At 59.8% G+C, this 230,686-nt stretch carries 208 protein-coding genes and 2 riboswitches (2 of these 210 only partly in view); of the genes, 82 read left to right on the forward strand and 126 right to left on the reverse strand.

Going from position 1 to position 230,686, the window contains the following annotated elements:
- Nucleotides 1-433, reverse strand: the 5' portion of a protein-coding gene (locus PIB16_RS09480; RefSeq protein WP_078052402.1) for an SDR family oxidoreductase. It extends 350 nt beyond the left edge of the window; the window shows 433 of its 783 coding nt (coding positions 1-433); it begins with the start codon at nt 431-433; its stop codon lies beyond the left edge, outside the window.
- A gap of 82 nt (nt 434-515) precedes the next feature.
- The gene (locus tag PIB16_RS09485) at nt 516-1,379 is read right to left on the reverse strand and encodes a MurR/RpiR family transcriptional regulator (RefSeq protein WP_065656977.1); all 864 of its coding nucleotides are present in this window, start codon (nt 1,377-1,379) and stop codon (nt 516-518) included.
- 243 nt (nt 1,380-1,622) lie between these two features.
- Here PIB16_RS09485 and PIB16_RS09490 point away from each other — a divergent pair, with 243 nt between their 5' ends.
- A complete protein-coding gene (locus PIB16_RS09490; RefSeq protein ID WP_269831321.1) occupies nt 1,623-2,108 on the forward strand; it encodes a hypothetical protein in 486 nt (161 codons plus the stop codon).
- Between the two features lie 152 nt (nt 2,109-2,260).
- Here PIB16_RS09490 and PIB16_RS09495 read toward each other — a convergent pair whose 3' ends face one another.
- The 6 genes from PIB16_RS09495 to PIB16_RS09520 form a co-directional block, all read right to left on the reverse strand.
- On the reverse strand, nt 2,261-3,373 hold the full coding sequence (locus PIB16_RS09495; protein WP_065656976.1) for an ABC transporter ATP-binding protein: 1,113 nt from the start codon (nt 3,371-3,373) through the stop codon (nt 2,261-2,263).
- A gap of 188 nt (nt 3,374-3,561) precedes the next feature.
- The gene (locus PIB16_RS09500; RefSeq protein ID WP_065656975.1) at nt 3,562-4,794 is read right to left on the reverse strand and encodes an ABC transporter substrate-binding protein; all 1,233 of its coding nucleotides are present in this window, start codon (nt 4,792-4,794) and stop codon (nt 3,562-3,564) included.
- Between the two features lie 38 nt (nt 4,795-4,832).
- Nucleotides 4,833-5,690: a carbohydrate ABC transporter permease gene (locus tag PIB16_RS09505; RefSeq protein WP_020809501.1), complete on the reverse strand. Its 858-nt coding sequence runs from the start codon at nt 5,688-5,690 to the stop codon at nt 4,833-4,835.
- On the reverse strand, nt 5,687-6,571 hold the full coding sequence (locus PIB16_RS09510; RefSeq protein ID WP_003521273.1) for a carbohydrate ABC transporter permease: 885 nt from the start codon (nt 6,569-6,571) through the stop codon (nt 5,687-5,689). The genes PIB16_RS09505 and PIB16_RS09510 overlap by 4 nt, the downstream gene beginning before the upstream one ends.
- Before the next feature lie 12 nt (nt 6,572-6,583).
- The gene (locus PIB16_RS09515; protein WP_271045517.1) at nt 6,584-7,765 is read right to left on the reverse strand and encodes a Gfo/Idh/MocA family protein; all 1,182 of its coding nucleotides are present in this window, start codon (nt 7,763-7,765) and stop codon (nt 6,584-6,586) included.
- 115 nt (nt 7,766-7,880) lie between these two features.
- The gene (locus PIB16_RS09520; protein ID WP_065656974.1) at nt 7,881-8,063 is read right to left on the reverse strand and encodes a hypothetical protein; all 183 of its coding nucleotides are present in this window, start codon (nt 8,061-8,063) and stop codon (nt 7,881-7,883) included.
- Nucleotides 8,064-8,216: 153 nt separating this feature from the next.
- On the opposite strand from PIB16_RS09520, the gene PIB16_RS09525 reads away from it, so the two are divergent.
- From PIB16_RS09525 to PIB16_RS09540, 4 genes are read left to right on the forward strand one after another with little or no spacing between them, the layout of a single operon-like run.
- Entirely contained in the window at nt 8,217-8,969 is a 753-nt protein-coding gene (locus PIB16_RS09525; RefSeq protein ID WP_271045518.1) for a GntR family transcriptional regulator, read from the forward strand.
- Nucleotides 8,970-8,997: 28 nt separating this feature from the next.
- A complete protein-coding gene (locus tag PIB16_RS09530; RefSeq protein WP_271045519.1) occupies nt 8,998-10,020 on the forward strand; it encodes an SIS domain-containing protein in 1,023 nt (340 codons plus the stop codon).
- Nucleotides 10,017-11,189, forward strand: a complete 1,173-nt coding sequence (gene nagA, locus PIB16_RS09535; protein ID WP_271045520.1) for an N-acetylglucosamine-6-phosphate deacetylase — start codon at nt 10,017-10,019, stop codon at nt 11,187-11,189. The genes PIB16_RS09530 and nagA overlap by 4 nt, the downstream gene beginning before the upstream one ends.
- A 3-nt stretch (nt 11,190-11,192) precedes the next feature.
- Nucleotides 11,193-12,119: an ROK family protein gene (locus PIB16_RS09540; RefSeq protein ID WP_271045521.1), complete on the forward strand. Its 927-nt coding sequence runs from the start codon at nt 11,193-11,195 to the stop codon at nt 12,117-12,119.
- Between the two features lie 6 nt (nt 12,120-12,125).
- On the opposite strand, the gene PIB16_RS09545 is transcribed toward PIB16_RS09540, so the two are convergent.
- Nucleotides 12,126-13,379: an FAD-dependent oxidoreductase gene (locus PIB16_RS09545; RefSeq protein ID WP_271045522.1), complete on the reverse strand. Its 1,254-nt coding sequence runs from the start codon at nt 13,377-13,379 to the stop codon at nt 12,126-12,128.
- 31 nt (nt 13,380-13,410) lie between these two features.
- Nucleotides 13,411-14,112: a phosphatase PAP2 family protein gene (locus tag PIB16_RS09550; RefSeq protein ID WP_271045523.1), complete on the reverse strand. Its 702-nt coding sequence runs from the start codon at nt 14,110-14,112 to the stop codon at nt 13,411-13,413.
- A gap of 188 nt (nt 14,113-14,300) precedes the next feature.
- Here PIB16_RS09550 and dxr point away from each other — a divergent pair, with 188 nt between their 5' ends.
- Nucleotides 14,301-15,494 (forward strand): 1-deoxy-D-xylulose-5-phosphate reductoisomerase, encoded by a 1,194-nt coding sequence (gene dxr, locus PIB16_RS09555; RefSeq protein ID WP_271045524.1) that lies wholly within the window; start codon nt 14,301-14,303, stop codon nt 15,492-15,494.
- 35 nt (nt 15,495-15,529) lie between these two features.
- Here the strand turns inward: dxr and hemA are convergent, their stop codons facing one another.
- Complete coding sequence (gene hemA, locus PIB16_RS09560; RefSeq protein WP_078052391.1) at nt 15,530-16,747, reverse strand: 5-aminolevulinate synthase; 1,218 nt, start codon at nt 16,745-16,747, stop codon at nt 15,530-15,532.
- 370 nt (nt 16,748-17,117) lie between these two features.
- On the opposite strand from hemA, the gene PIB16_RS09565 reads away from it, so the two are divergent.
- From PIB16_RS09565 to PIB16_RS09585, 5 genes are all read left to right on the forward strand, one after another.
- Complete coding sequence (locus PIB16_RS09565; RefSeq protein ID WP_003492347.1) at nt 17,118-17,369, forward strand: YMGG-like glycine zipper-containing protein; 252 nt, start codon at nt 17,118-17,120, stop codon at nt 17,367-17,369.
- Nucleotides 17,370-17,544: 175 nt separating this feature from the next.
- A complete protein-coding gene (locus PIB16_RS09570) occupies nt 17,545-19,470 on the forward strand; it encodes an autotransporter assembly complex protein TamA (protein WP_271045525.1) in 1,926 nt (641 codons plus the stop codon).
- 45 nt (nt 19,471-19,515) lie between these two features.
- Nucleotides 19,516-23,676 (forward strand): translocation/assembly module TamB domain-containing protein, encoded by a 4,161-nt coding sequence (locus tag PIB16_RS09575; RefSeq protein ID WP_271045526.1) that lies wholly within the window; start codon nt 19,516-19,518, stop codon nt 23,674-23,676.
- A gap of 227 nt (nt 23,677-23,903) precedes the next feature.
- Nucleotides 23,904-24,380 (forward strand): chemotaxis protein CheW, encoded by a 477-nt coding sequence (locus PIB16_RS09580; protein ID WP_003504949.1) that lies wholly within the window; start codon nt 23,904-23,906, stop codon nt 24,378-24,380.
- 331 nt (nt 24,381-24,711) lie between these two features.
- Nucleotides 24,712-26,481, forward strand: a complete 1,770-nt coding sequence (locus tag PIB16_RS09585) for a methyl-accepting chemotaxis protein (RefSeq protein WP_271045527.1) — start codon at nt 24,712-24,714, stop codon at nt 26,479-26,481.
- Nucleotides 26,482-26,526: 45 nt separating this feature from the next.
- Here PIB16_RS09585 and fdhD read toward each other — a convergent pair whose 3' ends face one another.
- From fdhD to PIB16_RS09625, 8 genes are all read right to left on the reverse strand, one after another.
- Nucleotides 26,527-27,333: a formate dehydrogenase accessory sulfurtransferase FdhD gene (gene fdhD, locus PIB16_RS09590; RefSeq protein ID WP_220317691.1), complete on the reverse strand. Its 807-nt coding sequence runs from the start codon at nt 27,331-27,333 to the stop codon at nt 26,527-26,529.
- Between the two features lie 355 nt (nt 27,334-27,688).
- On the reverse strand, nt 27,689-28,099 hold the full coding sequence (locus PIB16_RS09595; protein ID WP_003492358.1) for a F0F1 ATP synthase subunit epsilon: 411 nt from the start codon (nt 28,097-28,099) through the stop codon (nt 27,689-27,691).
- A 130-nt stretch (nt 28,100-28,229) separates the two neighbouring features.
- Nucleotides 28,230-29,684, reverse strand: a complete 1,455-nt coding sequence (gene atpD / locus PIB16_RS09600; RefSeq protein WP_065656966.1) for a F0F1 ATP synthase subunit beta — start codon at nt 29,682-29,684, stop codon at nt 28,230-28,232.
- Nucleotides 29,685-29,707: 23 nt separating this feature from the next.
- Complete coding sequence (locus PIB16_RS09605) at nt 29,708-30,586, reverse strand: F0F1 ATP synthase subunit gamma (RefSeq protein ID WP_220317692.1); 879 nt, start codon at nt 30,584-30,586, stop codon at nt 29,708-29,710.
- Nucleotides 30,587-30,616: 30 nt separating this feature from the next.
- Complete coding sequence (gene atpA, locus PIB16_RS09610) at nt 30,617-32,146, reverse strand: F0F1 ATP synthase subunit alpha (protein WP_004443771.1); 1,530 nt, start codon at nt 32,144-32,146, stop codon at nt 30,617-30,619.
- A complete protein-coding gene (locus PIB16_RS09615) occupies nt 32,146-32,712 on the reverse strand; it encodes a F0F1 ATP synthase subunit delta (protein ID WP_170988551.1) in 567 nt (188 codons plus the stop codon). The genes atpA and PIB16_RS09615 overlap by 1 nt, the downstream gene beginning before the upstream one ends.
- Before the next feature lie 261 nt (nt 32,713-32,973).
- Nucleotides 32,974-33,360 (reverse strand): AGROH133_08824 family phage infection protein, encoded by a 387-nt coding sequence (locus PIB16_RS09620; protein ID WP_078052384.1) that lies wholly within the window; start codon nt 33,358-33,360, stop codon nt 32,974-32,976.
- Nucleotides 33,361-33,439: 79 nt separating this feature from the next.
- The gene (locus PIB16_RS09625) at nt 33,440-35,656 is read right to left on the reverse strand and encodes a primosomal protein N' (protein WP_271045528.1); all 2,217 of its coding nucleotides are present in this window, start codon (nt 35,654-35,656) and stop codon (nt 33,440-33,442) included.
- A gap of 121 nt (nt 35,657-35,777) precedes the next feature.
- Here PIB16_RS09625 and PIB16_RS09630 point away from each other — a divergent pair, with 121 nt between their 5' ends.
- Both PIB16_RS09630 and PIB16_RS09635 read left to right on the forward strand, forming a co-directional pair.
- A complete protein-coding gene (locus PIB16_RS09630) occupies nt 35,778-36,725 on the forward strand; it encodes a tyrosine recombinase XerC (protein ID WP_196378285.1) in 948 nt (315 codons plus the stop codon).
- An 80-nt stretch (nt 36,726-36,805) separates the two neighbouring features.
- The gene (locus PIB16_RS09635) at nt 36,806-37,903 is read left to right on the forward strand and encodes a TraB/GumN family protein (RefSeq protein ID WP_271045529.1); all 1,098 of its coding nucleotides are present in this window, start codon (nt 36,806-36,808) and stop codon (nt 37,901-37,903) included.
- On the opposite strand, the gene PIB16_RS09640 is transcribed toward PIB16_RS09635, so the two are convergent.
- The 16 genes from PIB16_RS09640 to sdhC all read right to left on the reverse strand — a co-directional run bounded on the left by PIB16_RS09640 (nt 37,887) and on the right by sdhC (nt 54,873).
- A complete protein-coding gene (locus PIB16_RS09640) occupies nt 37,887-38,375 on the reverse strand; it encodes a DUF2867 domain-containing protein (RefSeq protein ID WP_065656962.1) in 489 nt (162 codons plus the stop codon). The genes PIB16_RS09635 and PIB16_RS09640 overlap by 17 nt on opposite strands.
- Before the next feature lie 79 nt (nt 38,376-38,454).
- Nucleotides 38,455-38,955, reverse strand: a complete 501-nt coding sequence (locus PIB16_RS09645) for a cytochrome b (protein ID WP_065656961.1) — start codon at nt 38,953-38,955, stop codon at nt 38,455-38,457.
- 127 nt (nt 38,956-39,082) lie between these two features.
- A complete protein-coding gene (lpdA, locus tag PIB16_RS09650; protein WP_271045530.1) occupies nt 39,083-40,489 on the reverse strand; it encodes a dihydrolipoyl dehydrogenase in 1,407 nt (468 codons plus the stop codon).
- A 66-nt stretch (nt 40,490-40,555) separates the two neighbouring features.
- A complete protein-coding gene (locus PIB16_RS09655) occupies nt 40,556-41,197 on the reverse strand; it encodes a LysE family translocator (RefSeq protein WP_271045531.1) in 642 nt (213 codons plus the stop codon).
- A 12-nt stretch (nt 41,198-41,209) separates the two neighbouring features.
- Nucleotides 41,210-41,623: an MAPEG family protein gene (locus PIB16_RS09660; protein WP_125145312.1), complete on the reverse strand. Its 414-nt coding sequence runs from the start codon at nt 41,621-41,623 to the stop codon at nt 41,210-41,212.
- Nucleotides 41,624-41,693: 70 nt separating this feature from the next.
- The gene (gene odhB, locus PIB16_RS09665) at nt 41,694-42,926 is read right to left on the reverse strand and encodes a 2-oxoglutarate dehydrogenase complex dihydrolipoyllysine-residue succinyltransferase (RefSeq protein WP_035263525.1); all 1,233 of its coding nucleotides are present in this window, start codon (nt 42,924-42,926) and stop codon (nt 41,694-41,696) included.
- A gap of 53 nt (nt 42,927-42,979) precedes the next feature.
- On the reverse strand, nt 42,980-45,976 hold the full coding sequence (locus PIB16_RS09670; RefSeq protein ID WP_065656956.1) for a 2-oxoglutarate dehydrogenase E1 component: 2,997 nt from the start codon (nt 45,974-45,976) through the stop codon (nt 42,980-42,982).
- Nucleotides 45,977-46,154: 178 nt separating this feature from the next.
- A complete protein-coding gene (gene sucD, locus PIB16_RS09675; protein WP_003492390.1) occupies nt 46,155-47,057 on the reverse strand; it encodes a succinate--CoA ligase subunit alpha in 903 nt (300 codons plus the stop codon).
- Nucleotides 47,058-47,074: 17 nt separating this feature from the next.
- Nucleotides 47,075-48,268: an ADP-forming succinate--CoA ligase subunit beta gene (sucC, locus tag PIB16_RS09680; protein ID WP_125145313.1), complete on the reverse strand. Its 1,194-nt coding sequence runs from the start codon at nt 48,266-48,268 to the stop codon at nt 47,075-47,077.
- Between the two features lie 31 nt (nt 48,269-48,299).
- Complete coding sequence (gene mdh / locus PIB16_RS09685; RefSeq protein WP_003523512.1) at nt 48,300-49,262, reverse strand: malate dehydrogenase; 963 nt, start codon at nt 49,260-49,262, stop codon at nt 48,300-48,302.
- A gap of 178 nt (nt 49,263-49,440) precedes the next feature.
- A complete protein-coding gene (gene zapE / locus PIB16_RS09690; RefSeq protein WP_271045532.1) occupies nt 49,441-50,604 on the reverse strand; it encodes a cell division protein ZapE in 1,164 nt (387 codons plus the stop codon).
- Nucleotides 50,605-50,696: 92 nt separating this feature from the next.
- On the reverse strand, nt 50,697-51,239 hold the full coding sequence (locus PIB16_RS09695; RefSeq protein WP_080815662.1) for a protease inhibitor Inh/omp19 family protein: 543 nt from the start codon (nt 51,237-51,239) through the stop codon (nt 50,697-50,699).
- 205 nt (nt 51,240-51,444) lie between these two features.
- Complete coding sequence (locus PIB16_RS09700; protein WP_003523509.1) at nt 51,445-52,224, reverse strand: succinate dehydrogenase iron-sulfur subunit; 780 nt, start codon at nt 52,222-52,224, stop codon at nt 51,445-51,447.
- A 15-nt stretch (nt 52,225-52,239) separates the two neighbouring features.
- Nucleotides 52,240-54,081, reverse strand: a complete 1,842-nt coding sequence (sdhA, locus tag PIB16_RS09705; protein ID WP_065656952.1) for a succinate dehydrogenase flavoprotein subunit — start codon at nt 54,079-54,081, stop codon at nt 52,240-52,242.
- A 7-nt stretch (nt 54,082-54,088) separates the two neighbouring features.
- Nucleotides 54,089-54,469, reverse strand: coding sequence for a succinate dehydrogenase, hydrophobic membrane anchor protein (gene sdhD / locus PIB16_RS09710; protein ID WP_174036550.1), 381 nt, complete (start codon nt 54,467-54,469; stop codon nt 54,089-54,091).
- Nucleotides 54,470-54,480: 11 nt separating this feature from the next.
- The gene (sdhC, locus tag PIB16_RS09715; RefSeq protein WP_003523506.1) at nt 54,481-54,873 is read right to left on the reverse strand and encodes a succinate dehydrogenase, cytochrome b556 subunit; all 393 of its coding nucleotides are present in this window, start codon (nt 54,871-54,873) and stop codon (nt 54,481-54,483) included.
- Nucleotides 54,874-55,179: 306 nt separating this feature from the next.
- Between sdhC and PIB16_RS09720 the strand changes: the two genes are divergently transcribed.
- Nucleotides 55,180-55,560: a hypothetical protein gene (locus tag PIB16_RS09720; RefSeq protein ID WP_271045533.1), complete on the forward strand. Its 381-nt coding sequence runs from the start codon at nt 55,180-55,182 to the stop codon at nt 55,558-55,560.
- Nucleotides 55,561-55,614: 54 nt separating this feature from the next.
- Here PIB16_RS09720 and PIB16_RS09725 read toward each other — a convergent pair whose 3' ends face one another.
- From PIB16_RS09725 to tsaD, 5 genes are all read right to left on the reverse strand, one after another.
- Nucleotides 55,615-56,259 (reverse strand): class I SAM-dependent methyltransferase, encoded by a 645-nt coding sequence (locus PIB16_RS09725; protein ID WP_271045534.1) that lies wholly within the window; start codon nt 56,257-56,259, stop codon nt 55,615-55,617.
- Between the two features lie 7 nt (nt 56,260-56,266).
- The gene (locus PIB16_RS09730; protein WP_003523502.1) at nt 56,267-56,710 is read right to left on the reverse strand and encodes an EVE domain-containing protein; all 444 of its coding nucleotides are present in this window, start codon (nt 56,708-56,710) and stop codon (nt 56,267-56,269) included.
- Nucleotides 56,711-56,716: 6 nt separating this feature from the next.
- The gene (locus PIB16_RS09735; protein ID WP_174036553.1) at nt 56,717-57,010 is read right to left on the reverse strand and encodes a YciI-like protein; all 294 of its coding nucleotides are present in this window, start codon (nt 57,008-57,010) and stop codon (nt 56,717-56,719) included.
- A gap of 63 nt (nt 57,011-57,073) precedes the next feature.
- Nucleotides 57,074-58,057, reverse strand: a complete 984-nt coding sequence (locus PIB16_RS09740) for an NAD(P)H-dependent glycerol-3-phosphate dehydrogenase (RefSeq protein WP_125145317.1) — start codon at nt 58,055-58,057, stop codon at nt 57,074-57,076.
- Nucleotides 58,057-59,154: a tRNA (adenosine(37)-N6)-threonylcarbamoyltransferase complex transferase subunit TsaD gene (gene tsaD, locus PIB16_RS09745; protein ID WP_078052370.1), complete on the reverse strand. Its 1,098-nt coding sequence runs from the start codon at nt 59,152-59,154 to the stop codon at nt 58,057-58,059. Before tsaD ends, PIB16_RS09740 begins: the two co-directional genes overlap by 1 nt.
- Before the next feature lie 73 nt (nt 59,155-59,227).
- Here tsaD and hemC point away from each other — a divergent pair, with 73 nt between their 5' ends.
- The 6 genes from hemC to PIB16_RS09775 all read left to right on the forward strand — a co-directional run bounded on the left by hemC (nt 59,228) and on the right by PIB16_RS09775 (nt 65,287).
- Nucleotides 59,228-60,157: a hydroxymethylbilane synthase gene (gene hemC, locus PIB16_RS09750; protein WP_142844371.1), complete on the forward strand. Its 930-nt coding sequence runs from the start codon at nt 59,228-59,230 to the stop codon at nt 60,155-60,157.
- 4 nt (nt 60,158-60,161) lie between these two features.
- Nucleotides 60,162-60,902: a uroporphyrinogen-III synthase gene (locus tag PIB16_RS09755; RefSeq protein ID WP_271045535.1), complete on the forward strand. Its 741-nt coding sequence runs from the start codon at nt 60,162-60,164 to the stop codon at nt 60,900-60,902.
- Between the two features lie 73 nt (nt 60,903-60,975).
- Entirely contained in the window at nt 60,976-62,442 is a 1,467-nt protein-coding gene (locus PIB16_RS09760; protein ID WP_271045536.1) for a COG4223 family protein, read from the forward strand.
- A 4-nt stretch (nt 62,443-62,446) separates the two neighbouring features.
- Nucleotides 62,447-64,063 (forward strand): heme biosynthesis protein HemY, encoded by a 1,617-nt coding sequence (locus tag PIB16_RS09765; protein ID WP_271045537.1) that lies wholly within the window; start codon nt 62,447-62,449, stop codon nt 64,061-64,063.
- A 14-nt stretch (nt 64,064-64,077) separates the two neighbouring features.
- Nucleotides 64,078-64,566, forward strand: coding sequence for a tellurite resistance TerB family protein (locus PIB16_RS09770; protein ID WP_078052365.1), 489 nt, complete (start codon nt 64,078-64,080; stop codon nt 64,564-64,566).
- Complete coding sequence (locus PIB16_RS09775; protein WP_080856838.1) at nt 64,556-65,287, forward strand: glutamine amidotransferase; 732 nt, start codon at nt 64,556-64,558, stop codon at nt 65,285-65,287. The genes PIB16_RS09770 and PIB16_RS09775 overlap by 11 nt, the downstream gene beginning before the upstream one ends.
- A gap of 12 nt (nt 65,288-65,299) precedes the next feature.
- Here the strand turns inward: PIB16_RS09775 and PIB16_RS09780 are convergent, their stop codons facing one another.
- Nucleotides 65,300-66,532: an MFS transporter gene (locus PIB16_RS09780; RefSeq protein ID WP_080856839.1), complete on the reverse strand. Its 1,233-nt coding sequence runs from the start codon at nt 66,530-66,532 to the stop codon at nt 65,300-65,302.
- A gap of 246 nt (nt 66,533-66,778) precedes the next feature.
- Here PIB16_RS09780 and PIB16_RS09785 point away from each other — a divergent pair, with 246 nt between their 5' ends.
- Both PIB16_RS09785 and PIB16_RS09790 read left to right on the forward strand, forming a co-directional pair.
- Entirely contained in the window at nt 66,779-67,069 is a 291-nt protein-coding gene (locus PIB16_RS09785; protein ID WP_003523487.1) for a YggT family protein, read from the forward strand.
- Nucleotides 67,066-67,377, forward strand: coding sequence for a DUF167 domain-containing protein (locus PIB16_RS09790; RefSeq protein ID WP_271045538.1), 312 nt, complete (start codon nt 67,066-67,068; stop codon nt 67,375-67,377). Before PIB16_RS09785 ends, PIB16_RS09790 begins: the two co-directional genes overlap by 4 nt.
- 105 nt (nt 67,378-67,482) lie before the next feature.
- On the opposite strand, the gene ppa is transcribed toward PIB16_RS09790, so the two are convergent.
- The 4 genes from ppa to PIB16_RS09810 form a co-directional block, all read right to left on the reverse strand.
- Nucleotides 67,483-68,016: an inorganic diphosphatase gene (gene ppa, locus PIB16_RS09795; RefSeq protein ID WP_003523485.1), complete on the reverse strand. Its 534-nt coding sequence runs from the start codon at nt 68,014-68,016 to the stop codon at nt 67,483-67,485.
- 170 nt (nt 68,017-68,186) lie between these two features.
- A complete protein-coding gene (locus tag PIB16_RS09800; protein WP_003523484.1) occupies nt 68,187-68,693 on the reverse strand; it encodes a GNAT family N-acetyltransferase in 507 nt (168 codons plus the stop codon).
- 216 nt (nt 68,694-68,909) lie between these two features.
- The gene (typA, locus tag PIB16_RS09805) at nt 68,910-70,730 is read right to left on the reverse strand and encodes a translational GTPase TypA (RefSeq protein WP_065656937.1); all 1,821 of its coding nucleotides are present in this window, start codon (nt 70,728-70,730) and stop codon (nt 68,910-68,912) included.
- Between the two features lie 163 nt (nt 70,731-70,893).
- A complete protein-coding gene (locus PIB16_RS09810; RefSeq protein WP_271045539.1) occupies nt 70,894-72,954 on the reverse strand; it encodes a M3 family metallopeptidase in 2,061 nt (686 codons plus the stop codon).
- A gap of 191 nt (nt 72,955-73,145) precedes the next feature.
- On the opposite strand from PIB16_RS09810, the gene PIB16_RS09815 reads away from it, so the two are divergent.
- Genes PIB16_RS09815 through PIB16_RS09825 form a run of 3 tightly spaced genes read left to right on the forward strand, consistent with a single transcriptional unit; the run spans nt 73,146 to nt 74,991 of the window.
- Complete coding sequence (locus PIB16_RS09815; protein WP_220317710.1) at nt 73,146-73,373, forward strand: hypothetical protein; 228 nt, start codon at nt 73,146-73,148, stop codon at nt 73,371-73,373.
- Nucleotides 73,331-73,789, forward strand: a complete 459-nt coding sequence (locus tag PIB16_RS09820; protein WP_020813564.1) for a MarR family winged helix-turn-helix transcriptional regulator — start codon at nt 73,331-73,333, stop codon at nt 73,787-73,789. The genes PIB16_RS09815 and PIB16_RS09820 overlap by 43 nt, the downstream gene beginning before the upstream one ends.
- 5 nt (nt 73,790-73,794) lie before the next feature.
- On the forward strand, nt 73,795-74,991 hold the full coding sequence (locus PIB16_RS09825) for a multidrug effflux MFS transporter (protein ID WP_271045540.1): 1,197 nt from the start codon (nt 73,795-73,797) through the stop codon (nt 74,989-74,991).
- Between the two features lie 54 nt (nt 74,992-75,045).
- Here the strand turns inward: PIB16_RS09825 and PIB16_RS09830 are convergent, their stop codons facing one another.
- Nucleotides 75,046-76,269, reverse strand: a complete 1,224-nt coding sequence (locus PIB16_RS09830) for an argininosuccinate synthase (protein ID WP_003523477.1) — start codon at nt 76,267-76,269, stop codon at nt 75,046-75,048.
- 314 nt (nt 76,270-76,583) lie between these two features.
- Here PIB16_RS09830 and PIB16_RS09835 point away from each other — a divergent pair, with 314 nt between their 5' ends.
- The gene (locus PIB16_RS09835; protein WP_031234585.1) at nt 76,584-77,438 is read left to right on the forward strand and encodes an SDR family NAD(P)-dependent oxidoreductase; all 855 of its coding nucleotides are present in this window, start codon (nt 76,584-76,586) and stop codon (nt 77,436-77,438) included.
- A 128-nt stretch (nt 77,439-77,566) separates the two neighbouring features.
- On the forward strand, nt 77,567-78,214 hold the full coding sequence (locus tag PIB16_RS09840) for a LysE family translocator (RefSeq protein ID WP_271045541.1): 648 nt from the start codon (nt 77,567-77,569) through the stop codon (nt 78,212-78,214).
- Nucleotides 78,215-78,254: 40 nt separating this feature from the next.
- Here PIB16_RS09840 and PIB16_RS09845 read toward each other — a convergent pair whose 3' ends face one another.
- The 7 genes from PIB16_RS09845 to PIB16_RS09875 form a co-directional block, all read right to left on the reverse strand.
- Complete coding sequence (locus tag PIB16_RS09845; RefSeq protein ID WP_065656934.1) at nt 78,255-79,049, reverse strand: ABC transporter ATP-binding protein; 795 nt, start codon at nt 79,047-79,049, stop codon at nt 78,255-78,257.
- Nucleotides 79,046-79,927 (reverse strand): ABC transporter permease, encoded by an 882-nt coding sequence (locus PIB16_RS09850; protein WP_003505036.1) that lies wholly within the window; start codon nt 79,925-79,927, stop codon nt 79,046-79,048. Before PIB16_RS09850 ends, PIB16_RS09845 begins: the two co-directional genes overlap by 4 nt.
- Before the next feature lie 107 nt (nt 79,928-80,034).
- Entirely contained in the window at nt 80,035-80,988 is a 954-nt protein-coding gene (locus tag PIB16_RS09855; RefSeq protein ID WP_003523186.1) for an ABC transporter substrate-binding protein, read from the reverse strand.
- A 109-nt stretch (nt 80,989-81,097) separates the two neighbouring features.
- A complete protein-coding gene (gene rlmN, locus PIB16_RS09860; protein ID WP_078052458.1) occupies nt 81,098-82,270 on the reverse strand; it encodes a 23S rRNA (adenine(2503)-C(2))-methyltransferase RlmN in 1,173 nt (390 codons plus the stop codon).
- Between the two features lie 266 nt (nt 82,271-82,536).
- Nucleotides 82,537-83,040, reverse strand: coding sequence for an invasion associated locus B family protein (locus tag PIB16_RS09865; protein WP_003523183.1), 504 nt, complete (start codon nt 83,038-83,040; stop codon nt 82,537-82,539).
- A gap of 296 nt (nt 83,041-83,336) precedes the next feature.
- Nucleotides 83,337-83,717, reverse strand: coding sequence for a YkvA family protein (locus PIB16_RS09870; RefSeq protein ID WP_003523181.1), 381 nt, complete (start codon nt 83,715-83,717; stop codon nt 83,337-83,339).
- 51 nt (nt 83,718-83,768) lie between these two features.
- Entirely contained in the window at nt 83,769-84,074 is a 306-nt protein-coding gene (locus PIB16_RS09875) for a 4a-hydroxytetrahydrobiopterin dehydratase (protein WP_003505045.1), read from the reverse strand.
- A 58-nt stretch (nt 84,075-84,132) separates the two neighbouring features.
- Here PIB16_RS09875 and PIB16_RS09880 point away from each other — a divergent pair, with 58 nt between their 5' ends.
- On the forward strand, nt 84,133-84,612 hold the full coding sequence (locus PIB16_RS09880; RefSeq protein WP_271045542.1) for a low molecular weight protein-tyrosine-phosphatase: 480 nt from the start codon (nt 84,133-84,135) through the stop codon (nt 84,610-84,612).
- On the opposite strand, the gene thpR is transcribed toward PIB16_RS09880, so the two are convergent.
- The gene (gene thpR / locus PIB16_RS09885) at nt 84,546-85,139 is read right to left on the reverse strand and encodes an RNA 2',3'-cyclic phosphodiesterase (RefSeq protein ID WP_003523177.1); all 594 of its coding nucleotides are present in this window, start codon (nt 85,137-85,139) and stop codon (nt 84,546-84,548) included. The two genes, PIB16_RS09880 and thpR, sit on opposite strands and share 67 nt — an antisense overlap.
- Before the next feature lie 68 nt (nt 85,140-85,207).
- Nucleotides 85,208-85,858: an arylesterase gene (locus PIB16_RS09890; protein ID WP_078052358.1), complete on the reverse strand. Its 651-nt coding sequence runs from the start codon at nt 85,856-85,858 to the stop codon at nt 85,208-85,210.
- Between the two features lie 91 nt (nt 85,859-85,949).
- Between PIB16_RS09890 and PIB16_RS09895 the strand changes: the two genes are divergently transcribed.
- The 3 genes from PIB16_RS09895 to PIB16_RS09905 all read left to right on the forward strand — a co-directional run bounded on the left by PIB16_RS09895 (nt 85,950) and on the right by PIB16_RS09905 (nt 90,174).
- Nucleotides 85,950-86,660 carry an ABC transporter ATP-binding protein gene (locus PIB16_RS09895; protein WP_078052357.1) on the forward strand — a complete coding sequence of 237 codons (711 nt, stop codon included), beginning with the start codon at nt 85,950-85,952 and terminating at the stop codon, nt 86,658-86,660.
- Nucleotides 86,657-89,218, forward strand: coding sequence for an ABC transporter permease (locus tag PIB16_RS09900; RefSeq protein WP_271045543.1), 2,562 nt, complete (start codon nt 86,657-86,659; stop codon nt 89,216-89,218). The genes PIB16_RS09895 and PIB16_RS09900 overlap by 4 nt, the downstream gene beginning before the upstream one ends.
- Nucleotides 89,219-89,436: 218 nt before the next feature.
- Nucleotides 89,437-90,174, forward strand: a complete 738-nt coding sequence (locus PIB16_RS09905) for a Bax inhibitor-1/YccA family protein (protein ID WP_125145330.1) — start codon at nt 89,437-89,439, stop codon at nt 90,172-90,174.
- Nucleotides 90,175-90,287: 113 nt separating this feature from the next.
- Here PIB16_RS09905 and PIB16_RS09910 read toward each other — a convergent pair whose 3' ends face one another.
- From PIB16_RS09910 to acnA, 3 genes are all read right to left on the reverse strand, one after another.
- Nucleotides 90,288-90,680, reverse strand: a complete 393-nt coding sequence (locus PIB16_RS09910; protein ID WP_003523170.1) for a DUF2794 domain-containing protein — start codon at nt 90,678-90,680, stop codon at nt 90,288-90,290.
- Between the two features lie 400 nt (nt 90,681-91,080).
- Entirely contained in the window at nt 91,081-91,821 is a 741-nt protein-coding gene (locus tag PIB16_RS09915) for a DUF1223 domain-containing protein (RefSeq protein ID WP_003523168.1), read from the reverse strand.
- Nucleotides 91,822-92,011: 190 nt separating this feature from the next.
- Nucleotides 92,012-94,705 (reverse strand): aconitate hydratase AcnA, encoded by a 2,694-nt coding sequence (gene acnA, locus PIB16_RS09920; protein ID WP_065656927.1) that lies wholly within the window; start codon nt 94,703-94,705, stop codon nt 92,012-92,014.
- Between the two features lie 271 nt (nt 94,706-94,976).
- Here acnA and ccmA point away from each other — a divergent pair, with 271 nt between their 5' ends.
- The 5 genes from ccmA to PIB16_RS09945 all read left to right on the forward strand — a co-directional run bounded on the left by ccmA (nt 94,977) and on the right by PIB16_RS09945 (nt 98,090).
- Complete coding sequence (ccmA, locus tag PIB16_RS09925) at nt 94,977-95,618, forward strand: heme ABC exporter ATP-binding protein CcmA (RefSeq protein ID WP_271045544.1); 642 nt, start codon at nt 94,977-94,979, stop codon at nt 95,616-95,618.
- A gap of 202 nt (nt 95,619-95,820) precedes the next feature.
- Nucleotides 95,821-96,480, forward strand: coding sequence for a heme exporter protein CcmB (gene ccmB / locus PIB16_RS09930; RefSeq protein ID WP_059759870.1), 660 nt, complete (start codon nt 95,821-95,823; stop codon nt 96,478-96,480).
- Between the two features lie 74 nt (nt 96,481-96,554).
- Nucleotides 96,555-97,316 (forward strand): heme ABC transporter permease, encoded by a 762-nt coding sequence (locus PIB16_RS09935; protein ID WP_271045545.1) that lies wholly within the window; start codon nt 96,555-96,557, stop codon nt 97,314-97,316.
- Between the two features lie 4 nt (nt 97,317-97,320).
- A complete protein-coding gene (gene ccmD / locus PIB16_RS09940; RefSeq protein ID WP_271045546.1) occupies nt 97,321-97,494 on the forward strand; it encodes a heme exporter protein CcmD in 174 nt (57 codons plus the stop codon).
- A complete protein-coding gene (locus PIB16_RS09945; protein ID WP_121490288.1) occupies nt 97,491-98,090 on the forward strand; it encodes a DsbE family thiol:disulfide interchange protein in 600 nt (199 codons plus the stop codon). The genes ccmD and PIB16_RS09945 overlap by 4 nt, the downstream gene beginning before the upstream one ends.
- Nucleotides 98,091-98,106: 16 nt before the next feature.
- Here the strand turns inward: PIB16_RS09945 and PIB16_RS09950 are convergent, their stop codons facing one another.
- The 7 genes from PIB16_RS09950 to PIB16_RS09980 all read right to left on the reverse strand — a co-directional run bounded on the left by PIB16_RS09950 (nt 98,107) and on the right by PIB16_RS09980 (nt 105,484).
- A complete protein-coding gene (locus PIB16_RS09950) occupies nt 98,107-99,288 on the reverse strand; it encodes a GGDEF domain-containing protein (protein WP_271045547.1) in 1,182 nt (393 codons plus the stop codon).
- A 118-nt stretch (nt 99,289-99,406) separates the two neighbouring features.
- Complete coding sequence (locus PIB16_RS09955) at nt 99,407-100,003, reverse strand: DUF2585 domain-containing protein (RefSeq protein ID WP_065656923.1); 597 nt, start codon at nt 100,001-100,003, stop codon at nt 99,407-99,409.
- Nucleotides 100,000-100,650, reverse strand: a complete 651-nt coding sequence (locus tag PIB16_RS09960; protein ID WP_065656922.1) for a septation protein A — start codon at nt 100,648-100,650, stop codon at nt 100,000-100,002. The genes PIB16_RS09955 and PIB16_RS09960 overlap by 4 nt, the downstream gene beginning before the upstream one ends.
- A gap of 2 nt (nt 100,651-100,652) precedes the next feature.
- Complete coding sequence (gene ftsY, locus PIB16_RS09965; RefSeq protein WP_271045548.1) at nt 100,653-102,089, reverse strand: signal recognition particle-docking protein FtsY; 1,437 nt, start codon at nt 102,087-102,089, stop codon at nt 100,653-100,655.
- A gap of 32 nt (nt 102,090-102,121) precedes the next feature.
- Nucleotides 102,122-103,396, reverse strand: a complete 1,275-nt coding sequence (gene mtaB / locus PIB16_RS09970; protein ID WP_271045549.1) for a tRNA (N(6)-L-threonylcarbamoyladenosine(37)-C(2))-methylthiotransferase MtaB — start codon at nt 103,394-103,396, stop codon at nt 102,122-102,124.
- Nucleotides 103,393-104,292, reverse strand: coding sequence for a diaminopimelate epimerase (dapF, locus tag PIB16_RS09975; RefSeq protein ID WP_080856852.1), 900 nt, complete (start codon nt 104,290-104,292; stop codon nt 103,393-103,395). The genes mtaB and dapF overlap by 4 nt, the downstream gene beginning before the upstream one ends.
- A gap of 121 nt (nt 104,293-104,413) precedes the next feature.
- Nucleotides 104,414-105,484, reverse strand: a complete 1,071-nt coding sequence (locus PIB16_RS09980) for an MBL fold metallo-hydrolase (protein WP_065657034.1) — start codon at nt 105,482-105,484, stop codon at nt 104,414-104,416.
- A 326-nt stretch (nt 105,485-105,810) separates the two neighbouring features.
- On the opposite strand from PIB16_RS09980, the gene ffh reads away from it, so the two are divergent.
- From ffh to trmD, 5 genes are all read left to right on the forward strand, one after another.
- Nucleotides 105,811-107,379 carry a signal recognition particle protein gene (gene ffh / locus PIB16_RS09985; RefSeq protein ID WP_065656919.1) on the forward strand — a complete coding sequence of 523 codons (1,569 nt, stop codon included), beginning with the start codon at nt 105,811-105,813 and terminating at the stop codon, nt 107,377-107,379.
- Nucleotides 107,380-107,390: 11 nt separating this feature from the next.
- A complete protein-coding gene (locus PIB16_RS09990; RefSeq protein WP_065656918.1) occupies nt 107,391-107,708 on the forward strand; it encodes a chorismate mutase in 318 nt (105 codons plus the stop codon).
- A gap of 33 nt (nt 107,709-107,741) precedes the next feature.
- Nucleotides 107,742-108,119, forward strand: coding sequence for a 30S ribosomal protein S16 (gene rpsP, locus PIB16_RS09995; protein ID WP_003520510.1), 378 nt, complete (start codon nt 107,742-107,744; stop codon nt 108,117-108,119).
- A gap of 120 nt (nt 108,120-108,239) precedes the next feature.
- Entirely contained in the window at nt 108,240-108,806 is a 567-nt protein-coding gene (rimM, locus tag PIB16_RS10000) for a ribosome maturation factor RimM (protein ID WP_065656916.1), read from the forward strand.
- Nucleotides 108,807-108,810: 4 nt separating this feature from the next.
- Nucleotides 108,811-109,509, forward strand: coding sequence for a tRNA (guanosine(37)-N1)-methyltransferase TrmD (gene trmD, locus PIB16_RS10005; protein WP_078052348.1), 699 nt, complete (start codon nt 108,811-108,813; stop codon nt 109,507-109,509).
- Here trmD and PIB16_RS10010 read toward each other — a convergent pair.
- Nucleotides 109,491-110,237 carry a sulfite exporter TauE/SafE family protein gene (locus tag PIB16_RS10010; RefSeq protein WP_078052347.1) on the reverse strand — a complete coding sequence of 249 codons (747 nt, stop codon included), beginning with the start codon at nt 110,235-110,237 and terminating at the stop codon, nt 109,491-109,493. The two genes, trmD and PIB16_RS10010, sit on opposite strands and share 19 nt — an antisense overlap.
- A 265-nt stretch (nt 110,238-110,502) precedes the next feature.
- Between PIB16_RS10010 and rplS the strand changes: the two genes are divergently transcribed.
- The 4 genes from rplS (at nt 110,503) to PIB16_RS10030 (ending at nt 115,483) form a co-directional block, all read left to right on the forward strand.
- Nucleotides 110,503-111,042: a 50S ribosomal protein L19 gene (gene rplS, locus PIB16_RS10015; RefSeq protein ID WP_059759847.1), complete on the forward strand. Its 540-nt coding sequence runs from the start codon at nt 110,503-110,505 to the stop codon at nt 111,040-111,042.
- Between the two features lie 290 nt (nt 111,043-111,332).
- On the forward strand, nt 111,333-113,063 hold the full coding sequence (locus PIB16_RS10020) for a type I secretion system permease/ATPase (protein ID WP_271045550.1): 1,731 nt from the start codon (nt 111,333-111,335) through the stop codon (nt 113,061-113,063).
- Nucleotides 113,056-114,369, forward strand: coding sequence for an HlyD family type I secretion periplasmic adaptor subunit (locus PIB16_RS10025; protein WP_271045551.1), 1,314 nt, complete (start codon nt 113,056-113,058; stop codon nt 114,367-114,369). Before PIB16_RS10020 ends, PIB16_RS10025 begins: the two co-directional genes overlap by 8 nt.
- A gap of 181 nt (nt 114,370-114,550) precedes the next feature.
- Nucleotides 114,551-115,483, forward strand: coding sequence for a rhizobiocin (locus PIB16_RS10030; protein WP_104679595.1), 933 nt, complete (start codon nt 114,551-114,553; stop codon nt 115,481-115,483).
- Between the two features lie 122 nt (nt 115,484-115,605).
- On the opposite strand, the gene PIB16_RS10035 is transcribed toward PIB16_RS10030, so the two are convergent.
- On the reverse strand, nt 115,606-116,883 hold the full coding sequence (locus PIB16_RS10035) for an MFS transporter (RefSeq protein WP_125145339.1): 1,278 nt from the start codon (nt 116,881-116,883) through the stop codon (nt 115,606-115,608).
- Between the two features lie 425 nt (nt 116,884-117,308).
- Between PIB16_RS10035 and leuC the strand changes: the two genes are divergently transcribed.
- Nucleotides 117,309-118,718 carry a 3-isopropylmalate dehydratase large subunit gene (gene leuC / locus PIB16_RS10040; RefSeq protein WP_271045552.1) on the forward strand — a complete coding sequence of 470 codons (1,410 nt, stop codon included), beginning with the start codon at nt 117,309-117,311 and terminating at the stop codon, nt 118,716-118,718.
- Nucleotides 118,719-118,779: 61 nt separating this feature from the next.
- Here the strand turns inward: leuC and PIB16_RS10045 are convergent, their stop codons facing one another.
- Nucleotides 118,780-119,286, reverse strand: coding sequence for a DinB family protein (locus PIB16_RS10045; RefSeq protein WP_271045553.1), 507 nt, complete (start codon nt 119,284-119,286; stop codon nt 118,780-118,782).
- A 97-nt stretch (nt 119,287-119,383) separates the two neighbouring features.
- Between PIB16_RS10045 and PIB16_RS10050 the strand changes: the two genes are divergently transcribed.
- Nucleotides 119,384-119,980, forward strand: coding sequence for a TetR/AcrR family transcriptional regulator (locus PIB16_RS10050; RefSeq protein ID WP_269831357.1), 597 nt, complete (start codon nt 119,384-119,386; stop codon nt 119,978-119,980).
- Nucleotides 119,981-119,992: 12 nt separating this feature from the next.
- Here the strand turns inward: PIB16_RS10050 and PIB16_RS10055 are convergent, their stop codons facing one another.
- The 7 genes from PIB16_RS10055 to PIB16_RS10085 form a co-directional block, all read right to left on the reverse strand.
- Nucleotides 119,993-121,507: a M48 family metalloprotease gene (locus tag PIB16_RS10055; protein WP_174044926.1), complete on the reverse strand. Its 1,515-nt coding sequence runs from the start codon at nt 121,505-121,507 to the stop codon at nt 119,993-119,995.
- A gap of 253 nt (nt 121,508-121,760) precedes the next feature.
- Nucleotides 121,761-122,477, reverse strand: a complete 717-nt coding sequence (locus tag PIB16_RS10060; protein ID WP_174044929.1) for a thiamine ABC transporter ATP-binding protein — start codon at nt 122,475-122,477, stop codon at nt 121,761-121,763.
- Nucleotides 122,474-124,099: a thiamine/thiamine pyrophosphate ABC transporter permease ThiP gene (gene thiP / locus PIB16_RS10065; protein ID WP_174044932.1), complete on the reverse strand. Its 1,626-nt coding sequence runs from the start codon at nt 124,097-124,099 to the stop codon at nt 122,474-122,476. The genes PIB16_RS10060 and thiP overlap by 4 nt, the downstream gene beginning before the upstream one ends.
- A gap of 19 nt (nt 124,100-124,118) precedes the next feature.
- Entirely contained in the window at nt 124,119-125,132 is a 1,014-nt protein-coding gene (thiB, locus tag PIB16_RS10070) for a thiamine ABC transporter substrate binding subunit (protein ID WP_174044935.1), read from the reverse strand.
- 39 nt (nt 125,133-125,171) lie between these two features.
- A riboswitch (TPP riboswitch) is annotated at nt 125,172-125,282 on the reverse strand.
- 45 nt (nt 125,283-125,327) lie between these two features.
- Complete coding sequence (locus PIB16_RS10075; protein ID WP_003520331.1) at nt 125,328-125,720, reverse strand: VOC family protein; 393 nt, start codon at nt 125,718-125,720, stop codon at nt 125,328-125,330.
- Nucleotides 125,721-125,818: 98 nt separating this feature from the next.
- Nucleotides 125,819-127,645 carry an ABC-F family ATP-binding cassette domain-containing protein gene (locus tag PIB16_RS10080; RefSeq protein ID WP_080815582.1) on the reverse strand — a complete coding sequence of 609 codons (1,827 nt, stop codon included), beginning with the start codon at nt 127,643-127,645 and terminating at the stop codon, nt 125,819-125,821.
- Between the two features lie 4 nt (nt 127,646-127,649).
- A complete protein-coding gene (locus PIB16_RS10085) occupies nt 127,650-128,303 on the reverse strand; it encodes a thiamine diphosphokinase (protein WP_142844407.1) in 654 nt (217 codons plus the stop codon).
- 89 nt (nt 128,304-128,392) lie between these two features.
- A riboswitch (SAM riboswitch) is annotated at nt 128,393-128,469 on the forward strand.
- A gap of 83 nt (nt 128,470-128,552) precedes the next feature.
- Between PIB16_RS10085 and metA the strand changes: the two genes are divergently transcribed.
- Both metA and PIB16_RS10095 read left to right on the forward strand, forming a co-directional pair.
- Nucleotides 128,553-129,479 carry a homoserine O-acetyltransferase MetA gene (metA, locus tag PIB16_RS10090; RefSeq protein ID WP_078052334.1) on the forward strand — a complete coding sequence of 309 codons (927 nt, stop codon included), beginning with the start codon at nt 128,553-128,555 and terminating at the stop codon, nt 129,477-129,479.
- A gap of 175 nt (nt 129,480-129,654) precedes the next feature.
- Nucleotides 129,655-130,674, forward strand: a complete 1,020-nt coding sequence (locus PIB16_RS10095) for an aldose epimerase family protein (protein ID WP_271045554.1) — start codon at nt 129,655-129,657, stop codon at nt 130,672-130,674.
- A gap of 15 nt (nt 130,675-130,689) precedes the next feature.
- On the opposite strand, the gene mtgA is transcribed toward PIB16_RS10095, so the two are convergent.
- Entirely contained in the window at nt 130,690-131,436 is a 747-nt protein-coding gene (gene mtgA / locus PIB16_RS10100; protein ID WP_078052332.1) for a monofunctional biosynthetic peptidoglycan transglycosylase, read from the reverse strand.
- Nucleotides 131,437-131,573: 137 nt separating this feature from the next.
- On the opposite strand from mtgA, the gene PIB16_RS10105 reads away from it, so the two are divergent.
- On the forward strand, nt 131,574-132,488 hold the full coding sequence (locus tag PIB16_RS10105; protein ID WP_271045555.1) for a polyprenyl synthetase family protein: 915 nt from the start codon (nt 131,574-131,576) through the stop codon (nt 132,486-132,488).
- Between the two features lie 30 nt (nt 132,489-132,518).
- Here PIB16_RS10105 and PIB16_RS10110 read toward each other — a convergent pair whose 3' ends face one another.
- The 6 genes from PIB16_RS10110 to PIB16_RS10135 form a co-directional block, all read right to left on the reverse strand.
- A complete protein-coding gene (locus PIB16_RS10110; RefSeq protein WP_003520323.1) occupies nt 132,519-133,181 on the reverse strand; it encodes an OmpA family protein in 663 nt (220 codons plus the stop codon).
- Between the two features lie 66 nt (nt 133,182-133,247).
- Nucleotides 133,248-134,498 (reverse strand): flavodoxin-dependent (E)-4-hydroxy-3-methylbut-2-enyl-diphosphate synthase, encoded by a 1,251-nt coding sequence (gene ispG, locus PIB16_RS10115; RefSeq protein ID WP_020010805.1) that lies wholly within the window; start codon nt 134,496-134,498, stop codon nt 133,248-133,250.
- A gap of 120 nt (nt 134,499-134,618) precedes the next feature.
- Complete coding sequence (locus PIB16_RS10120; protein ID WP_174036587.1) at nt 134,619-135,809, reverse strand: MFS transporter; 1,191 nt, start codon at nt 135,807-135,809, stop codon at nt 134,619-134,621.
- A 12-nt stretch (nt 135,810-135,821) separates the two neighbouring features.
- The gene (locus PIB16_RS10125) at nt 135,822-136,622 is read right to left on the reverse strand and encodes a DeoR/GlpR family DNA-binding transcription regulator (protein WP_271045556.1); all 801 of its coding nucleotides are present in this window, start codon (nt 136,620-136,622) and stop codon (nt 135,822-135,824) included.
- A gap of 127 nt (nt 136,623-136,749) precedes the next feature.
- Entirely contained in the window at nt 136,750-140,211 is a 3,462-nt protein-coding gene (pyc, locus tag PIB16_RS10130) for a pyruvate carboxylase (RefSeq protein ID WP_149742038.1), read from the reverse strand.
- A gap of 106 nt (nt 140,212-140,317) precedes the next feature.
- Nucleotides 140,318-141,055 (reverse strand): helix-turn-helix transcriptional regulator, encoded by a 738-nt coding sequence (locus PIB16_RS10135; protein ID WP_078052327.1) that lies wholly within the window; start codon nt 141,053-141,055, stop codon nt 140,318-140,320.
- 340 nt (nt 141,056-141,395) lie between these two features.
- On the opposite strand from PIB16_RS10135, the gene PIB16_RS10140 reads away from it, so the two are divergent.
- Nucleotides 141,396-143,162: a glucan ABC transporter ATP-binding protein/ permease gene (locus tag PIB16_RS10140; protein ID WP_003520317.1), complete on the forward strand. Its 1,767-nt coding sequence runs from the start codon at nt 141,396-141,398 to the stop codon at nt 143,160-143,162.
- 95 nt (nt 143,163-143,257) lie between these two features.
- Here PIB16_RS10140 and PIB16_RS10145 read toward each other — a convergent pair whose 3' ends face one another.
- Nucleotides 143,258-143,503: a hypothetical protein gene (locus PIB16_RS10145; RefSeq protein ID WP_142844410.1), complete on the reverse strand. Its 246-nt coding sequence runs from the start codon at nt 143,501-143,503 to the stop codon at nt 143,258-143,260.
- A gap of 289 nt (nt 143,504-143,792) precedes the next feature.
- Nucleotides 143,793-152,288: a GH36-type glycosyl hydrolase domain-containing protein gene (locus tag PIB16_RS10150; protein WP_271045557.1), complete on the reverse strand. Its 8,496-nt coding sequence runs from the start codon at nt 152,286-152,288 to the stop codon at nt 143,793-143,795.
- Nucleotides 152,289-152,863: 575 nt separating this feature from the next.
- Between PIB16_RS10150 and PIB16_RS10155 the strand changes: the two genes are divergently transcribed.
- Nucleotides 152,864-154,042: a M20 aminoacylase family protein gene (locus tag PIB16_RS10155; protein ID WP_174044940.1), complete on the forward strand. Its 1,179-nt coding sequence runs from the start codon at nt 152,864-152,866 to the stop codon at nt 154,040-154,042.
- A 76-nt stretch (nt 154,043-154,118) separates the two neighbouring features.
- On the opposite strand, the gene PIB16_RS10160 is transcribed toward PIB16_RS10155, so the two are convergent.
- Nucleotides 154,119-154,262, reverse strand: a complete 144-nt coding sequence (locus tag PIB16_RS10160) for a hypothetical protein (protein WP_003505150.1) — start codon at nt 154,260-154,262, stop codon at nt 154,119-154,121.
- A 229-nt stretch (nt 154,263-154,491) separates the two neighbouring features.
- On the opposite strand from PIB16_RS10160, the gene PIB16_RS10165 reads away from it, so the two are divergent.
- Complete coding sequence (locus PIB16_RS10165; protein WP_065656894.1) at nt 154,492-155,595, forward strand: NAD(P)/FAD-dependent oxidoreductase; 1,104 nt, start codon at nt 154,492-154,494, stop codon at nt 155,593-155,595.
- A gap of 2 nt (nt 155,596-155,597) precedes the next feature.
- Here PIB16_RS10165 and PIB16_RS10170 read toward each other — a convergent pair whose 3' ends face one another.
- The 4 genes from PIB16_RS10170 to denD form a co-directional block, all read right to left on the reverse strand.
- Nucleotides 155,598-156,572, reverse strand: a complete 975-nt coding sequence (locus PIB16_RS10170) for a threonine ammonia-lyase (protein ID WP_065656893.1) — start codon at nt 156,570-156,572, stop codon at nt 155,598-155,600.
- A gap of 113 nt (nt 156,573-156,685) precedes the next feature.
- Nucleotides 156,686-158,470: an IlvD/Edd family dehydratase gene (locus PIB16_RS10175; RefSeq protein WP_065656892.1), complete on the reverse strand. Its 1,785-nt coding sequence runs from the start codon at nt 158,468-158,470 to the stop codon at nt 156,686-156,688.
- Between the two features lie 9 nt (nt 158,471-158,479).
- Nucleotides 158,480-159,382: an NAD(P)-dependent oxidoreductase gene (locus tag PIB16_RS10180; RefSeq protein WP_078052321.1), complete on the reverse strand. Its 903-nt coding sequence runs from the start codon at nt 159,380-159,382 to the stop codon at nt 158,480-158,482.
- Nucleotides 159,379-160,365: a D-erythronate dehydrogenase gene (denD, locus tag PIB16_RS10185; RefSeq protein WP_271045558.1), complete on the reverse strand. Its 987-nt coding sequence runs from the start codon at nt 160,363-160,365 to the stop codon at nt 159,379-159,381. Before denD ends, PIB16_RS10180 begins: the two co-directional genes overlap by 4 nt.
- A gap of 199 nt (nt 160,366-160,564) precedes the next feature.
- On the opposite strand from denD, the gene PIB16_RS10190 reads away from it, so the two are divergent.
- The 6 genes from PIB16_RS10190 (at nt 160,565) to PIB16_RS10215 (ending at nt 167,086) form a co-directional block, all read left to right on the forward strand.
- Complete coding sequence (locus PIB16_RS10190; RefSeq protein WP_174039741.1) at nt 160,565-162,010, forward strand: FAD-binding oxidoreductase; 1,446 nt, start codon at nt 160,565-160,567, stop codon at nt 162,008-162,010.
- 117 nt (nt 162,011-162,127) lie between these two features.
- Nucleotides 162,128-162,844, forward strand: coding sequence for a FadR/GntR family transcriptional regulator (locus PIB16_RS10195; RefSeq protein WP_003520305.1), 717 nt, complete (start codon nt 162,128-162,130; stop codon nt 162,842-162,844).
- A 200-nt stretch (nt 162,845-163,044) separates the two neighbouring features.
- A complete protein-coding gene (locus tag PIB16_RS10200) occupies nt 163,045-164,205 on the forward strand; it encodes a fumarylacetoacetate hydrolase family protein (protein WP_003520304.1) in 1,161 nt (386 codons plus the stop codon).
- A 21-nt stretch (nt 164,206-164,226) separates the two neighbouring features.
- Nucleotides 164,227-164,757 carry a TRAP transporter small permease gene (locus tag PIB16_RS10205; RefSeq protein ID WP_003520303.1) on the forward strand — a complete coding sequence of 177 codons (531 nt, stop codon included), beginning with the start codon at nt 164,227-164,229 and terminating at the stop codon, nt 164,755-164,757.
- A 4-nt stretch (nt 164,758-164,761) separates the two neighbouring features.
- Complete coding sequence (locus tag PIB16_RS10210; protein WP_035265222.1) at nt 164,762-166,039, forward strand: TRAP transporter large permease; 1,278 nt, start codon at nt 164,762-164,764, stop codon at nt 166,037-166,039.
- Nucleotides 166,040-166,078: 39 nt separating this feature from the next.
- Complete coding sequence (locus PIB16_RS10215; protein ID WP_271045559.1) at nt 166,079-167,086, forward strand: TRAP transporter substrate-binding protein; 1,008 nt, start codon at nt 166,079-166,081, stop codon at nt 167,084-167,086.
- A gap of 106 nt (nt 167,087-167,192) precedes the next feature.
- Here the strand turns inward: PIB16_RS10215 and acs are convergent, their stop codons facing one another.
- Entirely contained in the window at nt 167,193-169,148 is a 1,956-nt protein-coding gene (acs, locus tag PIB16_RS10220) for an acetate--CoA ligase (protein WP_065656888.1), read from the reverse strand.
- A 229-nt stretch (nt 169,149-169,377) separates the two neighbouring features.
- On the opposite strand from acs, the gene PIB16_RS10225 reads away from it, so the two are divergent.
- Nucleotides 169,378-170,079, forward strand: coding sequence for a DUF1013 domain-containing protein (locus PIB16_RS10225; protein ID WP_271045560.1), 702 nt, complete (start codon nt 169,378-169,380; stop codon nt 170,077-170,079).
- A 59-nt stretch (nt 170,080-170,138) separates the two neighbouring features.
- Here the strand turns inward: PIB16_RS10225 and PIB16_RS10230 are convergent, their stop codons facing one another.
- Nucleotides 170,139-170,798, reverse strand: coding sequence for a YggS family pyridoxal phosphate-dependent enzyme (locus PIB16_RS10230; protein WP_065656886.1), 660 nt, complete (start codon nt 170,796-170,798; stop codon nt 170,139-170,141).
- Between the two features lie 193 nt (nt 170,799-170,991).
- Between PIB16_RS10230 and leuS the strand changes: the two genes are divergently transcribed.
- The 3 genes from leuS to holA are packed head-to-tail and all read left to right on the forward strand — an operon-like array spanning nt 170,992 to nt 175,209.
- Nucleotides 170,992-173,622 (forward strand): leucine--tRNA ligase, encoded by a 2,631-nt coding sequence (leuS, locus tag PIB16_RS10235; protein ID WP_271045561.1) that lies wholly within the window; start codon nt 170,992-170,994, stop codon nt 173,620-173,622.
- On the forward strand, nt 173,615-174,160 hold the full coding sequence (gene lptE / locus PIB16_RS10240; RefSeq protein ID WP_161987770.1) for an LPS assembly lipoprotein LptE: 546 nt from the start codon (nt 173,615-173,617) through the stop codon (nt 174,158-174,160). The genes leuS and lptE overlap by 8 nt, the downstream gene beginning before the upstream one ends.
- A gap of 11 nt (nt 174,161-174,171) precedes the next feature.
- Entirely contained in the window at nt 174,172-175,209 is a 1,038-nt protein-coding gene (holA, locus tag PIB16_RS10245) for a DNA polymerase III subunit delta (RefSeq protein WP_271045562.1), read from the forward strand.
- Nucleotides 175,210-175,283: 74 nt separating this feature from the next.
- Here holA and fdxA read toward each other — a convergent pair whose 3' ends face one another.
- From fdxA to PIB16_RS10265, 4 genes are all read right to left on the reverse strand, one after another.
- On the reverse strand, nt 175,284-175,622 hold the full coding sequence (gene fdxA, locus PIB16_RS10250) for a ferredoxin FdxA (RefSeq protein WP_003520294.1): 339 nt from the start codon (nt 175,620-175,622) through the stop codon (nt 175,284-175,286).
- Nucleotides 175,623-175,780: 158 nt separating this feature from the next.
- Nucleotides 175,781-176,197 (reverse strand): RNA-binding S4 domain-containing protein, encoded by a 417-nt coding sequence (locus PIB16_RS10255; RefSeq protein ID WP_065656882.1) that lies wholly within the window; start codon nt 176,195-176,197, stop codon nt 175,781-175,783.
- Nucleotides 176,198-176,201: 4 nt separating this feature from the next.
- Entirely contained in the window at nt 176,202-179,282 is a 3,081-nt protein-coding gene (locus tag PIB16_RS10260) for a helicase-related protein (protein WP_065656881.1), read from the reverse strand.
- 457 nt (nt 179,283-179,739) lie between these two features.
- Nucleotides 179,740-181,065 (reverse strand): ubiquinone biosynthesis hydroxylase, encoded by a 1,326-nt coding sequence (locus tag PIB16_RS10265; RefSeq protein ID WP_442866779.1) that lies wholly within the window; start codon nt 181,063-181,065, stop codon nt 179,740-179,742.
- Between PIB16_RS10265 and tesB the strand changes: the two genes are divergently transcribed.
- The 6 genes from tesB to PIB16_RS10295 all read left to right on the forward strand — a co-directional run bounded on the left by tesB (nt 181,041) and on the right by PIB16_RS10295 (nt 188,490).
- Complete coding sequence (gene tesB / locus PIB16_RS10270; protein ID WP_080852969.1) at nt 181,041-181,925, forward strand: acyl-CoA thioesterase II; 885 nt, start codon at nt 181,041-181,043, stop codon at nt 181,923-181,925. The two genes, PIB16_RS10265 and tesB, sit on opposite strands and share 25 nt — an antisense overlap.
- A gap of 212 nt (nt 181,926-182,137) precedes the next feature.
- Nucleotides 182,138-182,488 carry a P-II family nitrogen regulator gene (locus PIB16_RS10275; protein WP_004444057.1) on the forward strand — a complete coding sequence of 117 codons (351 nt, stop codon included), beginning with the start codon at nt 182,138-182,140 and terminating at the stop codon, nt 182,486-182,488.
- A 29-nt stretch (nt 182,489-182,517) separates the two neighbouring features.
- Nucleotides 182,518-183,867, forward strand: a complete 1,350-nt coding sequence (locus PIB16_RS10280) for an ammonium transporter (RefSeq protein WP_121490421.1) — start codon at nt 182,518-182,520, stop codon at nt 183,865-183,867.
- A gap of 214 nt (nt 183,868-184,081) precedes the next feature.
- On the forward strand, nt 184,082-186,748 hold the full coding sequence (locus PIB16_RS10285) for a DNA translocase FtsK (RefSeq protein WP_271045563.1): 2,667 nt from the start codon (nt 184,082-184,084) through the stop codon (nt 186,746-186,748).
- Nucleotides 186,749-186,798: 50 nt separating this feature from the next.
- Nucleotides 186,799-187,524 carry an outer membrane lipoprotein carrier protein LolA gene (locus PIB16_RS10290; protein WP_052025744.1) on the forward strand — a complete coding sequence of 242 codons (726 nt, stop codon included), beginning with the start codon at nt 186,799-186,801 and terminating at the stop codon, nt 187,522-187,524.
- A 162-nt stretch (nt 187,525-187,686) separates the two neighbouring features.
- Nucleotides 187,687-188,490: an exodeoxyribonuclease III gene (locus tag PIB16_RS10295; RefSeq protein ID WP_271045564.1), complete on the forward strand. Its 804-nt coding sequence runs from the start codon at nt 187,687-187,689 to the stop codon at nt 188,488-188,490.
- A 20-nt stretch (nt 188,491-188,510) separates the two neighbouring features.
- Here PIB16_RS10295 and PIB16_RS10300 read toward each other — a convergent pair whose 3' ends face one another.
- Entirely contained in the window at nt 188,511-188,966 is a 456-nt protein-coding gene (locus tag PIB16_RS10300) for a cyclic nucleotide-binding domain-containing protein (protein ID WP_003520283.1), read from the reverse strand.
- Between the two features lie 147 nt (nt 188,967-189,113).
- A complete protein-coding gene (locus PIB16_RS10305) occupies nt 189,114-189,797 on the reverse strand; it encodes a response regulator transcription factor (protein WP_003505216.1) in 684 nt (227 codons plus the stop codon).
- Nucleotides 189,798-190,083: 286 nt separating this feature from the next.
- On the opposite strand from PIB16_RS10305, the gene PIB16_RS10310 reads away from it, so the two are divergent.
- Complete coding sequence (locus PIB16_RS10310) at nt 190,084-190,587, forward strand: L,D-transpeptidase family protein (RefSeq protein ID WP_271045614.1); 504 nt, start codon at nt 190,084-190,086, stop codon at nt 190,585-190,587.
- 72 nt (nt 190,588-190,659) lie between these two features.
- Here the strand turns inward: PIB16_RS10310 and PIB16_RS10315 are convergent, their stop codons facing one another.
- Nucleotides 190,660-191,229, reverse strand: coding sequence for a CarD family transcriptional regulator (locus PIB16_RS10315; protein ID WP_003505223.1), 570 nt, complete (start codon nt 191,227-191,229; stop codon nt 190,660-190,662).
- 541 nt (nt 191,230-191,770) lie between these two features.
- Here PIB16_RS10315 and PIB16_RS10320 point away from each other — a divergent pair.
- Both PIB16_RS10320 and PIB16_RS10325 read left to right on the forward strand, forming a co-directional pair.
- Complete coding sequence (locus PIB16_RS10320) at nt 191,771-196,531, forward strand: NAD-glutamate dehydrogenase (RefSeq protein ID WP_271045565.1); 4,761 nt, start codon at nt 191,771-191,773, stop codon at nt 196,529-196,531.
- Nucleotides 196,532-196,637: 106 nt separating this feature from the next.
- A complete protein-coding gene (locus PIB16_RS10325; protein ID WP_174039744.1) occupies nt 196,638-198,014 on the forward strand; it encodes an MFS transporter in 1,377 nt (458 codons plus the stop codon).
- 56 nt (nt 198,015-198,070) lie between these two features.
- On the opposite strand, the gene phaR is transcribed toward PIB16_RS10325, so the two are convergent.
- Nucleotides 198,071-198,646, reverse strand: coding sequence for a polyhydroxyalkanoate synthesis repressor PhaR (gene phaR / locus PIB16_RS10330; protein WP_003520279.1), 576 nt, complete (start codon nt 198,644-198,646; stop codon nt 198,071-198,073).
- Nucleotides 198,647-198,889: 243 nt separating this feature from the next.
- On the opposite strand from phaR, the gene PIB16_RS10335 reads away from it, so the two are divergent.
- From PIB16_RS10335 to bfr, 4 genes are all read left to right on the forward strand, one after another.
- Nucleotides 198,890-200,071 carry an acetyl-CoA C-acetyltransferase gene (locus PIB16_RS10335; protein WP_080856879.1) on the forward strand — a complete coding sequence of 394 codons (1,182 nt, stop codon included), beginning with the start codon at nt 198,890-198,892 and terminating at the stop codon, nt 200,069-200,071.
- A 171-nt stretch (nt 200,072-200,242) separates the two neighbouring features.
- Nucleotides 200,243-200,968 (forward strand): acetoacetyl-CoA reductase, encoded by a 726-nt coding sequence (gene phbB / locus PIB16_RS10340; protein WP_125145364.1) that lies wholly within the window; start codon nt 200,243-200,245, stop codon nt 200,966-200,968.
- A 265-nt stretch (nt 200,969-201,233) separates the two neighbouring features.
- Nucleotides 201,234-201,545, forward strand: coding sequence for a (2Fe-2S)-binding protein (locus PIB16_RS10345; protein WP_003505234.1), 312 nt, complete (start codon nt 201,234-201,236; stop codon nt 201,543-201,545).
- Nucleotides 201,511-201,996 carry a bacterioferritin gene (bfr, locus tag PIB16_RS10350; protein ID WP_003520274.1) on the forward strand — a complete coding sequence of 162 codons (486 nt, stop codon included), beginning with the start codon at nt 201,511-201,513 and terminating at the stop codon, nt 201,994-201,996. The genes PIB16_RS10345 and bfr overlap by 35 nt, the downstream gene beginning before the upstream one ends.
- Before the next feature lie 42 nt (nt 201,997-202,038).
- On the opposite strand, the gene PIB16_RS10355 is transcribed toward bfr, so the two are convergent.
- From PIB16_RS10355 to rplU, 14 genes are all read right to left on the reverse strand, one after another.
- Nucleotides 202,039-202,551 carry an RNA pyrophosphohydrolase gene (locus PIB16_RS10355; protein ID WP_020811992.1) on the reverse strand — a complete coding sequence of 171 codons (513 nt, stop codon included), beginning with the start codon at nt 202,549-202,551 and terminating at the stop codon, nt 202,039-202,041.
- A gap of 46 nt (nt 202,552-202,597) precedes the next feature.
- Nucleotides 202,598-203,797 carry a divergent polysaccharide deacetylase family protein gene (locus PIB16_RS10360; protein ID WP_078052303.1) on the reverse strand — a complete coding sequence of 400 codons (1,200 nt, stop codon included), beginning with the start codon at nt 203,795-203,797 and terminating at the stop codon, nt 202,598-202,600.
- Nucleotides 203,798-203,859: 62 nt separating this feature from the next.
- A complete protein-coding gene (locus PIB16_RS10365) occupies nt 203,860-205,188 on the reverse strand; it encodes a S41 family peptidase (RefSeq protein ID WP_065656868.1) in 1,329 nt (442 codons plus the stop codon).
- Complete coding sequence (locus PIB16_RS10370; protein WP_080857110.1) at nt 205,178-206,575, reverse strand: murein hydrolase activator EnvC family protein; 1,398 nt, start codon at nt 206,573-206,575, stop codon at nt 205,178-205,180. The genes PIB16_RS10365 and PIB16_RS10370 overlap by 11 nt, the downstream gene beginning before the upstream one ends.
- Nucleotides 206,576-206,733: 158 nt before the next feature.
- A complete protein-coding gene (rlmH, locus tag PIB16_RS10375; protein WP_078052301.1) occupies nt 206,734-207,216 on the reverse strand; it encodes a 23S rRNA (pseudouridine(1915)-N(3))-methyltransferase RlmH in 483 nt (160 codons plus the stop codon).
- Between the two features lie 159 nt (nt 207,217-207,375).
- Entirely contained in the window at nt 207,376-207,819 is a 444-nt protein-coding gene (gene rsfS, locus PIB16_RS10380) for a ribosome silencing factor (RefSeq protein ID WP_035236703.1), read from the reverse strand.
- 113 nt (nt 207,820-207,932) lie between these two features.
- A complete protein-coding gene (locus tag PIB16_RS10385) occupies nt 207,933-208,517 on the reverse strand; it encodes a nicotinate-nucleotide adenylyltransferase (RefSeq protein WP_434782048.1) in 585 nt (194 codons plus the stop codon).
- A gap of 42 nt (nt 208,518-208,559) precedes the next feature.
- Nucleotides 208,560-209,846 (reverse strand): glutamate-5-semialdehyde dehydrogenase, encoded by a 1,287-nt coding sequence (locus PIB16_RS10390; RefSeq protein ID WP_271045567.1) that lies wholly within the window; start codon nt 209,844-209,846, stop codon nt 208,560-208,562.
- Nucleotides 209,839-211,008 (reverse strand): glutamate 5-kinase, encoded by a 1,170-nt coding sequence (gene proB, locus PIB16_RS10395; RefSeq protein ID WP_078052300.1) that lies wholly within the window; start codon nt 211,006-211,008, stop codon nt 209,839-209,841. Before proB ends, PIB16_RS10390 begins: the two co-directional genes overlap by 8 nt.
- Complete coding sequence (obgE, locus tag PIB16_RS10400; RefSeq protein WP_035265258.1) at nt 211,005-212,075, reverse strand: GTPase ObgE; 1,071 nt, start codon at nt 212,073-212,075, stop codon at nt 211,005-211,007. The genes proB and obgE overlap by 4 nt, the downstream gene beginning before the upstream one ends.
- A 168-nt stretch (nt 212,076-212,243) precedes the next feature.
- Complete coding sequence (locus tag PIB16_RS10405; protein WP_271045568.1) at nt 212,244-212,837, reverse strand: GNAT family N-acetyltransferase; 594 nt, start codon at nt 212,835-212,837, stop codon at nt 212,244-212,246.
- On the reverse strand, nt 212,834-213,466 hold the full coding sequence (locus PIB16_RS10410; protein WP_003505256.1) for a GNAT family N-acetyltransferase: 633 nt from the start codon (nt 213,464-213,466) through the stop codon (nt 212,834-212,836). Before PIB16_RS10410 ends, PIB16_RS10405 begins: the two co-directional genes overlap by 4 nt.
- A gap of 131 nt (nt 213,467-213,597) precedes the next feature.
- Complete coding sequence (gene rpmA, locus PIB16_RS10415) at nt 213,598-213,867, reverse strand: 50S ribosomal protein L27 (protein ID WP_003492686.1); 270 nt, start codon at nt 213,865-213,867, stop codon at nt 213,598-213,600.
- A gap of 40 nt (nt 213,868-213,907) precedes the next feature.
- The gene (gene rplU / locus PIB16_RS10420; protein WP_003492690.1) at nt 213,908-214,222 is read right to left on the reverse strand and encodes a 50S ribosomal protein L21; all 315 of its coding nucleotides are present in this window, start codon (nt 214,220-214,222) and stop codon (nt 213,908-213,910) included.
- Between the two features lie 330 nt (nt 214,223-214,552).
- Between rplU and PIB16_RS10425 the strand changes: the two genes are divergently transcribed.
- Nucleotides 214,553-214,993: a metallopeptidase family protein gene (locus PIB16_RS10425; RefSeq protein WP_003520258.1), complete on the forward strand. Its 441-nt coding sequence runs from the start codon at nt 214,553-214,555 to the stop codon at nt 214,991-214,993.
- A 19-nt stretch (nt 214,994-215,012) separates the two neighbouring features.
- Here PIB16_RS10425 and PIB16_RS10430 read toward each other — a convergent pair whose 3' ends face one another.
- On the reverse strand, nt 215,013-215,219 hold the full coding sequence (locus PIB16_RS10430; RefSeq protein ID WP_003505258.1) for a DUF1737 domain-containing protein: 207 nt from the start codon (nt 215,217-215,219) through the stop codon (nt 215,013-215,015).
- Nucleotides 215,216-216,127, reverse strand: a complete 912-nt coding sequence (locus PIB16_RS10435) for an HpcH/HpaI aldolase/citrate lyase family protein (RefSeq protein ID WP_271045569.1) — start codon at nt 216,125-216,127, stop codon at nt 215,216-215,218. The genes PIB16_RS10430 and PIB16_RS10435 overlap by 4 nt, the downstream gene beginning before the upstream one ends.
- Nucleotides 216,128-216,237: 110 nt before the next feature.
- Between PIB16_RS10435 and PIB16_RS10440 the strand changes: the two genes are divergently transcribed.
- From PIB16_RS10440 to leuB, 3 genes are all read left to right on the forward strand, one after another.
- The gene (locus PIB16_RS10440) at nt 216,238-216,468 is read left to right on the forward strand and encodes a hypothetical protein (RefSeq protein ID WP_020809819.1); all 231 of its coding nucleotides are present in this window, start codon (nt 216,238-216,240) and stop codon (nt 216,466-216,468) included.
- A 165-nt stretch (nt 216,469-216,633) separates the two neighbouring features.
- Nucleotides 216,634-217,239 (forward strand): 3-isopropylmalate dehydratase small subunit, encoded by a 606-nt coding sequence (leuD, locus tag PIB16_RS10445; RefSeq protein WP_271045570.1) that lies wholly within the window; start codon nt 216,634-216,636, stop codon nt 217,237-217,239.
- 222 nt (nt 217,240-217,461) lie between these two features.
- Nucleotides 217,462-218,574, forward strand: a complete 1,113-nt coding sequence (gene leuB / locus PIB16_RS10450) for a 3-isopropylmalate dehydrogenase (RefSeq protein ID WP_065657028.1) — start codon at nt 217,462-217,464, stop codon at nt 218,572-218,574.
- Here leuB and PIB16_RS10455 read toward each other — a convergent pair.
- The 3 genes from PIB16_RS10455 to cobA form a co-directional block, all read right to left on the reverse strand.
- Nucleotides 218,555-219,805, reverse strand: coding sequence for a cytochrome-c peroxidase (locus tag PIB16_RS10455; protein ID WP_271045571.1), 1,251 nt, complete (start codon nt 219,803-219,805; stop codon nt 218,555-218,557). The genes leuB and PIB16_RS10455 overlap by 20 nt on opposite strands.
- Before the next feature lie 168 nt (nt 219,806-219,973).
- Entirely contained in the window at nt 219,974-221,290 is a 1,317-nt protein-coding gene (locus PIB16_RS10460; RefSeq protein ID WP_271045572.1) for a cobyrinate a,c-diamide synthase, read from the reverse strand.
- On the reverse strand, nt 221,287-222,075 hold the full coding sequence (gene cobA / locus PIB16_RS10465) for a uroporphyrinogen-III C-methyltransferase (RefSeq protein ID WP_271045573.1): 789 nt from the start codon (nt 222,073-222,075) through the stop codon (nt 221,287-221,289). The genes PIB16_RS10460 and cobA overlap by 4 nt, the downstream gene beginning before the upstream one ends.
- A 58-nt stretch (nt 222,076-222,133) precedes the next feature.
- Here cobA and PIB16_RS10470 point away from each other — a divergent pair, with 58 nt between their 5' ends.
- A complete protein-coding gene (locus PIB16_RS10470) occupies nt 222,134-223,264 on the forward strand; it encodes a cobalt-precorrin-5B (C(1))-methyltransferase (protein WP_271045574.1) in 1,131 nt (376 codons plus the stop codon).
- On the opposite strand, the gene cobM is transcribed toward PIB16_RS10470, so the two are convergent.
- From cobM to cbiE, 3 genes are read right to left on the reverse strand one after another with little or no spacing between them, the layout of a single operon-like run.
- Nucleotides 223,219-223,992, reverse strand: coding sequence for a precorrin-4 C(11)-methyltransferase (gene cobM / locus PIB16_RS10475; protein ID WP_174036615.1), 774 nt, complete (start codon nt 223,990-223,992; stop codon nt 223,219-223,221). The genes PIB16_RS10470 and cobM overlap by 46 nt on opposite strands.
- On the reverse strand, nt 223,989-224,408 hold the full coding sequence (locus PIB16_RS10480) for a cobalamin biosynthesis protein (RefSeq protein WP_162934139.1): 420 nt from the start codon (nt 224,406-224,408) through the stop codon (nt 223,989-223,991). Before PIB16_RS10480 ends, cobM begins: the two co-directional genes overlap by 4 nt.
- Complete coding sequence (gene cbiE, locus PIB16_RS10485) at nt 224,402-225,661, reverse strand: precorrin-6y C5,15-methyltransferase (decarboxylating) subunit CbiE (RefSeq protein ID WP_271045575.1); 1,260 nt, start codon at nt 225,659-225,661, stop codon at nt 224,402-224,404. Before cbiE ends, PIB16_RS10480 begins: the two co-directional genes overlap by 7 nt.
- On the opposite strand from cbiE, the gene PIB16_RS10490 reads away from it, so the two are divergent.
- Nucleotides 225,660-226,442 (forward strand): cobalt-precorrin-6A reductase, encoded by a 783-nt coding sequence (locus tag PIB16_RS10490; protein ID WP_271045576.1) that lies wholly within the window; start codon nt 225,660-225,662, stop codon nt 226,440-226,442. The two genes, cbiE and PIB16_RS10490, sit on opposite strands and share 2 nt — an antisense overlap.
- Here the strand turns inward: PIB16_RS10490 and PIB16_RS10495 are convergent.
- The 5 genes in view from PIB16_RS10495 to cobN are tightly spaced (each overlapping or abutting the next) and all read right to left on the reverse strand, a layout consistent with a single transcriptional unit that may run on beyond the window.
- Nucleotides 226,409-227,170, reverse strand: a complete 762-nt coding sequence (locus PIB16_RS10495) for a precorrin-3B C(17)-methyltransferase (protein ID WP_271045577.1) — start codon at nt 227,168-227,170, stop codon at nt 226,409-226,411. The genes PIB16_RS10490 and PIB16_RS10495 overlap by 34 nt on opposite strands.
- Nucleotides 227,167-227,934, reverse strand: coding sequence for a precorrin-2 C(20)-methyltransferase (locus PIB16_RS10500; protein ID WP_271045578.1), 768 nt, complete (start codon nt 227,932-227,934; stop codon nt 227,167-227,169). Before PIB16_RS10500 ends, PIB16_RS10495 begins: the two co-directional genes overlap by 4 nt.
- Nucleotides 227,931-228,563 carry a precorrin-8X methylmutase gene (locus PIB16_RS10505; RefSeq protein WP_271045579.1) on the reverse strand — a complete coding sequence of 211 codons (633 nt, stop codon included), beginning with the start codon at nt 228,561-228,563 and terminating at the stop codon, nt 227,931-227,933. The genes PIB16_RS10500 and PIB16_RS10505 overlap by 4 nt, the downstream gene beginning before the upstream one ends.
- A complete protein-coding gene (cobG, locus tag PIB16_RS10510; RefSeq protein WP_271045580.1) occupies nt 228,560-229,915 on the reverse strand; it encodes a precorrin-3B synthase in 1,356 nt (451 codons plus the stop codon). Before cobG ends, PIB16_RS10505 begins: the two co-directional genes overlap by 4 nt.
- Nucleotides 229,915-230,686: the end of a cobaltochelatase subunit CobN gene (gene cobN, locus PIB16_RS10515; protein WP_271045581.1), read on the reverse strand. 2,579 nt of this gene lie beyond the right edge of the window; only the last 772 of its 3,351 coding nucleotides appear in the window; its start codon lies beyond the right edge, outside the window — the gene reads right to left on this strand; its stop codon occupies nt 229,915-229,917. The genes cobG and cobN overlap by 1 nt, the downstream gene beginning before the upstream one ends.

The following is a 230,686-nucleotide window of genomic DNA, read 5'->3' on the forward strand; positions in this document are numbered from 1 at the left end:
ACACCGCCATGCCGTTGACGGACGTGATATTGACCACCGACCCCTGGGTCCGCTTCAACGCCTCTTCGAAAGCCCTGAAGCAGAGAAACGGCGCTTCCAGATTGAGGGCATTGTCCCTGCGCCATATATCGGCGGTCGTGTCGTGCAGGCTGACCGCTCTTGCCGCGCCCGCATTGTTGACGAGGGTAACAACATCGCCCAGCTCCGCGACCTCGGCGGCCAGCCTCGCAAGGTCCTGCGGATCGGTGACATCGCAGGTTTTCGCAACGAAGCGGGGACTGGAAAGCAGGGATAGCGCGCTCGAAAGGGCGTCGGGATCGATATCGACCAACACGACCTTTGCATGGCTTTCAGCGAGCGCCGTGGCAATTGCCCGGCCAATATCACCTGCCGCGCCGGTAACGACGGCGAGCTGGTCTTTCCTGTCCTTCATCTCCTACAACTCCCTTGAAGCTTTCCGACCCGCCACAAAGCGGGTCTCAGGCAAAGCAGCCTGTGTTTTTCGTCAGCCCGCCTCAGTCACCGAGCAATTGCTTGTCATCCGGGTCACGATGTTCCACGAGCTGCTGCTTGATGTGACGCAACGTCACCATCGATCGTTGCCGTTGATGATAGGCAGCAAGCGTCGCCAGAACATCGACGGCGGCCAGATAGGCGTAGCGCGATGAGGTGGGGCGGAAGATATTGTTTCCCTCGGGCACATTGACCGCCACCACCATGTCGGCGGCCGCGGCAACAGGCGTGTCGCTCTGGGTGAGCGCAATGGTGGTGACCCCCATTTCCCGCGCCAGCCTGAAACATTTCACCAGTTCCATGTTGCGGCCTGAAAAGGACGAACCGATGATGACATCTTCCTTGCGCGCCGCAGCCGTCATCATCAGCTGCATGCTGTGATCGGCGCTGGTCGAAACGCGCAGGCCCAGGCGGAACAGCCGATTCTGAATTTCCGAAGCGATCATCGAGGAGTTGCCGCCTGCGCCGAAGGCATAGATCATGCCGCTATTGGCGATCCTGATCGCCGCTTCATCGGCAAGGGCGGGATCGAGCGTCCTGTGCAACAGGAAAAGCGCTTCCTGTGCCTTGGCGAGCACCTCTTCCGCCACATCCGAGGGACCAGTGCTGGAGGGTTCGGAGGTGAGGTATCGGATACCCACATAGGCCGTCTTGGCGAGGCTGACCTTGAAATCCGAAAAGCTCTGGCACCCCAGCCGACGGCAGAACCGCGTCACGGTCGGTGGCGACACTTCGGCGCGGGCCGCAAGCTCGATGATCGAGGCATTGACGGCGAATTCGAAGTCCGAAACCAGAATATCGGCAATCCGCCGCTCCGACTGCGAGAATTGTCCCCTGTCTTCCTGTATTTTTGCGAAAATATCCATGTTCACCGGTCTCCGTTCCGCCAAAACTTAAGGCTTGGCCCCGTTTCCGATGCACCCTAAGAAAGCGCGCCCGTCAACCGCATAGATCCATGAATCGAGGATGTTTCGTCTTGCTGACGACACCACACACGCCTTTGATTTGAAAATTATTTTCTCTGTTGATTGAGAGATGAGCATATGCCAACAATCAACACCAGAGAAATCTCCAAATCTTGAAAATAATTTCAATAATGGACCCAAACCATGCGTGATCCCTTCAAAAACCCCTTTCCCGAAACAGACATCGCCCGCCATTCCATCTGGGAGATGCTGGTAACGCGGGACATCGACGCTTTTCTGGCCGCCGACTGGTCGAAGGTCACGGATGATTTCGTCGAGGACGGCTTTCTCGGCATCAACGCCAACCGGGATGCGAACCCGGACAATTGGCGCCTGTCGTTCCCTTCGCTCAGCGCCTATCGCGACGAGTGGCTGCGGCAGGCGCAGGATTTTCAAACCCAGCAATTCGCAGAGAACCCGCGCGATGCGATCTTTGCGACCACCACGCTGGAAGAAATCGAAGTGGAAGGTGAGACCGCGCTGGTGCGCAAGAAGTTCGACGGTGGGCTTCGCAAGGCCGATGGCAGCTTCGACGTCATGAAATGGCAGACGCTCTATTATTGCCGGCTGCATCAGGGACGCTGGAAGATCAGCGGTTTCACCGGCTACATGCCCAACCCCATGCCGTGATCCGGCGGACATCGGGAAAAGCTTCGCACGCCGGGCCGAAAGACCGGCGTTGTTTTTTCGTCTGGAAGGGGCGGAAAAATGCTGCCGAAGACGGATCGCGTCAGGAACAGCCGGGCATTGGGAAACAGATAACATGGCCCGGCTCCTGCGCCTTATTGGATCAGCTTGAGGACTGAAAGATCGACGCGCCGCTCGAGCGCAATGCCGCTTTCGTCAAACAAATGGCAATCCGATGCCTTGATACCCGTGACGATGGGCTCATCCACGACCACAGGTGCGGAGCCGGAAAGCAGCGCGCAATAATTCTCACCCGTCGGCGCGACGCCATAGGCGATGGTATTGACCCCGAGCCGCTCGATCACGCTGGGCGCGACCGTGACATTGAGGTCGGCCGTTTCGAGGCCGGTATGTTCCGGGCGGATGCCGAGCGTCAGCTGCGCGCCTTCAAGACCGGCGCGGGGCTCCACCGGCACGGTGATCGTCTGTCCCTCATATTCCACCGTCACACCCTCGGCGCTGACGGATTTGCAGGTGACCTTCAGGAAATTCATTTTCGGGTTGCCGATGAAACCTGCCACGAAGAGGTTAGCCGGCTTGTGATAAAGCTCGAGCGGCGCACCGACCTGGGCAATTTCGCCGGCATTCAGCACCACGATACGGTCGGCCATGGTCATGGCTTCCACCTGATCGTGGGTGACATAGATCATCGTCGCCTTCAGCGTCCGGTGAAGATTGGTGAGTTCGATGCGCATATCGGCGCGAAGTGCTGCATCGAGGTTGGAAAGCGGCTCGTCGAACAGGAATATTTTCGGCTCGCGAACGATGGCGCGGCCGATCGCCACGCGCTGGCGCTGGCCGCCGGACAACATGCCGGGGCGCTGCTGCAGACGCTGATCGAGCTGGAGAATCTTGGCGACGCCCTCGACCTTCTGCTTGATCTTGTCCTCCTCCATCTTCTCGACGCGCAGCGGAAAAGCGATGTTTTCAAAAACCGTCATGTGCGGGTAGAGCGCATAGGACTGGAAAACCATGGCGATGCCGCGTTTGACCGGCGGCAAGTCATTGACCTTCACGCCGTTAATGACGACGTCGCCAGCGGAAATATCCTCAAGGCCGGCGATCATGCGCAGCAATGTGGATTTGCCGCATCCCGAGGGGCCGACAAAAACGACGAACTCGCCATCCCTGATGTCGAGCTGAACGCCCTTGATGACTTCGAAATGTCCATAGTTCTTGCGGACGTTGTTGAGATAAAGCTGACCCAAGACTTGCCTCTCCCGTCAGCGGCCGACATCTGGCCACGTTCAGAGATGTTCCGAAACAGGGGCAAAGCCACACGGAATCGGAACCGTTGAAAACAGGGGGAAAGAGCATCCCGGAAGACGCAAGGCATTCCCACGGCGAAACTTGCCGGATGCGGACGGCCAGCGCCCGCATCCGTGCTCATGAAAGATTATTTATACTGCTCGAGAGCCGAAGCCGCTTTCTTCGCGGCATCTTCCGGGCTTGCCTTGCCGGTAACGACAGACTGCACCATTTCGATCATCGTGTCCTGGAAGCCCTTGTAGTCCGTGAAGAGCGGCTCGGGACCACCATATGCGATACCGTCGATCAGCGGCTTCCAGAAGGGATCCTTGGCGATGAATTCATCGACCTTCGGCGACGGACGCAGCGGGGTGAGGCCCGCGCCGCCCTGCAGTTCGTATTCGCCCTGCGGACCGGGAGAGGTGATGAATTTGGCGAATTCGGTCGCCTTTTCTTCCACGCCGGTTCCCTTGAAGATCGCAAGACTGTCGGTGATGAGCAGCGTGCCGGGACCCTTCGCTTCCGGGCCGAGCGGCAGCGTGGCGATGCCCCAGTTGATCTTTGTTTCCTGCAGGCGCGTGGCGGCGCCCGAACCGGCCTGGATCATGCCGACCTTGCCATCGAGGAAGATGGCGCGGATTTCGTTCTGCTCATAGGCCGTCGGGCCTTCGACGGAATAGGGCGTGATGTCCTTATAGGCCTTCAGCGCTGCAACAACCTGCGGGCTGTCGACGGTGATCTTGTCGCCGTCGATCACCTTGCCGTTGTTGGTGTAAACCCAGTGCATGAACTGGTGCATGGTATTGTCGAAGGTCTTGGCCGGCAGGCCGTAACCGGCGATGCCCGTCTTTTCCTTGATCTGCTTGGCAAACGCGATCTCTTCGGCCCAGGTCTTCGGCGGCGTTTCCGGATCGAGACCCGCCTGCTTGAACAGGTCCTTGTTCCAGTAAAGTGCCTTGGTCGAGAAGGCGACCGGCACGCCCCACTGCGTGTCCTCGAAGGTCACGGTGTCAACGATGTTGGGGTAGTAGCTCTTCTTTTCGTCTTCAGTCATCGGCACCGGAACGATGAGATCGTTCTGCGCGAACTGCTTCAGCGTGCGCGAACCCACATAGGCCATGGCGACCGGTGTGCCGGCAGCGGCGAGCGTGGTCGCCTTGTCCTGGCACTGGGCCCAGCCGACGACCTCAGGCACGACCTTCCAGCCCTCGTTCTTGCCTTCCCATTCCTTGATGTATTTCTCATGGATGGGGTCCATCTTGTCGCCGCAATAGATCCAGCTGATCTCCTTGTCGGCGGCGTGCGCCGTCACCGTCGTAAGGGCAGTGGAACCGGCAAATGCGAAAGCGCAGAGCGCCAATCCGTAATGTTTCAGTGCCATAGGTAGTCTCCCGTTTTGGTGGTCGTTCCGGTTGTTGATTATTTCACCGCGCCGGCGGTCAGGCCGCTGACGAGATATCGTTGCATGAAGAAGATCACGACCATGGCCGGCGCAATGCCGACGAAGCTGGCCGCCATCAACTCATTCCAGATGACTTCCTGGCGACCGAAATAGGCGAAAAGGCCGATGGGCAGCGGCATATATTCGGTCTTGGAATTGAAGGTGAGCGCGAAGATGAACTGCTGGGCGTAAGCGCCGATGAAGGTGGTGATGGAGACGACGGCGATGCCCGGCATCGCCAGCGGCAGGATCACCCGGCGGAAGGTATAGAAATAGCTCGCACCGTCCACATAGGCCGCCTCTTCCAGTTCCCGCGGAATACGCAGCATATAGGTGCGCAACAGCCAGATGGCGGTGGGGATCAGGAAGGCCGCGCCGGGAATGATCATCGCCAGATAGGTGTTCAGCACACCCATGTTGCGCATCAGCCGGTAAAGCGGGATCAGAAGCACCGCGCCCGAAAACATGTTGATCGCCAGAAATGCGCCAAGCAACTGCCCACGCCCACGAAACTCGAAACGGGCGAAAGCATAAGAAGCCGGCACCACCAGGATGAGGACGATGATGGTCGAAATGGTGGAGATGAAGAAGGAGTTGAAAACGTAGCGGGCAAAGCCCGGAACGCTGACCCACATGGTCCGGTAGGCTTCGAAGGAACCGTTTTCCGGCCAGAACTTGTAGGGCGAAGAGAAAAGCAGGCTGAGCGGCTTCAGCGAAACCAGAAATCCTTCCACGAAGGGCGCCAGCACGAAGGTCAGGAACACGGCGATACCGCAATAAATCCCGACGATTTCATACCACCTGTAGCGGTTGATCATCGCATTCTTGTCGCTCATCGGCTGGCCTCCTGCGAGATGCGGCTGGTGATGCGGAAGTAGAAATAGGTGAAGATCGACAGGAAGATGCAAATCAGCACGGCGCGGGCCGCACCTTCACCGTATTTGTAGGAGCCGATCGCCGTCTTGTACGTGTCGATGATCATGGTCGTCGTCTGGCCGGTTGGGCCGCCCTGTGTCAGGATCCAGATGATATCGAAGGAATTGAAGGTCGAAATCAGCGAGATCATCGACATGGTAATCATGGCCGGCAGCATCAGCGGCAGAGTGATACGGCGGAAGCGGTAGAAGCGGCTTGCCCCGTCTGTCCACGCGGCCTCGTAGAGATCCTGCGGAATGGCCTGGATGGCCGCCAGCAGATAGAGCGTCACCATCGGCACGCCGATCCAGACGTCGGTGACGATCGTTGCCCAGAAGGCCGTTCTGCCATAGGCGAGGAACGCGACCGGACCATCCACCAGGCCGAGGTTCTGGAGCACCCCGGAAATCATGCCGAACTGGCCGTTATACATCCAGCCCCACATGAAGATGCCGATAGCCATCGGCACGATCCATGGTGGCATGGTCAGGATACGAAACAGCGCCCGGCCGGGCACGGCCGAATTCAGCAAGACCGCACCGAATGTGCCGATGATCATCTTTATCGAGACGGAAAAGAACGTCCAGATAAAGGTCCGCGTGATGACATCGGCAAAAGTCGCGTTGAAAATCTTCTCGTAGTTGATGAAGCCGACCCAATTCGTCGTTTTTCTAAGCGACGCATCGGTAAAGGACAGGATGAAGGTATCGACGAGCGGATAAGCAACGATAACCGTTATGTATAAAAGCGCCGGCAGAAGAAGAAGCCAGGCAAAGACGACCGCGCTGCGTTTCGCATCCATCGCGCCGCCCCCTCAAGCCGATTTCACAGCGGGGGATTTCGGCTGCCCGTGCAGCGCCAGATCGTATTCCTCCCACACCGGCTTGAGATCGATCACTTTACGGCCATGGCGCGCTTCATCCATGGCAAGCGCCAGAATACCGGCCTCGATCGCATCGAGCGCGGAAACCGGAAGGGCCGCACCCTTGACGATATGGGCGATCACGTCCTCGGCCATCTGCTCGTCCGCACCGTAATGCTGCGAGAGCGCGGTCGCCGCCGAATAGGTCTTGGCCACGGTCTTTTCATTTGTCCGGGCATTGTGCACGTTCAGGAAGCCGCGCACGAAATCGCCCTCAGCCATGCCCTTGGCGCCGATGACGCAGAAACGGCGGAAATCGTCGGGAACATTGAGATTGGTATGGAAGGCGAGCGATGCGCCGTTCTCATATTCGACGATCGCCGTCTGGTAATCGATGATGTCGCCGTCGCTGTCGAAGACCTTGTCGGAACCCATCCAGCCGCTCGGCTTGCGATGGTAAACCTCCATGTCGTTGATGCCGTCATGCTGCGGCGCGTTTGCCGGCGTGAAGCTCTTGCGCCCGCCGAAGCTCGAGACGAAACGCGGCCGCGCACCGACCACGCCGTTATAGAGATCGAGGTCGTGGCAGCATTTTTCCAGCATGAAGGAGCCGGAATAATTCTCGTAACGCCGCCAGTCGCGCATGAAGAATGCGCCGTGATAGGGCGGGATATGCTCCGAGGCCTCGATGGAAACGACATCGCCCAGCTTGCCTTCCGCCTGTGCGGCGCGCAGATCGCGGTAGAGCGGGGAATAACGCAAAACCAGACCGACGAGCAGCCGCTCATGCCCGTGCTTGTTGAGCAGCCGGGCAAGCTCGAGGCTTTCCTCGATGCTGACGACGATGGGTTTTTCCGAGAAGATGGTGCAGCCGGCCTCAAGCCCGATACGGATATGCTCCAGATGCATGTGGTTCGGTGAGCCGATCATCAAGAGATCGAATTTTTCGTTTGCGATCAGCACCTCGGGACTATCGTAAGCCTTGCCGGCCGAAATGCCCTTTTCCTGCAGGCCCGGCAGGCCCGCCGGCGCGGGATCGACGTAACCGACGATCTCGAAATCCTTGTCGATCTCATGAAAAACGTAGCCCAGATAACCGAGACGGAATCCGAGTCCGATAATTCCCACCTTCATGAACTTTGTTCCCTGTTCATTCGTAATTCATTTTCGCAGAAGCGACCATTTCTGTGCTGGTCATCCAGTTATCTGCGATAATTTCCTGCCACGATGAAATTAATTTTCACAACGGTCAAGCTAAATTCGATTTCGCAAACGCTGCCGCGAGTCGAAAACCGATTTTCCCGGCGCGACGGATGCGAAACGCATCGCCGCCGACCACCGACGTAAAAAACAATACCAAAAAAATGCCAATCGTCCAGAGCAATTCCGTTATCGAGAAAATTTTTTTGGTTAATGCGAAAATATCAAGCATGCAGCCTTATTATTCGGCAAAAAATCGAAAAAACCACCGATTAATCGTACAAATCTAGCAATGGTTCTATTTTGGTATTGCCGATTACGCGGCATATGATATAGCCAGAGCCGGCCATATCGCCGACCACATGGATCGTGACAGAGGTTATGGATGAACGGGGCAGCGCTTAATCTGGACGACCTGCAATCAGGTGGCGGCCCGCTTTACCTGAAACTGCGCCAGACGATTGAAGACGCCATCAATGGCGGCCACCTGAAGCACGGCGACGCCCTGCCGCCGGAGCGGGATATCGCCGAAAGCGCCTGCGTCAGCCGCGTCACGGTGCGCAAGGCGGTGGACGATCTCGTCCGCGACGGCCTTCTCGTTCGCCGGCACGGTTCGGGTACTTTCGTCGTCAAGCCCATCACCCGCATGCAGCAGCCCCTGACCAAACTCACCTCGTTTACCGAGGACATGCGCCGGCGTGGAATGACGGCGAGCACCCGCTGGCTGGACAGAGGCCTGTTCCACCCGACCGGCGACGAGATGATGGCGCTCGGCCTTTCCCAATCCGCCATGGTGGCGCGGCTCACGCGTCTGCGTCTTGCCAATGACCAGCCAATCGCACTCGAAGTCACCAGCCTGCCGGGCGATATCCTGCCTGACCCGCAACTGGTGGAAAACTCGCTTTATCTGGAGCTTGAGAAAAACGGCATTCGCCCGGTGCGCGCCATTCAGCGCATCTCCGCCCGTAACCTCACCGATGAGGAAACATTGCTGCTCGGGGTTCCGCCGGGCTCGGCAGCGCTTTCCGTTCAGCGAATGGCCTATCTGGAAAGCGGGCGCCTCATGGAAATATCCCGCGCGCTGTACCGCAGCGACGCCTATGACCTCGTCGCCGAACTGACGATGGGGCCCGAGTGACAAATCTCTTGATCAAGGACACGAAACGATGACAACCCTGATGCGCCAGGAAATCGATGAGATTCCCGATGCAGTCGCCCGCCTGCTGGACAATGCCAATGCCGACTTCCACGAAGCCGGAGACAGGCTGAAGGCCCGTGACCCGGCCGTTATCGTCACCATTGCACGAGGCTCCTCCGACCACGCCGCGCATTTTCTGAAATATGCGATCGAATTGCAGACCGGGCTTCCGGTCGCTTCGCTCGGCCCCTCGCTCGCCTCGATCTACCAGACGAAGCTGCGGCTGGACCGGGCGGCGGCCTTCGCCGTCTCGCAATCCGGCAAAAGCCCTGACATCGTCGCTCTGGCGGAAAGCGCCCGCAAGGGCGGCGCGCTGACCTTCTCGCTTGTCAACACCCTGCCCTCCCCGCTCGGCGATGCGGCCAATCACGCCATCAATATCCAGGCGGGCCCTGAAAAGGCGGTGGCCGCAACCAAATCTTTCGTCAACTCCATCGTCGCTGGCCTCGCAATCCTTGCCGAATGGACGGAAGACAGCCTGCTCGCCAAAGCCGTCAGCGCCTTGCCGCAGAATTTTGCCAGGGCCATCGGACTCGACTGGAGCCAGATCGGCGAAGCGGTCAAGGGTGAGGAATCGCTCTATATGCTGGGCCGCGGTCCGGCGCTGGCCATTGCCGCGGAAGCCGCGCTGAAATGCAAGGAAACCTGCGAACTCCACGCGGAAGCCTATTCATCGGCGGAAGTCATGCACGGCCCCGTTTCGCTGGTCGCACCGAAATTTCCCGTCATCGCTTTTGCCGCGCGTGACCGCGCCGAAACCTCCGTGACGGATATCGCGGCCGGTCTCGCCGGTAGGGACGCAAGTGTTTTCGTCACCTCCGCAAAAGGCAGCCCGGCCAAGCCCCTGCCGTTTGTGGAAACCAATCACCCGCTGACCGACGCCCTGTTGCTGATCGCGCCGTTTTACGGCTTCATCGAGCAATTGTCGCGCGCCCGCGGCTTCAACCCGGATGCGCCCGTGGCATTGAAGAAGGTGACGGAAACCCAATGAGCAGCAGCAAGGCATTTGTCGGCGCCCGCATTTTCGATGGCGCCGCGTGGCACGATGGCAAAGCGCTCGTGACCGGTGATGGCCACATTGCCGACATTGTTGACCGCGTATCCGTGCCAGCAGACGCCGAAATCATCGACGCGGAAGGACTGTTCATTGCGCCAGGCTTCATCGACCTTCAGGTCAATGGCGGCGGCGGCGTGATGTTCAACAACGAGCCGGATGTGGAAGGCATTGCCCGCATCTGCTCGGCCCATGCGCAATTCGGTACCACAGCGCTGATGGTCACACTCATCACCGACCGGCCGGATATCACAACCAAAGCCGCCGAAGCCGGCATCGCCGCCCACAAGGCAGGGGTGCCGGGCTTTCTCGGCCTGCACTTCGAAGGGCCGCATCTTTCCGTTGCACGCAAGGGCACCCATGATCCGGCGCTGATCCGAAAGATGGAAACGGCCGATCTTGCGGTTCTGACGGACTGCAAGGCGAAGCTTCCTTTCGTGCTGACAACCATCGCCCCGGAAAACGTAACCGAAGCGCAGGTCACAGCGCTGCACAAAGCCGGCATCGTCGTCAGCCTCGGCCATACCGATGTGGGCCTTGGCGTGGCGACGGCCTATGCCGAGGCAGGCGCATCCATGGTGACACATCTCTTCAACGCCATGAGCCCGCTCGGCCATCGCGAGCCGGGACTGGTGGGTGCGGCACTTTCGAACGGCAAGCTGGATTGCGGGCTGATCGCTGACGGCTTTCATGTCGATCCTGCAGCGATCGGCATTGCGCTTCGCGCCAAGAATAATCCCGGGCGCATTTTCCTCGTCACCGACGCCATGTCCACCATCGGCACGGATGATGACGGTTTCGAACTGAACGGCAGGCGCGTCTATCGCAACGGCGGCAGGCTGACGCTGGCCGACGGCACGCTGGCGGGGGCGGATATCGATATGCTCTCCTGCATACGCTTCATGCATGAAAAGCTGGACACACCGCTGGAAGAAGCCTTGAGAATGGCGTCTGCTTATCCCGCCGAGGCAATCGGCGCTTCCGTCAAGGGTAAGCTCCTGCCCGGCTTCGATGCGGATTTCGTCATGCTGACACCCGACCTTCAGATGCATTCGACATGGATCGGCGCAGAAAAAATCCACGATGCCACCCGTTCCGGAGCCTGAATCATGATCGTTTGTTTCGATATAGGCGGAACGACCATCAAGGGCGCGATTGCTTACGCTCCCGACGATATTCGGCCCGTGCCGCGTATCCCGACGCCCAAGACCAGTTTCGAAGACTTCGCCGCCGGCCTGAAATCCGTCATCGACAATAGCGGCGGCACACCCGCCTGCGTGTCGCTGTCGATTGCCGGCGTCATCGATCCCGACACCGGCAAGGCCACTGTCGCCAATATTCAGAGCATCCATGGCAGGGTCTTGAAGGACGAGCTGGAAAAGGCGCTGAACCTTCCCGTCATCGTATCGAACGACGCGGATTGCTTCGTGATCGCCGAATCGGAAATCGGTTCCGGACGGGGTCATCGCGTGGTCTTCGGCGTCATCCTTGGTACGGGTGTCGGCGGCGGGCTGGTGATCGACGGCAAGCTCATCAACAGCGACGGCGGTTTCGCCGGCGAATGGGGACATGGGCCGGTGGCCGCGACATTGGCCGGAAATCCGCCGGTTTCGCTGCCGCGTTTCGAATGCGGTTGCGGGCTTACCGGCTGCGTCGACGCAATCGGCAGCGCCCGTGGCATGGAAAAACTGCATTCGCATCTTCACCAGCAGGCGATGACCAGCGAGGATATTATTGCAGCCTGGCAGGCGGGCGATCCGAAGGCCGCAAGAACCATTGATGTCCTTATCGATATTCTCGCCTCGCCTCTGGCAATGGTGATCAACGTGACCGGCGCAACCATCGTACCGGTCGGCGGCGGACTTTCGAATTCGAAGGCGCTTCTCGCCGCTCTTGACGAGGTGGTAAGGAGCCGCATTCTCAGGCGCTTCGACCGCCCTCTGGTCGTTCCCGCCATCTGCCGCATCGAGCCGGGGTTGATCGGATCCGCCGTTATCGGGCTGAAATATGAGAAAGAAGCCGCCGTCACTGCCTGAGCGGCATCACATCGTCTCGATCTTTTCCCGGCGAAAACCCAATCCCACCAGCCGGCCGGTCAAATGGGAAAGAAGCGGAAACCGCATGATGGCCAGCACAAAGGCTGGCGGTCCTTTCGGTTTTTCCGCATCGGCCCGGCCCTTCTTGCCGCCGATACGCATCATCCGCTGCAGAAATTGCGTGGCCTTGGTCGGGAAGGATCGTCGCTTTTCAATCGCGGCGAGATCGTCATCGGCAATGGCCCGGCCGGACACGAGCACCGGCACCAATATATTGGCCGCCGCAACCGCATCCTGAATGGCCAGATTAATGCCGACACCGCCGACGGGGGACATGGCGTGGGCCGCATCACCGATGCAGATCAGGCCGGGTTTCCACCAGCGCTTCAGCCGGTCGATACGGACGGTGAGGAGATGCACATCGTCCCAGCTCTTAAGCTCATCGAGCCTTTCGCGTGGGAAAGGGCAGATTTCCGCAACCCTGTCCCTGAAGGCTTCAATTCCCTGCAGCTTTATGTCGGCGAAAAATCCCTTTCGCACCACATAACCGCATTGCCAGTAATCGCCCCGGTTGATCATGACGAAACCCTGCCGCGAACCGGCATGCCCCATGGTTTCCGTCGGATCGTCGGGCTGTTTCGAAAGGCGCATCCACAGCACCTCGGTCGGAATGCCGAAGCGCTGCACTTCCAGCCCCGCCGCCTCGCGGACGGTGGAGTTGCGCCCATCCGCCCCCACCACCAGATCGGCTTCGATCTCGATGACGCCTTCCGGCGTGCTGACCGTGAGACCGCCGACATGCCCGCCGCGCTCGATCAGTCCGGTCACCGGCGCATTCATCAGCAATCGGAAATTTTCATATTGCCCCGCCTTGCCGACAATGAAATTGAGAAAATCCCATTGCGGCATAAAGGCGATGAAGCGGTGGCGGACCGGCAGGCGGGAAAAATCCGCTATCGTGATACGCTCGCCGCCGATAATCGCATTCAGCCTTGGTGCACGTGTGTGCGGCAGGCTCAGAAACTCATCGATGAAACCGAGTTGCTCCATCAATTCAAGCGTTGAAGGGTGGATGGTGTCGCCGCGAAAATCGCGGAGAAAATCCCCGTGTTTCTCGACGACCACAACATCGATACCGCTGCGCGCAAGCAGCAGGCCAAGCATCATGCCCGCCGGCCCGCCACCGGCCACGACGACGGACGTGCGGATGTGCTGAACGGCCCCGCCGTCATTTCCCGGAGCGATTGTCGCTTCTTCCATCACCTTCCCCCTTACATCCCGCTTGAAGGCCTTATCGTGTATCCGCCGCCAGGAGGTTTACATTCTTCGGCTGCGGCCAGCCCTGCGCATCGAACCGGAACAGCATTTCGGACCGGGCAAAGATAAAGGCGAAGGCCATGGCCGTCCACATGCCGAGCAAAAGCCCGGCGGCGACATCGCTTGGATAATGCGCACCGACGATGACACGCGAAACACCGATGACAAGGGCAAGCAGGAGAAACGCCCAGCGGAAGCGCGGCATCAACATGGCGAAAGCGCCGAAAAACGCCCCGGCGGCGGTCGAATGGCCTGAGGGGAAACTTTCATAGAGATTGTCGCCGGTAAATGGGGTGAGGCTATAGGCGCCCATTTCCAGCAGAAGCTCCGGCCGTGCCCGTCCTATCAGGAATTTCAGCGTATGGACGAGAATGCTCGCCGTTCCGATCGTCAGGAAGAAATAGGTAAGAAGCCGCCATGCCGTCCTCAGCCGTCCATTATAGGTCTGCGCCTTTAAAACCCGTGCGGCGATATAGGCCAATATCGCCAGAAGGCCGGTAGAATAGAGCATCCAGCGGAAGGTTCCGAAATCGGTAATGGCGCGATTGAAGGAGACCACGCCGCCTGGCAGCGCCTGCGCGCTTTCGGAAAGACGCGGATCAAAAGGAATGAAGACAAGGACCAGCACAAGGCTTGCCGCAAAAATCCACCCGCTGGAAACCAGAAAACGTCGCATCGATATCCTCTCATTGTTTTTCTTGCATATGGCTTTGCCTTCCGCAAAAACAATAGCCCCGGCTTTGTCCTTGTTATGGCTGGTTTTCGCGGGTAGAGGCTAAGGAATGTTGCTCGAAAGTGCATGGCGTTTTCGGGAAAACGACGTGCACCGAGAGGTGCGAACCGGAAACGACCGACGGACTGAAAATGACGAATGCCAGTGAAATGCCACGCAAGCTGACAATATTGGGTTCGACCGGTTCGATCGGCACCAATACGCTGGATGTCGTCCGCCAGCTGGGTGGCCGCGACGCGTTCGAGATCACGGCTTTGACCGGCGCGGGCAACATCGCGCTTCTGGCGGAACAGGCGCGGGAATTCGGCGTGCGGCTTGCGGTTACCGCCGAGGACGACAAATACGAAGCGCTGAAATCGGCCCTTGCCGGCACCGGCATCGCGGTTGCGGCAGGTAAATCCGGCCTCGAAGAGGCCGCGTCGACGGATGCCGGCTGGGTGATGGCGGCGATTGCCGGAACCCCCGGCCTTGCACCTACTCTTACAGCCGCACGGCGTGGCGCAGACATAGCGCTCGCCAACAAGGAATGCCTGGTTTCGGCTGGCGATGTTTTTCTGCGCACGGTCAAGCAGGGCGGCGGCAGGCTGATCCCGGTCGACAGCGAGCACAGCGCAATCTTCCAATGCCTGACGGGCGAACACAAGCAGGCCGTGGAACGCATCGTGTTGACCGCATCCGGCGGCCCGTTCCGCACCTGGTCGCGCGAGGAGATGGCCAATGTCACGGCGGATATCGCCCGCGCCCATCCCAACTGGTCGATGGGGCTGAAGGTTTCCATCGGCAGCGCCTCCATGTTCAACAAGGGGCTGGAAATGATCGAGGCGAAATATCTCTTCGATCTCAGGCCCGATCAGGTGGAGGTGATCGTCCACCCGCAGTCGATCATCCATTCGATGGTGGGTTACACCGACGGCTCCTATATCGCCCAGCTCGGCTCTCCCGACATGCGCACTGCGATTTCTTATGCCCTCACCTATCCGCAACGCGGCAATCTAAGTGTCGAGCGGCTGGATTTTGCAAAACTTGCGCGGCTCGATTTCGAAGCGCCGGATGAGGCCCGTTTCCCGGCGATCCGTCTGGCTCGCACCGCGCTGGAGCGCGGCGGTCTACAGGGCGCTGCCCTGAACGCCGCCGAAGAGACCGCCTTTCACGCTTTCGTTGCAGGCAATATCGGTTTTCTCGATATGGCCGAGATCGTCGAAACGGTCATGGACCGCATGCATGACGGCCGCTCCGCCGCCACGATCGAAGATGTCTTCGCAGCGGATGATGAGGCCCGTCGTCACGCCCGCGAATTGATCGCCACCAAAGAAAAGGCCGCGTAAACGCGGCCCGGTCTTCTCTTATCTAAATTGCGGCCTCACGCCACCGCCCGCGCCAGCGCACAATGCGACCAGAGCTGGTGCAGCGCGCCGACCAGATGCTCGATATCGGCATCGCTGTGCAGTGGTGTCGGCGTAATGCGCAGGCGCTCGGTCTTGCGCGGCACGGTCGGATAGTTGATCGGCTGCACATAGACACCGTGACTGTCGAGCAGGATATCCGAAATCCATTTGCACTTGGCGGCATCGCCCACCATGACAGGCACAATGTGGCTTGGGTTGTCCATGTGCGGAATACCGCGCGCATCGAGAAGGCCGCGAAGCTTGCGCACCCGGTCCTGATGGCGGGCGCGCTCGAAGGGGCTTGCCTTCAGATGCTGGATCGACGCAATCGCACCGGCGGCAAGCGACGGCGGCAGGGCCGTCGTGAAGATGAAGCCGGAAGCGAAGGAGCGGATGAAGTCGCAAACTGCCGTGGAGCCGGTAATATAGCCGCCCATGACGCCGAAGGCCTTGCCGAGCGTTCCCTCGATGATCGTCAGGCGATCCATCAGGCCTTCGCGCTCGGCGATGCCGCCGCCGCGCGGTCCGTACATGCCAACGGCATGAACTTCGTCGAGATAGGTCATGGCGCCATAACGGTCGGCCAGATCGCAGATTTCCTTGATCGGCGCGATATCGCCATCCATCGAATAGACGGATTCGAAGGCGATCAGCTTCGGCGCATTCGGATCCGCCGCCTTGAGCTTGGCTTCGAGGTCTTCGAGATCGTTGTGCTTCCAGATCACCCGCTCGCAGCGGCCATAACGGATGCCTTCGATCATCGATGCATGGTTGAGCGCATCCGAGAAAATGATCAGACCCGGAATTTTCTGACCGAGCGTGCCGAGGGTCGCCCAGTTGGAGACATAACCCGAGGTGAAAATCAGCGCCGATTCCTTGCCGTGGAGATCGGCAAGTTCGCGCTCGAGCAGGACGTGGTAGTGGTTGGTGCCAGAAATATTCCGGGTGCCTCCCGCACCCGCGCCACAGTGATCGATGGCGGCCTTCATGGCTTCGATGACTTTCGGGTTCTGGCCCATGCCGAGATAGTCGTTGGAGCACCAGACGGTCACATCCTTGCGCTCGCCATTGGCGTTATACCGTGTCGCACGTGGGAAATTGCCCTGCTGGCGCTCGATATCCGCAAAAACGCGATAACGTCCCTCAGAATGCAGGCTTTGCAGTTCCGTCGTGAAAAATGCCTCGAAGTCCATGCCATGCTCCAGAATTGACCAGATCGTTTTGTGCCTCGACACCGGGACCGTCAACCCTTGCGGGCCACATTAACCGCGTCTGCGTCAATTCGCCGTTGTTTTGAACCATTCCAATAAACCGTTTATAGAACCCGATGAAAAGTACAAAATTGATTCACATCAAAAAACCCGGATTTTTGGAACCTTTTTTGCGCCGCGCCGTTGTTTGGGACGCAATCGATTACGCTCGGAGGAATGCCGAAAGTGGAGGCTTCCCTAAACGACATCGAATTGTTAGTTATCTGTGGCGGTCGGAGGTAGCAGTCGCCGCAGATAAATATGGGACGCCTACCGAGCCACAAGAGCTCATTGTAACGTTGGAGAGAGTTTCATGAAAAAGGCAATCATATTTGCGCTGGTCGGCCTGTCGCTCGCAAGCTGCACGCAGACCGAAAAGGGAGCTTCGATCGGCGCCGTTTCCGGTGCTGTCCTTGGCGGCGCTATCACGGGCAACGTTCGTGGCGCGGCAGTGGGTGCGGCAATCGGCGGCGTGGGCGGTGCCCTGATCGGCAATGCTTCCGAACCGGGCTATTGCTATTATCGCGACCAGTACGGTCAGCGTTACACGGCGCGTTGCCGCTAATCGCTTCGCGAAATACCGTTGCACAGAAGCCCCGGTCAACCGGGGCTTTTTGCGTTTTGGGCGGCAAAACACAAGCGCAAGGGTCCTCAAAGCCGTTTATTTATGATTAAATTGCAACGTTAACGGACAGGAAACGGGTTAGGGCGACAATAAAGGCTCAACCATAAAGCAGCTTATGCGAAGAACACGAACTAACCCGAAGACAGGTATTGCGTATCGGAAAGCTGGCACCGCGCTTGCGGTTGCTGTGACGTTCGCCCTGTATCCGGCGTTTACCCGTGATGCCTTTGCCTTCAAACTGTTCGGCATGCGCCTCTGGGGTTCGGAAGAACCCGAGGTCGAGGTTATCAACCCCGTCAAATACGCCGTCACGCTCGATGCCACGGACGCCGATAGTTCCCTGAAAGACAGCCTGGAAAACAGTTCGCTTCTTCTTGCCGACAAGGACAAGCCGGCCTCCGGTGATCTTGGCCTTCTGATAAAGGCAAGAGACGACCGGGACAGGCTGATCGCGGCGCTTTATGAAAACGCCCGTTATGGCGGCATCGTCAAGGTCACCGTTGCCGGCAAGGATGTGGATAGCCTGCCGCCCAATCCGGTATTCGATCATTCCGCTCCGGTACCCGTGGTCATTACGGTTACGCCCGGCCCGGTCTTCAAACTCGGCAATGTCAGGCTTGAAGGCGATGTCACCGGCCGCACCCTTGAGGAATATGGCCTGACGACCGGCGGCGACGCGGGTTCTCTCGCCATCATCCGCGCCGGCAACAAGTTGATCGATGATCTGAAGGCCGAAGGCCGTCCGCTTGCGAAGCTGACGAAACGCGAGGCCGTCGCCAACCACGCTACAAACACGGTGGACATTACCATGGCGGCCGAAGGCGGTCCCGTGGCGCCCCTCGGCACGGTGACCGTCACGGGTGAAAAAACCGTCGATGGCGATTTCATCCGCCGTTATTCGCGCCTCAATGGCGGCGAGCCCTATTCGCCGGAAAAACTGCGCAAGGCCGCCGACAGGCTGCGACAGCTCGGCGTCTTTTCCAGCCTGACCATCAAGGAAGCGGGAACGCTGGCGCGCGACGGTACCATTCCGCTTACCATCGAGGTTTCGGAAGGCAAGCACCGCTATTTCGGCGTCGGCGCGCAATATTACACCACGGAAGGCATCGGCCTTCAGGGCTATTGGGGCCACAGGAACCTGTTCGGGCAGGCGGAATCGCTGCGTATCGAAGGTTCGGTTTCGCGCATCGCAGAGGCATCGAGCGTCGAAGGCATGGATTATTCGGCGGGTATCACTTTCACCAAGCCCGGCATGTTCAATCCGCGCACCACCTTCAAGACCAGCCTGATTGCCAAGACCGAACACCCGGATACATACGACGCCAAGACCGTGACTGGCACGGCCGGTTTCGCCTACGAGCTGAACGATACCGATACGGCCGCAGCCGGCCTCGAGGTGCAATGGGCCGATACGGAAGACGCATTCGGCAAGAACGAATATCTCACCACCTCCATCCCGCTGGAATTCGTTCGTGATACACGCGACGACAAACTGAACCCAACAGAAGGCTTTCGCGCCTCTGTGGCCGCCAAGCCAAGCTATGAAGCACTGAACGGCACCTTCTTTTCCTCTTTCGAAGGCTCCATTTCGGGCTATAAGGGACTTGGCGCCGAGGACCGGTTGATCATGGCCGGAAAGCTTTCCGGCGGCGTGCTGGTCGGTGGCAGCGATCTGCAGGACATACCCACCACCAGGCGCTTTTATGCCGGCGGCGGCGGATCGGTACGCGGCTACAGCTATCAGGAAATATCGCCCTATAATGCCGCCGGCGATGCGACGGGCGGCCGCTCCTATGTCGTCGGCTCCATCGAGGCCCGCATCAAGGTCACCGACACGATCGGCATCGTCCCCTTCATCGATGCGGGTGTGGTTTCGGAAGACGTGGCACCCGATTTTTCCGATATCCGGGCTGGCGCCGGTATCGGTCTGCGTTACGCGACGCCCTTCGGGCCTCTGCGTCTCGATGTCGCCATGCCGCTCGACAAATACGATGGTGGCAACAGTTTCGGCATTTATGCTGGCATCGGTCAGTCTTTTTAAACGCCGCAGTCGAACACCCTTGCAACAGAGTGTAGATTACCCTTTATGAAAACGTTGATTCGATTGCTGAAATGGCTGGGCTACGCTGCTTTGTGCGGGGTCGTGCTGGTGTTGCTTGCGGTTCTGTTCGTCGGTTTTACCCCGATGGGCGCAAGAATTGCCGCAAAGCAGATTTCATCGCTCGTTTCCACGCCCGATCAGGTAATCGAGATTTCGCCCCCGAGCGGCCTTTTGACCGGCCGCCTGCGGCTCGACAATGTCACCCTTTCAGACCGGCAGGGACCCTATGCCCGCGTGAACCAGATCGCCGTCGACTGGTCGCCGCTCTCGCTGCTTGCCGGCACCTTCCATGCCGACCGGGTCTCGGCCGGATCGATCAATGTCGAGCGCAAACCGCTTGCCCCGGAGCAGACATCGACCAAGAGCTCCGGCAATTCCTCGCTGCCGATCGAAATCGCCGTCGACAAGTTCAGCTTTCCGGATATCAGCCTTGGCCAATCGCTTCTCGGCCGTCCCTTCGACCTGAACGCGGAAGGCAACCTGACGGCTGCCCAGGACGATATGCGGCTGTCGCTCACCGCCCATCGGCTCAATGCGCCGGATGCTGAGGTTAATGCCGACATCGCCTTCCTTCCGAATGAGAATGTCCTGAAGCTGAAAGCGGAGATGAAGGAGCCCGAAGGCGGTCTTCTCGCCACGCTGCTTTCGCTTCCGGGAACGCCTGCGGTGGCGATAGACCTCAACGGCGAAGGCCCGCTTTCCAACTGGACAGGCACGCTGCGCGGCAATGTCGCCGGCAACCCTGTCGTCAACGTTACCGGCCGCCACCTTCTTGCAGATGATGGCACCCGCCGTATCGAAATTGCAGGCGGTGGTCAGCCCGATCTGCTTCTGCCCCCAGCCTTCCGTCAGCTTTTTGCTGGCGAGACAAAGCTCGACGCAAATGCAACCCTTTCGCCGCAGGGCCGCATCGAAATCGGCAGCAGCACGCTGGAGACCGGCACCCTGCTGTTGACGGCGTCAGGCACGGTCGATCCGAACGGTCAGAACGATCTCGCCGCCAATCTCATCGGCACCGCCGGCCCCGTGGATTTTCGCTGGCCGCTGGAGAATGGCGAAGTTCAGGCCCTCATCAACGGCCTTGATCTTTCCCTCAAGGGCGGTGCAGACGCCGCGCATCTCAACACGACGGTATCCTTGCGCAGCCTTTCCCTGCCGCAAGGCAGGCTCGATGACGTCAAGCTGACGGCCGAAAGCGCCGATCTCAACATCGCCAATCGCAGCGGCACGATCGCGACGGTCCTGTCCGTGGCGCAATCCTCCTTCGTCAGCCCCGATATCGACCGGCTGGTGCGGGCGCCCCTCACCATCAAGGCGCCGCTCAGCCTCACTTCGTCAGCTATCGGCTTCGACGGCGCAACGCTGGAAAGCGCCAGTGTCGGTGGGACTTTGAACGGCAGTTTCGATCTCGCCGGCAATCGCCTGACCTCCAGCGTGCAGCTCTTCGCGCTGCCCGCTACCCTTCCACCGGCCCTTGCGGAAAAGTTCGACACCACCATCGCCCTCCAGGGCGATATCGACGTGACCATCGGCGGACGCACCAGCCTTGAAAACCTCGTCGTCAAGTCGGGAACCATCGAAGCAACCGGCAATGTCGGCCTCGAAAACGATGCATTGAGCGCCAGCCTGACGGGTAAATTTCCCGCTCTTGAAAAACTGACGCCACAGGCGAAGGGCGTCGCCGATTTTGCAATCGAGGCCAGCGGCGCGCTGGCAGCACCGGATTTCAACGTCACCCTGAGTTCCGAAAGCGCAATCCTTGCCGGGCGAACACTTGAATCGCTGAAGGTCAATGCAACCGGCAAGGCCGATCCCGCCGCGCCTCAGGCAAAGCTCACCGCCAGCGGCAGCCTCGACCGACAGAAGATCGACGCCCATGCCGATGTGGTGCAGACCGAAAACGGCACGGCCATCCCCGAGCTGCATGTGGCCGTAGGCCGGAACATCCTGAACGGGCAGCTGCAATTCTCGCAGCAATTCCTGCCATCGGGCAATCTCTCCTTCAATTTCCCCGACCTCGCCCTGCTCGCGGCCCTCGCCGCGCAGCAGGCGGATGGCGATATTTCCGGCGATATCGCCCTGAGCAACGCCAATGGCCGAATTGCCGCGACGATCAAGGCCAATGGCAACAGCATCCGCCAGGGCACGACAACGATCTCGAAACTCGCCGCCGATATTTCCATCGACGATCTTCAGGCTCTCGCCATCAATGGCAAGGTCAGCGCCGATAGCGTCAATGCCGGCGCCGCCGCGATATCGGGCCTGAATGCCACCATCGGCCATTCCGGCACGACGACCCAGTTCGACGTCAATGGCCGTTACGACAATGCGCCGCTCGTGGTAAAGGGCAGCGCTGAGACCGGCGGATCGCCGATGACAGTGCGCGTCGACGCCTTTTCCGCCGCCCCCAAGGGCATTGCGGTTCGCCTTGAAAAACCGAGCACCATCGCCATCCAGAACGGCACGGCCCGTATCTCAGATCTGACCATCATCACAGGTGAAGGGCGCGTTGAGGTCAACGGCAGCGCCGGATCGACGCTCGACATCAATGCCGATATCCGTTCGCTGCCCGCCAGTCTCGCAAATGCCTTCGCCACCGGACTGGATGCGGCAGGCAGCATCTCCGGCACGGTAAGCGCCAAGGGTGCGGCATCGAACCCCGCGGTCGATTATAATCTGAACTGGACCAATGCCGAGGTCGCGCAGACACGTTCGGCAGGCCTCGCCGCGCTCGGCATCAAGGCGAACGGCCGCTTTGCCGGCGGCACCTTGCAGATCGACACCAATGTATCCGGCCAGGGCGGCATGTCGCTGTCCGGCGGCGGCTCGCTCGGCATCGCCGGCAATCGTCCGCTTTCCATGGCGTTTTCCGGCAGACTGCCCTTCTCCGCCGTCGCGGCGCAAACCGCATCGCAGGGCCTCGATGTGGACGGCACCGCCGCCATCGATGTGAAGATTTCCGGCAGCGCTTCCGCACCTGTCGTTACCGGCAGCATCACCACCGATGGTACGCGCCTGACCGATGTGCGCCGGAACCTGACCATCAACGACCTGGGCGCCACCATCACCTTCGACCGCGACCGCGCCGTCATTTCGCGACTGACGGGCAAGCTGGCGAGCGGCGGAACGATCTCGGGAACCGGCAGCGTCGGCATAGCCGGTGGTTCTGGTTTCCCCGCCGATATATCGATCACGCTCAATCGCGCCGGTTATAATGACGGCACGCTGGTGACGACGGTGGTAAGCGGCACGCTGACGTTGAAGGGCCCGCTGCTGAATTCCCCCGTGCTGGGCGGCAACCTGACGCTGGACAGAAGCGCCATCACAATTCCGGAAAAGCTTCCGGCCTCGCTGACGGAAATCGATGTCAAGCACAAGAACGCCCCCCCAAAGGTGCGCGCGCAGGCCAAGGCGCTCGGGGCTGATCAGGGCGGCAGCGGCAGCTCGTCCACCATCAATCTCGATCTGCAGGTGAACGCACCGAGCGGCATCTTCGTACGCGGACGCGGCATCGATGCGGAACTCACGGGCAATCTGACGATCCGTGGCACGGCAGCCGTTCCCGTCATTTCCGGCGGCTTCGAAATGCGCCGTGGCCGGCTCGAAATCCTCACTCGCCGCCTCGATTTCACCACCGGCAATATCAGTTTCGGCGGCGGCCTCGTTCCGGTCCTCGATATGAAGGCGGACTCGACGGTCGGCTCGACGACCATCACGGTGGCCGTTTCCGGCAACGCCAACGATCCGACCTTTGCCTTCTCCTCGGCACCCGCCCTGCCACAGGATGAGGTGATGGCGCAGCTGATCTTCGGCCAGTCCATGTCGAAACTCTCGGCTCTGCAAATCGCAAGGCTGGCCGATGCCGCCGCCCAGTTGGCCGGCGGGCGTTCCACCTCGCTGTTCGACAAGCTCAGAAGCAATCTCGGCGTCGACGATCTCGATATTTCGACCGATTCCGAAGGACAGGCCCGTGTTTCCGCCGGTAAATATCTGAACGAAAGAACCTATCTCGAGCTGCAGCAAAGCGGCGAGTCCGGCGCAAAAGCCATCATCAACCTCGATGTCGGGCGGGGTGTGAAGCTACGCGGGGAAGCCGGTGGCGATGGCGAAGGCGCAGCCGGCATATTTTACGAGAAGGAATATTAGCATTTCCAGTAAAAGTGCGTGGCGGTTTTTACATCCGGACAATGCGTAAAATACTCTAGGGCCACTTCGCATTTAGGTTTGCGAAACCATCTGATGATACAAATCATCCATTGAAGACGGAAATATTGTTTCCGGCTGTTCAGGCACCAGGCAGAACGCCAAATCCGCATATGCAAGTGTCGGTGCACTTGCGCCGGCCTCCACAGCGAGCATTGGGAAGAATTCTGATGGCAATGATTAACTCTACCAATTTTGGCGGTGAGACGCTCGAAATCATCGCGTTCCGCCTGCATGATCAGGAATTCTGCGTGAAGACGACGACCATCCGCGAAATTCGCGGCTGGGCGCCTTCTACGCCCATTCCCCACGCACCGAAAGACGTCATCGGCGTCATGAACCTGCGCGGCTCTGTTATTCCGATCATCGATCTGGCTCACAAGCTCGGCATGAAGAGCACTGTCGCCAATGAGAGAAGCGCCATCGTGGTGGCGGAAGTGCACAACATGGTCATCGGCATGCTCGTCGACCGCGTTTCCGACATTCTGACGATCCCGGCAAACCAGGTTCAGCCGGTTCCGGAAATCTCGGCTTCCTTCGACAAGTCCTATTCGGAAGGCATCATCGCCAACGAACACGGCATGATCTGCTTCCTCAACCTTGCGAAAATGTTCAAGGGAACCGAAGCGGAAGATCTCGCGGCCTAATCAGGCCTTTTCGGCTGGCCACGCAACACGAAGACTATCGATCAGTCCAGACCGCCGGCGCTTCCTGCCCGGCGGTTTTGTTTTTACTCTTTACGTCACCTTACTAAATAAGAACATTTTAATATTATAGATATCTAATATTAAAAGCCGTGGAAGCGTATCACGCCGGCAGGAATTTCACGCTGGCCCAATACCTGACCGAGGCGGAAAGACGGAAGTGCCTGCATTGCTGCCTTCGGCGGCAAACCTGTTCGTTGTTCAACATGATACGACGTGGACCGCATATCTTGTGCGGCTCACCGCGCCGTGGGCCGTTTTTGGGGGACGTATAATGCTGGGGTTAGGGAAAAGCGCAGATAACAGAAATATACTCGATGCCATATCGAGATCGCAGGCGGTCATAGAATTCGATCTCAAGGGTAATATCCTCACCGCGAATAAAAATTTCTGCACGGCGCTGGGTTATGATCTCACCGAGATCGTCGGCAAGCACCATCGCATCTTCTGCGACAGCGAGCTTGCCGCGTCGCGGGCCTATCAGGAATTCTGGGAGTCTCTCGCCCGTGGCGAGTTCCAGGCCAGGGAATATCGCCGTATCCGCAAGGACGGCTCGGTCATCTGGATCGAGGCCTCTTACAACCCGGTTTTCCGTTCCGGCAAACCCTATAAGGTCGTGAAGATCGCCACCGACATCACCGCCAAGAAAATCAGGGCCCTGGACGATGCGGGCAAGCTGGAGGCGCTCTCCCGTTCGCAGGCCACCATCGAGTTTTTCCCGGATGGCACCATCATCACCGCCAACCCGAATTTCTGCGCCACGGTGAATTACGACCTCAAGGAAATCGAAGGCAGGCATCACCGCATGTTCTGCGATCCGGCCTATGCCGCCTCGCCTGCCTATGGCAATTTCTGGCCGCGACTGGCGGGAGGGGAATTCATCTCGGATGAATTTGTCCGCTATGGAAAGAACGGCAAGGAAATATGGATACAGGCTGCCTATAATCCGGTGCTGGACGAGGCGGGCAAGGTTGTCAAAGTGGTGAAATTCGCCACAGATGTCACGCCGCGCATGAGCGCCATCAGTGTGCTTGCCGATGCCCTGCGGGCGCTGGCCGAAGGTGATCTTGTGCAGCGCCTCGACAACAGCTTCGTGCCCAGCATGGAAAAGCTGCGCGCGGACTTCAACGAAGTCGTCGCCAAGCTGCAGGCCACCATGCAGACTATCGCCCATAATGCCTCGACAATCGCTTCGGGCTCCGGCGAAATCCGCATCGCTGCCGATCAGCTTTCGCAGCGTACCGAACAGCAGGCCGCCTCGCTGGAAGAGACAGCAGCCGCGCTGGAGGAAATCACCACCACCGTTACCGATGCCAGCCGGCGCGCCGGCGAGGCCGGAAAGCTGGTGCTGCGAACAAGAGAACATGCCGAACACTCCGGCGATATCGTCCAGCAGGCAATTTCCGCCATGGATGCGATTTCGCGGTCCTCGGGTGAAATCACCAATATCATCGGCGTCATTGACGACATCGCCTTCCAGACCAATCTTCTGGCCCTCAATGCGGGTGTCGAAGCCGCCCGGGCCGGCGAAGCGGGCAAGGGTTTCGCCGTTGTGGCGCAGGAGGTCCGCGAACTCGCACAACGGTCCGCCGTTGCGGCCAAGGAAATCAAATCCCTCATCAACACCTCCCGCGAGCAGGTCGCCAACGGTGTGGATCTGGTGGGCAGAACCGGCGGCGCGCTCCGGGATATCCAGTCGCAGATGAGCGAGATCGACACCAATGTCTCGGCGATCGTTGAAGCCTCGCGCGAGCAGGCGAATGGTCTCAGCGAAATCAATCAGGCCGTCAACGTCATGGATCAGGCCACCCAGAAAAACGCCGCCATGGTGGAGGAAACCACCGCCGCCAGCCACGGCCTCGCCACGGAAGCGGAAAATCTGCACGAATTGCTGCGGCAGTTCAGAATATCCCACGAGGCATCGCCCGCTCGCCCGGCCGACAAAAAACCGGCCGTCGTCACCCGGCTCCCGACGCCGCAACCGCGATATGCCGCCGCGCCAAGATCTCACGGAAACGCAGCAGCCGAATGGGCGGAATTCTAGGCCCGCTCTGAAGCCAAGGGCCGCCGGGAAACGGCGGCCTTAATGTTATAGAAGGATACGATCCGCCCGGGTGAAGATTTCAAAATCTTCACCCCGCACCAGCGCCACAAGTGTGACACCCGAACTCTCGGCCGTTTCGATGGCGAGCGCTGTGGGCGCGGAGATCGCCGCCAGAATGGGGCTGCCAAGAATGGCGGTCTTCTGGACCATTTCCACCGACAGGCGGCTGGTGACCACCACAATGCCCGTATCGGGCGATAGGTCCGCATTGACAACCGCACCTGCGAGTTTGTCGAGCGCATTGTGCCGGCCGACATCTTCGCGGACAGCAAGCAGCCCTTTTTGAGGATTGTAGAAACCCGCGCCGTGAACTGCCCTTGTTTCGCGATTGAGGCTTTGCGCTTCATTCAGCGCTTTAACCGCAGCAACGATGTCATCTCCGTCAACGGAGACTTCCACGCCGCTCAACTCCGGTACCACGCGGACCGCCTGTTCTATGGATTCAATGCCACAAAGACCGCAGCCGACGGGGCCTGCCATATGCCGCCGTCTTGCCCTCAGCGCATCCGCATTGGCATCCTGCAAATCCACCTGAACATCGAAGCCCTGTCCGGCCTCGATTACCTCGATGGAACGGATTTCCGCCCTTGTGGATATGATGCCTTCCGTAAGACTGAAACCGACCGCGAAATCGACAAGATCAGCGGGGCTGGCCATCATCACGGCATGGGTGCTGCCGCCATAGGAAAAGGCAACCGGCACCTCCTCCGGCACCGCCCTCTCGCCCTCCACTATGGCCCCTTCGCGCAAAGCGGTTCTTGCGACCCTTCTGTAACTTGCCTTTGCCGACACCCGATCACTCCTCCATGACGAAAATCCGCTTCGTCTCTCTCACGTTCTCAAAGCAGCATTTCTTCCCGGTTATCACATCTAACCGAAAGCCCTGAAAATCGGAATCGGTTTCCCGGGTGCGCCCGTTGAAGGCGCTCCTTGCCTCACCCATTTTCCGCACGTCCATCACTGATGCAATCCCGCCAACGCCATTCGGAATCTCAGACCGGGCCAAGTTACGGGTTTCTATGCGAAAGCAGCCATGCTTCGCCTGATATGGTGAGGCAACAGCCCAAAACAAAAAAGCGACCGAAACGGCCGCTTTCTGCTTTAGGTTTTTTGTGGGCAGTCATTCTTTCGAACCCGCCCGGTGCTTTCAAGCAGCGACGAGAACCTCATGCAGGTTCGTCAGTTCGTAAAGGTGCTTTTCAAGCTTGGTCAGATGTTCGTGGTGATGATTGCCCTCTTCGATTTCGGCCTTGGCCGCATCGATACGCTTCTGCAGCGTGTCGGGAGACATGTCATCGGCCGAAACGGCGGATTCGGCGAGAAGCGTGCAGCCGGTCGGCAGAATATCGGCAAAACCACCGAAGACGACATATTTATGCGTCTCGCCGGAAGCGAACTTTACCGTTACCAGGCCGGGCTTGATCGTGGTCATCGTCGGCGCATGATTGGCCAGAACGGTCATTTCACCCAGCGTAGCCGGGATGACGACTTCCGTAACCGTTTCGGAAACGAGCAGACGCTCCGGGGAAACGAGATCGAATTTGAAACTGTCAGCCATGGCTATTCACTTCTTTTCAATTACGCGGGCGTCACGGACTTGTCTTTTACAACGCAGGCGAAAGCCGTCCGGTTTCGCCACCATTGTCGGCAGGGCGCGCGGCTAAAGCCACGCGCCCGCCAATTCATGATCAGGCAGCCTCGGCAGCCAGCTTCTTTGCCTTTTCGATGGCTTCTTCCATCGAACCGACCATGTAGAAAGCAGCTTCCGGCAGGTTGTCATACTCGCCGTTGACCAGGCCCTTGAAGCCCTTGATCGTGTCTTCGAGAGCGACCAGCTTGCCCGGCGAACCGGTGAAGACTTCAGCAACGAAGAACGGCTGCGACAGGAAACGCTCGATCTTGCGGGCGCGGGCAACCGTCAGCTTGTCTTCTTCCGACAGTTCGTCCATGCCGAGGATGGCGATGATGTCCTGGAGAGCCTTGTAGCGCTGCAGGGTCGACTGAACCTTACGAGCCACTTCATAGTGCTCTTCGCCGACGATCATCGGGTCAAGCATACGCGAGGTGGAGTCGAGCGGGTCAACAGCCGGGTAGATACCCTTTTCAGCGATCGAACGCGACAGAACCGTCGTTGCGTCAAGGTGGGCGAACGAGGTGGCAGGTGCCGGGTCGGTCAAGTCGTCGGCGGGAACGTAAATGGCCTGAACCGAGGTGATCGAACCCTTGGTCGTGGTGGTGATGCGTTCCTGCATCTGGCCCATGTCGGTTGCGAGCGTCGGCTGGTAGCCCACGGCCGAAGGAATACGGCCAAGCAGAGCCGACACTTCCGAACCAGCCTGCGTGAAGCGGAAGATATTGTCCACGAAGAACAGAACGTCCTGGCCTTCGTCACGGAAGTTTTCAGCGATCGTCAGACCGGTCAGAGCGACGCGAGCGCGGGCGCCCGGCGGTTCGTTCATCTGGCCGTAAACCAGTGCTGCCTTGGAGCCTTCGCCGCCGCCGAGCTTGTTGACGTTCGACTCGATCATTTCGTGATAGAGGTCGTTACCTTCACGGGTACGCTCACCAACACCGGCGAATACCGAGTAACCGCCGTGCGCCTTGGCGACGTTGTTGATCAGTTCCATGATGAGAACCGTCTTGCCAACGCCGGCGCCGCCGAACAGGCCGATCTTGCCGCCCTTGGCGTAAGGAGCCAGAAGGTCGACGACCTTGATGCCGGTGACGAGGATCTGCGCTTCCGTCGACTGCTCGACATAGGCCGGTGCGTCCTGGTGGATCGCGCGCTTGGAAGCGGTAACGATCGGACCGGCTTCGTCAACCGGCTCACCGATGACATTCATGATACGGCCGAGCGTTTCCGGACCAACCGGAACGGAGATCGGTGCACCCGTGTTGACGACGCCCTGACCGCGAACCAGACCTTCGGTCGAGTCCATGGCGATGGTGCGAACGACGTTTTCGCCGAGATGCTGCGCGACTTCCAGAACGAGGCGGTTGCCATTGTTCTCGGTTTCGAGCGCGTTCAGGATCGGAGGCAGTTCGCCTTCGAACGCCACGTCGACAACAGCGCCGATAACCTGGGTAACCTTGCCCGCGCCGTTCACCGCTGCGGTTTTCTTGGGGGTAGCTGCCTTAGCCATTATCCTTACCCTCTTTCCTTACCTCAGAGCGCTTCCGCGCCCGAAATGATTTCAATGAGTTCCTTGGTGATCTGAGCCTGACGCTGACGGTTGTAGGACAGCGTCAGCTTGTTGATCATCTCACCGGCATTGCGCGTTGCATTGTCCATCGCGCTCATCTTGGCGCCCATTTCACCGGCAACGTTTTCGAGCAGAGCCCGGAAAACCTGAACCGAAATGTTGCGCGGAATAAGGTCTTCCAGAATAGAAGCCGCATCCGGCTCATATTCGTAGACGGCGTTCTGCGTCGCGGCATCCTCTTCCACAACAGGCGTTGCGGCCGGAATGAGCTGCAGGCCGGTCGGGATCTGGCTGATGACGGACTTGAATTCCGAGTAGATCAGCGTGCAGACATCGAACTCACCGGCGTTGAAGAGCGAGATCACCTTCTTGGCGATCTGGTCGGCGTTTTCAAAGCCGACCTTCTTCACGTCGCGCAGTTCGATGCGCTCGATGATGTTCGCTGCAAATTCGCGACGCAGGGCGTCGTAACCCTTCTTGCCGACCGTGATGATCTTGACCGTCTTGCCTTCCGAAATCAGCTTGCGGGCGTGATCGCGGGCAAAACGGGAAATCTGCGAGTTGAAACCGCCGCAAAGACCACGCTCAGCCGTGCAGACGACGAGCAGATGCACGTCGTTCTTGCCGGTGCCGGTCATCAGCGCCGGAGCAACGTCCGCCTCGACCGCCTTGGCGATGTTGGCGAGAACGGCGCTCATGCGCTGAGAATAAGGCCGGGCGGCCTCCGCAGCTTCCTGGGCGCGCCGAAGCTTCGCCGCGGCGACCATTTTCATCGCCTTGGTAATCTTCTGCGTCGCCTTTACGGAGGCAATGCGGTTTTTCAGATCCTTTAGTGAAGGCATCCGTTATCCGTCCGAGTAAAAGAGCCCTGATTACGAGAAAGACTTGGCGAAGCTATCAAGAGCGCCCTTGAGCTTGCCCTTGGTATCGTCGCTGATAGCCTTTTCCGTGCGGATGGTGTCGAGGATCGCCTTGCCTTCCGAGCGGAGGTAGGAAAGCAGACCCTGCTCGAACTTGCCGACCTGTGCGACCGGAACCTTGTCGAGGTAGCCGTTGACACCGGCGAAGATCACCGCAACCTGCTCTTCCGTCTTGAGCGGAGAGAACTGCGGCTGCTTCAGAAGCTCGGTCAGGCGGGCGCCGCGGTTGAGCAGGCGCTGCGTGGAAGCGTCGAGGTCCGAACCGAACTGGGCGAAGGCGGCCATTTCGCGATACTGGGCGAGTTCACCCTTGATCGAGCCGGCAACCTGCTTCATCGCCTTGATCTGGGCGGCGGAGCCAACGCGCGAAACCGACAGACCGACGTTAACGGCCGGGCGGATACCCTGATAGAACAGGTCGGTTTCAAGGAAGATCTGGCCGTCGGTGATCGAGATCACGTTGGTCGGAATAAAGGCCGAAACGTCGTTACCCTGCGTTTCGATGACCGGCAGAGCCGTCAGCGAACCGGCGCCCATTTCGTCGGAGAGCTTTGCAGCGCGCTCGAGAAGACGGGAGTGGAGGTAGAAAACGTCACCCGGATAAGCTTCGCGGCCCGGAGGACGACGCAGCAGAAGCGACATCTGACGATAGGCAACGGCCTGCTTGGAAAGGTCGTCGTAGCCGATGAGAGCGTGCTTGCCGTTGTCACGGAAGTACTCGCCCATGGCGCAGCCGGCGAACGGAGCGAGGTACTGCATCGGAGCCGGATCGGAAGCGGTGGCCGCAACGATGATCGAGTACTGCAGTGCACCGCGCTCTTCCAGAACCTTCACGAACTGGGCGACGGTCGAACGCTTCTGACCGATAGCGACGTAGACGCAATAAAGCTTGTCGCCATCCGGGCCATTGTCGTGAATGGCCTTCTGGTTCAGGATCGTGTCGAGAATGATGGCGGTCTTGCCGGTCTGGCGGTCGCCGATGACGAGCTCGCGCTGGCCGCGGCCAACCGGGATGAGCGCATCGATGGCCTTGAGGCCGGTCGACATCGGCTCATGAACCGACTTGCGCGGAATGATGCCGGGAGCCTTGACGTCAACGCGCGAACGCTTGGCGGCATTAATCGGGCCCTTGCCGTCGATCGGGTTGCCGAGCGCGTCAACGACGCGGCCGAGCAGTTCCGGACCGACAGGAACGTCAACGATAGCGCCAGTCCGCTTTACGGTGTCGCCTTCCTTGATGTCACGGTCCGAACCGAAGATAACCACACCGACGTTGTCGGCTTCGAGGTTGAGCGCCATGCCGCGAATGCCGCCGGGAAACTCGACCATTTCGCCGGCCTGAACATTGTCGAGGCCATAGACGCGGGCGATACCGTCACCGACGGAAAGCACCTGACCGACTTCCGAGACTTCCGCCTCGTTGCCGAAATTTTTGATTTGATCTTTCAGAATTGCGGAAATTTCCGCGGCGCGGATATCCATCAGCCAACCTCTTTCAGTGCAAGCTTAAGGGTGGAAAGTTTGGTGCGAAGAGACGTATCGATCTGGCGAGAGCCGACCTTGACGATTAGGCCGCCGAGGATCGACGGATCGACGGTAACGGAAACCGCCACATCCTTGCCGGTAACGCTCTTCAGCGCCGCCTTCAGTTCAGTTTCCTGCGCCTCGTCGAGCGCATGTGCCGAGGTAACCTCGGCGGTGATTTCGCCGCGGTGGGCAGCGGCAATGGTGCGGTAGGCGCGGATCATACCGGGAACGGCAAAGAGACGGCGGTTATTCGCAACGACCTTGAGGAAATTGAGCGCGAGACCGGCAATGCCGGCCTTTTCGCAGATCGCGGTGATTGCCTTGAACTGATCCTCGGCGGAAAACACCGGGCTCGCAACCAGACGCTTCAAATCGTCGCTTTCGTCGAGAAGTGCGCCGAACTTATCCAGATCGGCCTGAACCGCTTCGACCGCACCCGCTTCCAAAGCAAGCTCGAAAAGCGACGACGCATACCTTTCCGCTACACCGGATGTTCCATGGGAGGTGTCTGCCACGGGCACTTTTTCCCTGCTAATCGTCCAAGACCATCAGCGATGGGGCTCCACCGCATCAAATTCTTGAAATCGTTTCAATTTCCCCGAAAAAGACCGGAATTCCCCCCTGCCTTTTCCCAATTTCGCGGTCCGTCTAGCATAGGACGCCGGGACTCGCAACACGCGTAATAGCGGAAAGCGCCGTTTGGGCAAGGGGGAATGCGTTTAAATTTTCCGATTTCGCCCAGGATGCGGCATCTGTGCGTCACAAAAGGCAAAAAGCCCGCTTCAGACCAGCCCGAACACGTAGCTCAACGACAGTGCAGCGAGCAGAAAGTGTACAACCAGAAGTAAGAAATTCCGCATGGTTGCGCCACCATCGGAGAGTATGGAGAGAATGCCGCCAAAGACACTGAGGCCGAAGGCCGCCCCAAAGGCGAGATAGACCATGGGCTGCGCGAGAAGCAGCGCGGCGGCGCCGAGACCGAGATAGAACCCGGCAAGCGACGAGCGCACGAGTACATAACCATCCCTGCGCTCACCCGCCGGCTGCAGACCGAAGGCACGCAGCGTAATACCCGGCGCAAACATGAAAAAAAGCCCCATCACGGCCGAAACCACCGCCGCTCCGAATGCCAGCTGCTCGCCGAACTCGGCGGGAAAATAAAACTCCATCTCGTTCCCCAAATCATTTTGACTGCCTGCTGCGTTATGACACGGTCATGACAGCGGGAAAACGCCCCGGCGGCAAAGTTCAAAGGAAACTTTGCGGGTCGATATCGAGCTGCACATGCACGCTGCCGCGCTCTTTCGGGCCATTGGCCAGAAGCGTGCGGAGAAAAGACTGCATGTCGGAATTGCGCCGCCCGTGCACCAGGAGGCGGAAACGGTGACGGCCACGGATCAGCGCGAGCGGCGCTTCCGCCGGGCCGAGCAGCATGATGCCGGTAACCTGCGGGGCTGCGGCCCTCAAGCCCCGGGCATGGGTTTCCGCTTCCCCGCGCGTATCGGCGGAGACGATGATCGAGGCAAGCCGTCCGAAAGGCGGCAGAACGGCTTTTTCCCGCTCCACAATCTCCCTTTCGTAGAAGGCCGATGCATCGCCCGAAACGATGGCCTGCATGACGGGGTGCTGCGGCTGATAGGTCTGCAACAGGCCATGGCTCTTCAACCCCGTTCGCCCGGCACGTCCCGTCACCTGCGACAACAGCTGAAACGTTCGCTCCGCCGCGCGCGGATCGCCATTGGCAAGGCCCAGATCGGCATCGACGATGCCCACAAGTGTCATCAGCGGAAAATTATGTCCCTTGGCGACGAGCTGCGTGCCGATAACGATATCGGCCTCGCCCTTGACGATCGCCTCCAGTTCCAGCCGCAGGCGCTTGACGCCCATGAGATCGGAGGAGAGCACGATGGTGCGGGCCTCGGGGAAATGTTTCTCCACCTCCTCGGCGATGCGCTCCACACCCGGCCCGCAGGCCACCAGATGATCGAAGGTTCCGCATTCCGGGCAATGATCGGGCGTCGGCTCGCTGTGGCCGCACTGGTGGCACTGCAATTGATTGCGGAACCGGTGCTCCACCAGCCAGCTGGAACATTGCGGGCATTGGAAACGGTGGCCGCAAACGCGGCAGAGCGTCAGCGGCGCATAACCACGGCGATTGAGGAAGAGCAGAGCCTGCTCGCCCTTCTCGATGGTCTTGCCGATGCCTCGCAGCAGGACGGGCGACAGAAACCCTCCCCTCTCTGGCGGATGACGGCGCATATCGACAAGGTGCAGATCGGGCATCGCCGCATCGCCGAACCGCGTGTGCAGATGAATGGTGTTATAACGCCCCGAACTGCCGTTGACCTGGCTTTCCACCGATGGCGTGGCCGACACCAGCACGACAGGGAATTCCGCGATCCGCGCTCTCACGACCGCCATGTCGCGGGCATTATAATAGACGCGGTCTTCCTGCTTATAGGCCGGGTCGTGCTCCTCATCGACGATGATCAGACCGAGATTGTCGAAGGGCAGGAAAAGCGCCGAGCGCGCGCCGGCCACCACCTTCACTTCGCCCGTCACCGCCTGCCGCCAGACTTTTTCGCGCATGCGGGGTGACAGGTCCGAATGCCATTCCGCCGGTTTCGCACCGAAACGATCCTGAAAACGTTCAAGGAAGGCCGCGGTCAGTGCAATTTCGGGCAGCAGGATAAGGACCTGCCTGCCTTGCCTGAGCGTTTCGGCCACCGCCTCGAAATAGACCTCGGTCTTGCCCGAGCCGGTCACGCCATCGATCAGCGAAACATGAAACCCGCCCTTGCGCACATCTTCAAGGATTTCCGAAGCGGCCTGTTTCTGCGGGCCTTCCAGACGCGGCTCGACATAGTCAGGATCGGGCTCGGCCACGGCGGGCGGCGCGGGCAGAAACACCGTCTCGAACACGCCCTGCTTGACGAGACCGTCGATGACGCTGGTCGAAACGCCGGCGGCATGGGCAAGCCCGCTCTTCGTCCAGCCATGCCCTTCAGCCGCCAGTTCCATCACCCGCTCGCGGGCGGGGGTAAGGCGCTCCGGCCGGCCTTCGGTCAGCCGCAGCCCCTCGATCATCGGCTCGGGATCGAAGGCCGCGGGCGCTCTGAGCGCCATGCGGGCCACGAGGCCGGGCGGAGACAGCGTATAGGCGGCGACCCAGTCGACGAAGCGGCGCATTTCCGCCTTCAGCGGCGGGCACTCGAAACTTTTGGTGATGGGCCGCAGCTTCTTCGGATCGACGCCCTTCTCGCCCGCATCGTCCCACACCACGCCGAAGACCTGCCGGGGGCCAAGCGGCACCTGCACGACGGAACCGGTCTCCACCACCATATCCTCGGGCACCGAATAGCTGTAGGGCCCGGGCGCGGGCATGGGCACGAGAACGGGCACCGTGCGCGTGGGCGACGGCGGGTCGAACAGAGCCCCAAACAGATCGGACGAATCTTTTGCCATGATGTGGCGACCATGCCCCGGCGACAGGAAAAAGGAAACCGCCCGGATGTAGTGGGCGCGCCTTGCAAAGTCCACCTCTTAACCAAATGCTGACCATAAGCGCATAGCTTCAACGCATGGAATGGAGCGCCCCGTGACCGAAATCCTGACATTTGCCCAAGCCGATCTTCTTGACGAGCGCCAGTCCTGGCTCGCCGCCCTCGCAGGCGAACGCCGGCTTTCGGACAATACCGTCGAGGCTTATGAGCGCGATACCAGGCAATTTCTGACATTCCTGACCGGATATATCGGCAAACCGGCCTCCATCACCGATATTGCCGATCTGCGCCCGGTCGATCTTCGCGCCTTTCTGGCCAACCGGCGCAAGGAAGGTGCCGGCGCACGTTCGCTGGGCCGGCATCTGGCAGGCCTGCGCTCCCTGCTTCATCACCTGCAGAAAAAAGGCCTGGTGAATGCCGCAGGCGCCACCGCCATGCGCGCGCCAAAACAGCCGAAATCGCTACCGAAACCGTTGACCGACCGGCAGGCGCTGAAAATCACCACGAGTGAAGCGCAACTGAACGACGAACCATGGATCGCCGCGCGCAATGCCGCAGTTCTTTCACTGCTTTATGGCTGCGGCCTTCGCATTTCCGAGGCGCTCGGTCTTACCCCGGCCGATTTCCCGCCCGGCGCCCGCAGCCTGCGCATTACCGGCAAAGGCAACAAGACGCGGATTGTGCCCCTGCTGGCGGTGGTGACGGAAGCCGTCGATACCTACAGGAAGCTTTGCCCCTATGCCCTGTCGGCGGATGAGCCCATGTTCCTCGGCGCACGCGGCGGCAAGCTGCAGCCCGCCATCATCCAGAGGGAAATGCAGAAACTGCGCGGCGCTTTCGGCCTGCCGGAAAACGCCACGCCGCATGCGCTGCGCCACTCCTTCGCCACGCACCTTCTCGCCGGCGGCGGCGACCTGCGCACCATTCAGGAACTGCTCGGCCATGCGAGCCTGTCCACTACGCAGGTCTATACCGGGGTCGACACTGCGAGACTGCTGGAAATCTACGACAACGCCCATCCGCGCGCATGAAGCGGGAAATGGTTAACCATAATCATTAACCAGACATCCAAGCCGCCGTTCTATAAGCGAACGACAACCGGATTGGACCGATGCACAGCCTGATAAAACCGCAAAATCTCACCGCCACCCTGATGGGCAAGACCGGCGACGCCCTGCTGTGGCTGCTTGCCGCCCTGCATGTCACCGCCGTCGCAATCCTGCTCATGACCTTGCTTTCGCTGGGGCAAGCGGAAGCCGCACAGCAGCAGATCACCTGTGCCGGCAGCGACATTCTCGTGGAGATGCGCAAGACCGATCCGCAGGCCTTCGCAAAGATCGAGCAGGAAGCCGCCGCGATCCCGAACGGCAAGGGCAATTTCTGGCGCATCGAAAAGGCGGGAACGCCCACGTCCTATCTTCTCGGCACCATGCATGTCACCGATCCGCGTGTTCTGGAAATGCCTGCCGCCGCCAGCCCCGCCTTCGAAAAAGCCGCGACGGTGATCGTGGAATCGGACGAAATCGTCGATGACAAGAAGGTCGCGGCCTCGCTGCTGAGCAAGCCCGAACTCACCATGTTTCTGGATGGCAAATCGATCACCGATATCCTGTCGCCGGAAAATGTCGCGCGTCTGGAAAAGGGCCTCAAGGAGCGCGGCATTCCGCTGAACGCCGTATCGCGCATGAAGCCATGGATGCTTTCGAGCTTCGTCGCCCTTCCCGCCTGTGAGTTCGCCCGCAAGGCTACCGGCCTCTCCTTTCTCGACAAGAAGCTGGCCGAAGATGCCATCGCGGACGGAAAACACCTTGTCGGGCTGGAGACCATGGTTGAACAGTTGACGGCCATGTCCGAGCTGCCGATAGAATTTCATCTTCAGGCGCTGATCGAAACGCTCGAACTGGGCGACCGCATGGATGACATCATGACAACCATGACCGATCTTTACGTCGCCGGCGATATCGGCATGACCATGCCCATGCTGAAAAGCTTGGACCCCAAGAAGGCGGCAGCCGAAAGCGAACAGGGCTACGCCGCCTTCGAGCAGCGCATCATCACCGACCGCAACCACGTCATGGCGGAACGGGCAGCCCCCGAGCTTGCCAGGGGCAATGTCTTCATGGCCGTTGGCGCACTGCATTTGCCGGGCGAGGAAGGCCTTGTCGAATTGCTGCGCGCGGAAGGCTTCACCCTCACGCGGGTCGATTGACCGGCTCACTCCCGATGCTGACGGGCCGGACGTTGGCGCAGAACGGCCGCATCGTCGCCGGCACGATGCGGCGGTGAAACGGTCCGACGACAAGAAGATAAAGCCGCCCGAACAGGTTCTTGCGCCTGACGATGGTGGTGACACTAACCAGCTGGCTGTTTTCCTTCTCTTCGAGATCGACAACGATCCGGAAATCAAGATGGCGGTCGTCGAAGCCGAGCACAGTCCGCTGTGGCGTGGAGGACAGGACTGGAAAACCACCCGCCGACGTCCCAGCCACGATTTCGACCGTTCTTAAACCGAAAAGCGCCACCACGCGGTTTCGAAGCGCCATAAGGCTGCGGATCCATGCAGGAGGATGATCGAGAAGGAGCCTGCTCACATCGAGTGAGGACGGCTCCGGCGTCACCATCTCTCCCTGATAGCGATCCCGCCAGTCTGCGCCCGGTAATATGTCTTCGATATCCTGCATTCCTGAACCCCGGCCGCGCCATGCGGCAGGGGTCACCTTCCTCTTTTTCCGAGGAACCGGAAACGCGACAAACCGCCGCTTAGCCGTGCGTCATGCGCTTCAGGACATTGGTGCGCCAGTAGAACTGGTGAACCAGAACGGCGACGACGTGACCGGCGATCAACACCCACATCAGCGCCTTGAATGGTCCGGAATGCAACTGCCCGGCCGGCTGAGCACCGAAGTAATAAGCGGCAATACCGGACAGGGGCAGGACGAGGAATAGGGCATAAAAGGTGAAATGCGCCAGCTTCGCCGCAATCTGAAACGGTCGCGGTTCTTCGGCCGGATGCGGCGGCACGCCCTGGAAGAAGCGTAGACAGAGGCGCAGCACCGCAAGCAACAGAATGGTGAAGCCGACATAGGCGTGAATATTGGCCGAAGATACCTGTTCCGGCGTCAGTGTTTCGCCCCGCCGCATCAGCCGGTAGGCATGTTCCATGCCATCGGGAAACAACAGGTTGAAGAAGATCAGAAGCGCCATCGCCCAATGGATGATGCGCTGCGGAACGGTGAAGGAAACTTGACTTGGAAACGCCATTTTATTGCCTTTTATCAAAAGGTTAGACAGGCTGTGGCGCGAGTATGGAAAACCCCGGCCTGCATGGCAAGCCGGGGTTTGGCAGATGACTGAAATTTAATGTTGGAGCAGCGGGCTCCAACACCGATCACATGTGGATCGGCTTGAAGAAGGTCGCCAGCGCCGCTTCCTTCACGGCTTCCGACATGGTCGGGTGCGCATGGCAGGTACGGCCCAGATCTTCCGAAGAACCGCCGAATTCCATCAGTACGGTGATTTCGTGGATCATTTCGCCAGCGCCGAAGCCGACGATGTGGCCGCCGAGAACCCGGTCGGTTTCCTTGTCGGCGAGGATCTTCACGAAACCATCCGTCACCTGCATGGCGCGCGCGCGGCCATTGGCGGTGAAGGGGAACTTGCCAACCTTGTAGGCGACGCCAGCGGCCTTCAGTTCTTCCTCGGTCTTGCCGACGGAAGCCACTTCCGGCTGCGTATAGACCACGGCCGGAATGACGTCGTAGTTCACGTGGCCGCGCTGACCGGCGAGGATTTCCGCGAGAGCAACGCCCTCATCTTCCGCCTTGTGCGCGAGCATCGGGCCCTTCACCACGTCGCCTATCGCATAGATGCCGTCGACATTGGTCTTGTAGTGACCGTCGATTTCAACGCGGCCGCGGCTGTCCAGCACAACGCCGGCTTCCGCGAGGCCAAGACCTTCGGTATAGGGCTTGCGGCCGGTGGAGATCAGCACGACGTTTGCTTCCAGCGTTTCGGCAGCGCCGCCCTTGACCGGCTCGAACACGACCTTTGCACCGGCGGCGGTCTTTTCAACAGCCGTCACCTTGGCGCCGAGCTTGAAATCGAGACCCTGTTTGGCCAGCAGACGCTGGGCCTGCTTGGAAACTTCACCATCCATGCCGCCGAGAATATTGTCGAGATATTCGACGACGGTAACCTTGGCGCCGAGACGCGACCAGACCGAACCGAGCTCGAGGCCGATGACGCCGCCGCCGACAACGATGAGCTTTTCCGGAACCTTGGAAAGAGCGATCGCACCGGTGGAGGAGACGATGACGCTTTCATCGATATCGACCTGAACGCCCGGAATGCCGGCAACATCCGAACCCGTGGCGATCACGATGTTCTTCGCTTCGATCTCCTGCGTCTCACCCTTGTCGTTGGTGACGGAAACCTTGCCGGCGGAAACCACCTTGCCGGTGCCCTGGAAGGCATCGATCTTGTTCTTCTTGAACAGGAAGGACACGCCATCGACGTTCGCCTTCACCACGCCGTCCTTGTGCGCCATCATCTTTTCAAGATTAAGCTTGGGCGCAGGAACTTCGATACCGAGCGAATCGACGCCGTGCGCCACATGCGCGAAGGTTTCGGACGCATGCAGCAGCGCCTTGGAGGGAATGCAGCCGACATTGAGGCAGGTGCCGCCATAGGTCGCGCGCTTTTCGATGACAGCGACCTTCAGGCCGAGCTGTGCCGCCTTGACCGCGCAAACATAACCGCCGGGGCCGGTGCCGATTACAACTACATCATATGCCATATTCTGGTTCCTGCTTTATAGGGGCAAGATATCGGATCAATGCCCAGCTTCCGTTTGACCTGAAACTCAGGCCGCTTTTTCCGTTGCGAGTTTTATACCGAGAGCGATGAAGACCACACCGCTGGTGCGGTCGATCCATTGGCTGGCGCGCTGAAATGCGGCGCGCATGCGCGGCGTCGTCATGAACAGGCTGACACCGACGAACCACAGGATAAGGCAGCTCGCCATGACGAGACCGTATCCGAACTTGATGGCGACCGGCGTGTGAGCGTGAACCACCGTCGAAAAGATCGACAGGAAGAAAAACACCGGCTTGGGATTGAGTGCATTGGCGGCAAAACCGAGCGTAAAGGCCTTAAGCGCGGTCTGGCTGCTTTTCGCCTGAACGCCTTCAGCTTCAGCGCCGGGCAATTCGGTCTTGCCGGCGCGCAGCGCCTTGATGCCGATATAGATCAGATAGGCGACGCCCAGCCATTTGACGATGTTGAAGATATAGATCGACTGAGAAATGATGAGGCCAAGTCCGAGGATCGTATAGGTGACGTGGAACATCAGAGACGTCCCAACCCCGAAGCTGGTGATGATGGCCTGCTTGCGACCATGCACCATTGCCTGGCGCATCACCATAGCGAGATCAGCGCCGGGCGAGACGATCGCAAAGGAGAAGATCGCCATCAGGGATGCAAGTTCGATGAGATATTGATGCATCACGAGCCGCCTTCAAAACATCAGCACGATAAACATGAGTGCCAGACCAAGCATTGAGCCCAGCCAGACGAACGAGCGGATATAAGGAACGCCCGTAAGATAAAGCGGGATATAGACAACACGGCAGATCAGCCAGAGCCAGGCACCAATAAGCGCTAGCCCGGATGGGTCACCCGCCATGATAACGCCGAAGGCGAGTGCCACAAAAGCCGGATAGGTCTCCCGGAAATTCGCCGATGCGCGCGAAGCGCGACCGGAGAGCTTGCCCTGTGGCTTCTGCTCACCGTCCCTAGGACCGGCATTCCATTCACGACCCAACTCTCTGGTCGCCATTATCCCCTGTAACAGGACATGCACGACGAGAAGAAGAACGCTTAGACCGATAAGCGGTAAAAAAGGCGAAGCGGCAAGAAATGTCGGCTGCACGTCTGCTCTCCCGGGTGGTCTTTCAGCGGGGCTTCACTTGAAACCCCGCTGAAACGAAAAGCAAAACCGATTAAAGATCGAGAACCAGACGTTCCGGATCCTCGAGGCTTTCCTTGACGCGAACGAGGAAGGTCACGGCTTCCTTGCCGTCAACGATACGGTGATCGTAGGAGAGCGCAAGATACATCATCGGACGGATGACGACCTGACCGCCGATGGCGACCGGACGCTCCTGGATCTTGTGCATGCCGAGAATGCCCGACTGCGGTGCATTGAGGATCGGCGAGGACATCAGCGAACCGTAGACACCGCCATTGGTGATGGTGAAGGTGCCGCCCTGCATGTCGGCCATGCCGAGCGAACCGTCACGCGCCGCCTTGGCGAGGCGGCCGAGTTCCTTTTCGACACCCGCGATGGAGAGCTGGTCGGCATCACGGATGACCGGAACGACGAGGCCCTTGTCGGTGCCGACAGCCATGCCGACGTGACAATAGTTCTTGTAGATGATGTCCGTGCCGTCGATTTCAGCGTTGACGGCAGGCAGTTCCTTGAGCGCGTGAGTCACGGCCTTGGTGAAGAAGCCCATGAAGCCGAGCTTGACGCCATGCTTCTTCTCGAACACGTCCTTGTAGCGGTTGCGCAGATCCATGACCGCGCTCATGTCCACCTCGTTATAGGTGGTGAGCATGGCGGCGGTGTTCTGTGCGTCCTTCAGGCGACGGGCGATCGTCTGGCGCAGGCGGGTCATCTTCACGCGCTCTTCGCGAACGGCATCCTGCTCGGCGGAAACCGGACGGGGTGCAGCAGCCGGAGCGGGAGCGGCAGCCGGTGCCGAAACGCCCTTGGCGACAGCGGCAAGAACATCACCCTTCAGAACCTGACCGCGCTTGCCCGAACCGTCGACCTGATCGGCGGACAGGTTGTTTTCAGCAAGCAGCTTGCCGGCGGCAGGTGCAGGCGGCATGGAGCCGGTCGCCGGTGCGGCAACGGCGGCAGGTGCCGGTGCGGCAGCCGCAGCAGGCTTTGCCGGTTCTGCGGCAGGTGCGGAGGTCGCAGCGCCGGCAGCACCTTCGGCGATCTGGCCGAGAAGCGCGTCGAGACCGACGGTTTCGCCGTTCTGCGCAACGATTTCGGTGAGAACGCCGGACGCAGGCGCCGGGACTTCGACGGTAACCTTGTCGGTTTCCAGTTCAACGAGAGGTTCGTCGGCCTTGACGGTGTCGCCGACCTTCTTGAACCAGGTGCCGACGGTCGCTTCGCTGACGGATTCGCCGAGGGTTGGTACGCGGATTTCAGTGGCCATGATCTAGTTCCGTTATTCAGGTGTCTTTTTTGCGGGGCGGTGCGGGAGAGTTTTCACTCTCCCAGCGCGTCTTCCAGGAACGCAGCAAGCTGCGCCAGGTGCTTGGACATCAGGCCGGTCGCCGGAGAAGCGGCAGCCGGACGGCCCGTGTAACGGACCTTCTGGTACTTGGCGTCGATATGCGCCAGAACCCATTCCAGGTAAGGATCGATGAACGACCACGCACCCATGTTCTTCGGCTCTTCCTGGCACCAGACCATTTCCGCATTGCGGAAGCGCGACAGCTCGTTGATGAGCGCCTTGGCCGGGAACGGGTAAAGCTGTTCGATACGCAGCAGGTAGATATCGTCGATACCGCGCTTTTCACGCTCTTCGAGCAGATCGTAATAGACCTTGCCCGTGCACATGACGACGCGGCGGATCTTCGAATCCTTCTGCAGCTTGATCGGGCCGTCCTTGATGACCTCGGCATCGTCCCACAGGAGACGGTGGAAGGAGGACTCGCCTGCAAGCTCGGCCAGCGAAGAGGTGGCGCGCTTGTGACGCAGCAGCGACTTCGGCGTCATCAGGATCAGCGGCTTGCGGAAGTCGCGCTTCACCTGACGGCGCAGGATGTGGAAGTAGTTTGCCGGCGTCGTGCAGTTGGCGACCTGCATGTTGTCTTCGGCGCACATCTGCAGCCAGCGCTCCAGACGGGCGGACGAATGTTCCGGGCCCTGACCTTCATAACCATGCGGCAGAAGGCAGACGAGACCGGACATGCGCAGCCACTTGCGTTCACCCGACGAGATGAACTGGTCGAACACGACCTGAGCACCGTTCGCGAAGTCCCCGAACTGGGCTTCCCAGAGCGTCAGCGCATTCGGACGGGCGAGCGAGTAACCGTATTCGAAACCGAGAACGGCCTCTTCCGAAAGCATCGAGTTGATGACTTCGTAACGAGCCTGCGTCGGCGCAAGGTTTGCCAGCGGGATGTAGCGTTCTTCGGTTTCCTGATCATAGAGAACCGAGTGACGCTGCGAGAAGGTGCCGCGTTCGCAATCCTGACCAGAAAGGCGGATCTTGTGGCCGTCAACGACGAGCGAACCGAACGCAAGCGCTTCCGCCATTGCCCAGTCGATGCCTTCACCCGTCTCGACCATCTGCGAGCGGTTTTCCATGAAGCGCTGGATCGTGCGGTGGGCGCTGAAGCCTTCCGGGATAGTCGACAGCTTCTTGCCGATCTCCTTCAGCTGCTTCATCGGCACGCCGGTCTTGCCGCGACGCTGCTCATCGGCATTGTCGGCAGCGCGCAGACCCGACCACTGGCCATCCAGCCAGTCGGCCTTGTTCGGCTTGTAGGACTGGCCCGCCTCGAATTCCTGCTCGAGATGAGCGCGCCAATCGGCCTTCATCTTCTCGAATTCGCCTTCGTTGATCAGGCCTTCGGCGATCAAACGGTCAGCATAGATGCGCGCCACGGTCTTGTGGCCGCGGATGACCTTGTACATCTTCGGCTGCGTGAACGCCGGCTCATCGCCTTCGTTGTGGCCGAAGCGACGGTAGCAGAACATGTCCACGACGACGGGCTTGTGGAATTTCATACGGTATTCGGTCGCAACCTTCGCCGCATAGGTCACAGCTTCCGGATCGTCACCGTTGACGTGGAAGATCGGCGCTTCGATCATCTTGGCAACGTCGGACGGATAGGGCGACGAACGCGAGAAGGCCGGGTTCGTCGTGAAGCCGATCTGGTTGTTGATGATGAAGTGCATGGTGCCCGCAACGCGGTGACCGCGCAGACCGGAAAGACCGAGAATTTCAGCAACCACGCCCTGACCGGCAAAAGCGGCATCGCCATGCAGAAGCAGCGGCAGAACCTTGGCGCGCTCGGAAAGCGGAATGATATCGCCGTCCCACTGCTTGGCCAGCTGGTCCTGCTTGGCGCGGGCCTTGCCCATGACGACAGGGTTGACGATTTCAAGGTGCGACGGGTTGGCCGTCAGCGACAGGTGAACCTTGTTGCCGTCGAATTCGCGGTCGGAGGAGGCACCGAGGTGGTACTTCACGTCGCCCGAACCCTCGACATCGTCAGGCTTGAACGAACCGCCCTTGAACTCGTGGAACACGGCGCGGTGCGGTTTGCCCATCACGTTGGTCAGAACGTTCAGACGACCGCGGTGAGCCATGCCGAGAACGACTTCTTCCAGACCTTCCTGGCCGCCACGCTTGATGATCTGCTCCAGCGCCGGGATCAGCGATTCACCGCCATCGAGGCCGAAACGCTTGGTGCCCTTGAAGCGCACGTCGAGGAACTGCTCGTAGCCTTCGGCCTCGACCAGCTTGGACAGAATGGCCTTCTTGCCTTCAGCCGTGAAGGCAACGCCCTTGTCCGGACCTTCGATGCGTTCCTGAATCCAGCCTTTTTCTTCCGGGCTGGACATGTGCATGAATTCGACGCCGATGGTGGAGCAGTAGGTGCGCTCCAGAATATCGATCATCTCGCGCACCGTCGCGTATTCGAGGCCGAGCACGTTATCGATGAAAATCTTGCGGTCGTAGTCGCTTTCCTCGAAGCCGTAGGACTTCGGCGACAGCTCGTTGTAATCCTCAACCGCGACCGCGATCCCGAGCGGATCGAGCTTGGCATGCAGGTGGCCGCGCATGCGGTAGGCGCGGATCATCATGATGGCGCGAACGCTGTCACGGGTCGCCTGCAGAACTTCCGCCTGGCTGACCGGCTTGCCGGTGTCAGCGCTCTTGGCCTCAGCTTTCGCCTGAACCTTCTTCTCGATGGCCTTTTCGACCGTGGCCCAGTTGCCGTCGAGTGCGGATACCAGTTCGCCATTCGCCGGGATCGGCCAGTTGGCGCGCTTCCAGGAGGCGCCCTTGGCCGCCTTCTTCACGTCTTCCGGATTATCGGACAACGCCTTGAAGAAGCTCTGCCACTCCGGCGACACGGAAGAGGGGTCCTCTTCGTACCGGGCATAGAGCTGCTCGATATAGGCTGCATTCGCGCCGTCCAGAAACGACGTGATCTGAAACTGCTCGTTCGCTTCTTGCCTTGCCATTGTGTTCTTGCGGACTTATCCGTCCGCCTCCTCGATGCCGTTAGGGCCGTTCGCCGGCCTGCCGCTTTGATTATTGCTGTCTGCCGCCGGGGCGGTATGCCGTTCTGTCTGTCGTTCCTTGCGGCATCGGGCAGCGTGGCATTGAAGCCGCGCCGCCCGCTACCGATGTCATGTGGTCTCAGCCCTTGAGGACTTCAACCAGCGTCTTGCCGAGGCGCGCCGGGGAAGGCGATACCTTGATGCCCGCTGCTTCCATGGCAGCAATCTTGGATTCCGCATCGCCCTTGCCGCCGGAAACGACAGCGCCGGCGTGGCCCATGGTGCGGCCCTTCGGAGCCGTACGGCCTGCGATGAAGCCGGCCATCGGCTTCTTGCGGCCCTTCTTGGCTTCGTCGATCAGGAACTGTGCCGCATCTTCTTCAGCCGAGCCGCCGATTTCGCCGATCATGATGATCGACTGCGTGGCGTCGTCAGCGAGGAACATTTCAAGCACGTCGATGAACTCGGTGCCCTTGACCGGGTCGCCGCCGATGCCGACAGCAGTGGTCTGGCCGAGGCCTTCGTTGGAGGTCTGGAACACGGCTTCATAGGTGAGCGTGCCCGAACGCGAAACGATACCGACCGAACCCTTGCGGAAGATGGAGCCCGGCATGATGCCGATCTTGCATTCTTCCGGCGTCAGGATACCCGGGCAGTTCGGGCCGAGCAGGCGCGACTTGGAGCGGTCGAGGCGAGCCTTGACGCGAACCATGTCCATGACCGGGATACCTTCGGTGATGCAGGTGATGAACGGAATTTCCGCATCGATGGCTTCGATGATGGCATCTGCTGCACCTGCCGGCGGAACGTAGATCACGGATGCGTCTGCACCGGTCTTTTCCTTGGCTTCGGCAACCGTTGCGAAGATCGGCAGGCTCTCACCCTTGGAGCCGGTCCAGGTTTCGCCACCCTTCTTCGGGTGAATACCACCAACCATCTGCGTACCGTAATAGGCAAGCGCCTGTTCGGTGTGGAAGGTGCCGGTCTTGCCGGTCAGACCCTGAACGAGGATCTTCGTGTCTTTATTAACAAGAATAGACATTATTTCCGGTCCCTCAATTAGCCGTTGATCGCCGCGACGATCTTCTTGGCTGCGTCGTCCAGATCGTCAGCAGCCGTAATCGCAAGGCCAGATTCGTTGAGAAGCTTCTTGCCAAGTTCGACGTTGGTGCCTTCAAGGCGAACGACGAGCGGAACCTGCAAACCGACTTCCTTCACCGCGGCGATTACGCCCTCGGCGATGACGTCGCACTTCATGATGCCGCCGAAGATGTTGACGAGGATGCCCTCGACCTTCGGGTCGGCAGTGATGATCTTGAAAGCTGCCGCAACCTTCTCCTTGCCGGCGCCGCCGCCGACGTCGCAGAAGTTAGCCGGCTCTTTGCCGTAAAGCTTGATGATGTCCATGGTCGCCATGGCAAGGCCAGCGCCGTTGACCATGCAACCGATGTTGCCGTCGAGGGCCACATAAGCGAGGTCCCACTTGGAGGCTTCGATTTCCTTGGCGTCTTCTTCGGTCTCGTCGCGCAGCGCCTTGACGTCGTCATGGCGGAACATGGCGTTGCCGTCGAAGGAAACCTTGGCGTCGAGAACGCGCAGATGGCCATTTTCCATGACGATCAGCGGGTTGATCTCGAGGAGAGCCATGTCTTTCTCGCTGAAGGCCTTGTAGAGGATCGGGAAGAGCGACTTGGCGTCTTCGGCTGCAACGCCGTCAAGCTCAAGCGCCTTGGAGATCGCAGCAACGTCAGCGTCGCTCACACCCTTTTCCGGGTTGATGGCGATGGTATGGATCTTTTCGGGCGTGTCGTGAGCGACAGCTTCGATATCCATGCCGCCTTCAGTGGAAACCACGAAAGCAACCTGACCGACCGAACGGTCCACCAGCAGCGAGCAATAGAGTTCGCGGGCAATGTCCGCGCCGTCTTCGATGTAGAGGCGGTTAACCTGCTTGCCGGCATCGCCCGTCTGCGCCGTGACCAGCGTGTTACCGAGCATGTCCTTGGCGTGGGAAACGACTTCGTCGATGGACTTCGCCAGACGAACGCCGCCCTTGGCGTCGGGGCCGAGTTCCTTGAACTTGCCCTTGCCGCGGCCGCCAGCATGGATCTGGCTCTTGACGACGTAGAGCGGGCCGGGAAGCTGCTTGGCAGCAGCTTCGGCTTCTTCGACCTTGAGAATGGCGACGCCTTCAGCAACCGGCGCGCCGTAGCCCTTCAGAAGAGCCTTGGCCTGATATTCGTGAATATTCATGGAATAATCCCTGTTTGGAGCCGCTAGGCTATTACTTCAGCGACGGAGCGATGTTGACGCAGGCTTCGCAAAGACCCGCGACAGCGCCGACGGATTTCTGGAAGGCGGCTTCTTCTTCCTTGTTGAGTTCGATCTCGATGATGCGCTCGATACCGCCTGCACCGATGATGGTCGGTACGCCGACATACATGTCGTCGACACCATACTGGCCCGAGAGGTGGGCAGCGGCGGGCAGAACGCGCTTCTTGTCCTTGAGGTAGGATTCAGCCATTTCGATTGCCGAAGCAGCCGGCGCATAATAGGCCGAACCGGTCTTCAAGAGGCCGACGATTTCCGCGCCGCCGTCACGGGTGCGCTGGATGATCTGCTCGAGGCGCTCGGCGGTCAGCCAGCCCATCTTGACGAGATCGGTCAGCGGAACGCCGGCAACGGTGGAGTAGCGGGCGAGCGGAACCATGGTGTCGCCATGACCGCCGAGAACGAAAGCGGTGACATCTTCAACCGAAACGTTGAACTCTTCGGCGAGGAACAGGCGGAAACGGGCGCTGTCGAGAACGCCGGCCATGCCGACGACCTTGTTCTTCGGCAGGCCGGAGAACTTCTGCAGTGCCCAGACCATGGCGTCGAGCGGGTTGGTGATGCAGATGACGAAAGCGTTCGGGGCATATTTCTTGATGCCGGCGCCGACCTGCTCCATGACCTTGAGGTTGATGCCGAGAAGATCGTCACGGCTCATGCCCGGCTTGCGGGCAACGCCGGCGGTGACGATGCAGACGTCAGCACCTTCGATGGCGGCGTAATCGGAAGCGCCGGTGAGCTTTGCATTGAAGCCTTCAACCGGGCCGGACTGGGCAATATCCAGACCCTTGCCCTGCGGGATGCCGTCGGCAATATCGAAGAGGACGATATCGCCCAGTTCCTTCAGGCTGGCGAGATGCGCCAGCGTGCCGCCGATCATGCCAGAACCAATAAGTGCAATTTTTTTGCGAGCCATCGAATGCTTCCTCTTGAGCTTCAATTCAATTTCACCGCGCCAAACCGGCAGCCAAATTGTCGCACTCCGATTAGCCCCATTGGCTAAAATTGGCAACAGATTCTTTTCCGGTGAATATTTTCAATCGTTTAGATCATTATTTTCTTACGTAAACGTAAGAAAATACGTCACGAAAGTGTCAAGCTTTCTGGCGTTTTTCATGATGCAGCGCCAAATAATCCGCGCTGCGCATTTCAAACAGACGTGAGGCGGTGCGATCGAACTCGAAACCTTCTGTTCCCTTGCGCTTGCCGAGCAGGTCTTCCGGCATGGCGGCAGCGGAGGCAAAAAGCCGGACGCTGTGGTCGTAAAGCGCATCGATGAGGATGATGAAACGCTTGGTCTCGTTGCGCTTGTCCGCGTTCAAGAACGGAATGTGATCGATGAAGACCGTGTCGAAACGATTGGCGATGGCAAGGAAGTCGGAAGCCCCAAGCGGCTTTTCGCAAAGATCGGAGAAGGAAAAGCGAGCCACCCGGCCGCTGGCGCGGGGCACCAGAATGGAACGGCCCTTCATCGGTATCTCGGTCGGTGCAACGAGGTGACCGGCAATCATGTGCCGCCAGGCCATATCCATCGCCTGATCCGCCGAACCGTCGAGCGGCGTGACATAGACTGGAAGGCTTTCCAGCTTCTCCATCCGGTAGTCGGTGGGGCTGTCCAGCGTCACCACCTCAACATGCTTCTTCAAGAGATCGACGAAAGGCAGGAACAGGCCGCGATTGAGACCATCCTTGTAGAGATTGTCCGGCACGACGTTGGACGTCGTCACCAATGTGCAGCCATTGGCGAACAGCTCGCTGAACAGCCGCGCAAGGATCATCGCATCGGCAATATCAGTGACCGTAAATTCGTCGAAGCATAAAAGCTCCGCTTCCGCCAGGAGCTGGGCGGCGACGGGCGGAATCGGATCGGCCTGTTTGGTTTCGCCATTCTTCAGCTTCTGCCGATGCGCATGCACACGATTATGCACATCCGCCATGAATTCGTGAAAATGGCAGCGCCGTTTGGAGGAAACCGGCGCCATCTCGTAGAACATGTCCATCAGCATCGTCTTGCCGCGGCCGACGCTGCCATAGACATATAGTCCCTTGACGGCCGCCGCAGGTCCGGACTTGCGCGCAAACATCCAGCCGAGCGCACTCTTCTTCTTGGCGGGCTTGCGCGCCTTCAGATCGGCAAGGATACGGTCCAGATGCGCCGCCACGCCAAGCTGGGCGGCATCGGCCTGCAAGGTGCCAGCTGCCGTCAATGCGTTGAGCTGTTCAACGACACTATGATTGTAATCGGGCAAGGGCTTCATGGATAAACGCCTCGGACGCGGGCGCACAAAGGCACCCGCGACGAATGGACAGGCTTAGAGCGAAAAGAGCGTTCCGGCTGCACCGGAAAGACTCATCGGCTGAGGCTGAGCGGCTGGCCGCTATTGGTGGTGCCATCAAAGCGCGCATCGGCACTTTTGTAGACGCGGCCAATCGTGTCACCCGAACGGTTCTTGAAGAGAACCATCTTGCCGGACACTTCCCAGGAACCCATAGCCGTCAGCTCGCCCGCGCAACCACGCGTGCCGCCACGCGAGCCGCTGCCGAGGTTGGTGAGCGTCAGGAACATGTCGCAATTGGCGCCGCCATTGGAAACGCGCCAGTTGCCGACCATGGATTCCTTGGTAACGTCAAGTGCGGCCGCCGGCGGAGCGGCAGAAGCGACATTGGTTCCGCCAGGGGCGGCCGAGGCAGGTGCCGACGGGAACTGGCCGCCCGTGGCGCCACCGGGCGGCGGCAGGGCGCCGGACTGGACGGAGGGCACCGGCTGCGCCTGCAAAGGCGGCGTGTAACCGGGATTGTTGCTGCCGTTGTTGTTGTAATCGTAGGAGGTACGTTGGCAACCGGCGAGAGTCATCACAACCGCAAGGCCCGTCACCACATATCTGAATTGCATATCAAGCTCCCGATTCTCTCGCTTCCGGAAAGATCATGATCAAACAAGAAGGCTGAATTATTACCAAAGCCTTATCTTGCGCAAGCGATGGCCGGGATAATTACCATTTCGGTCGATTTTTACCGAATTTTCCCACGCCGGGTTGTAAAAAGGGCCACGGTCGAGACCGCGGCCCGCTAGATTTTCTGTCGTCAGCGAATCGCCTTTAAACGCGACGCTCGACCATCATCTTCTTGATTTCCGCGATCGCCTTGGCCGGGTTCAAGCCCTTCGGGCAGGCCTGCGCGCAGTTCATGATGGTGTGGCAGCGATAGAGACGGAACGGGTCCTCGAGATTGTCCAGACGCTCGCCGGTTGCCTCATCGCGGCTGTCGATCAGCCAGCGATAGGCCTGCAGCAGAACGGCGGGACCGAGATAACGGTCGCCATTCCACCAGTAGCTGGGACAGGAGGTGGAGCAGCAGGCGCAGAGAATGCACTCATAAAGACCATCCAGCTTCAGGCGGTCCTCATGGCTCTGCTTCCATTCCTTGGCCGGCGTCGGCGAAACCGTCTTCAGCCAGGGCTCGATGGAGCGATGCTGGGCGTAAAAGTTCGACAGATCGGGAACCAGGTCCTTCACGACGGGCATGTGCGGCAGCGGATAAACCTTCACCGTGCCGTTGATCTCTTCCATGCCCTTGGTGCAGGCAAGCGTATTGGTGCCGTCGATGTTCATGGCGCAGGAACCGCAGATGCCTTCGCGGCAGGAGCGGCGCAGCGTCAGCGTCGGGTCGATATTGTTCTTGATGTAAAGAAGCGCGTCGAGAACCATCGGCCCGCAATCGTCGACATCGATATAATACGTGTCGATGCGCGGGTTCTGGCCGTCATCCGGGTTCCAGCGATAGATGCGGTATTCGCGCACATTCTTGGCGCCGTCCGGCTTCGGCCAGACCTTGCCTTCGCTGATCTGGGAATTCTTGGGGAGAGCGAGTTCAACCATATCCAGTTCCTCAAATCAGTAGACGCGCGCCTTCGGCTCGATCTTTTTCGGATCAATGCCGTCGGCGATGAGGTCGGTGTGAACAGGGCGGTAGTCGAGCTTGACGTCGCCTTCCGGGCTGACCCAGGCAAGCGTGTGCTTGCGCCAGTTCACGTCGTCGCGACCGGCGAACGGACCGTCGACGAAATCCTCGCGGGCGTGCGATCCGCGGCTTTCCTTGCGCGCTTCCGCGCCATAGACCGTGGTGATCGCATTGGCCATGAGGTTGTGCAGCTCGAGCGTCTCGACCAGATCGGAGTTCCAGACCATCGAACGGTCGGTGACCTTGACGTCAGGCAGTTCCTTCCAGATGGCGGAAAGACGCTGGCAGCCGCTTTCCAGCGATTCCTGCGTGCGGAACACGGCCGCATCGTCCTGCATGGCGCGCTGCATCTTGTCGCGCAGCACCGCCGTCGGCGTCGAGCCGTTGGCGTAACGCAGGCTGTCGAAACGCTCCATGATCTTGTCGCAGGCAGCCGTATCGAGAGCGGGAACAGCCTCATCACGATTGATGACCTGAGCGGCACGGATCGCCGCTGCACGGCCGAAGACCACCAGGTCGATCAGCGAGTTGGAACCGAGGCGGTTCGCACCATGAACCGAGGCGCAACCGGCTTCGCCAACAGCCATCAGGCCGGGCGCGATGCGTTCCGGGTTGTTGGCATCGGCATTCAGCACTTCACCCCAATAGTTGGTCGGAATACCGCCCATATTGTAGTGAACCGTCGGCAGGACCGGGATCGGCTCGCGGGTCACATCGACGCCGGCGAAAATCTTCGCGCTTTCGGAAATGCCCGGAAGACGCTCATGCAGGATTGCCGGATCGAGGTGATCGAGGTGAAGGAAGATGTGGTCCTTGTTCTTGCCGACGCCGCGGCCTTCACGGATTTCCATCGTCATGCAGCGCGAGACAACGTCACGCGAGGCAAGGTCCTTCGCGGAAGGCGCATAACGCTCCATGAAGCGTTCGCCTTCGGAGTTGACGAGATAACCGCCTTCGCCGCGTGCACCCTCGGTAATCAGGCAGCCTGCGCCATAAATGCCGGTCGGGTGGAACTGTACGAATTCCATGTCCTGAAGCGGCAGGCCGGCGCGTGCGATCATGCCGCCGCCGTCACCGGTGCAGGTATGGGCCGAGGTCGCCGAGAAATAGGCACGGCCGTAACCGCCGGTCGCCAGAACCACCATCTTGGCGGAGAAGCGATGGATCGTGCCGTCATCGAGGTTCCAGGCGACGACGCCGGTGCAGCGGCCGTCCGGAGACATGATGAGGTCGAGCGCGAAATATTCGATGAAGAATTCGGCATTGTTGCGCAGCGACTGGCCATAAAGCGTGTGCAGAATGGCGTGGCCGGTACGGTCGGCAGCGGCGCAAGTGCGCTGCACCGGCGGGCCTTCGCCGTAATTCTGCATGTGACCGCCGAACGGGCGCTGGTAGATCTTGCCTTCTTCGTTGCGCGAGAAAGGCACGCCGTAATGTTCCAGCTCATAGACCGCCTTCGGCGCTTCCATGGCGAGATATTGCATCGCGTCGACGTCGCCGAGCCAGTCGGAGCCCTTTACGGTGTCGTAAAGGTGCCACTGCCAACAGTCGGGCGTCATGTTGGTGAGCGACGCGGCAATGCCGCCCTGCGCCGCGACCGTGTGGGAGCGCGTCGGGAAAACCTTGGTGATGCAGGCCGTGCGGAAACCCTGTTCCGCCATGCCGAGCGTTGCGCGCAGACCCGCGCCGCCGGCGCCCACCACGATCACGTCATAGGAGTGATCGACATAGGTGTAGGCCTTGCCATTCTGGGATGGTGAACTGATCGATGCCATGGCGGGATTATCCTGCGAATGCGATTTTCAGAATGGCGAAGATGCAAAGGCCGCCAATGAGAACCGCGAAAAACATATTGAGCATCAGAAGAACGAGCTTCGAAACCTCGGCGTGAATGTAGTCTTCAATGATGACCTGCATGCCGAGCTTCATGTGGATGAGGCCGGAAACCAAAACCAGGGCCATGATGACCGCAACGAGCGGGTTCGAAAGCGCCGAAACGACTTCCGGATAGGGCGCGCCGGCATATCTGATGAGGAAGACGACAAAGAAGGTGAGCAACGGAACGTTGGCGACCGCAGTCACGCGCTGACGCCAGAAATGGTCGGTGCCTTCCTTGGCCGAGCCGAGGCCGCGAACCTTTCCGAGAGGTGTACGCATATCCATGAAAAATCTCCTCAGCGCACGATCAGGGCAATGACCCAGATCAGCGCGGTCAGACAGATCGACACCACCCACGAGGCCTTTGCAAGCTTGGTGGTAAAGTGCTTTTCGAAGCCGTAGCCCAGATCCCACATGAAATGGCGAAGGCCGCCGAGCATGTGATGAACCAGAGCCCAGGTGTATCCGATCAGGATGAGCCTGCCGATGATCGTACCCATCGCCCAGTTGACCCAGTCGTAATAGGCCGGACCCGAGGCGATAGCGATCAGCCACCAGGCAACCAGAAGCGTTCCGAAATAAAGCGCGCCGCCCGTAATGCGGTGCACGATGGATGCAACCATCGTCGGAATCAGCTTGTAAACTTGAAGATGCGGCGACAGAGGCCGGTTATTAGTCGCATTCGCCATCAGAACCTCGCGGCGTTTTCCCGTGCGCCCATCAGACAGGACGCCCCCAAGCAACAGCACATGACGAAAGAATGTGCATTGCACCAACCGCGACGTTTAATCACATGGGAGCATCACGACAAGCACATTTCATGGCCGATTCCAATTTAATCGATTGGTTCACGAATTTTTTTTGGAATTTTTTTGCGTCAAAATAAAAAATCGAGCGTTTCCAAGATTTACGCCCCTAAAATATTTACCTTTACGTAATTCATGAATCGTGTAATTTACCTTTGGTTAACCAAGAAAATCCGGAGAATGAGGCTCATGTTACAGCGCCGAATCGCTGCTTTGACCATGATGGTCGCAGGCGTCATTTTCACTGCGGTGCCTCCGGCGGCGGCAGAGAATTCTTATGGCCGCCGTGATTATCAGCACAACTATCAGCATCGTCAATCGCAGGTAAGCTTCTCCACGGACGGTCTGCCATCCACCCTCTCCGGCGGTACTTACGTCGGTGCGATATCGGCGCTACGCGTTCGAGGCAATGGCAATTATTTCGCAATCGGCGGCGGGCTTTCACGGAAAGGCGCAGCGGTTGCAACGGGCACGCAGCTTGCGCCAAAGGCGAAAATCATCAATGTCCGTGCTGAAACCGCTGGCGACGCCTGCGCCTATGAACATGGCGTCTGCATTATCCGGCCATAGAGTATTTCCGGTAAAAGCAAGAAGCTGGTTTACTGCAAATGTGTGATGGGCTGATCAGATGAAACGCCACACCGTGGTCTTCTTCACTTCGCTGTCTTCAAGCGCCCGCGTCACCGGCACCTGATAGGTCGCCTCCGTACGGAGCCGCTCTTTGGGCAAATAAGCGCGTCCGGGATCGCCGACGAGGATGGTCACGCCTTTTTCCGTCAGTTCCAGAAACCACGGTACGAGAAGTTCGGCAAAGGCGCGGTCGTAAAATACGTCGCCGGCCAGCAGAACATCCGCTTCGACCGCTTTCCCAACCAGGTCGAGCCCGGTGAAAGCAACGTCCACGCCATTGAGAGCCGCATTCAGCCGAATGGCCGCCTCTGTCCAGGGATCGATATCGGCCGCCAGAACCGCACCGGCGCCCGCCTTTGCCGCAGCGATGGCGACCAGACCGGAGCCGCTGGCGAAATCCAGCACGCGCCTGCCGGACACGCTGTCGGGATGATCGAGAACGTAGCGGGCAAGCCCCTGCCCGCCGGCCCAGGCGAAGGCCCAGAAGGGCGGCGGAAGGCCGATCGCTTCCAGCTCCTCCTCCGTCTTCAGCCACAGCTCATGGGCTTCGGTGGCGAGATGAAGACGCAACTCCGGCACATGCGGCGGATGCATGATGGCGGTATTGCCGAGAATGAAGCGTTCGGGATCGGTCCTCACCGAAGCATCAGTCCGGTGACTTCGGTGGGTTGGCCAGACCCCCCATGCGGCAGACCTCGAGATATTCCTCTTCCGTCACCGGCTGCACGGAAAGCCGCATGGAAGTGACAAGCGACATCTTCGCCAGCTTCGGATTGGCTTTCACATCCTTCAGCGAAACGGGCTGCGGCATGTCGCAGACGGCGCGGATATCCACGCAATCCCATTTCAGATCGCCTTCGGCGGTCGAGTCCGGATGCGACAATGCGCAGACTTCGACGATGCCGACGACATCCAGCCCCTCATTGGAGTGGTAGAAGAAACCCTTGTCGCCGATCTTCATGGCGCGCATGTTGTTGCGCGCCTGATAATTGCGCACGCCGGTCCATTCTTCGCCCGCCTCGCCCTTGGCCTTCTGCATTTCCCAGGACCATTTGAACGGCTCGGACTTGTAAAGCCAGTAATTCGCCATGTCCGGTCATGCTCCCGGATTGTTGAAGACCCAATTATAGGGCTTCACGTCAACGCTTTCGAACAGGCCGGCCTTGGCGTAGGGATCGGCATCGGCGAGAGCCTTCGCGGCATCGATATCGGCGGCGTCAACGATCACGAGGCTGCCATTCGGCTTGCCTTCGGCATCCAGAAACGGACCGGCGATCTTCAGCGTGCCCTCGGCATTCAGCTTGTTCAGGTGCTCCAGATGCGCCGGGCGTGTTTCCATGCGTACATGCAGATGGCCGGGCTTGTCCTTGCAGATAAAGGCAAACAGCATTTTCGTCTCCTCGTTAAAACATGTCTTCCAAACGCGTCAGCGGTTTGGAGCGAAGACCCGCCCTCATTCGGTGGTGATGGGCCGCGTCATCAATTGTTGCATGGCGCTCGCCACATCCAGATTGCCGTCAATGATAGCGGCCACCGCTTCGGTAACCGGCATGTCGACAGCGTGACTTTCCCCGAGCCGGGCGGCGACGGCTGCCGCGAAAGCGCCCTCCACCAGCCCGCCGGACATATCCTTGCCCTCACCCCGGCCAAGCGCGATACCGAAACGCAGGTTTCGCGACTGGTGACTGGTGGCGGTCAGCACGAGATCGCCAAGGCCCGAGAGGCCGCGCACCGTGTCCGCCTTCCCGCCCATCGCAACGATGAGACGCGACATTTCGGCAAGCCCGCGCGAAATCAACGCCGCCCGGGCGGAATCGCCAAGGCCCGCGCCTTCGACGATGCCGGCGGCAATGGCGAGGACGTTCTTCAGCGCCCCGCCAAGCTGCACGCCGATGCGGTCGGTAGAGGCATAAAGCCGGAAGGTCTTGCCGGAAATCGTGGTCGCAAGCCGCTCGGCTATCACCGCATCTTCCGCCGCAATCGCCATGGCCGTCGGCAAACCACGCGCTATGTCGGCCGCAAAGCCCGGACCGGACAGAACCGCAATCGGATGATGCGGCAGTTCCGCTTCCAGAAGTTCCGTCAGCAGCCGGCCGGAGCTGCGGTCGATACCCTTGGCGCAGGTAACAATGATTGAGTCATTAGCCAGATAAGGGCCGTAGTGACGGGCCGCATCGGCATGAGCCTGCGAGGGCATGGCGAAGAGGACGATGCCGGCGCCGGCCAGCACATCTGGCTCGGCGGAAAATTCAAGCGCATCTGGCAGATCGACGCCCGGCAGGGCCGCCTCGTGCACGCGGTCGCTCCTGAGGTCGGCCATCAGCGATGGGTCGCGGCCGAGCAGGGTCACGTCATGCCGGTTTTCCAGCGCGATGACCACAGCAAGCGCTGTTCCGAAGGCGCCGGCGCCGATGACGACGATTTTCTCCCGCTGCATCAGGCCTTGGCTCCCCTTTTACCGAAACCTATCAATGTCTCCGCGCTGCCATCCAGCGGCCAGCGCGAGCGCGGCGGGATTTCGAGCGGATCGGGGTCCCGGCCGTCCGCCATGCGCTCCAGCCCCGCCCAGGCGATCATCGCGGCATTATCGGTGCAGAGCCGGTGCGGCGGCGCGACGAAGCGGAAGCCATGGGTATCGCAAAGCGATTGCAGCGTCTGGCGGATTTCCTGATTGGCGGCAACGCCGCCGGCGACGACCAGAGCAGGCTGGTTTTCTGTATGCGGAAATTCCTGGCTGAAACGGGCAAGGCCGCGGCCGATCCGATCCTTGAGCGTGCGCGACACCGCTTTCTGGAACGAGGCGCAGATATCGGCAATATCCTGCTCGGAAAGCGGCGCGATGGCGGTCGCCGCCTGCCGCACCGCCGTCTTCAGGCCGGAAAAGGAAAAATCGAGCCGTGCTTCGCCGACCATGGGACGCGGAAGCGGAAAGCGGTTCGGATCACCCTTCGCCGCCGCCTTCTCGACCGCAGGCCCGCCCGGATAGGGCAGGCCCAGAAGTTTCGCGGTCTTGTCGAAGGCCTCCCCCAGCGCGTCATCGATGGTGGTGCCCCAACGCTCATAATCGCCCACGCCACGCACCAGCACCAGCTGGGTATGGCCGCCGGAGACGAGCAGCATCAGATAAGGAAAAGACAGACCGTCGGTGAGGCGCGCCGTCAGCGCGTGGCCTTCCAGATGGTTGATGGCGTAAAGCGGCTTGCCGGCCGCCTTGGCGATGGCCTTGCCCGTCATCAAGCCCACCAGCAGGCCGCCGATGAGGCCGGGGCCGGAGGTGGCGGCGATGGCGTCGACATCGGCAAGGGTCACGCCCGCCTGCTCCAGCGCTTCTTCCACCAGCGTATCCAGCGCCTCGACATGGGCGCGCGCGGCAATTTCCGGCACCACGCCGCCATAGGCGCTGTGTTCCTCAAGCTGCGACAAAACGACGTCGGAGACGATCTCGCCATGGCCGTCCGCATGCCGAACCACAATGGATGCAGCGGTTTCGTCACAGCTTGTCTCTATGCCGAGGATACGAAGAAAGGGGGTCATCAAATCTGTTCGTTCATTGCGATCATGCGCTGAGTTGGTCTAAGACAACTCCGGTAACAATGGATAGACGCGGATGCAAACAAAACCTTTCCGAATCGGCACGCGCGGCAGCCCGCTGGCGCTCGCGCAGGCTTACGAGACGCGCAACCGGCTGATGGCGGCGCATGGCCTGCCGGAAGAAATGTTCGAAATCGTCGTGCTGTCCACCAAGGGCGACCGGATAACCGACCGTGCTTTGTCGGAGATCGGCGGCAAGGGCCTGTTTACCGAGGAGCTGGAAAGCCAGCTTCTATCCGGCGAACTCGATATGGCCGTGCATTCCTCCAAGGACATGCCGACCCTTCTGCCCGAAGGGCTCTATCTGTCCGCTTTCCTGCCGCGCGAAGACATACGCGACGCCTTCATCGGCCGCACCGCACCGAAGCTGCTGGAACTGCCGCAGGGCGCCGTGGTCGGCTCCGCATCCCTGCGCCGCCAGGCGCTGATCCGCCGCCTGCGGCCGGATCTGAGCGTTATCATCTTCCGCGGTCAGGTCGATACCCGCCTGCGCAAGCTGGAGGAAGGCCAGGCGGATGCGACGCTTCTCGCCTTTGCGGGTCTGAAGAGACTTGGTAAGGACAATGTGCCGACGGAAATTCTCGACCCGAAGGAATTCCCTCCTGCTCCCGCCCAGGGCGCAATCGGCGTGGAAAGCCGCATCGGCGATGCGCGCATGGACGAACTGCTCGCACCCATAAACGACAGGCCCACTCATGATGCCGTGACCTGCGAGCGCGCCTTTCTGGCAGCACTCGATGGTTCCTGTCGCACGCCGATTGCCGGCTACGCCACCTGCGATGGCGAGGAATTGCATTTTTCCGGCCTGATCCTCACCCCCGATGGCCAAACGAGCCACGGCATCGAAGCCTCCGGCAACCGCCGCGATGCGGCAAAGCTCGGCCGGCAGGCCGGCGAAGACGTGCGCGCCAAGGCGGGCAGCAATTTCTTCGAAGGCTGGAGCTGAGCCGATGCGGATCGTCGTCACCCGGCCGCAGCGTTCGGGCGAAAGGACGGCCGCAAAGCTTGAAGCGCTTGGCCATGCGCCGGTGCTTCTTCCGCTGTTTTATCCCGCCCATCATGGGGAACGCGCCGTCTCGGCACTATCCAGCCCGCTGGCGGCCATCGCTGTGACCAGCGCCGAGGCGCTGCGGGCGCTGGAAACATTACGGGACGGGCTGGCTCCCTATCTGTCAAAACCGCTTTTTGCCGTCGGCGGAGCAACGGCGGAAGCGGCGGCAAAAACCGGCTTCGAACGGATTTTCACCGCTTCCGGCGACGCCGTGAGTCTGACCGCGCTGGTGACTGAGCACCGGACTCTATTTTCCGAAGAAGAGCCCCTGCTTTATCTCGCCGGCAGGCCCCGTGGCGCCGTCTTCGAGGAAGGCCTTACCGCCGCCGGCATTCCGATCAGAACGGTCGATTGTTACGAGATGCTGCCCTCCGACATTTCGGAGACGATGCTAGAGACGGCGCTTGTCGAAAGCGCTGCCGATGTGGTCCTGCTCTATTCATCGGAAGCGGCGCGGGCGTTTTTTCATCATGTATTGACGGAAAAATACGTGGCGGCGCTGGCAACGACACAATTCATCTGCATCAGCCGCAACGTGTTTTCTCTCGTTCCGGAAATCTTCCGCGCAAACGCCAAGGCCGCCGAAGAACCGAGCGAAGCCGCTATGTTCGAACTTCTACGCCACAACTCTGGAACCTAATTCGAGCTCGCCTCTTTCCTTTGCCGCCGTCACTGACTAGGTTTAGATTACTGCAGGCAGAAATGAGGTTGTCATGGTATCGGGAAAGCCGCCACGCCACTCCAAGTCCAAAGCCGAACCGGTCACCATCGACCTGGACGCTAAAGACGTGAAAGCAATTTCTGCCGACGTGGACGCTGCCAAGACGGACGAAAAGCCCGGTGACAAAACACCTGAGGCCACCGCAGAGCCGGGTGTTTCGGAGACAAAGCCCGAAGCAGCCGCAACGGGAAACCCCGCCCCCATCTGGGACCAGCCCAAGAAAACCCCTATCGAGCCCGAACCCAATGTCGGCAAAGCGGAATCCGTAGCCACGGCACCGAAGGCTGAGAGCGCCGCAGACAAGCAGCCCGCAGACAGGCAGAAAGACCCCGTCTCGCCGGCCCCCGTTTCGCCTAAAGCCGATACAAAACCGTCGACGGGCACCACTGACACGAGCGCGGCTGCGGCTGCAGCGGCTGCTGCGAAGCCGGCCTTCGGCTCCACAGCATCCTCCAGCGCATCCAGCAGCGCCACCGCTGCAAAACCAACGACGGCGACCTCCGCCTCAGGTCCGGCAAAGCCCTCCACACCGCAGCAGGCGGAGCGCAAACAGGCCGCGACCTCCGGCCTGATCGCGGCAGGTATCGTCGGCGGCCTTGTCGCGCTCGCCGCCGCCGGCAGCATGCAATATGCCGGCATCCTGCCCTCCTTCAATGCAGGCAGGGCGGGAAGCGAAGAAATCGCCGCACTGAAAACCGATCTCGGCAGCTTGCGGCAGCAGCTTGCCAATGCGCCGGTCGGCGACACCTCCGCGCTGGAACAGCGCATCGCAACCCTCGAAGGCGCAAAGGGCGAGGCACCGCAGGTGGATGGGCTGTCGGAAAAAATCGCCGCGCTGGAATCCACCCTCCAGTCGGAGCGATCCGCGCAGGCATCGGCGACGGCGGAACTGACACGCCGCCTTGCGGATGCGGAAGCCAAGATCAACGAGCCGCGCGACGATATCGAAGTCGCCCGCGCCATCGCTTCCGCGGCGCTGAAGGCCGCGATCGATCGCGGTGGGCCGTTCCTGACGGAACTCGACACACTGTCCAAGGTAACGCCCGACGATCCGGCCATCGCATCGCTGCAATCCTTCGCCGCAACCGGTGTGCCGTCACGTTCGGAACTGATGCAGAAATTCCCTGACGTCGCCAATGCGATGCTTTCCGCGATCAACCAGCCTGACCCCAATCAGGGCATCATGGAACGCCTGACCGAAAGCGCTTTTTCGCTGGTAAAGGTGCGTCCGGTCGGAAATATCGAGGGCGAAACCTCTGAGGCCAAGATCGCGCGCATGGAAAACAAGCTGCGCAACGGCGATCTGCAGGGCGCGGCGCTTGAATGGAACGGGCTTCCCGATGCCGCCAAGACGGCATCCGCCGATTACAAGAAATCGCTGGATGCACGCATCGAGGTCGAGAATCTGGTCGGCGGCACGTTGAACCGCGCCATCACCAGCACCGGCAGGCAGGGGTAAGGGCATGACCAGAATTCTGACTTTCGCCGTTATCGTTCTGGCTCTCGGCTTCGGTTTCTCCTGGCTGGCCGACAAGCCGGGTGTGCTTTCCATCGTCTGGCAGGGCCAGCTGATCGAAATGAGCCTGATGGTCGCCGCCTCCATCATCGCGGCGCTGGTCGCCGCCGTCATGCTGGTCTGGTGGATCGTCAATGCCATCTGGACCTCGCCCAATGCCGCCCGTCGTTATTTCCGCGCCCGCAAGCGCGACCGGGGTTATCAGGCGCTCTCCACCGGGCTCATCGCCGCCGGGGCCGGCAATGCCATCCTCGCCCGCAAGATGACGGCCCGTACTCAAGGGTTGCTCAGCGCCGATCAGGAGCCGCTGATCCATCTGCTCGATGCGCAGGCCGATCTCATCGAAGGCAAATATGACGAGGCGCGGCGCAAATTCGAAGCCATGGCCCGCGATCCCGAGACTCGCGAACTTGGCCTTCGCGGCCTTTATATCGAGGCCCGCCGTCAGGGCGCCTATGAAGCCGCCCAGCAATATGCCGAGGATGCAGCGGAAAAGGCTCCCTATCTGCCCTGGGCCGCGCAGGCGACGCTGGAAAACCGCTGCCGCAACGGACAGTGGGACGATGCCATCCGCCTGCTCGACCAGCAGAAGGCAGCCGGCGTCATCGAACGCGGTGAGGCGGAACGTCTGAAAGCCGTGCTTCTTACTGCCAAGGCCGGTGAAAAGCTGGAAAGCGATCCGGTTGGCGCGCGCGAGGATGCCAAGCACGCTCTCAAGCTTGCCAGGAGCCTGGTTCCGGCAGCGCTGATCGCGGCGAAATCCTATCTCCGGGAAGACAATCTGCGCAAGGCAGCCACGGTTCTGGAACCCGTCTGGAAAAACGATCCGCACCCGCAGATCGCCGAACTTTATGTCCGCGCACGCAGCGGCGATACTGCCATCGACCGGTTGAAACGGGCTGAGCGGCTTGAGGGCCTGAAGCCCAACAACATCGAATCCCTGTTCGCCGTGGCGCAGGCAGCGCTCGACGCCAAGGAATTTGCCAAGGCGCGAGCCAAGGCCGAGGCCGCCGCCCGGATCGAACCGCGCGAGAGCATCTTCTTGCTGATGGCCGATATCGAGGAGGCCGAAAGCGGCGATCAGGGCCGTGTGCGCTACTGGATGGCGCAGGCGCTGCGCGCGCCGCGCGACCCCGCCTGGGTGGCCGACGGCGTCGTTTCGGAAAAATGGCTGCCGGTCTCGCCGGTCACCGGCCGTCTCGATGCTTTCGAATGGAAAGCGCCTTTCGGCCAGCTCGAAGCGCCCGTTGAAGACCTGACAATCGAAAACGCGATTGCCGCAGCGCCCGCACGGGCCGAACCGGCCGCGAAGACGATCATTGTCGAAGCCGCGCCGGAGACGCGCGCCGACCCGAAACCCGCCCCGGCCGCACCGATCGAGGTCAAGCCGGCCGTATCGGTCCCGCAGGAGAAAAAGCCGGTCACAATCGAAGCGCCAGTGGAAACCGGTGTCACGGATGAAAAGGCGGAAGCCGTGCCGTTTTTCGGCGGCGCGCCGGATGATCCGGGCGTCAAGAAACCCGGTGCGGAAGCCGAACCCAAGACCCGGCTCAAACTCTTCTGACGAACAGGATATCGATGTTCCAGCAAATACAGTCGTTTATTCAGAACCTCGTCGGCCCGCATGGGGATGATTTCAGTCCGGACGATCTGAGGGTGGCGGTGGCCGCCCTCTGTTTCCAGGTCATGGAAGCGGATGGCACCGTCTCGAAAAGCGAGCGCGACCGCCTGCGCGAAATCCTACAGGATTATTACCATCTCGATGCCGGAAAGCTGGATGCGCTTCTCGCCGCCGGCCAGGAGGCCGGCAAGGAAGCCGTCGATTATTACCGCTTCACCACCGATATACGCCGCCATCTCGATGAAGAGCAGCGCGTGGAGCTTATTGGCATATTATGGGATATTGTTTACGCTGACGGCGAACGAAGCGAAATGGAAGACCATGTGATCTGGCGAGTCGCCGACCTGCTTGGTGTGTCCGTGCGCGACAGGGTTCTGCAACGTCAGCAGGCCGCCACGAGGTCAGGGCCCGCTGAAGAAAGCGAAAACGAAGACGATGCTGTTTGACCCTTCCAGGCAACAGAGAAAACAACCATCGCTGCTCATCGTCCTGCATCAGGAACGTTCCACGCCCGGCCGCGTCGGCCAGATGCTGGTGGAAAAAGGCTATCGTCTGGATATAAGGCGCCCTGCACTGGGCGATGACCTGCCGCAAACACTGGAGAAACACGCGGGCGCCATTATCTTCGGCGGCCCGATGAGCGCCAACGATTCTCATGACTACGTCAAAGCCGAAATCGACTGGCTGAAGGTGCCGTTGAAGGAAAACAAACCCTTTCTCGGCATCTGTCTCGGCGCGCAGATGTTGTCCAAACATCTCGGCGGCAAGGTGGAGCCCGACAGGGAGGGCAAGGTGGAGATCGGCTGGTATCCGCTTCATGCCACCGAACATGGGCGGCTTCTGATGCCGCATTGGCCGAAGATGGTCTATCATTTCCACAAGGAAGGGTTCGAGCTGCCGCGCGGAGCCGAACTTCTAGCCTCGGGCGAGACCTATCCCAATCAGGCCTATCGCTATGGAAAAAACGCCTGGGGCCTGCAGTTTCACGCCGAGCTGACCCGCGCCATGATGCATAGCTGGGTGGTGCGCGGCGCGCAGCGCTTCGGCATGCCCAATGCGCAGGTGGGCAGCCAGCATCTGGAAGGCCGCATGCTGTTCGACACGCCGCTCAGGGCATGGCTCGGCAATTTTCTCGATCTGGTTTTTGAGGGCAAGGCGCAGCGCTGAGGCCCGTGTCCGTCAGTGCGGCGCATCCAGATTGTCGATCTTGCGCAGCCTGGAGAAACCGAGCGCCCAGATAACCGCCACAGCAAGCGTGCCCGCCCCGCCGATGACAACGGCCGGTACGGCCCCGACGACATGCGCCATGGTGCCGGCGCGGAATTCGCCCAGCTCGTTCGATGCGCCGACGAACACCATGTTCACGGCATTCACACGCCCGCGCACCTCATCCGGCGTCCACAGCGCGATCAGGGTCTCGCGAACATAAACCGATACCATGTCGGATGCGCCCATGACTACCAGCGCGGCGATGGACAGCCACGCGGTTTGCGAAAGCCCGAAGACCACGGTGGAGATGCCGAAGAGGCCGACGCCGGTAAACATCAGCAGACCGGCGTGGTGACGAATGGGCTTGAAGGCCAGAATGACCGCAACGGTGATGGCCCCGATGCCGGGTGCTGCCCGCAGAAGCCCGAGGCCCCATGGCCCGAGCGTCAGCACTTCCTTGGCAAAAATCGGCATCAGCGCCACCGCGCCGCCCAGCAGCACCGCGAAAAGATCGAGCGAGATCGCACCGAGAACGATTTTTTCCTGCGCGATGAATTTGAACCCGGCGAGCATGGTTTCGAGACTGATGGCTTTTGCCGGGCCGCGTTGTTCCGGCTTGCGGATCGTCACCGCAAGCGCCGCCGATACGATGAAGAGCACGAATGCCACACTATAGGCGACGGAAGCACCGAGGCCATAAAGCAGGCCGCCGGCGACGGGACCGAGAATGGACGCCATCTGCCACGAAGAGGAATTCCAGGCGATGGCGTTCGGCAAATCCTCTACCGGCACGAGATTGGGCGCCAGCGACTGAACCGCCGGCCCCATGAAGGCGCGCTCTATGCCGAAGACGACAAGAATGGCGAAGACCGGCCAGGGGGAAAAGCTGTGCGTCAGCGTAAGACCCAGAAGAGCGGCAGCGCACAGCGCCGCAATCAGCAGGCATATGGACATGATGCGCCGACGATTGTGCCGGTCGGCGACCGTTCCGGTGACGAGGATCAGAAGCAGCGACGGCAGAAACTGGAAAAGACCGATCAGGCCGAGATAAAAGGCGTTGCCGGTCACCTCATACATCTGCCAGCCGACCGAGACGCTGACGATCTGGATGGCGAAGGCCGAAAAAAACCGGGCGCTGAAAAAGCGGCGATAGGAACTGTGCCGGAATGCACCGAAACGGTTTTCGGCGGAAGGGAGGGACATCGGCTGGGTGCTCGCGAGACAATATGAGAGCTTTGCAATAGAGCGATATCACAGGAATCACCAGCCCTCACTGACGGGATGACGAAAAGTGTGAGCGGTTTTCGTCTGAAATCCCGCTGCAAAGCCACGAGCCAGATTGTGATGATCGCCGGTCGATCAGATCAAAGATCACTACGATCTGGCGCAACACTTGCCGGTTCACGGTTCAATGTCTAAATGTCTTGCAACCAAGATACGGAGATATTGATGCTTGCCCTGTTTCAGACCATCGATCTGGCCTTGAACCTCTATACGTGGGTGCTGATCGCCAGCGCTATTTTTTCCTGGCTTTACGCCTTCAACGTCATCAATTCCCGCAACCAGTTCGTGAACGCCATCGGCAGCTTTCTGTTCAATGTCACGGAACCGGTTCTGCGCCCCATCCGCCGCATTCTGCCCAATCTCGGCGGCATAGACATTTCGCCGATCATCGTGCTCCTGATCATCTTCTTCATCCGCTCCTTCATGTGGAACACGCTTTACCCGATGGTCGCTTGAGCGCCTGCTGGCAGAAGCATAGCGACCATGTCCGCCTGACCGTTCGCCTTACGCCCAGCGGCGGGCGGGACGCCGTCGACGGCGTGGAAAAGGATGCGGAGGGAAACGCGCATCTGAAGGCCCGCGTCAGCGCCGTGCCGGAAGGCGGCAAGGCCAACAGGGCCCTGATTGTTTTGCTGGCGAAAAAACTCGGCCGGCCGAAATCCTCCTTCAGCTTTGTTTCAGGCGAAACGGCGCGTAAAAAAATCCTCCGCATCGACACCGACCCGGAGGATTTCGAAGAGCTATTCAAAAAGCTCGAAAACTAAAGCGCATCGCGTCTAATCTGATTCATGCGACGCGCTTTAAATCTTTGTTTTTAAGCATGTCTAGGTCCCAAAACCGCTGCACACTTTTGGGAGACATGCTTTAGATCAGCCCTGCGCCTTGTAGCGCTCGATGGCTTCAACGATCAGCTTCTTGGCGACGTCGACATCCTGCCAGCCGCCCATCTTCACCCACTTGCCGGGCTCCAGATCCTTGTAGTGTTCGAAGAAGTGCTCGATCTGCTTCAGCGTGATTTCCGGCAGGTCAGTGTAGTTGTGAACCTTGTCGTAACGGCGCGTCAGCTTCGGAACCGGCACGGCGAGAATCTTCTCGTCCTTGCCGCCGTCATCTTCCATGATCATCACGCCGATGGGACGGACATTGATGACGCAGCCCGGAACCAGCGGACGGGTGTTGCAGATGAGAACGTCGATCGGGTCGCCATCGTCAGACAGGGTGTGCGGCACGAAACCATAGTTACCCGGATAGGTCATAGGCGTGTAGAGGAAGCGATCGACGATCAGCGCACCGGCATCCTTGTCCATCTCGTACTTGATCGGGTGTCCACCGACCGGCACTTCAACGATGACATTCACGTCATCCGGCGGATTCTTGCCTACGGAAATTGCATCGATACGCATTCGCTTCCCTCATTCGACGGGTTGGATTTGGTTTTTCGATACTGGGAAAGTCGCCGCATTGCAACATGGCTTTGGGCGGATAAGGCAGAATGCGGGATTTGAGGCTATCGCAATTGCGCATGGCCGGCCGCGAGAACGAACCCCGAGGCCAAATCACCTGGCATTGTTTGTCAGTTCCAGACGAAACCGACCTTGCGAAGCGACTTGCCGTCGAAATCTTCCATGCCTTCGGCGATATCGCGGCCACCGTGAGAGCGGAAAAAGCGGTTGGCCACATCGCTGTCTTCAAGGCACCAGACAACGATGCCGTTGCAGCCAAGCGAGGTCAGCAGTCTGCGCGCTTCCGTAAACAGCAGCGAGCCAAGCCCGATGCCCTGATATTCCGGCCGGAGATAAAGTTCGTATATCTCGCCGTCCTGCGGCAGCCCGCGTGCCCGGCTGAGGCCCAGTGTCGCATATCCGGCGACCACACCGGCCACCTCTACCACCAGCATGGTTGCGGAGCCTTTGGTTGCCTTTTTCCACCAGACTTCTCCACGACGCTCGAGCATCTGCGTCAACGGCCGATGCGGGATAAGGCCGGCATAGGCCTGTTGCCACGACAGACGGTGCGCCTCGGAGATGGCGCGCGCATCATGCGGTTCAGCACGGCGAACATCGATGGATAACGTTTTCATAACGCGATTCTGGCCCCGGCCACGGAAACTTACCAGTCATAAAGGTTAACGCCGGCAAGCTTACCCACAGCCTATTCATGTGGACGACTGATAAAAATTAACGCATCCTTAACCTTTGGCACAAGCACCTTTCGACTCATGCACACATAAAAACGAACGCATAAAAAAACCCGGCTCAAGGCCGGGTTCTTTCAAATTCATAACGGCAAGCCGCATTCAGACAGCGAGCTTGGCCTTTTCAAAACGCTTGCGGTCGTTGGCGTCCAGGAACATCTTGCGCAGACGGATGGACTTCGGCGTCACTTCCATCAGCTCATCGTCCTGAATCCAGGAAAGCGCGCGATCGAGCGTCATGCGGATCGGCGGCGTCAGCTTCACGGCTTCATCCTTGCCGGCAGCGCGGATGTTGGTCAGCTGCTTGCCCTTCAGCACGTTCACTTCGAGATCGTTATCGCGAGAGTGAATACCGATAATCATACCGGCATAGACCTTCTCACCCGGCTCGATGATCATCGGGCCGCGATCTTCCAGGTTGAACATGGCATAAGCAACAGCTTCACCCGAACCGTTCGACAAGAGAACGCCGTTCACGCGACCGGCAATCTGGCCCTTGAAGGGCTGATAGTCGTGGAACAGACGGTTCATGATCGCCGTACCGCGCGTGTCGGTCAAAAGCTCCGACTGGTAGCCGATCAGGCCACGGGTCGGCGCATAGAACTTCAGACGAACGCGATTGCCGCCGGAAGGACGAAGCTCGGCCATTTCAGCCTTGCGCTCGGACATCTTCTGGACGACGACGCCGGAATGTTCTTCATCAACGTCGATCACGACTTCTTCGATCGGCTCCAAGAGGGTGCCGTTCTCATCCTTGTGCATCACGACGCGCGGACGCGAAACGGCAAGCTCGAAGCCTTCGCGACGCATGGTTTCGATCAGAACCGCCAGCTGCAATTCGCCACGACCGGAAACGAAGAACGAATCCTTGCCTTCGGCTTCTTCGATCTTCAGCGCAACGTTGCCTTCGGCTTCCTTGAACAGGCGGTCACGGATAACGCGGCTCGTAACCTTGTCGCCTTCGGTGCCAGCCAGCGGGCTGTCGTTGACGATGAACGACATGGTGACGGTCGGCGGGTCAATCGGCTGTGCCTGCATCGCCTCGGTAACCGACGGATCACAGAAGGTGTCGGCGACGGTGCCTTTGGAAAGACCGGCGATGGCGACGATGTCACCCGCATGGGCCTCCTCAATTGCCGTGCGCTCGATACCGCGGAAGGCGAGGATCTTGGAAATGCGGCCTGTTTCAATTGTCTTGCCGTCCTGGCCAAGCACCTTCACAGCCTGGTTCGGCTTGATCGAACCGGACGCGATGCGGCCGGTGATGATGCGGCCGAGGAAGTTGTTGGCTTCAAGGATCGTGCCGATCATGCGGAACGGGCCCTCTTCAACCTTGGGCTCCGGAACGTGCTCAAGAACCAGATCGAGCAGCGGTGCAAGACCCTGATCCTTCGGACCTTCCGGGTTGACGTTCATCCAGCCATCGCGGCCAGAACCGTAGAGGATCGGGAAGTCGAGCTGCTCGTCGGTGGCGTCGAGGTTGGCGAAGAGGTCGAAGACTTCGTTGATGACTTCTTCGTGGCGGCCATCCGGACGGTCGATCTTGTTGATCGCGACGATCGGGCGAAGACCGACCTTCAGCGCCTTGCTGACCACGAACTTGGTCTGCGGCATCGGGCCTTCCGAGCTATCGACCAGAACGATAGCACCGTCCACCATCGACAGGATACGCTCGACTTCACCGCCGAAATCGGCGTGGCCGGGGGTGTCGACGATGTTGATGCGGACACCTTTCCACTCCACCGAGGTCGCCTTGGCGAGAATGGTGATGCCGCGTTCCTTTTCGAGATCGTTGCTATCCATCACGCGCTCGGCGACACGCTGGTTGTCGCGGAACGAGCCGGACTGCTTCAGAAGCTCGTCCACGAGCGTCGTTTTTCCATGGTCAACGTGCGCGATGATCGCGATGTTGCGAAGTGCCATTGTTCAAAATCTCTGAGGTTGGGCGCTATATTGATGAGAAACGCCAATTTAGTTTGGCGCGCTCATAACCTTTTTTTTGCAAATGCGAAAGGGGGGGCCTTGTCATAAGCCCCCTGCACTCAGGTTCTAGCTCAGAAATATGACAGTCTTTTATACCGGACCCTTATGCCAGACCACGCTTCAAAAGCATGGCGTCCGGGCTTGGCATCTTGCCACGAAAAGCAAGATAGGCCTCTTCCGGATCGATGGAACCGCCGACGGAATAAATATTGTCTTTCAACTTGCGCGCCATCTCGCCATCGAAGGGATTGCCGGTTTCCTCGAAGGCCGAAAAGGCATCGGCATCCAGAACTTCCGACCACATGTAGGAATAATAGCCGGCCGAATATCCATCGCCGGAGAAAACGTGCTGGAAATGCGGGGTCGCATGCCGCATGACGATAGACTTCGGCATGTTCAGGGTGGAGAGCACCTCACCCTGCACGACCATCGGATCGCTCACGTTTTCCCGCGTGTGGAACGCCATGTCGACAATCGCCGACGAGGTGAATTCCACCGTGCTGAAACCGGCATTGAAGGTCTGCGCGGCCAGAACCTTATCCAGCAGCGCCTTCGGCATCGGCGCGCCTGTGTCATAATGCAGGGCGTATTTTTCCAGAATTTCCGGCACCGTCAGCCAATGTTCGTAAAGCTGCGACGGCAATTCGACGAAATCGCGCGAGACGCCCGTTCCGGAAACGGAGGGGTAAGTGACATTTGACAACATGCCATGCAGCGCGTGGCCGAATTCGTGAAACAGCGTGCGCGCATCGTCGAGCGAAAGCAGCGCCGGTTTGCCTTCGGCCGGTTTGGCGAAATTGCAGACATTGTAGATGATCGGAATTTCTCCGACCGTGCCGTTCTTCAAGGGCAGCTTGTGCTGCGACTGGAAGGAGCTCATCCACGCGCCGGAGCGCTTGGAGGGGCGGGCGAAATAATCGCCGAGGAACATGGCCTTCAGACCGCCCTTTTCGTCGCGGATTTCGAAAACCCGCACATCCGGGTGATAGGCGGCGACGCCTTTGACTTCGACCGCCCGAATCCCAAACAGCCGCCCGGCCACATCGAAGCAGGCCTCAATGATCTTTTCGAGTTGCAGATAAGGCTTCAATTCGGCCTCGGAGAAGCTGAATTTCCGTGCCCGCAGCTTTTCGGCATAATGCCGCCAGTCCCAGGGCAGCACTTCGTGATTCCTGCCCTCCTCGGCGATGATTGCGGCCAGTTCGGCCTCTTCCTCGCCCGCACGGCGCACGGCCTTTTCCCAGACCTGCCCTAAAAGGCCGTTCACGGCATCCGGCGTCTTCGCCATCGTGTCATCAAGCTTGTAGGCGGCGAAATTCGCGTAGCCGAGAAGCCTTGACTTTTCCTCGCGCAGTTCGAGCGTGCGGTGGACGATCTCGCGATTGTCGGTCTCGCCGCCATTCTCGCCGCGCGCCACCCAGGCCCTGAAGGCCTGCTCGCGCAGATCGCGGCGTTCGGAAAAGGTCAGGAAAGGTTCGATGATGGAACGGGAAAGGGTGACGGCAAATTTGCCGTCCTCGCCATGCTCACGGGCCGCACCCGCCATCGCGTCGCGCAGGAAACCGGGAATACCGGCAAGTTCCTCTTCCGTGGAAAGCAGAAGCTTCCAGTTCTTTTCATCCGCCAGCACATTCTGCCCGAATTTCGCACCGAGACCCGCAAGCTCCTCATTGATCGCCGCCAAGCGTTCCTGCCGGTCTTTCGGCAGCTTGGCGCCGGAGCGCACGAAACCCTTCCAGTGCCGCTCAAGGACGCGGCTTTCCTCACCCGTCAGCCCAAGCGTTCCGCGCTTTTCCCACAATGTATCGATGCGCTTGAACAGCGCTTCGTTCATGCCGATCTTCGAATAGTGCCGCGACAGTTTCGGTGCGATCTCGCGCTCCAGCGCCTGGATCACACCATTGGTATTGGCGCCTGCCCTGTTCCAGAACAGCGCCGAAATGCGCGAAAGATCGTCTCCGGCGATTTCGAGCGCGGTCACGGTGTTTTCGAAGCTCGGGGCCTCAGCATTGCCGGCAATCGCATCGATTTCCTGTTCGTGAGACAGAAGGGCGGCATCGAAGGCCGGAGCGAAATCCTCATCCCTGACCGCATCGAATTTCGGCAGACCATTGTGGCCGTTCCAGTCAACGAGTGCGGGATAAAGCGCGGTCTTGGATGGCATTTCATCTTCCTTGAACGATTCCGGTTTAAGCCCATATGGGCACGCCTCCACCGGCAATTCAATGCCGGACTTTGGTGTAAGGAAGATTGGCTGCGACCTGATTTTTGCTTTTGCCCCAACTGCCGGCACAGCAGCCGGATACCGATGGCGGGTGACCTGTGTAAGGGACTTGACCGACAATATGGACCGGCATGGCAGATGAAATAAAATGCGGGATGTCCGATCTTCTTTGCTTTGGCATAACAATCGTCGATTATGTTGGCGACCGTAACGCAATCGAACTGACACATACTTTACTCGATTTTCAACAATATGATTTATGCGCCATTGATTATCGCCGGGATTTTAGTAAGGCTGACTTACGAAAAGGCGAAGCATGGGCACTAAACGCGAAAAAGACTCATTGGCATTTTTACTGAACAGCGGCGCACGCCTGCTGAACAGTGCGTTTGAGCGCCGAATTTCTGAAGCCGGACTGGGCCTGACGCCCGGCGAAGCGCGCGCATTGCTGACGGTTGCCGTCGTTGATGGCAGCAAGCAGTCGGATATCGCCGCCCGGCTCGGCATCGAGCCGATGACAATTTGCGCCTATCTCGACAAGCTGCAATCTCTCGATCTCATCGAACGCCAGCAGGACCCGCAGGACAGGCGCTCCAAGCGCATCGTGCTGACAAAAAACTCCACCGACATGCTGGAAGCCGTGCGCCAGGAAATCGATGAACTCGTCCGTCACGCCACGCAGGGCCTGAACGAAGAAGAAGTCGCGCTTTTCCGCAGCTTCCTGCAGACCCTTCGCAACAATCTCCAGCCGGAACAGCCGGGCCAGAGCTGCTGATCGCAATGTCGCCAGAAACGATCATGTCCAGAAAGCGCACGGCCATACTCGGTGCGTTGCTGACGGCGCTGGCGCCGATTTCCATGGCGATCTACACACCGGCCATGCCGGAACTGACGCGGGTTTTCTCCACCACGGAATCCGCCGTCAAACTCAGCCTCTCGCTTTATTTCGCCGGTTTCGCCATCGCCCAGCTGCTCGCCGGCCCGGCATCCGATGCCTTCGGTCGGCGAAAGGCGAGCCTCGTTTTCCTCTCCATCTTTCTGGGCGGCGGACTGCTGGCGATCTTCGCGCCAACAATTGAAGTGCTGCTCTTCGCCCGGCTTGTTCAGGGCATTGGCGCCTCCGTCGGCATGACGGTGGCGCGCGCCATCGTGCGCGATCAATTCACGGGCGCCGAAGCCTCCAGCATCATGAACCTCATTGGTATCATGCTGGCCGTTGGCCCCGCCATGGGCCCTACCATCGGCGGGCTTTCGCTTACGGCTTTCGGGTGGCAATCGGTATTTTTCCTCATGGCCGGCCTCGGGGCCATCGCCATCTTCTCCGTCGTGGTCTTCCTGCGCGAGACGACGAGCCCGGACAAGAACCTGATCCGCCCGCACCGCCTCCTGTCGGCCTATGGGACATTGCTCACCGAGCCGCGTTTTCTTCTGGCCGCACTGGTGCTCGGCGGTTCCATCGGCGCGCTTTATGCGCAGGCGACGATGCTGACCTTCATCCTCATCAACAAGGTCGGCATGACACCCACCGCCTTCGGCATCGGCATGCTGATGCAGACCGGCGCTTATTTCTTCGGCTCCATCGCCCTGCGTTATATCGCACCGCGGCTGGGCGACCGCCGTTCGGTCGTCCTCGGCCTCTGTTTTTCGGGAACAGGCGGTCTCCTTATCCTGCTGTCGGTATTCCTGATACCGCCATCCTTTCTTTCGATCATGGGACCCGTGGCGGTGGCGACGGTCGGCATCGCCTTATTGACGCCATCCATGGTGACGGCGGCCCTCGCCCCATTCCCACATATTGCCGGCTCGGCATCGGCGATGATGGGGTTCATTCAGATGGGGTCGGGTTTTGCAGGCGGTGCCGCAGCCTCGTTTATCGGTTCGCCGTTGACCGGCTTCGGCATCATCATCCCCGTGATGGAATTCACCGCAATCGCCAGCTACATCGGCTTCCGCATCGTCTCCAGACGAGAGACATGAAAAAACCCGCCGGCGTCGCCGCCAGCGGGTTCCATCATTTCCATTCCAGCAGAATTACTTGCTGATATTGCGCTTTGCGAGCGTGCGAAGACGCAGCGCGTTGAGCTTGATGAAGCCTGCAGCATCCTTCTGGTCATAAGCGCCGTGGTCGTCCTCGAAGGTCACCAGCGCGTCGGAATAGAGCGACTTGGCGCTCTCGCGGCCGGTTACCATGACATTGCCCTTGTAGAGCTTCAGCGTCACTTCGCCTTCCACATGTTCCTGGCTCTTGTCGATCAGGGCCTGCAGCATTTCGCGCTCTGGCGAGAACCAGAAGCCGTAATAGATGAGCTCGGCGTAACGCGGCATCAGCTCGTCCTTGAGGTGGGCTGCACCCCGGTCAAGCGTGATGGATTCGATGGCGCGATGCGCGGCAAGCAGGATGGTGCCGCCGGGCGTCTCGTAAACGCCGCGCGACTTCATGCCGACGAAGCGGTTCTCGACGAGATCGAGACGGCCGATGCCGTTTTCGCGGCCATAGTTGTTCAGCGTCGCAAGAAGCGTCGCCGGCGACATTTCAACGCCGTTGATGGAGCAGGCATCGCCCTTGCGGAAACCGACCTTGATGACGGTTGCCTTGTCGGGCGCGGCTTCCGGGGAAATGGTGCGCATATGCACATATTCCGGTGCTTCCTGCGCCGGGTCTTCCAGAACCTTGCCCTCGGAAGAGGAGTGCAGCAGGTTGGCGTCGACCGAGAAAGGCGCTTCGCCCTTCTTGTCCTTGGCAACCGGAATCTGGTGCTGTTCGGCAAAGTTCAAGAGGTCAGTACGGCTCTTGAACGTCCAGTCGCGCCAGGGAGCGATAATCTTGATATCCGGGTTCAGCGCATAGGCCGAAAGCTCGAAACGGACCTGGTCGTTGCCCTTGCCGGTGGCGCCATGGGCAATGGCGTCGGCGCCGGTCTTCTTGGCGATTTCGATCAGGTGCTTGGAAATCAGCGGACGGGCAATGGAGGTGCCGAGCAGATAGACGCCTTCATAAACGGCGTTGGCGCGGAACATCGGGAACACGAAATCACGCACGAACTCTTCGCGGACGTCCTCGATGAAGATTTCCTTGATGCCCAGCATCTCGGCCTTCTTGCGCGCGGGCTCAAGTTCTTCGCCCTGGCCGAGATCGGCGGTGAAGGTCACGACCTCCGCGCCGAGTTCCGTCTGAAGCCATTTCAGGATGATCGAGGTGTCGAGACCGCCGGAATAGGCGAGAACGACTTTCTTAACGTCTTTCGGAAGTGCCATAGTGATGTCCATCTGCATGATGACGGCATTGGGACACCGCCATTTCCTTGGGATTTCGGCACTTTTACAGTGCAACCCGAAATGTGTGAAGCGCTTTTCCGTGAGATAAGCGACAAAACAATTGATGGGCGGGTACGACAGCGGTCGATGACCGGGCGCATCGATGGGAACGAAGCAATTGTCACATGCATTATGAAAATTCGCGCTTTATCATAAGCGGCGCGATCGACTTGAAGACCGTGAATGAAGCCACTCAGGTTCAGGCAACGTTGCAAACCGCTGGAAACAGCCGAAACGACGCGAAGGAGAAACCTATGACGACCATCCACCCCGCATTCAAGGAAGATAATGTCGCTGTCATCACCGGTGCGGCATCCGGCATCGGACTTGCCGCCGCCCGCAAATTCGCCGGTTTCGGCATGAGTGTCGTGCTCGTCGATCTCGACGGCGACAGGCTTGCCGCAGCCCATGCGGATATCCTGGCCGTCGCAAAGGACGGCGAAGCGCAGATCGTCGCCATCCCGACCGACATATCCAAACTCGATGAACTGGAGGCGCTGGAGCGCGCCGTGATCCAGCGTTTCGGACGCGTCCACGTCCTGATGAACAACGCCGGCATTCAGCCCGGCAGCGCCATTTTCGGCCCACAGGCCAATTGGGAAAAAATCATCAACGTCAATCTGATGGGCGTCGTGAACGGCAGCCGCGTTTTCGGCCAGGGCATGATCGCCCATGGCGAGCCGGCGCTCATCATCAATACTGGCTCGAAACAGGGCATCACCACGCCTCCCGGCGATCCCGCCTACAATGTCTCGAAATCCGGCGTCAAAACCTTCACGGAAGCGCTTCAGCACGAATTGCGCAATATTCCGAACGGCTCGGTTTCCGCCCATCTGCTGATCCCCGGTTACGTTTTCACCGGCCTCACCGCCCATGGCAGAACGGAAAAGCCGGAGGGCGCATGGACCGGCGAACAGACCGTCGACTTCATGGTCGAAAGCATCGGCCGCGGTGATTTCTACATTCTCTGCCCGGATGGCGAGGTGGACCGCCCCACGGATGAAAAACGCATTCTCTGGGCGGCCTATGACATCGTCCAGAACCGCCCGCCGCTGTCACGCTGGCACACGGAATACTCCGCCGCCTTCACCAGCTTCCTGAAAAACTGAATGTTCCGGGCCGCCGCGATGTGACCGTTGCGGCGGCTTTTCGCGCCGATGCATTGGCGCTCAAAAACATTGGCAGAAGCGCGAAATCGCGTTAAGCACGGCAACCTCCAGATTTTACGGGTGCCGCGATGGATTTCGTTCCAGGCCTGCCAACATTGATCGCCTTCACCATCGCCATTCTGCTTCTGGCGGTGACGCCGGGGCCTGACATGACGCTGTGGATCAGCCGCTCGCTGCGCGAGGGCCGGACGGCGGGTTTCATGACGCTTCTGGGAACCAATATCGGCATTACCGTGCACACGATGCTCGTCGCCTTCGGCGTCGCCGCCCTCATCGTCGCTTCGCCGACCGCTTTCATGATCCTGAAGACCGGCGGGGCCGCGTATCTCGTCTGGCTCGCCATTCAGGCGATCCGCAAGGGCTCGGATTTCGTGATGGTGAAAAGCACCGGGGAAAAAGCGCAGTCCTCGCTGCAATCAGCGCTGTTGAACGGCATCTGGGTGAACCTGCTGAACCCGAAGATCATCATCTTTTTCATGACCTTTCTGCCGCAATTCGTCAGCGCATCCGACCCGCATGTAACCGGCAAGCTGATCTTCCTCGGCATATGGTCGATCATCGTCGCGCTGCCGATCGGCATCGGCATCGTGATCGCCGCAGATGTTCTTTCAGCCTGGCTGCAACGCAACCGGAAAATTCTGCGCGGACTGGATTATACGATCGCCGGCGTCTTTTCGCTTTTTGCCGTCAAGATTTTCTTCACGCAGGCGCGCTGACGGCAAATTAAAAAAGGCGCCTCACGGCGCCTTTTTACAATCAACCGATCAGCAACTCATCGTCATCGAGCTTCTGGCCGCGTATCTTGCGGAACATGTCGATCAGGTCCTCGACCTCGAGATCCTTGCGGCTATCGCCGGAGACGTCGAGCACGATCTCACCGGCATGCAGCATGATCGTACGGGTGCCATAATCCAGCGCCTGACGCATGGAATGGGTGACCATCAGCGTCGTCAGCTTGCGCTCCGACACGACCTTGCGGGTCAGCTCCATCACGAATTCGGCCATGCCGGGATCGAGAGCAGCCGTATGTTCATCGAGCAACAGCACATCCGAGCCGGACAGCGTCGCCATGACGAGCGAGACCGCCTGCCTCTGGCCACCGGACAGAAGGTCCATACGGTCCTTCAGACGATTTTCCAGCCCGAGATTGAGCGAGGCAATGCGTTCCTTGAAGAAATCCCGACGGCCGCGCCCAAGCGCCGGCAGAAGGCCGCGACGCTCGCCGCGCGAAGCTGCCAGCGCCAGATTTTCCTCAATGGTGAGCGCGCCGCAGCTGCCCGCCAGCGGGTCCTGAAACACCCGCGCCACCCGCCCAGCCCGGCTGGCGGTCGGTTTGCGGGTAACATCGGCGCCACCGATCATCACCTTGCCCGCCGTCGGCAGGACGTCGCCCGCCAGAACGCCGAGCAGCGTCGATTTGCCGGCGCCATTGGAACCGATGACGGTGACGAAGGAGCCATCGTCGATGGTGAGGTCGATTTTGGAGAGCGCCTGCTTCTGCAGCGGCGTGCCGCGACCGAAGACAACCTGGATATCGGAAAGGGAAATCACGATGTTGCTCCCCCGCGGCGCAGTCGGGGCAGGATCAATGCGATTGCCACCAATACCGCCGTTACGAAATTGAGATCGGACGCCTTGAGGCCCAGCACATCGCTCGACAGGGCAAGCTGGATGGCGAGACGATAGGCGATGGAGCCAAAAACGCAGCCGATCAGCGCGATCAGAATGCCACGCGCGCCGAACAGCGTTTCGCCGATGATGACGGCGGCAAGGCCGACGACAATGGTGCCGACACCGGAGGTCACATCCGCAAAGCCGTTGGTCTGCGCAAACAGCGCGCCGCCGAGAGCGACCAGCGCATTCGAAAGCGCCATGCCGAGGTAGATCTGGTTGCCGGTCTTCACGCCCTGCGCCCGCGCCATCCGGGCATTGGCGCCCGTCGCCCGCATGGCAAGGCCCGCATCGCTTTCAAGAAAACGCCAGACCAGAATGACCGCGATCAGCACCAGCGCGCCGACGAACAGCGGCCGCACCAGATATTCCGACAGGCCGAGGCCGTAAAACGGCGATATCATCGTATCTTGATTGAGCAGCGCGACATTCGGCTTTCCCATCACGCGCAGATTGACGGAAAACAGCGCGATCATCGTCAGGATCGATGCAAGCAGGTTGAGGATCTTGAAGCGAACGTTGAGCGTCGCGGTCACGATGCCGGCGGCGGCACCGGCCACCATCGCAATCGCCGTCGCAACCCAGGCATTTAGACCGGCGATGATCAGCACGGCAGCCACGGCGGCGCCGAGCGGAAACGAACCGTCCACGGTCAGGTCAGGAAAATCAAGCACCCGGAAAGCGAGATAAACGCCGATCGCCACGAAAGCGAAGACCAGTCCCAGCTCCACGGCACCCCAGAAGGCGATTTGGCTCACGGTAATGTCCTTGTTATTGCCGCCATCAGGCGGAGACGGGCACCGTCTCGTGCCACGTAAAACGGGCGGCGAATTTGCCGCCGCCCGTTATTCAGTCTGGTTTCGGTTCAGTCGATGACCTTGGTGGCGCGCTTGGTGATGCTTTCCGGGAAGGTAACGCCAGCTTTTTCGGCGGCCTTCTTGTTGATCACCAGATCAGTGCCGACAGCAACGGTTGCCGGAATATCTCCCGGCTTTTCACCCTTGAGGATGCGGACGACGACGGCACCGGTCTGCTTGCCAACGTCGAAATAGTTGAAGCCGAGGGCGGCAACCGCACCGCGGGCGACGGAATCCGTATCGGCGGCGTAAAGCGGGATCTTGGCTTCGGATGCAACGCCGGCAGCCGCTTCGAAAGCGGAAACGATGGTGTTGTCGGTCGGAACGTAGATCACATCGGCCTTGCCGACCAGTGCGCGGGTTGCGCCCTGCACTTCTGCGGACTTGGTGGCGACGGATTCAACAACCTTGAGACCCGCCTTCTCGGCTTCGGCCTTCAAGAGGGCCAGCGTCGAAACGGAGTTGGCCTCGGCCGAATTGTAGATGAAACCGATCGACTTGGCGTTCGGGGAGATTTCCTTGATGAGCGCCAGATGTTCGCCAACCGGCAGCATGTCGGAAAGGCCGGTCACGTTGCGGCCGGGCTTTTGCATGTCCTTGACGAGCTGTGCGCCGACCGGATCGGAAACCGCCGTGAAGACGACCGGAATGTCGCGCGTGGCGGCGACGACGGCCTGAGCGGACGGCGTGGAAATCGGCACGATGACGTTCGGCGCATCGCCCACGAACTGGCGGGCGATCTGCGCCGCGGTGCCGGGATTGCCCTGCGCGGACTCATAGAGGAACTTGAGGTTCTCGCCTTCCTTGTAACCAGCCTCGGCAAGCGCGGCCTTGACGCCATCACGGGCGGCATCAAGCGCCGGATGTTCGACGATGGCGGTGACGGCGACGGTGACGTTTTCAGCCTTGGCCGGCAGAACGAGGGCGCTCGCGGCAGCGAGAGCCAGAATGAATGCGCGCATGGATATCCTCCTGTTGGTTCCCTGTTTTCGTCTTCTTAGGAACAAGACAGCCCGAAATCAATCGGAGAACCGCTGCAAAACAAGCTTTCAGGCGGCAATTGCGGCTTATTCAGTCATCCGCGCCATGGTTGGCGATCATCATCGCCTCGAAAGCCAACCTTTCGGTCTTGCGCATGCGCTCGGATTCCGACTTCAGCTGGCCGCAGGCAGCGAGAATATCGCGACCGCGCGGCGTGCGGATCGGCGAAGCATAACCCGCCTGATTGATGAAATCGGCGAACTTCTCGATCTGCGCCCAGTCCGAGCACTGATAGTTCGTGCCCGGCCATGGGTTGAACGGAATGAGGTTGATCTTGGCCGGAACGCCCTTCAAAAGCTGCACCAGCATCTTGGCGTCTTCCAGGCTGTCATTCACATCCTTCAGCATCACATATTCGAAGGTGATGCGGCGGGCGTTGGAGAGGCCCGGATATTTGCGGCAGGCTTCGATCAGTTCCTTCAGTGGATATTTCTTGTTGATCGGCACCAGCATGTCGCGCAGCTCGTCGCGCACCGCATGCAGCGAAATCGCCAGCATAACGCCGATCTCATCGCCGGTGCGGAAGATTTCCGGCACAACGCCCGAGGTGGAGAGCGTGACGCGACGCTTGGAGAGCGACAGGCCATCGCCATCGGTGGCAATCAGAAGCGCGGTCTTCACATGCTCGAAATTATAGAGCGGCTCGCCCATGCCCATCATCACGATGTTGGAGACCTTGCGGCCTTCGCTCGGCACATAAGCGCCAACCGGCGTCGAACCATCGGGAAAGTCGCCGAGCCGATCACGGGCCAGCAGAAGCTGGGAGAGGATTTCCTCAGCCGTCAGGTTGCGCACGAGGCGCTGGGTGCCGGTGTGACAGAAGGAACAGGTCAGCGAACAGCCCACCTGGCTCGAAATGCACAGCGTACCGCGACCCTCTTCGGGAATATAAACCGTCTCGATTTCGACCGGACGTCCCGCACCGCGCGGCGGGAACCGCATCAGCCATTTGCGGGTGCCGTCATTGGAGATCTGCTCCTCGACGATTTCCGGGCGGGCGATGGTGAAGGCCGCCTTCAGCTTCTCGCGAAGCTCCTTGGCGACATTCGTCATATTGTCGAAATCGGAGACGCCGCGCACATAAAGCCAGTTCCACAACTGGCTGACGCGCATCTTCACCTGCTTCTGCGGCACGCCGATCTCGGCCAGTGCCTCGCCCATGTCCTCACGCGTCAGGCCAATCAGCGACGGCTTGCCGGACATCAGATCGCTATTGGCGATCAGCGGGGTTTTGACTGCCAGGCCGGCAGGGGCTTGCATTACGGACATCACGCTATCCCACCATTCCATGCATCGCACGACCAGCCTGTCGGATAGGCGGAAAATCGTCTGCATGTCGAGAAAATCAAAGGCGGAGCACTTTTCGCGCATCCGCCTGTCAATGTTGCCGCGCCTTTAGCATCAAACAAGCAAAAACGCAAATGGCCGGTCAATGACCGGCCATTGTCGAATGCAATAAAGCGTCAGGGTTACTTGCAGCTCTCGATCTGCTTGAGAGCCGCCGAAATACCCGACAGCGAATAGGAATAGGAGGTCGCCGTGCCACGGCCGGAAACTGCCTTCACGGTCATCGACTTGCCGCCCTTCATGGCGGCGACGAGTGCCGGTTCTTCAGCAGCGTTTTCAACCCAGGCGGCCTTGTCCTTGGTGAACATGACGAAGTTCTTGTTGTCGATCGTCACATTGACCTTGGAACCCTGCTTGAGCGGATAACCCACCATGGCCTGCGGCTCATAGGAAATGTTCTGGCCCGGACGCTGCGAGACGATGAAGAAGATATCGCCGTGATCGACGCTTGCCGGTTCCTTGGCGGTCGGAATGGAAAGAACGTAGCAGACTGTGCTGTTGCCCGATTTGTACGAATAGGCACCCCATGCATTGAACTGCTGGATGCGCGTGGGCGACTGTGCAGATGCTACGCCGACGCTGGTCAGCAAAATGGCCGCTGCGGTTGCTACACTTCTTACAAACATAGAATTTCCTGCCGGGTTATTGTCTTCCATTGGCCCGAAGCATCGGCGAGCCCAGTTTCTGGATCGGCCACGTTCAGGTGCGGATCGTCTTTTCTCATTGTGGTCGGGAAGCGGTTACCAAACCGTCAACAACACGCATAAAATGCCGGAAACGTCTTGCGGTGTTACAGATTGGCGACTCCCGACGCCCTGAGGAGAAGGGCGCGAAACACCCTTCCTCCGTGTGTATGACACATAAATTCAGGCAAGAATTTGTCGCCCGTCGGGCTCACCCGAACAGGCAGATCACAGAGGCGTTACCCGGCTTCCTGTTGCCGTTTCAGCATGGCGTCAGCCGCCTCGTAATGCTCCATCTTGATATGGGCGCGGATCATGGCGAGCGCCGCCGTGATGACGGCAATATCGTCGGTGAATCCGATAACGGCCAGCACATCCGGCACGGCATCCATCGGCATGATGAAATAGGCGAGCGCCGCCAGAATGATGCCCTTGGCGCGCAGCGGCGTATCGCGGTCGATCGCGCAATAATAGGCAGCCGCCGCATCGCGTGCGAAAGGCACCTTCGACATCACGCGCTTCAGCTTGGGCCAGAATTTCGCCCGCACCACAGTCTCGCGCTCCTGCTGCCTGTCGGTTTCACCCGGCAGAAGAATTTCACCGATTTTCACATCATCCATGATCGACGGTCCTCCGGTCACGGCTATTATATGGGATTTAAGGTCCGCCGTTCAATTGCTTCGGCCCGCAGCCGCCTTTTGCATGGCCTCGGCCAGAAGAAAATCCCGCTCCGTCACACCCTGCGAATCATGGGTGGTAAGGCAGACCTTGACCCGCGAATAGACATTGGACCATTCGGGATGGTGATTGAGCCTTTCCGCGACAAGTGCGGATTCGGCCATGAAACCGAAGGCTTCCGCAAAGCTGGAGAACTTGAAAGAACGGACGATCGCCGCCCCGTCCTCACGCAGGGACCAGCCCTCGAGTTTCGACAGGGCCTGCCGGATGGCGTCCGGCTCGAGTCTGGGATATTTCATGAACTTGCCTCCGCTTGAGACCCATTAACGCTTCAACGACCGGATCGACGCATATTCCATGAAACATACAGCTATTCTTTTTGTCTGCATGGGCAATATCTGCCGTTCACCGCTGGCCGAAGGGGTTTTGAGACACCTTGCCGACGGCGCGGCCATGTCTGATCAGCTTACCATCGATTCCGCCGGCACCGGCGGCTGGCACGCGGGTGACGCACCCGATCCGCGATCGATCGCCATGGCGCGACAGCATGGCGTCGATATTTCCAGGCAGCGGGCGAGACAGGTCACCCCTGCGGATTTCGAGACCTTCGACCTGATACTCGCCATGGACGAAAACAATCTGGCGAACCTGCTGCAATCGAGCCCGGGAAGGCAGCGGCACAAGATCCATCTCTTCATGGACTACGCCACTGGCCGCCGCGAGAACGTCCCCGATCCCTATTACGGGGCCGAGGACGGGTTCCTCAAGGTCTACAACATGCTCTTTGCAGGATGCAGATCGTTGCTCGAAAAGATGGAGCTGGACCGCGCCTCGTGAAGCGGAAACGCCTCTTCAACGATATAGGGTCCGCCGCCCACCGATTCCTTCGACGACATCAGCACGAAACGGCCGACCGTGAAGGGCGAGGTGCGGAAGTTGCCGCGTCCGGAAAGATACTGCACCACATCGTCCACGCGGGAGGAGCGCAACCGCGCCAGCGTGACATGCGGCATGAACTTGCGCGGATCGGGCGGGAGACCGATCCTCTGGCAGATCCGCTCGATTTCCGCCTGAAGCGCATGCATTTCCGGCGAGGGAGAAACCCCGGCCCAGATGGAATGCGGTTTCTTGGAACCGAAGGACCCCATACCGGTGAGGCTGAGCTGGAATTCCGGCCTTTCGATCCGGTCCAGCCTGTCCACGACCTCATCGGCGGTCCGCCCGTCGATGTCACCGATAAAACGCAGGGTTATGTGATAATTCTCCACATCGATCCACCGGGCTCCCGGCAGACCACCGCGCAACAATGAGAGGCTCATAGCCGCATTGCGCGGAATTTCGAGGGCGGTAAACAGTCTCGGCATGGCGAGCTCCCCGAATCTCTTGGCAGAACAAGCATAGCGAATCACGCAATGCAGGCGGGCGCAAGTGCTTATTTTTTTTGCGCACCGATTGTCGTGATGAAGCTTTCAACAGCCGGCAAAGATTTTTCGACCATCATCGCCACACCCTTCGTATTGGGGTGCATCTTGTCGTCCAGCTTCAGCGCATCATCCGTCACCACGCCGTCCAGAAAGAAGGGATAAAGCGGCAGGTTGTATTTTTCGGCGAGCTTCGGAAAGATCGGATTAAAGCGCCTGGCATAATCATCGCCCATATTCGGCGGCGCCATAATGCCGACCAGCAACACGGCTATGTTGCGCTTCTGAAAACCGGAAATGATGGTGTCGAGGTTCTTTTCGGTCTGTTCCGGGGGAATTCCGCGCAGAGCGTCATTTGCGCCGAGTTCCAGGATGACCCCGTCTGTACCATCGGGAACCGACCAGTCCGCCCGCGCGAGACCGCCGGAAGAGGTATCGCCGGACACACCGGCATTGGCGATGGCGACGTTGACGCCCTTGCCCTTTAATGCAGCCTCAAGCTGTGCGGTGTAGCTGTCGGTGGGGGGAAGCTGATAGCCGGCCATCAGGCTGTCGCCCAGTCCGACCAGCTGCAATGTCCGCTCCTGAGCCATGACAGCAGTTGCGGAAAAGGCGGCGGCAAAAATGACGATGAAGTGAAACAGGGCAGCTTTAAATCTCATCACGGCTTTCCTAACTTGGTTCCCATTGTCTGAAATACCGACCGCATCGACCGCCAGACCGTTTTCATCACCCTATATAGGAACGAGAATTGTGACGAAAAGCATCATAGAGCTGAAGAAAGCCGACCTCACGCTCGGCAATGCCGCCGCCTCCGTTCACGTTCTCAAGAACATCGATCTTTCAATCGGAGAGAGCGAGGCGGTTGGTATCGTTGGCCCCTCCGGATCGGGAAAATCGACGCTTCTGATGGTGCTTGCCGGTCTCGAGAGGCTCGATAGCGGCGAAATCATCATCGCGGATACGGAACTGCACAAGCTTGGCGAGGACGCGCTGGCGGATTTTCGTGGCCGCAACATCGGCATTGTTTTCCAGTCCTTCCATCTCATCGCCAATATGACGGCCCTGGAAAACGTTGCGGTTCCACTCGAACTGGCAAACACACCCAACCCCTTCGAGATCGCCAGACGCGAGCTCGTCGCCGTCGGTCTCGGCGAACGTTTCAATCATTATCCCGGCCAGCTCTCCGGCGGCGAACAGCAGCGTGTCGCCATCGCCCGCGCGCTTGCCCCCTCACCGGCCGTGCTGATCGCCGACGAACCGACAGGCAATCTCGATACCGATACGGGGAAACAGATCGCCGATCTCCTGTTTGCCAAACAGGCCGAACGCGGCATGACGATGATCCTCGTCACCCACGATCCGTCGCTTGCCGCCCGGTGCTCGCGCCAGATCAAGGTCCGCTCCGGCGAGATAGAGGGCGACAGCGCCACCTCCCATATGGCGCGGGCGGTGTCGGCATGACCGGATCCATTATCCCGTCTCTTGCCAATATCAGAAACGCCACAAGGCTCGCCCGGCGCGAAATTCGCGGCGGGTTACGCGGCTTTTACATTTTCCTCGCCTGCATTGCGCTTGGAACCGGCGCCATCGCCGCCGTCAATTCCGTCTCGCGCGCGGTGACCAGCGCCATCGCCACGGAAGGTCAGTCCATATTGGCGGGCGATGTGCGTTTCGAACTGCGCAACAGGGAAGCGACACAGGAAGAGCGGGCCTATCTCGACAGCCTCGGAACCGTCGCGGTTTCCACCGGGCTGCGCTCCATGGCGCGCCTCGCCGACGGGTCCGAACAGACCCTGACGGAAGTGAAGGCTATCGATGGCGCTTACCCGCTCTATGGCACCTTCGTTGCCGAGCCGAACCGACCGCTGAATGAGCTTCTGGCCGGGAACGTCGACACCTACGGCGCCATTGCCGCGCCGCTTCTGCTGGAACGGCTCGGCACCAAGGTCGGCGATGAAATCCTGCTCGGCAATGTCAAGCTGAAACTGACCGGCACGGTGGTCGACGAGCCGGATGCTCTCTCCGACGGTTTCGGTTTTGCTCCACGACTGATGGTCAGCCGCGACGCCCTTTTCGCCTCGGGTCTCGTTCAGAACGGCAGTCTGGTCGAGCATGCCTACAAGATCAGGCTGAACGATCCTTCGGCACGGTCAACGATGACCGATTCGGCCAACAAGGCCTTTCCCGATGCCGGCTGGTCCATCCGCACCAGTGACCGGGCGGCCCCATCGCTCACAGAAAACGTCAATCGCTTCTCGCAGTTCCTGACGCTGGTGGGCCTCACCGCCCTCATCGTCGGCGGTGTCGGCGTTGCCAATGCCGTTCGCGCGTTTCTGGATTCCAAGCGCACCACCATCGCCTCGTTGAAATGCTTAGGGGCGCCAGCCTCGGTGGTCACCATGACCTATCTTTTCCAGATCGCCTTCATTGCCGCCGTTGGCATTGTCATCGGCCTCGTGGTCGGCGCCATCGCGCCCCTCATCGCCATGCGGTTTCTGGAGGGCGTGTTGCCCGTGCCGGAGGAGCTTGCCTTCTATCCCGGCGCGCTCGGCCTTGCCGCCCTGTTCGGCCTCCTGACGACGCTCGCTTTCGCCATCGTGCCGCTTGGCCAGGCGCGCGAAGTGCCGGCAACGGCGCTTTTCCGCGAACAGGGTTTCGAGGAGGGAAGCTGGCCATCCTGGCCCTATCTGGCCGCAACCGGCCTGCTGCTGGCAGCGCTCGCCGCGCTGGCCATCCTTTCGGCGGAAGACCGCTTCATCGCCTCGGTCTTCCTTGCCGCCATCGCTTTTGCCTTCGTGGTGCTGAGGCTCGTTGCCTCCGGCGTGAAGGCTATCGCCAAGCGTAGCCCGCGCGTTCATTCGGCAGCGCTCAGGCTGGCGATCGGCAATATTCACCGGCCGGGTGCGCTCACCCCGTCTGTCGTCCTTTCGCTCGGCCTCGGCCTGACCCTGCTCGTGACGCTCACGCTGATAGACGGCAATCTGCGCCGCGAACTGACGGACAGCCTGCCGGACCGCGCACCGAATTTCTTCTTCGTGGATATTCAGGGCAGCGAACTTCAGGGCTTCCGCGATCTTCTGAAGCGGGAAGCGCCGGAAGGCGCGCTGACCGAAGTGCCGATGCTGCGCGGCCGCATCCTGGCGCTCAACGGCGAGGACGTCACGAAAATGGAGGTGCCTCCAGCCGGACGCTGGGTGCTGCGCGGCGACCGGGGTATCACCTATTCGCAGGATATTCCCGAAAACGCGACTCTCACAGAAGGAAGCTGGTGGGGACCGGACTATAGCGGCGAGCCGCTGGTCTCCTTCGCGGCCGAGGAAGCCGGGGAACTGGGTCTCAAGATTGGCGACACGGTGACCGTCAACGTGCTCGGCCGCAGCATAACGGCAAGGATCGCCAATCTGCGCAATGTCGAATGGGAATCCCTGTCGATCAATTTCGTCATGGTGTTTTCGCCAAACACCTTCCGCGGCGCGCCGCATGCGTGGTTGGCGACACTCGCCGACCCCTCCGCAACCGCCGCCGACGAAGGCCGCATATTGCGCGCTGTCACCAACGCCTTTCCGACGATCACCAGCGTGCGCGTGAAGGATGCGCTCGACGTCGTCAACCGGCTTGTCGGCCAGCTCGCCACCGCCATTCGCGCCGCCGCCGCCGTCGCCCTCATCGCCTCCGTCCTGGTTCTCGCCGGCGCTCTTGCCGCCGGAAACCGCGCCCGCACCCATGACGCGGTCATCCTGAAAACGCTGGGCGGCACACGAAACCTGCTCATCCGCGCCTTCTCCTACGAATATATGATGCTAGGCCTCGCCACCGCCGTCTTCGCACTTTTCGCCGGCGGCGTCTCCGCATGGTTCGTGATCGCCCGCATCATGAAGCTGCCCTCCAGCTTCCTGCCGGATGTGGCGATCGGAACGCTCGTCGTCGCCCTCGTCATGACGGTGGGCATCGGCCTCATCGGCACATGGCGGATTCTCGGGCAGAAGGCAGCCCCGGTTCTCCGGCAGGCCGGTGAATGATCGTCGGTTGTGCACCGCTTAACTTTAACGATTAATTCTTTGTAATGATCGCCAAAACGTGAGCGCTTTTCGCGCATGTGGTGTCTTTTCAGCTGGAAAAGGCCTTGTATAGAACACGTTCTGCCATCATATTCTTGATCAGGCTTGCTGAAGCTCCGCAGCGGCGCCCGGGAGGTATCCCGACACCGTAGCAATCACGGAGCTCAAAAGAGGAAACAATGGCTGACTTCAATAACTACCAGAATCGCATGGCGCAGACGCGTGCACAGTCTGGTGCGATGATCGATGAAGGTCTTCGCGCCTATATGCTCAAGGTTTATAACCTGATGGCGCTGGCTCTGGTCATCACCGGCGTTGCAGCGTTCGGCACCTATACGCTTGCCGCTTCCAATCCGGCTGTCCAGCAGCTGCTTTTCGCGTCGCCGCTTCGTTGGGTCGTGATGCTCGCTCCGCTGGCACTGGTCTTCTTCCTTAGCTTCCGCATCCAGAACATGAGCGTTTCTGCTGCGCAGACGACGTTCTGGGTTTATGCCGCGCTGATGGGTGTTTCGCTCTCGTCGATCTTCCTGGTCTACACCGGCCAGAGCATCGTGCAGACCTTCTTCGTGACCGCGGCCTCGTTCGGTGCGCTGTCGCTTTACGGTTACACGACCAAGAAAGACCTGTCTGGCATGGGTTCGTTCTTGATCATGGGCCTGTTCGGTCTGATCATCGCTTCGATCGTCAACATCTTCCTTGCATCCTCCGCGCTGCAGTTCGCGATTTCCGCGATTGGCGTGCTGATCTTCGCAGGCCTGACCGCCTACGACACCCAGAAGATCAAGGAAATGTATTTCGATGCTGACGATGTTGCCGTCGCTGGCCGTAAGGCCATCATGGGCGCACTGACGCTCTACCTCGACTTCATCAACCTCTTCACCTTCCTCCTGCAGTTCCTCGGAAACCGCGACGACTAAGGTTAAGGGTTCGATTGCCAGACATATGAAAGGCGGCCCTTCGGCCGCCTTTTTATTCGGAAAGATTCTTTAGCCCTATCCGCCAGAGGCGGGCAGTCCGCTTTTGCGAAAGCTCACTCGATGAGCTTCAAAACCTTGTCGAAGACCTTCAGAACCTGCGGCAACTCATGCCCTCGCTTGAGAATGCGGCCATCCGTATTCACCACGCAGTAGGCTCCCTGTTTCGCAGCCAGCTTGGGGTTTTTCTCGATCCTGAAAAGCGGCATTTCACCTGAACGCTTGAAGACGGAAAATACCGCCTTTTCCTTCAGGTGATCGATGGCGTAGTCACGCCATTCACCCTCTCCCACCATGCGGCCATAGATGCGCAGGATCGCATCCAGCTCGCGGCGGTGAAAGGTGACCGGCAAAGGGTCCTTGTTCTTTTTATATTCGCGGAGATCGATAACGGTGGAATTGTCGCGTGAAGCGGTCTGCACCTGCTGCACATCCGGTTGATCGGTCATCCAATACCTCCGATTCCACCCAAATCATCCATGCAGTGTGAGCCTGAGAGGGCGAAATTGCAAGTCTTTGAACCGGCATGGCGCATGGGACAGGGAATTCCGGGAAAGGTTCGACAAGCCTTCGATGCGCAGAGTAACCGGAAGACGGCAGCGCCAAATTGCGCCCGCCGATTCTCCGACGAGCGCTGCCAACGGCAAAGGCAGGGGTTAAAAATGGTAACCATTTAGGCAGCCATTTTCACATGGGCTGCCGTATTTCGGTCAAACCATGGCCCGAATTGGGTGGAATAGTCCTATTGTCAATTGATGCCTAGGCACCAAGATGACCCGGTCCGGTGCATTGACCCTTTACCCCCAGCCCCCAATGCCCGGACCGGATCTTCCATCGCCCGACAGGCGATCAGGGGTTTTCATTTCCAAGCAGGATACTTGCGCCGACGATTGCCGCGGGATCGCCGCCGGCATTGGCCGTCTGCAACAGCACGGCGCAGCCGCCCTTTTTCACCTTGGCCACCACGCTCGCCGGAAGCTTCACCGTCATCGGCGAACCATCCCACATGCCGACCGTCTGCACATCATAGACGCTGTGCCAGTAGGACATTTTTTTCCCCTGGTTTTCGCCCTTTTGCACATCCACGGTCTGCTCTCGCGTGAAATAGGCGACGACGACATCGGCCTTACCGCTGCCGGCGCCAATATCGATCTCCACCTCATCACCGGCAAATTTCGACGAGACCGGCACGTTCAGTCCCTTGCCCTCGCGCTTGAACGCATCCAGCCTGTCATAGATGCCGCGAACATCGGCACCCTTGACGTGGTCGCGGCCGTTCAGAATGGCCTGCGGCGTATAGACCCCGTTGCGGCCGAGCGCGCGCATATAACCATATTGCCGGTCGGTATTTTCCTTAGACGCCAGCGAATCCGTCCAGCCGAGGTAGTTCCAGTAATCGACATGGTAGGAAAGACCGACGACGTCGCCCTTCTGGATCATCTTGCGCAGGGCTTCATCGGCCGGCGGGCAGGATGAGCATCCCTGCGACGTGAACAATTCGACGACGCCCTTCACGGCCTCCTGCGCCTGCGCGGAGGTGACGAGGAACGTGCCGAGAAGACATATCGACAGGGGGAATTTCAGCGGCATTACAAAAACCTTTGTCCGGAAGAGATCCAGACGAATTGATGCGATCAATCCTGCCGGGATGCAAACCGGAAAATAACGTCTATTGCCCTTCAATAGAAAGTCACGAAGGGGTGAGCGACAATCACAAAAAAAGAGACCATGAAACGCAAAGACGCCGGGATTTCTCCCGGCGTCTTCGATTATTGAAGCTTTATGCGGCCAGATCGCGAAGAACGGTCTGCAAAATGCCGCCGTTGTTCATGTAGATCACTTCGTCCAGCGTATCGATGCGGCAAAGAAGCGGAACTTCCTTCACCGAACCGTCGCTATAGGTGATCTTGGCGATCTTCTTTTCACGCGGCCTGATTTCACCTTCGAGCCCGTCGATCTCGACGGTTTCGTCACCCTTGAGATCGAGGCTCGCCCAGGTCGTGCCTTCTTCGAAGACAAAGGGAACGACGCCCATGCCGACGAGGTTCGAACGGTGGATACGTTCGAAAGACTGCGCAATGACAGCCTTGACGCCAAGCAGGTTGGTGCCCTTCGCCGCCCAGTCACGGGACGAGCCGTTACCATATTCGACACCGGCGAAGATGACGAGCGGGACGCCTTCCGCCTTGTATTTCATGGCCGCGTCATAGATCGACATCTCTTCCTTGGACGGATAATGGATGGTGTAGCCACCTTCCTTGCCGTTCGGGCCGAGCATGTGGTTGCGGATGCGGATATTGGCGAAGGTGCCGCGCATCATCACTTCATGGTTGCCGCGACGCGTGCCGTACTGGTTGAAGTCAGCAACGGCGACGCCATGCTCCGTCAAATAGGCGCCGGCAGGCGAAGCGGCCTTGATCGAACCGGCCGGGGAAATATGGTCGGTGGTGATCTTGTCGCCGAAGAGACCGAGGACGCGCGCGCCCTTGATGTTCTTGAGGCCCGAGCCCTTTTTGCCCATGCCGACAAAATAGGGCGGGTTCTGAACATAGGTCGACTGGTCGTCCCAGGCATAGGTCTGCCCCGGAGGAACCTGAACCGCCTGCCAGTTCGCATCGCCCTTGAACACGTCGGCATACTTCGTTTCGTAAAGCTCACGGGTGACGTATTTCAGGATGAATTCCTGGATTTCCTTGGATGTCGGCCAGATATCCTTGAGGTAGACGGGATTGCCGTTCTGGTCGTCGCCGATCGGCTCCTTCGTCAGATCCTTCTGGACGGTGCCGGCAAGGGCATAGGCCACGACGAGCGGCGGCGAGGCCAGATAGTTCGCCTGAACATCCGGCGAAATACGACCCTCGAAGTTGCGGTTGCCCGAGAGAACACCGGCGGTGATCAGGCCCTTGTCGTTGATCGTCTTGGAGATCGCCGGCGGCAGCGGGCCGGAGTTACCGATGCAGGTCGTGCAGCCGAAGCCGACGAGGTTGAAGCCGATCGCGTCGAGGTCCTTCTGCAGACCGGACTTGTCGAGATATTCGGCAACGACCTGCGATCCGGGTGCGAGCGACGTCTTCACCCACGGCTTGGACTTCAGACCCTTGGCGACCGCGTTGCGGGCGAGGAGGCCGGCAGCGATGAGAACCGAGGGGTTGGAAGTGTTTGTGCAGGAGGTGATGGCGGCAATCGCCACATCGCCGTGACCGAGATCGAAAGCCTCACCTTCGACCGCATAACGGCTCGAAAGCTGGCCGGGCTTCTTATAGTCATTTTCAAGAGCCGTCGCGAAATTCGGCGCGATGGTTTCGAGCGGCAGGCGGCCTTCCGGACGCTTGGGGCCGGCCATGGAGGGCACGACGTCGCCAAGGTCGAGTTCCAGCGTATCGGTGAAGACGAGGTCGGAACCGTCGCCGGTGCGCCACATGTCCTGCGCCTTCGAATAGGCTTCGACGAGCGCGATGCGATCCTTGGCACGGCCGGACATGGTCAGGTAATTGATAGTCTCGCTGTCAACCGGGAAAAAGCCGCAGGTCGCGCCATATTCCGGGCCCATATTGCCGATGGTGGCGCGGTCGGCCAGAGACATCGAATCGAGGCCGGGGCCGAAGAATTCGACGAATTTGGAGACAACGCCCTTTTTGCGCAGCATCTGAACCACGGTCAGCACGAGGTCGGTCGCGGTCACACCTTCCTTCACCTTGCCGGTCAGCTTGAAGCCGATAACCTCGGGCAGAAGCATGGAGACCGGCTGGCCTAGCATGGCCGCCTCAGCCTCGATACCGCCAACGCCCCAGCCGAGAACGCCGAGACCATTGATCATGGTCGTGTGCGAATCGGTGCCGACGCAGGTATCCGGATAAGCAATCGTCTCGCCATCCTCTTCCTTCGTCCAGACGGTCTGGCCGAGATATTCGAGGTTGACCTGGTGACAGATGCCGGTGCCGGGCGGAACCACACGGAAATTCTTGAACGCCTGCTGGCCCCACTTCAGGAAGCGGTAACGCTCGCCGTTGCGCTCATACTCCAGCTCGACGTTGCGGGCAAAGGCGCTCGGCGTGCCGAATTCGTCGACGATGACCGAGTGGTCGATGACGAGATCGACGGGAACCAGCGGGTTGATCTTTTCCGGATCGCCGCCAAGGGCCTTGATGCCGTCACGCATGGCGGCAAGGTCGACAACGGCGGGAACGCCGGTAAAGTCCTGCATCAGAACGCGGGCGGGGCGATAGGCGATTTCGGTTTCGGTCAGGCCCTTGTTGTTCAGCCATTCGGAAACCGCCAGAATGTGTTCCTTGGTGACGGACTGGCCGTCCTCGAAACGCAGCAGGTTTTCCAAGAGAACCTTCATGGAATAGGGCAGCTTGGAAACGCCCTTCAGGCCATTGGCTTCAGCCTTGGGAAGGCTGAAATAGATGTATTCCTTACCGTCAACGGTAAGGACGGAACGACATTGGAAACTGTCGAGTGATTTGGGCATGGATAAAAACCCCGCTTACTCTGATAGCCAACACGTGCGTGCGGACACCTATGCACTCATGCACATCAGGATGCGGGTACGACCATTTCCGCTGTCCGCACGTGAAAATTGCTCCTCGCAATCGTCAAGTCCGGCGCAAGATGATGTTCACGCCGGCCGCTGGCGTGTTGACACCCATATAGATAATTTCTCTAAAACGTGCCAGACCATTCAACGAACCTAATCGATTTTTTTATGATCGAGACGACGAAATCGTAATCGGAACCGCAGCATGGATTTGACGGCGGAAAATCTTGGCGTGCGACGCGGCGAAGATTTCATATTCATGAATATTTCCTTCAAGTTAAGCGACGGTGAGGCTCTTGTGTTGACCGGTCGCAACGGTTCAGGAAAATCCACCCTGCTGCGCACGGTGGCCGGCCTGCTGCGGCCCGAACAGGGACGAATAAAGATAGCCGGCAAAGAAATAGACGCTGACATGCGCCCGTCTGAGGCCTGCCATTATCTTGGCCATCGCAATGCTATGAAAACCGAACTGACCGTTTCGGAGAATCTTCGGTTCTGGAAGGACTTCCTCGGCGATTTTTCCGGCGGTGCGGGCATGGCAATCGATGAGGCGGCGGAGATCGTCGGCCTGGCCGGCATTACCCACCTGCCCTTCGGTTATCTCTCCGCCGGCCAGCAGCGGCGTTTTGCCATGGCGAAACTTTTGATTGCATGGCGACCGGTGTGGATTCTCGATGAGCCGACGGCGGCGCTAGACAAGGCTGCGGACGGGATGTTTACCGATCTCGTGAAAAACCATCTTGGGAAAGGCGGCATCGTTCTGGCCGCAACCCATCAGCCTTTGGGGCTGGAGAGCGCGCGGGAATTGCGGATGACGGGGTTTGCGGGTGTGGAGGCTTGGGCATGAGGGCGATGTGCGTGGGGCATACCCCCCTCTGCCCTGCGGGGCATCTCCCCCTCAAGGGGGGAGATCGACCTGCGGCTAGGTCTCGCCCATCTCTACGCCTGAGAATAAAGCAGCGGAAAAGCCTCTTGCCGATCTCCCCCCTTGAGGGGGAGATGCCCGGCAGGGCAGAGGGGGGTAACGCCCCAGACGCGGAGCAACCCCAATGACCGCCCTCCTCCTCCGCGACATCAAACTCTCCATCCGCGCCGGCGGCGGCGCGCTGATCGGCGTGCTGTTTTTCATGACAGTGGTTGCCGTCATCCCCTTCGGCGTCGGCCCCGATCTCAACCTGCTCGCCCGCATCGGCCCCGCTATTGTTTGGATCGGCGCGCTGCTGTCCGCCCTTCTCGGCCTCGACCGGCTGTTTCAGGCCGAGCGGGATGACGGCTCCCTTGATCTAATCCTGATGCAGGAAACCCCGCTGGTCCTGACCGTGTTCGTGAAATGCCTGGCACACTGGGTCACGACCGGCCTGCCACTGGTGCTTGCCTCCCCTCTGCTTGGCCTCTTCATGAACATGGACGAAGTGGCGATCGGCGCCGTGATGCTAACCCTTCTCGTCGGCTCGCCCGCCATCACCTTCATCGGCGCGGTAGGGGCGGCGGTTGCCGTTGCCCTGCCGCGCGGAGGGCTTCTGGTGTCCATCCTCGTCTTGCCGCTCGCCATTCCCGTGCTGATCTTCGGCGTCAGCGCCTCCTATGCGGCGGTGCAGGACCCGGCGCCCTTCATGCCGCCATTTCTCATTCTGTGTGCGATCACGTTATTTTCAGCCGTGACCGGACCTTTCTTCGCCGCTTTGGCGCTGCGCAATGTTATGGATTGATGAAACCACGCCAGACGATCCCCGATTGACAGGGATCAATTGCGGGGCGGCCATTCTCGGGTTACACAAACGGCATGAACGAGCAGACCTTCACCATCACCAAATTCAGTGATCTCGCCAATCCCACCCGGTTTCTGGCGCTGGCGGCGCGCATTCTGCCATGGCTCGCTGCGCTCACGGCGCTGGTGCTGGCCGCCGGTCTTTATCTGTCCTTCACTACCGAAGGCGATTATCAGCAAGGTTACACTGTGCGCATAATGTATGTGCATGTGCCCTCAGCCTGGCTCGCCATGATGTGTTATTCGGTCATGGCGGTCTCCGCCATCGGCACCCTCGTCTGGCGTCACCCGCTGGCGGATGTCAGCCACAAGGCCGCTGCCCCCATCGGCGCGGCCTTCACGCTGATTGCACTCGTCACCGGCTCGCTCTGGGGTAAGCCCATGTGGGGAACCTGGTGGGTGTGGGATGCACGGCTGACCTCCGTCTTCGTGCTTTTCCTGATGTATCTCGGGCTGATCGCGCTCAACCGCGCCATGGACGATCCGTCGAGAGCCGCCCGTGTCAGCGCCGTGCTGATCCTCGTCGGTTTCGTGAATATCCCCATCATCAAATTTTCGGTCGAGTGGTGGAACACGCTGCACCAGCCGGCAAGCGTCATCCGCATGGGCGGCTCCGCCATCGATGCGGAATTCCTCTGGCCGCTGCTGACCATGGCCGTCGGTTTCACGCTGCTGTTCTTCACGCTGCACATCGCCGCCATGCGCAACGAAATCTGGCGTCGGCGCGTGGCCGCGCAACGGCGTCTCGCGGCGCGCATAGCGAACCGGGAGGGCTGAGGTGATGACGCACGCCTTTTATATCGGCATGTCCTATGCGGCGACCGGCCTTGTCGTTCTCTGTCTCATCGCCTGGGTCGTCGTGGACGGTCAGGCACGCAAACGGGAATTGAAAGAACTCGAGGCATCCGGCGTGCGCCGCAGGGCGAGAGCCGGTTCCGCAGGTGACGTGCAATGACGCAGGCTGACCGGGACACCAAGGCCAAAACGACAGGCCGTGCACGCTATGCGCTTGCGCTGCTGCCGTTGCTGCTGTTCGGCGGTTTCGCCCTCGTCGCCGGCAAGATGCTTTACGATCAGGACGTGAACGGGCTGGATATCAGCGCCATTCCCTCGGCGCTGATCGGCACCAGGGCGCCCACCCTGTCGCTACCGCCGCTGGAAGGCTCCAACCTGCCGGCTCTGACCGATGCCGCCATCAAGGGCAAGCTGACTCTGGTGAACGTCTTCGCCTCCTGGTGCATTCCCTGCCGGCAGGAGCATCCGCTGCTTCAGGAATTGGCGAAAGACAGCCGCATCACCGTCGTCGGCATCAATTACAAGGACAAGCAGGATAATGCGCTGCGCTTCCTCGGCGAACTCGGCAATCCCTTTGCTGCGATAGGCGTCGATCCGAACGGCAAGGCCGCGATAGACTGGGGCGTCTACGGCATTCCGGAGAGTTATCTGGTCGGCGCGGATGGCACGATCCTTTATAAAAAGGTCGGCCCCTTCGATGCCCGCAGCGTCGAGCGCGATCTGCTGCCAGCCATTGCGGCCGCAGCCGGGAAATAACGCGCTCGGTAAGGCATCACCCCTTGGTAACGACCCTCAGCGAAGGGCCTTCAGCCGGCAGACGTATGCCTTCCAGCACCACCTGATCGCGGCCGCCGCGTTTTGCGGCATAGAGACTGTCATCGGCCCGCTTGATGGCGTCATGAATGGAATGATCTCCCCTCGCGACGGCTGAAACACCGAAGCTCGCGGTGATCTGGCTGGTTACACCCCGGTTGCGCCAATCGAGCGACGAAAGACCTGTCCGCATGGCATTGGCCAGCTGGCCGGCTGCGGCAGCTGTCTGGCCGGGCAGGAAGACCACAAACTCCTCACCGCCAAAGCGCGCCACCAGCGCATCCTCGGGCGCATTGCGCCTGAGCAGATCGGAAAGACCGATAAGAACGATATCTCCAGCCGCATGACCGTAAACATCGTTGATACGCTTGAAGTGGTCTATGTCGCAGGCGATGACCACACCCTCAGGGATATCGTTACGAAAATCGGGAACTCGGCGGTCGAAGCCGCGCCGGTTCAGCACGTCCGTCAGCGGATCATGCTCTGCCGCATGCAGATGCCGGTCGACAGTGACGGAAATCTGACTCGCGAGAACGGAGAGCGCCAGCAGGAAGCCGAAGATGCTGGCGGCAAGCTGCATGTAGAAAGCATAGTCGGACTCGAAGAATTCGCTGAGCTCGATCATCGAGCCGCTCGGCGTCATCACCAGCAGCATGCCGATGCGCACCAGCGTCTCCAGCACCACAAGACAGGCAATTCCCACCATCAGCCGGTCGGCAAGCGCGACGGGGCGCTTTCGCACGAGCCAAACCGGAATCGCGAGCAAAAGGGCACAGACGAGATCGCCGATGACGAGCTCGCGTTTCAGATCCGGCGTGACGAAGACATGGAAAGAGACCAGCAAAACCGCGGCAACCACGATCGACAGCCTGCCCGTGATATAAAGCGGCCGCCCGAAATGGACGAGCAGAGCGTGGCCATAGAGGAAGAAGGCGGAGAAGAACAACAGGTTCGAAACAATCGCCTGTATTTCGAACGGCAGGCCGCCAAGCACCAAAGGTGTCGCAAAACCGAAGGCCGCCGAAAGATATCCTATACCCCAATAGCGGGCGGAAGCGTGACCGATCCTTTGCAGGAACAGGAACACCACGCCGAATGTCAGCATAATGAAGGGGAGAAGATAGGCGAAGTTGTCTTGCAATGGGTTCTGCCGGAGGGAGATACGAGCCTTTGCCTGACACTACCGCAATGCCATTAAGAAAACCTGCATATATTGCGCGGCTTCCGTGCCTTTCGGCCCGTGGCCCCGGAAAACCCGTTCACATTTGCGGGAGCGCGTTCTGCCATTCCTTGATCGCGTCCACGGGCCAAAGCAGCATGACCACGTTCAGCGTCAGGTTGTCACGGATCAGCCAGCCGGTGAAGATTTCGAAGAAGATGGCGATCGCCACCGTCAACCACACCGGCACACGGGCGGCAAACAGGAAACCCAGCACCATGAAGACGGTATCCATCGCCGAGTTCAGGATGCTGTCGCCGGTGTACCCCAGTGCCATCGTCGCGGTCCGGTAACGATCGATGATGAGAGGCGAGTTTTCAAGGATTTCCCATGCCGCTTCCACCAGAACCGCAAGCGAAAGCCGCATGGAAAGCGACCTGTTGCGGAACAGCAGCCAGGCGAACCAGTAGAACAGGAAACCGTGAATGATATGCGAGGGCGTATACCAGTCGGCCAGATGCTGGGAATTGCCCGGCGTGTTCACGCCCGGCTCGAACAGCTTCACATAACCGCATTCGCAGATCGGAATGCGGCCCATGGCGTAAAGGATGACGATTTGCAGGAGAAGCAGCCCGGCGGCCACGCCAAACCATTTGAGCGAGCGCGAACGGGAAGCCGACATCTCTGCAACTGTCATTTTTCGTCCTTGTTGAGCGGTTCCAGCGAATGGCGCATGACGAGCGGCATCTGCGCCATGGTGAAGATGATGGTGATCGGCATCGTGCCCCACACCTTGAAGGCAACCCAGGTGTCGGTGGTGAACATGCGCCACACCACCTCATTCAGCACCGCAAGAAAGAGGAAGAATATGCCCCAGCGCAGCGTCAGCTTGCGCCAGCCCTCATCCGTCAGCCGGAAGGCCGAATTGAAGACATAACCGAGCAGCGATTGCCCGAAGAACAGGCCGCCGAGCAGAATGACACCGAACAGCGTGTTGACGATGGTCGGCTTCATCTTGATGAAAGTATCGTTCTGCAGCCAAAGCGTCAGCGCGCCGAACACGAAGACCACGATGCCCGATATCAGCGGCATGATCGGCAACTTGCGCGTCAGCACCCATGAGACGGAAAGCGCCAAAGCCGTTGCGATCATGAACAGGCCAGTGGCGATGAAGATCGGCCCGCCGAACTCCGTCAGCACGGGGAAAGTGGAGGCCAGCCATTCGCCGCGGGAATTGGCGAAGAAGAATACCATGAGCGGGCCAAGCTCGAGCACGAATTTCAGGAGCGGGCTGATTTCCGCCACCATCTTTTCGCTTTCCTTGGAATTGCTTTCAATATCCATACTCAAACTCCCGCAATGGCCTTGGCGAAATCTTCCGCCTCGAAGGGCTCCAGATCATCAACACCTTCACCAACACCGATGAAATAAACCGGCAGCTTGTGTTTGGCAGCGATGGCAACGAGGATACCGCCCCGCGCCGTGCCATCCAATTTTGTCATAATCAGGCCCGAAACACCCGCGACATTGCGGAATATTTCCACCTGGTTCATGGCGTTCTGGCCGGTCGTCGCATCCAGCGTCTGCAGCACGGTGTGCGGCGCATCCGGATCGAGCTTGCCAAGCACGCGCACGATCTTTTCCAGCTCCGCCATCAGCTCCGTCTTGTTCTGCAGGCGACCGGCCGTATCGATGATGAGAACGTCGCTTTTCTGCGCCCGCGCCTGCTCATAGGCATCATAGGCAAGCCCCGCTGCATCCGCGCCAAGCTTGGTGCCAATGAATTGCGAACCGGTGCGGTCCGCCCAGATCTTGAGCTGCTCGATGGCCGCCGCGCGGAACGTATCGCCCGCCGCCAGCATGACCTTGAGACCCGAACCGGAAAGCTTGGCGGCAAGCTTGCCGATAGTCGTCGTCTTGCCCGTACCATTCACACCGACAACGAGAATGACATGCGGCTTGTGTGAAAGATCGAGTTCCAGCGGCTTGGCCACAGGCTTCAGGACCTTGGTGATCTCGCCCGCCATGATGCGCGCCACATCCTCGCCGCTTACATCCTTGCCGTAACGCTCGGAAGACAGGGCACCGGTGATGCGCATGGCGGTCTCGACGCCGAGATCGGACTGGATGAGAAGATCCTCCAGCTCATCGAGCGTATCCTCATCCAGCTTGCGCTTGGTGAAGAGCGCCGAAATCTGCGTGGTCAGCTGCGACGATGTGCGGGCAAGCCCTGCCCGCAGGCGCTGAAACCATGTCAGTTTTACCTGCGGCGGGGCAGGGGCAGGCTCCTGCCGCTCACTGGCGGACGAAAAACCCTTTGGTAGAGATGGCGGTATAGCGGAGGGCTCGGCGGCAGTCGCGGCTTCGGCCTCGTCAAGCAGCGCATCCATCGCATCCGCATCCAGCACGACATCCGTTGCTTGGGGGGCAGATTCGACCTGCTCTTCGGCGGCTGCTTCCGCCTGTAGCAACGACAGCGGCACCACGCCCATATCGCCGGAAAGCTCGGCACCGGGCAGAAGCGGTGCGTCCTCTTCCTCGTCATCGTCGGGAAGGACCACGTCCGTCGCCTCGTCCGGGGCTGGTCCGCCGGCCGTCTCCATCTCCAGTTCGGAAACCGGGTCCTTATCGACAGGGCCATGCGCTTCGGCGTCGTTCAGCGCCGCTTCGAAGGAAGCGTTTTCATAACCGCGCTCGGGCGCGGCGTCCTCTTGCGGCCGGTCGTCCGTTTCGGCCTTGTCCTTGCCGAACGAAAAGACTTTTTTGATGAAGCCGAGGGCCATGGTCGTTCCCGTGTCTTTTCTCTTGTGCCGCCTCAGGCCGCATCCGCCGCCAGAAGCTTCATGTTCAGATGTTTGCCGTTGTGGCCGGTAATCGCAACCTGCGCAAGAGTGCGCGGGGCAAGATGCGGTGCCTCCACCAGCGTGAAATTGTCGGTATGGGCAAAACCGTTGTTTTCAACGAGGATCGTCTGCACCGAACCGACCATATTTTGCAGATGCGCCAGCTTCAGCGCCTCGCCGCGCTCCCGAAGCCTCGCCGCCCGCTCCTTCACCAAAGCCCGGTCGAGCTGCGGCATGCGTGCCGCGGGCGTCCCCGCACGCGGGCTGTAGGGAAAGACATGCAGGCTGGAAATGCCGCATTCTTCCGCAAGCGTCGCGGCGTTTTCGAACATCTCTTCCGTCTCGGTCGGAAAACCGACGATCATATCCGCCCCGAAGGCGATATCGGGCCTCAGCAATCGCACCTCGTTGCAGAAGCGAATGGCATCAGCCCGCAAATGGCGGCGTTTCATGCGTTTCAGGATCATGTCATCGCCATGCTGGAGGGACAGGTGCAGATGCGGCATGAAACGCGGCTCATCGGCAACAAGATCCATCAGATGGCGGTCAGCCTCAATACTGTCGATGGAGGAAAGCCGCAGACGCAGAATATCCGGCACCTGCTTCAGCAATGTCTTGGCAAGATAACCAAGGGAAGGCTCGCCCGGCAGGTCCGCGCCATAGCTCGTGGCGTCCACCCCGGTCAACACGATCTCGCAATAGCCGCTTTCCGTCAGCCTGCGCGCCTGATCCACCACGGCCCCCATCGGCACGGAGCGGGAATTGCCGCGCCCATAGGGTATGATGCAGAAGGTGCAGCGATGATCGCAGCCGTTCTGCACCTGAATGAAGGCGCGCACATGCCCGTCTATGTGCTTCACCATCTGCGGCGCGGTGGCCTTGATGCTCATGATATCGTTGACGCGCAGCTTTTCTTCCGCCGAAACGCCGAAATCGGGCAGCGCACGATAGGAGGCGCTTTTCAGCTTCTCTTCATTGCCCAGCACCGCATCCACCTCAGGCATCTCGGCAAAGGTCTGCTTCTCGGTCTGGGCGGCGCAGCCGGTAACGATGATACGGGCATGCGGATTGTCCCGCCTCGCCCGGCGGATGGCCTGGCGTGCCTGGCGCACCGCCTCACCCGTCACGGCGCAGGTATTGACCAGCACGGCATTGTTGAGCCCGGCCTTTTCGGCCTCCGCCCGCATCACTTCCGATTCATAGGTGTTGAGACGACAGCCGAAGGTTATGACCTCGACGCCGCTCATACAGCCCCCCGCTCAACCGCATCGCGCGCCCAGGCGCCGGTGACGGGATCGACGGAACCCGACCATTCCCATTCGGCCGGGCCGGTCATGATGACATGATTATCCTCGCGCCATTCGATGGTCAGCGGCACACGGATGGGGCTGGAGGCGACATCGATGGTGACCTCCCGGCCGGTGCGACCGGTGCGGGCAGCGGAAACGGCTGAGGCGCAGGCGGCCGAACCGCAGGCGAGTGTCAATCCAGCGCCGCGCTCCCAGGTGCGGGTGCGCAGCGCGCTGTCGGAAATCACCTGCGCCAGCGTGATATTGGCCTTTTCCGGGAACATCGGGTGATTTTCGAGCAGCGGCCCGAAACGTTCGAGATCGAACTCCATCGGATCGCGATCCACCCAGAAAATCGCATGCGGATTGCCCATGGACATCACGGCCGGCGAATGCAGGATCGGCGCATCGATCGGCCCGATCTGCAATTCGATACGGCTGGTATCGTGGAACTCTTCCGAAAGAGGAATATCGCTCCAGCGGAAACGCGGCAGGCCCATATCGACGGAAATCATGCCGTCTTCATGTTCGACGGCGTTGAGGATGCCAGCCACCGTCTGGAAAGTGAAACTGGTCTTGCCCGTTTCGGACGACAGCGCCTGCACCACGCAGCGCGTGCCATTGCCACAAGCCTGCGCCTTCGTGCCATCGCAATTGAGGATGTCGATAAATGCATCCGTGCCACTGACACGCGGATCGTGGATGGCCATGATCTGGTCGAACTGTGTGGCAGCATCGGCGTTCAGCGCAATCGCCGCCTCCGGCGTGACCATATCTTTACGGCCGCGCATGTCGACAACGAGGATCTTGTTGCCAAGCCCGTTCATCTTCGCAAATTCGACCGTATCCACCATTGCCCTAAACCTGAAAACCGTCTGAAAATCGGATTGCATAGGGGATTTCCCCGCGCTTTCGCCCTATATGGCGGAAAGGGCAGCAAATTACCAGACTGTTACGGCGCAAACGCGGCAGCGATCAGGCGGAAGGCACGTCGAAGACCTCGCCGGGGCGCATCGGCCGAAAACGGCTCTCCTCCACCCCCTGCTCTGTCAATGCGACCTTCAGGGCCGCAAGCGGTGCATCCACGGCCTCATCCGTCAACTGTACCGTACCCCAATGGTGCCCGCAGACATGCGCCGCACCGCAAAGCTTCATGCCTTCCACGGCTTCCGCCGGGTTCTGGTGCTGGCCCTTCATGAACCATCGCGGTTCGTAAGCGCCGAAGGGCAGGTTTGCGAGGCGGAAATCGCCGTGCTTCTTGCGCGCGGCGTGATAATTGAGACCTTCATGGAAGCCGGTGTCACCGATATGGTAGATTTTGCCACCGGGCGTTTCGATGACGAAGGCAGCCCATAGCGCCATGCGCCGGTCGTTCAGGCCGCGGGCAGACCAGTGATGGCACGGCTCGAAGTGGATTTTGACCGGCCCTGTCTCCACCACATCGCCCCAGTCGCCCACCTCGATACGCGCCGCCTCGACACCGGTACGGATGATGGCGTCATTGCCGAGCGGCGTGATGAAGAGCGGCTTGTGCGCGACATGCAGGCGCTTCAGCGTTTCCATATCCAGATGGTCGTAGTGATTATGCGTCACCAGCACCAGATCGATGGGCGGCAGGTCCTCGAAACGGATGCCGGGCGCATTGACCCGTTTGGGACCGGCGAAGCTGAACGGGCTGGTGCGCTGCGACCACACCGGATCGATGAGAATATTCAGCCCCGCCGTCTGGATGAGAAACGAGGCATGGCCGACGAAGGTGACACGCATGTCCCTGCCTTCGATCCGGGCTTCCGGTTTTGCGAAGGGAAAAGGGCTCGGATAGCTTTCCGGCCATGTGGCGCGCTCGCCATTGAAGCGCCATTTCATAAGGCCCATGAAATTGCCGGGCGGCGAACCGCCGGGATTGAAGAAGCGCACCCCGTCGAAATGATCGGAGATCGGGCCGCTATAATAGGCGCTCGCGTTCGAACGGCGGGCATAGAGGCCCCCACCCGCCAGAGCGAGCAGACCAAGAGCGGAAAAACGAAAGAAGTTTCGACGTTTCATGACAAAGGTATAAGGAGCGAAAGGTCCCCGTTCAAGCGCCGCCAATGGCCGCCTGCGGCCAATCACGCAAAGATGAAATGCGGGCCTTTTTGGCCGCAAACCCGCGGCGCCTTGACTTTTCCTGCGCTTTCCTGTTTATCCCGCCCATCAGCTGGCAGTTTCATGACTCCAAGCCGCCGACCGGGACCCGCAAAGGTATAAAGAGATCCCGGAGGTCAACACCCGACAGCGCGATGCGCCCTCGGGTGCTTTTTGGCTTTGCGTCTTGTTTTTGGCAGCGAAAGCACCGACGTTTCGGAAACCCCGGAACGAAGAAGGAAGAAACGATGTTTGAAAACCTCCAGGACCGCCTTGGTTCCATTCTGAATGGACTGACCGGCCGTGGCGCGCTGACGGAAGCCGATGTTGCCGCCGCCCTGCGCGAGGTTCGCCGTGCGCTTTTGGAAGCGGACGTTGCACTGGAAGTCGTGCGTTCCTTCACCGACAGGGTGCGTGAAAAGGCTGTTGGTGCCGCCGTCCTGAAGTCGATCAAGCCCGGCCAGATGGTCGTCAAGATCGTGCATGACGAGCTTGTCGAGATGCTCGGCACCGAAGGCGTCTCCATCGATCTCAACGCCCCCGCCCCCGTCGTCATCATGATGGTGGGTCTGCAGGGCTCGGGCAAGACCACCACCACCGGCAAGATCGCCAAACGCCTGACCGACCGCGATAAGAAGAAGGTGCTGATGGCATCTCTCGACACGCGTCGTCCGGCCGCCCAGGAACAGCTTCGCCAGCTTGGTGTCCAGACGAGCATCGACACGCTGCCGATCATTGCCGGCCAGTCGCCGACCGATATCGCCGCGCGCGCAGTGCAGGCCGCCAAACTCGGCGGCCACGACGTCGTCATTCTCGACACCGCCGGCCGCACGCACATCGACGAACCCTTGATGCTGGAAATGGCCGACATCAAGAAGAAGTCCAACCCGCATGAAATCCTGCTGGTCGCGGATTCGCTGACCGGTCAGGACGCCGTCAACCTGGCGCGCAACTTCGATGAGCGCGTCGGCATCACCGGCCTCGTGCTGACCCGTATGGATGGCGACGGACGCGGCGGTGCGGCTCTCTCCATGCGCGCCGTCACCGGCAAGCCGATCAAGCTGATCGGTATCGGCGAGCGGATGAACGAACTCGACGAGTTCCATCCGCGCCGTATCGCCGACCGTATTCTCGGCATGGGCGACATCGTCTCGCTGGTCGAAAAGGCCGCCGAAAACATCGATGCGGAAAAAGCCCGCGCCATGGCCGAGAAGATGGCCAAGGGCAAGTTCGACCTCAACGATCTCTCCGACCAGCTCGCCCAGATGAAGAAGATGGGCGGCATGGGTGGCATCATGGGGCTGATGCCCGGCATGGCCGGCATGAAGGACAAGATGGCTTCGGCCGGTATGAACGACAAGATGTTCGACCGCCAGATCGCCATCATCTCGTCCATGACCAAGGCCGAGCGCGCCAATCCCGATATTCTGAAGCACAGCCGCAAGAAGCGCATCGCCGCCGGTTCCGGCACGGATGCCGCTGAAATCAACAAGCTTCTGAAGATGCATCGCGGCATGGCCGACATGATGAAGGCAATGGGCGGCAAGGGCAAAGGCGGCATCATGAAGCAGATGATGGGCGGCCTTGCCGGCAAGATGGGCCTCGGTGGCCTTGGCGGCGGCATGCCTGATCTGTCGAATATCGATCCGAAGCAGCTCGAGGCGCTCCAGAAACAGGCGGAAGCCGCCGGTCTCGGCAAGCCGGGCGCAATGCCCGGTCTTGGTGGTCTGCCGGGCGGATTGCCGGGTCTGGGTGGCGCCAAGCTGCCCGGTCTTGGCGGCATGCCGGGCCTGCCCGGCTTTCCGAAAAAGAAGTGAGGGGGACACCAGTGAACAATGCAGAGGTGAAAGCCCAGCTTTCCGAGTACCGCCAGTCGATCGACAATATCGATGCCGCACTGGTTCACATTCTTGCCGAACGTTTCCGCTGTACCAAAGCGGTGGGCGTGCTGAAGGCAAAGTACAATTTGCCGCCGGCCGACCCGGCGCGCGAGGAATACCAGATCGAACGCCTTCGCCGTCTGGCGAAGGACGCCAATCTGGACCCGGATTTCGCCGAGAAGTTCCTGAACTTCGTCATCAAGGAAGTCATCCGGCATCATGAAGCAATCGCCGCCGAACATGGCGGTACCGAAAAGACCGCCTGAAAGGCGGACAAGCCATCCTAAGGAGTATATCACATGGCACTTAAAATTCGTCTCGCACGCGGTGGTTCCAAGAAGCGCCCGTATTACCAGATCGTCGTTGCTGACGCCCGTTCGCCCCGCGACGGCCGTTTCCTCGAGAAGGTCGGTTCCTGGAACCCGATGCTCGGCAAGGACAACCCGCAGCGCGTTGAGCTGAAGGCTGACCTCATCAAGGAATGGATCGCCAAGGGCGCACAGCCGACCGACCGCGTTCTGCGCTTCCTCGCAGAAGCCGGCCTTGCCGAGCGTGCCGCTCGCAGCAACCCGGAAAAGGCAAAGCCGGGCAAGCGCGCGCTCGAGCGTATCGCTGAAAAGAAGCAGAAGGCTGAAGATGCAGCCGCTGCTGCTGCGGAAGCCTCTGCTGCAGAATAATCTGCACGGAAACTTTTGAAGAACGGGTGGCATGGTTTCCCATGCCGCCCGTTTTTTGTTTATTTTGGCGTCAACAAACCTTAAAGCTGACGCAACCAACACCAGAAGACGGACGGCCTGATGGCAAAGCTGGAAAACCCGGTACTCATGGCAAAGATCGGCGGCGCACAGGGCCTGCGCGGCGAAGTCCGTGTCAGCACCTATACGGCCGATCCGATGGCGCTCGGCGATTATGGCAACCTTGTTACCGCCGATGGCCGTGTTTTCGAAATTCTGGAAGTGCGCGAGGGCAAGAACGTCGTCGTCGTTCGTTTCAGGGGCATCAACGACCGCAATGCGGCGGAAAGCCTGAATGGACTGGAACTGTTCATCGAGCGTGACAATCTGCCCGACGACGAGCTTGACGATGACGAATTTTATTATGCCGATCTCGAAGGGCTGGAAGCCGTCGATGCCGATGGCAAAAGTTATGGCGCCGTCAGCGCCGTCTATGATTTCGGCGCAGGTGATCTGCTGGAGCTGAAAGGTGCAGGCCGTCGCCCCGCCCTCATTCCCTTTTCGGAAGCGGCCGTGCTGGAAATCGACCTCGAAGCCGGTCGTATTCTCATCGATCCGATGGCCGCCGGCCTGATCGACAACCCTGACGACAAGGACGAAACCGGCGCATCGCCGTTCGGCAAGAAATAAAGTCATGACCTTCAAGGCTACCGTTCTGACGCTCTACCCGGAAATGTTTCCGGGGCATCTCGGATATTCTCTGGCAGGCAAGGCGCTCGAGCGGGGGCAATGGTCGCTGGACGCCGTACAGATCCGCGAATTCGCCACCGACAAACACAGAAGCGTCGATGACACACCGGCGGGCGGCGGCGCCGGTATGGTGCTAAAACCCGACGTTCTCGCGGCGGCCATCGACCATGTTTCGGATGGCGACACACGGCCCCGCCTCCTTATGAGCCCACGTGGCAAACCCCTGTCGCAAAACCGTGTGCGTGAACTGGCAGCCGGAGAAGGCGCGATCATCGTCTGCGGCCGTTTCGAAGGCGTCGACCAGCGGGTGATCGAGGCGCGCGGGCTGGAGGAAGTGTCGATCGGCGATTACATCCTCTCCGGTGGTGAGCCGGCGGCGCTGACGCTTCTTGATGCCATCGTCCGCATCCTGCCGGGCGTCATGGGCAACGATCTTTCCGGCGTGCATGAAAGCTTCGAGGGCGGACTGCTGGAACATCCGCACTATACCCGCCCGCAGGTCTGGGAAGGCCGCGACATCCCAGCCGTTCTCACCTCTGGCAACCACGCCGCCATCGACAAATGGCGGCACGAGCGGGCGCTGGCGTTGACGAAGGAAAGACGCCCCGATCTTCTGGAAAAGGCTCAGGCCGAGACAAAATAATAGGCGGTCAGCACCAGCCCGACGGCGATCACCAGCCAGCGAATGATCCACTGCGGCACCCGCCGTGCCGTATGCACGCCCATATAGCCGCCAAGTGCGGCCGCAGGGAACATGATGAGCGCCGCCCACCAGGAAACGACGCCACCGCTGACGAAGATCGTGATTGCGATGACGGCGATCACGACAGACAAGAGGTTCTTCAACGCATTCAGATGATGATAGCTGCCGCCCGAGGTTATTCCGAGGATGGCCAGCATCATGATGCCCATGCCAGCGCCGAAAAATCCGCCATAGACGGAAGCGAGACCCTGAAAGACGAGGCTCGGCAGATTTCCGGGCGAACGTTCGGCGCTCGCCTTCGGCCGCAGCCACGGGCCGGCAGCGAAAACGGCGGTGGCCGCAAGAAGCAGCCATGGCACGAGCTGGCGGAAGGAAGGATTGTCGAGCGACAAAAGCAGCAGCGATCCGGCCAGCCCGCCGACGACTGAAACGCCCGACAAAAGGATCGCCTCGCGCCAATGGGCGCGGATTTCCGGCCCATAGGCGATCACGGAGGTGATGTAGCCCGGAAACTGCACGATGGCTGACGTGGCGTTGGCGACGATGGGTGGCAGACCGGCCAGCGTCATCGCCCCGAAGGTCAGGAAGGTGCCGCCACCGGCAATCGCATTGACGACACCCGACAGAAAACCGGTGGCGAACAGCATGAGAATAATGAATATGGACATGGCCCCTCCCAAGGTTCCCATGCCATATCCGCCAGCGCGCCGCTTCGCAACCGCCGGAACGCGGCGCGTAATTGATAAAATATTGTCATGAAAGGGATGACAAACGGCGCATCCTCGTGTATGTGCCCGCGTGGAAATGGGAAATATCCCAACCGAAAGCAAAGAATGGCGAACCCGCTCCTGCCGAAAGGCATGGTCTGGAGGCATTGACCGACAGACGAACCGTTGAGCGCTCTGGCTGTTTCAGAAGAAATCAGAGGTTAACATGACCAATATCATTCAGCAGCTGGAAGCCGAACAGGCCGCCAAGATCGAAGCAAAGCGCACCCTGCCCGAGTTTTCTCCGGGCGACACCCTGCGCGTCAACGTGCGCGTTACCGAAGGTAACCGTACCCGCGTTCAGGCTTACGAAGGCGTTTGCATCGCCCGTTCCGGCGGCGGTCTTTCCGAAAGCTTCACCGTTCGCAAGATCTCCTACGGCGAAGGCGTCGAGCGCGTATTCCCGATCTACTCCCCGCTGGTCGAAGGCGTTGAAGTCGTTCGCCGCGGTAAGGTTCGCCGCGCGAAGCTCTACTACCTGCGCGACCGTCGCGGCAAGGCTGCCCGTATCGTTGAGAACACCGGTACGCGCGCCCGCAAGCTGAACGAGTCCGAGCGTCAGGCACTTGCCGACGAGAAGGCACGTCTGGAGGCCGAAAAGGTAGCAGCAGCACAGGCTCTCGCCGCCGAGAAGGCAGCAGCCGAAGCCGCAGAAGCCAAGGCAGCGGAAGAAGCAGCAAAGGCTGCGGAAGCCACAGCGGAATAAGATTTCCATTTCGATGGATTGATTGAAAGGCGGTCTTCGGGCCGCCTTTTTTGTTGCGTGGATATAACGCAACAAAGCACGCATGCGGCTTGAAAGCCGCGTTTGGCGAGCATTGGCTGGCCGGAGAATACCGAAGCTCTTTCAATCATTTCCTTTGCGGAAAGATGTGGCAAATTTCGACCGGCGACAAATGCCTGCCTGATTTCTTGCTCGAGTGTTTTAGCCCATCCTCGAACAGCATTGCCTAATTGCATTTATTGTGCGATTTTCTTGCTGTTTCAGGTGTTATTATGTTTTTATTTAATTCTTTTTTAACAAAAAATAAGTCCGCTTTTTTCGCCGTTGGTCTCGCCAGCGCGTTGATGAACATTCTTAATCTTTCCGGCTCGCTTTTCATGCTGGAAGTTTACGACCGCATTTTGCCAAGCAAGAGCATTCCATCCCTTGTGGCACTGGTCGTTCTCCTGATCGTTCTCTACGCGTTTCTGATGGGGTTCGACGCGCTGCGAGGCCGTATATTGGCGCGCATTTCGGACAATATGGACGACGCGCTCAATCAGAAGCTTTTCAGGGCGTCGATCAGTGCACCGCTCCTTGCCTCGGGAAAGATCGATGGGCTGCAGATCGTCGGCGATCTCGATCAGATCCGCCAGTTCCTCTCGGGACCGGGCCCGGCGGCCTTTTTCGACATTCCCTGGCTGCCCATCTATCTCCTGATCTGTTTTGCCCTGCATCCGTGGATCGGGTTCGCTGTGCTCGGCGGAGCTATAGTTCTCATCGTGCTGACGCTCCTTACGAACTGGCTGACCGAACGGGCAACAAAGCAGGCTTATACCGCACGAGGGCAAAGAAACGTCCTTGTCGGCAGCAGCCAGCGCAACATCGAATCCATCAAGACCATGGGCATGATGGGGGCGGTGACATCCATGTGGGACGAGCTACATTCCAGATACCGCGCCATCACCCTGTCAACATCCGATACTGCCGGCATGCTCGGCGCCATGTCGCGAACCTTCCGCCTGTTGCTGCAATCCGGCGTCATGGCCATCGGCGCCGTTCTCGTCATCGACGGCAATGCATCGGCGGGCAGCATCATCGCAGGCTCGATCCTCTCCGCAAAGGCGCTCGGCCCTGTCGAACATGCGATTGCAAACTGGCGCAGCTTCATGACGGCAAGACAGGGCTGGAAACGCGTCAACGAGTTCCTGGAACTGGTGCCCGAACCCTCGCCGCCGCTCTCCTTGCCCCGCCCGCAATATACCGTTGCCGTTGATCGGGTAACCGGTGGGCCACCCAATGGCGCGCGCGATACGGTCGCCGATATTTCCTTCACGCTGAACGCCGGCGATGGTCTCGGCATCATCGGCCCAAGCGCCTCGGGCAAATCCACACTGGCACGCTTGATGACCGGCATCTGGCCCTATGAACGCGGTTCCGTCCGCTTCGATGGGGCCGCGCTCAACCAGTGGGATTTCGAGTTTCTCGGCAAATCCATCGGTTACATGCCCCAGCAGGTGGAGCTGATGCCCGGAACCGTGGCGCAGAACATCGCACGCTTCGACCGCGATGCGACAGCGGAAGCGGTTGTCGCCGCAGCCAAGGCCGCGCAGGTGCATGAGCTGATCCTGAACCTGCCCAAGGGTTACGATACCTATATTGGCGACCGTGGCGAGGCCTTGTCGGGCGGTCAGAAACAGCGCATCGGCCTTGCCCGCGCGCTGTTTGGCGAACCCTTCTTCGTCCTTCTCGATGAGCCGAACTCCAATCTGGACAGCGAAGGCGAAGCGGCCCTGCGCACTGCCATTGGCGACATCAGGGCGCGTGGCGGCATTGTCGTCGTCATTGCCCATCGCCCCAGCGCCATCGAAAGCGTCAATCTGGTGATGGTGATGAGCAACGGCCGAATGCTGCGCTTTGGCACCAAGGAGGAGGTGCTCGCGCAAATCCTGCGGCAGAACATCCGCCAGGTGCCTGAGGAAGAAACGCGCAAGATTGAAAACCGGGTGAGCGAAAATGGTTGAGGCGGAAAAACCCGGTATGACGAATGCGTCCATTCTCAGGCACTCGACCGCAGTGGTCGTTCTCGCCCTTGGCCTGCTGGTCGGATTGGGCGGCTGGGCGGCTTTTGCAAAGCTTGCCGGCGCGGTGGTGGCCACCGGCCGGGTTGTCGTTGAAGGCAACTCCAAGAAAATCCAGCATCTTTCGGGCGGCATCGTCAGCAAGATCAATGTCGCCGAAGGTGACAGGGTCGAGGCCGGTCAGGTCCTGTTACGGCTGAGCGCCACCGTCGTGCAGGCGAACCTCTCAATCGTCGAAAATACGCTTGCGCAGCTTTACTCGCGTCGAGCGCGTCTGCGTGCGGAAATTGCCGAGGCGCCGTCTTTCATCGTGCAGGAAGATTTGGTGGCACTGACGAGTTCGAAGGCGGCCAAGACCTTTATCGACAGCGAACAGAACCTTTTCAATAGCCGTCGCAACGCCTTGATCGGCATGAAAAAGCAGCTGGGAACACGCAAGGACCAACTCGCCGACGAGGCACGCGGCCTCGAGGTGCAGGTGGAGGCGACGGACAATGAGCTCGCCATTGTAAAGGAAGATGTTTCCAAGACGGACGAGCTCTTCAAAAAAGGGCTTGTCACACTTCAGCGCCTCAATCTCCTCAAGCGCCAGCTTTCCAATCTCGAAGGTCAGCAGGGCCAATACATCGCCGCCCGGGCACAGACAGTGGGCAAGCTGAGCGAACTGGACCTGCAATTGCTTCAGCTCGATGAAGACCGCAAATCGGAAGTCACGAAAGACCTGACATCGATCGAAGCGACCGTCGCGGAATATGAAGAGCGGCTGGCGGCAACGCGCGACCAGCTGGATCGCCTCGACATCCGCTCACCGATTGCCGGCCGCATCTACCAGCTCTCGGTGCACAATATAAATGGCGTCATTCAACCGGGTGAAGTGCTGATGCTGGTGGTGCCGGAGCAGGATGAGCTTGCCATCGAGGCCAACATAACTCCACGAGACATCGATCAGATTTACGTCGGGCAACCGGTCACCATTCGTTTCACGGCATTCAATCAAAGCACGACGCCGGATTTGAGCGCGCTAGTTGCTGTCGTCGCCCCCGATCTGCAGACAGATTCCCGAACTGGATCATCTTATTACGCGCTGCGCATCAAACCCGACAAGGCCGGAATGGGTCATCTGCCCGGCGGGAAATTATATCCCGGCATGCCAGCCGAAGTGTTCATACAAACCAGCGAAAGGAGTGTTCTTTCTTATTTTGTGAAGCCGTTCCAGGACAGGCTCAAAAAGACCTTCGTCCAGGAATAAACAGTTTCCATTGCCCATAATTTTACGAAAGGAATTTCCGCAACACGTTAAAGACGCACTTTATTCAAAAAAACAATTTCTTATATTGTATTATCATTTTTTACGTATTAAATATCACCCGCAATATTTATTATAAATTTAATTTCAATTCATCGATTTCTCAAAATTTATGGAGTGTAAAATGGCGTTAAAAGTAACTTTCGGTAATGGTGGCGCCTACACTGTCGCTTCGCTTACCAATTTGGTCGATCAGGAAACATACAAACTCCTCGATGAAGCGACTACGCAGACCAAGACCGGCTCCTCGCTCAATTCCGGCATCGTTCAGGCCGCCCCGGGTGCCAAGATCGCTGTCGGATACAATGCCGACACGAACAGCTTCAATTTCGACGTAACGACGGCGTGGAATTCCGTTAAAAACGTCCTCGCCAAATCCGACACATCCGAAAACCTCTCGTTCAAGGATATCGTTCACGTCGATGTTCACCTCGGCGGCACGGGTTCATCCAATGTTGAAGTACTCAATGCCAAGCGTGGCAATATTTCAACGGGCTCAGGTAACGATACGGTAACCGTCTCTCTCGTTTCGAACGAGAAATTCTGGTCAAATGCCTTCAATGTCGACACAGGTGCTGGCAACGACACCATCACGTTCAAGGCAGGAAAGTCGTTCAACGACACCTCAGCCGAAGGTACGGGCGGTATTCTCGCCCAGGCTGTGAATGGTGGCGCTGGCGTAACCGACGGCAGTTTCACCAATGTCACCATCAATGCAGGCGCCGGTGACGACAAAATCGACCTGAGCGGAGTGAAGCTGGCTTCCTCGCTGGTAACCGGCGGCACGGGTATCGATCGCATCATTGCAAGCGGTGGCGCTGATACCTTCGTCTTCAATCTCGGCGACATGGCCAAAAGCTCCGCCACCGACAGCATCGAAGGCTTCAACGCCTCCATGGACAAGCTGAAACTGGTCGGCACGGTAATCGATAACTGGGCGGTGAGGATCGACGATAGCGACACCATCCTCACCTACAACGTCACTGGCGAGCACAAGGGCGAAAAGATCGTTGTCGCCGGTGTTCACCTCACCGGTAGCGACTGGTTCACGGCGTAATTCTCTCAAAGAGAATTCATTATTTGCTGCTTAAAATGATCGTGGCCCGGAAAAAATCCAGGCCACGATTTTTTATGTATGCGACCGCCGACACTCGTGGCAGCCGTCGCAATCTTCCAAAGTCAGGCAGCCTTGGCCTGATTGCCCATTCTACGCGTTGCGACGATGACCAGCACCCCGGCAAGCGCCAAACAGAAGGCAAGGAAGAACATCGGCGCAATGGTGCTGCCGGTCTGATCCTTGATCCAGGGCACCACGTTCTGCGCCACGAAGCCACCCAGATTGCCGACGGAATTGATCGCGGCGATGCCGGCGGCCGCACCTGCTCCCTTGAGGAAGCGGCCGGGCAGGCTCCAGAACACCGGCTGACCGGCAAAGATGCCTGCAGCGGCGATGCAGAGGAAGGCGAACTGCAAGACCGGATCGCTCAGCAATGCCGACATCAACAGGCAAAAGGCGCCGATGAAGGCAGGACCGACGATATAGGGCGTCTTGTTCTTTGCCTTGTCGGCGGCCAGGGGCACAACGAACAGGGCGACGGCTACGATCACCCAGGGGATGATGTTGATGAAGCCATTGGCGGTGTTGGAAACGCCGAAGCTCTTCACGATGGTTGGAAGCCAGTAGCTGAGACCATAGGCCGCCAGCGGAAAGCCGACATAGCAGAGCGCCATGAACAGAACGCGCGGATTGACCAGCGCCTTGAAGCCGTCCTCCGCATGCTCTTCCATGCCCCTGTTTTCTTCGGCCAGCCGGTTCTTCAACCAGTCCTTCTCATCCTGCGTCAGAAACTTCGCCTTTTCCGGGGTATCGTCGAGATAAAAGAAGGTGACGATGCCGGCGATGACCGCCGGGATACCCGTGGCGAGGAACACCCATTCCCATCCGGCATAACCAAGGAAACCATCCAGATCGAGCAGCATGCCGCCGAGCGGCGCGCCGATGGCATTGGCAAGCGCGCTGAAAATCATGAACAGGCCGATCATGCGGCCGCGATAATCGCGCGGGAACCAGAGCGTCATGAGGAACAATACGCCGGGGAAGAAACCCGCTTCGCAAAGCCCGAGCAGGAAGCGCAGGATGTAAAACATCGTGGCGTTCTGCGTATAGGCAAGCGCGATGGTGACGGCGCCCCAGGAAACCAGAATACGGGCAAACCATTTGCTGGCGCCGAAACGGTTGAGGAACAGGTTGCTCGGCACTTCGAAGATGAAGTAACCGATGAAGAACAGCGAAGCGCCAAGACCATAGGCATATTCGCTGAGGCTCAACGCGTCGACCATCTGCAGCTTGGCATAGCTGACATTCTGGCGGTCGATATAGGCGATGAGATAGAGAAGGCCAAGAAACGGCATCAGCCGCCAGGTGATCTTCGAGATAAGGGCTTTTTCGGATACCATATGCTTTTCCCTCCCTTCGATTTCTCGTCGAAACGCAAATGATAAGGGAACCCATCTATATGTGCATCGCAAAATACGCAAGTTGCATTGCATCATGACCATTGGAGAACCCCAGCAGGGCAGGCTTGTTACGGGCCTTCAGCCGTGATGCAGTGCACATAGAAAATGCCGGACAGTCGCGTTCCATGCTATGCGCATTGATATTGCCGTAAAACCGGCGATCTGGTATGAAGGCTGCCATGGGATCTAAATTCGGATGTCTCGCGCAGAATGTTTATGTGCTGCAGGACCACAAGCGTCTGCCGGCACGGTTCTTTGCGCGCGTTTCCGGGGCGCTCACCAGCCGACTTAGGCTCGCCTGACAGTACCGCTGTCCACGCTTTTCTGAACCCTGATTACCCTTTTCCATGACAAGGCATAGAGCCATGAGCGCACCCCGCACCCTGTATGACAAAATCTGGGACGACCACGTCGTCAATCGTGACCCGGACGGAACCTGTCTTCTCTACATCGATCGTCACCTCGTCCATGAGGTGACGAGCCCGCAGGCCTTCGAAGGCCTGCGCATGGCCGGTCGTCCCGTGCATTCGCCTGCCCGCACGCTGGCCGTTGTCGACCATAACGTTCCGACCACGGCCGACCGGCTGGAAGGCATCAAGAACGAGGAAAGCCGCATTCAGGTGGAGGCGCTTGCGCAGAACGCCAAGGATTTCGGCGTCGAATATTATTCCGAGCGCGACAAGCGCCAGGGCATCGTTCACATCGTCGGCCCCGAACAGGGCTTCACCCTGCCGGGCATGACGATCGTGTGCGGTGACAGCCACACCTCGACCCACGGCGCCTTTGGCGCACTGGCGCATGGCATCGGCACCTCGGAAGTGGAGCACGTTCTGGCGACCCAGACGCTGATCCAGAAGAAAGCCAAGAACATGCTGGTGCGTGTCGACGGCAAAATTCCCGATGGCGTTACCGCCAAGGACATCATCCTCGCCATTATCGGCGAGATCGGCACGGCTGGCGGCACCGGCCACGTCATCGAATTTGCCGGCGAGGCGATCCGTTCGCTCTCCATGGAAGGCCGCATGACGGTCTGCAACATGACCATTGAGGGCGGAGCCCGTGCGGGTCTTATCGCACCTGACGAAACCACCTTCGATTACATCAAGGACAAGCCGCGCTCGCCGAAGGGCGAAACGCTGGAACAGGCCATCGCCTATTGGAAAACGCTGAAATCCGACGAAGGCGCCCATTACGACAAGGTCGTGGTGCTGGATGCGGCCAACCTGCCGCCCATCGTCTCCTGGGGCTCGTCTCCGGAAGACGTGACCTCCATTGAAGGCATGGTTCCCGATCCCGATGATATCGAGGAAGAAAACAAGCGCGCTTCCAAGTGGCGTGCGCTTGACTACATGGGCCTGAAGCCCGGCACGCGCATCACCGATATCGCCATCGACCGCGTCTTCATCGGCTCCTGCACCAATGGCCGCATCGAGGATTTGCGCGCGGCGGCGAAGATCGTCGACGGCCGTAAAGTCGCTCCCACCGTTTCGGCCATGATCGTGCCCGGCTCCGGTCTCGTGAAGGAACAGGCGGAAAAGGAAGGTCTGGACAAGATTTTCCTCGAAGCCGGTTTCGAATGGCGCGAGCCAGGCTGCTCCATGTGCCTTGCCATGAATGACGACCGCCTGAAACCCGGCGAACGCTGCGCCTCCACCTCGAACCGCAATTTCGAGGGCCGTCAGGGCTACAAGAGCCGCACCCACCTCGTCTCCCCCGCCATGGCGGCAGCGGCGGCGATCGCCGGTCATTTCGTCGACGTGCGTGAGTGGCAATAAGCTCCTGAGGCCATCGTTGCAGGAAAGCCACCCGTCCCCCGCAGGGGGCGGGTGGTTTTTATTATAGTCCCTGCAAACGCCGCTGCGGCTGCGTGCCGTGCAGAAACACGGCAAAAGTATCCCAGGGCGGCGTGATGGAGAGCTGGCTCAGAATACGCGCGACCTCGCCCCTGTGAATGCCCGCATGCAGAACCATATGTGAGATCATCTCAGCGCGGGACATGTAACCCTTGTCCCCATCCGTGAAGGTGAAGGCGACGAATTCGCCAAGCGATGCCGGCGATGTTTTCTCGAGATAATCGAGATACCAGCCATCGAGAGCGGCGACATCCTTCGCAAGATCATCCAGCTGCGGCGTTGCCTCGGTATTATCCGAGAGAAAGCCGTGTGCCGTTCCCGTGAGGTGACCCGAAAAAATCCTCGCAACGACGTAATAGTGATTGATCAGCCGGATTGCCGTGTGCCGTTCAGATGCATTGTGGACGGGATCGAGGTGTTTCAGCTTCTCGAACAAGTCCCTGTTCGCCCATTGGTGATAGCCGAGCAGGCTCCTGAGCAGATCCCTCATCACAATATCCTTTACATCTCAAAAATGTGAGCACTATGTTTATATTTTCGTCATGGAGGGTGTCTTGTCTACTCGCATTGCAAAGCGGAAGACCGAGATGCGCAAGGAGCCGCGTCAGGAGCGTTCCCGCGCCACGGTCGATGCCGTTATTCACGCGGCGGCTCGCATTTTGAGCGATCATGGCTGGGCGGGTTTTACCACGAACAGGGTCGCCGAAACGGCTGGCGTCAGCATCGGCTCGCTCTATCAATATTTCCCGGACAAGATTTCAATCGTGGAAGCGGTGCGCCATCGTCACCTCGAGGACTGTCTCTCCGTCATGAAGAGCGTCTCGCAAAAGCGGCAATCGCTTGCGAAATTCGTGGAAGAGCTCGTGACCGGCATGATCGGGGTCCACAGCATCCATCCCGGTCTTCACAAGGTCCTTCTGGACGATGCGCCCAGCCACGAAGGGACGAACGATCCCAACAGCGTTTTCGAACAGGAATATCTCGGTCTCTACGCTGCAGCGATCGCGGCACATATGACGGCCGACACAAAGGTCGAAAGCAGAACCACGGCGCTGATCGTATCCGATGCCATTGACGGCATCATTCACAATGCCGCCCGCCGCGGAGAATTGCAGTCGCCCAAAGTCAGACGGGAAATGATTGCACTTGTTCACGCCTACCTGTCTCAGGCAACCGGTGAATGACAGGCCGTCAGCTCATTCCGAAATGATCTTCACCCGTTGACCCGGCTGAATGGTGGCCGTGGCGCTCATGGCATTGATCATGCGGAACATGTCGAGCTTCCGGTCGGTTCCCATCATCCGCGCCGCCATCGTCGCCACGGTTTCACCAGGCTTCACCGTCACCACCCGTACCCTGAGCGGCTTCAGCGAGGCGATTTCCTGCGGCGTCATCTTGCGGAAACTGGTGCGCAATGTATTGGCGATGGAATCGAGCTGCGTATTGCCCTTCGGCACGGCGGTCAGGAAACGGAATATCTGCTGGCCGACACGAATGACGGTCACGTCGAAGTCCCATTTATCCGCACTTGCCCGGGCTGTCGCGGCCTCCAGACCATTGATCTGGGTTTCCTTGACTGTTTCCGGCAACAGGCCGGCAACCCAACCGCTGGTCAGGTAATTGGCAAGGCTCGTCTGTTTCGGATCGGCAACGCCGTCGAAACGGATGGCCATATCGCCCGGTCCCGTCGCCAGAACGGCCTCGACCTTGTTGTCGATGACGAAACCTTCCGGCACATCGAAACGAATGCCGAGCGTTCCGTGCAGGAACGTCTGGCCGCGGACATAACCTTCCTGCGGGCTATCGCCATAGAGCAGGCCGTCTATGCCATCCAGAAACCAGTCGCGACCACGATCCCCGACCTGACCGTCCTGGCCGAAGGCGCGAGCATGACGGCGCGCAAGCTCGATGCGCTGCGGCGTGTTGGGGTGGCTGGAAAGGAAGTCGAGGCTCTGGTCGTTTTCGGGATCAGCCGAAGAGAACCGCGCATAGGCCGCCATGGAATCCAGAAAACGCGGTGAGGCAAAGGGGTCGTAACCGGCCTCACCCAGCATCCGCACACCGATCACATCCGCCTGCAATTCCTGCTGGCGCGAAAAGGCCGCGAGCCGCAGCTTGCCGCGCGCAAGCGCCTGCTTGCCAGCAAGATCGCTCGACAGCACTTCGGCCACCACGCGGCTGGCAATCACCTCCGCCTCTTCGCGGCGCTGGCGTTCGATGCCGTGATTGGCGGTGACATGGCCCATCTCATGCGAAAGCACGGCGGCCACTTCCGAAGCATCGTTGGCAAGCGCCAGAAGCCCGCGCGTCACGTAAAGATATCCACCCGGCAGCGCAAAGGCGTTGATGGCCGGTGAGTTGAGGATGGTGATGCGGTAAGACTGTTGCGGATTTTCCGAAACGGCGGTCAGCGCACCGGCAATGCGCGCGACAAGCCGTTCCGTCTTGGCGTCACGATATTCACCGCCATAACTCGCCACGATGCGCGGATGCTCGCGCGCGCCCATCTGGGCGCGGGGATCATTCTTCTGCACCTCTTCCACGGTCTGTGGATTATCCGACGGGCGCAGGGTGGACTGGTAGGCCGGGCTGAAAAGAGACTGGCACGACGACAGGAACACCGCAGACGCGGTCAGCACGGAACAGGCGGCAGCGATCCTGCCCGAACGGCGAAGGCCTGAACGGGAGAAGAGCCTCCACTGTGCAGTCATGCTATTTCTCATTCTCTATGCCTGCCCCTAACGTTCCTGATCATCCGTTAATTGCAGACCAGAATAACAGATTCGCCCCAACGGGCGATGAATGCCGAAACGGTAAAAACGATCCATCAAGTCCGGATTATTCCTGAAGAACGCAATAATTCCCATCTTTTCTCGGGCAACAACTTGAAACTGGCAAGTGCAAATTAGCGCCATTGAAGTCATCTAAAGCGATTGCCAGCGGCACACGTCGAAAATAAGGCGATCACCCGTTCAGAAAACTGTCCACCGCCTTCACATTTTGTGTGGCGAAGAAATCTGCGGTCGAGCCGACATAGACAACCCGGCCGCGATCAAGAAAAATCACCTGCTGCGCCAGCTTCTTTATGTCTTCGGGATGGTGGGTGACAATAATCACCGTGTTTTTTGTTTCTCCATGCAAGTCGAGAAGCAGGGAGGTCATACCCGCCCGCAGTCCCGGATCGAGTGCGGCAAAGGGCTCGTCGAGCAGCATGACCGGTTTTTTCCTGACCAGCGCACGCGCCAGCGCCGCTCTCTGCCTTTCTCCGCCGGAAAGCGTGCCCGGCAAACGTTTGTCGAAACCCGCCAGACCGACACGTGCAAGCGCCATCTCAATCCGCTCCCGGTCTTCCACCCGCAATTTCAGCCCGGGGCTGACACCGAGAGCGACATTGGTGAAGATATCGAGATGCGCAAACAGATTATTATCCTGAAAGATCGATGAGACCGGTCTTTCCGAAGGATCGAGCGCCGTCATGTCCTGCCCGCCGATCATCACGCGGCCGGAATCCGGCGCCTCGAAACCGGCGACGAGGTTGAGAAGCGTCGACTTGCCCGAACCGGACGCGCCGACGACGGCGGTTATTCGGCTCTGCGGGAATGTGCAATCGAGGTCGAAATCCTGTGTTCCAAGCCGCAGCCTGACCTTGTCCAGTTCAACGGCAAAATCATCGCCTGTCATATGCTCGCCCTTGCTGATTGGGATTGCCGTGCAACACCGCCTGCGGCAAGCAGCAGGCAGACGATACCGAGAAGGAAGGCATAACCGGCGGCGTCATTGGTACGATAGCTGCCCATATTGCTGTAAACCAGCCATGGCAGGGTGACGAAACTTTCCGACCCGAACAGGGCAACCGCGCCTAAATCGCCGAGAGACAGGGCCATGGCGAAGGAAAACGCCATGGCCAGCGGCCGCCACAGAACCGGAAGATCGGCGAACCGCAGCCGCGTCAGGCCCTGAAGCCCGAGACTGGCGGAAAGTCGGCCGGTGCGCAAAAAATGACTGGTACAGGCCGGCTCCAGCACCCGCATGGCAAGCGGCAAAGCCATCAGCATGTTGATGAGCGCCACGAGAACTGGCGCGTAAAAGCTGACATCGCCGAAAACCCGCAATAACAGGAACCACCCGCTTCCCAATACGACAGGCGGCACCAAAAGCACCAGCGAAGACCCTGCCCAGAGCATGGCGGAGAGGAAGCGCAGGGGTTGCCCCGCCCGCCGTCTGGAGCCTATCGCCTGGCGTGCGCCGATGATCGCCATGCAGCAAAGCACGACAAGGGCCGCGGACAGTGCGGCGATTGCAAGACTGGTCGCCGCCGCACGCAGGAAAATCGGCGCGGACAGAAGACGCGGCAGATCGGCCCTCAAACCCGAGACAGCGATGGCGACAAGCGGCAGGCCGATCAGCAGAACAGCGAAAACGATTGCCGCGCCATCCCAGAGGCGGGCACCGATGCCCTTTCCGTCGAAACGGCGAAGGGAACGACCAAGCGAGGGAATTTCCGCTTCAGGCGACGGCAAAAAGGCAAGAAGGCCAAGCAGGATTGCGGTGAGGGCAATTTGCAAAACCGAAAGCGCAATCGCCCGCTGCGGATCGAAATCGAACCGCAGCGCCTGATAGATCGCCACCTCCAGCGTCGTTGCCGCGGGCCCGCCGCCCAACAGAAGAACGAGCGTGAAGCTGGTGGCGCACAGCATGAAGACAAGCCCGGCAATGCCGGGAACGAGACGCGCGACCGCCGGCCATTCGATAAAACGGAAAATCGAAACCGGCCCCATGCCGAGACTCGCCGCCATGCGCCAATATTCGCCCGGAATGCGCTCCAGCCCTGCCAGCATCAGCCGCACTGAGAGCGGAAGATTGAAAAACACATGGGCAATGAGGATGCCGGACAGGCCGTAAATGCTGAAAGGTTCATCCGCCCCGGCAAAAACGAGTGCCGAATTCAAAACGCCCTGCCTGCCCCAGATGGTGATGATACCGAAGGCGCCGACGATCACCGGCAGACCCATCGGCACCGCCATCAGTCTGACGATCCAGATCCTTCCTGGAAACTCGCGCCGACGGCAAAGCGCCAGCGCCACCGGCAGGCCGAGACCAATGGAAAGAAGAGTGGAAAGCGTTGCCTGATAAAGCGTGAAACGCAGGATGCGCAGCGTATAGGTATCCATGATGCCGGCAGCGGACACGCCGGCATCAAAGGACAGGAGAGCCGCAACCGCGAGCGCCATGAACAGGAAAACGGCGGCAAAAGCCGCCGTTCCGAAAATGATCGACCGCCGGTAATCGCGACGCAGCATCATGCGCGGGTGTGCCTCTTCCTCAATTCATGCTCATGGCGGTAAGCCATTCATCGATCCATGCCTTGCGGTTCTTCGCCACCTCTTCCGGATCCATCAGGAAAGTCTTCTGCGGCACCACGAGTTTTGAAAACGCCTCCGGCAAGGGCTTCGAGGTTGCCGCAACCGGCATCATCCAGTTGTTTTCCGGAATGGCATCCTGAAAACCGGATGTTAGCGTGAAAGCGAGGAACTGCTTTGCCAGTTCCTTGTGCGGCGCGTTTTTGAGGAGACCGGAAACCTCGATCTGGATGTAATGCCCTTCGGAAAAGGCGGCGGCCTGATAACGATCCGTTTTTTCAGCGACCATGTGATAGGCGGGCGAGGTGGTGTAGGAGAGCACCATCGGCACCTCACCCTTGGTGAAGAGGCCATAGGATTCCGACCAGCCCGGCGTAACGGTGAGAATGCGCTTCCTGAGCTTTTCCCAGGCCTCCGGGGCCTTGTCGCCGTAAACCGATTTCACCCATAGCAGCAGACCAAGCCCCGGCGTGGAGGTGCGCGGATCCTGAATGACGATTTTCTGCGAGGGGTCGCCTTCCACGAGGTCTTTCAGGCTCGTCGGCGGGTTTTTCACCGTCTGCGTATCATAGATGACAGCGAAATGACCGTAATCATAAGGAACGAAAACATCGTCCGTGTAGCCGCCCGGCACCTTCGCCGCCGATGCATCGATGCCGCTGACATCGAATAGACCGGTCTGTTTTGCTTCCGCGACAAGATTGGTGTCGAGACCGACGACGACATCCGCCTTGGACCCCGCCCCTTCAAGCTTCAGACGATTGAGCAGCGCCACGCCATCGGCCACGCCGACGAAATTGACCGTGCAATTGCAAACCTTCTCGAAGGCCTCCTTTACCTTGGGACCGGGACCCCATTCGGAAACGAAGCTTTCATAGGTGTAGACAGTCAGCTCCTGTCTATCCTGTGCGACGGCAAGACCGGGCAGAAACAGCGAGGCGGCAATGAGGGAATTCAGGAAAAGACGACGGCGCACGGGTATCTCCTCAAAAAAACGATAGGGAAATAGCCGCCTGCGTTAAAGCCGTCTAATCCCTCCGCCGGTATGAACCGGATCAGGTTCTTCGGGTTGGCAAGCCTCTCAGCCTTTCGCACCCAAGCGCAAAAGACACCCCGTTAGATCAAGATGATGGTGTAGTCCCGCCGTCCCTGATTGGCAAGATGGCCGAGGTCAGCCCTGTTCCGTCATATGCACCAGTTCCCAGACGTGCCCGTCGGGATCCTGAAAGCTGCCGGCATACATGAAGCCATGGTCCTGAACAGGCTTCCAGCCGCTGCCGCCGGAGGCAAGCGCCGTGGCGATCATCCGGTCGATTTCTTCCCTGCTTCCGGCGGAAAGACAGGTCAGAACCTCGGTGGTTCGCGTCGCGTCGGCAATATCGCCGTTGATGAAATCGCGGAAACGTCCCTCCTGGAGAAGCATCACGAAGATGTTCTCTTCCACGATCATGCAGAGCGTGCGGTCATCCGAATATTCCGGGTTGAAGCTGAAACCGAGAGCAGTGAAGAAGTTTCTTGATGTCTCGATATTCTTGACCGGCAGATTGACGAAAATCATGCGCATTTTCACAACTCCTCCAAACGAACGCCGGCATAGAACGGCAATTCTGCTTTTCTGTCAAAGGCCGAAGGAGGACCGGTCAAACGGGGAACTGATTGCCTTCAGCCCTCCAGTTCCTCGCGCAGCATTTCCAGTTCCAGCCATTCTTCTTCCATGGCCTCCAGCTTGTCGCGCAGCTTCGACATTTCCTGCGCCAGCGTGTTGAAGGCCGCCGGGTCCTTTGTGAAAAGTTCCGGATCGGCCATACGCTGCTCGCGTTTTGCGATTTCGCTTTGCGCCTTTTCCATCTCCTTCGGAAGGTTTTCGAGCGCGAATTTCTGCTTGAAGGAAAGCTTGCCCTTGGCCTTTGAAGGATCCTGCGATGCAGAGGCCGAAGGTGCGGCTTTCGCCTTTTCCTGTTTCTCAGCCTTGCGTTTTTCTTCCGCCGCACCCTTGCGCTGCGCCATCATGTCCGAATAGCCACCGGCATATTCGATCCATCGTCCGTCCGGTTCGTCCGGATTGACGGGCGCGATGGTGGAGGTGACGGTGCGGTCGAGGAAATCGCGGTCGTGGCTGACGAGGATAACGGTGCCGGAAAAGCCCGCAACGATTTCCTGCAGCAGATCGAGCGTTTCGATATCGAGATCGTTGGTCGGCTCGTCGAGGATCAGAAGATTGGTCGGCCGGGCCAGAATGCGCGCCAGAATAAGACGCGCGCGCTCCCCGCCGGAAAGGTTACGGATCGGCGTGCGGGCCTGTTCCGGCTGGAACAGAAAGTCTTTCATATAGCCGGTCACATGCTTCAATTCGCCGTTGACCAGCAGATTTTCACCGCGGCCATCAGTCAGATAATGCGCAAGCGTATCGTTGGGATTGAGATCCTCGCGTTTCTGGTCGAGCGTCGCGATTTCCAGATTGGTGCCGAGCTTCACGGTGCCGCTATCGGGCTCCAGTTGGCCGGTGAGCATCTTCAGAAGCGTGGTTTTACCGGCGCCATTCGGGCCGACGAAACCGATGCAATCGCCGCGATGGACGCGCAGCGAAAACGGCGCGACGATCACGCGCTCGCCATAAGCCTTGGTGATGGCCTCGGCCTCGATGACCAGCTTGCCGGATTCACGCCCTTCGGTAACGGTCGCCTGCACCGTGCCCTGCGGTCCCTTATGGCCGCGATATTCCGCACGCATGGCCTGAAGCTCGCCAACGCGGCGCATGTTGCGCTTGCGCCTTGCGGTCACGCCATAACGCATCCAGTGTTCTTCACGCTCGATGGCCTTGCCGAGCTTGTGCTGTTCCAGTTCTTCCTCTTCCAGCACCTTGTCGCGCCATTCCTCGAAATGGGCAAAACCGCGATTGAGACGACGGGACTGGCCACGATCCAGCCAGACGGTCGAGGTCGAGACCTTTTCGAGAAAACGCCGGTCATGCGAAATCAGCACCAGCGCGCTGCGCGTCTGCTGCAGCTCGCTTTCAAGCCATTCGATGGTGGGCAGATCGAGATGGTTGGTCGGTTCGTCCAGCATCAGGATATCGGGTTCCGGCGCCATGACGCGGGCAAGGGCCGCACGTCGCGCTTCACCGCCGGAAAGGCTCGCCGGATGTTCCTGCCCGGTGAGACCGAGATGCTCCAGAAGATAGGTGACGCGATAGGGATCGTCACCGGGGCCGAGCCCCGCTTCGGCATAGGCCTGAACCGTGTCGTAACCGGCAAAATCCGGGGCCTGCTCCAGATAGCGGATGGTGGCGGCCGGATGCCGGAAAACCTCGCCCGACTGCGCCTCGACCAGACCCGCGGCGATCTTCATCAGGGTGGACTTGCCGGAACCGTTGCGCCCGACAAGGCAGATGCGGTCGCCCGGTTCCACCTGGAGATTGGCGCCGTCGAGCAGCGGGGTCACGCCGAAGGTCAGCTTGATGTCATCGAGTTTCAAAATAGGGGGTGCCAAGGCGTCAGGCTCCGGTCAGATCATAAGGGCGGGCGAGCACGATGGCTTTTCCGCTTTTCAGCGAGAAATGCACGGGGCCGCCATTCGCGACATTGGAAATAGTGCGGGACGAACCGAAAGCAAGCGCGAAATCCTTCAGCGGATAACGCACATTGCCGATATCGAGCCCCTCAAGGGCCGTAAATCCGGCAACCGAAAACAGCGAAGCAGGCGGCAGATCGATATCCAGCGAACCGGCAAGCAGCGGCCGCGCCTCTTCTTCACCTGACGTCAGCGTAACGTCGATACCACGTTCGGCAAGCGCCACCGCGTAAAGGAGGTGCTGAAGCGCATGGTCGCTTCTCGCGCCTCCAAGCGCACCGACAAGCACCAGCGAATGCGCACCACGGGAGAGAGCTTCCGATACCGCGATCTCGCCATCCGTCACCGCCTTTGCGGCCGGGTATGGCTGCCGCGCCACATCGGGCCAGGCCTCCAGCAACTCTTTGCTGGCGGAATCGAAATCCCCGACCCACAACTCCGGCGCAAGGCCAAGCGGCCGGGCATGGCGCATGCCGCCATCGGCCGCAATCACACGGCTATCCGCGACCGCTGACTTCAGACGATCGGTCACCGTGACATCGCCGCCAAGCAGAATGGTGAAGCGCTCTTTATCCATGCCCTGCCTTATCGCACCTCGGCCAAAAATGGAAAGCGGAAACCCGATGAAATCGGCCTATATTGATTTTCGCCGGCTTCGGGATTATGAAACGCCTCAGTGGTGATTTGCCGACCGGCTTGCAGCCACTTTAAAGAAGTCGCTAAAGGGTCGAGGAAAAAGGCAATTTCCTGGGACCGGTCGCGATTTCGCTGCCGGTTTTTTTGTTTTCGCAACGTTCTTTACGTGATCCGGAAAAGAGAGTTCGACATGCCGATCAAGATTCCCGATACGCTTCCCGCTTTTGAGACCCTCGTTCATGAGGGCGTGCGGGTCATGACCGAAACGGCGGCCATCCGGCAGGATATCCGCCCGCTCCAGATCGGGCTTCTCAACCTCATGCCGAACAAGATCAAGACGGAAATCCAGATGGCGCGCCTTGTCGGCGCATCGCCGCTGCAGGTAGAGCTGTCGCTGGTGCGGATTGGCGGCCATCGCGCCAAGAACACGCCGGAAGAACATCTTCTATCTTTCTACGAGACGTGGGAGGAAGTGCGCCACCGCAAGTTTGACGGTTTCATCATTACCGGCGCGCCCGTGGAAACGCTGGCCTATGAAGACGTGACCTACTGGAACGAAATGCGACAAATTTTCGAATGGACGCAGACCAACGTTCATTCGACGCTGAATGTCTGCTGGGGCGCGATGGCCGCCATCTATCATTTCCACGGCGTGCCGAAGCACGAGTTGAAGGAAAAGGCTTTCGGGGTCTACCGTCACCGCAATCTCTGCCCCTCATCGATCTATCTGAATGGCTTTTCGGATGATTTCCAGGTCCCGGTCTCGCGCTGGACGGAGGTACGCCGCGCCGATATCGAAAAACATCCGAAACTCGAAATCCTGATGGAATCCGAGGAAATGGGCGTTTGTCTGGTGCACGAGAAAGAGGGCAACAGGCTCTATATGTTCAACCATGTCGAATATGATTCGACATCGCTTTCAGACGAATATTTCCGTGACGCGAATGCCGGCGTCCCCATCAAGCTTCCGCATGATTATTTTCCACACAACGACCCGGCGCTTGCCCCGCTCAACCGCTGGCGCAGCCATGCCCATCTGTTTTTCGGCAACTGGATCAACGAGATATACCAGACGACACCCTATGATCTCGAATCCATTGGCAAACTCGCCGCGTAAAGCGCGTCGCGTTTTATCGAACGCATGCGACGCGCTTTCGTTTTTGTTTTAAGCATGTCTTTGTCCCAAAACCGCGGCGCACTTTTGGGAGACATGCTTTGAATTGCGGGATTGCGAATTGCCGGGAAATGACGCAACGTCCGCCCGGCAATTCGCAACATCAGGGAGAATGACGATGAGCGACGCGGCGGCGCGGGAGAATTTCGGTTTCACGGCGACCGGCGAAAAAGTCGAACGCGTCACCATCTCGAAAGGCGGTTTGACGGCCAAGGTCATCACGTGGGGCGCCGTCATTCAGGATCTGCGCCTCGAGGGCCACCAGCCGCCGCTCGTGCTCGGCTTCGACAAGTTCGAGGACTACAAATATTCCTCCTATTTCGGCGCCACGCCCGGCCGCAACGCCAACCGCATCGGCGACGGGCGGTTCTCCATCGACGGGCACGACTACCAGCTGGAGCTCAATGAAAAAGGAGTAACCCATCTGCATGGCGGTAGCGACGGCATGGGCAAGCGCAACTGGATGCTGATGGAACATGGCGAAAGCCACGCGGTTCTGCAGATCATCGATCCCGATGGCCGCGCCGGTTATCCCGGCAATTGCACGGTCACGGCCACCTATACGATCCTCGACGGCGGCGTACTTTCGGTGGTCTATGAAACGGTGACCGACAAGCCGACCATCGCCAATGTCTGCCAGCATTCCTATTTCAATCTCGATGGCGCAGACACCGCGCTTGGGCATGAGATCAGCATCGCGGCTGATTTTTACCTGCCCACCAATGACAAGCAGATACCGACGGGCGAAATCCGCTCCGTCGAAGGCACCGTCTTCGACCTGCGCCACCCGACACCGATGCGGCGCAAGGAGAATGGCGAGCAGGTTCTCTACGACCACAATTTCTGCCTGTCGCCCGAGCGCCGCGCAAAACGCAAGGTCGCCCGCGCCTATTCGCCGGCCTCAGATATCGCCCTTGAGGTTCACACCACCGAGCCCGGTGTGCAGTTTTATTCGGCCTTCAAACTGGACGTTCCGGTTCCCGGCCTCGATGGCCGTCACTATGGCCCCTTTGCCGGTTTCTGCCTGGAAACGCAGATTTGGCCGGACGCCGTCAACCACCCGGATTTTCCGCACGCCATCCTGCGGCCGGGTGAAACCCTGCGTCAGGAAACCGACTATATTTTCAATAAAGGCTGACGCGGCGCGCCGGGGTCAATCCAGCACGCAGCCGACATAGCCGCCGGAGGCACGCGCGCGCCGTTCGATAAGGCCGGCAAGCCGTTGCAGCCCGCGTCCCGGCTTGCTGGCGACGCGGTCTATGGGATTAGGCAGCGAAACCGCCAGCAGCGCCGCCTGACGGGAGCTCAGTTTTGCGGCCGGCACCTTGAAATGGTGCTGGGCGGCAGCCTCGATTCCATAAATGCCCGGTCCCCATTCGGCAACGTTGAGATAAATCTCCATCATCCGTTTTTTCGACCAGACGAAATCGGCAGCAATCGCCAGCGGCAACTCCAGCCCTTTGCGCAGGAAGGAGCGGCCGTTCCATAAAAACAGGTTCTTGGCCGTCTGCATCGGAATGGTGCTTGCGCCACGGGTGGACGCCCCGTCGAGCGCGTTGCTGACCACGGACTGCATCTGGTTCCAGTCCACGCCGCCATGAAAACAGAATTGCCCGTCCTCGGACATCATCACGGATTGAACAAGGCGCGGCGAAATATCCTCGAGCGGCACCCAGCGCCGGTCATAACCCTGAAAGGTCACCAGATCGGCGAGCATCAGCGTCGAGACCGGCCGGATAAACGGCAGCGCATAAACCGGAATCAGCAGATAGGGCAGGATCAGCAAAGCCAGCAAGGTCATGACGATACGCTTTGCCAACGTGCGAAAATCCACCTTCGGACTGCTCCGGTCTTCCGCCAGCACGGCGTAATCTGCGTCGCTTTCAGGCGTACTGCTCAATATTCGTCAAAGCCCCGCACCAATTGAAGCCTTTCATAGTCCATTGCCGCCTTCAAGGCGAGTCCGCTCAAATAGTTGCACCTCTGGAATCACGAAAAGGTTTGCCTGCATTCGCGCGGCATGCCAAAGAGCGCGGCATGGACGTTGCGATGACAAATTTCGAAACGAAGCTGCGCGAAAACGCGGCAAAAACCGAAGCCCTGCTTGGTCGCCTGCTTTCCGGCGAAGCCCGCGCGGATGAGATCACGCGCCCGCAAAACCTGCTCGACGCCATGCGCCATGGCGTGTTGAACGGCGGTAAGCGCCTGCGACCCTTCCTCGTCATCGAAAGTGCCGCCCTTGCGGGCGGGAATGCCGAAGCCGCCCTTTATGTTGGCGCGGCATTGGAATGCCTCCATTGTTATTCGCTTGTTCATGACGATCTGCCGGCCATGGACGATGACGACCTGCGCCGCGGCCAGCCGACCGTGCATCGCAAATTCGATGAGGCGACAGCAATTCTCGCCGGCGACAGCCTGCTGACGCTTGCCTTCGATATCATCGCATCGGACGAAAATCCGCTTGCGGCCGAGCGCAAGGCCGCGCTCGTACTTTCGCTTGCCCGCGCGGCGGGCATCGGCGGTATGGCCGGCGGCCAGGCGCTCGATCTCGCTGCGGAGAAAAAAGCACCTGATGAAGCCGGTGTCATTACATTGCAGGCTATGAAAACCGGTGCACTGCTGCGTTTTGCCTGCGAGGCAGGCGCAATCATCGCCGGCAGCGATGTTTCCGAAAGGCAAAGGCTGCGTCTCTTCGGCGAAAAGATCGGCCTCGCCTTCCAGCTTGCCGACGACCTTCTGGATTTGACGGCCGATGCCGCCACCATGGGCAAGGCAACCGGCAAGGACGCCGCGCGCGGCAAGGGAACGCTCGTGGCGCTGCGCGGCGAGGACTGGGCGCGCAACCAGCTGCGGGAGCAAGTGGCGGAAGCCAGCGAACTGCTGGCCCCTTATGGCGAAAAGGCCGCGATTCTCATCGCGGCCGCCAGATTCATCGCTGAACGAAAGAGCTGAGCGGCTTCCACTCAGCTTTTCATCATCCAATCAGCCCTTGAGCGGCGAGATCAGCACTTCGACGCGACGGTTCTGGGCGCGGCCATCCGGCGTTGCATTCGAAGCGATCGGCTGCGACGGGCCGAAGCCGAGCGTCGAAATACGGCGCTGATCGACGCCACGCGCGCCGAGATAATTGGCGACCGATGCGGCACGACGTTCCGAAAGGCCCTGATTGTAACCGGCGCTGCCGGTCGAATCGGTATGGCCGTTGATGTCGATCAGCGTGCGGTTGAACTTGTTCAGCACGATGGCGACGGAATCGAGCGTCTGATAGAATGGCGGGATTACCTGATCCTGGTCCGTCGCGAAGGTGATGTTCGACGGCATGTTGAGAACGATGCTGTCGCCACGGCGGGTAACCGAAACGCCGGTTCCCTGAAGCTGGGCGCGAAGCTCGGCTTCCTGGCCATCCATGTAATTACCGATGGCGCCGCCGGCGAGCGCGCCGATGCCCGCACCGATAAGCGCGGCATTACGGCGACCGGTCGGCGAACCGCCGACAGCCAGACCGCCCAGAGCACCGACCACGGCGCCGATGCCGGCGCCGCCCGCCGTGTTCGACATCTTCTGCTCACCCGTATAGGGATCGGTGGTGGTGCAGGCGGAAAGATAGGTCCCGCAAAGGGCGACGATCGCGATTTTTTTGATCATGTGTTTTGATGCTCCGAGAGGTTCAGGAGGTATGACAGTGGAATTCCGGCCTTTTCACGGTACTCTTTACTCCGCCGCATCTTTCCGGCCAAAACGCTTTTCGATGTAATCGATCACAAGCGCTTCAAAATCGGCGGCGATATTGGGACCACGCAGGGTCAGCGCTTTTTCACCGTCGATAAAAACGGGCGCTGCCGGGCTTTCGCCGGTTCCGGGCAGGGAAATGCCGATATCGGCATGCTTGCTTTCACCGGGGCCGTTGACGATACAGCCCATGACGGCAACGTTGAGCGCCTCGACACCCGGATATTTCTCACGCCAGATCGGCATGTTCTTGCGAATATCGTTCTGGATGTTCTGGGCAAGTTCCTGAAAGACGGTGGACGTGGTGCGCCCGCAGCCGGGACATGCCGCAACGACCGGAATGAACTGACGGAAACCCATGACCTGCAGCAATTCCTGCGCCACCTGCACTTCGCGGGTGCGGTCACCATTCGGCTCAGGCGTCAGCGAAACGCGGATCGTATCGCCAATGCCGTGCTGCAGCACATAACCCATGGCGGCGGATGAGGCGACGATGCCCTTGGAGCCCATGCCCGCTTCGGTGAGGCCGAGATGCAGGGCGTGGTCGGAGCGTTCCGACAGCATTGAATAAACGGCGATCAGGTCCTGCACCTGGCTGACCTTGGCCGACAGGATGATGCGGTTGCGCGGCAGGCCGATCTCTTCGGCAAGCTCGGCGGAAATCAGCGCCGACTGAACAATGGCCTCACGCGTGACCTGACGGGCGGAGAGAGGGAAACCCTGCTCCTTGTTCTTGTCCATCAGCGTCGTCAGAAGTTCCTGATCGAGCGACCCCCAGTTGACGCCGATTCGCACCGGCTTGTCGTAGCGGATCGCCATTTCGACGATCTCGCCGAACTGCTTGTCCTTCTTGTCCTTGAAGCCGACATTGCCCGGATTGATGCGGTATTTCGCCAGCGCTTCGGCGCAGGCCGGATGATCGGCCAGAAGCTTGTGGCCGATATAATGGAAATCGCCGACAAGCGGCACATCAAGCCCAAGACGCAGCAGCCGCTCACGGATTTTCGGCACGGCGGCCGCGCTCTCGTCGCGGTCGACGGTGATGCGCACGATTTCCGAACCGGCCCGGAAGAGCGCCGCCACCTGTTGCACGGTGGCGTCGATATCCGCGGTATCGGTGTTGGTCATCGACTGCACGACGACGGGCGCACCGCCACCGACGATGACACCGCCCACGTCTACGGCGACGGATGCGCGGCGGGGCTTGGGATCGTAATCGGCATGTGACGTCATGGCGGTCTCTGGAGCTTGCGGCAAGGTCTGGCAATTGAGGTGAAACAGGCAAGCCAGCTTGTCAACACCCAACGCATGAGAGCTTCTACTTTACCGCAATCATGGCAAAATTCGAGACGCCTATTCCTTGCCCGCGCCATCCGCATGGCGGGCGAGCCGCGAAAGCAGCAGAACCACCACATGCAAGAGTGGCAGGGCGATGAAGACGCTGGCAAGGCCGGTATGCTCGGCAATAAAGCCGATGGCCGATGGCGCCACCAGAATACCAGAATAGCCCATGGTGGTGACCACCGAGAGACCAATGCCGGGCGCCAGTCCCGGCATGTTGCCGGCGGCGGAAAAGGCAATGGGCACCATGTTGGAAATGCCGACGCCAGCAATCGCGAAGCCGATGATCGCGATAGTGGAATTTCCCGCAAGACCGGCAATGAGAAGACCGATAATCGACATGGCCGAACAGAAGCGCAGGGTCGTCACGGCGCCGAAGCGGTCACGCACCAGATCGCCGGCAAACCGCATGGCCGCCATGGTCATGGAGAAGGCCGCGAAGGCGAAACCGGACTGCGATACCGAAGCACCGAGTTCATTGCGCAGATAAAGCGCGCCCCAGTCGAGGATAGCGCCTTCAGGAATCATCGAGAACAGCGCCATCAGGCCAATGATCCATGGCAGCGGCGTCAGCGGCAGGCCGCCTTTCGGGCGCTCTTCCTCCAGATGCGGACGATCCGCAAGGACGCGCGGCCATGCGATGACCAGCAGCACGAGCGCGATGACGGTTAGCGCAATGGCATGTCCCTGCACACCGATGGCCGTGATGAGATAACCGCCAAGACCGGCGCCGATCAGGCCGCCGAGGCTCCAGAAGGCGTGGCACGACGACATGATGGCGCGGCGCATATCCCGTTCTACCGCTACCGCATTGGCGTTCATGGCGACATCCATCGCCCCCGTCAGCCCGCCGAACAGAAACACCGCAATCACCCCGGCCCATACCGTGCCCGCCCAGGAAATGAAAAGCAGAGTCGGCAAAAAGATCGCCGCAGTGACGAGACTGACCGTACGCGAACCGAAACGGGCGATCTGCGAACCGGCAATCGGCATGAAAACCAGCGAACCGATACCGAAAACCAGAATGATCAGGCCGAGCGCGCTCTCACTGAGGGACAGGCGCGCCGCAAATTCCGGAATCTTGGGCGCCCATGACCCCATCATGAAACCGTTCATCAAGAACAGCAGGGAAACGCCCAGCCTGTGCCGCGTCAGATAGGACGAGCGTATGCCTGTCGGCGAAAATGTCGTGGGGCCATTCATCGGCAATATCCTTCAGACTTGACCATGAGAAAACTGAACGGCGTCATCTTCGCCGCAATAAACCTGTACGCCCTTTGCCGACAGCGCCTCGACGAATGCGCGGTCGGCATCCTGTTCCAGCACGAGGGAAAGAGGTGGAGAAAAATCATGCACATGGAAAGCTGCCCTGTGGCCGAGCTTTTCCGTGGTGATGGCGGCGACAATCCGCTGGCTGGCGCTGCAGGCAAGCCGCTTGAACACCGCATCCTCGAAAACATCCGCCGACAGACCCGTTTCGGCCGCAACGCCGCAGACACCGAGAATGCAGAGATCGGGCCGCATCAGTTCGAGCTGCCGAAGCGCCATGGCGTCGATCGCAGCACCTACGGCCGGATCGACCTTGCCGCCGATCAGCACCAGATCGATATCGGCCCGCCCCGCCAGTTCAGCGGCAATGGCGGGCGTATTCGTCACCACCGTCAGGTTGAGCCCGGCGGGAAGCGCCCTTGCAATGGCGAGATTGGTGGAACCGGCATCGATGAAGACTACCATGCCCGGCTCGAGAAGCGGGACAGCGGCGCGCGCCAGCAGGGCCTTGCGGTCCGCATCCTCGGCAATGCGCGTCTTCAGGGGCACCGTTTTGCTGTCGGAAAGCAACGCTCCGCCATAAACCCGCAGGCATTCGCCTCGGGCTGCCATCTCACGCAGGTCGCGGCGCACGGTGTCTTCGGAAACGCCGAAATTCTGCGCGAGATCCTGCGCCAGCACCCGGCCGCTTTGCCGTAACTTCGCAAGGATGAGCGCCTGCCGCTCGCTGACAAAATGATCGCTCATCGAAGCCCATGCATAAACCGGAATAAACGTGCACGAACATGCATATTCGAGTTTTCACGGCTACGCAACAAAAAACGCCCGCCGGAGAGGCGGGCGTCTGACACTGCATCGATGATCGGATACGGCTTCATTCCCCGTAAGCGATCAGCAGATCCTTCGCATCGATCTGGTCGCCGGGGCGCACCAGAACTTCGGCGATCTTGCCGTCGCGTTCGGCGTGAAGCGCGGTTTCCATCTTCATGGCTTCGATGGAAAGCAGCACATCGCCGGCCTTGACCTCCTGGCCCTGGTTGACGAAGACGCGGCTGATCACGCCCGGCATCGGCGCGCCGATATGGACGGCATTGCCGGGTTCGGCCTTGCGGCGCACGGCGGAGCCGGAAGCGCCATGGGCACGATCCGGCACCTTGATGCGGCGGGGCTGGCCGTTGATCTCGAAGAACACCGTCACCATGCCCTTGTCATCCGTGCCGGACGAGGCCTGATTGACGATGACCAGCGTCTTGCCGCGTTCGATATCGGCAAACAATTCCTCGCCATCCTCCATGCCGTAGAAATAAGCATGGGTGGGCAGCACTGACACAGGGCCATAGGTCTCGGCTGTCAGCGCGAAATCCGTGAACACCTTCGGATACATCAGATAGGACGCGAACTCGAAATCGTCGACCTTGCGCTCCAGCTTGGTCTCGATCACTTTCCGTTCGGCATCGAGATCAGCATCTTCCAGCAGCGAACCCGGACGAACCGTATAGGGCGCTTCGCCCTTCAACGCCTTTTTCTGCAGGGCTGCCGGCCAGCCGCCGGGCGACTGTCCAAGATCGCCCTTCAGCATCGACACCACCGATTCCGGGAAAGACACTTCACGATCGGGGTTTTCAACGTCGGCCACCGTCAGATCCTGGCTGACCATCATCAGCGCCATATCACCGACGACCTTGGAGGAAGGCGTCACCTTGACGATATCGCCGAACATGCGGTTGGCGTCTGCATAGGCCTGCGCCACCTCGTGCCAGCGGCTTTCGAGACCCAGCGAACGCGCCTGTTCCTTGAGGTTGGTGAACTGGCCGCCCGGCATTTCATGCAGATAGACTTCCGAGGCCGGTCCCTTAAGATCGCTCTCGAAGGCAGCATACTGGTTGCGCACGGCCTCCCAGTAGAAGGAAATGCGGCGGATCCATTCGGTATCGAGACCCGTATCGCGCTCCGACCCCGCCAGCGCCTCCACGATCGAGCCAAGGCATGGCTGCGACGTATTGCCGGAGAAGGCGTCCATTGCGGCATCGACGGCGTCGACACCGGCATCCACGGCCGCAAGAACGGTCGCGGCGGAAATGCCCGAGGTATCGTGGGTGTGGAAATGGATCGGCAGACCGGTCGCCTCACGCAGCGCCTTGAACAGAACCCTGGCGGCGGCCGGTTTCAACAGGCCCGCCATGTCCTTGACGGCGATGATATGAGCCCCGGCCTTTTCAAGCTCGGCAGCAAGGTTGGTATAATATTTGAGATCGTATTTCGGACGAGCCGAATTCAACAGATCGCCGGTATAGCATATGGTCGCCTCGCAGAGCTTGTTCTCCTCGGCAATCGCATCCATCGAGACCCGCATATTCTCCACCCAGTTCAGGCAGTCGAAGACGCGGAAAAGATCGACCCCGCCCTTTGCAGCCTGACGGACGAAATATTTGACGACATTGTCCGGATAATTCTTGTATCCGACGCCGTTCGCACCGCGCAGAAGCATCTGCAGCAGCAGGTTCGGCGCGCCTTCGCGGATCAGCGCAAGACGCTCCCATGGGTCTTCCGTCAGGAAGCGCATGGAAACGTCGAACGTCGCCCCGCCCCAGCACTCCAGCGAAAGAAGCTGCGGCAGCGCCTTGGCGTAAACGCTGGCGACGCGGGCAATATCATGGGTGCGAACGCGGGTAGCCAGCAGCGACTGGTGCCCGTCGCGCATGGTCGTGTCGGTGACCAGAACGCGTTTTTCATTGCGCATCCAGTCCGCAAAGCCCTTCGGGCCAAGCCTGTCCAGCAACTGCTTGGTGCCATCGGGCGTCGGCGCATCAATATAAGGAACGACGGGCTTTGCCGCTTTTTCGGACGGCCTGGCGCGACCCTTGGTTTCCGGGTGGCCGTTGACGGTCACGTCGGCAAGATAGGTCAGGAGCTTGGTGGCGCGGTCCTGACGCTTGACCTGCGCAAACAGTTCCGGCGTCGAATCGATGAAGCGGGTCGTATAGGTGTTGTTGCGGAAACTGTCGTGACCGATGATGGCTTCGAGGAAGGTGAGGTTGGTTGCCACGCCGCGAATACGGAATTCGCGCAGCGCGCGGTCCATGCGATTGATCGCCTCATCCGGTTGCGGCGCCCAGGCCGTTACCTTGACGAGCAGCGGATCGTAATAGCGGGTGATGACAGCGCCAGTATAGGAAGTGCCGCCATCCAGACGGATACCGAAGCCAGAGGCGGAACGGTAGGCGGTGATACGGCCGTAATCCGGAATGAAGTTATGTTCCGGGTCTTCAGTGGTGATACGGCACTGCAGCGCATGCCCGTTGAGACGGATATCCTCCTGGCGCGGCACGCCGGATTCCGCGGTGCCGATGGCAGCGCCTTCAAGAATATGGATCTGCGCCTTGACGATATCGATACCGGTCACGACTTCGGTGACGGTATGCTCCACCTGGATGCGCGGATTGACCTCGATGAAGTAGAATTTGCCGGTATCGGCATCCATCAGATATTCGACCGTGCCGGCGCCGATATAGCTGGTGGCGGCGGCGATCTTCAGGGAGTAGGCCGCAAGTTCCTGACGCTGCGCTTCGGTGAGATAGGGCGCGGGTGCACGCTCGACCACCTTTTGATTGCGGCGCTGGATCGAACAATCACGCTCGAACAGATGCACGACATTGCCATGCGTATCGCCGAGAATCTGGCTTTCGACGTGGCGAGCACGCTCGACCAGCTTTTCCAGATAGACCTCATCCTTGCCGAAGGCGGCTTTCGCCTCGCGCTTGGCTTCCGTCACCTCTCGGGCAAGATCCTCTCTTCTCCGGATGGCGCGCATGCCGCGTCCGCCGCCGCCCCAGGAGGCTTTCAGCATGACCGGATAGCCGATTTCCTCGGCCATGCGCTCCACTTCCGCCATATCGTCGGGCAGCGGATCGGTAGCGGGAACAACGGGGACGTTGACCGAGATCGCCAGATTGCGCGCAGCCACCTTGTTGCCGAGCTGGCGCATGGTATCTGCCGTCGGTCCGATGAAGGTGATGCCGGCCTTGTTGCAGGCCTCCACGAATTCAGGGCTTTCAGACAGAAGACCGTAACCGGGATGGATCGCGTCCGCTCCGGAGAGCTTGGCTACGCGAATGACCTCCTCGATCGAAAGATAGCTCTCGATCGGTCCCATATCCTTGGCGAGATGCGGCCCCCTGCCGACCTGATAGGATTCGTCCGCCTTGAAGCGGTGCAAAGACAGCTTGTCCTCTTCCGCCCAAATCGCAACGGTTTTAATCCCAAGCTCGTTCGCTGCCCGGAAAACACGGATCGCAATTTCGGATCGGTTGGCAACAAGTATTTTCGATATTTTCAAGACGGTCTCCCCACACGCCAAAACAAAATTTCTGCTGCACTGCGGAATTAAGCAGCAAAACCCGGTCTTGGAAAGGGCAATTCCGGCGAGAACTGTCCTGTTTGCGCTAGCTCAGCAAACCATGACGAAAAGCAAGTGCCACTGTATGCTGCCGGTTCTTTGCGCTGAAACGGCGCTGAATTCCGTTGATATACCAATCGACCGTGTGGTTGGAGATCGATAGTTGGCGTCCAATTTCGGTGGAGGTCATGCCGTCCGCCATCAGCGTCAGCACCTCCATTTCGCGCCTCGTAAGCTCGAGAGCGGAAACGTCAGGAGCATTGCTGAAGCCGTGGGACTGACCGGAAAGATCGAGCAGGCGCCAGAACACGGCACGCGTGGCGGCATCAAGCAGTTCCACCTGCAACGAGGGCAATTGCCGATCCTGACCGCCAATGAAGACCGCACCGATGAAGCCCGCGCGGCCATGCACGGGAAAGGCGTAACCACCCTGCAGACCGTACCGGCCGGCATCGTGGAAAAAGACGCTCGCCCTTTTGCGATGCATCGCACGTGGCAGGCCCTCCAGCGCTTCCTTCCACTGAAACGGCTTGTGCACCATGCCGATCACCTTGCGGACGGGATCGACGAGATTGTATTTCTTGGCTCTGTAGACCTCCAGCCAGCCTTCGGGCAGATGTTGCGCAAGAATGTGTCCGGTGGAGGCGAGCTCCCCGGTCATCCGCCTGCTGACAAGAAAATAGTCGAAACCGTATTCGCGAATGAGCGTTGCAAATTCGGAACGAACGCGGTCGGCGCTTCCCGTCTGGTAACACGCAGAGATGAAGTGAAGAATATCATGCATAAAGACACGGGGTCCGGAGCTTGGCTTGAAGGGAATGACACGAAGGACGTGGTCCCGCGATGACGTCATGTTACTCGGGCGCCGGTCGGTTGAGATTGAACATATCGTCGTTAGCAATCCCTGAAACGAAGATGCGAAATCTTGTGACGGCAGGCCCCGGGAAACATCGGGTTCGGTTTTTTTTCGGTTCGCACGCGCGGTCAATCTGTTAAGCCGCCATTCAGACAGAAAGAGCGATAATTACACAAATTTCGCCGTCTCATGCAACCTTGCTAAAATAACTTGCCTTGAGACCGAACAAACAACCGCTCGAAAGAGACGCTCGGACTGGATTGAAAATTTGACCTTGTTTCAGGTTTACACACGCGCTCTGCGCTATCTGACCGTACATAAATGGCGGGTGACGGTGGTCGTCATCGCCAACGTCATTCTTGCAGCGATCACCATCGCCGAACCGGTGCTGTTCGGCCGGATCATCGACGCCATCTCTTCCGGCACCAATGTCACGCCCATTCTCATTCTTTGGGCGGGTTTCGGTGTCTTCAACACTGTCGCTTATGTGGCTGTCGCCCGCGAGGCGGACCGGCTGGCCCATGGCCGGCGCGCATCGCTGCTGACGGAAGCCTTCGGGCGCATCATCTCGATGCCTCTTTCCTGGCACCATCAGCGCGGCACGTCCAACGCCCTGCACACGCTGCTGCGCGCCAGCGAAACGCTGTTCGGCCTGTGGCTCGAATTCATGCGCACGCATCTTGCCACCTTCGTCGCACTGGTGCTGCTCGTCCCGACCGCCATGTCCATGGACCTGCGCCTCAGCTTCGTGCTGATCGGCCTCGGTATCGTCTACTGGTTCATCGGCAAGTGGGTGATGGGCCGCACCAAGGACGGCCAGGCTTCAGTCGAAGAACACTATCACAGCGTTTTTGCCCATGTCAGCGATTCCATCAGCAACGTCTCGGTGCTGCACAGCTACAACCGCATCGAGGCCGAAACGAAGGCGCTAAAATCTTTCACCGAAAAGCTGCTGAGCGCGCAATATCCGGTGCTCGACTGGTGGGCTTTTGCAAGTGCTTTGAACCGCACGGCCTCCACCGTTTCGATGATGATCATCCTCGTCATCGGCACCGTGCTGGTGAAGAACGGCGAGTTGCGCGTCGGCGATGTCATCGCCTTCATCGGTTTCGCTAATCTCCTTATCGGCCGTCTGGACCAGATGCGCCAATTCGTGACGCAGATTTTCGAAGCCCGCGCCAAGCTTGAGGATTTCTTCGTGCTGGAAGATTCCGTCAAGGAACGGGAAGAGCCGGGCGATGCGCGCGAATTGTCGAATGTCTCCGGCACCGTGGAGTTCCGCAACATCAATTTCGGTTTCGCCAACACCAAGCAGGGCGTTCACGACGTTTCGTTCACGGCCAAGGCCGGCGAGACAGTCGCAATCGTCGGACCGACGGGTGCCGGCAAGACCACGCTCATCAACCTTCTGCAACGGGTCTACGATCCCGATTCCGGCCAGATTCTGATCGATGGGACCGATATTTCGACGGTGACGAAAAATTCGCTCCGCAACTCCATCGCCACGGTGTTTCAGGATGCCGGCCTGCTGAACCGCTCCATTCGCGAAAACATCCGCCTCGGCCGTGAATCGGCCACCGATGCGGAAGTAGTGGAAGCAGCGGCAGCAGCAGCGGCGACGGATTTCATCGACAGCCGCATCAACGGCTATCTGACCCAGGTGGGTGAACGCGGCAACCGCCTGTCCGGCGGCGAGCGCCAGCGCATCGCCATCGCGCGCGCCATCCTGAAGAACGCTCCCATTCTGGTCCTGGATGAAGCGACCAGTGCGCTGGATGTGGAAACGGAAGCTCGGGTGAAGGCCGCTGTCGACGCGCTGAGAAAGAACCGTACAACCTTCATCATCGCCCACCGCCTTTCCACGGTCCGCGATGCCGATCTCGTCCTCTTCCTCGATCAGGGCCGGATCATCGAAAAGGGTACTTTCGATGAGCTGAGCCAGCGTGGCGGACGCTTTACCTCGCTGCTGCGCACCAGCGGCCTGCTGACGGAAGACGAAAACCAGCAGCCCCGGCCGAAGGCCATTGCCTCCTGAGGGTCTGGCTGACGGAATGAAGACAGGGCGGACAGCATGTTGTCCGCCCTTTTTCTTTGCCCGTTTCCCGACGGCCCCGCCAGATCACAGGTCGCCTATCGGAGAATTTCGGTCAGGGAACTTGCCAGCCAGAAATCGATCTGCCCGAAGGGGAGGACATTTCCCAGAAAGGCGACAATACCTGCTGCGAGATTGGTCAGGAAAACTCCAAGTACCACGCCAAGCATTATTCCGACGCTCGTTTTCCGTGGGTAGCGCGCCAACCAGCAGGACAACGCCAGGGAAAGAATGGCGAGCAACGCCAACAGTGCAAGTTCTGTGAAAGATGCGCTGAATCGCAAGATAACTCCCTTCCGATCGAACGATTATTCGCGACTGTTGCTTTTCTCGAAAAGATTGACGAGACAGTCCGCACCGGACGATCCGGCACCGCGCCATCAAAACCTTCGCCAATATGACCCTATCCCGGTGCTGCGGGAGCTTCCAGCCGACGCTGCGAACTAGGTCCGGGCTTCCGTGCCATGATCCGACCCACAGACTGAGTCGGAGGCCAGGGTAGCCCCATAAAGATTCAGGCCCCCGCGTTATCACGGGAGCCTGAGTTTAAAGGCGAACGGAAACCTGATCGTCTCAGTCGAAGGGGATCACCCGATCACCTGCCGACAGGGCCTTACCATCGACGGAAACGGAGACTTCCGCCGTATCGGCCTTGCGGCTTACGACGATATCCCTGGCCCTGCCGTCGAGCGTGATCTTCACCGAGAAGCCGCTCCAGTCCTCCGGCAGCGACGGCGAAATATGCAGCTTGCCGTCGGTGCGGGTGATGCCGAGAATACCCTCGACAGCGGCGCGGTAGAGCCACCCGGCGGAACCCGTGTACCAGCTCCAGCCGCCACGGCCTGCATAAGCGCCTTCACCGTAGACATCCGCAGTCACCACGTAGGGTTCGACCCGATAGGTTTCCGATGCTGCCGCATCGAGCGCATGATTGACGGGGTTGAGTAGCTTGAAGCAGTTCCATGCTTCCTGTGCCCTACCCTGCTTCGCAAGGGCGAGAACCACCCACGTCGCCGCATGGGTATATTGTCCGCCGTTTTCGCGCACACCCGGCGGATATCCCTTGATGTAACCCGGATCATGCGGGGCACGCGAGAAGGGCGGCGTGAACAGCCGGATAATGCCGGTCTGCTCATCGACCAGATGCTCCATGACGGCATCCATTGCCTGCCGCGACCGAGCCTCTTCGCCCTCGCCAGAGAGAACGCTCCAGCTCTGGCCGAGCGAATCGATCCGGCATTCCTCGCTTTCGGCGGAACCGAGCGGCGTGCCGTCATCGAAATAACCGCGCCGGTAGTAGCTGCCATCCCAACCCGCTGTTTCCAGCGCATTGCGTAGCTTTTCCCGGTGCGCCGCCCATTTGCCGACGCGGTCGGTATCGCCACGCTTTTCCGCAATCTCGATGAAATCGCGCAACGCTCCGGACAGGAACCAGCCGAGCCAGACGCTGGTGCCCTTACCGCCCACGCCGACACGGTTCATGCCGTCGTTCCAGTCGCCGCCGAGGATCAGCGGCAGGCCATTTTCGCCAGTGCGATGAATGGCAAGATCGAGCGCCAGCGCCGCATGCTCGTAAAGCGTGGCGGATCTGTCGCTAGTTTCTGGCTGGAAGAAAGCGTCATGCTGGCCGGGCATCAATGCCGCCCCCTTCAGGAAGGGGATGCTTTCATCGAGGATGGCGGCATCGCCCGTGGCCGAGACATATTGGTTGATCGCATAAGCGAGCCAGACCACATCGTCCGAAATGGTGGTGCGAACACCGGCGCCCGTCAGCGGCAGCCACCAGTGCTGCACATCGCCTTCCGGGAACTGGCGGCCTGCCGCGCGCAGGATCTGCTTGCGGGCGAGATCCGGCTGGTAGAGCAGGAAGGCCAGCGTATCCTGCAACTGGTCGCGGAAACCGAACGCGCCGCTTGACTGATAGAAGGCAGTACGCGCCAGAATGCGGCATGCCAGCGCCTGATAGGGCAGCCAGTTGTTGACCATGTGGTTGAAGCCGGAATCAGGCGTGGAAACCTGCAACTGGCCGGTAAAGCCCGTCCAGAACGCCTTGCTCTCATCCAGCACCGTCTGGAAGTCCGCCTTACGAACGTCCTTTACCAGCGCTTCGGCCTCTTCCGCATTGTCGGCATCGCCGAGAATGAAGGTCATGTGCCGTTCTTCGCCGGGCTTCAGGTGGATTTCCTGCATCAGCGCGGCACAGGGATCGCCATCGACCTCCGTGCTGCCGCTGAGTGCGGCACCTGACACGATGCCCTGCGGCGCCTGCGCCGACCCGAAGCGGCCGATGAATTCCCGACGGCTGGTGGTAAACCCGCTCGCTTCGCTGTCGAGTGTCAGGAACGCCGTGCGGGCGCTATAGTCGATGCTGTAGGGGTTCGACGCGAAGATCGCGTTGTTGCCGGCATCGTGCCTGCTCAGAATGAACGGCGCAGATTTCTGGCCGTTATTGCCGAGCACCCATTCCACATAGGCATAGACCTTCAGGCGGCGGCTTTTCGAACCCTTGTTGCGAACGATAACCTGCGAGAGTTTGACCGGCTTTTCACGGTCCACGGTCTGCGTCAGCTCCACCTCCAGCGTATCGGCCACGCCCGTCAACACGGAGTAACCGAGACCGTGGCGGGTTTCGAACATGGCTTCGGGATCGCGCGACAGCGCGGCACAGGGCGTATAGAGCTTTCCCGTCTCCACATCCGCGACATAGAAGGCCTCGCCCGGCCGGTTGATGACCGGATCGTTGCTCCAGGGTGTCAGCTGATAGTCGCGCGAATTGCGGCTCCAGCTGAAACCGGCGCCTTCGGCCGAAATGTGGAAGCCGAAATTCTCGTTCGAGATGACGTTGATCCATGGATGCGGCGTGGACTGCCCGCCATTGAGGCGCACGACATATTCCTGACCGCTTCTGGCAAAACCGCCGAAACCGTTCCAGAAATCGAGATCGCCCGCATCTTCCACCGGCTCCGCAACAGGGAAGACCGGAACAGGCAGACGGGCCTGTGCAGCGTCGCTCGTACCGTCGGGGCCGCGATGGGCCGCAAACAGCGATACCGCACGGTTGATCTGGTCGACGATCTTGCCGTTGCGCACGTGGAGGACGACGCGGGAAGCGGCGAGAAGCGCGCTCCAGGTCTCTTCATCCATCAGGTCGCGGCGCACGGAGAAGACGTGCGGACGTCCGCCATCGGCGGGATTGATGCGGCGCTGCGCCTCGGAAATATGATCCAGCGCATGCTGCATATCCTGCGCATAGGACGCAGCCCGTTCGTTGACGATGACGAGATCGAAGATCACACCGCGTGAACGCAGATATTCATGGGCGCTCAGCGCTTCACGGGCGATATCCATGTCCATATCGTCGTTGATGCGCAGGCTGAAGATCGGGAAATCGCCCGAAATCGCAAGCGGCCACAAAGCGCGCTGCGACGCGAGACCCGTTTTCAGCGTTTCCGAATCCGCACGCAGATGCATGTCCGGATAGGTCAGATAACGGCCGAGATGCTGGAAAGCGGCCGCCTGCTGTGAGGTCACACCCACATGGCGCATCTGTACCTGCGTGCGCGTCCAGGCGTGCACGAGTTCATGCGCGAAGGCGTCCGGATGACGGTAACGGTCGATTGCCTTGTCGACTTCCTCGCGGCTCGGCGCGGCAATCGTCCAGAAGATCACGCTCACCTTCTTGCCCGCCGGCACCCGCACGGTGCGGCGCAGCGACAGGATCGGATCAAGCGTGAAACCGTCGGTGCTGGAAAGGGTCGCGCCGGCATCGAAAGCCGCCGCTTCGCGCAGCGAGCGTCCGCGGCCGATGAACTTGGCGCGATCCGTCTCGAATTCCGTCGGGCGCGACGGGCCGGCATTGTCAGCGGCCAGATGCGCGATGACGGTGCCAGGCTCGTTCGGGCTGCGGCGGTTGCGCCAGGCGCGGATAACGTCACCACGGCGGCCGATCTCCGTCTGCACGAACATGCGCGAGAACAGCGGATGGGCATTGTCGTCATCATCCGACGCAATGACCGGCTCCAAATAGGAGGTCACTTCGATATAGCGATCCTCGGAACCGACATTGAGCAGGGTGACGCGGCGGCCTTCGGCATCGTGCTCGGTGGCGACGATGCATTCGACAACGCTTTGCAGATCGCCTGTGGTCTTGTGGAACTCGGCCTTGTCATCGGTGAAGATCGTCTTGGTCTTTTCACCTTCGATAACGCGCGGCTCGGCCGTCGCACTCCACCATTGTCCATTGGTGGTGTCGCGCAGGAAGATGAAGGTGCCCCAGCGGTCGTCGGTCGGGTCGGCCTTCCAGCGGGAAATGGCCTGGCCGTTCCACTTCGAATAACCGGCACCCGTCGAGGTCAGCATCGTCGAATAATGGCCGTTCGAGAGGAACACCACTTCGCGGTCGCGCGCGGCCGGGTCGGTGATGGAACGAACTTCCGCACGCAACAGGTCCGCCTGTTCCTTGCCGGGGGTTTCCGGCTCGTATTTGGCGCTCATGACCGGCACTTCGCGCGGCGCCTTTTCCTGCAGCAGCAGTTCTGCCGCCTCGATCACCGGATCGGAGTGGAAGAGTTCGCGCAGCACGCCGTCAAAGGCGACGTTGGCGACGGCCGCAATCGACATGCCGTGGTGGTGAGCATAATAGTTGTAGACCACCGCGCAGACCTTGCCATCCGGCACACGTGTCGGCGTGAAATCCACCGCGTCATGGAAGCCGTACTGGCCAAGCGCGCCAAGCTTGCGCAGCTTGTCGAGGTTCTCAAGCGCACCATCCGGATCATACTGGCTGGCGAGGATCGATGCATAAGGCGCGATCACCGCATTCTGGCCAAGGCCACGCTTGAGGCCAAGCGTCGGCACGCCGAAGTTGGTGTACTGATAGTTCATGTTGTGATCGCGGGCGTTGAACGCCGCTTCTGAAATGCCCCATGGCGTGCCGAGACGACGACCGTGGTTCATCTGTTCCTTGACGATCAGATTATTGGTCTGGTTGAGGATGCCACCCTGACGCTCCTGCATGACAAGCGGCGGCATCAGATATTCGAACATCGAGCCGGACCAGGAAACCAGCGCGCCCTGCGCGCCAATCGGCACGACCTGACGGCCGAGACGGTACCAGTGCTCGGTCGGCAGATCGCCCTTGGCGATGGCGAAGAGGCTGGTCAAGCGGCATTCGGAAGCCAGAAGGTCGTAGCAGGCCTCGTCCAGCTCCTTGCTTTCGACGCGGTAGCCAATCGACAGAAGACGGCGATCCTTGCGGTAAAGGAAGGTGAAGTCCATCGAGAAAGCAAGGTCACGGCTACGGTCGCGCAGCGATGCGAGACGCTGGCGCAGCGGCTCCATATTGGTGAGGTCGATGGCGCTGTCGGAAATATGCGCTTCGCAGCAATCGACGAGCAATTGCGCCCAGCGCGTCACTTCCGCGCTCTGCGCGGATTTCACCTCATGATCGACGTTGGTTGCGAGTTTCTGGATATCGCGCGCAAGAACCGCGAGATTGATGACGCGGATCGAGGCGAATTCATGCTCACGCTTGACGGAGGCGAGAGCGTTCGAGAAGCCGATGATGCGCTCCTCGAGGCGGCGATGCAGCGGGCGCAGGTTCTTGCGGTCGTCGGGCAGCGCCTTCAGCGTTTCGCGCAGAATGCCGGCAAGATCGCCGATACCGTCCAGATTACCCTGAAGATGCGCGGACGGCGCTTCTGCCCAATCACGGCAGGCAGACGAAACCGCAATAAGGTGACCGGCGAGGTTGCCGCTGTCCACCGCAGAAACGTAACGCGGCCCAAGCGTCTGCAAGGTGTCGGTGTGATACCAGTTGTAGAGATGGCCACGATATTTTTCCATCTTCTCGACAGTCTGGATCGTGTTCTCGATCCGCTCCAGCGTATCGGCAAAGCTGATCCAGCCGAACTGACGCGCCGAGATGACGGAGAGCAGATAGACGCCGATATTGGTCGGCGATGTACGCGAAGCAACGATCGGTTCCGGCGTTTCCTGGAAGTTGTCCGGCGGCAGGTGGTTTTCCTGCGGCGTCACGAAGGCCTCGTAATAACGCCAGGTGCGACGCGCGATCTTGCGAAGCTCGAAGGAGACGTGTTCCGAAACGAACAGCCGGTCTTCGGTTTCAGCCGACTGGCTGACATACCAGGCAACGGCGGGGGACAGAACCCAGAGCAGCGTGAATGGAATGCCGATCAGGAAAGCGTTGTCGCCCGGCAACGCCGCAAACAGCAGGCCAAGCATCGCCACCACGGGCGCATGCCACATCTGGCGATAATAATCGACGATGCTGCCCTGCGCGCTCGACTGCATGCTGGCGGCGGTACGCCATTCCAGCATCAGCTTGTGGCTGACGAGCAGGCGGTAAAGCGAACGGGCAATCGCATCCGTCATCATGCAGGCGGCATCGGCGATGAAGACGATGCGCAACGCAACCTGCGCATTGGTGGCGCGGATTTCCGACCAGATGGTATGGAAATGCGCCTGCGGCACGATATCGGTGGAGCGCGGCACGAGACCGGACAGCAGGGAAAGCGTGGGCGCGACGAACAGCGAGAAGATCAGCAGGATCTGCCAGATCAACGCACCGAGCGGATCCATGAAATACCAGCCGAGGATCGAGGCGAAGAACCAGGCGATCGGCGTCAGCGAGCGACGCAGATTGTCGACCATCTTCCAGCGGCCGATGGCGGTAACGCCACGGGCACGATCGAGGATAAAGGGCAGAAGCTGCCAGTCGCCACGCGCCCAGCGATGCTGGCGCGACACTTCCACCTCATAACGGGTCGGGAAGTCCTCCACCAGTTCCACATCGGTCACCAGCGCACAGCGCGCAAAGGAGCCTTCGAGCAGATCGTGACTGAGGATGGAGTTTTCCTCGATGCGGCCCTTCAGCGCCGCCTCGAAGGCATCCACATCGTAAAGGCCCTTGCCGGTAAAGGTACCTTCGGAGGTCAGGTCCTGATAGACGTCGGAAACGGTAAAGACGTAAGGATCGATACCGCGGTTGATCGAGAAAACGCGCTGGAAGACAGAGGCATCCTTGCCGGTCGTCAGCGAAGGTGTCACCCGCGGCTGCAGCAGACCGTAGCCTTCGACAACCCGTCCGGATACCGGATCGATCACCGGGCGATTGATCGGGTGGTGCATCTTGCCGACGAGCTTGGTCACCGCATCGCGCATCAGGCGCGTATCGGCATCCAGTGTCATGACGTATTTCACGCCCTCCGGCACGACGTTCGCGCCGCCGAGGAAGGTCGTATCCTTGTCGCCGCGCAGCAGCATGTTCAGTTCATGCAGCTTGCCGCGCTTGCGCTCCCAGCCCATCCAGCAGCCTTCGGCCGGATTGTAGAGGCGGCGGCGGTGCAGCAGGTAAAAGCGCGTCTTGCCATCAAAGGCATAACGGCTGTTCAGCGCCGCAAGCTCGCGCTTGGCATAATCGAGAATCTCGAGGTCATCGTCGGACTGCTCGTATTGCGCGTCGCGCCAGTCGCTCACCAGCGAGAAGTAGATCTCGCCATGCGGATTGGCGAGATAATGCACTTCGATATTGCGCATCATCTCGTCGACACTGTCGCGGCTGGTCAGCATGCAGGGCACGGCGACCAATGTGCGGGCGTCCTGCGGAATGCCGTTCTTGAACTCGTATCCGACCAGCCGGAACGGTTTCACGAAGAAGGTGACGAGCGTGTTGAAGAGGCCGGTCGCGCCTTCGGATGCCGGCAATGCGAACATCAGCAGGAAGGCAGTCACAACATACCAGGGCATGCCGGCCTGCGCCAGGAACCAGCCGACAGCGAGCATGGCGAGCGCAGTGATGAGAAGCACCGGCGCGGCGATTGCCAGCCAGTTGAACTTGCGCATCGAGCGCACGATACGCTGCGACACCAGCGGCCGGTAACCCAAAGCCTTTTCAAGCTCGAAGCGGCGCTGGCCGACAAGCACGGAACCGACATTGACGCGATGGGTTTCATCCGCACCCGCCGGCGTCTCCGAACGCGCCATTTCGACGGCGGCGCGCGCCACCTCGACTTCGGTCTTGGGAGAACGGCGCGCCAGAAGTTCGATCGTATTGCGATAGGTGTTGCGCGAACCGAAATCGAGAACCTCGTAGTCGGTCTCTTCGCGCAGAACCTTGTCGATGTGGCTGACTTCCTCGAACCACACCGACCATTCGGTATCGTCAATTTCGCGCAGGCTCTTGACGATGTTGCCCATCGTCACATTGCCGGATGCCAGGCGATTATGTTCCGACATCATGACGTTTTCGGCATCGGTGCCAGCAGCGTGAAGACGCTCTTCAAGCCACGCAACCGCCAAACCGGAGGTCTGCGAGCCATTGCGGAGACGATAGAGGAACTGCGTCGCGAAAGTCGGGTCGTCAACCAGCGAATCGACCTGCTTGAGAAGCGCGGCCGACGCCTCGGCATCGTTCAGACGGATGATTTCATCGACGACCTCATTCGCCTTCTGGCGCATGCGGCGCGAACGCTCCACACGAATGGAGATGCGGCGGAGATTTTCGATGAGGACGAAACGGATGATCGACGGCAAAGCCCACAATTCGCCGATCTGCAGCGTCTTCGAGGTCTGGTAGCCATCCACCAGCGCCGTCATGTTTTCGCGCGAAACCGTGCTGTGGGTATGGGCGACATAAAGCCAGCCGAGCGCCATGACCCGCGGGATCGTCACGCCGCCTACCGTCATCGTCGGCAGCTGGCGGTAGAACTTGCGCGGAAAATCCCGGCGGACTTCCTGGATCGCCTCTTCGATGACGTAGTGATTGTCGAGCAGCCATTCCGCCGCCGGCGTTATCGTCGCGCCATTTTCCGCATCGACGGCCGTGGTACGATAGACCCTGAGGATTTCCTTCTCGTTCTCGCGATGACGCTCGAAGAAATCGAACTCCATGAAGCCGGGAAGACTGTCGGCGCCATCGCGCGAAAGCGCGGCGCCCGCATCATGCAGTTCCTCCACCGTCATATAGGACGCGCGGATCGAATCGTTGTGATCGATCTGCTTCGTCTCGGAATCACGGGCGGCGGCGGTCGGGGTAATATGAAATGACATCGGGCTCGTATTCTGAACTTTATGGAAACTTGTTCGACTTGACCGACATTTCGTCCGTGGCGGGAACACACACGAAAATCGGGCCACGCTATATTTATGACTTATCCTGAACCTTCGGTGAACCGGACCGGACGCTGTGCGGAACGGATGGTCAAGTGCGGAACATCCGCAGGCGCATCATGCTGCAGCGTCATTATTCCGGAATATCTGCGAAGCTGGAGATCGGCGCGGACAGGGCTTTTTTGGTGGGGGAAAGAAAATCGCGTCGTTCGGCCCGGCAATGCCGTTCCGACCGGATTTCGCACCCTCCCCGATGGCGAAAACTGTTCGCGCAACGTCCGATAATCCCCCGTTGACAACCTGAAGGGCAACACGAACCGAAAGGCCCGCGCTACATCCGAAAGAAGCTAATGCCCCAGGACGTCAATAGTTCCATGCCACCTGTCGCGGCACGATGCAAGCGCTGAATTTCGGGGCATTTCCGGGCAGGCTACGCCCCTTACGCATGGCTGCATATGCTGCTATGTCATTTGCAAAAGGCGCCGGAAAAAACGGCCGAACCCGGGACTTTAAAAATGACCAGACAGACCGCAAATCTCGCATCCTTTGCCAACCATATGCCGGATGTGGTGGCCATTCGCCACCACCTGCACCGAAACCCCGAAATCGGCCTTTCGGAGTTCAAGACGTCGGATTTTATTGCCGAACAGTTGGCGGCAATGGGTTATGAGGTCACCCGGGGACTGGCCGGAACCGGTGTCGTCGCCACACTCCGCAATGGCGACAGCACCCGCACGCTCGGCATCCGCGCCGATATCGACGCCCTGCCGATCCATGAAGAAACCGGTGCGGATTATGCGAGCGCCAATCAGGGCGTGATGCATGCTTGCGGCCATGACGGCCACACCGCCATGCTGCTCGGCGCGGCGAAGATCATTGCGGAGCGCAAAAATTTCAACGGAACCCTGCATCTGATCTTCCAGCCAGCGGAAGAGAATTTCGGCGGCGCCCGCATCATGATCGAGGACGGGCTGTTCGAACGTTTTCCCTGCGATGCGGTTTTTGCCCTTCACAACGATCCCGGCGTGCCCTTCGGGCAATTCGTGCTGCGCGACGGGCCGATCCTCGCCGCCGTCGACGAGTGCAAGATTACCGTCAACGGTTACGGCGGCCACGGCGCCGAACCGCAGGATGCGGCCGATCCCATCGTTGCCGGCGCAAGCATCGTCATGGCGCTGCAAACCGTGGTGTCGCGCAACATCCATCCGCAATTATCGGCGGTCGTCACCGTTGGCGCGTTCCATGCCGGTGCTGCCAGCAATGTCATTCCCGAAACGGCGGAAATGCTGCTGACCATCCGCTCCTTCGATCCGGGCGTGCGCGACGAGCTGGAAAAGCGCATCCGGGCGATAGCCGAAGGCCAGGCGGCCAGCTACGGCATGAGCGTCACCATCGATTACGAGCGTGGTTACAATGCAACCGTCAACCACAAGGCGGAAACGGATTATGTCGCCGATCTCGCCCGGCGTTTTGCCGGGCCTGAAAAGGTAGCCGAGATGCAGCGCCCATCGATGGGTGCGGAAGACTTCGCCTATATGCTGGAGAAACGGCCCGGCTGTTATTTCTTCCTCGGCACCGCGCGCACGGATAACGATCCGCCGCTGCACCATCCGAAATTCGATTTCAACGACGATATCCTGCCGATCGGAACCGCTTTCTGGGTTGACTTGGCGGAAGATTACCTGAAGGCGTGAGCGGTCATGAAAAAGGCCGGTCGGAGGAGCGACCGGCCTTTTATTCTCAAATTACCTGATGAGAAAATCGGGAGGATCAGGGAACGAGACCGAAGATGACGGCGGCGACAAAAGCCACGCAGACGCCGACAAGAGCCGCATGAACCGAATCTTTCCAGTTGCGCGGCGACTGGGGCTGCGAGACAAAGTCTTTTACTTTTCCTGCCTTGGAATAAGACATTGTACACTCCCTTCCTGCTCGGCCCTTCAAAGCGGGCATTGCTTATTTCACTCATAGAATAGCTTTATTCCCCACTGTTTCAGTAGAGATAAAATTCCATAAGATTGGCGCATCGGGAAAAATACCGATTGCGACTTGCCCACCGGCAAGCATCAATCTACCCATTGCGCAGGATCAACGCGGTGGAGGGCATTTCCGTTCAAAACCGGTGGCGGGCACGGAAAAGACCATGACGGATATCGACGCCATCATCATCGGAGCCGGGGTGATAGGGCTCGCGACAGCGCGTGAACTGGCGATGCGCGGCCTCACCGTCATCATCCTCGAAAGCGGGAAGGAATTCGGCTCTGCCACCTCCTCCCGTAACAGCGAAGTCATCCACGCCGGGCTCTATTATCCGGCCGGAAGCCTCAAGGCGCGACTTTGCGTGGAGGGCAAGGAGCGGCTCTATGCCTTCTGTCAAAGCCACGGCGTTTCACATCGTCGTTGCGGCAAGCTCATCGTCGCTACGAGCGATGAAGAGACGGCCATGCTCACCACCCTGCGCGAAAAAGGCAAAGCTAACGGCTGCAACGACCTTGAGCTGATCGATGCGCAACAGGCGCTATTGCTCGAACCCGCGCTCGCCTGCGTCGCAGCCCTGATATCGCCCTCGACCGGTATCATCGATAGCCACGGCTATATGCTGGCGCTGCTTGGAGACGCGCAGGATCATGGCGCTGCCCTTGCCCTGAACGCACCCTTCGAAAAGGCAGAGGCGATGGGCAATGGTTTCCGCGTTCATGTCGGCGGAACGGAGCCCACCAGCCTGACATGCCGGCTGCTCGTCAATTCCGCCGGGCTTGTTGCACCCATGGTGGCAAGAAAGATTGAAGGATTGCCGGAGGATGTTATTCCGCAGGCGCGTTTCGCCAAGGGCAGCTATTTTTCGCTGGCCGGCAAGTCCCCGTTTTCACGGCTGATCTACCCAGCACCGCACACCCATGGCCTCGGCGTGCATCTCACGCTCGATCTCGCCGGCCAGGCCCGTTTCGGGCCGGATGTGGAGTGGGTGGACACCATCGACTATGCGGTCGATCCCCGCCGCATGGAGGGTTTTGGAGACGCTATAAGGCGCTATTGGCCGAGCCTTCCTCATGACGCACTGATCCCGGCCCATTCCGGTATCCGGCCGAAGATTTCCGGCCCGGACGAACCGGCCATGGACTTCCGCATCGACGGACCGGAAACCCACGGCCTTGCCGGCCTTGTCAATCTTTTCGGCATAGAAAGCCCCGGCTTAACCGCCTCGCTGGCGATTGCCGGCGAGGTCGCGGCACGGCTCGAGGCCTGACATCAACCGAAACGAGAGAGCGCGCCGGCCATGATCTCCAGATCGACATTGCCGCCGGAAGCGACCGCGATCACCGTTTCGCTTTCCAGTTCATCGCCGTGGAAGAGGGCCGCCGCCAGCGCCACCGCGCCACCGGGTTCGACAACGATCTTCAGCCGGTTAAAGGCGAGAACCATAGCACGCAGCGCTTCCTCCTCGGTCACGGCAATGCCTTTTCCGCAGAGCCCGGCCATGATGGGGAAAGTAATGTTGCCGGGCTGCGGCGTGACGATCGCGTCGCAAATCGAGCCCGAGGTCGTGGCGTTACGCTCGATCTTACCCGCAGCGAGGGAGCGCGCCACATCGTCGAACCGCTCCGGTTCCGACGTCCTGACCTTGTAGTTCGGCGCTTTTGCTGCGAGTGCCAGGGAGATGCCGGAGGTGAGGCCGCCGCCACCGCAGGGCACCAGAACCTCGGCCGCACCGATGCCCAACTCCGCGCCCTGTTCGGCAATCTCCAGCCCCACTGTCCCCTGCCCGGCAATGACCAGCGGTTCGTCATAGGGCCTGATCAGCGTCAGCCCACGCTCACGCGAAATGCGATCACCGATGGCGTCGCGATCTTCGTTCGCACGGTCATAGAGCACTACCTCCGCGCCATAGGCCCGGGTATTGTCGATTTTGATCTTCGGCGCATCCGACGGCATGATGATGACGGCAGGGACATTGTGCAGCCGGGCGGCAAGCGCCACGCCCTGCGCATGGTTGCCGGAGGAAAAGGCGATCACGCCCTTGACGCGCACCTCCGCCGGAAGGCCGGAGACGGCCGACCAGCCGCCGCGAAACTTGAAGGAACCCGTTCTTTGCAGGCATTCAGCCTTCACGAACAGCTTTCGCCCGGCAATTTCGTCCAGAAAAGGCGATGAAAGAAGCGGTGTGCGAACCGCATGGTTGCCGATGCGCCCACGCGCGGCTTCTATCATCGAAATATCTGTCATGTCGTGCCCCTGTGATGCGGATTTGCGGGTACATTAGGAGGTTGCAATCAATTGCGAAACCGCCCAGAAAAGAAAAATCCCCGGACGTGGCCGGGGATTTGTGTCCTATGTGCTCAATGATTATGCCGGGGCATCTTTTCGGCGATCCGGCGGAAATCCGCAGCCCCTTCCAGAACCGCGCCATCCGAAAGCTGCGTTACCGACTGGCGGTAAATGCGCTGCCATGGCGTCGCATCGGCAGGAACGGCGGGAATGCCATCAGCCTTGCGGGCGGCAAGCTCCTCATCCGGCACCAGCGCATTGCACTCGCCCTCATTGAAATCGATGCGGATCACATCGCCCGTGCGAAGCCATGCCAGCCCGCCACCGGCAGCACTTTCCGGTGAGGCGTTGAGAATGGACGGGCTGTCCGCCGTTCCCGACTGCCGGCCGTCACCGATCGTCGGCAGACTGGTGATGCCCTTTTTCAACAGCGCATCCGGCGGCTGCATGTTGACGACCTCTGCCGAACCCGGCCAGCCGAGTGGCCCCGCACCGCGAATGACGAGAATGGTGCGCTCATCAATATCGAGAGACGGATCGTTGATGCGGGCGTGATAGTCTTCCGAACCATCGAACACCACACATTTGCCCTCGAAAATGCCTTCGCGGCCCGGTTCGCTCAGATAACGCTGGCGGAATTCCGTCGAGATCACGCTCGTCTTCATGATGGCGAAATCGAACAGATTGCCCTTGAGGACGAGGAAACCGGCCCGCTCCTTCAGCGGCTTGTCATAAGGCAGGATCACATCGCGGTCGGTGGATTCCCGGCCTTCCAGATTTTCCGCCATGGTCTTGCCTGTCACGGTCGGACAGTTTCCGTCGAGCTTGCCGGCCTTCAGAAGCTCCCACATGATGGCGGGCGTGCCGCCGGCGCGGTGATATTTCTCACCCAGCCATTTGCCGGCCGGCTGGACATTGGCGATGAGCGGAATGTCGTAACCGTGAACCTGCCAGTCCTCCTCGCGAAGCTCCACACCCGCATGTTTTGCCATGGCCGCCAGATGCGGTTGGGCGTTGGTGGAACCGCCGATTGCCGAGTTGACGCGGATCGCGTTCAAAAATGCCTCTCGGGTCATGATGTCGGAGGGCTTGATGTTCTCGACAACCAGCTCGACGGCACGGCGGCCGGTGCGATAGGCCATCTGGCCGCGTTCACGGTAAGCGGCGGGAATGGCGCCGCAGCCGGTAAGCGACATGCCGAGCGCCTCCGCCATGGCATTCATGGTCGACGCCGTACCCATGGTGTTGCAATGGCCGACTGAAGGAGCGGATTCGAGCGCTGCCTGCAAGAATTCCTCGCGGGTGATTTCGCCAGCGCCGTATTTACGGCGCATGCGCCAGATCACCGTGCCGGAACCGACCAGATCCCCATCATGGTAGCCGTCGAGCATCGGCCCGCCGGAAAGCACGATGGCCGGAATATCGACCGTGCTTGCCGCCATCAGCGCTGAAGGCGTGGTCTTGTCGCAGCCCGTGGTCAAAACGACGCCGTCGAGCGGATAACCGTAAAGCACTTCCACAAGGCTGAGATAAGCGAGATTGCGGTCAAGCGCCGCCGTCGGGCGCTTACAGTTTTCGAACATCGGATGGGTCGGAAACTCGATGGGAATGCCGCCCGCATCGCGGATACCGTCCCGCACCCGCTTGACGAGTTCCACGTGGACACGGTTACAGGGCGTCAGGTCGCTGCCGCTCTGGGCGATGCCGATGACCGGCTTGCCGGAACGCAGTTCTTCCGGCGTCACGCCGTAATTCATGAAGCGCTCCAGATAGAGCGCCGTCATGTCGAGATGGTCGGGATTGTCGAACCAGTCCTGCGACCGCAGGCGGCGCATCGGTGTCTTCTCGTCGCTCATGAACCTGCCTCAGCCCTGTTCCCGGTTGTTGAGTTTTTCGAGGTAAAGCAGGATGCCGCTATGGTCGATATCGGCGCCGCCGTCACCGACGAAGTCGTCAAATTCCCGCGTCACCTGCTGCGTAAGCGGCAGATTGAGAGACAGATCCTTCGCCGTCGCCAGCACGCCGTTCAGATCCTTGAGCTGGAACTTGGAGGGACCGCCAGGTACGAAATTGCGCTTCACCATGCGGTCGCCATGCAGTTCCAGGATCCGGCTTTCGGCAAAACCGCCGCGTATGGCGTTGCGGAACCCTTCACGCGATGCGCCACCCGCTTCCACCAGCATCATCGCCTCGGCAACCGCGCCGATGGTGATGGCGACGATCTGTTGATTGGCAAGCTTGCAGAGTTGGCCAGCACCCGAGGGACCGACATAGGTGAGCCGGCCCATCGGTGCGAAAACATCGGCAAGACCCGCGATCAGCGCCTCATCGCCACCCGCCATGATCGCAAGCGTACCGGCCGTCGCGCCCGGCACACCGCCGGAAACCGGCGCGTCGACATGATGAATGCCGAGCGCCTGAAGCCGGGAGGAATGTTCCCGCGCAATCGGCGGGGCAATCGAGCTGCTATCGATCACGACCGCACCCTTTTTCAGTGCTTCGGCCACTCCGGCCGCAAACAGCACCTCGCCCACAGCCTTGCCGTCGCTCAGCATGGTGATGACGATATCGGCGCCTTTGGCGGCCTCCGCCGGCGATGCCGCGACGACCGCGCCATCGGCAACAAGTGCCTCGGCCTTATCGACGCTGCGGTTCCAGACGGTCACCGAAAAGCCAGCCCCCAGCAGACGCCGGGCCATCGGTCCGCCCATCAGGCCCGTGCCGATAAAGGCGACAGACCGCTTCTTCTCCTCCCCGCCAACACTCATTTCAGTGAACCTCCCAGTTCGTCCTCGATATGAACCTGAATGATCTCTTCGAAGGAGCTTTCAGCCGTAAAGCCCAGTTCGCGGGCGCGCTTGGCTTCGAAACCGGGGGCCCAGCCTTCACACATGCGCATGATCATCTCGTTCGGCTTGCGGCGAATGAGGGCAACGGCCTTTTCGCCCGCGACCTTGCGCAGCGCTTCGATCTGCTCGCCGACGGTGGCGCTGAGGCCGGGCATCGACAGATTGCGGCGCGGGCCGACCTTTTCAACGTCGATCGTTGCCCCATGGATCAGGAAACCGACGGCGGAACGCGGCGAAGCGTGCCAGTGGCGAATGCTTTCCGGCACCGGCAGAACCGCTTCCTGGCCGACCAGCGGCTCGCGCAGGATATTGGAGAAGAAGCCGGAAGCGGCCGCATTCGGCTTGCCGGGACGAATGCAAATGGTCGGCAGGCGAATACCGATACCGTCGAAGAAACCGCGGCGGCTGTAATCGGACAGCAGCAATTCGCAGATCGCCTTCTGCGTACCATAGCTGGTCAGCGGCGTGGTGTGGAATTCATCCGGGATCGGATAGGGAAGCGGCGCACCGAAGACGGCGATGGACGAGGTGAAGACCACGCGCGGCTTGTAACCATCCTTGCCATTGGCAATGCGGATGGCATCGAAGAGATAACGTGTGCCGTCGAGATTGATGCGGTAGCCCTTATCAAAATCGAGCTCGGCTTCACCGGAGACGATGGCGGCGAGGTGAAAAATGGCATCTGGGCGGGCTTCAACCAGCTTTTCGGCCTCACCCGGCGCGGAGAGATCGGCGGCACGCGCATCGACCGCACCGGAAAAACCGGCAGGCGCTTCGGGCTGGAACACGTCGATAAGCGTGAACTTTTCGATTGGCTTGCCGCCAAGCGATCCGTCCTTGACGAGACGCTGAGTCAGCTTGCGGCCCACCATGCCTGCGGCGCCGATGATTGCGATATGCATGTTTTCCTCCTCTTTGTCCCGGCCATTCTCCCGGGACCGAAAAAACATCATCGGCCAGTCGACCGATAAATTAGCTTGTAAGGTTGTCTGATAACCTTATATGATCGGATTGAAAATAGTATTTTTTCACAAACCGGCAAAAGCAAGGGCGAGAGAGCCCTGTCCGGAAATTTAGGGCGGATTGGACGGAGAGGGTGGAATGACGATCGTGAGCGAAACCGATATCGAGGAATTGCGGTTCTCGTTGAAGAACAGGCTCGGCGAGGCTTTGCTGCTGACATCGCAGGAAGACATGGTGCGCTATTGCCGCGACTGGCACGGCGATGTCACCAGCTCGGCCGTCGCCGTCATCCGCCCCCGCTCGACCAAGGAAGTCTCCGACACCGTTCGCGCCTGCGCGGAACTGGGCCTTGCCATCATCCCCCAGGGCGGTAATACCGGACTGGTGCTCGGCGGCATTCCCGATGCCCCCAAGCATCAGGTCGTATTGAGCCTGGAGCGCATGAATGCCATCCGCACCATCGATAGCGACGATTTTTCCGCCGTCGTGGAAGCCGGCTGCATTCTCTCGGAATTCAAGGATGCGGTTCAGGACAAAGGCATGTTTTTCCCGCTGTCGCTCGGCGCACAGGGCAGCTGCCGCATCGGCGGCAACGTCTCCACCAATGCCGGCGGCATCAATGTCCTGCGCTACGGCATGACCCGCGAACTGGTGCTGGGTCTCGAAGTCGTATTGCCGGACGGCACCATCTGGAACGGGCTGTCGACGCTGCGCAAGGACAATCGCGGCATCGATCTGAAGCAGCTCTTCATCGGCGCCGAAGGAACGCTCGGCATCATCACCGCGGTTGCCGTTAAGCTTTATCCCAATCCCGAACATGTCGAGACGGCGCTGCTCGGCCTCAATTCGCTTGACGATGCCATCAAGCTTTACCGCCGCGCCCGCCGCGAATGCTGCGACCTGATGTCCGCCTTCGAATTCATGCCGCCTGTCGCCTTCACACTCGCGATTGAAGCAATTCCCGATCTCAAGATGCCCATCGCCGGCGATTATCCTGCCTATGTACTGATGGAAATTTCCGGCTCGGGGTTGGTCGATACCGCTGACCTGATGGGACGCTTCCTTGAGGGCGTGATGGAAGACGGGCTGGTGCTGGACGGCGTCATCGCTTCTTCACGGGCACAGGCCCAATCGCTCTGGCTGTTCCGCGAAGGCATGAACGAGGGCCAGGCGCTGCGCGGCGCGCATATGCGCACCGACATTTCCGTCCCTTTGTCGAAACTCGCAGCCTTCGTGGCTGAAGCCGAGGCGGAACTTGCGGAAAAACTGCCGGAATGCCTGGCGGTTTCCTATGGCCATGTCGGAGACGGCAATGTCCATCTCAACGTGCTGCCGCCGAACGGTTCGACGCCACAAGAGCGCGACGCCTTCATCTACAAGTCCAAGACACTCGTTAACGAGGTTCTCGACCGTTACGTCGGCAGCATCAGCGCCGAGCACGGCATCGGTCGCCTGAAACGCTCCGATTTCGAAAGCCGGCTATCCGACGTGCAGCGCCGGATGATCACCGGCCTGAAAAATACCTTCGACCCTGATTTGCGGATGAATCCTGGTTGCCAGATAACCCTGCAACCGGATAGCTAATCGAGGAATGGCAAAGGCGGCTGAAAACGCCGCCTTTGAAAACCCCGCTGACGGCGAAGGAGGAAGTCGCCCGCCGCGGGAAAACGAACCAATCGTTTCTGTGGAACGGGAGCAACCATGACGCTGGAGTTCAATCAGATACATCGCAACGATCATCTGCCCGGCCGTATCGCCGCGGAGATTGCGCGCGAAATCAATGATTCGAAGCTCGGACCGGGTGACAGGCTGCCGACCGAACATGTTCTGGCAAAAACCTTCGGGGTCAGCCGTTCGGTCATCCGCGAAGCGATTGCACAATTGCGCAACGAAGGCTTTGTCGAAACTCGGCAGGGCGTGGGCGCATTCGTCACCGATCCCCGGCAAAGACTGTCCATCCGCATCGAGCGGTCGCGGCTAAACGACCCGGAAAATTTCCGCGATCTTTTCCAGCTCCGCATGCCGCTGGAAATAGAGGCGGCGGGGCTTGCCGCATTGCACCGCAGCCCGCAGCAGCTGACGCGGCTGGCGGCAGCCTTGGAAAAGATGAAAACCGCCGATGATTGGTCGACGGAAGGCGTTGCCGCCGATCTCGACTTCCACCGCATTCTGGCGGAAGCGACTGAGAACGAATATTTCCTGATGTTCCTCGGCTTCATCGCGGAACGCATCAGCTCCGCCATCAACATCGCTTTCTCCCGCGCGGTTTTTGGTGAAATTCTCGAGGTGACGATTGCCGAACATGTGGCAATCTACGAAGCCGTCGAGAAGGCCGACGCCACTGCCGCCAAGAACGCCATGCGCAAGCACCTGATCGGCGCAGCCAGCCGGGTCAATCTCGAACTAGATATCTTCTGAGCAGCAATGTGGATGCCGGCAAAGCTATAGGACAGGTTTACGGCTTTGCGGGAATTGAGACGCGAAACACGATAATTTTGTCGGCAAGGCCGCTAGACTCGTAGCAAAAGTCATACTAAGAAGAATGGGATTAAGTTGTCAGACATCCAGACAATAAGACCGCAGGAGGCGGCCTGTCGGATGCTGAAGGGGAGGACTACATGACCGGTACAAGGTCCATCGACGCTACCGCAATTTTGCCTGAAGATTTCGAAAACGCGCTGCTCGTCGGCCGCGTCTGGTCGAAAAGCGAAGGCGGCCCCTGCCCCGTCCTGCTGAAGGGCGGCGTGCTTTATGACCTCACGTCGATTTCCCCCACCATGTCCGAACTTCTGGAGAAGACCGATCTGGTGGAGCGGCTCGCCGACACCGGCACCTTCGTCGCACTCGGCGCACTGGAAGCTTTTCTGGACGGTTCCGCCGGCGAACTCCTTGCTCCCAACGACATTCAGGCCGTCAAGGCCGCCGGCGTCACCTTCGCCGACAGCATGCTGGAACGCGTGATCGAGGAGCAGGCCAAGGGCGATCCGCTGCGTGCGCAGGAAATTCGCGGACGGCTGGCACCGGTTCTCGGTGACAATCTCAAGGGACTTGAGGCCGGCTCTGAAAAAGCTGCCGAAGTGAAGAAACTGCTCCAGGAAATGGGCCTCTGGTCGCAATATCTGGAAGTCGGCATCGGCCCGGATGCGGAGATATTCTCCAAGGCGCAGGCCATGGCTTCCGTCGGCTGCGGCGCGCTGATCGGCGTTCACCCGAAATCGCAGTGGAACAACCCGGAGCCGGAAGTGGTGCTTGCCATCACCTCCGACGGCCGAATCGTTGGCGCAACGCTCGGCAACGACGTCAACCTGCGCGACTTTGAAGGCCGCTCTGCACTCTTGCTCAGCAAGGCGAAGGACAACAACGCTTCCTGCGCGATCGGTCCCTTTATCCGCCTGTTCGACGGCAACTTCACCATTGAAGATGTGAAGAAATCACAGATATCGCTTCTGGTCGAGGGCGAAGACGGTTTCACCATGACGGGCGTCAGCCCCATGGAGGCGATCAGCCGCACGCCGGAAAACCTCGCTTCGCAGCTCTTGAACCGCAACCATCAATATCCTGACGGCGCCGTCTTTTTCCTTGGCACGATGTTCGCGCCGGTGAAGGATCGTCATGGCCCAGGCCTCGGTTTCACCCATTCAAAGGGCGACCGTGTTGAAATCTCCACGCCCAAGCTCGGTAAGCTGATCAACTGGGTCACCACGACCGACGAATGCCCGGAATGGACATTCGGCACCGCGGCCCTGATGCGCAACCTGGCGAAACGAGGGCTGCTCTAGATATTTCTTCGGGAGGGGAAAATGCAAAAGACCATCAATCTCTTTTACCGGATTCTCGAAATCATTCTCGTCCTGCTGCTTGCCGGCATGTCGATCATGGTCTTCGTCAACGTCGTCATGCGTTATACGATGAACTCCGGCATCAACGTCTCGGAAGAACTGTCGCGTTACTTCTTCGTGTGGCTGACCTTCATCGGCGCCGTGTTGACCTTCCGTGAGAACAGCCACATGGGCATCGAAACGCTCGTGATGTTCCTGTCCCGTCGCGCCCGCATCGTCTGCATGATCGTGTCGAACATCATCATTCTGGCCTGTTCCGCCATCTTCTTCTGGGGTACCTGGAAGCAGTCCGGCATCAATGCCAGCATGCATGCGCCCGTCACCAAGCTTTCGATGATCTGGGTCTATGGCGTCGGCATGTTCACCGGCGGCCTGATGTTCATCATCGCACTGGAACGCCTGTACCGTTACTTGACGGGCGGCGTGACAGAAGACGAAATCGCCCAGTTCGCGGGCGAGAATCTGACGATCGAACAGCTTTCGGAGCGCTGATACCATGACACTTCTCGTTTTTGTCGGCTCTCTGCTGGGAGCCATGGCGATTGGCGTTCCCGTCGCGTTCTCGCTGATGTTCTGCGGCGTCGTGCTCATGTGGTATATGGGCATGTTCAACACCGCCATCATTGCCCAAAACATGATCTCGGGCGCGGACACCTTCACCCTGCTTGCCATTCCCTTTTTCATCCTGGCTGGCGAACTGATGAATTCCGGCGGCCTGTCCCGCCGCATCATCGACTTTGCAATCGCGCTCGTCGGTCATATCCGTGGCGGTCTCGGCATCGTGGCCATCGTTGCAGCCATCATCATGGCCAGCATTTCCGGCTCGGCCGCAGCCGATACCGCAGCCCTTGCCGCAATCCTCATCCCGATGATGGCAAAGGCCGGTTACAATATTCCGCGCTCCGGCGGTCTCATCGCCGCCGGCGGCATCATCGCCCCGGTCATCCCGCCATCCATGGCCTTCATCGTCTTCGGTGTTGCCGCCAACGTCTCGATCACCCAGCTTTTCCTTGCGGGTATCGTTCCCGGCATTCTGATGGGTGCATCGCTCATCATCGCCTGGCTGATCGTGGTCCGTAAGGATAACGTCAAGCCACTGCCGAAGACCTCCGCCAAGGAACGTCTGACCGCCACTGCTCGTGCCGGCTGGGCGCTCGGCATGCCCGTCATCATTCTCGGCGGCATCAAGGCAGGCATCATGACGCCGACTGAAGCTGCCGTCGTTGCCGCTGTCTACGCGCTTTTCGTCGGTATGGTGATCTACCGCGAACTGAAACCGGCGGATCTGTTCCACGTGCTTCTTCGCGCCGCCAAGAGCACGTCCATCATCATGTTCCTGGTTTGCGCGGCACTTGTGTCCGCATGGCTCATCACGGCAGCGAACATTCCGAACGAAGTCGCAGGCTATATCGAGCCGCTGATCGACCGCCCGATGCTTCTGATGGCCGCAATGATGGTGCTTGTCTTCATTGTCGGAACCGCACTCGACCTCACGCCGACCATCCTGATCCTGACGCCTGTTCTGATGCCCATCGTCAAACAGGCGGGCATCGACCCGGTCTATTTCGGTGTTCTCTTCATCATCAACAACGCCATCGGCCTGATTACCCCTCCGGTTGGCGTGGTGCTGAACGTCGTCAGCGGCGTCGGCCGCATCCCGCTCGGCAAGGTCACGGTCGGCGTCTGGCCGTTCCTCGTTGCCGAAACCATCGTCCTGGCGCTGCTGGTGATTTTCCCGGACATCGTCCTCGTACCGCTGCAGTATCTCCGTTAATTCAACCTGCTTCTCGCAAACAATCCAAGGGAGGATATTATGAGAAAGCTTCTTCTGACCACCACGGCCATCGCTTTCGCAGTTGGCGCCGCCGCTCCGGCAATGGCCGAATTCAACAGCCGTAACATCCGCGTTTCGAACGGCATCAACCAGGATCATCCGGTCGGCAACGGCATTAAGGCCATGCAGGCCTGCCTTGACGACAAGTCCGGTGGCAAGCTGAAGCTGACGGCATTCTGGGGCGGCGCTCTCGGCGGTGACCTTCAGGCAACGCAGGCCCTGCGCTCCGGCGTTCAGGAAGCGGTCGTGACGTCCTCGTCGCCGCTCGTCGGTCTCATCCCGTCTCTCGGCGTCTTCGACCTGCCGTTCCTCTTCGCCAACGCCAAGGAAGCCGATGCCGTCATGGACGGCGCCTTCGGCGACATGATGAACAAGAAGCTGGAAGAACAGGGCCTCGTAAACCTGGCCTACTGGGAAAACGGCTTCCGTAACCTGTCAAACTCCAAGCATGCCGTGAACAAGTGGGAAGATTTCTCGGGCCTCAAGGTTCGCGTGATGCAGAACAACATCTTCCTCGACACCTTCCAGAACCTCGGCGCCAATGCAACGCCGATGGCCTTCGGCGAAGTCTTCTCGGCGCTGGAAACCAACGCGATCGACGCGCAGGAAAACCCCTATGTGACGATCGACACCTCGAAGTTCTACGAAGTGCAGAAATACATCACCGAGACGAACCACGCCTACACGCCGTTCCTCTTCCTCTTCTCCAAGCCGATCTTCGACAGCTACACGCACGAAGAACAGGCCGCCCTGCGTGAATGCGCAATCGTCGGCCGCGACGAAGAGCGCAAGGTCATCCGCGAACTGAACCAGAAGTCGCTGGAGAAGATCAAGGCTGCCGGCCTCGAAGTGAACACGCTGTCTGCCGAAGAGCAGACCCGTATCCGCGAAAAGTCGATGGTCGTCTACGAAAAGCACAAGGCTGAGATCGGCGCAGACGTCGTCGACGCCGTTCTGGCGGACCTGAAGAAGATCCGCGGCCAGTAATCCTTACCGGATACAATTAAAAACACCCGGAGGTTCCGCCTCCGGGTGTTTTTGTTTGTGAAAATCGCAGATGGAAAAAGGCTGCCGAAGCAGCCTTTCCAGAAGATCAGGACGCGGTGCGGTTCTGCCGGTTGGCGATGAGGTCTTCGACCACCGCTGGATCGGCGAGCGTCGACGTATCCCCCAGCGCACCAAAGTCGTCCTCGGCGATCTTGCGCAGGATGCGCCGCATGATCTTGCCGGAGCGCGTCTTGGGCAGGCCCGGCGCGAACTGGATCTTGTCAGGTGTCGCAACCGGCCCGATCTCGTTGCGCACGTGCTTCACCAGCTCCTCGCGCAGCGCATAGTCGCCATTCTGGCCCGCCATCAGCGTGACATAACAATAAATGCCCTGGCCCTTGATCGCATGCGGGTAACCCACCACAGCCGCTTCCGAAACGAGGTGATGCGACACCAGCGCCGATTCCACTTCGGCCGTGCCAAGGCGGTGACCGGAAACGTTCAGCACGTCATCGACGCGGCCGGTGATCCAGTAATAGCCGTCCTCGTCACGCCGGCAGCCGTCGCCGGTGAAGTACTTGCCCTTGTAGGTCGAGAAATACGTATCGACAAAGCGCTGATGATCGCCATAGACGGAGCGCGACTGGCCCGGCCAGCTATCGATGATGCAGAGATTGCCGTCGGCCGGTCCTTCCAGCACATTGCCCTCGGCATCGACAAGCTGCGGCTGCACGCCGAAGAACGGCCTTGTGGCCGAACCGGGTTTCAGATCGGTCGCGCCCGGCAGCGGCGAAATGAGAATGCCGCCGGTTTCCGTCTGCCACCAGGTGTCGACGATCGGGCTCTTGTCCTCGCCGACCACATGGTAATACCACTCCCAGGCTTCCGGATTGATTGGTTCGCCGACCGTGCCGAGAAGCCGCAGGCTCTCGCGCGACGAGCGCTGGACGAACTGGTCGCCCGCCCCCATCAGCGATCTGAGCGCCGTCGGCGCGGTGTAGAAGATATTGACCTTGTGCTTATCGATGACTTCCCAGAAGCGGCCCTGATCCGGGAAATTGGGAACGCCTTCGAACATCAGCGTCGTCGCGCAGTTCGCAAGCGGACCGTAGACAATATAGGAGTGGCCCGTGACCCAGCCGACGTCGGCGGTACACCAGTAAACCTCGCCGTCCTTGTAGTCGAAGACATACTCATGCGTCATCGACGTATAGACGAGGTAGCCGCCCGTGGTGTGCAACACGCCCTTCGGCTTGCCGGTGGAGCCTGAAGTGTAAAGAATGAACAGCGGGTCTTCCGCACGCATCTTCACCGGCGGGCAATCCGGCTTCACGGTGGCGATTTCCTGATGGTACCAGATATCGCGGCCGGGCGCCCAGCCGGTCTTTCCGCCGGTGCGGCGCACCACCAGAACCTTGTTGACGATGACATATTGTTTGGCGGCGATATCGATCGCCTTGTCGGTATTTTCCTTGAGCGGGATCGGCTTGCCGCCGCGCACGCCCTCATCGCAGGTGATGACGAAGGTGGACTGGCAATCGACGATGCGGCCGGCCAGCGCTTCCGGCGAGAACCCGCCGAACACGACGGAATGGATGGCGCCGATGCGGGCGCAGGCGAGCATCGCGTAAGCCGCCTCGGGTATCATCGGCATGTAGATGGTGACGCGGTCGCCCTTCTTGACGCCGTGCTTCTTCAGCACATTCGCCAGACGGCAGACATAGTCGTAGAGCTGGTTATAGGTGATCTTCTTGTCGATATAGGGGTTGTCGCCTTCCCAGATGATCGCCGTGCGCTCGCCATGCGTCTTCAGATGCCGGTCGATACAGTTATAGGAAACGTTCGTCAGGCCGTCCTCGAACCACTTGATCGGCACCCTGCCCTTGAAGGACGTGTTCTTGACCTTGGTATAGGGCTTGAACCAGTCGATCCGCCGGCCGTGCTTGTCCCAGAACTTTTCCGGATCCTCGACGCTCTCCTGATACCATTTCTGGTAACGCTCATTGTCGATGAGCGTGCGGGCCTTCGCCGATTTGAGAACCGGGTAGATTTTGGCAGACATAAACTCCTCCTGGAACCGATATGGCTTCTGACGTGGCCCGAGACTCCCACCTCAGGCATGTGTTGAATTCATAGCAGTTCAAATCCGCACGGCAATTAGACAAAGGTCATTTGTTTCGCAAAGAATTGCAATTATGATGCAATCCGGTTATAGAGCGGCAATATCCCGGAAATCAGTGGTTGATACCACGCCCGCGACACCGGCGCGGACGGACAGAAGGACTGTATCTATGGCTCAACAATTGCTCATGCCAAAGGCAACGGCTGTATGGCTGGTTGACAACACCGCGCTGTCGTTCGATCAGATCGCCACGTTCTGCAAACTGCATCCGCTCGAAGTCAAGGCGATTGCCGACGGTGAAGCCGCACAGGGCATCAAGGGTCTCGATCCGATTGCAACCGGACAGCTTTCCCGCGACGAGATCGCCCGCGCTGAAAGCAATCCCAACCACAAGCTCAAGCTTTCCGAGCCGAAGGTCCGCGTGCCGGAATCCAAGCGCCGCGGTCCACGCTACACCCCGGTTTCCAAGCGTCAGGACCGTCCGAACGCCATTCTCTGGCTCGTTCGCAACCACCCGGAACTGAAGGATGCGCAGATCTCGCGTCTCGTCGGCACCACGAAGTCGACCATTGAGCAGATTCGTGACCGCACCCACTGGAACTCGGCAAACCTGACGCCGATGGACCCGGTCACACTCGGCCTCTGCAGCCAGATCGATCTCGACCTCGAAGTTGAACGCGCCTCGCGTGGCCGTCCGCTGCCGACCGCCGAAGAGCTGGACAACACACTGCAGCCGGCGACGGCAACGGAAGGTCTGGATTACAACTTCCAGCGCGAAGAAGACGAGCAGATCGACGCAGATGCGGTCTTCAAGAAGCTCAGCTCGCTGAAGTCTACGCAGAAGGACGAAGACGAGGACGATCACTACTGATCGGACGTCTTTTAGAGTTTGAAAACCCGGCCTCAGCGCCGGGTTTTTTATTTGCAGCCTTATCGCGTACCGAAGATCGCCGAGCCTACACGAACGCTCGTTGCGCCGAATTCCACGGCAGTTTCGAAATCGCCCGACATGCCCATGGAAAGCTTCTCAAGCCCACATTGTTTGGCAAGCTTCGCCAGAAGCGCAAAATGCGGACCCGGATTTTCATCCGCCGGCGGAATGCACATCAGTCCTTCAACCCGCAATTTCAGCTCATCCCGACAAAAGGCGACGAAAGCCACGGTCTCACGCGGATCGATGCCCGCCTTTTGCGGCTCAAGCCCTGTATTGACCTGCACATAAAAACGAAGGCTGCGCCCCTGTTTGCCGCATTCCTCGGCAAGCGCGCGGGCGATCTTTTCGCGGTCGACGCTCTGCACCACATCAAACAGCGCCACGGCATCCGCCGCCTTGTTGGACTGTAGCGGGCCAATCAGATGCAACTCGATATCAGCCGTCTTCTCTTTAAGCGCCGGCCACTTGCCCTGCGCCTCCTGCACGCGGTTCTCGCCGAATACGCGCTGGCCCGCATCGATGACCGGCTGGATCGCCTCCGCCTCGAAGGTCTTCGAGACCGCGACGAGGGCAACATCCGCCGCCTTGCGTCCGGATTTTTCCGCAACATCGGCAATGCGCTGCCTGACATCCTCAAGACGTGCTTCGATTTCCATCACAAGACCTTCATTTGAACCATTCGCAACGCTAACTAGACGCCGATTGCCTTGATGCCAAGCGGGTTTAGCACCATTTGAGGCACGCTGGCCAAGATTGAACGCCCGAATGCCCCGCCAAACTTGACGCCCCGGTCGTTTCATGGTGAAGGTCAGCGCAAATTTTTCCCCTCGATACCCGGAATTTTAGACAATGGCCATCGAACGTTACAATCCTCGCGACGCCGAGCCGCGCTGGCAGCAGAAATGGAACGAAGACAAGGTTTTCGTCACCGACAACAGCGATCCGCGCGAGAAATATTACGTTCTGGAGATGTTTCCCTATCCGTCGGGACGCATCCACATGGGCCATGTCCGCAACTATGCCATGGGTGACGTGGTCGCCCGCTACAAGCGCGCCCGCGGTTTCAACGTCCTGCACCCGATGGGCTGGGACGCCTTCGGCATGCCTGCCGAAAACGCCGCCATGCAGAACAAGGTTCACCCGAAGGACTGGACCTATCAGAACATCGCCACCATGCGCGGCCAGCTGAAATCCATGGGCCTTTCGCTGGACTGGACCCGCGAATTCGCGACCTGCGACGTGGAATATTACCACCGCCAGCAGGCGCTGTTCGTCGATTTCATGGAAAAGGGTCTGGTCTACCGCAAGCAGTCCAAGGTCAACTGGGACCCGGTCGACCATACGGTTCTCGCCAATGAGCAGGTGATCGACGGCCGTGGCTGGCGCTCCGGCGCGCTGGTCGAACAGCGCGAGCTGACGCAATGGTTCTTCCGCATCACCGATTTCAGCCAGGACCTGCTGGACGAGCTGGATACGCTGGACCAATGGCCGGAAAAAGTGCGCCTGATGCAGAAGAACTGGATCGGCCGCTCCGAAGGCCTGTCGCTGCGCTGGCAGACGGTCGCCGGGACAGTGCCGGAAGGTTTCTCCGACATCACCGTCTATACGACACGCCCGGACACCCTGTTCGGCGCCTCCTTCCTGGCAATTGCCGCCGACCACCCGCTGGCCAGGGAACTGTCCGCGAACAACCCGGCGATTGCCGAGTTCTGCGATGAGTGCCGCCGCCATGGCACCTCGCTCGCAGCACTCGAAACGGCTGAAAAGAAGGGTATCGATACAGGCGTCAAGGTCGTCCATCCGCTGGATCCGACCTGGGAATTGCCGGTCTACGTCGCCAATTTCGTGCTGATGGACTATGGCACCGGCGCGATCTTCGGTTGCCCCTCCGGCGACCAGCGCGACCTGGACTTTGCGCGCAAATACGGCCTGCCGGTCGTGGCGGTCGTCGCCCCCGAAGGGCCTGATGCTGCAAGCTTCACGGTCGATGACACCGCCTACACCGACGACGGCGTGATGATCAATTCCGGCTTCCTGAATGGTATGAAAACGACGGATGCCTTCGAGGCGGTCGTGCAGAAGCTGTCGGCGCAGACGCTGGGCAACGCGCCTCAGGCCGAGCGCAAGGTCAATTTCCGTCTGCGCGACTGGGGCATTTCCCGTCAGCGTTATTGGGGATGCCCGATCCCGGTCATCCATTGCGAAGTCTGCGGCGTCGTACCGGTCCCGAAAAAGGACCTGCCGGTCAAGCTGCCCGACGACGTGACGTTCGACGTGCCCGGCAACCCGCTGGACCGGCACCCCACCTGGCGTCATGTCTCCTGCCCGCAATGCGGCCATGACGCACGCCGCGAAACCGACACGATGGATACTTTCGTCGATTCCAGCTGGTATTACACGCGCTTCACCGCGCCGTGGGAAGACGCACCGACCGATCCGAAGGTCGCCAACCACTGGCTGCCGGTCGATCAGTATATCGGGGGCATCGAGCACGCTATCCTGCATCTGCTCTATTCGCGCTTCTTCACCCGCGCCATGCGCGAAACCGGCCATGTCGGCGTCAAAGAGCCCTTCAAGGGCCTGTTCACGCAGGGCATGGTGGTTCACGAGACCTATAGCCGCGGCGAAGGCACGGCACGCGAATGGGTGCCGCCGGCCGACCTCAGGATCGAGGAAAACGACGGCACGCGCCGCGCATTCCTGCTCTCTTCCGGCGAAGAGGTGAAAATCGGCTCCATCGAGAAGATGTCGAAGTCGAAGAAGAACGTGGTTGACCCCGACGATATCATCGCGTCCTACGGCGCCGATACCGCACGCTTCTTCGTGCTGTCGGACTCTCCGCCCGATCGTGACGTCATCTGGTCCGAAGCCGGGGTGGAAGGTGCAAACCGATTCGTCCAGCGCGTCTGGCGCATCATCGGCGAAGCAGCGGAAGAACTGAGAACTGTTCAGCCGAAGCCTGCGACCGAAGGCGAAGGCTTGGCGGCCTCCAAGGTGGCGCACAAGACGCTGAAGGCTGTTCAGGAAGACTTGGACAAGCTCGCCTTCAACAAGGCCATCGCCCGCATCTACGAACTGGTCAACGCGCTGGCCGGCCCGCTCGCCGATGTTGCTTCTGGCGGCAAGTCTGAGGACGTCAAGGCGGCCGCGCGCGACGCCGTCGAAATCCTCATCCGCATCATCGCCCCCATGACGCCGCATCTGGCGGAAGAATGCTGGTCCGCACTGGGCAATACGGGCCTCGTGGCCCAGACGCCATGGCCGGCCTTCGTCGCTTCGCTTGTCGAGGAAAACGATGTGGTCATGCCCGTGCAGGTCAACGGCAAGAAGCGTGGCGAATTGACAATCGCGCGCGATGCGGATCAAGATGCGGTCCGAACGGCCGCCCTTGCGCTGGATGCCGTCAAATCCATTCTTGCCGGTGGCGAGCCCAAGAAAGTCATCGTGGTTCCGCAGAGGATTGTGAACATTGTTGTCTGACGTTTTTTCAAGATGGGGCCGCGTCGCGGCAGCGATTTCCGTCGTGACGATGGCTGGTCTTCTGGCAGGCTGCCAGGTGCGCCCGCTTTATGGCGAAGCTTCGGGAACCAAGGAGAGACTGGCGGCCGTCAGCGTCTCCGAGACCGGCGGCAGAGTTGGGCAGGAAGTCCGCAATCAGCTGATCTTTCTGATGTCCGGCGGTGCTGGCGAACCCGCCACGGCGCAATATAACGTCAAGGTTTCCGTAAGCTCGAGCGCCACGTCAACGGAAGTGCAGAATTACGACCTGACGACCCGCGCGAACAACAATTACGATGGCCCATACCCTGGTCGTGTCGTGATGAGCGGTCAATATGTGCTGACACGCGTTTCCGACGGTCAAATCCTGCGCTCTGCACGGCGTAGCGTGACGGCGCAGGTGGACCTTCCGCAGCAGGAATTCGCCAAGATCAGGGCAACCCGCGACGCCGAGAACCGTGCGGCCCGGGAACTGGCTGAAATCATCCGCACCGATATCGCCGCCACGCTCGGCCGCTGAGAGCGGCGGCCGTGACGGAGATAAAGTCCCATGAATTTGAGCGCTTCGCCGAAAATCCGGCGGAGCGCTTTCGCGTTTTCGTGCTTTACGGCCCGGATCGCGGTCTCGTATCGGAACGCGCTGGCGTCATCGCCAAAAAAACCGGTATCGATACCGATGACGCTTTCGCATCGCTGAAACTGACCGCATCCGATCTGCAGGGCGACCCCGGCCGTCTGCTCGACGAGGTGAATGCCATCGGCCTTTTCGGCGGCGAAAAACTCGTCTGGGTCAAAGGTGCTGCGGCCGAAAAGGCGCTGGTGGATGCGCTGCAGATTCTTGCCGAGACACCGCCGGAAGCAAGCTTCCTCATCATCGAAGCAGGCGACATCAAGAAGGGTACGGGACTGCGCAAGATCGCAGAACCGGCGCGCTCAATCGCTGCGATTCCCTGTTACGCCGACGATGCGCGCTCATTGAACGCATTGATCGATCAGGAACTCTCCGCCGATAATCTGCGCATTGCGCCAGCCGCAAGACAGAGGCTCATCGAATCGCTGGGTGGTGACCGTATCGCCTCGCGCAATGAAATCCGCAAGCTGGCGCTCTATTGCCGTGGGGCAGACGTGGTCGAGGAAGACGATGTGCTGGCGATCATCGGAGACGCCAGCACGGTTTCCGCAGACGATGCCGTCGACGCCATTCTGAAAGGCGACAGAAACGCCTTTTTCCACACGACGCAGAAGATCGTGTCTTCGAAAACCCCGATCTTTCTTGTGCTCCAGGGGTGCCTCAAGCAATTCCAGTTACTCGACCAGATGCAGGCCGAAATGGATGAGAAAAAACTGCAGGCCGGTCAGGTCATGCAGACGCTTGGACGCCACATCCATTTCCGCAGAAAACCCATCATCGAACGAGCCCTGCGAACCTGGCAGCCAGCGGCAATCGCCCGCGAGATGAACCGTCTGCAGGCCGCTATCCTGCAAAGCCGTCAGCGGCAAAGCCTGGAAGAAAGCGTGGCCCTTCTGACATTGCTGTCGACCACGCTGCAATCCGGCCGCGGCGGATGAGGCCCAGCAAAAAGCCCTCGCGCTGCTGCTGCGAGGGCTTTTAAATCATGGTTTCGCGGTCAGGCCGTAAAAACTCAGTCGCCTTGTCCGGGCTCGGCGGAGAAATAGAGCTCGAGCTTGCCTTCGACACCGTCCATTTCCTTGGCTTCCGGCATCGGGTCGCGCTTGATCGTGATATTAGGCCAGATTGCCGCATATTCGGCGTTGAGCTTCAGCCACTTGTCGAGACCCGGCTCCGTATCGGGCTTGATGGCTTCGGCGGGACATTCAGGTTCGCACACACCGCAATCGATGCATTCATCGGGATTGATCGCGAGGAAATTTTCACCCTCGTAAAAGCAGTCGACGGGGCAGACCTCAACGCAATCGGTATATTTGCAGCGGATGCAATTGTCGGTCACGACATATGTCATGATGAACTCCAGAATATGCAGGCCGGGTCTGTGGGCTTCGGAACACAAGCCGTCGCCCGGAATTCAGACAGGGCAATTTCGCAAGTGACGTAATGCCTTTGCTTGCAGATAGCAAGGATAAACAATTCTGAAAAACGGGTGCGACCCGGAGGTTTATTCTAATCTTTGCTTCCGTCGCTGTCAGACAGAAACCTGTCGAGCGCCCTGCGCTCTTTTTTGGTGGGACGCCCGCTGCCCGGCTGGCGCAACGCCTGCTCGAGGGGTGTCAGCCTGTCGGAAGGTTCCCGTGGCGGCGTCTCGTCTTCATAGAGAAGTCTGGCTTCCTCATAGGGTCCACGCCGTGTTCCGCCGGACCTGACGACCAGCACCTTGTCCATCCGCTCGAAGCCGATCTCCAGCCTGTCGCCCGCCTTCACCACATGGCTGGACTGGCGAATGGCAATGCCGTTGACCTTGACGTGGCCAGACTGAATATAGCTCTGGGCAAGCGAACGGGATTTTGCCATGCGGGCAAAGAACAGCCACTTGTCCAGACGCTGACGCGTGCTTTCCAGTGGCTGTTCGTTGCTTCCCATGGGCTTACTTCTTCAGCTGCTCCTTGAGAGCAGCGAGCTTTGCGAAAGGCGAATCCGGATCGAGCGGCTTTTCCTTGCGCGGCGGCTTGGCTTCGAAGCGCTGCTGACCCTGCGGCTTTCCGCCACGGTCATTGCGTTCCGGCCGGTCTTTGCGCTCCCCGCGATCGTGACGATCATTGTTGCGGTTGTTGCCACGGTCCGGACGGCCGCCATCGCGCTTGCGCTCACCGTCGCCACTGCGATTGGCAGCTTCACGGTTTGCACCGTCACGATTGTCGCGACGGCCTTCACCGCGACGCTCGCCCTGTTCGCGCGCTCCTTCACCGCGGCCCTGACCGCGATTGCCGGGACGACGGTTTTCGCCACGCTGATTTTCGTTGCGACCACCCGGACGCCACAGAAGAACGGGCTTGGGCTCGGCGGCCTCGGCGCCTTCCGGCACGGCCTCGGCTGCGACAGCCTCTTCGCTGGCAGCTTCCGCAACCGGCGCCTCGACAGCTTCGCCTTCGACAGCAGCCGCCGTCTCGGACACCTGTTCTTCGGAAGCCGGCTCGTGTTCCTCGGTCTCGACGCTTTCCTCTTCAGCCGTCGCCGCTTCCGCGGCAGCCGGAACAGAGGCACCGGCGTGGCTGGCGAGGAAGGCCTGTGCCTCTTCCGCCGTCACCTGATCGGCGCGGTAACCGAGGCCCTTCAGAATTTCTTCCATGTCATCAAGCGTCGCGCCGAGAATGGAAAGCATGGCGGTCGTTGTCGTGAAACGGCGACCGTCATAAGCGCCTTCCGGCCGCGGCTGCTGACCGGGCTTCCACTGCAGCAGCGGGCGGATGAGATCGGCCAGACGCTCGAGAATGTCGATACGCACGGCGCGCTTTCCGAGGAAGCGGAAACCGGCAAGCTTGTAGAACATGCGCTCGAAGCTGGCATCGGTGACGACCGAGGTACGGCCTGCGGCCAGCACCGGAATGAGATCGCCGTAACCCGGCTTGCCGAGACCGTCATTCTTCAAAGCCCAGAGCAGCGTCACAAGCTCCGCCGGGGCGGGCTTGAGAAGCGCTGGCAGGAAAACGTGATAAGCGCCGAAACGAACGCCGTAACGGCGCATGGAGGCGCGCGCATCCTGATCGAGAGACTTCACGTCTTCGGCAACGTCGCGGCGGAATAGCACGCCAAGATTTTCCACGAGCTGGAACGCCAGACCCTTCGCCAGACCCTGAAGGTCTTCGGCGCGGGAAATATCGTCCAGCGGCTTCAGCACGGTCGCAATCTGATGATTAACGAAACGCTCGACGCGCGCCAGCGCGTGATCACGGGCATTGCCGTTCAGCTGCTCGTCGGCAAGCAGGATCACCCGCGGCTTCATGATGTTGTCGCCGGCCGAAAGGCGGGCAACCGGTTCGCCCAACCAGCGAACCAGACCATCGGAGCTCAAAGCGAGATCGCCATTTCCACTGGCATGCAGACGCGCGGCACGCGCCTCGAATTCGAGCGCAAGCGCCTTCTGCGCCGCAGCCTGCACGGCCTTCTGATCCGGCCCTTCCATTCCCGGCACCGGCGTGAACCGGAACCCGGCCAACTGGCCGACGTGATGACCTTCTACGAAGACATCACCATTTACACTGATTTCAGCTTCAAGCATCGCATTCTCTCTCAGGCGCCTCATGAGCACAGATGTCCTGCGATCAACAAAGCGTTTCGTCAACCTTTCATGTAGCGCATCGGACAATCGATCCTCGATTTCCCGAGTCTTTTCTTGCCAGTGTGTCGGATCGGCAAGCCATCCTGGGCGGTTCGATACATAAGTCCATGTTCTGATCTGCGCAATCCTCGCAGACAAGGTATCGATCTCTCCATCCGTCCGGTCGGCGCGACGCACCTGCTCGGCCATGAAATCCTCGTTCACCGCCCCGCGTTTGACGAGGTCGAAATAGAGCGTGGAGATCAGGTCCGCATGCTGGGCAGGAGCAATGCGGCGATAGTCTGGAAGCGCGCACGCCTCCCAGAGTTTTTCCACCCGCGCATCGCTCGTCGTCACATCGATGATCTCTGGATAACGCGACAGATATTCCAGCGCCTGCTGGTCGATTGCCGGCAGGGCGCGCGAAAGTCCCTGGATAGCCGGCGCGGCATCGAGGCTCAGGCGCAGATTGGCGATGGAGGAAAAATCGAAATTTTTCGTCCGCCACTGCAGAACCTTAACCGCATCGAACTGATGGGTTTCGATCCGCTCCACCAGCTCGTCATCGAACGGATCGACACGCCCCGTCACGCCGAATGTGCCATCGCGAAGATGGCGGCCGGCGCGGCCGGCGATCTGGCCGATCTCGCCGGGATTGAGATTGCGGAACTGATAGCCGTCGAATTTTCGGTCCTGCGCGAAGGCGACATGGTCGACATCGAGGTTGAGACCCATGCCGATGGCGTCCGTCGCCACCAGATATTCGACGTCGCCGGACTGGTAGAGCCCCACCTGCGCATTGCGCGTGCGCGGCGAAAGCGCGCCCAGCACCACGGCAGCACCGCCGCGCTGGCGGCGCACCAGCTCGGCGATGGCATAGACCTCATCGGCGGAAAAGGCGACGATTGCCGTGCGTTGCGGCAGGCGGGTGATCTTCTTCTGGCCCGCATAAAAGAGCTGCGACAGGCGCGGCCGCTCGACCACGGTTATTCCCGGCAGCAGCTTTTCGAGGATAGGACGCATCGTGCCCGCGCCGAGCAGCAGCGTTTCCTCCCGCCCGCGCAGATGCAGCACCCGGTCGGTGAAGATATGCCCGCGTTCGAGATCGCCCGCCAGCTGCACCTCGTCGATCGCGACGAATGCGGCCGTCGTCTCGCGCGGCATGGCTTCCACCGTGCAGACGGAATATTTGGCTTTAGGCGGTGCGATTTTTTCTTCGCCGGTAATCAGCGCCACATTCGGCGCACCCACCTTCTCAACGAGACGGGTATAGACCTCCCGCGCCAGAAGACGCAGCGGCAGGCCAATGACACCGCTGCCATGCGCGACCATCCGCTCGATCGCGTAATGGGTCTTGCCGGTATTGGTGGGGCCGAGAACGGCCGTGACACCGCGGCCGCTCAGGATCATGGGGCGAAAATTCAACGTACTATCCGCGAATCGACTTCATCTGCTTGCCGCGCGCCCAGCATTGCTGATGCGGGCCGCACGCACCACACATGGCAACGCCCGCCGACAAAGGCAATAGGCCTCACCCGCAAAGTGGCGCAGGGCGACCAGTCGACGGAATTTTCCGTTCAGATTCAGCTATTTGAACAAATAAAAAGAATCCGGCGAAAATGAAATCGATTCGGCTGCGGAACAGTCTGCGAACGAATCGAATACGAATCGCTGACTCGATGGGATTCAGCTTTTGTTCTCCGCAATATCTGGTTGGCGAAGGCGGAGATCGTACCAGATTATGAATCCGGATAAGTCCTTGGCCGGATTCGGCTTTACGGCAAAGCCGCCGGGCAGGAAATCCCGGAATCGGCTGTCAAGCGGCAATACCGGAAAAGCCGATCAGAAATATGCAGGAGGGGTCGGATCAGAGCGCCTCGCCGGCAAGCAGACGCGGCGCATTCGCATCCGTCGTGCCGGCGGCCTGACCGATGAAATAGGATTTGAGACCCGGCAAACGATCCACCACGCCGAGACCGAAATCACGCATGATACGGATGGGGCCAATATCGTTGGAGAAAAGCCGGTTCAGCACATCCGTCGTCACACCCATCCGCAACGTGTCGAAACGCCGCCAGGACTGGTAACGCTCCAGAACGTTGAGCGAGCCGATATCGAGGCCGAGCCGATCGGCCTCGACCACGGTTTCGGCGAGAGCCGCCACGTCCTTGAAGCCAAGATTGAGGCCCTGCCCGGAAATCGGGTGAATGCCGTGCGCCGCATCACCCGCAAGCGCGAAACGCGGTGCAACGAAAGAGCGCGCCAGCGTCAGACCCAATGGGAAGGCGCGGCGGGGACCGACCGGACGAAGATGACCGAGCTTGTGACCGAACCGGCGTTCCAGTTCTTCCTCGAACACCAGATCGTCGGAGGCTACCAGCGTGTCGGCATCGGCCGTGCGTTCGGTCCAGACGAGCGAAGAGCGATTTCCCTTCAGCGGCAGGATGGCGAAGGGGCCCGATGGCAGGAAATGCTCCTCGGCGCAGCCCTCATGCGGCCGCTCATGCTCAACGGTCGTCACGATACCGGACTGATCGTAAGCCCAGTGCACGGTCTTGATACCGGCCATGTCCCTGAGCGCGGAGCGAACGCCGTCACAGGCAATCAGCAATCGCGCTTCTAGCGTCGACCCGTCGGAAAGGCGAATGGCCGTCGACTGGGGACCCGCGGTAAAATCGGAAACACTGAGACCGTGACGGATTTTTATGCCAAGACGCTCGCACAGGCCTCGCAATGCGCCCACCAGAGCGACGTTCGGAACCATATGGGCAAACGGCCTGCCTTCTTCCACGGCGCCGTCGAAAGTCAGGAACACGGGACGCACCGGATCGGCGGTCTTCGAATCGGTGACGATCATCTTGTGTATCGGTTGCGCTTCCGGCTCGATCTCGTTCCATATGCCGAAAACATCGAGCATCCGGGTGGCTGCCGCAATAATGGCGGAAGCGCGAACGTCCTTCGCCCAGACGTCCTCGGGAGAGGCCTCAACCACCTGCACATCAAGATGCGGGGCCGCCTGCTTGATTGCGACAGCAACGGAAAGACCGACATATCCGCCGCCTGCCACCACTACGTCCAGCATCGCGCTTCTCCTCAAATCTTGTGCACGCATCATCGGCGCACTATAGACCATCTGACGTCTTCCTACAGCCGGAGCAGGCCGAAAAAATGTCGCATCCCTCGCAAACGTCAGACCCGATGGCCAATCTCATCGCCACACTCGATCTTGAGAAGCTGGAAGAGAACCTGTTCCGGGGCGAAAGCCCGCAGATCGGCTGGCAGCGTGTTTTCGGCGGCCAGGTCATCGCGCAGGCCCTGATCGCCGCGCAGAGGACCGTGGATAACGACCGTTTCGTGCATTCGCTGCATGCCTATTTCATGCGCCCCGGCGATCCGCTGGTGCCTATCGTCTACCAGGTGGAGCGCATCCGCGACGGCGCGAGCTTCTGCACACGCCGGGTGGTCGCCATCCAGCATGGCAAGGCTATTTTTTCCATGTCGGCCTCGTTTCAGATTTTCGAGGATGGTTTCGACCATCAGATCAAAATGCCTGACGTGACGCCGCCTGAAAAACTGATGAGCGAGGAGCAGATGCAGGCAGCCTTTCTTGCCAAGGCACCCGCTTCTATCCGCAAGTACTGGAGCAACAAGCGGCCGATAGAGATACGGCCGGTATCGCTGACCCACTATATATCCAAGGAAAAACTCGAACCGCAGCAGGATATCTGGGTCCGCGCCGTCGGCGATGTGCCCGATGATCCGCGCCTGCAATCGGCCATTCTCGCCTATCTGTCGGATATGACCCTGCTCGACACCTCGCTCTACGCCCATGGCACGACCATCTTCGATCCGTCCATTCAGGTGGCGAGCCTCGACCACGCCATGTGGTTCCACCGCCCCTGCCGGCTGGATGACTGGCTGCTCTACACACAGGACAGCCCCAGCGCTTCCGGCGCACGCGGTTTGACCCGTGGCAATATTTTCACCAGACAGGGTGAACTGGTCGCCTCCGTGGCGCAGGAGGGTTTGATCCGCAAAAGGGCAAATGATTAAATAATGTGCTTTTTCTGAAAATCGCACATTTAATAGACGCAAATTTTGGCGACAAATGCCCCTTTTTCAGACGCCCTTCATATAAGTTTTATATTTCAATACGTTAGATACACACTCAAAACTGGCACGCCCTTTGAATGTATGTCCGCAGTCGCTGTTACTGATCTGCCAGCGGCAGGAGAGTCGGCTCCGTGCCGAGGACAAAACAAAGGATGGGAAACCAGATGAAAATTGTGATGGCCATTATCAAGCCGTTCAAGCTGGATGAAGTGCGCGAAGCGCTCACCGGCGTCGGCATCCAGGGCCTGACCGTGACCGAGGTAAAGGGTTACGGACGCCAGAAGGGGCATACCGAGATTTATCGCGGCACGGAATATGCGGTGAGCTTCCTTCCCAAGCTGAAGATCGAGATCGCAGTTCCATCCGACGTCGTCGACAAGGCCGTCGAAGCGATCGCGTCTGCGGCAAAGACCGGGCAGATCGGTGACGGCAAGATCTTCGTCTACTCTATCGAACAGGCCGTGCGCATCCGTACCGGCGAAACCAACACAGAAGCGCTTTGAAGCACGGCTGACAGGGGAGTTTTCTAACTATGCAACTCAACAAGTTTTCAACGCTCGGCAAGCTGGGCGCCGCAGCGGCGGCCCTGATGGCTCCGGCCATCGCCTTTGCCCAGGATGCAGCGCCGGCAGTGGCCGCGGCCGCTCCCGTTCCGGAAAAAGCCGACACCGCATTCATGTATGTCGCGACGATCCTCGTGCTTTTCATGATCATTCCGGGCCTCGCCCTGTTTTACGGCGGTCTTGTCCGCACCAAGAACATGCTCTCCGTTCTCATGCAGTGCACGGTCGTCGGCGCAGTCATGATGCTCGTCTGGGTAATCTACGGTTACTCCTTCGCCTTTGGCGGCGGCACCGGCCCTTATTTCGGCGGTTTCGGCAAGCTGTTTCTGTCGGGCGTTTCGCTTGACAGCACCTCGGCAACCTTCTCTGAGGGCGTCGTGATCTACGAATACACCTTCATCGCCTTCCAGATGACCTTCGCGGCCATCACGCCGGCGCTGATCATCGGCGCCTTCGCAGAACGCGTCAAATTCTCCGCCGTCATCCTCTTCACCATCCTGTGGGCCACCTTCGTCTATTTCCCGATCGCTCACATGGTCTGGGATGCAAACGGCCTGATCTTCGGCATGGGCGCTCTCGACTTCGCCGGCGGCACTGTCGTTCACATCAATGCCGGCATCGCAGGCCTGATCGGCGCGATCATGGTCGGCAAGCGTACCGGCTTCGGCAAGGACATGATGGCCCCCCACTCGATGACGCTGACGCTGGTCGGCGCAGCCATGCTGTGGTTCGGCTGGTTCGGCTTCAACGCCGGTTCCAACCTCGAAGCATCGGGCGGTGCGGTTCTCGCAACCATGAACACCTTCCTCGCAACCGCAGCCGCCATCGTTTCCTGGTCGCTGGTTGAAAGCTTCACCCGCGGCAAGGCCTCCATGCTGGGCGCCGCTTCGGGCATGATCGCCGGTCTCGTCGCCGTCACGCCGGCTGCAGGCTCCGTCGGCCCGATGGGTGCCATCGTTCTCGGCCTCATCGTCTCGCCGATCTGCTACTTCTTCGTCTCCGTAGTGAAGAACAAGTTCGGTTATGACGACACGGCTGACGTCTTCGGCGTCCACGGTATCGGCGGTATCATCGGCGCTCTCGGCACCGGCATCTTCACCTCGCCGCTGCTTGGCGGCACAGGCAAGGAAGACTTCTCCATCGCCTCGCAGGTCTGGACGCAGTTCGTCGCCGTCGCCATCACCATCGTCTGGTGCGCCATCGTCTCCGCGATCCTCTACAAGATCGTCGACGTGATCGTCGGTCTGCGGGTTCCGGTCGAAGCCGAACGCGAAGGTCTCGACCTCGCAACCCACGGCGAAGCCGCGTACCACTCCTGATATCCGGGAAAAGGGGTTCTCCATCCCCTCTCCCAAAAGAAGGCCCGCTCCGGCGGGCCTTTTTCTTTGCCGTAAATCTGAAGCGCTTCAAAAAACCGCATGGTTAACACGACATTAACCAGCAAGCGGTTAGTTTTCCCTGTCAATCCGGGATCAGGTCTCCTGCCGGATCTTGCCGAAACCATAAAACGACGGGTTCAGGGACATGGGCAGAATGCATTCTCCGACATTCGATGGTCGTCACACGCGCTTCGTGTTGACGGCGTTTTTCGTGCGTCAGATCATGGCTCTCGCCGGTTTCGCTCTGCTGGCCACGATTGCACTGGGCATCGCCGCGCTCGCGACATGGAATGTCGCGGATCCGAGCCTCTCCTACGCGACAGGAAACCAGCCCACCAATCTTCTGGGTTACGGCGGTGCGATTTTCGCCGATATCGTGATGCAGTTCCTCGGGCTTTCCGCAATCATCTCGCTCCTGCCTGTCATCGCCTGGGCGATCGCGCTGATCGCCGGCCGCAAATTCCACCGCATACCCGTTCGCCTTGTGGCCTGGGTCGCAGGCGCCATCGTCTGCGCCGCCTCGCTCGGCTGCTTTCCGGCCCCCGTGACATGGCCGCTGCCGAACGGCATCGGCGGCGTCATCGGTGACATGATCCTGCGTTTTCCCGCCCTTTTTATCGGCGCTTACCCCACCGGCACGATTGCCACGGTACTGGGTCTGATATTCGCCGCGCCTGCCGCATGGCTGATGCTGTTTGCCGCCGGTGTCGTTGGCGGTCTGGATGACGAGCTGGAACGCGAAGAGGCCGCTCCCGTCGCCCCCAGCAAGGCCCGCGCCGCCCGTGAGGCCGAAGAGGATGACGAAGACGACGGCGAGGGTTTCTTCGCCAATATGCTCGCCTTCGGCGCGCTGGCGCATTACTGGTACATCACCCAGGCGCGCCTGCGCCGCCTGTTCGGCCTGAAGTCGAAATCACTGCACGATGAATTCGAACATCCTTACGACTTCAACGAATATGAATTCGGCACGCTGAACGAACCGTCGCGCCTCAAGACCGCGATCAACCGCCTCGACCAGCGCGCAGAGCCGTCTTTCGAAGAACGCGCCGCATCGCGTCGCCAGATGTCACCTCCCTCCATCGCGCTCGATCATGACGAGGACATGGATGACGAACAAACCTTCGACGCGGATGGACGCAGGCTGCCGAACGGCATTCTCTCCGACGACGAGTCCGACCAGAAATTCACGGCCCGACAGTCGCCGGGACGCGGGCAGCCCAGAATAACCGCCCCTTCCGCACGCCCGAAGCCCAGTGAGCGCGTGGCAAGGGAAGCGCAGGCCTCTTTCATCGCCGCAGACGGTTTCCAGCTCCCCACCGTCCACCTTCTGGCGGAGCCGAAGAATGTCGTGCGCGACAATATGCTGAGCGAGGAAGTGCTGGAACAGAATGCCCGCCTTCTGGAAGGCGTTCTCGAGGATTTCGGCGTCAAGGGCGAGATCATTCATGTCCGCCCCGGCCCGGTCGTCACGCTCTACGAACTGGAACCGGCACCCGGCATCAAATCGTCGCGCGTCATCGGCCTTGCCGATGACATCGCCCGCTCCATGAGCGCGATCGCCGCCCGCGTCGCCGTCGTTCCCGGCCGCAATGCCATCGGCATCGAACTGCCGAACCAGACGCGCGAAACCGTGTTCCTGCGGGAATTGATCGGCAGCCGCGATTTCGAAAACAGCAAGGCCAAGCTCGCCATGGCGCTCGGCAAGACCATCGGCGGCGAACCCGTCATCGCCGATCTCGCCAAGATGCCGCATCTGCTCGTTGCCGGCACCACAGGTTCGGGCAAGTCGGTCGCCATCAACACCATGATCCTGTCGCTGCTTTATCGCATGTCGCCGGAACAGTGCCGGCTGATCATGATCGACCCGAAAATGCTCGAACTGTCGATCTATGACGGCATTCCGCATCTGCTCTCTCCCGTCGTTACCGATCCGAAAAAGGCCGTCGTGGCGCTGAAGTGGACGGTGCGCGAGATGGAAGAGCGCTACAAAAAGATGTCGAAGATCGGCGTGCGCAATATCGACGGCTTCAACAGCCGCGTGCAGCAGGCGCTCGACAAGGGCGAGATACTCACCCGCACGGTGCAGACCGGCTTCGACCGCCAGACCGGCGAGGCGATCTACGAAACGGAAGAGTTCGATCTGAAGCCCCTGCCCTATATCGTCGTCATCATCGACGAGATGGCCGACCTGATGATGGTGGCCGGCAAGGACATCGAAGGCGCGGTGCAGCGCCTGGCGCAGATGGCGCGCGCCGCCGGCATCCATGTCATCATGGCGACCCAGCGCCCCTCCGTCGACGTCATCACCGGCACGATCAAGGCAAACTTCCCGACCCGCATTTCCTTCCAGGTGACGTCGAAGATCGACAGCCGCACCATCCTTGGAGAACAGGGCGCCGAACAGCTGCTCGGCATGGGCGACATGCTCTATATGGCAGGCGGCGGACGCATCCAGCGCGTGCACGGTCCTTTCGTTTCCGACAACGAGGTGGAAGAGATCGTCGCCTATCTGAAAACACAGGGCGCACCGGAATATCTGGAAGCGATTACCGAGGAAGACGACGAGGAAGGCAATGGCGGCGGCCCGGCCAGCGCCGGCAGTTTCTCCGATTCCGAGGACCCTTACGATCAGGCCGTGGCCGTCGTTCTTCGCGATGGCAAAGCCTCCACCTCCTATGTGCAGCGGCGTCTCGGCATCGGCTATAACCGCGCCGCCTCGCTGATCGAGCGCATGGAGCAGGAGGGCATTATCGGCCCCGCCAACCACGCCGGAAAACGTGAAATACTCGTACCGACGGAAGCAGACATCATCGAGCGGTAACGTCCGCAACCAAGCGGGGCGAAGAAGCGTTATTACACGCTTTCAACGTCATGAAGCCGCCGCCTTTTATGCGGACAATCGCTGCGATGAAGGAGAATAGAATGAACGACCTCACCACCGGCGAAACGGCCAACGCAAACACACCGCAAAACGGCGTGACGCGTCGTGGCGTGCTGACGGCATTTTCCATGGCCGCAATCATGGCCGGCCTGTCGCCGCTTGACGCCTTTGCACAGGCAGCCGGCAACACGGCGACAGCGCAGAAAATCGCCAATCACTTCTCATCGGTCAAAACCATGATGGGGGAATTCGTCCAGTTCGGCCCGCGCGGTGAACAGACCGGCGGCAAGTTCTACATCGAACGCCCCGGCAAACTCCGCTTCAACTACGAAGACCCCTCGCCCATGCGGGTCATCGCCGACGGCAAGAACGTCGTTATCGGCAATATGAAGCTCAAGACCTGGGATCTTTATCCGCTCTCCAAGACGCCGCTCAGCCTGCTTCTGTCCGACAAGATCGATCTCGGCAATCAGAAGGTTCGCAACGTCAAGGAAGAATCGGACCTGACCACCATCGTGCTGGGCGACAAGAGCGTCTTCGGCGATTCCACAATTACCCTGATGTTCGATCCGAAGACCTTCGATCTGAGGCAATGGACCACGACCGATGCCCAGAACAAGGACACGACCGTCATGATCTTCAACGTCCAGACCGGCGTGAACCTGGATGAACGCGTCTTCAACATCAATTACGAGGAAGTCCGCAAAGGCGGCTGAGGCTTCAAGCCCCAAGGAAATTCTTGGAAAGGCGACCCTGCGGTCGCCTTTTTCATTTTACCGCTAAAATACATTCCCGTTTTCGTCGCGATGTTATAAGCCTGCGCCCCGGAAACATGTCACGAGCCAGGCGGTTCGCGGCAGTAAAAGCGGAGCACATGCATGTCGTTTTCGATAACCACCTGGAACATCAACTCGGTCAGGCTCAGAATGCCGATTGTTGAGCAGTTTCTGGTACGTTACAAACCCGACATTCTCTGCCTGCAGGAAACGAAATGCCCGAATGGCGAGTTTCCGATGAAGCCGCTGAAGGCGCTCGGTTATGAGCATGTCATCATCCATGGCCAGAAGGGCTATCACGGCGTCGCCATCGCCTCGAAGATTCCGCTGACCGAAGATCAACGACAGGACTATTGCGGTATCGGCGACGCACGCCACATTTCCGCGATTTTTCAGGTCGGATCGCGCCGCGTGCGACTGCATAATTTTTATGTGCCGGCAGGCGGTGACGAGCCGGATCGCTCGATCAATCCGAAATTCGGCCACAAGCTGGATTTTATCGAGGAAATGAAGGCGCTGCGCGCCGACGGTGTACCTGGCACCTCGTCCATTCTCGTCGGCGATCTCAACATCGCACCGCTCGAAAATGACGTCTGGTCGCACAAGCAGCTTCTGAAGATCGTCAGCCATACGCCTGTCGAAACCGAAGGCATGCTAGACATCATGAAGAAGGGCAACTGGCTCGATCTGATGCGCCTGAACGTGCCGGAGACGGAAAAGATCTATACCTGGTGGAGCTACCGCGCCAAGGACTGGGAAGCGGCTGATCGCGGCCGCCGCCTCGACCACATCTGGTCTTCGCAGGATCTCGGTTCCTCGCTCGAAAAAATCGACATATTGCGCGAGGCCCGCGGCTGGAACCGGCCATCCGACCATGTTCCCGTCACCGCCCACTTCCGGTTCTGAACAGGCTGAATTGTCTGGCGTCAGACGAAGCGGTTCTGCAAACGGGCCGCACCCGCCGCCAGCGACGCGATATTGTCGCGAATACGCGCCGACACGATATCGGCAACCTCCGGAAACTCCTCTACCAGCCGGTGGAAGAGGATGCGCGTTATGCGGATGACTTCGGAATCCTCCACTGCCACGGCAGTAAACTTCCGTTCGCAGAGCGTGAAAAGCGCGAGCTCCGAAAGTAGCGCCCCCTTGCCCGGCGTCGCCTGCAGCACGGGCTTGCCATCCCGCCCTGCCGTGAAAAGCTCGAAATGGCCAGCCGTCACCGCAAAAGCACATTCGGCCGGTGAGTGTTCCCGAAACAATGTCTGCCCGGCCGATACACGGCGGCGCTCCGCACCGAAGGCGATAAGCCGCAACTGGTCATCGCTGAACCCCGCAAATAACGGCACTTGCCCCAGCAGCATGATATCGTCCGTCAAGGCCATGTCGATCGTTACTCCGGAAAAACGCCTGCACCACTATAGCGGTTTTCCAATATCGGCCCTCAAAATACAAGCTGTTAGAACGCCGCGCGCCTTTTCGGACGCGCAGCGTGAGCTTTGGACACATAACAGGTAAAAAGAAGCACCTGCTCAGGGAACGATCTTGTATCCGCCGTTCTCGGTCACCAGAATCTCGGCGTTGGACGGGTCGCGTTCGATCTTCTGGCGCAGACGATAGACATGCGTTTCCAGCGTATGCGTTGTCACACCGGAATTGTAACCCCAGACCTCTTCCAGCAGGACGTCGCGGGTAACGACGGTGCTGCCGGCGCGGTAGAGATAACGGATGATCGCCGCTTCCTTTTCCGTCAGCCGGATTTTCTTGCCGTCCTCCGTCGTCAACAGCTTCTGGCTGGGCTTGAACTGATAGGGACCGACGGTGAAAACCGCATCCTCACTCTGCTCGTATTGACGCAGCTGCGCCCGGATACGCGCCAGAAGCACGGCGAAACGGAAGGGTTTCGTCACATAGTCATTCGCCCCGGCTTCCAACCCAAGAATAGTATCGGAATCGGTATCATGCCCGGTCAGCATGATGATCGGCGCCTTGAAGCCGCCCTTGCGCAACAGCTTTACCGCCTCACGGCCGTCCATATCCGGAAGGCCGACATCCATGATCAGAAGATCGACCTGGGCGGTCTTGGCGGTCTGCATCGCCTGCGCGGCATTGGCGCCGCTGAGCAGCGAGAATTCCTCATAGGGAGACAATTGCTCGGTCAGCGTCTCCCGAAGATCGTCGTCATCGTCCACCAGAAGGATAGTGCGAGCCGTCATTCGGATTCTCAGCCTTTCTTACTTTAGCGCATCGGCCCAAAAATCAGGCTCGATTTTCGAGAGACACGATGCGTAGTTTAAAAGAGTTAGAGCGTCCCTTATGCATCCCAAAAGACGCCCGGCGCTCTAATTATCAGCCAATTCAGCGGTTTGCCGATAAAAGGTCAACCCATTGCCATGATATAACGAAGTGCTATGACTTCACGTTAAATAACCTGCAAAGCAAAATCTCGTGAAAAACATGAGCACCCAGCCCGTAAGACAACGTAAACGCGCATCGACGCTCATGGTTCGGCCGGCCCCCTCGAAAATCAGCCGCGCCATCGTCCAGCTCGGGCATCTCACCTTTCCAGCCGCGATCGGACGCAATGGCCGCACCGCGCTGAAACGCGAGGGAGACGGAAAATCTCCCATCTCGACCATCGGCCTGCTGCACGGGTTTTATCGCGGCGACCGCCTTCCCGGCATCGCCACCGCATTGCCGATGCAGCGAACACGCAAGTCCATGCTATGGTGCGACGAGCCCCATAGTCCCAGTTACAACAGACTGGTCAAGGCGCCCTTCGCCGCGAGCCATGAAGAGATGATGCGCAAGGACAGCCTCTACGACGTCTGCCTGGTGCTCGACTGGAATATCACCTCGAGAAGCCGCAACCGCGGCTCGGCGATATTCATGCATCTGATCAGACCGGGATATAAGCCGACCGCAGGCTGCGTCGCCCTCCATCTCCGTGACATGCGGCGCATCCTGCCGCATCTGCGCAAAGGCATGAAAATCCGCATCCTGTAAATTTCAGCCTGCAATCGGGCAACAAAAAACCCGCCATCAAGGCGGGTTTTTTTAGAGGGAAAAAGCCGGTTATTAAGCGGCTTCGTCCTGAGAATCGTCCTCTTCGACGGTCTTGCCGCGCTTGGGGCCCTTGGCAAGGTTCACTTCCACCAGGCGAACAGCCTCGGTTTCGGACATCTTGTTGACAGCGGCGATTTCGCGCGCCATGCGGTCGAGAGCAGCTTCATAAAGCTGACGCTCGGAATAGGACTGCTCCGGCTGATTTTCCGCACGGTAGAGATCGCGCACGACTTCCGCAATCGCGATGAGATCGCCGGAATTGATCTTCGCATCATATTCCTGCGCGCGGCGCGACCACATGGTACGCTTCACACGCGCCTTGCCCTGCACCACTTTCAGCGCCCGCTCGACAAAATCGCCTTCGGAAAGCTTGCGCATGCCGATGCTGACGGCTTTGGCGACGGGAACTTTAAGACGCATCTTGTCTTTTTCGAAATCAATGACAAAAAGCTCAAGCTTCATGCCGGCGACTTCTTGTTCCTCGATTGCAGAAATGGTACCGACACCATGAGCGGGATACACAATCGCTTCACCGGTCTTGAAACCGTGATGTGCTGGAGATTTCTTCTGCTGGGTCGTCATTCGTTCTAAAAACTCCCTGTTACATACCCGGGGATGCCGGGGTTGGGTCGGTCAGGCCCTGATGAGACGGGGGAACCGTCAGGTGACTCCGCACTGGTCCAGCCGTGCACGCAAAAACACACCTTCCCGTCTTGCGGGGTTCGATAACGTAAACGCTCGATATGTCACGGAAACCGCGTGCAAAAGAGGTGTTGCTTTCGTGGTGTTTTTGGGCACACAAATGCCACGCTGTGGATCAGTGTCGTTGGTGTACCACAAAAATAGGCGCAAATCAATAATTTGCTTCGACCGTGGCCGCAACATCACATGGCAGCCAAAGAACCGCCTAAAAATTAGCCGCAGAAATACTGTCAAAATGCTTCGTGACAGGCCTCACGGCAAAAGGAGCAAAAAAATTTCGTTTCCAAACTGAAGAAACACGAAAGCCTCTTAAACTCTTCGTAATTCCACGCCAATATCCGATTCGACTGAAAAGGCAAAATCCGCAAATTGGCGATGCTTTTTTATATTAAAGTGTGATTTTTGGAGGAATCCACGTCAAATGGGCTACAGAAACAATCCAAAACGCGAAAAACAGATCGAAAAAGCGCGCCAGCAGGCAATTGCCGAAAATGTCCAATTTCTTGATCCGGGTATTCTTTATGGAAGGGCGAGCGCCGACGATATAGAATATTATTCCGCTGAGATGCTGGCTGCGAGCGCCGCTCACAGCTTCGAGGCGCTTTCGCACTGGACCGGAGACGCTCCGTACATCGACATCTCCCAGGTGGAGGGCGTTTCGCCGCGGGATATTCCGGTAACGGTCCTGACCATTATCGGCCGCAATATGCCCTTCCTTTACGATTCCGTCATGGGCGAGGTCACCAGCAGCTATCGCGGTCTTTACCTCGCGGTGCACCCGATCCTGGTGCGCGACGAAAGCGCGCAGGCAGGCTACCGTCTTGCGGAACCCGAGGATGATCCCGCTGAAAATATCAGCCTCATCCAGCTGCATATCGCGCCGCTCACGCCGCAAGCCGCCGCAGCGCTGGAAGAAAGACTGCGCTTCGTGCTGACGCAGGTTCAGCTCGCCTATCGCGACTGGCGGCCCATGCTAGCGAAACTCGACGAGGCGCTGGATGAATTGTCCAAGCGCGGCTCGTCACGGCGCAAGACCGAGCGTATGGAAGCCGTCGAATTCCTCAACTGGCTTCGCAACGACAATTTCACCTTCCTCGGCATGCGTGACTACACCTATTCCGGTAAGGGAAAGAACGCGAAGATCGAGCGCGGTGACGGCGTCGGCCTCGGCAGCCTCAGCGATCCGGATGTCCGCGTGCTGCGTCTCGGCAAGAATGCCGTGACGACGACGCCGGAAATCCTTGCCTTCCTCGACGGCCCGGATTTCCTCATCGTCACCAAGGCCAATGTGAAATCCATCGTGCACCGCCGCGCCTATATGGATTACATCGGCATCAAGCGCTTCGACGAGGACGGCAATGTCATCGGCGAACTGCGCATCGTCGGCCTCTTCACCGCCACCGCCTATACGCGCTCGGTCAAGCAGATACCGCTGCTGCGCGCCAAGGTGGCGGAAGTCGAGCGGCATTTCGGCTTCGATCCGAACAGCCACTCGGGGCGCATCCTGCAGAACACGCTGGAAGCCTATCCGCGTGACGATCTCTTCCAGATCGAAACCGATCTTCTGATCCGCTTCGTCGAGCAGATCATGGAACTGAGCGACCGGCCGCGCGTGCGCGTGCTTGCACGTATCGACCGTTTCGACCGTTTCGTTTCGGCCATCATCTTCGTTCCGCGCGAGGAGTATAATTCTTATGTGCGCGAGAAGATCGGCGATTATCTGAGCAGGGTCTATGACGGGCATATTTCCGCCTATTACCCCGCCTTCCCCGAAGGCGCCGTCGCCCGCGTCCACTTCATTGTCGGCCGAACGGAAGGCAAGACGCCGCGCATCGCCCAGGACAAGCTCGAAGACGCCGTCAGCGACATTGCGGCGCGCTGGATAGACCATTTCGTCGCCCTCTCCGAGCCGGGTGCACCGGTGCTGGAGGTCGATCAGGCCTATCAGGAAGCCTTCACGCCGGAAGAAGCGATCGGCGACATGCCGGATATTCTCGGTGCCGCGAAGGGCGAACCGGTCCGCATCGAATTTTACCAGCAGGAAGGTCAGTCGGCGGAGACGCTGTCGCTGAAGATTTTCCACCGCGACGGCCACCTGCCGCTTTCGCGCCGCGTGCCGCTGCTCGAAAATCTCGGTTTCAACGTCATCAGCGAACGCACCTTCGATATCGGCGTCGTTTCGGACAGCGAAAAGCGCGACATCGTGCTGCACGACATGGAACTGTCCGTCGCCAAGGGAACGACGCTCGATCTGCCGCACTATGCACAGAAACTCGAAGAAGCTTTCCTCGCCGCCTTCTCCGGCAAGGTCGACAATGACAATTTCAACCGCCTGATCCTCGCCTGCGGCCTCACCGTGCGCGAAGTCTCCGTGCTGCGCGCCTATGCGCGTTATCTCCGCCAGACCGGCATCGTCTATTCGCAGGAGCATATTTCCGAAACGCTCTATAAGTATCCGGCGATTTCCCGCAATATTTTCGCGCTGTTCAAGGCCGGCTTCGATCCGTCTGTCGATGAAAAGAAGCGGCTGAAGAAACTCGCCGAAATACACAAGGCAATCGAATCGGCATTGAGCGGTGTTCCCAATCTCGACGAGGACCGCACGCTCAGGCGTTACGTCAACGCCATCGACGCGACGCTGCGCACCAACTACTTCCAGAAAAATGCCGACGGCACCCCCCGTGACCTTCTGGCATTCAAGTTCGATCCGAAACATCTGGACGGCCTGCCCGATCCCCGCCCCTTCCGCGAAATCTTCGTTTACGGCACCGAGGTCGAAGGCGTGCATCTGCGCTTCGGCAAGGTCGCACGCGGCGGTCTGCGCTGGTCGGATCGCGGCCAGGATTACCGCACGGAAGTGCTCGGTCTCGTCAAGGCGCAACAGGTCAAGAATGCGGTGATCGTTCCGGTCGGCGCCAAGGGCGGCTTCTTCCCGAAGAATCTGCCGGCCGGCGGCTCCCGCGACGAGGTCTTCAATGCCGGCCGCGAGGCCTACAAGACCTATATCCGCACCCTGCTGTCCATCACCGACAATATCGTCGACGATGCCATCGTGCCGCCAGCCGACACGCTGCGGCTCGACGGTGACGACCCCTATTTCGTCGTCGCCGCCGACAAGGGAACAGCAACCTTCTCCGATACGGCAAACGGTCTTGCCCATGAGGCCGGTTTCTGGCTGGACGACGCCTTCGCATCGGGCGGTTCGGCCGGTTACGACCACAAGAAGATGGGTATTACCGCCCGTGGCGCCTGGGAAACGGTGAAACGCCATTTCCGTGAAATGGACACCGACATCCAGACCACCCCCTTCACGGTGGCGGGCGTGGGCGATATGTCCGGCGACGTTTTCGGCAACGGCATGCTGCTGTCGGAAAAGATCAGGCTTATCGCCGCCTTCGATCACCGCGATATTTTCATCGATCCGGACCCCGACACCGACGGGTCCTTTGCCGAACGCAAGCGGCTTTTCGAACTGCCGCGTTCCAGCTGGCAGGATTACGATCGTTCGGCCCTCTCCGCCGGCGCGATGATCATCTCGCGCTCCGAAAAATCGGTGACGCTGACACCGGAAGCTGTGGCCGCCATCGGCATCGACAAATCCGTCGCCACGCCCTTCGAGATCATGACGGCCATCCTGAAGGCGCCAACCGATCTTCTGTGGTTCGGCGGCATCGGCACTTACATCAAGGCGGCGGTGGAAACCAATGCCGAGGTGGGTGACAGAGCGAACGACCCCATCCGCGTCAACGCAACCGAGCTGCGCGCCAAGGTCATCGGCGAAGGCGCCAATCTGGGCATCACCCAGAAGGGGCGCATCGCCTATGCGCTTTCGGGCGGGCGATGCAATTCCGACGCCATCGACAACTCGGCTGGAGTGAACTCCTCGGACGTCGAGGTCAACATCAAGATCGCGCTTGCCTCCGCCGTTAACAGCGGTCGCCTGACGATGCCGAAACGCAACCAGCTTCTTGCTTCCATGACGCCGGAAGTGGCGCAGCTAGTACTGTGCAACAACTACCTGCAATCGCTGGCGATCTCGCTGACGGAGCGGCTGGGCCTTTCGAACCGCGAAGAACTCGGCCGCCTGATGAGCGCGCTGGAGGCGACTGGACAACTGAACCGCAAGGTCGAGACCCTGCCGAACAATGCCGAATTCAGCGAAAGATACGCCACCGGCAAACCGCTGACCCGGCCGGAAATCGGCGTGCTCCTCTCCTATGCCAAGCTCACCTTGTTCGATGCATTGGTGGCAAGCACGCTTCCCGACGAACCCTATCTCCAGCATCTTCTGGTCGATTATTTCCCGGCCAAGATGCAGAAGAACTACGCAGACGATATCAAATCGCATCGTCTGCACCGCGAAATCGTCGCCACCGCACTCGCCAATGCCGTCGTCAATCGCGGCGGCCCGGGCTTTGTGCAGAAACTTGCCGATGCGAGCGGCCTTCTGGCGGCCGACGTCGTTAAGGCTGCGGTGATCGTCGAGGATGGTTTCGGTCTCAAACGCCTGTGGAGCGAAGTCGACGCGCTTGACGGAAAGGTCGGCGGTGAAGTCCAGAACGGGCTTTATGCCACGATCACGCGCATCTTCTCGGATGCGAGCAGGCTTTACCTGCAAACCGGGAGCGCCGGTGCGACCGCAGGTGACATGGCGACCGAAATCGAGCGCCTGAAAACCGCCATCAAGACGCTATCGCCGGCAGCTGCGAAGTATCGTCGCGAACTCGGCGTCACGGAAATCGACGGCGTTCCCTCCGGTCTTCTGGAGGAACTCGATACGCTTTCCCTGCTCGTCTATGTGCCTGAGATCATGCGCATCGCCGAAAGCGCCGGCACCACGCTTGCCCGCGCCGCCGAAAGCTATGCCACCGTCTCGTCGACCTTCCGCGTCGCGCGTCTGCTGGATGCAAGCCAGCGCATCACACCGGCGGATCATTACGAGAGCCTGGCTCTCCTGCGCAGCCAGGACCAGATCTCCTCGTCGAGACGCCGGATCGTCATCTCCGCGCTGACCGAATATGCCAGGGAAAAGGATCCGGTTCAGGCCTGGTATGCGGCGGACCGCGTGCGGGTCAACCGCATCGTCTCCGAACTCGGCGCGCTCAGCGACAGCGGCGATACCAACCTTGCCCGTCTGACGGTCGCGGCCGGGCTGCTTGGCGATATTGTTCAGGCACGCTGATCGGCAGCCTCAAAAAACGCCATCCGGGTCCTCCCGGATGGCGCCAGACAAGACGGATGCACCCGCATCGCGCATTTTATTTCCCGATTTTCCGATAGGACGATGAATGACTGTCCCTTCCCCAAATGCGGAAACAGTAGTTGCCAAACGCGGCATCTGGGGCTGGGTGATGTTCGACTGGGCGGCGCAGCCGTTTTTCACGGTCGTCACGACCTTCGTTTTCGGGCCTTATTTCGTCGCACGGCTTACCGACGATCCGATTTCAGCGCAGGCGACATGGAGCAACATGGCGACGGTGTCTTCGATCATCATCGCCCTCTTCTCTCCCATTCTCGGCTCCATCGCTGACCAGTCTGGCGCACGCAAGCCGTGGATCGCCTTCTTTGCCGTCATCAAGATTGTTAGTCTATTTTCCCTGTGGTTTGCCGCACCCGGTTCGCCGCTCATCCTGCCAATCGTCTGTATGATCCTCGCCTCCATCGCGGCGGAATTTTCCATCGTCTTCAACGATTCCATGATGCCGCGCCTGACCAACCCACAAAATGTCGGGCGCATTTCCAATCTCGCCTGGGGGCTCGGTTATCTCGGCGGTATGGTGGTGCTGATTGCCGTGGTGACGCTTCTGGCCGCAAATCCACAGACCGGGGTGACCATCGCCGGTATCAAGCCTCTTTTCGGCCTCGATCCTGCAACCGGCGAGGATGCCAGAATAACCGGACCGCTCGCGGCGCTCTGGTATCTCATCTTCATTCTGCCGATGTTTCTTATCACTCCCGATGCTGAAAAGGGCTTGCCCTTCGCAGCCGCGATCCGCTCGGGATTGGGAGAACTAAAGATCACGCTGCGCGAGCTGCGCTACCGCCCCGTGCTGTTGCGGTTTCTGATTGCGCGCATGCTTTATCAGGATGGCGTCAATGGCGTTCTCATTCTCGGCGGGGCCTTCGCCGCCGGCATGTTCGGCTGGGCAACGATGGAAATCGGCCTCTTCGGCATCCTGCTCAATATCGTTGCCATCGCTGGCTGCTTTGCCGCCGGGCGCGTCGACCACAAGCTCGGGTCGCGCATCACCATCCTCATCAGTCTCGTGCTTCTGTTGCTGGCCACGCTCGGAATCGTCTCAACGGAAAAGGGCTCCACCCTTTTCGGGTGGATACAATTGTCGACCGCAGATAATGGCGGCATCTTCGCCACCGGCGCGGAAAAGGCCTATCTGCTTTATGGCGTTTTGATCGGCCTTGCCTTCGGCCCCGTTCAGGCCTCGTCACGATCTTATCTTGCCCGCAACATCACCGTGGCGGAGGCGGGCCGTTATTTCGGTATCTATGCGCTCTCCGGACGCGCCACCAGCTTCATGGCGACGCTGTCGTTTTCCATAGCAACCACAATAAGCGGCTCAGCCCATATCGGCATGGCGACGCTCATCGTATTTCTGGGATCAGGGTTCCTGCTGTTGCTGCGCGTGCCGGAAAGAACGGCAGGCTGAAAATCTGAAGCAAAAGCCGATGCGGTTTGCTGAAACCGGGCATCGGCCCGACAGGATCAAAGCTGATCGAGCTTTTGCTGCAATGCGCGCAACTGCGCCTTCAGCTCATCGATTTCGGATGCATTCGGCTTGCGGGTTTCCTTGGGCGCCTGCGGCATTGCGAAAGGTGTAAAACCCTGCATCGCCTGCCGGAACAGTTCTGTATTGCGACGGATCTGCTCTTCCATCATTTGCAGCGGCGCCTGAAAATTGCGGGCAAGCGAGCCATCACCGAAAGCCTTGGCCATATGCTCCTGCATCTGGCTCTGCTGGTCGGAAAAGGTCTTCATCGAATGTTCGAGAAATGTCGGCACGACCATCTGCATCTGGTCGCCGTAATAGGAGATCAATTGCCGCAGAAACGCCGTCGGCAGCAACGTATTGCCGGTTTTGGCCTCCTGTTCGACGATGATCTGCGTCAGCACCGCATGCGTGATGTCTTCGGAAGACTTGGCATCCTGAACCTTGAAATCCTCGCCGCGCTTGACCATCTGCGCCAGATCATCGAGCGTCACATAGGTGCTGGTGCCGGTGTTGTAGAGCCGCCGGTTAGCGTATTTTTTAATGATTGTTTCGCCGTCGTGTTTCGCCATGCCCGCCTCCTCGCGATGATGGTATTTTCTTGTTTTTTGGTCTTCTTGCTCTTCCCGGCGCAAAGTGTATGCGCAAAACGAGCCCTCTGACAAATGTTTTGTGCATCGCAACAGTTTGTTTTTTGCGCAGCAATTTTCCGCAAGATTTTAGTGTGATTTAGCAACATCTTTTAAAGCAACTTTCGCCATTTGACTTGTATTGAAAGCTTTGCCAGTCTCCGCCCGCAAGTGAGGAGAAAACTGATGACCCTGCCTTCAATCGTGATTGCCAGCGCCGCGCGCACAGCCGTCGGCTCTTTCAATGGCCACTTCGCCAATACGCCAGCCCACGAACTCGGGGCGACCGTCATCAGCGCTGTGCTGGAGCGTGCCGGTGTCGCGGCAAACGAAATCGATGAAGTCATTCTCGGTCAGGTCCTGACGGCGGGCGAGGGGCAGAACCCGGCGCGGCAGGCTGCCATGAAGGCCGGCATTCCACAGGAAGCGACCGCCTTCGGCCTCAATCAACTCTGCGGCTCCGGCCTGCGTGCCGTGGCCCTCGGCATGCAGCAGATCGCGACCGGCGACGCGAACATCGTCATTGCCGGCGGGCAGGAATCCATGTCCATGGCCCCTCACTGCGCCCATTTGCGCGGCGGCGTGAAGATGGGCGATTTCAAGATGATCGACACCATGCTGAAAGATGGCCTTACTGACGCCTTTTATGGCTATCACATGGGCATCACCGCTGAAAACATCGCCCGCCAATGGCAGCTTTCCCGCGACGAGCAGGACCAATTCGCCGTCGCATCGCAAAACAAGGCCGAAGCCGCGCAAAGCGCTGGCCGTTTTGCAGATGAGATCGTGGCTTTCACGGTGAAGGGCCGTAAAGCCGATATCGTCATTGATACAGATGAGCATATCCGCGCCGGAGCTTCGCTGGAAACCATGGCCAAGCTCCGCCCCGCCTTCGACAAGGAAGGGACGGTCACGGCCGGCAACGCCTCCGGTCTGAACGATGGCGCCGCCGCCACGCTTTTGATGTCGGAACAGGAAGCAGGAAAGCGCGGCATCAGGCCGCTCGCCCGTATCGCCTCCTGGGCGACAGCGGGTGTCGATCCGCAAATCATGGGCACCGGTCCCATCCCTGCCTCCCGCAAGGCGCTGGCCAAGGCCGGCTGGTCGATCAGCGATATTGGCCTTGTGGAAGCCAACGAAGCCTTTGCGGCCCAGTCCTGCGCCGTGGTGCGCGAACTTGGCCTTGATCCTGCTATCGTCAACGTCAATGGCGGGGCGATCGCCATCGGTCATCCGATCGGCGCCTCCGGCGCGCGCGTCCTCAACACCCTGATTTTCGAAATGCGCCGCCGTAACGTGTCGAAGGGTCTCGCAACGCTCTGCATCGGCGGCGGCATGGGTGTCGCCATGTGCATCGAAGCACTCTGAAACCGCCGCACGACTTGCCAAAAAGCAATTCCGGTTCAGCGCGCAATAGGGTAGAAGCGGCCTCCCATTGGCCGCATTTCTGTGGCCGGTGAGCACGACGAACAAGTTCTGCAAGATATGGAAGCATCCTCGCATATGCAGGCGCTTCAATGACAGGTCATGGAGGCCGATATGAGCCGGGTTGCGTTGATTTCCGGCGGGACGAGCGGCATAGGTGCCGCAATCGCCCGCGCCCTGCAGGCGGCCGGCTACCGGGTGGCCGTCAATTATGCCTTCACGACGGACAGGGCGGAAGCATTCCAGAAAGAAACCGGCATCCCCGCTTTTCAGTGGGACGTGCGCGACTATGACGCCTGCGTCAATGGCATAGCCAGGGTGGAAGAGACCTTCGGTCCCGTCGAGGTCCTCGTCAACAATGCCGGCATCACCCGCGATGCGATGTTCCATAAAATGTCGCCGCAGCAATGGCGCGAGGTGATCGACACCAACCTCACCGGCGTGTTCAACATGACCCACCCCGTATGGCCGGGCATGCGCGACCGCGGCTTTGGCCGCATCGTCAACATCTCCTCCATCAATGGCCAGAAAGGCCAGGCGGGACAGGCCAATTATTCCGCCTCCAAAGCGGGCGACATCGGCTTTACCAAGGCGCTCGCCCAGGAAGGCGCCAGCCGCAATATCACCGTCAACGCCATCTGCCCCGGCTACATCGGCACGGAGATGGTGAGAGCTATACCGGAGAAGGTTCTGGCGGAACGGATCGTGCCGCAAATTCCCATTGGACGGCTGGGTGAGCCGGAAGAAATCGCACGCTGCGTTCTGTTTCTGGTTTCCGACGAGGCCGGTTTCATCACCGGTTCCACCATGACGGCCAATGGCGGACAATATTTCGCCTGAGGGCCGTCGATCCTGACTTCCCGCCGGCCTGAACCAGTAAACTTTCCGTGATCTCAGCTTCGATAATTTCGCCGCGCACAAAAACTTGAAGATGAAACACTGGAATGACACGCAGCCTAAACTAATGAAAATACGATAGTTTTTGTATAGTTTAGAATGAGTCTAGAAATCCTTGGCGACTCATTAAGAGGTTTTTCTTGACATTTGCTGTCCTGTTTTGGTTTAAGAACGAAAACAACGTGTTGCGTCATACAGGCAGTCCATCATGCTGGTTTGCAGCTGCAATTACATCACCGATCACGATATCCGGGACGTCATCAACGAGCTCCTCGACGAGGACTGTTGGCAGCTCATCGTTCCTGCAAAAGTGTATCACGCCATGGAAAAACGCGGTCGCTGTTGCGGCTGTTTCCCCACCGTTGTCGACCTGATCATCAAAACCACTGAAGAATATCATGCCCGTCGCCACTCGACTGAGGCCGATGTTTTTGATTTTATGTCCCGCCTGAAGCAATTCCATGAAGAGAACAGGAGAGCGGACATTGAAAGGCGACAAAAAAGTCATCGAGCGGCTTAACGAGGCCCTTTTTCTCGAACTCGGTGCGGTAAACCAGTACTGGCTTCACTATCGTTTGCTGGAAGACTGGGGCTACACGAAGCTCGCCAAAAAGGAACGTGCTGAATCCATCGAGGAAATGCAGCACGCCGACAAGCTGGTCGCACGCATCATCTTCCTTGAAGGCCATCCCAACCTTCAGACCGTCGCGCCCCTGCGCATCGGCCAGAACGTCAAGGAAGTTCTGGAATCCGACCTTGCCGGCGAATATGACGCCCGCACCTCCTACAAGAAATCGCGTGATATCTGTTATGAGGCCGGAGACTACGTCTCCATGAAGCTTTTCGAAGAACTGCTGATCGACGAGGAAGGCCATATCGACTTTCTCGAAACCCAGCTCGAACTGCTCGGCAAGATCGGCGAGGAAAAATACGGCCAGCTCAACGCCGATTCCGCCAACGAAGCGGAATAAGCACTGGCGACAAAACAGAAAAGGCGGCCTTGGCCGCCTTTTTTATTTTCCGGAAAGGTGCTGGAACTCCGCCACGACCTGCTCGTATACGGCGCGCTTGAACGGTACGATGAGCTCCGGCAGGCTTTCCATCGGCTTCCAGTCCCACGCGTCGAATTCGGCCGTGTGCCCGGTCGGCGGCGGATCGATCTGGATCTCGCTTTCGTCGCCTTCGAAACGGAACGCAAACCAGCGCTGTGCCTGCCCGCGATATTTGCCCCTGAGACCGATACCGATCAGTTCGGGTGGCAGGTCATAGTGAATCCAGTCGCTCGCCTCCGCAAGCAGGCTCACCGTTTTCATGCCTGTTTCTTCGTAGAGTTCGCGAATGGCGGCCGTCAGAGGCCGTTCACCGTCATCGATGCCGCCCTGCGGCATCTGCCACAGATGCGGTGAGCCGTCATATTCGGAATTGCCTTCCTTGATGCGCCTGCCGGCCCAGACAAGGCCCTCGGCGTTCAGCACCATAATTCCCGCACAGGGACGGTAAGGCAAATCTTCTGCTTTGATTGTCATGGGAAACCCGCACTGTCTGAGCGCCAGAAATGGCCGCACGCAAGGTTTACTGCCCTGCCTGCCCGGAAACAAGCGCAGAAACACCGACAATCTCGATGCCGCGCCCGCCAGCCTCGCGCGACCACTTGGAGATCGCGGCAACGCTTTCATCGAAAGCCGAAGCAACGCCGATCGCCTGGCCGTTACGCCGTGCAATTCGCTCCAGTTCGTCCAGCTTGCGCAGAATGGCAGCTTCGGTGACTTCACTGTCGAGCAGAATATCGGCAAAACCCTGTGGCGCGGAAATCGCCTTGGCAATGCCGCCGCTCAGCGACTGCGCCGAAGAACCATCATCCAGAAACAGCAGGCCACGCTTGCCGATGTCGCGCATTACCGGCTCCAGCGCCGCCTGCTCGGCAAGGAAACGCCCGCCGAGATAATTCATGATGCCAGTGTAATTGGTGATCTTCGCCATGGAGCGATGCAGCCGGTCGATGTTGACCTTGGCGAGATCACCCGCCAGCAGGGTGTCCGGGCCGGGATTGGTGCCGGGGTAACCGAAAGGCTCAAGCGGTATCTGCAGGAGGATTTCATGTCCCTGTCGGCGCGCTTCCTGCATCCAGCGCTGCAGGCTGTTGCCGCTGGCGGCAAAACCGAGCGTCACCTCCGGCGGCAGCTCCCGGATCGCTTTTTGCGACCCCGTCTGGCTGAGACCCAGCCCGCCGACCACGATCGCCACCCGGGTGCCGCGTGCACCAGACCAGGGCCGCGCATATTGCTCCATCGGCCGCAAACCATCCGCACCGACAACCGGCAATTTGCCAAACGCGGTTTCTTCCAGCAGTTCCTCATTGGGTCGCGTCGCCATGCGCGGATCCTGACCATAGGTCTGGCCGCTCATCAGCACGGGCCCGTCACTCTCGCGCGGGCGGGGAGAGTAAACCGATACGACATTGCCGTCAGGCATCGTCTCGCGATTGATATTGGCGCCGGAGCGGCCGCTTTGCGGCTGGAGACCGGCGGCGTCGCCGGGAGTCGTTACATCGGCCGGTGCGATTTCAGGCGTCTTTTCGGCAAGCTGAGGCTGTGCATCCGGCCCGTTCGCCGTCTTCTGCAAATTGCCGGGCGAAAGCGCCGTATAGACCGACAGGCCGCCGATTGAGAAAACCGCAAGCACCGACAGAGCCATAATGACGGAAAAGCGCCGGTTGATACCGGCGCTTTTTTTCTGACGACCCAGAAGCGGTTTTCGCAGGTCCGAAGGCAATGAACGATCCGTCCAAACGGTTGGGCAATAGATGGAATGCGCCGGCTGACCGGCGCACTATCTTACTGCTTGTTGACCACAGCCTTTTCCGGGTTCGGCGGGAAAGACGGATCCGTCTTTGCGCCGCGCAACAGGTCCAGAGCATAGTTGAGCTGGATGTCATCCTTGGCTTCCGGCGGAACATAAGCGGAGGAACCCGAACCTTCGTCGGTTTCGCTCTGACCCTTGATGTGGCCGGAAAGACCGGATTCACCTTCGGTGGTCACCTTGCCCTGCAGCTCGGGCGGCAATGGCTGTTCGACCTTGATGTCAGGCTCAATGCCCGTACCCTGGATCGATTTACCCGACGGCGTGTAGTAGAGCGCCGTGGTCAGGCGCAGCGCGCCCGCCTCGCCGAGCGGAATGATCGTCTGGACCGAACCCTTACCGAAGGAACGCGTGCCGACCACGGTCGCACGGCGCAGATCCTGCAGGGCGCCGGCAACGATTTCCGAAGCCGAAGCCGAACCGCCGTTGACGAGCACGATTACGGGCTTGCCATCGGTCAGATCGCCTGCCGTCGCGTTGAAGCGGCGGGTCTCGTCAGGGTTACGGCCACGGGTCGAAACGACCTCGCCGCGCTCGAGGAAGGCGTCGGAGACATTGATCGCCTGATCGAGCAAACCGCCCGGGTTGAGGCGAAGGTCGAGCACATAGCCCTTCAGCTTGTCGGCCGGCACATCCGCCTTGATCTTCTTGATCGCCTTTTCGAGATCGTCATAGGTCTTCTCGGTAAAGGAGATGACGCGCAGATAACCGACATTGTCGCCCTCGACGCGGGACTTCACCGCGCGAACGGCAATGACATCGCGCATGACGGTGAATTCGAGCGGCTTGTCAGCGCCCTGGCGGATGATCGTCAGCTTGATCGGCGTTTTCACCGCGCCGCGCATCTTTTCGACCGCCTGTTCCAGCTTCAGGCCACGAACCGGCGTACCGTCAATTTCCGAAATGAAGTCGCCGGCGAGAATGCCTGCACGGGAAGCCGGTGTATCGTCGATCGGCGTAATGACCTTGACGAGCTCGTTCTCCATGGTCACTTCGATGCCGAGACCGCCGAATTCACCCTTGGTCTGGGTGCGCATGTCGTTGGCATCCTTGGCATTCATGAAGCTCGAATGCGGATCGAGCGAGCTCAGCATGCCGTTAATGGCATTTTCCACCAGCTTCTCGTCATCCGGCGGCGTCACATATTGTGCGCGCACGCGCTCGAACACATCGCCAAAGATCGACAGTTCCTTATAGGTCGAAGGCCCGGCCGCCTGTGCCGGCATGCTCGCCGAATAAATCACGCTCATCGCCGTGGCGCCCATAAGCCCACCGATAAGGAGAAGCGAAACCTTACGAATCATTGTGCGCCCTTCCGGTATTTTTTGCGGTCCACCACGGCTGAGAATCAACCGGTACACCATCTTTCCTGAACTCAATGTAGAGCGTTGGCCTGTCGGTTTCCAGCGCCAATGCTGCTGCACTCGCTACTCTTTTTGCACCCATGGAGGCGATGGGCTCTCCGGAGAACACGAACATTCCCTGCCGCGTCCTCACATTGTCCATGCCCGTCATCACCACATGATATCCATCACCCGTATTGAGGATGATCATCCGGCCATAACTGCGAAAATCTCCGGCAAACACCACGAAGCCGTCTGCAGGCGCCGTCACGATGGCTTCCGGTCCGCTCGCGACGACAATTCCCTTGGAAAAGTGGCCCGTTCCGTCCGCATCGCCGAAGCGCCGCAACACTTCGCCGGTAACCGGCAGCTCCAGCTTTCCCTTCAAACTCGCGAACGGATATGCGGGCGCAATACGGTTTTTATCGGGCATTCCAGCCTCGGCCGCGGCCCGCTCCTTTTCGCGTTCCGCTTCCGAAAGACGGGCCAGACGCTGCTCTTCCGCCCGCGCCTTTTCCATAGCCTCCCGCACCGAGGTAATCTCGCCTTCAAGCGAACTGACCAGCCCCTCGAGGCTCGTCGCCTTGCTTGCAAGCTCCTCAGATCGCTTGCGTTCCGCCTCCAGCTCCGCCGCCGTCTGGGTGTTCTTGCGGTCATTTTCGGCAATCAGCAGGTCGAGGCGTTTTTCCTCTTCCAGACTTGCCGTCATCATACCCGTAAGATCGTCCTTTTCGCGAGCGATTGCCTGTCTCAGATCGGTCAATTCTTTGAGAGCGGCAACCAGCTTGTCGGTTTCACCGCGAATACCGGGCACAACGGCGCCGAGAAGAATGGCGCTTCGCACGGACGCCAGCGCATCCTCCGGCGAGACGAGAAGGGCGGGGGGCGGGTTTCGGCCCATGCGCTGCAACGCCGCCAGAACCTCCGCCAGCACGCCGCGTCTTTCCCGCAGCGACGCCTTGACGCCATCCTCCCGCACGGAAAGCTTGGCCAGGCGATCCTCACCGTCGCTGATCTTGGTTTCCAGCGCCTTGCGCCGGGCAGCCGATGCGATCAGCTCTTCCCGGATGCGGGCGCTGTCCTGATTGAGGGACGCGATGCTTTCCTCAAGCTTCCTTGTCTTGTCTTCCGAAAGACCGATGCTGTCGACCAGCTCCTCCAGATCCTGCCGGTTCTGGTCGCGGCGCTTCTCCAGCGTTTGCAGCGCATCCGGCGACGAATCATCGCCTGCGGCCGGAACGGCGCCCGCATCGTCGCGCGAATAGGTTGGACCGATGCCCATGACGAAAGCAGCAATAACCGCGCCCGCAAGGGCAGCGTGCCGTTTTCGTTGAGGCCTATTGTCCATGTGAACTTTCTTTGATGCCGAAGCAGAAGCGCCGATATTAGGGATTTTACCGCGATCTTCCAAGAGGCCTGGAAAGGCCGCTGCCAAAGCCGTGCGCTGTCAGCGGTGTCGCGAAGCTTCATGTTGAAATTGAGACAATTCTCCGAATCGAAACCCAATCAAACGCGATGATAGGGATGACCGGAGAGGATCGTGACGGCACGGTAAAGCTGCTCGGCGATCAGGATACGAACGATCTGATGCGGCCATGTCAGCTTGCCGAGATTGAGAACGGCCGCCGCCTTGTCGTAGAGCGCGGGATCGAGCCCATCGGCTCCGCCTATGGCGATCACGAGGTCTCGCTTGCCGCTATCGCGCAAATCGCCAAAGAATGAAGCAAAGGCGGGACTGTCCAGCGCCTTTCCGCGCTCGTCCAGCAGCACGAGGGCAGCACCATCGGCCAAATGTTTTTCCAGCATCGCGGCTTCTTCGCGCTTGCGGGTCTCCGCATTGGAAGCGCGGCTTTCGGCAACCTCGATCACCCGCGAAAACTCCAGCCCGATCGCCGGGCCGGTCTTTGCCAGGCGCTCGATATAACGGGCCGCAAGATCCTTTTCGGGGCCGGATTTCAGCCGTCCCACCGCAAAAATTGAAATCCGCATCGCAAACCTGCATTCGTCGTGACCCAACAGGGTCACGCTCTTAACAGCATAGCCTGCGGATTCCTATGCGGCCGGCCTGATTTCCGGCCAGAGGCACCGTTTCCGAAGTCAGATATGATCTTCGGCAAAAGCGATGCACTCGCTCAAAGGCTCACCGCATCAATGCAGCGTCTCTTCCGGCATGTCCGGCGTCGCCCACATTTTTTCAATGTTGTAGAAGGCGCGGATTTCCGGTCGGAACACGTGAACGATGATGTCGCCGGTATCGATCAGCACCCAGTCTCCGGTCTCGAGACCTTCGACGCGGGCGTTTCCGAACCCTTCATCCTTCATGTCCTTGAGAAGATGCTCGCAAATCGCCGAAACATGCCTGTTCGACCGCCCGGAGACCACGACCATGTAGTCCGCAAGCGCCGATTTTCCGGCAATGTTGAGAGAGACAATATCTTCAGCCTTGGAGTCCTCGAGGCTCGCGAGGACGGTTTCGAGGGCATGGCCGGCGGCATCGGCGCCACTGTCCTGGCCCTTCGGGATAGCAACAAATGCTCTTCCCTTGGCGTGTACTGTTGTCAGAGGTTTTCCTTTCCAAGAATGACAAAACAGGTACTGGCGACGCGATTCTCTGCGTCACACAATAAAGGTGGCATCAAAGCATTAACTTTTCAAGATATGGACCCATCGACACCCGACACATACATCATTTGTGATCGAAGGCGTCATTTACGACCGTTGCGCAACGCCGTGGAGCTGAGCGTCGAGCGCGGACCGTGAATGAAAACCCAGGCAGGGGCCGCTTTTTTCCACAAAACACCGGCATCGTCCTCATCCACCCGTGCATGGCTGAAGGCCTGCGCCATGGTGGAGGAGAGATAAGAGAGCGTGGAGCCTGGCCGATCGATCACGGCAATCGGAAATGTCTCGGCGATCCGCCGCCATTTCTGCCAGCGATGGAAGCTTTTCAGATTATCCGCTCCCATGATCCAGATGAAACGGACATGCGGATTTTTCGCCTTCACCTTGGCGAGCGTATTGGCCGTATAGCTCATCCCCAGTGATTTTTCGAAGGCCGTCACCTTGATGCGCGGATCGTGGACCAGCTTTTCGCAGGCGGCGATGCGATCTTCCAGAGACGACAGGTCTGAGCGGCTTTTCAGCGGGTTGCCCGGTGTAACGATCCACCACAGCTGATCGAGACCGAGCCTGCGCAGCGCAATCTCTGCAACAAGCGCGTGACCGGCATGTGGCGGATTGAAAGAACCACCGAACAGGCCGACAACCATGCCGCGCTCCACATGCGGCATGGTGAGATAACGTCTGTCGAGGCGCTTGTCAGCCGGCAAATATCAGGTCCGTGTCTGGCCGGTGCCATGCACACGGTATTTAAACGAGGTGAGCTGCTCGACGCCCACCGGGCCGCGCGCATGCATCTTACCCGTGGCAATGCCGATTTCAGCACCCATGCCAAACTCGCCGCCGTCCGCGAACTGCGTGGAGGCATTGTGCAGCAGAATGGCCGAATCGAGTTCGTTGAAGAAACGCGCGACCACATCGGGATCCTCGGCGATAACCGCCTCGGTGTGGTTGGACGAATAGGTGCCGATATGCTCGATCGCGCCTGAAATACCCTCCACCACGGCGACCGAAATGATCGCATCGAGATATTCGGTGCGCCAGTCCTCTTCCGTTGCCGGTGCGAGACCCGCCACCACGTCGCGAACGGCCTGCGAACCGCGCACTTCGCAGCCAGCTTCGATCAAAGCTTCGACGAGCGGCGCAAGATGGGTGGAAACGGCAGCGGCATCCACCAGCAGCGTCTCAGCCGCCCCACAAATACCGGTGCGACGCATCTTGGCGTTGACGACGATACGTTTCGCCATGTCGAGATCGGCCGATTTGTCGATGTAGACATGACAAATGCCGTCCAGATGCGCGAAGACCGGCACACGGGCTTCCGACTGCACCCGCGCCACGAGGCTTTTGCCGCCGCGTGGCACGATGACGTCAACCGTGCCGTTCAGGCCGCTGAGAAGCGCGCCGACAGCGGCGCGGTCGGTCACCGGCACCAGCTGAATGGCATGCTCGGGAAGACCGGCTATCTTCAGACCTTCCACGAGGCAGGCATGGATAGCACGCGATGAATGCTGAGAATCCGAGCCGCCACGCAGAATGACGGCATTGCCCGCCTTGAGGCACAAAGCGCCGGCATCCGCCGTCACGTTTGGGCGGCTTTCGTAGATCACACCGATGACGCCGAGCGGCGTGCGCACGCGCTCGATCTTCAGCCCATTCGGACGATCCCAGGCGGCGATGACTTCGCCGACCGGATCGGGCAGCGCCGCAACCGAACGGATGCCTTCGGCAATACCGGCGATCCTTGCATCGTTGAGGGTCAGCCTGTCCACGAAGGAAGCGGCAAGGCCTGCGCTTTCCGCCGCAGCCAGATCTTTCCTGTTGGCGGCAAGGATCGCATCCCTGGATGCCTCGATGGCGGAGGCCATGGCAAGCAGCGCGCGGTTCTTCTGGTCTGTACCGGCGATGGACAACGGTCGCGAAGCAGCTTTCGCCTGAGCGCCGATGGTCATCATCAGCGCGTCAATATCATGGCTCTGCTTCACGGCCTGTTCAGGCATGGACCTCATCCTTCTTTGCATTTTTAACTTTGACGGCAGCGCCCGTCATCACCAGATCGTCACGATGAATCATGGCCGCCCGCCCGACATAACCGAGGATCGCCTCGATCTCGTTGGACTTGTGACCGATGATAAGGCGCGCCTCTTCAGCATCGTAACCCGCAAGACCACGAGCGACTTCACGGCCTTCCGCACCGATAATGGCGATTGCATCACCACGGCCGAAATTGCCCTTCACCAGTCGCACACCCGCCGGAAGCAGGCTTTTTCCGGCATAAAGAGCCTTCTCCGCACCGGCATCCACATGGATTTCGCCGGCCGGCTGCAATTGCCCGGCAATCCAGGTCTTGCGCGCCGTCACCGGCGTGCCCGAAGGCGCAAACCATGAGGAGCGCGCGCCGTTTTCAATAGCCTTCAAAGGATTAAGCGTCTTGCCGGAAGCGATGATCATGCCGCAGCCGGCAGCCGTCGCGATCTTGCCCGCGTCGATCTTGGTGCGCATACCGCCGCGTGAAAGCTCGGATGCCGCACCGCCTGCCATGGCCTCGATGTCTGGCGTAATATCGGCAATTGTCTCAAGGAATTTCGCGTCGGGATCGAGATGCGGCGGAGCCGTGTAAAGCCCGTCAATATCCGAAAGCAGCACCAGAAGATCGGCGCCCGTCATGGTCGCCACACGCGCCGCCAGACGGTCATTGTCGCCATAGCGGATTTCGGTGGTCGCCACGGTATCGTTTTCATTGATGATCGGGATAGCGCCGATCTTCAGCAACTGGTTGATGGTGGCGCGCGCATTGAGATAACGGCGACGCTCTTCGGTATCGGAGAGCGTCAGAAGAATCTGGCCGGCGACGATCTCATGCCGCGACAGGCTTTCCGACCATGCCCGCGCCAGCGCGATCTGGCCGACAGCCGCCGCCGCCTGGCTTTCTTCCAGCTTCAATGCACCGGAAGGCAGGCCAAGCACGGTGCGGCCAAGCGCGATGGCGCCCGACGACACAACCTGCACATCCGCGCCATTTTTCTTCAGCGCGGCGATATCCTCGCAGATGGCGTCGAGCCAGTCTTTCTTGAGACCGGTCTTCCGGTCCACCAGAAGCGCCGACCCGATCTTGATGACGATCCGGTGATGGCTCGCCAGCGGCTTGCGCGTCAGGCTCATAGACGGTCGTCCTCTTCCTCGGCCTCGCTGTCCTCATGCGGCATCGACCGGTCGGGCAGGGCGGTTTCGCCACCATTGCTCGCCGAGACGATGACATCGCGAAGGGCGCGAAGGGCTTCCGTCATGCCAATATGCGCGGCAGCGGACAAAAGAAGCGGCGGGCGACCACAGGCCTTCTCCAGCTCCTTGGCCTTCTTTTTCAGTTCCTTTTCATCCAGCACGTCGATCTGCGACAGCGCCACGATTTCCGGTTTGTCGGTCAGCCCGCCGCCATAGGCGTCCAGCTCGGCCTTAACGGTCTTATAGGCCTTGCCGACCTTTTCTTCCTGCGCGGAAACGAGATGCAGAAGCACACGGGTACGCTCCACATGGCCGAGGAAACGGTCACCGATGCCCACACCCTCATGCGCGCCTTCGATGAGGCCGGGAATATCGGCCAGCACGAATTCACGGCCATCGATTGTCGCGACGCCTAGGTTCGGATGCAGCGTGGTGAAAGGATAGTTGGCAATCTTCGGTCGCGCGCGGGTAACTGTCGCAAGGAAAGTGGACTTACCCGCATTCGGAAGGCCAACGAGACCCGCATCAGCGATCAGCTTCAGCCGCAGCCAGACAGTTTTTTCCTCGCCTGCAAGGCCGGGATTGGCGTGCGTCGGCGCCTGATTGGTCGACGACTTGAAATAGGCATTGCCGAAGCCGCCGTTGCCGCCGGCGGCAAGGCGAAAACGCTGGCCTTCCTTGGTAAGGTCAACGATCAGCGTCTCATTGTCTTCCTCGAAGATCTGTGTACCGACGGGCACCTTCAGCACCACATCCGAGCCCTTGGCGCCGGTGCGGGTCTTGCCCATGCCGTGCTGTCCGATCGAGGCCTTGAAATGCTGCTGGAAACGGAAATCGATCAGCGTGTTGAGGCCGTTGACCACCTCAACCCAGACATCGCCGCCGCGTCCGCCATCGCCACCGTCAGGACCGCCGAATTCGATGAATTTTTCGCGCCGGAAGGAAACGGCGCCCGCGCCACCGTCACCGGACTTGATATAGACTTTTGCTTCATCGAGAAATTTCATCGGACTGCCGTTCTGTCGGTTTGCGGACGCAACAATCTTGCCATTGCGTCGAACAAAAATATCGTCGTTTCGAATACAAGCGCTTCTCCGCAAGGTCAAAGACTATCGTGCGGGAAGCCCATGCGCGACACAAGGCCGGTTTGGATCAAACCGGCCTTGTAATGCTCCTCAAGTACGATGCGGCGGAATGAAATCTTCAGCCGTGATCATCGTATCGATATGCGCCACCATGGCGGCGCGCGCCGTGGCATAGATTTGGTGGCAGCCGGTCACCCGGAAGCCAAGTTTCTCCTGCACACGCAGCGAAGCGGGGTTATCCGCAAACACGCCGGAATGCAGAACCACTCCGGGCATACGGCGGAAGAACCGCTCGACCACGGCGGCCACCGCCTCGGTCATGTAACCCTTGCCCCAGTAGAAGCGGTTCAGCCAGTAGCCGAGATGCCACTCGCCGTGCCGCAATTCCACCGAGACGACGCCAATCAGAGTGTCGTCACCGCTGGTAATGGCGAAATCCCAGTCGGGCAGCGTGCCAGAGGTGCGCAAGACCAGCCATTCCAGCGCATCCTGCTTGTGGTAGGGCGCCGGGACGCGGGCCAACATTCTGGTCACGGCGAAATCGCCAAGCGATTCCGCAATGCTGCCGGCATCGGAAAGCCGCTGCGGCCGCAGCACCAGACGCTTTGTGTCGATGACAGGGCAGGGGCCGGGCGGCGCCACGGCAGTGGCGGCGCGGCGACGGGTAAGCTCTATCGTGCTCATCCCATATCCCCCCAGCTCTTCAGCGAAACCCAGGTCTTGCGGTCCAGCCTGTACCATTCGACCGGCACCATGCCGCCAAGCGCCAGCGAACCGACCATGCCGGAGCCCTGGAACTGGAAACCGCATTTCTGGATGACGCGGCGCGACGCGATGTTGGTGACCCGGCAACGGGCATCGATCTGGTCGATTTCACGCGTGCGGAAGGCCATGTCGATCAGCGCATGCGCGGCTTCCGTCATGTAACCCCGGTTCCAGTAGGGTTCCCCCAGCCAGTAACCGATTTCCAGCGTCTTTTCGTCTTCCTGGGGTTCGAGCGCGCAGCAGCCCAGAAACTCGCCATTGTCCATGCGGGTAATCGCATAGACGCACTTGCCAATCTCGCCAGCTTTGGAGCGTCGCACAAAATCCGCGGCGTCTTTGGCCGTGTAAGGGTGCGGCATACGCGACACCATGGTCGCGATATTGGCATTGTTGGCAAGATGGGCAAGGGCGTCGATGTCTTCTTCGTGAGGCTTACGCAAAACCAGCCTCTGCGACAGTAAAACGGGGCAATCGCTCCTCGACCGATCGGGCCTCGGCCGCTCTTCGGGTGACCGTGATTGGTCGACCCTCAACAATTCAGCTTGCATGGTTCAGTCCCTCCTTGGGGTTAAAGAAAAAGGGGAGTTGGGTGGTGCCCCATCTCCCCTGTTTTCTTGACTGAACCTGATACGTCTCAGCCGGGTCGATGGGACACCGGCTGCATATGACGCTTACCGGCTTATTCTGCGGCTTCCGCTTTCGGGGCCACGGATACGAATACGCGGCCGTTGGCCTTCGTACGGAAGTTCACGTTACCTGCGGTCAGTGCGAAAATCGTGTGGTCCTTGCCGATGCCAACATTGGCGCCCGGATGCCACTGCGTGCCGCGCTGACGCAGAATAATGTTGCCTGGAATGACAGCTTCGCCGCCGAACTTCTTTACGCCAAGGCGCTTGGATTCGGAATCGCGACCGTTACGCGAGGAACCGCCAGCTTTTTTGTGTGCCATTGGAGTTCTCCTTTAAACCTTGTTTCCCGTGTCGCGCCGATCAGGCAGCAACGATGTCCGTGATGCGGACGACAGTGTGATGCTGACGATGGCCGCGCGAACGCTTGGAGTTCTGACGACGACGCTTCTTGAAGGCGATGACCTTCTTGCCGCGATTGTGCTCGACAACTTCAGCCTTGACGATGGCGCCCTTGACGAAGGGAGCACCGAACTTGGCGTCGGCGCCTTCGCCAACAACGAGAACTTCGGTGAATTCTACAGTTGCGCCTGCCTCTGCTTCCAGCTTTTCGATGGTCAGCACGGCGTCGGCCGCTACGCGGTACTGCTTACCGCCGGTCTTGATGACTGCGAACATTTTTTATCCTTTCATGTTCGTTCCGGCTCTGCCCGCAAATGCAAGCTGGCCGTCTTTTTATCAGTCGGAATAGCGGAAATCCGTCAGGACTGAACGCCCTTTTGAATGTCTGCCGGTGAAGCCGCCTTTTGAAGGGCGGAATAAACAGAAGGCGCACTACGCCATCAATTTGGGTGCCGATTACGCGAGACGCCCGTTTATGTCAAGATGACGACGGCTTGAAAAGTAACTGTAACGCCAAGAATTTCATGCTTTTTCGGCGGGTGAAGCAGTCGGGTCTCGAAATTTGTCCAGCAAGTGTTTATATGGGCCTTCCAACAAGGAGCAGAAATGGCCCGCATAGACCAGACCGACGATTGGCGGGACCGCCATGCGCCGACACTTTCCGCCTTCGAGTCGCTCGCGATCGAGGCATATGGCCACCTGCCGGAAGAATTTCGCGCGCTGACGAAAGATCTCATCATCGAGATCGCCGATTTTCCGACCGATGACGTGTTCGAAGACATGGCGCTCGAAACACCCTTCGATCTTCTCGGACTGTTCGAAGGACGCGGCATCTCCGAACGTTTCACCATGGAAACGGGTGAGATGGTGAACCGCATCACGCTTTATCGCCGTCCCATTCTCGACTACTGGGCCGAGAACGAGGAAACCCTGGGCGATATCATCACCCATGTCCTCATCCACGAGATCGGCCATCATTTCGGCCTGTCGGATGACGACATGGAGCGGATCGAAGAAAGCGCCGACGAGGCCGCCGCCGATCGCTGATCGGGGCGGCTACCGCCGCTCACTGCTCGCCGAGCTTCATATCCGGATGGTATTCCTTGCCCTCGACCACCTTGGTCACGGCCTGGCCGCAATGCATGACGCCGCTTGCGGCGTTGAAGGCGTAGCTTGGCGAACCCGCGAGTTCCCATCCCTTGTTCAGCGCCTCGGTGACCCGGTGACAGAATTTCGCGTCGTCGGGACCGGTTATGAAACGATAGACCTTCACGTCTTATTTGCCTCTCTTTGTGCGATGATATCGGCCATGGCGACCAGCCTTTCGGCCTGCCCCACATGCAGCCGCTCGATCATGCGGCCGTTCATGTTGATGACGTTCAATTCCACAGATTCGGGTTTTGCGAAAGCGGCAATGATCTCGCGGGCTTCCGCAACCGCTGCCTCGTCCGGGGCGAAGCGCCGGTTGGCCGGCTCGATCTGTGCCGGGTGGATCAGCATCTTGCCATCGAACCCCATGGCGCGACCCTGCTCACATTCGGCTTCGAAAGCGGCGATATCGCGGAAATCGTTCGAGACGCTGTCGATGACATCCAGACCATAGGCACGGGCGGCAAGCACCACCTGCATCATCCAGGGCACGAGATAAGTGCGTCCGGGAAGGGCCGACACCCTCGTTGCCTTACGCAGGTCGTTGAGCCCGATGACAAAAGCCGAAAGCCGCGCATCCGGCGTATGGGCCGCGTCAGCAATCGAGGCGGCATTCAGGACACCAAGCGGCGTTTCGATCATCGCCCAGATTTTCAGGTGCTCAGGCGCATCCGCCTCGGCCAGAAGATCGGCCACATCGTGAATATCGGCCGGCTGCTCCACCTTCGGCAAAAGAATTGCATCCGGCCGGCAGGAAAGCACAAGCTGCAAATCCGCCTTACCGTCGGGCGTGGAAAGCGGGTTGATGCGGATAATGATCTCGCCCGCTGCAAAGGGCGCTTGCGAAAACAGCTTTTGCAGATTGTCCCGCGCCTCGTCCTTCATCCCGGGCGCGACCGAATCCTCCAGATCGAGGATCACTCCGTCACAATCGAGATAGCGGATTTTTTCCAGTGCCCGGACATTGATGGCCGGCACGGAGAGCAACGAACGACGTGGTCTCACAAGAATATTTTCGGAAAAGTTGACCATGCCGCACTTGTGTCAAGCTTTTGTGACATCTGCAAGCTGACAATCCACTGAATCCTCTTGCAAGCCGGAAGAAGAAGGCCCACATTCGTCTGGATAGAAAGGTTTGGATCATGCAAGGCATACGTTCGTTTTTCATCGCCGCATCCGGCATTGCAATTCTCGCGATAGTCGCCCTTTTCACCGCGTCGCTCACGGTCGCTTTTATCGGCGTGCTCGCGGTTCTCAGTGCTGCCCGCCTGCTTTCCGCGCGTCTGAAGCCGGCCCCCATTCCGGTCAAGCCCCGTAACCAGCGCGATATGCGCGTCTGGAACGACGGCAAGGGCACGATTATCGATCTCTGAGATCGTCTCGAATCGGCAAAATGCCAGAGCGCCGCGCGCGGCGTACCGAAGAACGCGGGTTTGCGCTTCTAAAGTGATGAGTTTTGCAGTATTTCCCGGCAGAACACGTCCGGTGAGCTTTAACCAGCCCCGGATTTTGTTGAAGGGAAACACGGGAAGCGACAGATGGAAAAATTCACCAAGCTGACGGGCGTTGCCGCGCCCATGCCGGTGGTCAATATCGACACCGATATGATCATTCCGAAAGACTATCTGAAGACCATCAAGCGCACCGGCCTCGGCAAGGGCCTCTTCGCCGAGTCGCGTTATCTTGAGGATGGTTCACCCAATCCGGATTTCGTACTGAACAAGCCCGCCTACCAGAACGCCCAGATTCTTGTCGCCGGTGACAATTTTGGTTGCGGCTCTTCGCGCGAACATGCGCCATGGGCGCTTCTCGATTTTGGCATCCGCTGCGTGATCTCCACCAGCTTCGCCGACATCTTCTACAATAACTGTTTCAAGAACGGCATCCTGCCGATCGTCGTCAGTCCCGAGAACCTCGAAAAGTTGCTGGACGATGCGTCGCGCGGATCGAACGCCGTTCTCTCCGTCGATCTGGAAAATCAGGAAATCAGCGGCCCCGATGGCGGCACGATCACCTTCGAGATCGACGAATTCAAGCGTCACTGCATGCTGAACGGTCTGGACGATATCGGCCTGACGCTCGAACATTCGGGCGCCATCGACACGTTCGAAAAGGCAAACGCCTCGGTCCGCCCCTGGGCCTGACCACATTTCCGCTCTTCAAAAAAGCCGATCCCGTACCAAACAGTACCGGATCGGCTTTTGCTTTGCTTGAAAAGCCCTTGAGGCGGATATAAGAAGCCTCCGATCCCGTCCGGCTGCGACACGATTTGCCATGTGCAGGACGGAATGAGTTTGACGCCGCGCTCGCCGCAATCGAAAACCCTTCAGGATGTTTTCCGGCGCGCCGCCCAAGGAGGGTTTCTCATGACAGTCCGTTCGCTTTTCCTGCTGCCCGGTGACGGTATCGGCCCCGAAGCCATGGCCGAAGTTCGCAAGCTGATCGATTATATGAACAGCGCGCACAATGCCGGCTTCACCGTTGCGGAAGGTCTGGTCGGCGGCTCTGCCTATGATGCCCACGGCGTGGCGATTTCCGATGCGGATATGGAAAAGGCGCTTGCCGCCGATGCGATCCTGTTCGGCGCCGTCGGCGGCCCGAAATGGGATGGCGTGCCCTACGAGCACCGCCCGGAAGCCGGTCTGCTTCGTCTGCGCAAGGATCTCGAACTTTTCGCCAATCTGCGCCCCGCCATCTGCTATCCGGCGCTTGCCGCGGCCTCTTCGCTGAAGCCGGAACTGGTCGAAGGCCTCGATATCCTCATCGTCCGCGAGCTGACGGGCGGCGTTTATTTCGGTGAACCGAAGCAGATCATCGATCTCGGCAACGGCCAAAAGCGCGGCATCGACACGCAGATCTACGACACTTTCGAGATCGAGCGCATCGCCAGCGTCGCTTTCGAACTGGCCCGCACCCGCGACAACCGCGTCTGCTCGATGGAAAAGCGCAACGTGATGAAGTCAGGCGTTCTGTGGAACCAGGTGGTCACCGAAACCCATGCCGCCAAGTTCAAGGATGTTCAGCTGGAACATATGCTGGCCGATGCCGGCGGCATGCAGCTGGTGCGCAAGCCCAAGCAGTTCGACGTCATCGTCACCGACAACCTCTTCGGCGACATGCTCTCCGACGTCGCCGCCATGCTCACCGGCTCGCTCGGCATGCTGCCGTCCGCTTCGCTCGGCGCGCCTGACGCCAAGACGGGCAAGCGCAAGGCCATGTATGAGCCGGTCCACGGTTCGGCCCCGGATATTGCCGGCAAGGGCATCGCCAACCCCATCGCCATGATCGCGTCCTTCGCCATGTGCCTGCGTTACTCGTTCAACATGGTGGATGAGGCAACGAAGCTCGAAGCAGCGATCGCAAACGTGCTGGACAAGGGCATCCGCACCGCCGACATCATGGCCGAGGGCAGCCGTCAGGTCGGCACCTCTGAAATGGGCGACGCGGTTCTCGCCGAATTCAAGGCGCTTTCGGCGTAAGGCTCGACGAAACCGGTTGGGCAGGCGGCACCTTTGCCTGCCCATCTTCCTTCGGCAGAAGATGCTCATATCTTTTGTCAGTCAGCGTTTTCAGAAAGGCGACGATGGCGTCCACACGCTTGTCGTCCAGCGCCGGCGCGGATGTCAGTTCCGCCATGGCGATATTTTCAGGCACTTCCGGCGCATCCCACGTCTTACCCGTTTCCGGATTGATCTGGCGGCTCGGCTTCTTGCTTTTATATTTCACATAAAACAGCACTACCGTACGCAAATCCTTAAACACACCATTGTGCATGTAAGGACCGGTGACGGCGACATTGCGCAACGTCGGCACCTTGAACTTGCCACGCTGGGCGGTATCGCCGGCAACTTCAGGATTTTGCGCCAGACCCAGATCGACCGCGCCCGGCTTGGAGCCGTTCACGGCCCGAACCGATATATTGGCCGGAACGCCGATGTTGAAATATTTGTGGTTGGTGAAGAGGCCGTCCTCCAGGCCCTTGGCGCCGCGGATTTCATGGCAGGTATTGCAATTGGTGAATTGCGTCGAGGAGATCAGGACCCGACCCAGCTCTTCCTGATCGGTCAGCTTCTCCTCACCGCGCAGGAAGCGGTCATATTTGGAATCGAAGGTGGAGAACTCATCCGAACGCTCAAAGCTCGCCAGCGCCTTCGTCATCGCGGCATAGGCGGTGTCGTCGCTTTCAAAAACATCCTTGCCGAACTGCGTGCCGAAAGCCGCGACATAGTCCGGGTTTTCCCTGAGCCGTTTGACGACCGAGGCCTTGTCCGGCATGCCCATTTCGAGGGGATTGAGCGGCGGACCGCCCGCCTGATCTTCAAGCAGGGAGGCGCGGCCATCCCAGAACTGTCCGCCGACATATTCTCCCGCCGCATTCCTGCCGAAAGGCGGCGTGAAGCGGGCATAAGCTGCGGTCGGCGCGTTGCGGTCGCCCAGTGAAATACCATCATCGCCGAGCGATACATCCCGTCCCACCTTGTCGCTCTCCCGCGCATCGGAAAAACCGGCGGCCTGCATATGGCAGGTGGAACAGGCCATGGTGCGGTTCATCGAAAGACTGGGATCGTCGAAAAGCGCCGCACCGAGCTTTTCCAGCGTCGCATAGTCTTCACCACCATGGGCAGCCATGCCATCGACACCGGTGCCCAAGGGGGCCAGCAGAATGGATGCGGCAAGAGCAGCGGAGACAAAAAATCCGGGTTTCATCATCGGTAGGCACGCTCGATATAAATGCGCGAGAGCAGGTTCGGACCGGGAGATAACTCCGCGCGTCCATGCCCTATAAGAAATCTATAGCACTTTCCCGTAATCCAGGCCTACAAACTTTCGCAGCTTGGTCCACTTTGCCGCAGGTCCACGGGCAACACCCGGAAACGATCAACCGCCTCTGGCGATGGCGTGGAAAAAAGTCCCCGAGACAAGACCTCTCCTGCCACCGGATGGCCCGAGCGGACGACCCTGCCCGTCAGCAATCTGGGCGAAGGGCTCATCGCGGCCGGGATCGGTAACCCGCGCATAGTGGAATTCATGGCCGCGCAGAACATCACCCGCCGCGCCAAGCGGTCCGCTTGCCGCGATTGTTGCCTGCCGGTAGCCGAGATTCATCTTGCGCGTCGCAAAGCTGGTGGCATGCGACAGAAGCCCGGTCATGGAATGGGTCACGCCATCCGCATCTTCCAGCGCCTCGCCGAGCACCATGTAGCCGCCGCACTCGCCATGAACAGGCTTTGTCGCAGCAAAGCGGGCAATACCCGCCTTGAAACCAGCCGCATCCGCAAGCTTTCCGGCAAAAAGCTCGGGGTACCCGCCCGGCAGCCAGCAGATATCGCAGTTCCCGTCAGGCGCCTCATCCGCGAGCGGCGAGAACGGCACGATCTCGGCTCCCGCCGCCTGCCACTGCTTCCTGAGATGCGGATAAAGGAAAGTGAACGCCGCATCCTCTGCCAGCGCGATGCGCTGGCCGGGCGGTGCAATCGCCATGTCCACCGAGCCGGAAGGCACATTCACCGGCGCAGCGAGAGAAAGCAGGGCATCGAGATCGATGGATTTTTCCATCGCATCCGCCAGCCGTTCTATATGCGCATCGATTTCCGGATGTTCGCTGGCCTGCACCAGCCCCAGATGCCGTTCAGGCAGGATAAGCGACGGATCACGCAGCACGCAGCCGACAACGGAAAGGCCGATTTTTTCGATGGCTTCCGTGCACAGCGTCCGGTGTCTTTCGCTGCCCGCCCGGTTCAACACAACGGCTGCCATGGTAACGGCCGGATCGTAGTGAGCAAAACCATGGGCGACGGCAGCAGCCGTCTGCGACTGGCCGGACACATCCAGCACCAGCAACACGGGAATGCCGAACAGCCGCGCCAGATCCGCCGCCGAACCTGTACGATTTTCCGCAACCAGAATGCCGTCGAACAGGCCCATGGCGCTTTCGATCAGAACGAGTTCCGTATCCTCGGCCTGCTGCGAAAACAGGTGCCGCAGCAATTCCGGCCGCATGGCCCAGCTATCCAGATTAAGACCGGCTGTGCCGGTGGCGAAGGCATGGAAACCGGGATCAATGTAGTCAGGCCCGGTCTTGATGCCGCGCACCTTGATGCCGCGTCGGGCAAAGGCCCGGAGCAGACCGATAGTTACGCTGGTCTTGCCGGAACCCGAACGCGGCGCACCGATGATGATCGCCCGCGCCGTCATGAGCCGGATACTCCAAGACGCGCCCGCATCGAAACAATCTCGCCGATGACGATCAAAGCTGGCGCTTCGAAATTTTGCCTGATTGCATCGTCAGCTATGCTTTTCAGCGAGCCGATGAAAATCCGCTCCTGCGCTGTCGTTGCCGACATAATGACGGCGACCGGCGTTTTGGCGGAACGGCCACCCTGCATCAGAAGGCTGGCGATCGTGCCGATATTCTTGAGCCCCATATAAACGACGATGGGTTCGCGTGTTTTCGCCAGCGCCAGCCAGTCCAGATCCTCTTCGGTGCCCGCCGCGTGGCCCGTGGCAAGAGTTATGGCGCGGCTGATGCCGCGCATGGTGGCGGGGATGCCGGCGGAAGCGAGCGCGGTGAACGACGAGGTCATGCCCGGCAATATGCGAAATGGAATGCCGGCATGGACAAGCGCCTCCGCCTCTTCGCCGCCGCGCCCGAAAATAAAGGGATCACCGCCCTTCAGCCGCAGCACCTTTTTGCCCTGGCCGGCGAAATCGATGAGCGAAGCGGTAATATCATCCTGCGTCGCGGAGGGCTTGCCACCCCTTTTGCCCGCAAACACAATCTCCGCCTGCGGACCAAGCGCTATGACTTCGTCGCTCACCAGCGCATCGCGCACGATAATATCGGCCTGAGACAGCGCGAGCGCCACTTCCAGCGTCAGATAACGCACGTCGCCCGGCCCTGCGCCCGCGAGCCAGACGTGACCGGCCTCGAAGACCGGACCTTTTGCGGCAATGCTGTTCAAAATCTGCGCTATCGACATTCTTCTTGGCTGCTTTTTAACGATGACGGAAAAAGCCGTCCCGGCTATAGAAATTCATATGGATACGGATGGAAAGACCCTTCGCCGCGGCTGGACCACGGGCACCTGCGCGGCAGCCGCCACGAAGGCGGCCTGCGCCGCCCTTCTGACCGGCGAGTTTCCTTACCCTGTGGAGGTCGAACTTCCAAGCGGCGCGAGGCCGGCATTTTCCCTCGCCACCGAGGAAAAGCGCGAAAACTTCGCCCGCGCCGGCGTCGTCAAGGATGCGGGAGACGATCCGGATGTTACCCATGGTGCGCTGATCGAAAGCACGGTCAGACGAGGTCAACCGGGAAGCGGCATCATCTTCAAGGCTGGCAAGGGCGTCGGCACCATCACACGGCCGGGCCTGCCCCTGCCGCCGGGAGAACCCGCCATCAACCCCGTGCCGCGAAAGATGATCGAAACCGCCATTCGCGAAGTGGCCGGAGAAAGTGCCGATTTCGAGGTCGAGATTTCCGTCCGCGATGGCGAGAAACTGGCGGAAAAAACCCTGAACAGCCGGCTCGGCATCGTCGGCGGCATTTCCATCCTCGGCACCACCGGCATCGTCATTCCCTTTTCCTGCTCGGCGTGGATCCACTCCATCTGGCGCGGCATTGATGTGGCGCGTGCGACCGGCTGCACCCATGTGCTTGGCGCCACCGGCAACACCTCCGAAAAGGCCGGGCAGACGCTTTACGATCTGCCGGAAACCGCACTGATCGACATGGGCGATTTCATCGGCGGCATGCTGAAATATCTGCGCAGCCACCCGGTTGAGCGGGTGACGATTGCCGGCGGTGTCGCCAAGATGACCAAGCTCGCCCAGGGCATGCTCGATGTGCATTCCAAGAAGGGGCTGGCCGATCTCGATGCGCTGGCGGCATTGGCGACGGAGGCCGGAGGAGATGAAAATCTCGCCATTGCCATCCGTCAGGCCAACATGGTCGCACACGCCTTTGAATTGGCCGAGGGCGCGGGGATAGACCTCGGTGCGATCGTTGCGGAAAAAGCCTGGGTAACCGCCGCGGCGGCGCTGAAGACGCCGGCCATTGCGCTCGATATTCTGGTGTTCGATCGTCAGGGCGCGCTCAAGGGCCGCACCGCCTCCACGCCGTCGCATCAGCCCTTTGCATCTTCCTTCGGAGAGCGGAACCGCCGGACATAGTCGGTGCTATAAAGCGCGCTTTCGCGAAAATCTGTGGAGGCAAGTCCACGCCCGACGAAGATAAGGGCGGTCCGCTCCACCGGTTCGGCGGCGAGCTTGTCCTCAATGTCGAACAGCGTGCCGCGAATGACCCGCTCATCCGGCCAGGAAGCTCGAACGACGATGGCGACCGGGCAATCCGAACCGTAAAGCGGCATCAGCTCTTCCACCACCTTGCCGATGGCATGAATGGCGAGATGGACGGCGAGCGTTGCGCCCGTCGCACCGAAAGCCTTCAGCGTCTCACCCTCCGGCATCTTCGATGCGCGCCCGGAAATACGGGTCAGCACAAGGCTCTGCGCCACTTCCGGCACCGTCAGTTCCCGCTGCAAAGTGGCGGCCGCAGCGGCAAAGGAGGGTACGCCCGGCGTGACGGTATAATCGAGACCCAGCCGCTCCAGACGGCGGATCTGCTCGCCCATGGCGCTCCAGACGGAAAGATCACCGGAATGCAGCCGCGCCACATCCTTGCCGGCCTCTGCTGCGGCCACGAATTCCGCCTCGATCTCGTCCAGCGAAAGTGCTGCCGTATCGACGATCCGTGCACCCGGAGGGCAATAATCGATGAGCGCCCTCGGAACCAGCGACCCGGCATAAAGGCACACCGGGCAGGCGGCGATAAGATCGCGCCCGCGCACCGTGATGAGATCGGCGGCGCCCGGACCGGCGCCGATGAAATGAACCGTCATTGTTGTTCTCCATATTCGATGGCGCAGCCGCTATCGCGTGGGGCATCGTCAGTCGTTGCGATGGCCACCGTCACATCGCCAACCACAAGACGCGGCGCGACCAGCCTTGCATTCTCTCCGGCGGCGGCAAGCGCCACCGCTTCACTGACACTTGGCGAGCCGGCATGATTAAGGCTTGCCTGTGAAACTGTCATTGTTTTCGAAGCAACCGCCTCGAGCCGTTCCTGCGAGACGATTTCAAGCGACAGCGACAAGCTTTTCGCCGCCTCCACAAGACCGGCTTCATCGGCTTTGAGCGGCGCAGTCGCCAGGCATTCCGCCATCATGCCGAAAGCATGCTCCGCAGCGCGCACGGCGGCAACAACAGCATCTGAACCCGTGCCTCTGCGGCAGCCTATGCCAGCCACGGTCACCATGGCTTGGTCCAGCTCCACTGCGTCACCGGCATTGCCGGACGCCAGCCCGACATGGAGCCAACGGCCGTCACTCGCGACACATCCAGGCGGATCATCGATCCGCCGTGCCGCGCATGGGCGGCAAGCAGCACCGCCTCCATTTCCAGTGTCACCGCATTGGCAACCAGCCGCCCGCCCGGTTTCAGGGCCGCCATGGCACCCTCAAGCACGCCCGCTTCACTGCCGCCGCCACCCATGAAAATAGCATCCGGCTGAGGCAGGCCTTCAAAAGCCGCAGGCGCCGCGCCGATCATCACCTCAAGTCCCGGCACACCGAAAGCTTCGGCATTGCGGGCGATACGCTCCGCCCTTTCCGGGTGTTGTTCCATGGCGATGGCACGGAGCGAGGGATGGGACAGCATCCATTCGATGCCGATCGAACCCGAACCGGCACCGATATCCCACAGCAACTCGCCCCGCCGTGGGGCAAGAGAGGAAAGTGTCACGGCGCGGATTTCACGTTTGGTGATCTGCCCGTCATGTTCGAACAGGCTGTCATCAAGCCCACATGTGAAAGGCAGAATACGCGCACCTTCATCAGCCACGACATCAATCGCCACCACATTCAGTGCATCAATATCAGCAAACGTAAAATCAACCGCCTTGACCTGCCGCCGCTTCTCCCGCTCTCCGCCCAGGGCTTCGAGCAAAATGAATTCCGACTGGCCGAAACCCAAATCGGACAACAATTCCGCGATCAAGGCCGGGGCGTGGGCATCCGAGGTGAGCGCGATGATCCGCGCACCGCCATGAAGATACGGCCGCAGGAGATCGATGGAACGTCCGTGCAGCGAAACGCAGTCGACCGCTTGCAGCGCCCAACCGAGCCGTGCGGCAGCCAGCGAGAAAGCGGAGGGCGAGGGATAACAAACTGTCTCACCCGCATCGATACGTCGCAGAAGCGTAACACCGACGCCATAAAAGAACGGGTCGCCGGAAGCCAGCACACAAACCCGCTTGCCACGCAGCGCTACGACATCGCTCATATCCGTATCGAACGGCACCGGCCAGCGTTGTGCTTCACCACGAATGGCCGCGGCCGCCAGTTCCAGATGGCGTTTGCCGCCGAAAACCACCTCGGCCGCTTCTATCGCCTCTATCGCATTCCGGCCCAGCCCCTCTAGCCCATCCTCGCCAATGCCGACGATGGAAAGCCAGGGCTTCTCTTTCTTTTCTGTGGAAGCATCGCTCGTTCCAGAATATTCAGAAGTCATGACACGCTCCATACTCATCCTTGGCGGCACGGCGGATGCCCGCATTCTGGCCGGCAGGCTGGCCGAAGAATCCGGCTACCGAATTCTGCTCTCCATGGCCGGCCGCACGCTCTCGCCGGTCGAACAGCCGGTGCCGATGCGCAGCGGCGGTTTTGGCGGCGCGGGCGGTCTCGCGGATTTCATTCGCGCAGAGAATTTCGATATTCTGGTGGACGCCACCCATCCCTATGCGGCGAAGATTTCGGCCAATGCCATTGAGGCCGCAGGGCTTGCCAAAGTTCCGCTGGTCGTCCTTTCGCGTCCTGCCTGGCAGCGCCAGCCGGGTGACAGGTGGCGTGAGGTGGACAGCGTCGAACAGGCTGTCACCGCGCTCGGCAGCGAAGGCAGGCGCGCGTTTCTGGCGCTCGGCCGACAGGAGCTTCTTCCTTTCGAAGCCGCGCCCCAGCACAACTATCTCATCCGCAGCGTCGACCCGGTGGAGCCGCCACTGAAACTGCCGCATGCGCGCTATATTACCGCGCGCGGCCCCTTTGCGTTGGACGACGAAATCCGCATGCTGGAAGAAAACCGCATCGAGACGGTGGTCTCGAAAAACTCCGGTGGCAGCGCGAGCTATGGCAAGATCGAAGCTGCAAGACGGCTTCGCCTGCCGGTCATCATGATCGACCGGCCGCGACAGCGGAACGACGCGTCCCTGGATGGCGCGACCGTGACGGATATTGCAGCTGCGCTCACCGCCATCCACCATCAGCTCTCTCTTCTCGAAAAACGCGGCGAATAAACCAGCGGTTCTTTGCCGGAACGTTCGATCAGACGTGTTTCAACCGAGCCGACGATGATGCAGGTAGCCATATCCGCCATATCGCTCGAGGCTTCCGAAAGAGGCACGACCCGAATACGCTCATCCGCCCGGCCTGCCGCACGACCGAAAATCACCGGCACCGAACCGGGCAAATGCGCCCTCAACAGATCAAAAGCGGTACCGAGCTGGTGCGGCCGCGCCCTGCTGACGGGATTGTAGAAAGCCATCACAAAGCCTGCTTCCGCCGCCGCGATCAGCCGTTTTTCAATGATGCCCCAGGGTTTCAGATTATCCGACAGCGAAATGGCGCAGAAATCATGGCCAAGCGGCGCGCCGGCCTTTGCGGCCACGGCCAGCATGGCACTCACACCCGGCACGACGGAGAAATCGATATCGCGCCATTCAGCGGGGCCACTTTCGATCGCCTCGCAAACCGCAGCCGCCATGGCGAAAACACCGGGATCGCCGCCGGACACCACACAGACTTTGCCGCCGGAAGCCGCAAGCCGCAGCGCCTGTTCGGCGCGTGAGATTTCCTCACGATTGTCCGAAGCATGGCGGCGTTGATCGGGTCTCAACGATAGACGGTCAAGATAGGGAATATAACCGAAGAAATCCTCCGACGCCTCGACGGCGACAAGCGCCTCCGGTGTTACCTGCGCCGCACTGCCGGGGCCGAGGCCGACAACGACCAGCCTGCCCGTCATGGCGTTTCACCAGCAGAGGGTCTGGTTTTCCAGCCCGGCACCAGAACCAGCGAAAAATAGGGGGCAGGTGATGCGTCACGCTCGATGAGCCGCACCGCATGGCTGTTGGCCATGGTGCCGCGCTCGACATAAAGCGCGTGTTCAAGCTTGCCGGCCTTTTCCAGCGCCCGGCGAATCTTCGGCAGGTTGCGCCCCACCTTCATGATCACCGCGCCATCCGTGCCGGACAGACGTTCCGTCAGAACATCTTCGCCAAGCGTACCGGGAAGCACGCTCAAAATATCGTCGCCCTGCACCAGCGGCAAACCAGCCATGGACCAGCAACCGGACATGGCCGTGATGCCAGCAACGACCTCCGCCGGGTAAGATGGTGCAAGCCGCAGATGAAGGTGCATATAAGAACCATAAAACAGCGGATCGCCTTCCGACAGCACGGCGACATTGCGCCCGGCTTCGAGGTGCACAGCGATGTCTTTCGCCGACTGATCGAAAAAGGCGGCGATCGCGCCGCGATAATCGTCGCCGTTTTTATCGCTTTCGACTGTTACCGGATAGACCAGCGGCATTTCCAGCGTTCCGGGCCGGATGAAAGCTTCGACAATACCGCGACCATTGCCGCTGCTGCCTTTCTTGCAGAAGAAGGCAAGCACATCGGCATTTTCAATGGCGCGGACAGCCTTCAGCGTCAGAAGCTCGGGATCTCCGGGGCCGGTGCCGACGCCCACGAGTTTACCCTTCGGATGTTCAAAAAGAGCCGCGCTCACAGGCCAGCCCTCGCAACGGCATTGATAGCGGCAGCCGTCATGGCCGAACCGCCCATGCGTCCCTTGACGATAGCATAGGGAATGCCGAGCGAACTTGCCTCCAGCGCGTCTTTCGATTCCGCCGCACCGACAAAGCCAACCGGCATGCCGATGATGGCGGCCGGGCGCGGGGCGCCTTTTTCCAGCATCTCAAGCAAATAGAACAGTGCAGTCGGCGCATTGCCAATGGCAACGAGAGCACCATCCAGCTTCTCTGCCCACAAATCGAGTGCGGCGGCGGAGCGGGTGTTGCCGATCTTTTTCGCCAGCTCCGGCGTGCGGGCATCGCGAAGGGTGCAAACCACATCATTATCAGCCGGAAGGCGCGCGCGCGTCACGCCATGGGCAACCATTTCCGCATCGCAGAGAACAGGCTTGCCGGCTCGTAGAGCACCACGTGCCGCGGCAACAAAATCCAGTGAAAAGCGGAAATGGCTGGCCGCCTCCACCTGCCCGCAGGCGTGGATCATGCGAATGGCGATATCCGCCTGCTCTTCGGTAAAGGCGGATAAGTCCGCTTCTTCGCGAATGATGGCGAAGGAGCGCTCATAGATCGCATTGCCGTCGCGAATATAGTCATAGTCGGTCATCGGTCATCCTGTCGAAGCGCCGCACCGATCGCCTGTTTGCCCAGCCGGGCAAACAGGGTGGCGGCGTTTTCACCGGGCTTATGTTCTTTTTCGTAAAGACGGGCAAGCCGCGAAAGCGCCGTCCTCTGATGCTGAAAAGGTAAAATGCCATCCGGCAGGTCACCGGCGCGGCCCGAAATCGAAAAGGCCAGACCATCGGCGGTGCCGGAAAAAGTGAGAAGCGACGGCGCGGGGTGCGCGCAACCTTTGCCGCAGCCGGAAATATGCAGCGTGAAGGAGCCATCCAGCAACGAGGCGCATTCCCCAGACGCAAAGGCGGCCAACTCATGGGTGGGAAGAAAAGCCGAAGCGCAGCCCGGCGCGCCGGGACAGGCGGCAATGGAAGAGCGCGCGTCACCTGCCGTTGTGATGAAACCGGCCGCCCTTGCAATCTCGAGCGATCCGCCGCAGGCAGATGACGATCCAAAGAATAGCAGGCTATGGTTTGGTGCCGGCCGCAGGGCCGTGATGCCGAGGGTACCGGCCGCTTCGCAGAGATGCGACAAATCGCAGCCCCGGATTTGCCCGAAAGCAGGCGCGACGGCAATGGCGAAGCGATCCTTTCCCGTCATCATCAGCCCCAGAGGCGCAGAAGCCGCTCTGGCGTTATCATCAATCACCCGATCCAGCAGGCGATCACCGCAGATTTCTTTTATCGTCGAATGGTCCAGATCGCGGCCACGGGCAAACGGCCCTTCGCCGGCCAGATAGACGAGCAGCGACAGGACGACACCCGCCGCTATGTCCGTCTCGACCAAGCCGGCATTCAGCGCCCTGCTTTCCGCTCCACCCACGAGCAATCGCCAGACGGCCCGCCCATCAAGCGACACAGCTCTCAGGCGAATATCGGCCAGCAAATCTTCCATGGAAAGACGCCCGCCGCCATCAATGACGACAGACATTTTAGCGGCAAGCTTTTCATGGAGAGCGAGCCTGTCGACCTCTTTTCGAATCTCCGCGGCGACAGGACCACCATCGGCAATCTCCGCGTCATCCCGACCGGCGAGAGGCGACGTCTCGACCGCGAGCCCCGCACGCAGCGGCAAATCCAGGGCCAGCACATCTTTTTCCAGAGCGCCGGCGCTTTCCGGTGTCAGGCCGCGAAATTGCATGCTGCCGCGGGCGGTAATGTCGATCAATCCGTTGCCATGCCGCTCGGCAAGCTGACAAAGCACCACCATGTCACGCGGGTCGATATCCGCCTCGAAAGCGATCCGCGACAAAAAACCGTCGCCGGTGCGCATAGGAGCGGACAGGGCCGGGCAGAGGCCACGGCGGCCGAATGGCTGAACTGGATCGGCAGCGGCCATCATCACGCCTCCACCCTTTGGGGGCGCGGAAGGACCAGCATTTCAAGTTCCGCATCCACCGCGTTGCGGCGGCTGTGCCACAGCCCGCGACGGCGGGCGGATAAAAAGCGTTCGGCCATCACCTGCGCCGCCTTCGGGTTTTCCCGCAGAATGAAATCACGCACATCCTCATTGCCGAAATAGGCATCGTAAAGCGACTCGATCAACGAGGAGGACACCGCATGGGTGGTTTCGGCAAAGCCGATCAACCGGTCCACCGTCTCGAGGAATTCTGCCGCGCCGCGCGGACCGTGCCGCATCTGACCGGCAATGAAGCGGGGATTAATCGCGCGCGCGCGCACCACCCGCGTCAGCGCCTGCGTCATCGACCTTGCACGCGGGCGCGCCGGATCTGTCGTATCCAGTGCAACAATATCGGCGACGCCGCCAAGCACAGCTTTCGCGGCGGAAAAACCGCCGATGAAGGCGACATCCGAAGAACCGTCCAGAAGGTCGCGGCCCGGATCGTCACCGGTATGAACCAGAAGATCGGCGCGCCTGACCAGCTCCACGAAACCGGTATCTTCGAAAATCTCCAGCCCGTCCGCACCACCGAAAGCGTGGCTCGCCGCATCGAGATAGGCCTGCCCCAACTCCTCGCGTTCGTCCCATTTCCCGCTGGCCAGCTTTTCTTCGATACCGGCACCATAGGTGCCGGGCGCGGAGCCAAAAATGCGCGCCGGAATATGCCCGAGCGTGGCGGCCTCTTCCGCAAGCGGATTGTCGCCCGGCGCT

This window comes from Agrobacterium sp. ST15.13.015, assembly GCF_027871645.1.
In the GTDB taxonomy this organism is placed as follows: Bacteria; Pseudomonadota; Alphaproteobacteria; order Rhizobiales; family Rhizobiaceae; genus Agrobacterium; species Agrobacterium leguminum.

Excerpts from the sequence above, each read along its gene's own strand:
- PIB16_RS10255 (WP_065656882.1), bottom strand. The coding sequence starts at position 176,197 with ATGGGAAGCAACGAACAGCCACTGGAAAGCACGCGTCAGCGTCTGGAC.
- ccmA (WP_271045544.1), top strand. The coding sequence starts at position 94,977 with ATGGATTTGACGGCGGAAAATCTTGGCGTGCGACGCGGCGAAGATTTC.
- PIB16_RS10035 (WP_125145339.1), bottom strand. The coding sequence starts at position 116,883 with ATGGTATCCGAAAAAGCCCTTATCTCGAAGATCACCTGGCGGCTGATG.
- PIB16_RS10165 (WP_065656894.1), top strand. The coding sequence starts at position 154,492 with ATGACGGATATCGACGCCATCATCATCGGAGCCGGGGTGATAGGGCTC.
- thpR (WP_003523177.1), bottom strand. The coding sequence starts at position 85,139 with ATGCCGAGACTGTTTACCGCCCTCGAAATTCCGCGCAATGCGGCTATG.
- PIB16_RS09605 (WP_220317692.1), bottom strand. The coding sequence starts at position 30,586 with ATGCCTTCACTAAAGGATCTGAAAAACCGCATTGCCTCCGTAAAGGCG.
- PIB16_RS10135 (WP_078052327.1), bottom strand. The coding sequence starts at position 141,055 with ATGCATGATATTCTTCACTTCATCTCTGCGTGTTACCAGACGGGAAGC.
- phaR (WP_003520279.1), bottom strand. The coding sequence starts at position 198,646 with ATGGCGAAACACGACGGCGAAACAATCATTAAAAAATACGCTAACCGG.
- PIB16_RS10480 (WP_162934139.1), bottom strand. The coding sequence starts at position 224,408 with ATGGTGACCGTGGCTGGCATAGGCTGCCGCAGAGGCACGGGTTCAGAT.
- sdhC (WP_003523506.1), bottom strand. The coding sequence starts at position 54,873 with ATGGCGAATGCGACTAATAACCGGCCTCTGTCGCCGCATCTTCAAGTT.
- PIB16_RS09635 (WP_271045529.1), top strand. The coding sequence starts at position 36,806 with ATGCACAGCCTGATAAAACCGCAAAATCTCACCGCCACCCTGATGGGC.
- PIB16_RS10305 (WP_003505216.1), bottom strand. The coding sequence starts at position 189,797 with ATGACGGCTCGCACTATCCTTCTGGTGGACGATGACGACGATCTTCGG.
- atpD (WP_065656966.1), bottom strand. The coding sequence starts at position 29,684 with ATGGCTAAGGCAGCTACCCCCAAGAAAACCGCAGCGGTGAACGGCGCG.
- atpA (WP_004443771.1), bottom strand. The coding sequence starts at position 32,146 with ATGGATATCCGCGCCGCGGAAATTTCCGCAATTCTGAAAGATCAAATC.
- PIB16_RS10455 (WP_271045571.1), bottom strand. The coding sequence starts at position 219,805 with ATGATGAAACCCGGATTTTTTGTCTCCGCTGCTCTTGCCGCATCCATT.
- ccmD (WP_271045546.1), top strand. The coding sequence starts at position 97,321 with ATGACGCACGCCTTTTATATCGGCATGTCCTATGCGGCGACCGGCCTT.
- PIB16_RS10110 (WP_003520323.1), bottom strand. The coding sequence starts at position 133,181 with ATGATCAAAAAAATCGCGATCGTCGCCCTTTGCGGGACCTATCTTTCC.
- dapF (WP_080856852.1), bottom strand. The coding sequence starts at position 104,292 with ATGGTGGATACGGTCGAATTTGCGAAGATGAACGGGCTTGGCAACAAG.
- acs (WP_065656888.1), bottom strand. The coding sequence starts at position 169,148 with ATGTCTGCCAAAATCTACCCGGTTCTCAAATCGGCGAAGGCCCGCACG.
- PIB16_RS09695 (WP_080815662.1), bottom strand. The coding sequence starts at position 51,239 with ATGCAATTCAGATATGTGGTGACGGGCCTTGCGGTTGTGATGACTCTC.
- acnA (WP_065656927.1), bottom strand. The coding sequence starts at position 94,705 with ATGCCCAAATCACTCGACAGTTTCCAATGTCGTTCCGTCCTTACCGTT.
- sdhD (WP_174036550.1), bottom strand. The coding sequence starts at position 54,469 with ATGGATATGCGTACACCTCTCGGAAAGGTTCGCGGCCTCGGCTCGGCC.
- ppa (WP_003523485.1), bottom strand. The coding sequence starts at position 68,016 with ATGCGTATCGATGCAATTTCCGTAGGCAAGAATCCGCCGGATGACGTG.
- PIB16_RS09835 (WP_031234585.1), top strand. The coding sequence starts at position 76,584 with ATGACGACCATCCACCCCGCATTCAAGGAAGATAATGTCGCTGTCATC.
- PIB16_RS09540 (WP_271045521.1), top strand. The coding sequence starts at position 11,193 with ATGATCGTTTGTTTCGATATAGGCGGAACGACCATCAAGGGCGCGATT.
- PIB16_RS10120 (WP_174036587.1), bottom strand. The coding sequence starts at position 135,809 with ATGAATGGCCCCACGACATTTTCGCCGACAGGCATACGCTCGTCCTAT.
- PIB16_RS10060 (WP_174044929.1), bottom strand. The coding sequence starts at position 122,477 with ATGACAGGCGATGATTTTGCCGTTGAACTGGACAAGGTCAGGCTGCGG.
- PIB16_RS09510 (WP_003521273.1), bottom strand. The coding sequence starts at position 6,571 with ATGGATGCGAAACGCAGCGCGGTCGTCTTTGCCTGGCTTCTTCTTCTG.
- PIB16_RS09580 (WP_003504949.1), top strand. The coding sequence starts at position 23,904 with ATGGCAATGATTAACTCTACCAATTTTGGCGGTGAGACGCTCGAAATC.
- PIB16_RS09625 (WP_271045528.1), bottom strand. The coding sequence starts at position 35,656 with ATGGCAAAAGATTCGTCCGATCTGTTTGGGGCTCTGTTCGACCCGCCG.
- PIB16_RS09960 (WP_065656922.1), bottom strand. The coding sequence starts at position 100,650 with ATGGATATTGAAAGCAATTCCAAGGAAAGCGAAAAGATGGTGGCGGAA.
- leuB (WP_065657028.1), top strand. The coding sequence starts at position 217,462 with ATGACAGTCCGTTCGCTTTTCCTGCTGCCCGGTGACGGTATCGGCCCC.
- rplS (WP_059759847.1), top strand. The coding sequence starts at position 110,503 with ATGACCAATATCATTCAGCAGCTGGAAGCCGAACAGGCCGCCAAGATC.
- PIB16_RS09815 (WP_220317710.1), top strand. The coding sequence starts at position 73,146 with ATGGCAGATGAAATAAAATGCGGGATGTCCGATCTTCTTTGCTTTGGC.
- PIB16_RS09935 (WP_271045545.1), top strand. The coding sequence starts at position 96,555 with ATGAACGAGCAGACCTTCACCATCACCAAATTCAGTGATCTCGCCAAT.
- PIB16_RS09820 (WP_020813564.1), top strand. The coding sequence starts at position 73,331 with ATGGGCACTAAACGCGAAAAAGACTCATTGGCATTTTTACTGAACAGC.
- mtaB (WP_271045549.1), bottom strand. The coding sequence starts at position 103,396 with ATGAGCGGCGTCGAGGTCATAACCTTCGGCTGTCGTCTCAACACCTAT.
- PIB16_RS09655 (WP_271045531.1), bottom strand. The coding sequence starts at position 41,197 with ATGCATCAATATCTCATCGAACTTGCATCCCTGATGGCGATCTTCTCC.
- PIB16_RS09550 (WP_271045523.1), bottom strand. The coding sequence starts at position 14,112 with ATGCGACGTTTTCTGGTTTCCAGCGGGTGGATTTTTGCGGCAAGCCTT.
- fdxA (WP_003520294.1), bottom strand. The coding sequence starts at position 175,622 with ATGACATATGTCGTGACCGACAATTGCATCCGCTGCAAATATACCGAT.
- PIB16_RS10490 (WP_271045576.1), top strand. The coding sequence starts at position 225,660 with ATGACACGCTCCATACTCATCCTTGGCGGCACGGCGGATGCCCGCATT.
- PIB16_RS09825 (WP_271045540.1), top strand. The coding sequence starts at position 73,795 with ATGTCGCCAGAAACGATCATGTCCAGAAAGCGCACGGCCATACTCGGT.
- PIB16_RS09770 (WP_078052365.1), top strand. The coding sequence starts at position 64,078 with ATGTTCCAGCAAATACAGTCGTTTATTCAGAACCTCGTCGGCCCGCAT.
- rimM (WP_065656916.1), top strand. The coding sequence starts at position 108,240 with ATGGCAAAGCTGGAAAACCCGGTACTCATGGCAAAGATCGGCGGCGCA.
- PIB16_RS09755 (WP_271045535.1), top strand. The coding sequence starts at position 60,162 with ATGCGGATCGTCGTCACCCGGCCGCAGCGTTCGGGCGAAAGGACGGCC.
- PIB16_RS09640 (WP_065656962.1), bottom strand. The coding sequence starts at position 38,375 with ATGCAGGATATCGAAGACATATTACCGGGCGCAGACTGGCGGGATCGC.
- PIB16_RS10440 (WP_020809819.1), top strand. The coding sequence starts at position 216,238 with ATGCAAGGCATACGTTCGTTTTTCATCGCCGCATCCGGCATTGCAATT.
- PIB16_RS09840 (WP_271045541.1), top strand. The coding sequence starts at position 77,567 with ATGGATTTCGTTCCAGGCCTGCCAACATTGATCGCCTTCACCATCGCC.
- PIB16_RS09785 (WP_003523487.1), top strand. The coding sequence starts at position 66,779 with ATGCTTGCCCTGTTTCAGACCATCGATCTGGCCTTGAACCTCTATACG.
- PIB16_RS10105 (WP_271045555.1), top strand. The coding sequence starts at position 131,574 with ATGGACGTTGCGATGACAAATTTCGAAACGAAGCTGCGCGAAAACGCG.
- PIB16_RS10075 (WP_003520331.1), bottom strand. The coding sequence starts at position 125,720 with ATGCGCATGATTTTCGTCAATCTGCCGGTCAAGAATATCGAGACATCA.
- PIB16_RS09765 (WP_271045537.1), top strand. The coding sequence starts at position 62,447 with ATGACCAGAATTCTGACTTTCGCCGTTATCGTTCTGGCTCTCGGCTTC.
- PIB16_RS09915 (WP_003523168.1), bottom strand. The coding sequence starts at position 91,821 with ATGCCGCTGAAATTCCCCCTGTCGATATGTCTTCTCGGCACGTTCCTC.
- obgE (WP_035265258.1), bottom strand. The coding sequence starts at position 212,075 with ATGAAATTTCTCGATGAAGCAAAAGTCTATATCAAGTCCGGTGACGGT.
- PIB16_RS10190 (WP_174039741.1), top strand. The coding sequence starts at position 160,565 with ATGACGATCGTGAGCGAAACCGATATCGAGGAATTGCGGTTCTCGTTG.
- PIB16_RS10405 (WP_271045568.1), bottom strand. The coding sequence starts at position 212,837 with ATGAGCACGATAGAGCTTACCCGTCGCCGCGCCGCCACTGCCGTGGCG.
- PIB16_RS10435 (WP_271045569.1), bottom strand. The coding sequence starts at position 216,127 with ATGGTCAACTTTTCCGAAAATATTCTTGTGAGACCACGTCGTTCGTTG.
- PIB16_RS09700 (WP_003523509.1), bottom strand. The coding sequence starts at position 52,224 with ATGGTTGAACTCGCTCTCCCCAAGAATTCCCAGATCAGCGAAGGCAAG.
- PIB16_RS10425 (WP_003520258.1), top strand. The coding sequence starts at position 214,553 with ATGGCCCGCATAGACCAGACCGACGATTGGCGGGACCGCCATGCGCCG.
- ffh (WP_065656919.1), top strand. The coding sequence starts at position 105,811 with ATGTTTGAAAACCTCCAGGACCGCCTTGGTTCCATTCTGAATGGACTG.
- sucD (WP_003492390.1), bottom strand. The coding sequence starts at position 47,057 with ATGTCTATTCTTGTTAATAAAGACACGAAGATCCTCGTTCAGGGTCTG.
- ccmB (WP_059759870.1), top strand. The coding sequence starts at position 95,821 with ATGACCGCCCTCCTCCTCCGCGACATCAAACTCTCCATCCGCGCCGGC.
- PIB16_RS10495 (WP_271045577.1), bottom strand. The coding sequence starts at position 227,170 with ATGACGGGCAGGCTGGTCGTTGTCGGCCTCGGCCCCGGCAGTGCGGCG.
- PIB16_RS09620 (WP_078052384.1), bottom strand. The coding sequence starts at position 33,360 with ATGGAGTTTTATTTTCCCGCCGAGTTCGGCGAGCAGCTGGCATTCGGA.
- PIB16_RS10010 (WP_078052347.1), bottom strand. The coding sequence starts at position 110,237 with ATGTCCATATTCATTATTCTCATGCTGTTCGCCACCGGTTTTCTGTCG.
- PIB16_RS09800 (WP_003523484.1), bottom strand. The coding sequence starts at position 68,693 with ATGAAAACGTTATCCATCGATGTTCGCCGTGCTGAACCGCATGATGCG.
- cbiE (WP_271045575.1), bottom strand. The coding sequence starts at position 225,661 with ATGACTTCTGAATATTCTGGAACGAGCGATGCTTCCACAGAAAAGAAA.
- tesB (WP_080852969.1), top strand. The coding sequence starts at position 181,041 with ATGTCGCATCCCTCGCAAACGTCAGACCCGATGGCCAATCTCATCGCC.
- PIB16_RS09490 (WP_269831321.1), top strand. The coding sequence starts at position 1,623 with ATGCGTGATCCCTTCAAAAACCCCTTTCCCGAAACAGACATCGCCCGC.
- PIB16_RS10325 (WP_174039744.1), top strand. The coding sequence starts at position 196,638 with ATGACTGTCCCTTCCCCAAATGCGGAAACAGTAGTTGCCAAACGCGGC.
- dxr (WP_271045524.1), top strand. The coding sequence starts at position 14,301 with ATGACGAATGCCAGTGAAATGCCACGCAAGCTGACAATATTGGGTTCG.
- PIB16_RS09890 (WP_078052358.1), bottom strand. The coding sequence starts at position 85,858 with ATGAGATTTAAAGCTGCCCTGTTTCACTTCATCGTCATTTTTGCCGCC.
- PIB16_RS10050 (WP_269831357.1), top strand. The coding sequence starts at position 119,384 with ATGCGCAAGGAGCCGCGTCAGGAGCGTTCCCGCGCCACGGTCGATGCC.
- PIB16_RS10210 (WP_035265222.1), top strand. The coding sequence starts at position 164,762 with ATGACACTTCTCGTTTTTGTCGGCTCTCTGCTGGGAGCCATGGCGATT.
- proB (WP_078052300.1), bottom strand. The coding sequence starts at position 211,008 with ATGAGCCTGACGCGCAAGCCGCTGGCGAGCCATCACCGGATCGTCATC.
- PIB16_RS10205 (WP_003520303.1), top strand. The coding sequence starts at position 164,227 with ATGCAAAAGACCATCAATCTCTTTTACCGGATTCTCGAAATCATTCTC.
- ispG (WP_020010805.1), bottom strand. The coding sequence starts at position 134,498 with ATGACGTCACATGCCGATTACGATCCCAAGCCCCGCCGCGCATCCGTC.
- PIB16_RS10175 (WP_065656892.1), bottom strand. The coding sequence starts at position 158,470 with ATGAGCGACGAGAAGACACCGATGCGCCGCCTGCGGTCGCAGGACTGG.
- ftsY (WP_271045548.1), bottom strand. The coding sequence starts at position 102,089 with ATGGCCCTCGGCTTCATCAAAAAAGTCTTTTCGTTCGGCAAGGACAAG.
- rplU (WP_003492690.1), bottom strand. The coding sequence starts at position 214,222 with ATGTTCGCAGTCATCAAGACCGGCGGTAAGCAGTACCGCGTAGCGGCC.
- PIB16_RS09670 (WP_065656956.1), bottom strand. The coding sequence starts at position 45,976 with ATGGCAAGGCAAGAAGCGAACGAGCAGTTTCAGATCACGTCGTTTCTG.
- typA (WP_065656937.1), bottom strand. The coding sequence starts at position 70,730 with ATGGCACTTCGCAACATCGCGATCATCGCGCACGTTGACCATGGAAAA.
- PIB16_RS09780 (WP_080856839.1), bottom strand. The coding sequence starts at position 66,532 with ATGTCCCTCCCTTCCGCCGAAAACCGTTTCGGTGCATTCCGGCACAGT.
- leuD (WP_271045570.1), top strand. The coding sequence starts at position 216,634 with ATGGAAAAATTCACCAAGCTGACGGGCGTTGCCGCGCCCATGCCGGTG.
- odhB (WP_035263525.1), bottom strand. The coding sequence starts at position 42,926 with ATGGCCACTGAAATCCGCGTACCAACCCTCGGCGAATCCGTCAGCGAA.
- PIB16_RS10385 (WP_434782048.1), bottom strand. The coding sequence starts at position 208,517 with ATGCCGCATGTGGAGCGCGGCATGGTTGTCGGCCTGTTCGGTGGTTCT.
- PIB16_RS09575 (WP_271045526.1), top strand. The coding sequence starts at position 19,516 with ATGAAAACGTTGATTCGATTGCTGAAATGGCTGGGCTACGCTGCTTTG.
- PIB16_RS10085 (WP_142844407.1), bottom strand. The coding sequence starts at position 128,303 with ATGGATAAAGAGCGCTTCACCATTCTGCTTGGCGGCGATGTCACGGTG.
- PIB16_RS09810 (WP_271045539.1), bottom strand. The coding sequence starts at position 72,954 with ATGCCATCCAAGACCGCGCTTTATCCCGCACTCGTTGACTGGAACGGC.
- hemC (WP_142844371.1), top strand. The coding sequence starts at position 59,228 with ATGCAAACAAAACCTTTCCGAATCGGCACGCGCGGCAGCCCGCTGGCG.
- PIB16_RS10390 (WP_271045567.1), bottom strand. The coding sequence starts at position 209,846 with ATGCCTGAACAGGCCGTGAAGCAGAGCCATGATATTGACGCGCTGATG.
- PIB16_RS10280 (WP_121490421.1), top strand. The coding sequence starts at position 182,518 with ATGCAACTCAACAAGTTTTCAACGCTCGGCAAGCTGGGCGCCGCAGCG.
- hemA (WP_078052391.1), bottom strand. The coding sequence starts at position 16,747 with ATGGACTTCGAGGCATTTTTCACGACGGAACTGCAAAGCCTGCATTCT.
- PIB16_RS09880 (WP_271045542.1), top strand. The coding sequence starts at position 84,133 with ATGAAACATACAGCTATTCTTTTTGTCTGCATGGGCAATATCTGCCGT.
- PIB16_RS09740 (WP_125145317.1), bottom strand. The coding sequence starts at position 58,057 with ATGCAGCGGGAGAAAATCGTCGTCATCGGCGCCGGCGCCTTCGGAACA.
- PIB16_RS09530 (WP_271045519.1), top strand. The coding sequence starts at position 8,998 with ATGACAACCCTGATGCGCCAGGAAATCGATGAGATTCCCGATGCAGTC.
- PIB16_RS09870 (WP_003523181.1), bottom strand. The coding sequence starts at position 83,717 with ATGGATGATGTGAAAATCGGTGAAATTCTTCTGCCGGGTGAAACCGAC.
- rlmH (WP_078052301.1), bottom strand. The coding sequence starts at position 207,216 with ATGCGGATTTCAATTTTTGCGGTGGGACGGCTGAAATCCGGCCCCGAA.
- tsaD (WP_078052370.1), bottom strand. The coding sequence starts at position 59,154 with ATGACCCCCTTTCTTCGTATCCTCGGCATAGAGACAAGCTGTGACGAA.
- PIB16_RS09505 (WP_020809501.1), bottom strand. The coding sequence starts at position 5,690 with ATGAGCGACAAGAATGCGATGATCAACCGCTACAGGTGGTATGAAATC.
- PIB16_RS10295 (WP_271045564.1), top strand. The coding sequence starts at position 187,687 with ATGTCGTTTTCGATAACCACCTGGAACATCAACTCGGTCAGGCTCAGA.
- PIB16_RS10055 (WP_174044926.1), bottom strand. The coding sequence starts at position 121,507 with ATGACTGCACAGTGGAGGCTCTTCTCCCGTTCAGGCCTTCGCCGTTCG.
- PIB16_RS09645 (WP_065656961.1), bottom strand. The coding sequence starts at position 38,955 with ATGGCGTTTCCAAGTCAAGTTTCCTTCACCGTTCCGCAGCGCATCATC.
- PIB16_RS10345 (WP_003505234.1), top strand. The coding sequence starts at position 201,234 with ATGCTGGTTTGCAGCTGCAATTACATCACCGATCACGATATCCGGGAC.
- phbB (WP_125145364.1), top strand. The coding sequence starts at position 200,243 with ATGAGCCGGGTTGCGTTGATTTCCGGCGGGACGAGCGGCATAGGTGCC.
- lpdA (WP_271045530.1), bottom strand. The coding sequence starts at position 40,489 with ATGGCATATGATGTAGTTGTAATCGGCACCGGCCCCGGCGGTTATGTT.
- PIB16_RS10300 (WP_003520283.1), bottom strand. The coding sequence starts at position 188,966 with ATGGCCTTGACGGACGATATCATGCTGCTGGGGCAAGTGCCGTTATTT.
- PIB16_RS10335 (WP_080856879.1), top strand. The coding sequence starts at position 198,890 with ATGACCCTGCCTTCAATCGTGATTGCCAGCGCCGCGCGCACAGCCGTC.
- PIB16_RS09570 (WP_271045525.1), top strand. The coding sequence starts at position 17,545 with ATGCGAAGAACACGAACTAACCCGAAGACAGGTATTGCGTATCGGAAA.
- rpmA (WP_003492686.1), bottom strand. The coding sequence starts at position 213,867 with ATGGCACACAAAAAAGCTGGCGGTTCCTCGCGTAACGGTCGCGATTCC.
- PIB16_RS10170 (WP_065656893.1), bottom strand. The coding sequence starts at position 156,572 with ATGACAGATATTTCGATGATAGAAGCCGCGCGTGGGCGCATCGGCAAC.
- rpsP (WP_003520510.1), top strand. The coding sequence starts at position 107,742 with ATGGCACTTAAAATTCGTCTCGCACGCGGTGGTTCCAAGAAGCGCCCG.
- PIB16_RS09515 (WP_271045517.1), bottom strand. The coding sequence starts at position 7,765 with ATGAAGGTGGGAATTATCGGACTCGGATTCCGTCTCGGTTATCTGGGC.
- PIB16_RS09900 (WP_271045543.1), top strand. The coding sequence starts at position 86,657 with ATGACCGGATCCATTATCCCGTCTCTTGCCAATATCAGAAACGCCACA.
- PIB16_RS10195 (WP_003520305.1), top strand. The coding sequence starts at position 162,128 with ATGACGCTGGAGTTCAATCAGATACATCGCAACGATCATCTGCCCGGC.
- PIB16_RS09565 (WP_003492347.1), top strand. The coding sequence starts at position 17,118 with ATGAAAAAGGCAATCATATTTGCGCTGGTCGGCCTGTCGCTCGCAAGC.
- PIB16_RS10315 (WP_003505223.1), bottom strand. The coding sequence starts at position 191,229 with ATGACGACCCAGCAGAAGAAATCTCCAGCACATCACGGTTTCAAGACC.
- cobG (WP_271045580.1), bottom strand. The coding sequence starts at position 229,915 with ATGATGGCCGCTGCCGATCCAGTTCAGCCATTCGGCCGCCGTGGCCTC.
- cobM (WP_174036615.1), bottom strand. The coding sequence starts at position 223,992 with ATGACGGTTCATTTCATCGGCGCCGGTCCGGGCGCCGCCGATCTCATC.
- sdhA (WP_065656952.1), bottom strand. The coding sequence starts at position 54,081 with ATGGCATCGATCAGTTCACCATCCCAGAATGGCAAGGCCTACACCTAT.
- PIB16_RS09585 (WP_271045527.1), top strand. The coding sequence starts at position 24,712 with ATGCTGGGGTTAGGGAAAAGCGCAGATAACAGAAATATACTCGATGCC.
- zapE (WP_271045532.1), bottom strand. The coding sequence starts at position 50,604 with ATGAAGCCCTTGCCCGATTACAATCATAGTGTCGTTGAACAGCTCAAC.
- PIB16_RS10260 (WP_065656881.1), bottom strand. The coding sequence starts at position 179,282 with ATGATCCTGAGCGGCCGCGGTGTCACGGCCGTTCTCGGCCCCACCAAT.
- PIB16_RS09830 (WP_003523477.1), bottom strand. The coding sequence starts at position 76,269 with ATGGCACTTCCGAAAGACGTTAAGAAAGTCGTTCTCGCCTATTCCGGC.
- mdh (WP_003523512.1), bottom strand. The coding sequence starts at position 49,262 with ATGGCTCGCAAAAAAATTGCACTTATTGGTTCTGGCATGATCGGCGGC.
- PIB16_RS09865 (WP_003523183.1), bottom strand. The coding sequence starts at position 83,040 with ATGTTTGTAAGAAGTGTAGCAACCGCAGCGGCCATTTTGCTGACCAGC.
- PIB16_RS10365 (WP_065656868.1), bottom strand. The coding sequence starts at position 205,188 with ATGATTCGTAAGGTTTCGCTTCTCCTTATCGGTGGGCTTATGGGCGCC.
- PIB16_RS10215 (WP_271045559.1), top strand. The coding sequence starts at position 166,079 with ATGAGAAAGCTTCTTCTGACCACCACGGCCATCGCTTTCGCAGTTGGC.
- PIB16_RS09500 (WP_065656975.1), bottom strand. The coding sequence starts at position 4,794 with ATGGCACTGAAACATTACGGATTGGCGCTCTGCGCTTTCGCATTTGCC.
- PIB16_RS09775 (WP_080856838.1), top strand. The coding sequence starts at position 64,556 with ATGCTGTTTGACCCTTCCAGGCAACAGAGAAAACAACCATCGCTGCTC.
- nagA (WP_271045520.1), top strand. The coding sequence starts at position 10,017 with ATGAGCAGCAGCAAGGCATTTGTCGGCGCCCGCATTTTCGATGGCGCC.
- metA (WP_078052334.1), top strand. The coding sequence starts at position 128,553 with ATGCCGATCAAGATTCCCGATACGCTTCCCGCTTTTGAGACCCTCGTT.
- cobA (WP_271045573.1), bottom strand. The coding sequence starts at position 222,075 with ATGTCGATAGCGCAGATTTTGAACAGCATTGCCGCAAAAGGTCCGGTC.
- PIB16_RS10030 (WP_104679595.1), top strand. The coding sequence starts at position 114,551 with ATGGCGTTAAAAGTAACTTTCGGTAATGGTGGCGCCTACACTGTCGCT.
- PIB16_RS09875 (WP_003505045.1), bottom strand. The coding sequence starts at position 84,074 with ATGAAATATCCCAGACTCGAGCCGGACGCCATCCGGCAGGCCCTGTCG.
- PIB16_RS09520 (WP_065656974.1), bottom strand. The coding sequence starts at position 8,063 with ATGCTTGATATTTTCGCATTAACCAAAAAAATTTTCTCGATAACGGAA.
- PIB16_RS10290 (WP_052025744.1), top strand. The coding sequence starts at position 186,799 with ATGAAGCCGCCGCCTTTTATGCGGACAATCGCTGCGATGAAGGAGAAT.
- sucC (WP_125145313.1), bottom strand. The coding sequence starts at position 48,268 with ATGAATATTCACGAATATCAGGCCAAGGCTCTTCTGAAGGGCTACGGC.
- PIB16_RS10200 (WP_003520304.1), top strand. The coding sequence starts at position 163,045 with ATGACCGGTACAAGGTCCATCGACGCTACCGCAATTTTGCCTGAAGAT.
- PIB16_RS10470 (WP_271045574.1), top strand. The coding sequence starts at position 222,134 with ATGGATACGGATGGAAAGACCCTTCGCCGCGGCTGGACCACGGGCACC.
- leuC (WP_271045552.1), top strand. The coding sequence starts at position 117,309 with ATGAGCGCACCCCGCACCCTGTATGACAAAATCTGGGACGACCACGTC.
- PIB16_RS09945 (WP_121490288.1), top strand. The coding sequence starts at position 97,491 with ATGACGCAGGCTGACCGGGACACCAAGGCCAAAACGACAGGCCGTGCA.
- PIB16_RS09855 (WP_003523186.1), bottom strand. The coding sequence starts at position 80,988 with ATGCGCGCATTCATTCTGGCTCTCGCTGCCGCGAGCGCCCTCGTTCTG.
- PIB16_RS10180 (WP_078052321.1), bottom strand. The coding sequence starts at position 159,382 with ATGAGTGTTGGCGGGGAGGAGAAGAAGCGGTCTGTCGCCTTTATCGGC.
- PIB16_RS09525 (WP_271045518.1), top strand. The coding sequence starts at position 8,217 with ATGAACGGGGCAGCGCTTAATCTGGACGACCTGCAATCAGGTGGCGGC.
- PIB16_RS10320 (WP_271045565.1), top strand. The coding sequence starts at position 191,771 with ATGGGCTACAGAAACAATCCAAAACGCGAAAAACAGATCGAAAAAGCG.
- leuS (WP_271045561.1), top strand. The coding sequence starts at position 170,992 with ATGGCCATCGAACGTTACAATCCTCGCGACGCCGAGCCGCGCTGGCAG.
- PIB16_RS09735 (WP_174036553.1), bottom strand. The coding sequence starts at position 57,010 with ATGCTGTTTGCCTTTATCTGCAAGGACAAGCCCGGCCATCTGCATGTA.
- PIB16_RS10225 (WP_271045560.1), top strand. The coding sequence starts at position 169,378 with ATGGCTCAACAATTGCTCATGCCAAAGGCAACGGCTGTATGGCTGGTT.
- PIB16_RS09630 (WP_196378285.1), top strand. The coding sequence starts at position 35,778 with ATGGAGCGCCCCGTGACCGAAATCCTGACATTTGCCCAAGCCGATCTT.
- PIB16_RS09910 (WP_003523170.1), bottom strand. The coding sequence starts at position 90,680 with ATGACCGATCAACCGGATGTGCAGCAGGTGCAGACCGCTTCACGCGAC.
- rlmN (WP_078052458.1), bottom strand. The coding sequence starts at position 82,270 with ATGTCCGGCAAGCCGTCGCTGATTGGCCTGACGCGTGAGGACATGGGC.
- PIB16_RS10285 (WP_271045563.1), top strand. The coding sequence starts at position 184,082 with ATGCATTCTCCGACATTCGATGGTCGTCACACGCGCTTCGTGTTGACG.
- trmD (WP_078052348.1), top strand. The coding sequence starts at position 108,811 with ATGACCTTCAAGGCTACCGTTCTGACGCTCTACCCGGAAATGTTTCCG.
- PIB16_RS10230 (WP_065656886.1), bottom strand. The coding sequence starts at position 170,798 with ATGGAAATCGAAGCACGTCTTGAGGATGTCAGGCAGCGCATTGCCGAT.
- PIB16_RS10020 (WP_271045550.1), top strand. The coding sequence starts at position 111,333 with ATGTTTTTATTTAATTCTTTTTTAACAAAAAATAAGTCCGCTTTTTTC.
- PIB16_RS10045 (WP_271045553.1), bottom strand. The coding sequence starts at position 119,286 with ATGAGGGATCTGCTCAGGAGCCTGCTCGGCTATCACCAATGGGCGAAC.
- denD (WP_271045558.1), bottom strand. The coding sequence starts at position 160,365 with ATGCATATCGCAATCATCGGCGCCGCAGGCATGGTGGGCCGCAAGCTG.
- PIB16_RS09905 (WP_125145330.1), top strand. The coding sequence starts at position 89,437 with ATGGCTGACTTCAATAACTACCAGAATCGCATGGCGCAGACGCGTGCA.
- PIB16_RS10410 (WP_003505256.1), bottom strand. The coding sequence starts at position 213,466 with ATGCAAGCTGAATTGTTGAGGGTCGACCAATCACGGTCACCCGAAGAG.
- PIB16_RS09760 (WP_271045536.1), top strand. The coding sequence starts at position 60,976 with ATGGTATCGGGAAAGCCGCCACGCCACTCCAAGTCCAAAGCCGAACCG.
- PIB16_RS10275 (WP_004444057.1), top strand. The coding sequence starts at position 182,138 with ATGGGAAACCAGATGAAAATTGTGATGGCCATTATCAAGCCGTTCAAG.
- PIB16_RS10125 (WP_271045556.1), bottom strand. The coding sequence starts at position 136,622 with ATGAGCGATCATTTTGTCAGCGAGCGGCAGGCGCTCATCCTTGCGAAG.
- PIB16_RS10370 (WP_080857110.1), bottom strand. The coding sequence starts at position 206,575 with ATGGACAATAGGCCTCAACGAAAACGGCACGCTGCCCTTGCGGGCGCG.
- PIB16_RS10025 (WP_271045551.1), top strand. The coding sequence starts at position 113,056 with ATGGTTGAGGCGGAAAAACCCGGTATGACGAATGCGTCCATTCTCAGG.
- PIB16_RS09545 (WP_271045522.1), bottom strand. The coding sequence starts at position 13,379 with ATGGAAGAAGCGACAATCGCTCCGGGAAATGACGGCGGGGCCGTTCAG.
- thiP (WP_174044932.1), bottom strand. The coding sequence starts at position 124,099 with ATGATGCTGCGTCGCGATTACCGGCGGTCGATCATTTTCGGAACGGCG.
- PIB16_RS10505 (WP_271045579.1), bottom strand. The coding sequence starts at position 228,563 with ATGACCGACTATGACTATATTCGCGACGGCAATGCGATCTATGAGCGC.
- PIB16_RS09955 (WP_065656923.1), bottom strand. The coding sequence starts at position 100,003 with ATGACAGTTGCAGAGATGTCGGCTTCCCGTTCGCGCTCGCTCAAATGG.
- PIB16_RS10460 (WP_271045572.1), bottom strand. The coding sequence starts at position 221,290 with ATGACGGCGCGGGCGATCATCATCGGTGCGCCGCGTTCGGGTTCCGGC.
- PIB16_RS09980 (WP_065657034.1), bottom strand. The coding sequence starts at position 105,484 with ATGAAACGTCGAAACTTCTTTCGTTTTTCCGCTCTTGGTCTGCTCGCT.
- PIB16_RS09720 (WP_271045533.1), top strand. The coding sequence starts at position 55,180 with ATGTTACAGCGCCGAATCGCTGCTTTGACCATGATGGTCGCAGGCGTC.
- PIB16_RS10310 (WP_271045614.1), top strand. The coding sequence starts at position 190,084 with ATGGTTCGGCCGGCCCCCTCGAAAATCAGCCGCGCCATCGTCCAGCTC.
- PIB16_RS09485 (WP_065656977.1), bottom strand. The coding sequence starts at position 1,379 with ATGGATATTTTCGCAAAAATACAGGAAGACAGGGGACAATTCTCGCAG.
- PIB16_RS09730 (WP_003523502.1), bottom strand. The coding sequence starts at position 56,710 with ATGGCGAATTACTGGCTTTACAAGTCCGAGCCGTTCAAATGGTCCTGG.
- PIB16_RS10355 (WP_020811992.1), bottom strand. The coding sequence starts at position 202,551 with ATGACAATCAAAGCAGAAGATTTGCCTTACCGTCCCTGTGCGGGAATT.
- PIB16_RS10160 (WP_003505150.1), bottom strand. The coding sequence starts at position 154,262 with ATGTCTTATTCCAAGGCAGGAAAAGTAAAAGACTTTGTCTCGCAGCCC.
- PIB16_RS09595 (WP_003492358.1), bottom strand. The coding sequence starts at position 28,099 with ATGGCTGACAGTTTCAAATTCGATCTCGTTTCCCCGGAGCGTCTGCTC.
- PIB16_RS10095 (WP_271045554.1), top strand. The coding sequence starts at position 129,655 with ATGAGCGACGCGGCGGCGCGGGAGAATTTCGGTTTCACGGCGACCGGC.
- PIB16_RS10150 (WP_271045557.1), bottom strand. The coding sequence starts at position 152,288 with ATGTCATTTCATATTACCCCGACCGCCGCCGCCCGTGATTCCGAGACG.
- PIB16_RS10155 (WP_174044940.1), top strand. The coding sequence starts at position 152,864 with ATGACCAGACAGACCGCAAATCTCGCATCCTTTGCCAACCATATGCCG.